203 protein-coding genes, 1 tRNA gene, 1 other RNA gene and 1 other annotated feature (2 of these 206 cut by a window edge) are annotated in these 230,686 nt (G+C 40.8%); of the genes, 35 read left to right on the plus strand and 170 right to left on the minus strand.

Annotated elements, in window-relative coordinates; genetic code table 11:
- From BM398_RS01075 to rsfS, 17 genes are all read left to right on the plus strand, one after another.
- Positions 1 to 2 carry a 2-nt sliver of a Holliday junction resolvase RecU gene (locus BM398_RS01075; protein WP_092336053.1) on the plus strand. The gene continues 535 nt to the left of window position 1, outside the view, so just 2 of its 537 coding nucleotides fall inside the window; the start codon falls outside the window, past its left edge; the stop codon is cut by the window's left edge — 2 of its three bases fall inside, at positions 1 to 2.
- Between the two features lie 160 nt (positions 3 to 162).
- The gene (gene hisZ, locus BM398_RS01080; RefSeq protein WP_092336054.1) at positions 163 to 1,272 is read left to right on the plus strand and encodes an ATP phosphoribosyltransferase regulatory subunit; all 1,110 of its coding nucleotides are present in this window, start codon (positions 163 to 165) and stop codon (positions 1,270 to 1,272) included.
- A gap of 11 nt (positions 1,273 to 1,283) precedes the next feature.
- Complete coding sequence (gene hisG / locus BM398_RS01085; RefSeq protein ID WP_092336248.1) at positions 1,284 to 1,919, plus strand: ATP phosphoribosyltransferase; 636 nt, start codon at positions 1,284 to 1,286, stop codon at positions 1,917 to 1,919.
- 3 nt (positions 1,920 to 1,922) lie between these two features.
- Entirely contained in the window at positions 1,923 to 3,212 is a 1,290-nt protein-coding gene (gene hisD / locus BM398_RS01090) for a histidinol dehydrogenase (RefSeq protein WP_092336055.1), read from the plus strand.
- Between the two features lie 183 nt (positions 3,213 to 3,395).
- Entirely contained in the window at positions 3,396 to 3,986 is a 591-nt protein-coding gene (hisB, locus tag BM398_RS01095) for an imidazoleglycerol-phosphate dehydratase HisB (RefSeq protein ID WP_092336056.1), read from the plus strand.
- A gap of 4 nt (positions 3,987 to 3,990) precedes the next feature.
- Positions 3,991 to 5,277 carry a bifunctional phosphoribosyl-AMP cyclohydrolase/phosphoribosyl-ATP diphosphatase HisIE gene (hisIE, locus tag BM398_RS01100; protein WP_092336057.1) on the plus strand — a complete coding sequence of 429 codons (1,287 nt, stop codon included), beginning with the start codon at positions 3,991 to 3,993 and terminating at the stop codon, positions 5,275 to 5,277.
- Positions 5,278 to 5,286: 9 nt separating this feature from the next.
- On the plus strand, positions 5,287 to 7,164 hold the full coding sequence (locus BM398_RS01105) for a TIGR03960 family B12-binding radical SAM protein (protein WP_092336058.1): 1,878 nt from the start codon (positions 5,287 to 5,289) through the stop codon (positions 7,162 to 7,164).
- Positions 7,165 to 7,173: 9 nt separating this feature from the next.
- Entirely contained in the window at positions 7,174 to 7,902 is a 729-nt protein-coding gene (locus BM398_RS01110; protein ID WP_092336059.1) for a TIGR03936 family radical SAM-associated protein, read from the plus strand.
- A complete protein-coding gene (locus BM398_RS01115) occupies positions 7,895 to 9,067 on the plus strand; it encodes a ribonuclease E/G (RefSeq protein WP_092336060.1) in 1,173 nt (390 codons plus the stop codon). The genes BM398_RS01110 and BM398_RS01115 overlap by 8 nt, the downstream gene beginning before the upstream one ends.
- A gap of 86 nt (positions 9,068 to 9,153) precedes the next feature.
- Positions 9,154 to 9,462 carry a 50S ribosomal protein L21 gene (gene rplU / locus BM398_RS01120; RefSeq protein ID WP_026654866.1) on the plus strand — a complete coding sequence of 103 codons (309 nt, stop codon included), beginning with the start codon at positions 9,154 to 9,156 and terminating at the stop codon, positions 9,460 to 9,462.
- A 20-nt stretch (positions 9,463 to 9,482) separates the two neighbouring features.
- Positions 9,483 to 9,812, plus strand: coding sequence for a ribosomal-processing cysteine protease Prp (locus tag BM398_RS01125; protein ID WP_092336061.1), 330 nt, complete (start codon positions 9,483 to 9,485; stop codon positions 9,810 to 9,812).
- A gap of 3 nt (positions 9,813 to 9,815) precedes the next feature.
- Positions 9,816 to 10,103 carry a 50S ribosomal protein L27 gene (gene rpmA / locus BM398_RS01130; protein ID WP_026654869.1) on the plus strand — a complete coding sequence of 96 codons (288 nt, stop codon included), beginning with the start codon at positions 9,816 to 9,818 and terminating at the stop codon, positions 10,101 to 10,103.
- 81 nt (positions 10,104 to 10,184) lie between these two features.
- Positions 10,185 to 11,543, plus strand: a complete 1,359-nt coding sequence (gene obgE, locus BM398_RS01135) for a GTPase ObgE (RefSeq protein WP_092336062.1) — start codon at positions 10,185 to 10,187, stop codon at positions 11,541 to 11,543.
- A 5-nt stretch (positions 11,544 to 11,548) separates the two neighbouring features.
- On the plus strand, positions 11,549 to 11,857 hold the full coding sequence (gene yhbY / locus BM398_RS01140) for a ribosome assembly RNA-binding protein YhbY (RefSeq protein WP_139233777.1): 309 nt from the start codon (positions 11,549 to 11,551) through the stop codon (positions 11,855 to 11,857).
- A gap of 28 nt (positions 11,858 to 11,885) precedes the next feature.
- A complete protein-coding gene (gene nadD / locus BM398_RS01145; protein WP_092336064.1) occupies positions 11,886 to 12,494 on the plus strand; it encodes a nicotinate-nucleotide adenylyltransferase in 609 nt (202 codons plus the stop codon).
- A complete protein-coding gene (gene yqeK, locus BM398_RS01150) occupies positions 12,491 to 13,072 on the plus strand; it encodes a bis(5'-nucleosyl)-tetraphosphatase (symmetrical) YqeK (protein ID WP_092336065.1) in 582 nt (193 codons plus the stop codon). The genes nadD and yqeK overlap by 4 nt, the downstream gene beginning before the upstream one ends.
- A 13-nt stretch (positions 13,073 to 13,085) precedes the next feature.
- The gene (rsfS, locus tag BM398_RS01155) at positions 13,086 to 13,448 is read left to right on the plus strand and encodes a ribosome silencing factor (RefSeq protein ID WP_175531788.1); all 363 of its coding nucleotides are present in this window, start codon (positions 13,086 to 13,088) and stop codon (positions 13,446 to 13,448) included.
- 87 nt (positions 13,449 to 13,535) lie between these two features.
- On the opposite strand, the gene lexA is transcribed toward rsfS, so the two are convergent.
- Entirely contained in the window at positions 13,536 to 14,156 is a 621-nt protein-coding gene (lexA, locus tag BM398_RS01160) for a transcriptional repressor LexA (RefSeq protein ID WP_092336066.1), read from the minus strand.
- Between the two features lie 170 nt (positions 14,157 to 14,326).
- On the opposite strand from lexA, the gene BM398_RS01165 reads away from it, so the two are divergent.
- Together BM398_RS01165 and BM398_RS01170 are read left to right on the plus strand one after the other, a co-directional pair.
- A complete protein-coding gene (locus tag BM398_RS01165) occupies positions 14,327 to 14,746 on the plus strand; it encodes a LysM peptidoglycan-binding domain-containing protein (protein ID WP_092336067.1) in 420 nt (139 codons plus the stop codon).
- A gap of 158 nt (positions 14,747 to 14,904) precedes the next feature.
- The gene (locus BM398_RS01170) at positions 14,905 to 16,140 is read left to right on the plus strand and encodes a D-alanyl-D-alanine carboxypeptidase family protein (RefSeq protein WP_092336068.1); all 1,236 of its coding nucleotides are present in this window, start codon (positions 14,905 to 14,907) and stop codon (positions 16,138 to 16,140) included.
- 83 nt (positions 16,141 to 16,223) lie between these two features.
- Here BM398_RS01170 and BM398_RS01175 read toward each other — a convergent pair whose 3' ends face one another.
- The 26 genes from BM398_RS01175 to BM398_RS01300 form a co-directional block, all read right to left on the minus strand.
- Positions 16,224 to 17,240: a tyrosine-type recombinase/integrase gene (locus tag BM398_RS01175; protein ID WP_175531789.1), complete on the minus strand. Its 1,017-nt coding sequence runs from the start codon at positions 17,238 to 17,240 to the stop codon at positions 16,224 to 16,226.
- Between the two features lie 181 nt (positions 17,241 to 17,421).
- Complete coding sequence (locus BM398_RS01180) at positions 17,422 to 18,195, minus strand: PHP domain-containing protein (protein WP_092336070.1); 774 nt, start codon at positions 18,193 to 18,195, stop codon at positions 17,422 to 17,424.
- A gap of 22 nt (positions 18,196 to 18,217) precedes the next feature.
- Positions 18,218 to 19,267 carry a M42 family metallopeptidase gene (locus tag BM398_RS01185; RefSeq protein WP_092336071.1) on the minus strand — a complete coding sequence of 350 codons (1,050 nt, stop codon included), beginning with the start codon at positions 19,265 to 19,267 and terminating at the stop codon, positions 18,218 to 18,220.
- 152 nt (positions 19,268 to 19,419) lie between these two features.
- On the minus strand, positions 19,420 to 19,749 hold the full coding sequence (locus tag BM398_RS01190) for a hypothetical protein (protein ID WP_092336072.1): 330 nt from the start codon (positions 19,747 to 19,749) through the stop codon (positions 19,420 to 19,422).
- Positions 19,750 to 19,910: 161 nt separating this feature from the next.
- Entirely contained in the window at positions 19,911 to 20,546 is a 636-nt protein-coding gene (locus BM398_RS01195; protein ID WP_175531790.1) for a cytidylate kinase-like family protein, read from the minus strand.
- A 50-nt stretch (positions 20,547 to 20,596) separates the two neighbouring features.
- Entirely contained in the window at positions 20,597 to 21,523 is a 927-nt protein-coding gene (locus BM398_RS01200) for an RluA family pseudouridine synthase (protein ID WP_092336073.1), read from the minus strand.
- A gap of 12 nt (positions 21,524 to 21,535) precedes the next feature.
- Positions 21,536 to 22,078, minus strand: coding sequence for a signal peptidase II (lspA, locus tag BM398_RS01205; RefSeq protein WP_092336074.1), 543 nt, complete (start codon positions 22,076 to 22,078; stop codon positions 21,536 to 21,538).
- Positions 22,079 to 22,103: 25 nt separating this feature from the next.
- Positions 22,104 to 23,210, minus strand: coding sequence for a 3-dehydroquinate synthase (aroB, locus tag BM398_RS01210; RefSeq protein ID WP_092336075.1), 1,107 nt, complete (start codon positions 23,208 to 23,210; stop codon positions 22,104 to 22,106).
- Between the two features lie 60 nt (positions 23,211 to 23,270).
- On the minus strand, positions 23,271 to 23,798 hold the full coding sequence (locus BM398_RS01215) for a cell division protein SepF (protein WP_026654882.1): 528 nt from the start codon (positions 23,796 to 23,798) through the stop codon (positions 23,271 to 23,273).
- A gap of 117 nt (positions 23,799 to 23,915) precedes the next feature.
- Positions 23,916 to 25,478, minus strand: coding sequence for a biotin/lipoyl attachment domain-containing protein (locus BM398_RS01220; protein ID WP_242949730.1), 1,563 nt, complete (start codon positions 25,476 to 25,478; stop codon positions 23,916 to 23,918).
- 47 nt (positions 25,479 to 25,525) lie between these two features.
- Positions 25,526 to 25,945 carry a hypothetical protein gene (locus tag BM398_RS01225; RefSeq protein ID WP_026666771.1) on the minus strand — a complete coding sequence of 140 codons (420 nt, stop codon included), beginning with the start codon at positions 25,943 to 25,945 and terminating at the stop codon, positions 25,526 to 25,528.
- 72 nt (positions 25,946 to 26,017) lie between these two features.
- On the minus strand, positions 26,018 to 26,983 hold the full coding sequence (locus tag BM398_RS01230; protein WP_242949731.1) for a D-alanyl-D-alanine carboxypeptidase family protein: 966 nt from the start codon (positions 26,981 to 26,983) through the stop codon (positions 26,018 to 26,020).
- Entirely contained in the window at positions 26,967 to 27,362 is a 396-nt protein-coding gene (gene mgsA, locus BM398_RS01235; RefSeq protein ID WP_026654885.1) for a methylglyoxal synthase, read from the minus strand. Before mgsA ends, BM398_RS01230 begins: the two co-directional genes overlap by 17 nt.
- Positions 27,363 to 27,380: 18 nt before the next feature.
- On the minus strand, positions 27,381 to 28,508 hold the full coding sequence (locus tag BM398_RS01240) for an FtsW/RodA/SpoVE family cell cycle protein (RefSeq protein WP_242949732.1): 1,128 nt from the start codon (positions 28,506 to 28,508) through the stop codon (positions 27,381 to 27,383).
- Positions 28,509 to 28,524: 16 nt separating this feature from the next.
- Positions 28,525 to 31,536 (minus strand): penicillin-binding transpeptidase domain-containing protein, encoded by a 3,012-nt coding sequence (locus BM398_RS01245; RefSeq protein ID WP_092336076.1) that lies wholly within the window; start codon positions 31,534 to 31,536, stop codon positions 28,525 to 28,527.
- Positions 31,529 to 32,053 (minus strand): rod shape-determining protein MreD, encoded by a 525-nt coding sequence (gene mreD / locus BM398_RS01250; RefSeq protein WP_092336077.1) that lies wholly within the window; start codon positions 32,051 to 32,053, stop codon positions 31,529 to 31,531. Before mreD ends, BM398_RS01245 begins: the two co-directional genes overlap by 8 nt.
- 6 nt (positions 32,054 to 32,059) lie before the next feature.
- Positions 32,060 to 32,941, minus strand: a complete 882-nt coding sequence (gene mreC, locus BM398_RS01255; RefSeq protein WP_092336078.1) for a rod shape-determining protein MreC — start codon at positions 32,939 to 32,941, stop codon at positions 32,060 to 32,062.
- Positions 32,941 to 33,945: a rod shape-determining protein gene (locus BM398_RS01260; RefSeq protein ID WP_026666766.1), complete on the minus strand. Its 1,005-nt coding sequence runs from the start codon at positions 33,943 to 33,945 to the stop codon at positions 32,941 to 32,943. The genes mreC and BM398_RS01260 overlap by 1 nt, the downstream gene beginning before the upstream one ends.
- A 10-nt stretch (positions 33,946 to 33,955) precedes the next feature.
- Positions 33,956 to 34,669, minus strand: coding sequence for a RadC family protein (gene radC, locus BM398_RS01265; RefSeq protein ID WP_026666765.1), 714 nt, complete (start codon positions 34,667 to 34,669; stop codon positions 33,956 to 33,958).
- A 64-nt stretch (positions 34,670 to 34,733) separates the two neighbouring features.
- Complete coding sequence (locus BM398_RS01270; RefSeq protein WP_092336079.1) at positions 34,734 to 36,035, minus strand: methionine gamma-lyase family protein; 1,302 nt, start codon at positions 36,033 to 36,035, stop codon at positions 34,734 to 34,736.
- Positions 36,028 to 36,966: a tRNA (adenosine(37)-N6)-dimethylallyltransferase MiaA gene (gene miaA / locus BM398_RS01275; RefSeq protein WP_092336080.1), complete on the minus strand. Its 939-nt coding sequence runs from the start codon at positions 36,964 to 36,966 to the stop codon at positions 36,028 to 36,030. The genes BM398_RS01270 and miaA overlap by 8 nt, the downstream gene beginning before the upstream one ends.
- Complete coding sequence (mutL, locus tag BM398_RS17355) at positions 36,963 to 39,113, minus strand: DNA mismatch repair endonuclease MutL (RefSeq protein ID WP_242949735.1); 2,151 nt, start codon at positions 39,111 to 39,113, stop codon at positions 36,963 to 36,965. Before mutL ends, miaA begins: the two co-directional genes overlap by 4 nt.
- Positions 39,114 to 41,756 (minus strand): DNA mismatch repair protein MutS, encoded by a 2,643-nt coding sequence (gene mutS / locus BM398_RS01285; RefSeq protein ID WP_034462312.1) that lies wholly within the window; start codon positions 41,754 to 41,756, stop codon positions 39,114 to 39,116.
- Positions 41,757 to 41,824: 68 nt separating this feature from the next.
- Positions 41,825 to 43,291 carry a tRNA (N6-isopentenyl adenosine(37)-C2)-methylthiotransferase MiaB gene (miaB, locus tag BM398_RS01290; RefSeq protein ID WP_092336081.1) on the minus strand — a complete coding sequence of 489 codons (1,467 nt, stop codon included), beginning with the start codon at positions 43,289 to 43,291 and terminating at the stop codon, positions 41,825 to 41,827.
- Positions 43,291 to 44,535: a peptidase T gene (gene pepT, locus BM398_RS01295; RefSeq protein WP_092336082.1), complete on the minus strand. Its 1,245-nt coding sequence runs from the start codon at positions 44,533 to 44,535 to the stop codon at positions 43,291 to 43,293. Before pepT ends, miaB begins: the two co-directional genes overlap by 1 nt.
- Positions 44,532 to 46,553 carry an alpha-amylase family glycosyl hydrolase gene (locus BM398_RS01300; RefSeq protein WP_092336083.1) on the minus strand — a complete coding sequence of 674 codons (2,022 nt, stop codon included), beginning with the start codon at positions 46,551 to 46,553 and terminating at the stop codon, positions 44,532 to 44,534. Before BM398_RS01300 ends, pepT begins: the two co-directional genes overlap by 4 nt.
- A gap of 144 nt (positions 46,554 to 46,697) precedes the next feature.
- Here BM398_RS01300 and BM398_RS01305 point away from each other — a divergent pair, with 144 nt between their 5' ends.
- Positions 46,698 to 47,057, plus strand: coding sequence for a DUF1292 domain-containing protein (locus BM398_RS01305; protein WP_051198964.1), 360 nt, complete (start codon positions 46,698 to 46,700; stop codon positions 47,055 to 47,057).
- A 34-nt stretch (positions 47,058 to 47,091) separates the two neighbouring features.
- Here the strand turns inward: BM398_RS01305 and BM398_RS01310 are convergent, their stop codons facing one another.
- From BM398_RS01310 to BM398_RS01330, 5 genes are all read right to left on the minus strand, one after another.
- Positions 47,092 to 48,996 (minus strand): ATP-dependent helicase, encoded by a 1,905-nt coding sequence (locus BM398_RS01310; RefSeq protein WP_092336084.1) that lies wholly within the window; start codon positions 48,994 to 48,996, stop codon positions 47,092 to 47,094.
- On the minus strand, positions 48,986 to 50,464 hold the full coding sequence (gene gltX, locus BM398_RS01315; protein WP_092336085.1) for a glutamate--tRNA ligase: 1,479 nt from the start codon (positions 50,462 to 50,464) through the stop codon (positions 48,986 to 48,988). The genes BM398_RS01310 and gltX overlap by 11 nt, the downstream gene beginning before the upstream one ends.
- Positions 50,465 to 50,561: 97 nt before the next feature.
- Positions 50,562 to 50,999, minus strand: a complete 438-nt coding sequence (locus BM398_RS01320; RefSeq protein WP_092336086.1) for a dUTP diphosphatase — start codon at positions 50,997 to 50,999, stop codon at positions 50,562 to 50,564.
- Positions 51,000 to 51,115: 116 nt separating this feature from the next.
- Entirely contained in the window at positions 51,116 to 53,728 is a 2,613-nt protein-coding gene (locus BM398_RS01325; protein WP_092336087.1) for a heavy metal translocating P-type ATPase, read from the minus strand.
- A gap of 92 nt (positions 53,729 to 53,820) precedes the next feature.
- Positions 53,821 to 55,455 (minus strand): class I adenylate-forming enzyme family protein, encoded by a 1,635-nt coding sequence (locus tag BM398_RS01330; RefSeq protein ID WP_092336088.1) that lies wholly within the window; start codon positions 55,453 to 55,455, stop codon positions 53,821 to 53,823.
- A gap of 124 nt (positions 55,456 to 55,579) precedes the next feature.
- Here BM398_RS01330 and iorA point away from each other — a divergent pair, with 124 nt between their 5' ends.
- From iorA to BM398_RS01350, 4 genes are read left to right on the plus strand one after another with little or no spacing between them, the layout of a single operon-like run.
- Entirely contained in the window at positions 55,580 to 57,337 is a 1,758-nt protein-coding gene (gene iorA / locus BM398_RS01335) for an indolepyruvate ferredoxin oxidoreductase subunit alpha (protein WP_092336089.1), read from the plus strand.
- Positions 57,338 to 57,339: 2 nt separating this feature from the next.
- The gene (locus BM398_RS01340) at positions 57,340 to 57,915 is read left to right on the plus strand and encodes an indolepyruvate oxidoreductase subunit beta (protein WP_092336090.1); all 576 of its coding nucleotides are present in this window, start codon (positions 57,340 to 57,342) and stop codon (positions 57,913 to 57,915) included.
- Between the two features lie 57 nt (positions 57,916 to 57,972).
- Positions 57,973 to 59,274, plus strand: coding sequence for a phenylacetate--CoA ligase family protein (locus tag BM398_RS01345; protein ID WP_092336091.1), 1,302 nt, complete (start codon positions 57,973 to 57,975; stop codon positions 59,272 to 59,274).
- A 40-nt stretch (positions 59,275 to 59,314) separates the two neighbouring features.
- The gene (locus tag BM398_RS01350; RefSeq protein ID WP_027208354.1) at positions 59,315 to 59,752 is read left to right on the plus strand and encodes an acetolactate synthase; all 438 of its coding nucleotides are present in this window, start codon (positions 59,315 to 59,317) and stop codon (positions 59,750 to 59,752) included.
- Positions 59,753 to 59,805: 53 nt separating this feature from the next.
- Here the strand turns inward: BM398_RS01350 and BM398_RS01355 are convergent, their stop codons facing one another.
- From BM398_RS01355 to BM398_RS01385, 7 genes are all read right to left on the minus strand, one after another.
- Positions 59,806 to 60,372, minus strand: coding sequence for a class I SAM-dependent methyltransferase (locus tag BM398_RS01355; RefSeq protein ID WP_092336092.1), 567 nt, complete (start codon positions 60,370 to 60,372; stop codon positions 59,806 to 59,808).
- Positions 60,373 to 60,497: 125 nt separating this feature from the next.
- A complete protein-coding gene (locus BM398_RS01360) occupies positions 60,498 to 61,397 on the minus strand; it encodes a CPBP family intramembrane glutamic endopeptidase (RefSeq protein WP_175531791.1) in 900 nt (299 codons plus the stop codon).
- Positions 61,398 to 61,657: 260 nt separating this feature from the next.
- Positions 61,658 to 62,605: a phosphatase PAP2 family protein gene (locus BM398_RS01365; RefSeq protein ID WP_092336094.1), complete on the minus strand. Its 948-nt coding sequence runs from the start codon at positions 62,603 to 62,605 to the stop codon at positions 61,658 to 61,660.
- A 53-nt stretch (positions 62,606 to 62,658) separates the two neighbouring features.
- Positions 62,659 to 63,126 (minus strand): GNAT family N-acetyltransferase, encoded by a 468-nt coding sequence (locus tag BM398_RS01370; RefSeq protein WP_092336095.1) that lies wholly within the window; start codon positions 63,124 to 63,126, stop codon positions 62,659 to 62,661.
- Between the two features lie 3 nt (positions 63,127 to 63,129).
- Positions 63,130 to 63,975 carry an amidohydrolase family protein gene (locus BM398_RS01375; RefSeq protein WP_092336096.1) on the minus strand — a complete coding sequence of 282 codons (846 nt, stop codon included), beginning with the start codon at positions 63,973 to 63,975 and terminating at the stop codon, positions 63,130 to 63,132.
- Between the two features lie 24 nt (positions 63,976 to 63,999).
- Positions 64,000 to 64,878, minus strand: a complete 879-nt coding sequence (locus BM398_RS01380; protein ID WP_092336097.1) for an aldose 1-epimerase family protein — start codon at positions 64,876 to 64,878, stop codon at positions 64,000 to 64,002.
- A 24-nt stretch (positions 64,879 to 64,902) separates the two neighbouring features.
- Positions 64,903 to 66,450, minus strand: a complete 1,548-nt coding sequence (locus BM398_RS01385) for a sodium:solute symporter family protein (protein ID WP_092336098.1) — start codon at positions 66,448 to 66,450, stop codon at positions 64,903 to 64,905.
- A gap of 180 nt (positions 66,451 to 66,630) precedes the next feature.
- Here BM398_RS01385 and fsa point away from each other — a divergent pair, with 180 nt between their 5' ends.
- Positions 66,631 to 67,284 carry a fructose-6-phosphate aldolase gene (gene fsa / locus BM398_RS01390; RefSeq protein WP_026654927.1) on the plus strand — a complete coding sequence of 218 codons (654 nt, stop codon included), beginning with the start codon at positions 66,631 to 66,633 and terminating at the stop codon, positions 67,282 to 67,284.
- Between the two features lie 72 nt (positions 67,285 to 67,356).
- Here the strand turns inward: fsa and BM398_RS01395 are convergent, their stop codons facing one another.
- From BM398_RS01395 to BM398_RS01460, 14 genes are all read right to left on the minus strand, one after another.
- Entirely contained in the window at positions 67,357 to 67,974 is a 618-nt protein-coding gene (locus BM398_RS01395; RefSeq protein ID WP_092336099.1) for a metallophosphoesterase family protein, read from the minus strand.
- On the minus strand, positions 67,971 to 68,459 hold the full coding sequence (gene rnhA, locus BM398_RS01400) for a ribonuclease HI (RefSeq protein ID WP_026654929.1): 489 nt from the start codon (positions 68,457 to 68,459) through the stop codon (positions 67,971 to 67,973). Before rnhA ends, BM398_RS01395 begins: the two co-directional genes overlap by 4 nt.
- 2 nt (positions 68,460 to 68,461) lie before the next feature.
- Positions 68,462 to 70,135 carry a MutS-related protein gene (locus BM398_RS01405; protein WP_092336100.1) on the minus strand — a complete coding sequence of 558 codons (1,674 nt, stop codon included), beginning with the start codon at positions 70,133 to 70,135 and terminating at the stop codon, positions 68,462 to 68,464.
- 9 nt (positions 70,136 to 70,144) lie between these two features.
- Positions 70,145 to 70,978, minus strand: a complete 834-nt coding sequence (locus BM398_RS01410; protein WP_092336101.1) for a purine-nucleoside phosphorylase — start codon at positions 70,976 to 70,978, stop codon at positions 70,145 to 70,147.
- Between the two features lie 97 nt (positions 70,979 to 71,075).
- Positions 71,076 to 73,007 carry a serine hydrolase domain-containing protein gene (locus BM398_RS01415; protein ID WP_092336102.1) on the minus strand — a complete coding sequence of 644 codons (1,932 nt, stop codon included), beginning with the start codon at positions 73,005 to 73,007 and terminating at the stop codon, positions 71,076 to 71,078.
- Positions 73,008 to 73,055: 48 nt separating this feature from the next.
- On the minus strand, positions 73,056 to 74,966 hold the full coding sequence (locus tag BM398_RS01420) for a heavy metal translocating P-type ATPase (protein WP_092336103.1): 1,911 nt from the start codon (positions 74,964 to 74,966) through the stop codon (positions 73,056 to 73,058).
- A gap of 79 nt (positions 74,967 to 75,045) precedes the next feature.
- Positions 75,046 to 75,264, minus strand: coding sequence for a cation transporter (locus BM398_RS01425; RefSeq protein ID WP_026654934.1), 219 nt, complete (start codon positions 75,262 to 75,264; stop codon positions 75,046 to 75,048).
- 77 nt (positions 75,265 to 75,341) lie between these two features.
- Positions 75,342 to 75,701 carry an ArsR/SmtB family transcription factor gene (locus BM398_RS01430; protein WP_092336104.1) on the minus strand — a complete coding sequence of 120 codons (360 nt, stop codon included), beginning with the start codon at positions 75,699 to 75,701 and terminating at the stop codon, positions 75,342 to 75,344.
- A gap of 173 nt (positions 75,702 to 75,874) precedes the next feature.
- Positions 75,875 to 76,378: a hypothetical protein gene (locus BM398_RS01435; protein WP_092336105.1), complete on the minus strand. Its 504-nt coding sequence runs from the start codon at positions 76,376 to 76,378 to the stop codon at positions 75,875 to 75,877.
- Positions 76,379 to 76,603: 225 nt separating this feature from the next.
- Positions 76,604 to 77,824, minus strand: a complete 1,221-nt coding sequence (gene tyrS, locus BM398_RS01440; RefSeq protein ID WP_092336106.1) for a tyrosine--tRNA ligase — start codon at positions 77,822 to 77,824, stop codon at positions 76,604 to 76,606.
- A gap of 74 nt (positions 77,825 to 77,898) precedes the next feature.
- Positions 77,899 to 78,160: a binding site (T-box leader), on the minus strand.
- Positions 78,161 to 78,227: 67 nt separating this feature from the next.
- Positions 78,228 to 79,250 carry an NAD(P)H-dependent glycerol-3-phosphate dehydrogenase gene (locus BM398_RS01445; protein WP_092336107.1) on the minus strand — a complete coding sequence of 341 codons (1,023 nt, stop codon included), beginning with the start codon at positions 79,248 to 79,250 and terminating at the stop codon, positions 78,228 to 78,230.
- A gap of 17 nt (positions 79,251 to 79,267) precedes the next feature.
- On the minus strand, positions 79,268 to 79,921 hold the full coding sequence (gene plsY, locus BM398_RS01450; RefSeq protein WP_092336108.1) for a glycerol-3-phosphate 1-O-acyltransferase PlsY: 654 nt from the start codon (positions 79,919 to 79,921) through the stop codon (positions 79,268 to 79,270).
- Position 79,922: 1 nt separating this feature from the next.
- The gene (der, locus tag BM398_RS01455) at positions 79,923 to 81,251 is read right to left on the minus strand and encodes a ribosome biogenesis GTPase Der (protein WP_026654942.1); all 1,329 of its coding nucleotides are present in this window, start codon (positions 81,249 to 81,251) and stop codon (positions 79,923 to 79,925) included.
- 21 nt (positions 81,252 to 81,272) lie between these two features.
- Positions 81,273 to 82,637, minus strand: coding sequence for a DUF512 domain-containing protein (locus BM398_RS01460; RefSeq protein WP_092336109.1), 1,365 nt, complete (start codon positions 82,635 to 82,637; stop codon positions 81,273 to 81,275).
- Between the two features lie 152 nt (positions 82,638 to 82,789).
- Between BM398_RS01460 and BM398_RS01465 the strand changes: the two genes are divergently transcribed.
- Positions 82,790 to 83,989, plus strand: coding sequence for a ribose-phosphate pyrophosphokinase (locus tag BM398_RS01465; RefSeq protein WP_092336110.1), 1,200 nt, complete (start codon positions 82,790 to 82,792; stop codon positions 83,987 to 83,989).
- A gap of 60 nt (positions 83,990 to 84,049) precedes the next feature.
- Here BM398_RS01465 and BM398_RS01470 read toward each other — a convergent pair whose 3' ends face one another.
- The 36 genes from BM398_RS01470 to BM398_RS01645 form a co-directional block, all read right to left on the minus strand.
- Positions 84,050 to 86,524: a sensor histidine kinase gene (locus BM398_RS01470; protein ID WP_092336111.1), complete on the minus strand. Its 2,475-nt coding sequence runs from the start codon at positions 86,522 to 86,524 to the stop codon at positions 84,050 to 84,052.
- On the minus strand, positions 86,521 to 87,216 hold the full coding sequence (locus tag BM398_RS01475) for a response regulator transcription factor (RefSeq protein WP_092336112.1): 696 nt from the start codon (positions 87,214 to 87,216) through the stop codon (positions 86,521 to 86,523). The genes BM398_RS01470 and BM398_RS01475 overlap by 4 nt, the downstream gene beginning before the upstream one ends.
- Before the next feature lie 17 nt (positions 87,217 to 87,233).
- A complete protein-coding gene (gene pgeF / locus BM398_RS01480) occupies positions 87,234 to 88,115 on the minus strand; it encodes a peptidoglycan editing factor PgeF (protein ID WP_092336113.1) in 882 nt (293 codons plus the stop codon).
- 21 nt (positions 88,116 to 88,136) lie between these two features.
- Positions 88,137 to 88,505 carry a YraN family protein gene (locus tag BM398_RS01485; RefSeq protein WP_092336114.1) on the minus strand — a complete coding sequence of 123 codons (369 nt, stop codon included), beginning with the start codon at positions 88,503 to 88,505 and terminating at the stop codon, positions 88,137 to 88,139.
- A gap of 23 nt (positions 88,506 to 88,528) precedes the next feature.
- Positions 88,529 to 88,828, minus strand: a complete 300-nt coding sequence (locus BM398_RS01490; RefSeq protein ID WP_092336115.1) for an EscU/YscU/HrcU family type III secretion system export apparatus switch protein — start codon at positions 88,826 to 88,828, stop codon at positions 88,529 to 88,531.
- A 2-nt stretch (positions 88,829 to 88,830) separates the two neighbouring features.
- Complete coding sequence (fliK, locus tag BM398_RS01495; protein ID WP_092336116.1) at positions 88,831 to 90,573, minus strand: flagellar hook-length control protein FliK; 1,743 nt, start codon at positions 90,571 to 90,573, stop codon at positions 88,831 to 88,833.
- Complete coding sequence (locus BM398_RS01500) at positions 90,570 to 91,331, minus strand: ribonuclease HII (RefSeq protein ID WP_092336117.1); 762 nt, start codon at positions 91,329 to 91,331, stop codon at positions 90,570 to 90,572. The genes fliK and BM398_RS01500 overlap by 4 nt, the downstream gene beginning before the upstream one ends.
- Positions 91,331 to 91,870 (minus strand): signal peptidase I, encoded by a 540-nt coding sequence (gene lepB, locus BM398_RS01505; RefSeq protein WP_092336118.1) that lies wholly within the window; start codon positions 91,868 to 91,870, stop codon positions 91,331 to 91,333. The genes BM398_RS01500 and lepB (BM398_RS01505) overlap by 1 nt, the downstream gene beginning before the upstream one ends.
- A gap of 30 nt (positions 91,871 to 91,900) precedes the next feature.
- Positions 91,901 to 92,776, minus strand: a complete 876-nt coding sequence (gene ylqF / locus BM398_RS01510) for a ribosome biogenesis GTPase YlqF (RefSeq protein ID WP_026654953.1) — start codon at positions 92,774 to 92,776, stop codon at positions 91,901 to 91,903.
- 29 nt (positions 92,777 to 92,805) lie between these two features.
- Complete coding sequence (lepB, locus tag BM398_RS01515; protein ID WP_026654954.1) at positions 92,806 to 93,393, minus strand: signal peptidase I; 588 nt, start codon at positions 93,391 to 93,393, stop codon at positions 92,806 to 92,808.
- A 63-nt stretch (positions 93,394 to 93,456) separates the two neighbouring features.
- On the minus strand, positions 93,457 to 93,807 hold the full coding sequence (gene rplS / locus BM398_RS01520) for a 50S ribosomal protein L19 (RefSeq protein WP_026487880.1): 351 nt from the start codon (positions 93,805 to 93,807) through the stop codon (positions 93,457 to 93,459).
- A gap of 105 nt (positions 93,808 to 93,912) precedes the next feature.
- Positions 93,913 to 94,335: a cytidine deaminase gene (gene cdd / locus BM398_RS01525; protein ID WP_092336119.1), complete on the minus strand. Its 423-nt coding sequence runs from the start codon at positions 94,333 to 94,335 to the stop codon at positions 93,913 to 93,915.
- A gap of 14 nt (positions 94,336 to 94,349) precedes the next feature.
- Entirely contained in the window at positions 94,350 to 95,291 is a 942-nt protein-coding gene (locus BM398_RS01530; protein WP_092336120.1) for an ABC transporter permease, read from the minus strand.
- Positions 95,291 to 96,424: an ABC transporter permease gene (locus BM398_RS01535; protein ID WP_092336121.1), complete on the minus strand. Its 1,134-nt coding sequence runs from the start codon at positions 96,422 to 96,424 to the stop codon at positions 95,291 to 95,293. Before BM398_RS01535 ends, BM398_RS01530 begins: the two co-directional genes overlap by 1 nt.
- The gene (locus BM398_RS01540; protein ID WP_092336253.1) at positions 96,424 to 97,938 is read right to left on the minus strand and encodes an ABC transporter ATP-binding protein; all 1,515 of its coding nucleotides are present in this window, start codon (positions 97,936 to 97,938) and stop codon (positions 96,424 to 96,426) included. The genes BM398_RS01535 and BM398_RS01540 overlap by 1 nt, the downstream gene beginning before the upstream one ends.
- Positions 97,939 to 98,086: 148 nt before the next feature.
- Positions 98,087 to 99,292 carry a BMP family ABC transporter substrate-binding protein gene (locus tag BM398_RS01545; RefSeq protein WP_092336122.1) on the minus strand — a complete coding sequence of 402 codons (1,206 nt, stop codon included), beginning with the start codon at positions 99,290 to 99,292 and terminating at the stop codon, positions 98,087 to 98,089.
- A gap of 45 nt (positions 99,293 to 99,337) precedes the next feature.
- Positions 99,338 to 100,117 carry a uridine phosphorylase gene (gene udp / locus BM398_RS01550; protein ID WP_026654961.1) on the minus strand — a complete coding sequence of 260 codons (780 nt, stop codon included), beginning with the start codon at positions 100,115 to 100,117 and terminating at the stop codon, positions 99,338 to 99,340.
- Between the two features lie 97 nt (positions 100,118 to 100,214).
- Complete coding sequence (gene rimM / locus BM398_RS01555) at positions 100,215 to 100,727, minus strand: ribosome maturation factor RimM (RefSeq protein WP_092336123.1); 513 nt, start codon at positions 100,725 to 100,727, stop codon at positions 100,215 to 100,217.
- Positions 100,724 to 101,533, minus strand: a complete 810-nt coding sequence (gene trmD / locus BM398_RS01560; protein WP_092336124.1) for a tRNA (guanosine(37)-N1)-methyltransferase TrmD — start codon at positions 101,531 to 101,533, stop codon at positions 100,724 to 100,726. Before trmD ends, rimM begins: the two co-directional genes overlap by 4 nt.
- A gap of 92 nt (positions 101,534 to 101,625) precedes the next feature.
- Positions 101,626 to 101,853, minus strand: a complete 228-nt coding sequence (locus BM398_RS01565; RefSeq protein ID WP_026512873.1) for a KH domain-containing protein — start codon at positions 101,851 to 101,853, stop codon at positions 101,626 to 101,628.
- A 43-nt stretch (positions 101,854 to 101,896) separates the two neighbouring features.
- The gene (gene rpsP / locus BM398_RS01570; protein ID WP_026512872.1) at positions 101,897 to 102,142 is read right to left on the minus strand and encodes a 30S ribosomal protein S16; all 246 of its coding nucleotides are present in this window, start codon (positions 102,140 to 102,142) and stop codon (positions 101,897 to 101,899) included.
- Positions 102,143 to 102,216: 74 nt separating this feature from the next.
- Positions 102,217 to 103,590 (minus strand): signal recognition particle protein, encoded by a 1,374-nt coding sequence (ffh, locus tag BM398_RS01575; protein ID WP_092336125.1) that lies wholly within the window; start codon positions 103,588 to 103,590, stop codon positions 102,217 to 102,219.
- Between the two features lie 3 nt (positions 103,591 to 103,593).
- Complete coding sequence (ylxM, locus tag BM398_RS01580; RefSeq protein WP_026666713.1) at positions 103,594 to 103,941, minus strand: YlxM family DNA-binding protein; 348 nt, start codon at positions 103,939 to 103,941, stop codon at positions 103,594 to 103,596.
- Between the two features lie 80 nt (positions 103,942 to 104,021).
- Positions 104,022 to 104,867 carry an AraC family transcriptional regulator gene (locus tag BM398_RS01585; protein ID WP_034461983.1) on the minus strand — a complete coding sequence of 282 codons (846 nt, stop codon included), beginning with the start codon at positions 104,865 to 104,867 and terminating at the stop codon, positions 104,022 to 104,024.
- A gap of 2 nt (positions 104,868 to 104,869) precedes the next feature.
- On the minus strand, positions 104,870 to 105,958 hold the full coding sequence (locus tag BM398_RS01590) for a glycoside hydrolase family 25 protein (protein WP_092336126.1): 1,089 nt from the start codon (positions 105,956 to 105,958) through the stop codon (positions 104,870 to 104,872).
- 5 nt (positions 105,959 to 105,963) lie between these two features.
- On the minus strand, positions 105,964 to 106,839 hold the full coding sequence (locus BM398_RS01595) for a YitT family protein (RefSeq protein ID WP_092336127.1): 876 nt from the start codon (positions 106,837 to 106,839) through the stop codon (positions 105,964 to 105,966).
- A 4-nt stretch (positions 106,840 to 106,843) separates the two neighbouring features.
- Positions 106,844 to 108,070, minus strand: coding sequence for a threonine ammonia-lyase (gene ilvA / locus BM398_RS01600; protein WP_092336128.1), 1,227 nt, complete (start codon positions 108,068 to 108,070; stop codon positions 106,844 to 106,846).
- 23 nt (positions 108,071 to 108,093) lie between these two features.
- Positions 108,094 to 109,008, minus strand: a complete 915-nt coding sequence (gene ftsY, locus BM398_RS01605; RefSeq protein WP_092336129.1) for a signal recognition particle-docking protein FtsY — start codon at positions 109,006 to 109,008, stop codon at positions 108,094 to 108,096.
- Positions 109,008 to 112,565, minus strand: a complete 3,558-nt coding sequence (smc, locus tag BM398_RS01610) for a chromosome segregation protein SMC (protein WP_092336130.1) — start codon at positions 112,563 to 112,565, stop codon at positions 109,008 to 109,010. The genes ftsY and smc overlap by 1 nt, the downstream gene beginning before the upstream one ends.
- Positions 112,565 to 113,260 (minus strand): ribonuclease III, encoded by a 696-nt coding sequence (gene rnc / locus BM398_RS01615; protein WP_026654970.1) that lies wholly within the window; start codon positions 113,258 to 113,260, stop codon positions 112,565 to 112,567. The genes smc and rnc overlap by 1 nt, the downstream gene beginning before the upstream one ends.
- An 87-nt stretch (positions 113,261 to 113,347) precedes the next feature.
- Entirely contained in the window at positions 113,348 to 113,584 is a 237-nt protein-coding gene (gene acpP, locus BM398_RS01620; protein WP_026654971.1) for an acyl carrier protein, read from the minus strand.
- Positions 113,585 to 113,660: 76 nt separating this feature from the next.
- On the minus strand, positions 113,661 to 114,668 hold the full coding sequence (gene plsX, locus BM398_RS01625) for a phosphate acyltransferase PlsX (RefSeq protein WP_092336131.1): 1,008 nt from the start codon (positions 114,666 to 114,668) through the stop codon (positions 113,661 to 113,663).
- A 125-nt stretch (positions 114,669 to 114,793) separates the two neighbouring features.
- Positions 114,794 to 114,976 (minus strand): 50S ribosomal protein L32, encoded by a 183-nt coding sequence (gene rpmF, locus BM398_RS01630; RefSeq protein ID WP_026512861.1) that lies wholly within the window; start codon positions 114,974 to 114,976, stop codon positions 114,794 to 114,796.
- A 131-nt stretch (positions 114,977 to 115,107) separates the two neighbouring features.
- Entirely contained in the window at positions 115,108 to 115,968 is an 861-nt protein-coding gene (locus BM398_RS01635) for a helix-turn-helix domain-containing protein (RefSeq protein WP_092336254.1), read from the minus strand.
- 13 nt (positions 115,969 to 115,981) lie between these two features.
- Complete coding sequence (locus BM398_RS01640) at positions 115,982 to 117,679, minus strand: hypothetical protein (protein WP_092336132.1); 1,698 nt, start codon at positions 117,677 to 117,679, stop codon at positions 115,982 to 115,984.
- Between the two features lie 77 nt (positions 117,680 to 117,756).
- The gene (locus BM398_RS01645; RefSeq protein WP_092336133.1) at positions 117,757 to 118,953 is read right to left on the minus strand and encodes an acetate/propionate family kinase; all 1,197 of its coding nucleotides are present in this window, start codon (positions 118,951 to 118,953) and stop codon (positions 117,757 to 117,759) included.
- A gap of 115 nt (positions 118,954 to 119,068) precedes the next feature.
- Between BM398_RS01645 and BM398_RS01650 the strand changes: the two genes are divergently transcribed.
- Both BM398_RS01650 and BM398_RS01655 read left to right on the plus strand, forming a co-directional pair.
- The gene (locus tag BM398_RS01650; protein WP_092336134.1) at positions 119,069 to 120,331 is read left to right on the plus strand and encodes a nucleotidyltransferase; all 1,263 of its coding nucleotides are present in this window, start codon (positions 119,069 to 119,071) and stop codon (positions 120,329 to 120,331) included.
- Between the two features lie 150 nt (positions 120,332 to 120,481).
- Positions 120,482 to 122,593 (plus strand): hypothetical protein, encoded by a 2,112-nt coding sequence (locus tag BM398_RS01655; protein ID WP_092336135.1) that lies wholly within the window; start codon positions 120,482 to 120,484, stop codon positions 122,591 to 122,593.
- A gap of 9 nt (positions 122,594 to 122,602) precedes the next feature.
- Here BM398_RS01655 and BM398_RS01660 read toward each other — a convergent pair whose 3' ends face one another.
- Complete coding sequence (locus BM398_RS01660; protein ID WP_092336136.1) at positions 122,603 to 124,105, minus strand: UxaA family hydrolase; 1,503 nt, start codon at positions 124,103 to 124,105, stop codon at positions 122,603 to 122,605.
- Between the two features lie 193 nt (positions 124,106 to 124,298).
- Here BM398_RS01660 and uxaC point away from each other — a divergent pair, with 193 nt between their 5' ends.
- Entirely contained in the window at positions 124,299 to 125,717 is a 1,419-nt protein-coding gene (gene uxaC, locus BM398_RS01665; RefSeq protein WP_092336137.1) for a glucuronate isomerase, read from the plus strand.
- A gap of 2 nt (positions 125,718 to 125,719) precedes the next feature.
- Entirely contained in the window at positions 125,720 to 126,742 is a 1,023-nt protein-coding gene (locus tag BM398_RS01670) for a LacI family DNA-binding transcriptional regulator (RefSeq protein ID WP_242949737.1), read from the plus strand.
- Positions 126,743 to 127,032: 290 nt separating this feature from the next.
- On the opposite strand, the gene BM398_RS01675 is transcribed toward BM398_RS01670, so the two are convergent.
- From BM398_RS01675 to BM398_RS01785, 24 genes are all read right to left on the minus strand, one after another.
- The gene (locus BM398_RS01675; RefSeq protein WP_330390511.1) at positions 127,033 to 127,473 is read right to left on the minus strand and encodes a GNAT family N-acetyltransferase; all 441 of its coding nucleotides are present in this window, start codon (positions 127,471 to 127,473) and stop codon (positions 127,033 to 127,035) included.
- A gap of 42 nt (positions 127,474 to 127,515) precedes the next feature.
- Complete coding sequence (gene pptA, locus BM398_RS01680; RefSeq protein ID WP_255367627.1) at positions 127,516 to 127,770, minus strand: tautomerase PptA; 255 nt, start codon at positions 127,768 to 127,770, stop codon at positions 127,516 to 127,518.
- Between the two features lie 13 nt (positions 127,771 to 127,783).
- Positions 127,784 to 128,086: a hypothetical protein gene (locus tag BM398_RS01685; protein WP_092336139.1), complete on the minus strand. Its 303-nt coding sequence runs from the start codon at positions 128,084 to 128,086 to the stop codon at positions 127,784 to 127,786.
- 51 nt (positions 128,087 to 128,137) lie between these two features.
- Positions 128,138 to 128,302, minus strand: coding sequence for a hypothetical protein (locus BM398_RS17060; protein ID WP_175531792.1), 165 nt, complete (start codon positions 128,300 to 128,302; stop codon positions 128,138 to 128,140).
- Between the two features lie 110 nt (positions 128,303 to 128,412).
- Complete coding sequence (mnmA, locus tag BM398_RS01690) at positions 128,413 to 129,513, minus strand: tRNA 2-thiouridine(34) synthase MnmA (protein WP_092336140.1); 1,101 nt, start codon at positions 129,511 to 129,513, stop codon at positions 128,413 to 128,415.
- A gap of 38 nt (positions 129,514 to 129,551) precedes the next feature.
- Positions 129,552 to 131,066: a cobyric acid synthase gene (locus BM398_RS01695; protein ID WP_092336141.1), complete on the minus strand. Its 1,515-nt coding sequence runs from the start codon at positions 131,064 to 131,066 to the stop codon at positions 129,552 to 129,554.
- 92 nt (positions 131,067 to 131,158) lie between these two features.
- Positions 131,159 to 131,644, minus strand: coding sequence for a large conductance mechanosensitive channel protein MscL (gene mscL / locus BM398_RS01700; protein ID WP_092336142.1), 486 nt, complete (start codon positions 131,642 to 131,644; stop codon positions 131,159 to 131,161).
- Between the two features lie 301 nt (positions 131,645 to 131,945).
- On the minus strand, positions 131,946 to 132,248 hold the full coding sequence (locus BM398_RS01705) for a hypothetical protein (protein ID WP_092336143.1): 303 nt from the start codon (positions 132,246 to 132,248) through the stop codon (positions 131,946 to 131,948).
- Between the two features lie 148 nt (positions 132,249 to 132,396).
- Positions 132,397 to 133,560, minus strand: coding sequence for a hypothetical protein (locus BM398_RS01710; RefSeq protein WP_092336144.1), 1,164 nt, complete (start codon positions 133,558 to 133,560; stop codon positions 132,397 to 132,399).
- Positions 133,561 to 133,632: 72 nt separating this feature from the next.
- On the minus strand, positions 133,633 to 136,086 hold the full coding sequence (locus BM398_RS01715) for an ABC transporter substrate-binding protein (RefSeq protein ID WP_092336145.1): 2,454 nt from the start codon (positions 136,084 to 136,086) through the stop codon (positions 133,633 to 133,635).
- A 99-nt stretch (positions 136,087 to 136,185) separates the two neighbouring features.
- Positions 136,186 to 138,522 carry an ABC transporter substrate-binding protein gene (locus BM398_RS01720; protein WP_092336146.1) on the minus strand — a complete coding sequence of 779 codons (2,337 nt, stop codon included), beginning with the start codon at positions 138,520 to 138,522 and terminating at the stop codon, positions 136,186 to 136,188.
- Positions 138,523 to 138,559: 37 nt separating this feature from the next.
- Entirely contained in the window at positions 138,560 to 141,007 is a 2,448-nt protein-coding gene (locus BM398_RS01725; protein ID WP_175531793.1) for an ABC transporter substrate-binding protein, read from the minus strand.
- Between the two features lie 38 nt (positions 141,008 to 141,045).
- The gene (locus tag BM398_RS01730) at positions 141,046 to 143,517 is read right to left on the minus strand and encodes an ABC transporter substrate-binding protein (RefSeq protein WP_092336148.1); all 2,472 of its coding nucleotides are present in this window, start codon (positions 143,515 to 143,517) and stop codon (positions 141,046 to 141,048) included.
- Positions 143,484 to 144,689 carry an ABC transporter permease gene (locus tag BM398_RS01735; protein WP_092336149.1) on the minus strand — a complete coding sequence of 402 codons (1,206 nt, stop codon included), beginning with the start codon at positions 144,687 to 144,689 and terminating at the stop codon, positions 143,484 to 143,486. Before BM398_RS01735 ends, BM398_RS01730 begins: the two co-directional genes overlap by 34 nt.
- 2 nt (positions 144,690 to 144,691) lie before the next feature.
- Positions 144,692 to 146,251, minus strand: a complete 1,560-nt coding sequence (locus tag BM398_RS01740; RefSeq protein WP_092336150.1) for an HlyD family efflux transporter periplasmic adaptor subunit — start codon at positions 146,249 to 146,251, stop codon at positions 144,692 to 144,694.
- A complete protein-coding gene (locus tag BM398_RS01745) occupies positions 146,248 to 147,189 on the minus strand; it encodes a carbohydrate ABC transporter permease (protein ID WP_092336151.1) in 942 nt (313 codons plus the stop codon). Before BM398_RS01745 ends, BM398_RS01740 begins: the two co-directional genes overlap by 4 nt.
- Positions 147,190 to 147,197: 8 nt before the next feature.
- Entirely contained in the window at positions 147,198 to 148,118 is a 921-nt protein-coding gene (locus BM398_RS01750; RefSeq protein ID WP_081670519.1) for a carbohydrate ABC transporter permease, read from the minus strand.
- Positions 148,115 to 150,313 (minus strand): ABC transporter permease, encoded by a 2,199-nt coding sequence (locus BM398_RS01755; protein WP_092336152.1) that lies wholly within the window; start codon positions 150,311 to 150,313, stop codon positions 148,115 to 148,117. The genes BM398_RS01750 and BM398_RS01755 overlap by 4 nt, the downstream gene beginning before the upstream one ends.
- Positions 150,285 to 151,190, minus strand: coding sequence for an ABC transporter ATP-binding protein (locus tag BM398_RS01760; RefSeq protein WP_092336153.1), 906 nt, complete (start codon positions 151,188 to 151,190; stop codon positions 150,285 to 150,287). The genes BM398_RS01755 and BM398_RS01760 overlap by 29 nt, the downstream gene beginning before the upstream one ends.
- Positions 151,187 to 151,573: a GntR family transcriptional regulator gene (locus BM398_RS01765; RefSeq protein WP_092336154.1), complete on the minus strand. Its 387-nt coding sequence runs from the start codon at positions 151,571 to 151,573 to the stop codon at positions 151,187 to 151,189. Before BM398_RS01765 ends, BM398_RS01760 begins: the two co-directional genes overlap by 4 nt.
- 215 nt (positions 151,574 to 151,788) lie before the next feature.
- Complete coding sequence (locus BM398_RS01770) at positions 151,789 to 152,850, minus strand: glycosyl hydrolase family 18 protein (RefSeq protein ID WP_092336155.1); 1,062 nt, start codon at positions 152,848 to 152,850, stop codon at positions 151,789 to 151,791.
- Between the two features lie 33 nt (positions 152,851 to 152,883).
- On the minus strand, positions 152,884 to 154,743 hold the full coding sequence (locus BM398_RS01775) for a polysaccharide deacetylase family protein (RefSeq protein WP_092336156.1): 1,860 nt from the start codon (positions 154,741 to 154,743) through the stop codon (positions 152,884 to 152,886).
- A gap of 9 nt (positions 154,744 to 154,752) precedes the next feature.
- Complete coding sequence (locus tag BM398_RS01780) at positions 154,753 to 156,642, minus strand: glycosyltransferase family 2 protein (protein ID WP_092336157.1); 1,890 nt, start codon at positions 156,640 to 156,642, stop codon at positions 154,753 to 154,755.
- A 14-nt stretch (positions 156,643 to 156,656) separates the two neighbouring features.
- Positions 156,657 to 159,767 carry a polysaccharide deacetylase family protein gene (locus BM398_RS01785; RefSeq protein ID WP_175531794.1) on the minus strand — a complete coding sequence of 1,037 codons (3,111 nt, stop codon included), beginning with the start codon at positions 159,765 to 159,767 and terminating at the stop codon, positions 156,657 to 156,659.
- Positions 159,768 to 159,971: 204 nt separating this feature from the next.
- Between BM398_RS01785 and BM398_RS01790 the strand changes: the two genes are divergently transcribed.
- Both BM398_RS01790 and BM398_RS01795 read left to right on the plus strand, forming a co-directional pair.
- Positions 159,972 to 160,712 (plus strand): LytR/AlgR family response regulator transcription factor, encoded by a 741-nt coding sequence (locus BM398_RS01790; RefSeq protein WP_092336159.1) that lies wholly within the window; start codon positions 159,972 to 159,974, stop codon positions 160,710 to 160,712.
- Positions 160,712 to 162,043, plus strand: coding sequence for a sensor histidine kinase (locus tag BM398_RS01795; protein ID WP_092336160.1), 1,332 nt, complete (start codon positions 160,712 to 160,714; stop codon positions 162,041 to 162,043). Before BM398_RS01790 ends, BM398_RS01795 begins: the two co-directional genes overlap by 1 nt.
- A gap of 12 nt (positions 162,044 to 162,055) precedes the next feature.
- Here BM398_RS01795 and BM398_RS01800 read toward each other — a convergent pair whose 3' ends face one another.
- The 8 genes from BM398_RS01800 to BM398_RS01835 all read right to left on the minus strand — a co-directional run bounded on the left by BM398_RS01800 (position 162,056) and on the right by BM398_RS01835 (position 171,114).
- The gene (locus tag BM398_RS01800; protein ID WP_092336161.1) at positions 162,056 to 163,420 is read right to left on the minus strand and encodes a PFL family protein; all 1,365 of its coding nucleotides are present in this window, start codon (positions 163,418 to 163,420) and stop codon (positions 162,056 to 162,058) included.
- A 12-nt stretch (positions 163,421 to 163,432) separates the two neighbouring features.
- Entirely contained in the window at positions 163,433 to 163,705 is a 273-nt protein-coding gene (locus tag BM398_RS01805) for an ACT domain-containing protein (RefSeq protein ID WP_092336162.1), read from the minus strand.
- A gap of 15 nt (positions 163,706 to 163,720) precedes the next feature.
- Complete coding sequence (locus BM398_RS01810) at positions 163,721 to 164,518, minus strand: MBL fold metallo-hydrolase (protein ID WP_092336163.1); 798 nt, start codon at positions 164,516 to 164,518, stop codon at positions 163,721 to 163,723.
- Between the two features lie 12 nt (positions 164,519 to 164,530).
- Positions 164,531 to 166,699 carry a cell division protein FtsA gene (locus BM398_RS01815; RefSeq protein ID WP_242949738.1) on the minus strand — a complete coding sequence of 723 codons (2,169 nt, stop codon included), beginning with the start codon at positions 166,697 to 166,699 and terminating at the stop codon, positions 164,531 to 164,533.
- Positions 166,696 to 167,337 (minus strand): dephospho-CoA kinase, encoded by a 642-nt coding sequence (gene coaE, locus BM398_RS01820; protein WP_242949739.1) that lies wholly within the window; start codon positions 167,335 to 167,337, stop codon positions 166,696 to 166,698. The genes BM398_RS01815 and coaE overlap by 4 nt, the downstream gene beginning before the upstream one ends.
- Positions 167,324 to 169,468, minus strand: a complete 2,145-nt coding sequence (gene polA, locus BM398_RS01825) for a DNA polymerase I (RefSeq protein WP_092336259.1) — start codon at positions 169,466 to 169,468, stop codon at positions 167,324 to 167,326. The genes coaE and polA overlap by 14 nt, the downstream gene beginning before the upstream one ends.
- Positions 169,469 to 169,585: 117 nt before the next feature.
- A complete protein-coding gene (locus tag BM398_RS01830; RefSeq protein ID WP_092336164.1) occupies positions 169,586 to 169,909 on the minus strand; it encodes an anti-sigma factor family protein in 324 nt (107 codons plus the stop codon).
- 116 nt (positions 169,910 to 170,025) lie between these two features.
- Complete coding sequence (locus tag BM398_RS01835) at positions 170,026 to 171,114, minus strand: HD-GYP domain-containing protein (RefSeq protein WP_092336165.1); 1,089 nt, start codon at positions 171,112 to 171,114, stop codon at positions 170,026 to 170,028.
- 113 nt (positions 171,115 to 171,227) lie between these two features.
- Here BM398_RS01835 and BM398_RS01840 point away from each other — a divergent pair, with 113 nt between their 5' ends.
- Positions 171,228 to 171,875, plus strand: a complete 648-nt coding sequence (locus BM398_RS01840) for an NUDIX hydrolase (protein WP_092336166.1) — start codon at positions 171,228 to 171,230, stop codon at positions 171,873 to 171,875.
- A gap of 323 nt (positions 171,876 to 172,198) precedes the next feature.
- Here the strand turns inward: BM398_RS01840 and BM398_RS01845 are convergent, their stop codons facing one another.
- From BM398_RS01845 to BM398_RS01905, 13 genes are all read right to left on the minus strand, one after another.
- Positions 172,199 to 173,485, minus strand: a complete 1,287-nt coding sequence (locus BM398_RS01845) for an FtsK/SpoIIIE domain-containing protein (protein ID WP_092336167.1) — start codon at positions 173,483 to 173,485, stop codon at positions 172,199 to 172,201.
- A 183-nt stretch (positions 173,486 to 173,668) separates the two neighbouring features.
- Positions 173,669 to 173,751: transfer RNA gene (locus tag BM398_RS01850), tRNA-Leu, on the minus strand.
- A gap of 225 nt (positions 173,752 to 173,976) precedes the next feature.
- On the minus strand, positions 173,977 to 175,632 hold the full coding sequence (locus BM398_RS01855) for a putative manganese-dependent inorganic diphosphatase (protein WP_092336168.1): 1,656 nt from the start codon (positions 175,630 to 175,632) through the stop codon (positions 173,977 to 173,979).
- A gap of 189 nt (positions 175,633 to 175,821) precedes the next feature.
- On the minus strand, positions 175,822 to 177,552 hold the full coding sequence (locus BM398_RS01860) for an ABC transporter ATP-binding protein (RefSeq protein ID WP_092336169.1): 1,731 nt from the start codon (positions 177,550 to 177,552) through the stop codon (positions 175,822 to 175,824).
- The gene (locus BM398_RS01865) at positions 177,549 to 179,273 is read right to left on the minus strand and encodes an ABC transporter ATP-binding protein (RefSeq protein ID WP_092336170.1); all 1,725 of its coding nucleotides are present in this window, start codon (positions 179,271 to 179,273) and stop codon (positions 177,549 to 177,551) included. Before BM398_RS01865 ends, BM398_RS01860 begins: the two co-directional genes overlap by 4 nt.
- A 27-nt stretch (positions 179,274 to 179,300) precedes the next feature.
- On the minus strand, positions 179,301 to 180,632 hold the full coding sequence (locus tag BM398_RS01870) for an RsmF rRNA methyltransferase first C-terminal domain-containing protein (protein ID WP_092336171.1): 1,332 nt from the start codon (positions 180,630 to 180,632) through the stop codon (positions 179,301 to 179,303).
- A gap of 102 nt (positions 180,633 to 180,734) precedes the next feature.
- Positions 180,735 to 182,279, minus strand: coding sequence for a ribonuclease Y (gene rny / locus BM398_RS01875; protein ID WP_092336172.1), 1,545 nt, complete (start codon positions 182,277 to 182,279; stop codon positions 180,735 to 180,737).
- Between the two features lie 119 nt (positions 182,280 to 182,398).
- The gene (locus BM398_RS01880; RefSeq protein WP_092336173.1) at positions 182,399 to 183,016 is read right to left on the minus strand and encodes a regulatory protein RecX; all 618 of its coding nucleotides are present in this window, start codon (positions 183,014 to 183,016) and stop codon (positions 182,399 to 182,401) included.
- A complete protein-coding gene (recA, locus tag BM398_RS01885) occupies positions 183,016 to 184,077 on the minus strand; it encodes a recombinase RecA (protein ID WP_034461987.1) in 1,062 nt (353 codons plus the stop codon). Before recA ends, BM398_RS01880 begins: the two co-directional genes overlap by 1 nt.
- A gap of 269 nt (positions 184,078 to 184,346) precedes the next feature.
- On the minus strand, positions 184,347 to 184,883 hold the full coding sequence (locus BM398_RS01890; RefSeq protein ID WP_026655032.1) for a J domain-containing protein: 537 nt from the start codon (positions 184,881 to 184,883) through the stop codon (positions 184,347 to 184,349).
- 23 nt (positions 184,884 to 184,906) lie between these two features.
- On the minus strand, positions 184,907 to 185,308 hold the full coding sequence (locus tag BM398_RS01895) for a GerW family sporulation protein (RefSeq protein ID WP_026655033.1): 402 nt from the start codon (positions 185,306 to 185,308) through the stop codon (positions 184,907 to 184,909).
- Between the two features lie 28 nt (positions 185,309 to 185,336).
- Complete coding sequence (locus BM398_RS01900; RefSeq protein ID WP_092336174.1) at positions 185,337 to 186,314, minus strand: hypothetical protein; 978 nt, start codon at positions 186,312 to 186,314, stop codon at positions 185,337 to 185,339.
- A gap of 17 nt (positions 186,315 to 186,331) precedes the next feature.
- The gene (locus BM398_RS01905) at positions 186,332 to 186,658 is read right to left on the minus strand and encodes a hypothetical protein (RefSeq protein WP_092336175.1); all 327 of its coding nucleotides are present in this window, start codon (positions 186,656 to 186,658) and stop codon (positions 186,332 to 186,334) included.
- 148 nt (positions 186,659 to 186,806) lie between these two features.
- Here BM398_RS01905 and BM398_RS01910 point away from each other — a divergent pair, with 148 nt between their 5' ends.
- On the plus strand, positions 186,807 to 187,874 hold the full coding sequence (locus BM398_RS01910) for an HD-GYP domain-containing protein (RefSeq protein WP_092336176.1): 1,068 nt from the start codon (positions 186,807 to 186,809) through the stop codon (positions 187,872 to 187,874).
- A gap of 7 nt (positions 187,875 to 187,881) precedes the next feature.
- Here the strand turns inward: BM398_RS01910 and BM398_RS01915 are convergent, their stop codons facing one another.
- The 12 genes from BM398_RS01915 to BM398_RS01970 all read right to left on the minus strand — a co-directional run bounded on the left by BM398_RS01915 (position 187,882) and on the right by BM398_RS01970 (position 204,488).
- Positions 187,882 to 189,345 carry a peptidoglycan D,D-transpeptidase FtsI family protein gene (locus BM398_RS01915; RefSeq protein WP_092336177.1) on the minus strand — a complete coding sequence of 488 codons (1,464 nt, stop codon included), beginning with the start codon at positions 189,343 to 189,345 and terminating at the stop codon, positions 187,882 to 187,884.
- On the minus strand, positions 189,311 to 190,705 hold the full coding sequence (locus BM398_RS01920; RefSeq protein ID WP_092336178.1) for an FtsW/RodA/SpoVE family cell cycle protein: 1,395 nt from the start codon (positions 190,703 to 190,705) through the stop codon (positions 189,311 to 189,313). The genes BM398_RS01915 and BM398_RS01920 overlap by 35 nt, the downstream gene beginning before the upstream one ends.
- A gap of 4 nt (positions 190,706 to 190,709) precedes the next feature.
- The gene (locus tag BM398_RS01925) at positions 190,710 to 192,998 is read right to left on the minus strand and encodes a peptidase U32 family protein (protein ID WP_175531795.1); all 2,289 of its coding nucleotides are present in this window, start codon (positions 192,996 to 192,998) and stop codon (positions 190,710 to 190,712) included.
- Between the two features lie 34 nt (positions 192,999 to 193,032).
- Positions 193,033 to 193,440, minus strand: coding sequence for a cell division protein ZapA (zapA, locus tag BM398_RS01930; protein WP_026655041.1), 408 nt, complete (start codon positions 193,438 to 193,440; stop codon positions 193,033 to 193,035).
- Positions 193,441 to 193,492: 52 nt separating this feature from the next.
- Positions 193,493 to 194,524, minus strand: coding sequence for a Holliday junction branch migration DNA helicase RuvB (gene ruvB, locus BM398_RS01935; RefSeq protein WP_175531796.1), 1,032 nt, complete (start codon positions 194,522 to 194,524; stop codon positions 193,493 to 193,495).
- A gap of 6 nt (positions 194,525 to 194,530) precedes the next feature.
- Positions 194,531 to 195,151 carry a Holliday junction branch migration protein RuvA gene (gene ruvA / locus BM398_RS01940; RefSeq protein ID WP_092336180.1) on the minus strand — a complete coding sequence of 207 codons (621 nt, stop codon included), beginning with the start codon at positions 195,149 to 195,151 and terminating at the stop codon, positions 194,531 to 194,533.
- A gap of 117 nt (positions 195,152 to 195,268) precedes the next feature.
- Positions 195,269 to 196,651, minus strand: a complete 1,383-nt coding sequence (gene gltA, locus BM398_RS01945) for an NADPH-dependent glutamate synthase (RefSeq protein ID WP_026666678.1) — start codon at positions 196,649 to 196,651, stop codon at positions 195,269 to 195,271.
- 62 nt (positions 196,652 to 196,713) lie between these two features.
- On the minus strand, positions 196,714 to 197,589 hold the full coding sequence (locus BM398_RS01950) for a sulfide/dihydroorotate dehydrogenase-like FAD/NAD-binding protein (RefSeq protein WP_092336181.1): 876 nt from the start codon (positions 197,587 to 197,589) through the stop codon (positions 196,714 to 196,716).
- A gap of 50 nt (positions 197,590 to 197,639) precedes the next feature.
- Positions 197,640 to 199,076, minus strand: a complete 1,437-nt coding sequence (locus BM398_RS01955; RefSeq protein ID WP_092336182.1) for a chitobiase/beta-hexosaminidase C-terminal domain-containing protein — start codon at positions 199,074 to 199,076, stop codon at positions 197,640 to 197,642.
- Positions 199,077 to 199,116: 40 nt separating this feature from the next.
- On the minus strand, positions 199,117 to 199,974 hold the full coding sequence (gene folD / locus BM398_RS01960; RefSeq protein ID WP_092336183.1) for a bifunctional methylenetetrahydrofolate dehydrogenase/methenyltetrahydrofolate cyclohydrolase FolD: 858 nt from the start codon (positions 199,972 to 199,974) through the stop codon (positions 199,117 to 199,119).
- A 50-nt stretch (positions 199,975 to 200,024) separates the two neighbouring features.
- Positions 200,025 to 201,701 carry a formate--tetrahydrofolate ligase gene (locus BM398_RS01965; RefSeq protein WP_026655049.1) on the minus strand — a complete coding sequence of 559 codons (1,677 nt, stop codon included), beginning with the start codon at positions 201,699 to 201,701 and terminating at the stop codon, positions 200,025 to 200,027.
- The gene (locus tag BM398_RS01970; protein WP_092336184.1) at positions 201,702 to 204,488 is read right to left on the minus strand and encodes an FtsK/SpoIIIE family DNA translocase; all 2,787 of its coding nucleotides are present in this window, start codon (positions 204,486 to 204,488) and stop codon (positions 201,702 to 201,704) included.
- A gap of 99 nt (positions 204,489 to 204,587) precedes the next feature.
- Here BM398_RS01970 and BM398_RS01975 point away from each other — a divergent pair, with 99 nt between their 5' ends.
- Positions 204,588 to 205,157, plus strand: coding sequence for a hypothetical protein (locus BM398_RS01975; protein ID WP_026655052.1), 570 nt, complete (start codon positions 204,588 to 204,590; stop codon positions 205,155 to 205,157).
- A 72-nt stretch (positions 205,158 to 205,229) separates the two neighbouring features.
- Here the strand turns inward: BM398_RS01975 and BM398_RS01980 are convergent, their stop codons facing one another.
- From BM398_RS01980 to BM398_RS02090, 23 genes are all read right to left on the minus strand, one after another.
- Positions 205,230 to 206,063 carry a bifunctional hydroxymethylpyrimidine kinase/phosphomethylpyrimidine kinase gene (locus tag BM398_RS01980; protein WP_092336185.1) on the minus strand — a complete coding sequence of 278 codons (834 nt, stop codon included), beginning with the start codon at positions 206,061 to 206,063 and terminating at the stop codon, positions 205,230 to 205,232.
- Positions 206,064 to 206,266: 203 nt separating this feature from the next.
- A complete protein-coding gene (locus BM398_RS01985; protein ID WP_092336186.1) occupies positions 206,267 to 208,039 on the minus strand; it encodes a methyl-accepting chemotaxis protein in 1,773 nt (590 codons plus the stop codon).
- A gap of 155 nt (positions 208,040 to 208,194) precedes the next feature.
- The gene (gene proB / locus BM398_RS01990; protein WP_026655055.1) at positions 208,195 to 208,995 is read right to left on the minus strand and encodes a glutamate 5-kinase; all 801 of its coding nucleotides are present in this window, start codon (positions 208,993 to 208,995) and stop codon (positions 208,195 to 208,197) included.
- Positions 208,996 to 209,092: 97 nt separating this feature from the next.
- On the minus strand, positions 209,093 to 209,761 hold the full coding sequence (locus tag BM398_RS01995; protein WP_092336187.1) for a YczE/YyaS/YitT family protein: 669 nt from the start codon (positions 209,759 to 209,761) through the stop codon (positions 209,093 to 209,095).
- A gap of 160 nt (positions 209,762 to 209,921) precedes the next feature.
- A complete protein-coding gene (locus BM398_RS02000) occupies positions 209,922 to 211,604 on the minus strand; it encodes a glycoside hydrolase family 3 protein (RefSeq protein WP_092336261.1) in 1,683 nt (560 codons plus the stop codon).
- A 64-nt stretch (positions 211,605 to 211,668) separates the two neighbouring features.
- Positions 211,669 to 212,024: a transfer-messenger RNA gene (ssrA, locus tag BM398_RS02005) on the minus strand.
- An 82-nt stretch (positions 212,025 to 212,106) separates the two neighbouring features.
- Positions 212,107 to 212,574, minus strand: coding sequence for an SsrA-binding protein SmpB (gene smpB / locus BM398_RS02010; protein ID WP_026512786.1), 468 nt, complete (start codon positions 212,572 to 212,574; stop codon positions 212,107 to 212,109).
- Positions 212,575 to 212,586: 12 nt separating this feature from the next.
- Positions 212,587 to 215,046, minus strand: coding sequence for a ribonuclease R (gene rnr, locus BM398_RS02015; RefSeq protein WP_092336188.1), 2,460 nt, complete (start codon positions 215,044 to 215,046; stop codon positions 212,587 to 212,589).
- A gap of 83 nt (positions 215,047 to 215,129) precedes the next feature.
- A complete protein-coding gene (gene secG / locus BM398_RS02020; RefSeq protein WP_092336189.1) occupies positions 215,130 to 215,372 on the minus strand; it encodes a preprotein translocase subunit SecG in 243 nt (80 codons plus the stop codon).
- A gap of 78 nt (positions 215,373 to 215,450) precedes the next feature.
- A complete protein-coding gene (gene gpmI, locus BM398_RS02025) occupies positions 215,451 to 216,998 on the minus strand; it encodes a 2,3-bisphosphoglycerate-independent phosphoglycerate mutase (protein WP_092336190.1) in 1,548 nt (515 codons plus the stop codon).
- Between the two features lie 104 nt (positions 216,999 to 217,102).
- On the minus strand, positions 217,103 to 218,827 hold the full coding sequence (locus tag BM398_RS02030; protein WP_092336191.1) for a DUF4153 domain-containing protein: 1,725 nt from the start codon (positions 218,825 to 218,827) through the stop codon (positions 217,103 to 217,105).
- Positions 218,828 to 218,846: 19 nt separating this feature from the next.
- On the minus strand, positions 218,847 to 220,019 hold the full coding sequence (locus tag BM398_RS02035; protein ID WP_092336192.1) for a cation diffusion facilitator family transporter: 1,173 nt from the start codon (positions 220,017 to 220,019) through the stop codon (positions 218,847 to 218,849).
- Between the two features lie 27 nt (positions 220,020 to 220,046).
- Positions 220,047 to 220,736, minus strand: coding sequence for a thiamine diphosphokinase (locus BM398_RS02040; RefSeq protein WP_175531797.1), 690 nt, complete (start codon positions 220,734 to 220,736; stop codon positions 220,047 to 220,049).
- Positions 220,737 to 221,122: 386 nt separating this feature from the next.
- A complete protein-coding gene (locus BM398_RS02045) occupies positions 221,123 to 221,965 on the minus strand; it encodes an HAD-IIA family hydrolase (protein ID WP_175531798.1) in 843 nt (280 codons plus the stop codon).
- Positions 221,966 to 221,984: 19 nt separating this feature from the next.
- Positions 221,985 to 223,202 (minus strand): ion transporter, encoded by a 1,218-nt coding sequence (locus BM398_RS02050; RefSeq protein ID WP_242949740.1) that lies wholly within the window; start codon positions 223,200 to 223,202, stop codon positions 221,985 to 221,987.
- Between the two features lie 33 nt (positions 223,203 to 223,235).
- Positions 223,236 to 225,098 carry a DEAD/DEAH box helicase gene (locus BM398_RS02055; RefSeq protein ID WP_092336195.1) on the minus strand — a complete coding sequence of 621 codons (1,863 nt, stop codon included), beginning with the start codon at positions 225,096 to 225,098 and terminating at the stop codon, positions 223,236 to 223,238.
- Positions 225,085 to 225,627, minus strand: a complete 543-nt coding sequence (gene pgsA / locus BM398_RS02060) for a CDP-diacylglycerol--glycerol-3-phosphate 3-phosphatidyltransferase (protein WP_092336196.1) — start codon at positions 225,625 to 225,627, stop codon at positions 225,085 to 225,087. The genes BM398_RS02055 and pgsA overlap by 14 nt, the downstream gene beginning before the upstream one ends.
- Entirely contained in the window at positions 225,624 to 226,979 is a 1,356-nt protein-coding gene (gene rimO, locus BM398_RS02065; protein WP_092336197.1) for a 30S ribosomal protein S12 methylthiotransferase RimO, read from the minus strand. The genes pgsA and rimO overlap by 4 nt, the downstream gene beginning before the upstream one ends.
- Position 226,980: 1 nt before the next feature.
- A complete protein-coding gene (rpoZ, locus tag BM398_RS02070; protein ID WP_092336198.1) occupies positions 226,981 to 227,274 on the minus strand; it encodes a DNA-directed RNA polymerase subunit omega in 294 nt (97 codons plus the stop codon).
- A gap of 48 nt (positions 227,275 to 227,322) precedes the next feature.
- Positions 227,323 to 227,943: a guanylate kinase gene (gene gmk, locus BM398_RS02075; protein WP_092336199.1), complete on the minus strand. Its 621-nt coding sequence runs from the start codon at positions 227,941 to 227,943 to the stop codon at positions 227,323 to 227,325.
- Positions 227,933 to 228,196, minus strand: coding sequence for a DUF370 domain-containing protein (locus BM398_RS02080; protein ID WP_026655070.1), 264 nt, complete (start codon positions 228,194 to 228,196; stop codon positions 227,933 to 227,935). Before BM398_RS02080 ends, gmk begins: the two co-directional genes overlap by 11 nt.
- Positions 228,189 to 229,076, minus strand: coding sequence for a YicC/YloC family endoribonuclease (locus tag BM398_RS02085; RefSeq protein WP_026655071.1), 888 nt, complete (start codon positions 229,074 to 229,076; stop codon positions 228,189 to 228,191). The genes BM398_RS02080 and BM398_RS02085 overlap by 8 nt, the downstream gene beginning before the upstream one ends.
- A 214-nt stretch (positions 229,077 to 229,290) precedes the next feature.
- On the minus strand, positions 229,291 to 230,686 hold the 3' portion of the coding sequence (locus BM398_RS02090; RefSeq protein WP_092336200.1) for a tagaturonate reductase. It continues 104 nt past the right edge of the window; only the last 1,396 of its 1,500 coding nucleotides appear in the window; its start codon lies beyond the right edge, outside the window; it ends in the stop codon at positions 229,291 to 229,293.

The raw sequence follows: 230,686 nt of genomic DNA on the forward strand, positions 1-230,686 counted from the left end.
AACAAAAGTGATTGACAGCTTTATAAAATTGATGTTAAACTCTGTAGTATAGTAATTAATTAGCACTGCGCAATGCTAAAGTGAAAATATTTTTTACTGCGCGTCGCTAAAGTGAATATAAAGATTTTTATTTTTACGACATTTAAATTAAGCGAGGTTTTTATGAATAAAGTTCTTTTACATACTCCGGACGGAGTACGTGATATTTACGGAAGTGAATATAGCGACAGACTTATTGTTGAAAATAAGATCCATAACGTTATAAAAAGCTATGGTTACAGTGATATCGACACACCTACATTTGAGTTTTTCGATGTTTTCGCAGAGGAGATAAATGCTTCGGATGCGCGCGAACTCTACAAATTTTTTGATAAAGACGGAAATACGCTGGTACTTCGGCCTGACTTTACACCGGCAATCGCACGCTGCGCATCAAAGGTGATGCTTGAAGATTCAAAGCCTGTCAGAGTTTGCTACAACGGCAAGACTTTCCTTAATACATCAAGTCTTCAGGGTAAGCTTAAAGAGAATAACAATATCGGTGTAGAGCTTATGAATGATTCATCTGTTTATGCCGATGCCGAGAATATAGCTCTTTTGATCGAGGCCCTTAAGAGCACGGGACTTGAAAATTTTCAGATCAGTATCGGTGATGCGGATTATTACAAGGGAATCTGTGAGGAAGCCGGAATAGACGCCGAGACTGAGGAAGAGATCAGAGAGCAGATTATTGACAAGAATATTTTTGCTGTTGAAGGAATTTTGAGCGAGAGAAACGTTCCCGAGAAATATCGCGGCCTTATCGGTAAGGTTGCTGAGTTTATCGGAACAGACAAGGCTCTTGATAAGGCACAGAACGAAGTGAGCAATAAGCGTTCACTTGATGCGATAAAGAGACTTAAGGATCTCTACAGAGTTCTTACCAATTACGGTGTTGAGAAATATGTCTCTTTTGACCTTGGAATCCTCAGCAGATTCAATTATTACACAGGCGTGATCTTCCTTGCGTATACATACGGCGTGGGAGATGCCATCGCAAAAGGCGGAAGATACGACAATCTTCTCGGAAAGTACGGAACAGATGCTCCTTCAATTGGATTCTCGATCATAATCGACGATCTTATGTCTGCGCTTTACAGACAGAATGCTACAGTTGAGCATGAATCTGAGCGCGTTGTCATTACATATAACGAGAATAATTTTGAGGAGATGCTTAGCAAAGCAAAAGAACTTAGACAGAATGGCACAAACGTTGCTTTGGAGGCAGAATGATCGGAGGAGACATGAGATACTTAACTTTTGCACTTGGAAAAGGCAGACTTGTTAAAGACACAATGGAACTTTTAAATAAATGCGGGATTGAATGCGAAGAAGTACTTGATAAAAAGACGAGAAAACTTATTTTTACCAATGAGGAACTCGGACTCAAGTTCTTCCTTGCAAAAGGCCCCGATGTACCGACTTATGTTGAGTACGGAGCCGCAGACATTGGAATTGTCGGTGCGGACACTATCTTGGAAGAAAACAGACGCGTTTACGAGGTTTTGGACCTCGGATTCGGAAAGTGCAGAATGTGTGTCTGCGGACCGCATGATGCGAAACGCCTTTTGGAACATCGTGAGATGATCCGTGTTGCGAGCAAATATCCCAATATCGCAAAAGATTACTTTTTTAACAAAAAGCATCAGACTGTAGATATCATCAAGCTTAACGGCTCTGTTGAGCTTGGACCTATCGTTAATCTGTCGGATGTTATCGTGGATATAGTTGAGACAGGCTCTACGCTTAAAGAGAACGGACTTGAGGTTCTTGAAGAAATCTGTCCGTTGTCTGCAAGAGTGATCGTAAATCAGGTTAGCATGCAGATGGAAACAGAGAGAATCAGAAAGCTCATCAATGCTATGAAGGAGAATTTATAAGATATGCGTACATTAAAGCTTACAGAAGAAACACAAAGCGAACTCCTTGGAAATCTTTTGAACAGAAATCCCGGAAGCTACACAGAATATGAGAATACTGTTAATGATATAATTGATAACGTAAGAAAAAACGGCGATAAGGCTGTTTTCGAATATACTCTTAAGTTTGATAAGAGTGAACTCAACGCTTCAAATATCAGGGTTACTGAGGATGAGATCAAGGCAGCTTACAAGGAACTTGATCCTAAGTTTGTTGAAGTAATGAAAAAGAGTGCCGAGAACATCCGCGTATTCCACGAGAAGCAGAAGAGAAATTCATGGATTGACACAAGAGAAGACGGAAGTATCCTCGGTCAGAGAATTCTTCCCATCGAGATCTCAGGCGTTTATGTACCCGGCGGAAAGGCTGCTTATCCTTCAAGCGTTCTTATGAATGTTGTTCCGGCCAAGGTTGCAGGCGTTGAGAGAATTGTTATGTGCACACCTCCCGGTAAAGACGGCAAGGTAAATGCGGGAACTTTGGTTGCTGCAGATATCGCAGGTGTTACAGAAGTTTACAAAGTTGGCGGAGCTCAGGCTATCGCCGCTATGGCATTTGGAACAGAGAGTATTCCCAAGGTTGATAAGATAACAGGTCCCGGAAATATCTTTGTAGCTCTTGCAAAGAAGGCATGTTTCGGACATGTTTCTATTGATTCTATCGCAGGTCCAAGTGAAATCCTTGTTGTTGCAGATGAGACCGCAAATGCAAGATACGTTGCCGCAGATCTTCTTTCACAGGCTGAGCATGATGAACTTGCAAGTGCAATACTTGTTACTACTTCAGAGAAGCTTGCAAATGATGTTTCTGCAGAGATAGAAGGCTTTTTGAAGGAACTTTCAAGAACAGATATTATCAAGAAATCTCTTGATAATTACGGATATATTTTCATAGCGGATGATATGGATGCCGCTGTAGATGCCGCAAACGCGATCGCATCTGAACACCTTGAGATCATTACAAAAGATCCGTATGAAGTTATGACAAAAATAAAGAATGCGGGAGCTATTTTCCTTGGAGCTTATTCTTCTGAGCCTCTCGGAGACTATTTTGCAGGCCCGAATCACATTCTTCCCACAAACAGGACAGCAAGATTCTTCTCGCCTTTAAATGTTGACGATTTTATGAAGAAAACAAGCATCATTTCTTATTCGAGAGATGCTCTTAGAAAAGTTCACGAAGATATCGAACTCTTTGCAAAAGAAGAAGGACTTACAGCACACGCGAACTCGATAGCTGTCAGATTTGAATGATTTATTGCGGCTGTTATTATATTGTTTGATATCGTAAATACCGATAATACATATTTGCAATTGTATATAATTGTTTTAAAATTGCAAGTGTACTTTCTAAAAAGTCCATAAAATGCAAGTTTGCGGTTTTACGTATTTGAAAAACAACAACATTTTGTACTTAACTATAAGGAGACACAAGCTATGGATAACAGAATTGCAAGTGTTACCCGAAACACAAAAGAGACTCAGATTACTGTTACCATCAATATTGACGGAACAGGTACGAGTGATATCTCAACAGGCATCGGATTTTTTGACCACATGCTTGAAGGATTCGCAAGACACGGTCTGTTTGATCTTACAGTAAAGGTTACAGGAGACCTTAATGTCGACGGACACCACACTGTTGAAGATACGGGAATTGTGCTTGGACAGGCTATTCTCGAAGCTATCGGTGATAAAAAAGGCATAAAGAGATACGGAAGCAAGATCCTTCCTATGGACGAGACACTTGTCATGAGTGCGGTAGATCTTTGCGGAAGACCGTATTTTGTTATGGATGCTGAGTTTAACGCACCGATGGTCGGAGATTTTGACACACAGCTTGTGAGTGAATTTTTCTATGCTGTATCTTATGCCGCAATGATGAACATTCACCTCAGAGTGATAACAGGATATAACGAACACCACAAGATTGAAGCAATATTTAAGGCTTTTGCCAAGTCTCTTGATGAAGCCACATGTTTCGATCCCAGAATAAAAGATGTACTTAGTACAAAAGGAGCCCTCTAATATTATGAACGACAACAAGAAATTTATTCCCTGTATTTATCTGTGTGAAGATAAGGCATGGTCGGATTTTAAAAAATCAAATGTTATCAGTGAAGACCCTGCAGCCCTTGCTGAGACTTATTCAGACGCGGGTGCGGATGAGATCATAGTCTTTGATCTTTCACCTGAGGGAAACGATAAACTCCATGAAGATTCACTTCATATGCTTCAGAAAATTTGCAAAGCTGTAGACGTAGAAGTAATGGGTGCCGGAAACGTTAAGCGCATGGAGGATATCAAAAAGCTCATATACGCCGGATGTAAGAAAGCATTTCTTAATTATTCAAAAGAGGGCAACAGAGAAATCCTTAAAGAGGTTTCAAGTAAATTTGGAAAAGATAAGATAGGCATCTGCTACAGCAATCCTCAGGACATTACAGATGATATCGAAAATGTGGACGAGCTTGCTTCAGAACTTATATTTATCGGAGATGGCAGTAAGTTTAAGACGAATTCTCTTTTACCCGTTGTATTATTCCTTGAAATCAGCGATGACAACGGCCTTGTAGAAAGCCTTAAGAATGAAAAAGTTCAGGGCGTTACAGGAACTTATGTAAATGAGAATTATGCGAAGATAAATGACTGGAAGGATGTCTGCAAGAGCGAAGGAATTCCTGTATTCAGGCTTGAAGCAGCTTTTTCATGGGATCAGCTCAAGAAGAACTCGGACGGAATGGTTCCTGTTGTCGTTCAGGACTACCGCACCGATCAGGTGCTTATGGTTGCCTATATGAACGAGGAAGCGTACAACACAACGATTAAAACAGGCAAGATGACATATTATAGCCGCAGCCGCAATGAGCTTTGGATAAAGGGCGAGACGAGCTCACATTATCAGTATGTAAAGTCTCTTTATACAGATTGTGACTACGATACAATCCTTGCAAAGGTTAAGCAGATCGGCGCTGCATGTCATACAGGAAAGTATTCATGCTTCTTTAATGAGATTGCAAGCAAGAACTATACGGAGAAGAATCCTCAGAAGGTTCTCGACAGCGTATATGATGTTATTAAAGACAGAAAAGTCAATCCAAGAGAGGGCTCTTATACAAATTACCTGTTTAACAAGGGCGTGGACAAGATTCTTAAGAAGCTCGGAGAAGAGGCGACAGAGATTGTTATTGCTTCAAAGAATCCCGAGGAAAAAGAAATAGTTTACGAAATTTCTGATTTCCTGTATCATATGATGGTCCTTATGGCTGAAAAAAATGTCAGCTGGGAGGATATTACAGACGAACTGTCAAGACGATAAGGGAAAAATATGAATTACAATTTAGCACTGTCAGATGACATACTTTTAAGTATCGAAAAACCTGAGAGATACATAGGAAACGAGGTCAACAGCATTACAAAGGATAAAAAAGCGGTTGATATTCGTTTCGCCATGTGTTTTCCTGATGTTTACGAGATTGGTATGTCACATCTGGGAATACAGATTTTATACGGAATGTTCAATTCTTTTGAGGACGTCTGGTGTGAGCGCGTTTATTCGCCGTGGCTCGACATGGATGAGGTCCTCAGAAAAGAGGACATTCCTCTTTTTGCGTTGGAATCTCAGGATCCTATCAAGGATTTTGACTTCCTCGGATTTACTTTGCAATATGAGATGTGTTACACAAATATTCTGCAGATTCTGGATCTTTCCAAGATTCCGCTCCTTTCAAAGGACAGAACATGGGACGATCCGATTGTCATAGGCGGAGGTCCTTGCACATACAATCCCGAGCCTATCGCAGACTTTTTTGACATATTCTATATAGGCGAAGGCGAGACAAGATACAGAGAGATCTTTGATTTTTATAAAAAGTGTAGGGCAGACGGAACTTCAAGGGAAGATTTCCTTCATGCGTGCGCAAAGAAGCCCGGTATCTATGTTCCCGGACTCTATAATGTTGAATATAAGGAAGATGGCACGATAAAGTCCATGCTTCCGATATACGATGATGTTCCAAAAACCATTAAAAAAGAAATGTGTTTAAAAATATCAAATGTTTTTTATCCAACAAAACCCGTTGTTCCTTATATCAAGATAACTCAGGACAGAGTTGTGCTTGAGATTATGAGAGGCTGTATCAGAGGCTGCAGATTCTGTCAGGCGGGACAGCTTTATAAGCCCCTTAGGGAAAAAGATGTTGAGCACCTCAAGGAACTTGCGATAGAGTCATTAAAAAACACCGGTTATGAAGAAATTTCACTTAGTTCATTAAGTTCAAGTGATTATACCAAGCTCCCGGAGCTCATTGATTTCCTGATAAAGAGCTGTAATGAGAGGAAGGTAAACATTTCACTTCCGTCTCTTCGAATCGACGCGTTTTCTCTTGATGTAATGAGTAAGGTTCAGGATGTAAAAAAGAGCAGTCTTACATTTGCGCCCGAGGCCGGAACTCAGAGAATGAGAGACGTTATCAATAAGGGACTTACAGAAGAAGATATCTTAAGAGGCTCACATGAAGCGTTCCTTGGAGGTTGGAACAAGGTTAAGCTCTATTTCATGCTGGGACTTCCGACAGAGACCGATGAAGATATACTCGGAATTGGCGAGATAGCCAATAAAGTTGCCGCCGAGTATTTTGATACCGTTCCGAAGGAAAAGAGAAACGGAAGGACCATTGATATTGTTGCAAGTACATCTTTCTTTGTTCCCAAGCCGTTTACTCCGTTCCAGTGGGCACCTATGAATACCAAGGAAGAATTCCTTGAAAAGGCAAATAAGACAAGAAAAGGCATAATGTCTCAGCTTAACCAGAAGCATATTAAGTACAACTGGCACGAAGCTGATGCGAGTATGATGGAAGGTGTTCTTGCAAGAGGAGACAGAAAGCTTTGCGACGTTATTCTTAAAGCTTATCAAAAAGGCTGTATCTTTGATGCATGGGGCGAGTATTTCAAATTCGATGTATGGATGGATATCTTTAAGGAATGCGGAGTTGATCCTATGTTCTATACAGTTAGGGAAAGAAGCGACGACGAGATTTTCCCTTGGGATATATTAAACTGCGGAGTCACAAAAGATTTCCTTCTGCGCGAATGGAAGAATGCGCTTGCCGGCAATAAATCAAGCAATTGCAGAAACGGCTGTCTTGGCTGCGGTGCTGCATCATACGGTGTCGGAGTCTGCTTTGAGAACAAAAAGGGATAATAAGTTTAAATGAATAAATTACGTCTTAAATTTTCCAAAAACGGCCCGATCAAATTTATCGGCCATCTCGATGTTATGAGGTACTTTCAGAAGGCTATCAGAAGAGCTGAGGTTGACATCAAGTATTCTGAAGGATTCAGCCCGCATCAGATCATATCTTTTGCCCAGCCTCTCAGTGTAGGCGCGACAAGCGACGGTGAATACATGGATATTTCCGTAAATAGCATGGTAAGTGCCGAAGATGTCATGAACAGATTAAACTCTGTCATGAACGAGGGAATCGAGATCATCGCTATAAGAGAGCTCTCGGATAACGATGAGAAGGCGATGACCGCTGCATATGCCGCAAAATACAGAATCTCATTCAGAGAGAAATTCATGCCTACATATGACTGGATTGAGAAATTCAGGGAATATCTGGCACTTGATAAACTTCCTGCCATGAAGAAGACCAAAAAGGGCGAAAAAGAAATTGATATGAAGCCTTTGATATTTGATTTTTCTTTTAACAAGGAAGAAGGATACATTGAGCTCTTGCTCAGCATGAGCAGTAGCGCAACTTTAAAACCTGCGCTTTTGTTACAGGGCTTTTTTGACCATATCAAAGAGGAACTTGCTCCTCACGCCATGGCTATACACAGGCTCGATATCTACAGATATGTTGAGAATGACGGAAAATCTTATATTGAGCCATTTATAACAGATGATATCCAAAAGAGGTTTTATTTAAATGTCTGAGATCATAGTTTCCGAATATTTAAATACGCCGGTCGTTACTGCGTTTATAGGTAACAAGATGGAGTTTCTTTCTTTTGTAAGAGAGAACGAACTTGGAAACATATATGTCGCAAAAGTCGATCATATAGTTAAAAATATCGGCGCAGCTTTTGTGAGGTACGATAAGGACAAGACCGGATATCTGCCGCTCAAAAACATAACAGGCGCTTGCGTTATAGGCCGCACATTTGGAAGCGATGATACCCTGAAAAACGGCGACGACGTTATTGTTCAGGTTGAATCTGAGGCTATAAAGACCAAGAAGACCAAACTTACGACAAATCTTTCCGTTTCGGATGATTATGTTGCCGTTACCCTCGGAAAATACGGCGTCGGTTCATCAATAAAGTTATCCGACAATATCAGGGCACTTCTTTCCGATAAGATAAAGGCTGATTATGAAACCATAATGGATGAGTACCGCGAGAAGCTTTCGGATATGACGGCCGGAATCATCATAAGAACGAAGTCTTCCGAAATAGCTGAGGAAGAAGCATGTGATGTGATTGAAGCTTCGTTTAGGGCTTGCCTTGATAAACTTGCGGATATTCTTTCAGAAGGAAGAAACAGAACGCTTTACAGCTGCATCCACAGATCCGATAGCGGAAGTACCGAGCAGCTCATAGAAAATGCCGGAGCATTTCTTAAAATCAGAGGCGAAACCGAATTCTCTGTTATAGAAGATACGGGCATTCATGGGATAAAGTCGGCGATTGAAGATCTGAAACACCGCAAAGTCTGGCTTAAGAGCGGTGCATATATCATAATCGAGCAGCTTGAAAGCTTTAATGCAATCGATGTAAATACAGGTAAGGCCATTAAAGGAAAAGATGACATTGCCTTTAAGGTAAACCTTGAAGCGGTAAATGAAATATTCAGGCAGATTCGCCTTAGGAATCTCACAGGTATGATCCTTATCGATTTCATCAATATGGACGATGAGGAAAAATACGAAGAATTGATACATAAAGTTAAAGCCTTTTGCAAATATGAGCAGGTACATACTGTTTTCATAGATGTGACAGGGCTTGGCATTATGGAGCTCACCCGAAACAAAAACGATAAAACGTTAAAAGAAATATTGAAGGATGTCGAAAAAGCTGTTGACAACAGTATTTATCAGTGATATTATATCTTAGTATGCCGCATAACTAGGCTTAAGTGGTTTTATCCCGCCAAAGTTAGCGAGTTTTTTGAAGAAGGAGGTAACTTATGTACGCAATTATTGTAACTGGTGGAAAGCAGTACAAAGTTTCCGAGGGTGATGAGATCAAGGTAGAGAAGCTTGATGTAGAGCCCGGAAAAGAAGTAACATTTGACAATGTTATTGCAGTAAATGATGACAAGGCACTTAAGGTTGCCGGCGATGTTAGCGGAGCTAAGGTTAGCGGAACAGTTGTTGAGCAGGGCCGTGCTAAGAAGGTTGTTGTTTACAAGTACAAGAGAAAGACTGGCTATCACAAGAAGAATGGTCACAGACAGCCTTTCACACTTGTTAAGATTAACAAGATCACTATGTAATTTATTTACAAAGCGGAATAATGACTACTATTACGATTACCAAATCTTTGGCAGATTCATATAAGAGAATTGAGTGTAGCGGGCATGCAGGTTTTGCCGACAGCGGTGAAGATATTGTGTGTGCTGCGATATCTGTTCTTACGATAAATCTTATCAATTCACTTGAGAGATTTACCGGGGATAGATTTACTTGTGATCAGAACGAGGATGATGGGTACATTTCAATCTCATTTGAACAAGAACCTTCAAGGGACGCGGATTTACTTCTCAAATCCTTTGAGCTTGGCGTTAATAGTATATTCCGAGAGTACGGTAAGAGATTTTTGAACATTAAATTTAGGAGGGAATAAGTCATGTTGAATATGAACCTTCAATTTTTTGCTCATAAGAAGGGTGTTGGATCAACCAAGAACGGTAGAGATTCAGAATCCAAGAGACTTGGAGCAAAAAGAGCTGACGGACAGTTCGTTAAGGCCGGTAATATTTTATACAGACAGCGTGGAACACACATTCATCCCGGTGTAAATGTTGGAATCGGTAGCGATGACACATTATACGCACTTGTTGATGGTGTTCTTAGATTTGAGCGCAAGGGCAGAGATAAAAAGCAGGCTAGCGTTCATCCTGTAGAGAATAAGTAATTTAACTAAACGGGCTTCAAACTAAAATGTTTGAAGCCCATATTTTTAATCTATGGAATTTTATCCGAAAGGAATTTGATTATGCCGGTATTTGTAGATAAAGCAAAAATCTTTATACAAAGCGGAAAAGGCGGAGACGGACACGTTTCGTTTCGAAGAGAGAAATATGTGCCTAACGGCGGTCCCGATGGCGGTGACGGCGGAAAAGGCGGAGATATAATTTTTGTCGTTGATGAAGGAATCAATACGCTTGCAGACTTTCATTACGGCGGTAAATATAAAGCACAAAACGGTCAGGACGGAAACAAGAGACGTTGCCACGGTAAAAATGGCGAGGATTTATATATAAAAGTTCCCGAAGGAACAGTTATTAAAGAGGCAAATACAGGAAAAGTAATTGCCGATATGAGCGGCGAAAACAAGAAAGTTGTCGTATTAAAAGGCGGTAGAGGCGGAAACGGTAACATGCACTATGCAACTTCCACCATGCAGGCTCCAAAATACGCTCAGCCAGGTCAGCCGGCACTTATGCTTGAAGTAATGCTTGAGCTTAAGGTTATTGCTGACGTAGGACTTGTAGGATTCCCTAACGTCGGTAAATCAACTTTTTTGTCTAAGGTATCAAATGCAAAGCCCAAGATAGCGAATTATCATTTCACCACATTGTCACCGATGCTCGGTGTTGTCGATCTTTCTGATGCAAGAGGCTTTGTTGTTGCAGATATTCCCGGACTTATTGAGGGAGCTTCGGAAGGACTGGGACTAGGACACGAGTTTTTGAGACATATCGAACGTACAAGGATGATGATTCATGTTGTAGATGCTGCTTCAACTGAAGGCCGTGATCCAATGGAAGATATTGAAGCGATAAATGCTGAGCTTAAGAACTACAACGCCGATATATCAAGCAAGCCTCAGGTAATTGCCGCAAACAAAATCGATATGCTTCCCGATGGAGAAGATTCTGACATTATTAAGAAGATAAGGGATAAGTACGAGCCTCTCGGAGTTAAGGTTTTTGCCACATCGACCCTAACTGGAAAAGGCATTAAGGAACTGCTATACTATGTAAGTAGGACCCTTGATGAACTTCCAAAAGATGCTGTTGTATTCGAGCAGGAATTTTTCCCTGAGACTATGGCCCGTGATACGGATGAAGCATTTACGGTAACATATGATAGCGATGAAAAAGAATTTGTCATTGAAGGACCTAAGATTGAGAAGATGCTTGGTTACACCAACCTTGAATCCGAAAAGGGATTTGCATTCTTCCAGAACTTCCTCAAGGACAACGGAATTCTTGATGAGCTCGAGAAACTCCATATTAACGAAGGTGATACCGTCAGAATGTACGGATACAGCTTTGAATACTATCGCAATGCAGATACTGTTCCTGCGAACGATACAGATGAATATGATGATGAAGAGGATGAAACATAATGACTTTGACAAGTAAACAAAGAGCATATTTAAAGAGCCTTGCGGCTGACCTTGATCCTGTTTTTCAGATAGGAAAGTCAACCGTGACTCCCGAAATAATAGATGCTATTGCTGAAACATTCAATACACACGAGCTTGTAAAGATTACAGTTTTGAAGAACTGCATGGATGACGTGTCAAATGTTGCGATAATGGTTTCAGAAAGAACACGTTCGGATCTTGTACAGGTTATCGGAAGAAAATTTGTTTTATACAAGCCTTTCAAGGATGAACCAAAGATTGTTTTACCTAGAACCAAGAAGGCTGTAAATTGATATTTTTTATCATTACGGAGGCACTCTTATGGCTAGCAGAAAGATCGGTATTCTTATTGGAAATTTTGATCCCATTCACTACGGACATCTTCTTTTGGGAGAAGCCGCGAGGGAGCAATATGGTTTGGACAGAGTAATTTTTATTCCCGAAAAACTTGCTCATCTTATGAAGGGCAATAATTTATCATCAGGCGATATCAGATATAACATGGTCAAGATGGCAATCAAAGACAATCCGTATTTTACATGTTCAAGAATTGAGATTGATAAGCCCAAAGGAACCTACACATATGATGTGATCAAGGAATTAAAAGGAATGTATCCCGGCGATGAATTGTATCTGATACTGGGCGGAGACGCCGTCGTCGATATAGAGACCTGGTATAATTCAAAAGAACTTTTGCAGTCATGCACCATTTTAGCTGCCGTAAGAGACAATCACGATGTGGCTGCACTTGATAATGTGAGAAGAAAGCTGCTTAAACAATACGATGTTGATATTCAGCTTCTTACTTTTAACAGAGTGGACATTTCGTCTCAGGAGATCAGAAAAAGAGTGCGAACGGGCAGAAGCATTAAATATATGGTTCCAAAAGAGTGTATAGAGTTTATTTGTTTAAAAGGATTATATAAATGAAGACCTTGGAAATTACTCAGAAGCTTAGAAAAGAACTCGAAAAGGAATTAAAGCCCGACAGATACGACCACACATTGGGAGTTGCCTATACAAGCGCATCTCTTGCGATGGTACACGGTGCAAATGTTGAGAAGGCACTTATAGCAGGATTTTTGCATGATTGCGCCAAATGCCTGTCTCACGAGGAACAGCTTAGTATATGTGAAAAAAACAATATAGAAGTCACCGATGTTGAAAGAAGGAATCATTCACTTCTTCATGCAAAGGCTGGAATCTATATAGCAAGCACCAAATATGAAGTTCGCGATCCCGAGATATTAAATGCAATAAGATATCATACAACAGGAAGGGAAAATATGTCTCTTCTTGAAAAAATCGTATATATCGCGGATTTCATAGAGCCAAACAGAAAGCCTTTAGATGATATGAATATAATCAGAAAAGAAGCTTTTGAATACTTAGACAAGTGTCTTGCGCATATATTGCATAATTCGATCATTTATTTAAGGACCATAGGTAAAGAGTGCGATGATACCACCATGAAAGCTTATGAGTTCTATAAGAAATACTATAATTAAGAACGAGGTGAATATGTCAGATATTGAGAACTCAAAGAAAATGGCTTTGATGGCGATGGAAGCATTGGAAGACAGAAAAGGAATTGATGTTCACGCCATTGATATAAGCGAAATTTCTACACTTGCAGATTACTTTATCATTGCAAACGGAACCAACTCAAGCCAGGTTCAGGCAATGGCAGACAGCGTTCAGGATGCTCTCGGAAGAGCAGGATTCCTCACAAAGAACGTTGAGGGCTATGAATCAGCCAATTGGATCCTTCTTGATTTCGGCGATATTATTGTTCATGTTTTTGACAGCGAGAACAGAGTATTCTACGATCTTGAGAGAATATGGCGCGATGGAAAGCCGATAGAGAAAGACAGTCTTAACTGATCATTCTAATTTAACAGCGAAATAAAACGGTCGGACTGATTCTGATATGAATCAAACCGACCGTTATTTATATACTTTTTTATTATTTTATCTGTAAAATCTCATTACACCGAATACTTTTCCAAGAATCTTGCAGTCATCAACGATTATAGGATCCATAGTATCGTTTTCAGGCTGAAGTCTGATGTGATTGTTCTCTTTATAAAAAGTCTTAACGGTAGCGGAATCATCGATAAGAGCTACAACCTGGTCGCCGTTCTTGGCAGTATTGCATACCTCAACAAAGATCTGATCTCCATTATATATTCCGGCATTGATCATTGAATCGCCTTTTACATTCAGTATAAATGCATCAGAGCCCTTAGGGCACATTGATGCAGGAATCGGAATATAAGAATCGATATTTTCTTCCGCGAGGATAGGAGTACCTGCAGCAACCTGGCCTACGACAGGAATACTGACAATTTCCGTCCTTATCATATTGAAACTGTCATCACAGATAGTGATAGCACGCGGCTTGGTGGGGTCGCGCTTTATATATCCCTTTTTCTCCAGATTACCCAGATGTGTGAAAACAGAAGATGTTGATTTAAGATTGACCGCAGCGCAGATATCGCGCACTGACGGAGGAAAGCCTTTTGTTAATGTCTCTTCCTTGATATAATCGAGGATCTTTTCCTGAATTGGTGTAAGTTTGCTCTTGTCCATAATAACCTCCTAATCTAATCCAAGTATATCATAGGGAAATTCAAAACACAAATATTTGTTCGCGAAAATATGTTCTGTTTTTTCTTGACAAGCGAATGTTTGTTCGATATTATGATAACAGAACGGTTGTTCGCAAATATTTGTTCGTATTATACTGAGAGGTGAAGATTATGAGCGAAGCAATGAGGATAGCAGCAAGTTTATACAATGATCCGAGATATTTCAGTAAGAGTGAGATCAGAATTAGAAATAATAAGATAAGACGTAGGAATATTGTCAGAAGACAGTTTGTTATGCTTATGGCTGTCGTATCTGTATTGATTTTCATCATAATGTTTAATTTGTCAACTTTTAATTCAGATGCACAATCTGATACTTATACACCCGAATATAAATATTACAAGTCAATAACCGTAAATTACGGAGACAGCCTTTGGACAATAGCCGGAGACATGTATTCATCCGAGCATTACTATGATATGAATGATTATATTGATGAAGTTTGCAATATTAACAATCTTGCGGATGCATCGGAATTAATTGCCGGAGATTCATTGATAGTTCCGTATTATTCAACAGAATTTAAGTAAAATTTACCAAATTTACAGAAAAATAGTTCAAAAAATTCAAGTTTTATCTGCATGTAAGTTTTTTTTGCATTATTTTGTAGCTTTTTCCACTTGAACAAATAGATAAAAAAATGATAACATTTAGTTGTTGTATTTTTTTATAGGGTGGAATTAATAATTTGAGAAATAGCAGAAAAAGAAGACGTTCTTTAGGGAGAAGAACTTACAGGAAAAGAAACGGTCAAAGACTGTCCGTTAGAGAATATAAATTAAGAAGAAGAAAAGAAATACTTGTACATACAGCTTCACTGGCAGCCGGAGTTGCATTACTTGTAGCAGGTTTTGTATTTATCATGAGCAAAGTCCATATAACCTTACCAAAGGACGGACCGTTTGATGCTTTCACCGAGCAAGGGGACGATGATGAGGCATCACATGATATTGTTGATACAGAAATAAAAGAAGTCGAGTTAAATCCTTTCTTGGAAAAATCCGAGGATGCACGAGCTTTCTTTAAGGGCTATAAAGTTGATTATATGGAGACTAATGTTGCCCATCTAAACAGTAATAACAAAGATAAAGAAGATTATGTAGACAGTTCGTATGCCGTTCTTCTTGATCTTGATACAGGAAAAGTTATTGCGGGAAGAGGTGCCAAGACAAGAATGTTCCCGGCATCGATGACCAAGATATTAACTCTTTTGGTTGCTGCCGAACATATAAAAAGTCTTGATGACGAGTATGAAATAAATGAAGGCATAGTGCAATATGTTTTAGAAAACGACTGTAGTAACGTTGGTCTTGAAGCCGGTGACAAACAGACAGTTCGCGATCTTATGTACGGTACGATTCTTAAATCAGGTGCTGATGCAGCGATTGGACTTGCTGAATATGTTGCAGGTTCTCAGGAGGCTTTCGTAGAGCTTATGAACCAGAAAGTTGCAGAGCTCGGACTTGCCGGTTCTGCGCATTTCACAAACTGTGTCGGAATTTTTGACGAGGATCTTTATTGTACGCCTCTGGATATAGCAATTATTCTAAAGGCTGCTGAAGAGAACAAGCTTTGTAATGAAGTTTTACATACAAAAATGTATACCACTTCGCCTACAAAGGCTGCTCCGAACGGAATAAGCATTAGTAACTTGTTCATCAGAAGAATAGAAGATAAAGACACCTTGGGTACAGTACTTGGTGCCAAGACCGGATATGTACACCAGGCCGGATCATGTGCGGCCAGCTATGAAGTATCTGCGCAGGGAAAACACTATATATGTGTAACCGCGAAAGCTTACAGTTCATGGAGATGTATATATGATCATGTAGCTATTTACAGTACTTTTGTAGATAAAACTCCCGAACAAATCGCCGAAGAAAACAAAGATAATATTGCTGCAAGTAATGAAGCATCAAAATAATTAAAAGAAAACTGCTTGGGAAAATAATTCTCAAGCAGTTTTCTTATATCAATCCATAATTATTTAAGCAACCATACAAAATATCATCTTAATCCCTGTAGCAATGACCGTGATTCTTTCATGGCTGTATCAGAGGCTTTTGCATATATATTTGTCGTCTGAATGCTTTTATGATTCATTTTTTTCTTAAGAAGCAGAATATCATTGTCACTTGCGGCATAAAAGCTCATTGCAAAGCTGGATCTTAATTTGTGCGGAGATATAATCCTTGCTTTTTCAGGGAGACACACAGAAACATATTTCTTTACAAGAATCTCAACCGCACGTACTCCCAGTCTGTTGCCGGAAGTAGTAGTGAAAGCGGGAAATTTAAGATTCTTGGAGGTCAATCCAAATTTAGCCTTTTGGGAAGTAAAGTAAATCTCCAGATAATCGCGACATTCATCGGAATAGTAGATTACCTGCGTATCGCCGCCTTTTCTTGTCACAACAACACTACATTCTTCGAGATTATAATCTATAATATCCGTATCAAGCATCTCGGAAACACGAAGGCCGGTATCCAGAAGTAATATGAACATGGCTGAATCTCTGTCAGCGTATATATAATGGACCTTTGCGACAGAATCATGAAGATTTGTTCCATGCCTTACGGTATCAAGAAGAACGCGCTGTTCATCGTTTGTTAAATAAATAACATCTTTACTTGGAATTTTGATTGTCTTTGTAGCGGCAATCGGATTACGGGACATTTTACCCGTAGCTACAAAGAAGCCATACATGCTGGATAATGAAGCGCGTTTTCTTTTTACGGTTGATTCCTTATGATTTCCGGAAAGCGTTGTCAGGAATCTGTTTATATCAAGAATTTCTATGTTGGCCACGTCATCTATGGACAGATCTTTAATGTTTTTATCACAATGCTTTGGAAGGTAACTTACGATGAATTCAAGATAGACCTTTATGTCGCGACAATATTCGAGTTTGGTCGCATAATTTTCGACACGTCCGAAGTTGTATATGAAATCAGAAACAAACTCAGGCATTTCACTTAGAAGCTCATTGATCTTATCAGAGTATTGTTTTTTGTTATCTGGCATATTATATTTCCCCCAAAAAGGACTTTCATTCGCATAAAAATAGATATATAGGCATAGAATACCCATATATCTATTATAACACGCTATATGTTTTTCGTAAAACTAGAATTTTGCGAAAAAGTATATTTACATCCCTATCAGAGAAAATCATGCCGAGAAAATCATGGAAAATCTATCCAAATTAATGCCAAATAACTTCCAAAGTCGGTCCCTGTGTAGGTATTGTAAGTGCTTTATCATTCTTAACTTCTTTAAATTCTTTATTATTTTCAATGTCACGGATAAATACAGGTGTACCTTCATTGTTCATAAAAGCTTTTATGTATTCATCAATGGAATTTATCTTATGATCAAACATCATGCCGCCCATATCGGGTTGTCCGGGATTATGGATATCGGAACCTGCAGACATTCTGAAGTTCTTGCTTACGGCATATTCGTATCCGAGGCTGTTCTGATAATCGGGATTACATGCGTTATATACTTCAGCACCGTCACTTACGTCAGGTGTCAGATTTATCTCGCTAAGATAGCCTCTTTCCCTGTAAGGATGAGCCTGGACCATGATTCCACCATATTCATGAACGCATTTGTATACTTCATATCTGTCTTTTTCAAGAATGTCCGGATTATCAAGAAGCCACTTTTTATCCACTCCGTAAAGAAGAAATTCGTCTCCGTGAAAATTATATTCTATACCGAACATAACAGTCAGATCCGAGCCTGTTCTCTGAGCCTCTTCCAGTGCATGTTCATAGCCGCTGCAGTACATCTCTACCCTCTTCTCCCAGGGCAGGTCTTTCGGAACACAGCTGTTTCCGTTAAAAAAGTGATCTGTAATAATAATTCCGCTGTAGCCAAGCTCCGACATATATTTAATGAACTCGCGGGCCTCTGTTCCTGAGCAGGCGCTCGCTTCCTTGGTGTGCATGTGAGTTTCATAAATGTACTTCATAATGTTGTCTTTTTGTGCTCCTTTAGTCAGTCGTATATGCTATCAATAAGCGCAGCGTATTTTCTGCGCCATCTTTATGGCTTCTCTCATATCCGTGAGAAGCATAAACACCGGCACCTATAAGCCCGTGTCTAAGATCGTTTCCTGCGCGGAGTGAAGCTTCGGCGTCACTTCCGTAGAATGGATATACATCAACGGCATAATCTATGTCATTATCCATAGCAGCCTTGATAAGAGATTTTACAACGTTGTAGTTGTAAGGCCCCGCGCTGTCTTTTGCGCAAATGGAAACCTGTTTTTCGCTACAATCAAGATTTTCACCGACACATCCCATATCAACAGATATTACCTCTGTACAGCCTTTTGGAACGCTTCCGCATCCACCGTGGCCAACTTCTTCAAAAACTGTTATATGGGCATATATTGCTCTTTCAGGGGTGATATTATTATCTTTAAGATATTTTGCATAAGCAAATAAAATTCCGACGCTAAGCTTATCATCCAGGAATCTGGATTTGATATAGCCGCTCTTTGTCACTCTGAAATTCGGATCAAAACATACTATATCACCGATAGATATACCCAGCTTCTTTACATCGTCTGCATCTTTTACATCTTCATCAAGAACAACTTCGCAGCTGCTCCATTCTCTTTTCTGCTCGTTGTACTTTCCGTTTACGTGAATTGAAGCATCATTTAACTGGAAAGTGCCTTCGTATTCACCGTTAAATTTGGTTATGACCTTTACATTTTCAGTCTCGGCATTGTTTGGATTCATACCACCTAAATTGGTAAGCTCCAGTCTTCCGTTTGGCTTGATCCTTGAGACCATTCCGCCAAGCGTATCTACATGAGCTTCAAGAAGGAGCCCGTTATCTTTATCTTTGCCGCCAAACTCAACGATAATACCGCCTTTAACCGTGTAGTAAGCGTTAAAACCAAGCGCTTCAAACTCTTTTTTTACAAAAGAAGCTGCTTCTTCGGTGTAACCTGTAGGAGAATCGATATTTACGATTTCTTCAGTTTTCTTTACAAGATAATCGACATATTTTTTTTCAATTTTTTTCTTCATATTAACTTCGCTCCTCAACAAAACATTCTACTCTTGGAAAATGCAATATTCCAGCAAAAAAGGATAAAATCTTTATTTAAAAACTTTGAATAACCCTGGAAATGTAGAAAAAAGCCTGTATCCTGCGATACAGACCTAATTGATAAAGTTTATTACAGCAAAGATTTGACTGCATTATCCATTGCAGACTTAACCTTTGTATTCATTTCATCGGAAATCTGAACGTGAAGCATATTGATGACCCTGTTATCAATAGAATACCCCAATCTTGATGCGTGCTCGTTCAGATCGTCGGAATGAGTATTCTCGTAGCTTGAACGAAGATTCGCACTCAAGAGTTTCATTGATGTCATTGACTCATATACTTCGGCAAAATCAGCTCCAAACTTCTTCTTATCCTCTTCACTCAAAGATGAAATTGCAGTCTGATTAAGATATTTGTTTGTAATACTGTCAACCGATGCCAAAAAATTAAAATCCATAAATGAATTATCTCCCTGGAATTATTCAGATACAAATTATATATCGGAAGACACGAATTTTAGTTAAGCCATTTTACGAAAAATTCAAAATATACCATATTTTGTTTAATAACATAAAAGAGCAAGATGAACTGCCATCTTGCTCATAATATCATATTATATCAGCCTTTTTTGCCGGCTTCGTAATCTTCGACATATTGAATTATCAGTTTTACAGTGCCCTCAATTCCAAGAATGCTCGAATTGATGCAAAGATCATAGCTGTCGGCTCTTCCCCATTTCTTGGAAGAATAATAGTTGTAATAACTCTGACGCTGTTTATCTTTCTTTATCATCATCTCACGTGCTTTTTCGTTTGATGTGATATCTGAAAATCTCTCACGTATCCTCTTGATCTTACATTCTTCATCACCGTAAATAAAAAGATTAAGTACATTCGGAAGGTCGCTCAATGCATAATCTGCGCATCTTCCAACAATGATACAGGGTTCTTCCTTAGCGATCTTCTTGATCGTATCAAACTGTGCAAGGAAAACCTTGTGACTGATCGGCATATCTACAAAACTAGAGGAATTATATCCAAAAGAATATGTATCCATTACAAGATTATACAAAAAAGAATTTGTAGGCCTTTCATCGTGATTCTGGATCATTTCCTCACAGAATCCGCTTTCTTTTGCAGCTCTTGATAAAAGTTCCTTGTCATAACATTTTATTCCAAAATGATCGGCAACCATCTCTCCGATTTCTCTTCCGCCCGATCCAAACTGTCTACCGATAGTGATTATCGTATTCATACAGATCACCCCTTTTTATAAAAAAGCTTTACTCTCACTTATATCTTACCTTATTTGAGAACATCAAGCAAATGCTGAAAGTATGCAGGTAAAGGGGCATCTGTCTCGATATATTCAGAGCTTTTCGGATGAACAAAAGAAAGAGTTTTTGCGTGAAGACACTGACCTTCTGTCTTAAATTTACTCTTTCTTCCGGGAGCATATACCTCATCTCCCAAAAGAGGATGGCCGATATGCGCCATATGAACCCTAATCTGGTGCGTTCTTCCTGTTTTTAACTTACACTCTATATAAGTCATATTATCCTGCTCAAAACGCTTCAAAACGCGATAATGGGTAAACGCCTCTTTTCCGCCTTTTGAAACGACAGCCATTTTCTTTCTGTCCGAAGGACTTCTTCCGATCGGCGCATCGATATCGCCTTCATCTTCCTTGATTATTCCATAGCAAATGGCATGATAGATGCGGTCTATAGAATGTTCCTTGAGCTGAGCCGCTATTTCCCTGTGAGATGCGTCATTTTTGCAGATGATAACGGAGCCTGTCGTATCCTTGTCGATTCTGTGTACGATTCCGGGTCTTAAAACGCCATTGATACCTGATAGATTCTTGCAATGAAACATAACGGCATTTACGAGCGTATCGGAATAATGACCGGGAGCCGGATGTACCACCATGTTTTTGGGCTTATTTACAACAAGCACATCCTCATCCTCATAAATAATATCAAGAGGAATATCCTGCGGTACAATTTCCGGAACTTCAAGCGGCGGAATCTCCATCTTTATCACATCATTTTCAGATACGACATAACTTGCCTTTACATTCTTATCATTGCAAAAAACCTTTTTATCATCGATAAGTTTTTTTATATAAGAACGCGAAAAAGAATCGATAAGTTCACTTATAAGCTTATCGATTCTGTATCCTTCATATTCATCGGTAACTACACATTCAAAGAGATTTGTTTCATCCATTCTCGAAATACCTTATTTGAACTCCTTGAATTTCTTCTGCTGCTTGAAGCTCAAAAATTCAAAGTCGTTATCCTTGTAGTAAAAAAGAAGCAGTCCCGCAAAGATAAATGTTGCAACCGTAACATAAATATCGGCCACATTAAAGATAGGGAAATTGATTATAACAAAATAAATGAAATCAATAACATAATCATTATGTATTCTGTCGATCATGTTTCCTGCGGCACCGCTTGCAACAAGTGCCAAAACAATATGCAAAATATTATATTTCTTGTCATCGGGCATTCTGAAAAGAACGTATGCGATAACCACAAGCATAATTGCGGCAATAAGTACGAAAAAAACCTTCTGATTCTGAAGCATTCCAAACGCAGCTCCGCTGTTTTTCAAAAAATTAAGCTCAAGAACCCCGTTGATTATCTTGATTGCGGGCTTATCCTGAAGATGTACAAGTGCAAGGTGCTTTGTGAGCTGATCGAAAAATATCAGCAAGACAATAAGTACAAGATCGGAAAGTAAAAAAAGTTTTTTCTTTTTAGATAAATTTGTGTTCATAATAAATCCTCTGTAAAACCTCTATTTATTCATTGGCCTTTTTTGACCAATCAATTTCTTCGAGAGCGGCTCTCATCTCGTCATCCGTAACCGTAGTATCGATAACGGCTCTGCCTATCTTCTTGATAAGGATAAACTTGATCTTATCAGCATCAGCTTTCTTGTCGGATTTTGTAAGTTTTATGACCTCATCCGCGTCAATACTGTCAAGAGAAATAGGAAGATTAAACGGAACAAGCATATCTCTTACTTCATAATATTCCTCCATTGAAAGAAGTCCCTTCTTCCAAGAGATAAATGCTGCCGCAACAAAACCGAGCGAAATACACTCTCCGTGCATAAGCTCAAAGTTTTTGTACTTCTCAATTGCATGTCCGAGTGTATGACCAAAGTTAAGAAGTGCTCTTTCGCCCTTCTCTGTGGGGTCCTTCTCAACAACTGCTTTCTTCACAAGACAGCTTCTGTATACCATCTCCAAAAGAGTATCAATATCCCTGTCATCAATCTCATACATATTGTCTATGAGCCAGGTGTAGAATTCGCTGTCCTTAATGATTCCATGCTTCATAACCTCGGCAAAACCCGAAGCAAACTGTCTTTCGTCAAGTGTCTTAAGAGTTGATATATTCATATAAACAAGTTTCGGCATATAAAATGCTCCGACCATGTTCTTATATCCCTTGTAATCAACGCCTGTCTTTCCGCCGATACTGCTGTCCGACTGAGCCAGAAGCGTTGTGGGAATCTGGATAAAAGCAATTCCTCTTAAATAAGTTGCAGCCGTAAAACCTGACATATCGCCTACAACTCCGCCGCCGAGAGCAACGATTAGATCATGCCTGTCAAAATGATTCAAAATAAGCTGTTCATATATCTTATTTATCTCATCGAGGTTCTTATTTGCCTCTCCTGCGGGTATTACACACTTTATAACAGTTTTTGCAACTTTATTTAGTATATCACATACTTCATTTGAGTAAAGTCCATCTACATTAGAATCTGTGATAAGGCAGATTTTTCTGTTCTCAAAACCGATTTTCTTTATTTCATCAGCAAGGTCTGAAAAGTCTTTGCTATATACAATGTCATAGCAAGGTTTCTCCTGATAGCATACGTTTAATGTCTTTTCCATAACATTCTCCTCAAAAAAAGACTGTTGACCTTATTATCTGTGTCAACAGCCTCGATCTTTTTAATCTATCTGCTGTGGTCCTTCTGTAATTCCACCACCGAATGTCCCGCTCAAAATACTCTGGAAATCACCTGAAATATCTACAGATGCAGGTGTAATAATAAATATATATCTGGAAATTTTCTGAAGATTACCTGATATTGCAAATGTCGAACCCGAAGTAAAATCAATGATTCTCTGTGCGATATCAACATCAAGACCTTCCAGATTAAGTACAACAGTCCTGTTAGCCAAAAGTGTTTCCGTTATCTCCCTTGCATCCTCGACAGAAGTAGGTTTAATCACGCAAACCTCCATGCCTGCCGCAGATAAAGCCTTCCTTGATCTGGTAGGAACAACTTTTGGAGTTGTCTTCTTTTTTTCCTCGGAAAGATCTATTGCAGGAACATCCTTTCCAATAGGAGTCGTATTGCTAAATATATCGTTTTTGGAACTGCTATCATAGTAGACATCATCAGAATCGTAATATCCGCTTTCATCATCTCCCGTAAGCTGTATTGCTTTTAAAAACTTATCCATTACGCTCATTATCTATATGCTCCTCATAATAATAATCCCAACAAAAATCTACCTTAATATTATCGTAGATTTGTACCGTATGTCAAATCGCTGTTGTGACAAACGGGCTCCTTGCTTGGGTTTTGGTCAAGGATTTGCGGTTGAACCGCCATCTGCCGATTCATCAATTGTCGCTTGAGAATCTTCTGAATCCTGTGAATCACCTGAAGATGCACTCTCCGCCTCATCTGCCGATCCTTGTGAAGCCGAAGTTTCTTCATTGTCCTGTGAATCCTGAGGTTCGTCCTTGGATCTGAGATTTTTATCATATGATTCGGCATCCAGAATAATATAGTCATAAACTCTAAGGCCGTATCTGGTTTTAGACTTAACTATAGAGTATTCCTCGTTATTGTATAGTACTTCAATCTGCTTGAAGTCGGCATAGCCTTTATTATAATTATATACGCCTTTAAGCGTACCCGTTTTGCCTACTGTAAACGTTGCAGTCGAATCCGGCTTTATAAGCACATCTCCGGCTCTTAGCGAATCTGTATCTATATAGCAGTCGGAATCATCCTCATTATAAATTGATATATTGACCGATTCAACAGTCTTATTTCCCTGCTCATCGTATTTATCCCTAAGAACGCTCGTTGTATCATCATTGTTCTCGGAAATGAAGTCATGAGGAATGGTAAAAAAGCTCTTTTCTACAATTGCGGAATTAGGTATCTTAAGACCGTTATTACTGTCTGTCAGAATCTCCACGCTTAAGAATCTGTCCCTGCAGAAAGTAATCATGGAATTGGTAAAAGACAACATGAAAAATTTATCACCGTTTCCGTTAGTGAACGAAGACACCTTTGCCGAGGAAATATCCTGATTCTTGATGAATTTAACATCAACATACTGATGACTTTCAAGCTCTTTGGCCTGCTCTTCATCTTTTACATTTATTATAATGGACCAGTCTTCGCTGTCGCAGATCTTATAAACCGGATCACCCTTTTTTACAAGTGAATTATTTATAAGCTGATGCTTTTCATATTTTGACTGATCAAAATTTTCAAGAGTTATACTATCGGGAGTAAGATTTTCATAACCGTCGGTTGAATAAATTACTATGCCCGGGTCCTGCGCACTTACTCTGGCGATTGAATTATTCAGATTAAGAGATTGAATGTCATTAAGAAGACTACTGTTTGAGAGCTTCTGCACCGTGCCGTCAAGTCCGCTCTTAAAATCATAAACAGTATAAAAATTTTTCTCATCAAAAGATGAAGTGAACGACATGATCTGAGAACGAAGTTCCGACATGCTCTCATCATTCAGCTCCACTTCTTCCGAACCCTGTGATTTTAAATATTCAATAAGTTTTCCCGATTCATCGATAGTATAGACAAGATCTCCGACCGCTGCCCTTGTACCTTCGGATGCAATATAATACACATAGCCCGCACGGTCAGCCGGAACGATCTTTTCGCTTCTGATAGCGATGGCCTCATAAATGTTATTGGTCGAAAGAGATCCGTCCATAACCTGATAAGGAATAACGCGGTCTTTGCCAAGGTAAATAACAACACTGATGATTATGTATATTGCCACGGCAACAAAGAAAACCACTCCGATATTTAGATTATTTATGTTTTTGGGATACTTTGTAATTTTACGGCTATTCTGGCCGGCCATATTATTAACCTTCTTCATACATTGAGCCGCGGTGAACCGCGGCTCAAATATCTCATACTTAAAATTTAAAGTGAAATAACAACCTTTGATTTTACGCTTTCGGGGAGTTCTGACTCATCCATTGAAAGACTGAGAACAAAATCAATATTAAACTTTTCGCCAAGCTTTTCGAGCTTGTCGATAGTTCCGGAAATATCTTTTCCTTCAAGACAGGATATTTTCAAAAAACTGTCAAAATACATTTGCTGGAGATCATGGTCCTGAGAAATAATACCACTGACGAAACCAATGAATTCATCGGAATTTTCTATCATAAACTCCGAGACGACTATCAGACGAATCTTATTGTTAAGTTCATACATGTGCTTGGTACTCTTATCGAGAAAGGCTACGGAACCGAGAACATTTTTTACCTCGGTGTTCACCTTGTCCAATAAGCATTTGGTCTTTCCTTTTCCTTTTTTCCCAACAATTAACTGAACCATCGGCATACCCTCCCGCAAGTAAGTATTTTATCGATATATTAATTATAGGATATTAGGTGCTAAAAGACAACATCATTTAACGATTTCATTAAGCATATTAGTCATGTCTGAATACAATGTATCACCGTCTGTATCGCGCATAATTACTGCGATGTACGGATTGCCGTCCCCATCTTTTGCAAGCAGGATAAGGCAATGTCCGGCAGCATTTGTGGTACCCGTTTTGCCACCGATAACGGTAACTCCGCTCGGTGCTGCCACATCTCCTCTGAGATATCCGTTTGTATTATCTATAGTTCTGGACTGACCTTCGCCGTTTTCATCGGTCCACTTTACATCATATGAATTCATGCTGATAATCTCAGAAAATGTATCATATTTCATAGCTGCACTGAATATAAGATACATATCATATGCAGTGACCAGATGATCTTCAACGTTAAGGCCGTTTGGATTCTTAAAATTAGACTGTGTCGCGCCAAGTTTCATTGCCTCGGCGTTCATCATATCGGCAAAGCCCTCTATTGAACCTGCAAGATTGGTTGCAATAAGATTCGCGACGTCATTTGCGGAATAAATAAGCAAAGCATGAAGCGCTTCGTTAAGCGTCATGGAACAGCCTTCTTTAAGTCCGAGTGCCTGGGCTCCGCTCTCATTTGCATATACGGATGAATCCGCAACAAGCACCTTATCGAGCTGATCTCCATAATATTTAAGCGCAATATAAGCAGTCATGACTTTCGTCAGACTGGCGGGTTTAAGTCTTTCATGTACATTTTTGGCATAAAGTGTTCTTCTTCTGTTAATGTCAAACAAACCGGCACTTACTTTGTCATTGACCTGCATGTCCTGGCTCGTAATATCCTCTACATCAGCAACACACTTATCTGCCGCAAAAGGTTCACATCTATTACTTGATGTTGCTTTATCAATAGAATACTTTGCTTCGTATGGAATTGAAGAACATCCGCTCAGATAAACGGATGAAAGCATCAACATTATAACAAAAAAGGAACAAGGCTTACTTATACATTTCACGCCACTCAAGATCTCCTCTATCCAAAGATTTAATAAGCAGTTCAGCTGAAGCTAGATTAGTTGCAACCGGGATGTTGTGCATATCGCAAAGTGTCATGACATTACTGATGTCAGGCTCATGTGATTTAACAGTAAGCGGATCTCTCAAAAAAATAACAAGATCAATCTCGTTATGCTCGATAGCCGCTCCAAGTTGCTGCGCACCACCCAAGTGTCCCGCAAGATACTTGTGGATGCTGAGATTTGTAACTTCTTCTATAAGTCTGCCCGTTGTACCCGTGGCGAAAAGATCATTTTTACTTAATATACCCCTATAAGCTATACAAAAATTCTGCATAAGCTTCTTTTTTGCATCATGTGCAATAAGCGCAATATTCATTTCTATCTATAACCCTCCCTAGATATACTTGTTGCTTTGCAATCTGACATTCAGGACAACCCCCATGCCTGCATACATACTTAAAATTGCAGATGTTCCTGCACTGATAAATGGAAGCGGAAGTCCCGTATTTGGGAAAAGACCTGTAACAACGGATATATTGATGAATCCCTGAAATCCGATCCAGGCTCCGATTCCTGCCGCAAGAAGCTGTCCCGCTTTGTCTTTTGCCCTAAAAGAGATCATTAAGCATCTGACCGCAATTATTAAGATAAGAAAAATAACCGCGCATCCCCCAATGAAACCAAATTCTTCTCCTATTACCGCAAAAACAAAGTCTGACTGAGGCTCTGAAATAAATCCGGCGTTAAGTACGGTAACATCATCTGTGTTATATCCTTTTCCACGGATTCCACCCGAACCTATTGCCATAAGCGAATGTAATGTCTGATAAGCTTTGTTAGTTGTAAAATCTTCGGGATGTAACCATGCAAGTATTCGTTCACCTTGATATACTTTTAGAACCTTACCAAAAACAATGCCCCAGCCGTTTACAGCATCTCCGATAACGAATAGTACAAGCGGAACTGACACAGCAAGCGCAATTGCAACAAGTCTCCAGTCCATTCCGGCAACAAACAACATGCATGCAAAAGTAACGAATATCATGATACATGTTGAAAGATCGGGCTGCGCTATAATAAGCAAAATAGGAACAGCCAGCAAAGCAAAACAAACAAAGATAAAGCGTATATCTTTGATTTTATCTTTATATTTCATAATAAACTGCGCAAAAAATAAAATCAATAAAATTTTGGCCGCTTCACAAGGCTGAAAACTAACACCAAGTTTCAACCACCTTCTTGCACCGTTAATCGTTCTTCCCATAGGGGTAAAAATAAGTGCTAAAAGGACAAGATTTGCAATATAAAAGAGCCAATTAAATTTCAGCAAAAATGTATAATCCACAAGTGACAAAAATATCATTAACAAAAAACTGAATATCGAGCCGCCAATCACCATTTTTTTTAATTCGGGAAAAGAGGAAGTGACGGCAAGAATACCAAAGATATTTGTTATTAAAATCATTGCCACAAGGAAAAAATCATATTCAGTTATCTTATATTTTTTCAGCATTTCACGCATTTAATTTCTCCAAACTTTAGTCCTCGCGTCCGCCTCCGATAAGAGCTTCTCCTCCACCCAGAATTTCATCAAGTGTCTTATATTCAAAATAGTATTCAAGAACCTTTTCAGTTATCTGAGCCGCATAACTTGATGTATATCCGTTTGCAACTCTGGTAGCAACCGCAATTTTAGGCTGCTCGTTCTTATCACTGTACGGCGCATAACAGACAAAGAGTGAATGGTTGGGATTCCATCCTTCTTCCGCCGTTCCGGTCTTACCCGCAACAGGGCATCCTTTATTTGAAAGCTCGTTGTAATAAGGCTTATCCATTACTACTTCTCTCATTCCATGATGAATGAAATCCCAGTAAGCCTGCGGCATATTTATCTGATTTCTGACCTTAGCACTGTTATCTTTCATTTTGCCGTAAGAATCAAGTGCAATCTTATCTACCAATGTAAGATCAAAACATTTTCCACGGTTTGCAACAGTTGTAATATATCTTGCAAGACCAACAGTTGAATAGTTATTTGTATCCTGTCCGATAGCACCACGGACAGCATCATTTTTTGCAACTTTTGGTTCCGCTTCGGCAATCTCTATTCCGGATTTATCTGTAAGTCCGTATTCTCCCGCATATTTAGCAAGCTTAGCACAACCAAGATCACTATCATATTTATTGCCACTTGTTCCCAATCGATAACCGACTTCATAGAAAAAGCAGTTACATGAATTTCTGATACCACCGACAACATTAAGTGAACCGTGTCCGCCGGCTTTCCAACATTTTGCGGGATGCTGAGGATCCGATTTACTGAAAATTCCGCTACAGCCAATGGTTGAAGTTGTAGTTATTGCATTTTCCATAAGTCCCGCGGTAGCTGTTACCATCTTAAATGTAGATCCGGGCGCTGTCATTTCAAGAGTGGCATGATTGTACATAGGTTTTGCATTTGATTTATCCGTCAAAAGACTGGTCAGATAATCAGGATCACCTTCACTCAGACGATTGTTGTCATAACCGGGGTACGATACAAGTGCCAGAATATCACCGGTCTGTACGTCGGTAATTACCATGGAACCGGTACAAGGATACAAGCCAAGCTGTGCAGGTGTAATATCAAGCTTTTCCAACCTGTTACGCAAAAATACGTAAGGTGAAATTCCACCATTTTTCCAGACTGTAAGTTCATCGGGATCAATATTTTCTGCTTTTATGATTCCCTGCTCCAAGAGAACATTGCATACCTGCCTCGGAGATATTGTATCGGAATAAAGCATGTGCTTATAAAGGTATGTATCAAACACATGATCGTTATTAAGGCCGTATTGCTTTGTAGCACCCTTACCTTCTTTTCCCGCTACAATATAATTGACAATCTCGCCGTAAGTCTCATCCGAATCAGCATAGAGATTTTCAATATCAAGCTTAGATGCATCAACCCATTCGTTTATTATCGCTCTGTCAATATACTGGGAAAGAGAAATAGTTCCGGCTTTCCATTCCTTATTGATTTTAACGAAATCTTCATCATCCTTATCAGCTGAAATTATCGGAAAATTCTTATCCCTTAAGATATCCAGAATATGATCCATATATTCCTGATACTCTTCAGGAAGCTGATTTTTAGGAGTTTTCTTATTCAAAAGTTCATCCTTGATCGCAGCGATTGTTTCCTTTTTCTTAGGAACAAATGCTGCATACAAAGCTTTTTCGTTTTCCTGTGCATCCGCATTCTTAAATTTAGAAATATCTATAATATCATTCACAAAAAGATTTATATATGCGTCATATATGGGAAGCCACATCTGGTTCGCACTGGGCTTCTCGTCAAAAACAGGACCGCGTTTTGAATCTTTAAGTTTATCCAGAAGAATGGTCGCAAGATTTTTCTCAAGAATCTTATAACATCCCTTGGTAAGTTCTTTATCAATAGTAAGATACACATCATGACCGGCAACAGGCGCCACACTGTCACTGATTTCAAGAATATGTCCTGTTTTGTCAACGTGAATTGTATCTTTTCCTTTTGTTCCCTGAAGTTCACTTTCAAGCGACTTTTCAATGCCGGATTTTCCGACTATATCATTCAAGTCATATTTTTGTTCTTCATCATCATCGGAACCGGCTTTTGCAAATAAGCCTTTTTTATTATCTTCCGTTTCTTCGCCTGCTTCTTTATTAAATTCATCAAGCTCAGAAACTGATATTTTTCCCGTATAACCAAGAATGGGTGAAAAACAGAAGAAATCATCATCATACATTCTCACATAGCTGCTTGTAATATCAACGCCATCAAGTTGATCCTTGCACTCCAAAATTGCCGCAGCAGTTTCTTCCGAAACTCTCGAAGAAATAGTGGTCGCAAGATAATTCTGATATCCCTGTTTAGCCATCTTGTATCTGATAACCAGTATCTTAAATCCCATTTCTGGCGAATAACCCTTCATGGCTTCAAATGTTTCTCGGGTTTGATTTTGAGGGTCAGAATAATCCCCGATACTGAAGCTATAACAAAGATCTTCAACAACCTGTTTGGCTGTCTTTACTTTTTCTTCAGGTTTTAGATCCTTTACAGAAGTTCTTCCGTAAGCATCCCTTAGGAACTTAAGAATATCCGATTCAGTTTCCGGCTTAAAAATATATTTTCCCGAAACATCCCTCATGATATCAAAATCAAAATCTATTTCATCATTGTTAGCTTCGATAATCTCAATGGTTTTCTCGAGCGTTTCATTAATCTTACGATTCTTTTCCTTCAGCTTCAGATTGGGATATACATCTTCTATCGTTACGGAATCCGCACGCTCATCATGAGCAAGAAGATTCTTGTTTCTGTCATAGATGCATCCGCGAGGTGCAGGGATATACTTATCCTTGATTGTTTCGTTTATAGCTGTTTCTTTGTAATAATCTCCCATTATTATCTGTAAATAAAACAAACGGGCAAGCAAAACACATGCAAATGCAACAATTACACCTGCAAGCATTACGGATCTTGAAGTTATGAACTTTATGAATTTCTCTTTAATCTCGTCAAACAAATTTTTTCTCGCTCCTTTGTTCCTTCTCAAGGATCCATTCATGTATCTTCAAGATAACCGGATAATAGAAAATTGCAACAAGCGCCGTATAGACAACTCCCGGTATTATCGTGTTCATCATATAATAACCGATGTCAAATTGCTTTCTGAACAAGAGCAGCAAAACATAACAAACAAAATTATAGATAAAATCAGAAACAGATATTATCGTGATGGGAATTGCAATATTCTGAGAATAAAAGACCTCGTTCAGTTTTCCCACAAGGAATCCGAGATACATATAGATAAGTGCATAAAACCCGAGGTGACCGAAAAATATATCAATCAATAAACCACCAAAAAAACCGGTCATAAGTCCCGGTTTTTCTCCTCGCAAAAAAGCAACAGAGGTCACAAAAACAAGCATAAGATCCGGAGTGACACCTCCGAAATCCAATACTCTGTTAAAAACTGAAATCTGCACTGCAAACGTCAATATCGCCAATAAAAAATTTACTAATAATCTTCTTATACTCATCTGTTTTTATTTTTGTTTAAATGGTTTAGGATTCTTGACAACAAGCACTATATCCAAATGCTCAAAATCAACAGCGGGCGTAATTGTTCCTTTTTTGGTATTATCTGGCTCATTCTCTATACCCGAAATATTACCGATCAAAACACCCGGAATATATTTTTCACTGATGCTTGATGTAACTACAGAATCTCCAAGCGCAATTTTATCGTCTTTAAATCTTGAAAAAGTAATATTTCCACTGTAGTCGTACTCTTTAAGGTTACCTGAAACATTAAGATTTTTCTTAAGGCTCAATACTGTTCCGGTTACATTATTGTCATCCTGAATGATCGTACGAACCTGAGCCCAGTCGGGACCCAATTTGATAATACGTCCGACAAGTCCACCGTCGGCAAGAATATTCATATCAACTTCAAGTCCGTCATCTTCTCCCTTGTTGATAATAAAGGAGTCATACCATTTACATTTACCGGGCTCTTTAGCTACAACCTTAGCAGCAACCGTATCAAAATTATACTGATCATCGAGTTCTTTAAGCTCACGAAACTCAATAAGCTCGTATTTATCCTGCTGCAACTTGCTGTTTTCAATTGTAAGCTCATCTACTTTTGCTTTAAGTCTCTCGTTCTCGTCAAGAAGTCTTGAGATCTCAGACAATCTGTCGGCTGTATTTTTGATCTTGGTTCCGACAGTCGTGATGCCTCTTTGAAGCGGCATCATAAAGACACTTGCAAAAGCATTTATCGGTCCTTCAAGCGGACCTGCATTGATCTTGTCTGCGTTAAACGTTATCAGCATAAGAACAATACATAATGCAGTTAAAATAGAGAGAAGATATTTACTGGGAACAGTAAACTCTTCTCCGTTTCTCCTAATAACAGGGCTCATTATTTATCCTCTTCGATTCCATAAGCAAGAACCTTGTACTGGTCATCTTTGATAATCTTAGAAAGACCAAGGGCAACAGAACCAATCGGGTTCTCGGCAAGATTAACATTAAGGCCTACACCGTTCGAAAGTCTCTGTGCGAGATGGCAGATCTGAGATGCACCACCTGTAAGATAAAGTCCGTGCTTGAAGATATCTGCAGCAAGCTCCGGAGGAGTTCTCTCAAGTGTAGCTTTAATATTATCAAGGATTGCATCAAAGCTTTCGATAAGAGCCTGATTGAGAAGATCTGTAGGGATCATTCTCTCTACTGGAAGACCTGTTACGATATCTCTTCCGTAAACAACGGCATCCTTACCCTCTTTTTCAAGGTCCTTAAGTGACATTTTTACAGTTTCAGATGTTTTTTCACCGATAAGAAGACCGAATTCCTTACGGATAACGGTTCTGATAGCCTCGTCAAATTTCTTTCCGCCGACTTTGATAAGCTTGCTGACAACGATTCCTCTGAGTGAAAGAATTGAAATCTCAGTTGTATCATATCCAACGTCAACAACAAGAACACCCTGTGAATTCATAACGTCAACATTCATTCCGAGTCCGTCAGCCAGAGGCTTCTTAACCATCATGATCTTCTTGGCTTTAATTCCGGCATCATTTATAAGATCGTGGAAAGCACGTCTTTCTACTTCCGTAACATCCTTAGGAACTGCAATATAAACTTCGCAAGGCTTAACTGAGCCCTTCATCTGATCTGTCAAAAACAGCTTTACAAGAGCTTCCATATGCTCGATATCAGCGATAACACCACTGCTGAGAGGATATGTTATCTGAATCTTATCGGGAGCTTTCTCGTACATTTCGTATGCAGAATTACCATACGCAAAAACTCTTGTCTTATTTTCGATGGCAATCATGTTCTTTTCAACGAAAAGTCCATCCTCATCTCTGTTATAAATCTTAATGTTGCTGGTTCCAAGATCGATTCCAAATATGTTACTCAAAACGTCCTCCTTATTGCCATAACAGCCCTTTTTCTTCAAAGCTGTAATATGAGCGATCTCCTATAATAATATGATCCCTTAAAATGATATCAAGCATTGCCCCTGATTCCCTGATCTTATTGGTAATAAGAACATCCGACTTACTGGGAGACGGATCTCCGCCGGGATGATTGTGCACCAATATCAGATTTGAAGCTCCCGTTCTAAGAGCGTGAATAAAAACATCTCTCGGTGATAATGAGGCTGAATTGACAGTCCCCATGGACAAAAGAACTTCCTGGACAAGCTTTAATCTGTTGTTAAGACAAAGCAAAAAGACCCTTTCGGATTCTTCATGCCTTAGCTTTTCCATAAAATAATTTGCAACCATAGACGGATCGTTGCACAAAAGTCCAATATCCGCTTTCTGGCAAGACATTCTCTTTGCGAGCTCAGCGATACACTTAAGTTTGACCGCTTTAACTTCACCTATGCCATGAACTTTCATAAGTTCTTCAACAGAAACACAGAAAAGACTGTTAAGTCCTTTCTCTTTTCCTCTACCCATTGCCATAACTTTCTTTGCTATATCAACCGGAGATGCACTGCTGCTTCCTGTTCGAATTATAATCGCAAGAAGTTCGGCATCGGTCAGACTTTCCGGACCTGACTTTAAAAAGCGCTCATAGGGAAGCTGGTCCTCATATGTTCTGTGCTCTTTAAAAGAGATATCTGATTGCTTCATGTGATTCCTCCTGATATAAGCTTTCCGGGCGATCAGAATGAATCAAAATCATACAGCTATTAGTTTAGCACAAGATAAGGCCTGCATCTACAAGATTTTGCAAAGTCTTTAGTATGCCAATCTTGGCGTGCGGCCATGTAAGTCCTCCCTGGAAGAATACAGAGTAAGGTTCCTTGATGGGGCCGTCAGCCGAAAGCTCTATTGAAGAGCCCGAAACAAAGGCACCTGCAGCCATTATTACCTGTGAATCATATCCCGGCATATCCCATGGTTCGGGAGTTACAAATGAATCAACGGGAGCCGCAGCCTGAACACCTTTACAAAATTCTATAACACCCTCAGGCTTTCCGAATGTGACAGCCTGTATAATGTCATGTCTCTCTTCCTTGCTGTCGGGACAAACGGAAAATCCGAATTTCTCATAAATATTGGCAGCAAATATTGCACCTTTAAGTGCACTTGCAGTTACTGTAGGTGCAAGGAAAAGTCCCTGATAAAAAGAAGGAAGTATTCCGAGTGATGCACCCACCTCTTTTCCAAGTCCCGGTGAAGTGAGCCTGAAAGCAGCATTCTCGACGCATTCTTTTTTACCTGCGATATAACCACCGATCGGAGCAAGTCCGCCTCCGGGATTCTTAATCAGCGATCCGACAACCATATCGGCACCTACATCTGTAGGTTCGATTCTCTCGACGAATTCTCCGTAGCAGTTATCAACCATGCATATAACATTGCTCTTTATACCCTTGATAAATGCTATAAGCTCTCCTATTCTCGAAACAGAAAGAGTCGGTCTTGTCTGATATCCCTTTGACCTCTGTATGGTAACAAGCTTTATGTTCTCGTTCTCTACAAGAACCTTCTTGATATTGTCATAATCAAAACTTCCGTCTGAAAGAAGATCCACCTGTGAATATGTGATTCCATACTCTGCAAGAGAGCCCTTTGATTCTCTTATTCCGATAACTTCTTCAAGCGTATCGTAAGGCTTTCCTACAGGAGAAAAAAGCATGTCTCCGGGTCTTAAATTACTCATAAGAGCAAGTGCAAGCGCATGAGTTCCGCATGTTATCTGCGGACGAACAAGCGCATCCTCGGTGTGAAACACTGATGCATAGACCGCTTCAAGTTTCTCTCTTCCGATATCATTGTATCCGTAGCCCGTTGTTCCCATAAGGCAGGCTTCGCTTACCTTATTGTCCTGCATAGCTTTAAGAACCTTGAGCTGATTATACTCAGCGGTCTCGTCGATCTTCTTAAATCTCTCCGATAGCTCCTCAATAATAATTTCTCCGAATCTGTGCACCTTCTCTGAGATGCCAAACTCATCATATAACTTGTCTATTGTCTGATTTAATTCACTCATTTTCATATATCCTTAGTATTTCTTCCAAAACGAGATTGTCATCTCTGTTAAACGCCGATTTATCTATCCAGCGAACTTCCTTTTCCCTTCGAAACCACGTAAGCTGCCTCTTTGCAAAATGCCTCGTGTTTCTCTTTATCAGATATATCGCTCTTTCAAGGTCGTATTCGCCATCAAGATAGCCGAATATCTCCCTGTATCCAAGGCTCTGCATCGAAGTTGCGGTCTTTGGAATGTCTAGCTTACGAAGTTCCTTAACTTCATCGACAAGTCCGTCCTCTATCATGGCATCTACTCTTTTATCAATTCTTGAATAAAGAACTTCCCTGTCATCCGTTAGCACAAAATAGTAAAAATCATAAGGCGAAACTTTTTCGCTCTGCTCCTTGTTGTGCTCGGATATTTTCCTGCCGGTCTTTTTATAATATTCTAGAGCTCTTATAACCCTCTTTGAATTATTTTCATGTATCAAAAGAGCCGACTCGGGATCGACACTTTTTAGTTCCTCATAAATACCGGAAGTGCCTTCTTTTCTGACTCTTTCTTCAAGCTCATGTCTTATGGTATTATCTTCATCCGTCTCGGTAAAATCAATATCATAAAGAACAGCCTGAATATAAAAGCCTGTTCCGCCGACAAGTATCGGTACTTTTCCTCTTGATGAAATATCCGTAATGGCATCTTTCACAAGTTTCTGGAACATAAAGACGTTAAAGTCCTCTTTCGGGTCAAGAAAGTCGATAAGATGATGAGGGATACCCCCCATTTTCTCTTTGGAAATCTTGTCCGTGCCGATATTCATATATTTATAGACCTGCATAGAATCAGCGGAGATTATCTCTCCGCCAATCTTTCCGGCAAGCTCTATTGATAATTTGGATTTTCCCACAGCAGTGGGCCCCGTTAAAACAATCAGCTTTTGTTTATTCATTCCACAACTCGTTTAAACTTTTTATCAATTTCATACTTTGTCATCGATATGATCGTAGGTCTTCCGTGAGGACAATTATAAGGATTATCAAGAGTAAGAAGTTCATCCAAAAGAGCTTCCATCTCTTCCTTTGTCATCTTTGTATTCCCCTTAACAGAAGCCTTGCAGGCCATGCTCGCGATCTTATAATTTATCACATCAGGTGTTCTGTCAAGATTTGTTTCATGTGACAGTTCATCAAGGATTTTGATAAAAAGATCCTTCTCATCATCACATCCAAAAAGATCAACGGGAATAGCTCTCATCGCATATTCATGTCCGCCAAAATTCTCGATGTTAAAGCCTATCTTTTCAAAGTACTTCCTATAGCGAAGGAAAAGTTCCTCCTCAGCAGAAGCCAGAGTTACGATAACAGGCGGATTTACCATCTGTGAAAGCATTTCGCCCGATTTATATCTCTTTATCATTCGCTCGTAGTTAACTTTTTCATGCGCAGCATGCTGGTCCACAAGAAGCATCTTATCTTTGTAACCGATGATCCAGTATGTTCCGAATATCTGACCGAGAATCTCATACTCTTTGACATTCTCTTTACTCAGAACTTTCTCTTCAAAAAGATCCAGCTGAACGGGCTTTTCAACTATAATAGCTTCCGAAGGCTTAATTATAGGCGAAGGATGTTCTGTTTTTTCAGCCTGTTTTCCTTCAAGATCCCCGAAAATCCTTGTCCATACGGCAGACTTATTGTTATCGCTTATTCTTACCGTATCGCCGTTTGCATCTTTTGAATAAACCGGAGTATCTTCTTTTACAAGATTCTCCTCAAATCTCTGCTTTTCAAAAGGCTCGGGAGCAGTCTTCTTTTTTGGAGCTTCTTCTTTATCTCCGGCTGCCTCCGCATTCTTTGAATCATCGTCAAAAAAGACATCAACAGATGTCGGAACAGGATCTGCATCTTTATGCGAAATCTCTTTATTCAAAATCTCTTTATTATTTGAAACTTCTTTATTTGAAATCTCTTTATTTTGAGCCAAAGATTCCGTTGATGCAGCTTTCGGCTTGAGTGCGGCCACCTCATTGTCAGCCCTTATAATATTAAGAGCATCTGTCTTTTTAGGCGCCGTCTTTTTGTCATCAAGAACAGCATCGGGAATCATCTCGCGATTTCTAAGCGTATTCTCTACATTTGAACGTATAAGCTCATAAAGTGCGGTCTGATTGTCGAATCTGACTTCAAGCTTAGCGGGATGCACGTTTACATCCACCATCGCGGGATTCATTCTGATATGAAGGACCGCAAACGGGAACTTATGCATCATAAGATACTGCTTATAGCCCTCTTCAAGAGCCTTGGAAATAATCTTATCTTTTACATATCTTCCGTTTACGAAAAATATCTCAAAATTCCTATTTGACCTGTTTATCGAAGGCTCACCGAGATACCCCTCAATAGTCACGCCTTTTTCCGTGATATTTATGGGAACGAGGTTAAGCGAAACATCTCTTCCATAGATTCTGTAAATAATCTCTTTGAGATCTCCGTTTCCGGAAGTGTTGAACTTATCATCCCTGTTGTTTATGTAGTGGAATGATATTGTAGGGTTATCAAGAGCAAGATGCTCCATGACATCACCGATATAGCTTGCCTCAGTCTGAGGAGTCTTAAGAAACTTCTTTCTCGCAGGAGTATTGAAAAAGAGATTTCTTACGATAAGAGAAGTTCCGTCAGGAGCTCCAATCTCTTCAAAGCATACTTCCTCTCCGCCGCTTATACTGTATCTGATTCCGACAAGATCGTCTCTTGTCTTTGTGATCAGATCAACCTGGGCAACGGAAGAAATACTTGATAAAGCCTCTCCTCTGAATCCAAGCGAATGAATCGTAAAAAGATCCTCGATAGACTTAAGCTTACTTGTAGCATGTCTTTTAAACGCTTTTCTTATCTCGGTCTTTTCAATTCCTGATCCGTTATCCGTGACACGAATCATATCGATACCGCCGCCTTTTATCTCAACGGTGATCGCGGTAGCGCCTGAATCAATCGCGTTTTCAACAAGTTCTTTTACGACACTCGCAGGCCTCTCAACAACTTCTCCTGCAGCAATCTGGTCTATGGTATTTTTGTCGAGTTCGTTAATGAATGCCATTTAGTTTTTCCACCTGTTTTTCAAATCACTCTGAAGCTTGTACAAAGTATTCAGAGCGTCCATGGGCGTAAGAGTTGTAATATCGATTTCCTGCAATCTCTTAAGCACATCTTCATCGGTTACAGTATCAAACAGTGACATCTGATCCATATCAACGTCGTCATAATGCTTAACTTTGACTTTTTTATCACTCTTATTGTCCTTTGCAATACTCTGGACTTTATCGGTAATATCATTGTCGGTAAGTTCAGCAACAATCTCCTTGGCCCTGTCGATGACCATATCAGGAACACCTGCAAGCTTAGCAACCTGAATACCGTAGCTCTTGTCAGCGCCACCCTTTACGATTTTCCTTAGAAAAACAATATCATCACCGTTTTCTTTAACGGCAATACAGTAGTTATTTACATTGTCCATCTTACCCTCAAGCTCTGTAAGCTCGTGATAATGCGTAGCAAACAAAGTCTTGGCGCCAAGTATCTTTCTGTTACTGATATGCTCCGTAACAGCCCAGGCAATGGCAAGACCGTCATATGTCGATGTTCCTCTTCCTATCTCATCCAGTATCAAAAGAGAATTTGAAGTCGCATTACGTAATATGTTTGCAACCTCATTCATCTCAACCATGAATGTAGACTGACCGCTGCCAAGGTCATCGGAAGCACCGACTCTTGTAAATATCCTGTCAACGACACATATATCGGCTTTCTCTGCAGGTACAAAACTTCCTATCTGCATCATCAGTGAAATAAGTGCCGTCTGTCTCATATATGTCGATTTACCCGCCATATTGGGACCTGTGATAATTGAGATGCAGTGCTTTTTGTTATCAAGAAATGTATCGTTTGAGATAAACATATCGGAAGAATCAAGCATAAGCTCAACAACCGGATGTCTTCCGTTCTTTATGTTGAATACACCCTTTTCGTTTATTGAAGGCTTAACATAATGATTCTTTTCCGCAACATAAGCAAGCGAAGCATATACATCAAGGAGTGCAAGCGCTTTAGCCGTGCCCTGTATTCTGTCTATCTCAAGAGCGATGGAATCTCTTATCTTGCAAAACATCTCATACTCAAGATTATTTAGCTTATCCTGAGCATTTAAAATTGTATCTTCAAGCTCTTTTAACTTGGGAGTTGTATATCTCTCGCAGTTTGTAAGAGTCTGTTTTCTGATGAAGTAATCGGGGACTTTGTCTTTGAATGAATTGGTAACTTCAAAGGAGTAACCAAACACATTGCTGTATTTGATCTTAAGATTTTTTATCCCCGTCTTTTCCTTTTCTTCATCCTCAAGCTGTGCAAGCCAGCTTTTTCCGTTGGTTCCGGCTTCTCTGAATGTATCGATATCTTTGTCGAAACCATCCTTTATGATTCCGCTTTCTTTTATTGTAAGCGGAGGCTCCTCAACGATAGCCATATCTATAAGGTCATAAATATCTCTCAAAGGATCGAGTCTCTCCTCAAGTGAAGAAAGCTCCGGATCATCCTTAACATCAATAAGAGATGTCTTGATTGCCGGAATCATCCTGATTGAATTTCTGAAAGCAAGAAGATCTCTTGGGTTGGCAGTCTTAAACACGATCTTTGACATAAGTCTTTCAAGATCGTATACGGGATTAAGATACTCACGTATTTCTTCCCTTGTGACTACATTCTTTACAAGCTTTTCAACCGCACCCTGTCTTAAAAGAATGTCGTCCTTTTCAATTAGAGGCTGTTCTATAAAGCTTCGAAGCGTTCTCGCACCCATAGCTGTTTTGGTCTTATCGAGAACCCAAAGGAGCGTTCCTCTCTTCTGCTTATCCCTCATCGTCTCAACAAGCTCAAGATTTCGCCTTGTAGATGAATCAAGAAGCATGAACTTACTTGTAAGATAAGGGTAAATATGAGTGATATTCGCTATCTCAGTCTTCTGCATATCAATGAGATACTGCAAAAGAGCTCCCGCAGCCACGATTCCGTTTCCGAAATCATCAAGTCCGAGACCTATTAGCGACTTAACTTTAAAGTGCGTTATCAGTGTCTTTTTACAATTTTCCTCATCGTAATATCTTGCATCAAGAGGATTTATATATACTCCGAGCCTGTTCTTAAGATCGTCGGTTGAAACCCCCGAAAAAGTGAAAGCTTCATTGCAGATAAGCTCGGAAGGCATGTACTTTCCAATCTCGTCACAAGCTTCCTTGATGCTTGAAACTTCCGTAAGGTAATAGTCACCCGTCGTAACATCCGCAACAGATATTCCGATGCATTCCGAATCATAAAATACGCACATGAGATAGTTGTTCTTGGTCTCCTCAAGAGCCTGCATATTAAGATTCGTTCCCGGCGTGACGATTCTTGTCACATCTCTTTTTACGATGCCTTTTGCCTGCTTTGGATCCTCGGTCTGCTCACATATCGCAACCTTATATCCCTTTGAAACAAGTCTTGTAAGATAAGTATCAACCGCATGAAAAGGAACTCCGCACATAGGCGCTCTCTCTTCAAGTCCACACGCCTTTCCCGTAAGGGTAAGCTCAAGCTCTTTTGAAACAGTCTTCGCATCATCAAAAAACAGTTCGTAAAAATCCCCAAGTCTGTAAAACAAGACGCAGTCTTTATACTCGTTCTTTGTCTGAAGATAGTGCTGCATCATGGGTGATACTTTTTCTATGTCTACATTCTCATACGTCGTGGTACTCTCCACGTATAATTCCTCCGTTATTATGCTTTCTCCCCAAAGAAATAAAAGCCGTGACAATCAGTAATCTTTACTTTGACCATCTTTCCGATAAGCTCCTCGCTGCCGGGGAAATGTACAAGTGTATTGTTTGACATTCTTCCCGTCATAAGAGAATCATCATGATCGTTTACGCTTTCAACAAGCACTTCCTGAACCTGTCCCTTGTATTTAAGAGACTGCTCTTTTGCCGTATCCTGAACGACTTTAAGAAGCCTGTCGAAATTTTCTTTAACAACGTCTTCAGGCACCTGATCTTCAAAAGTAGCGGCAGGTGTGCCCGACCTCTTTGAATAAATAAAGGTAAATGCGTTGTCAAAGGCTGATTTCTTCACAACATCGATAGTATCGTCAACGTCCTCTTTGGTCTCGCCGGGGAAACCTACGATAATATCCGTTGTGATTGCAACATCGGGAAGCTTAGTCCTTATCCTATTTACAAGATTAAGGAAATCTTCCTTGGTATATTTTCTGTTCATTCTCCTCAAGATTTCGGTATTTCCCGACTGAAGAGGAAGATGAATATGTCTTGCTATTTTCTTGTTATTTGCAATAACATCTATAAGCTCATCTGAAAAGTCCTTAGGATGAGGAGTCATAAACCTTACTCTCTCTATACCTTCAACCTTAGTGACTTCGTCAATCAGCTCCGCAAAAGAAATCTTATCCGGATTTCCGTCCTCAAAATCATTTCCGTATGAGTTGACGTTCTGTCCGAGAAGCATGATCTCTTTAACGCCATCATTTGCAAGCTTTTCACACTCTCTGATGATATCCTTGGGGCTTCTGCTTCTCTCGCGTCCTCTGACATAAGGAACAATACAATAAGTGCAGAAATTATTGCAGCCAAACATGATATTTACGCCCGACTTAAATGAATACTTACGAAGAACCGGAAGATCCTCGACAATCTTGTCAGTTTCTTTCCAGATATCGATTATCATCTTGTCGGAGTTAAGTGATTGGTACAAAAGCTCCGCAAATTTATAAATGTTATGTGTTCCGAAAATAAGATCAACGAATCTGTAGCTCTTTTTGATCTTATCAACGGCCGTTTTCTCCTGCATCATACATCCGCAGATCGCAATCTTCATATAAGGATTGCTCTTCTTGAAATTACTGCACTGACCAAGCCTTCCAAGAACTCTCTGATCGGCGTTATCGCGAACGGTACATGTGTTATAGATTACAAAATCGGCATCTTCCGATTCAGTTTCTTCATATCCGACAAGCTTAAGTGTCGCAAGAAGTTTCTCGGAATCCCTTGCGTTCATCTGACATCCGAAAGTAACAACACATGCCTTAAGCTTTCTTCCAAGCTCTTTTTCCATAAAAGAAACCTGAGCCTTGGCTTTTTCAATATATTCAAGCTGTCTGACGCTCTCCTCATCGGCAACGTCCTGCCTGTTAGCGTTTAATATACTGATATTATTTGCTTTTTCACTAGCCATTAAAAATCTTCTCCGTATACTTTTACAATTCCCAAAAGGATATCTACAACCTTGCGCATCTCCTGTATAGAAGCATACTCATACTTGCCATGATAGTTGTAGCCACCCGTGCAAAGGTTCGGGCAGGGAAGTCCCTTATATGAAAGCGAAGCACCGTCTGTACCGCCTCTTATAGGTGAGTCTATCGGTGTGATCGCAAGTCCGATCATTACCTTCTTCGCATTTTCGACAAGATGCATGTGTGGACGGATCTTCTCGAGCATATTGAAGTACTGGTCTCTTATATTAACTTCAACCGTTCCAATGCCATACTTCTTGTTAAGATACTCCGCAGCATCGTAAAAGAGCTTTTTCTTGCTGTTAAAAAGCTTCTCGTTGTGATCTCTTATGATATATGTTGCCTCAGCGTTCTCTGTTCCGCCGTTCACGTTTGTGAGGTGGAAAAATCCCTCTCTTTTCTCCGTATACATGGGATTCTGGAATACTGGAAGCATTGAATGGAACTCATAGCAGATAAGAGCCGCATTTATCATCTTATTCTTGGCATCACCCGGATGAACGCTTCTTCCGTGAACCTTTATAGTTCCTTCCGCAGCATTAAAATTCTCGTATTCGAGCTCTCCGAGTTTTCCGCCGTCAACGGTATATGCAAAGTCTGCGCCAAATCTCTTCAAATCAAAATGAGCGGTTCCTTCGCCGATCTCTTCATCCGGAGTAAACGCGATTTTTATATCACCGTGCTTAATTTCGGGATTGGACAAAAGAGTTTCCGCCATTGTCATAATTTCTGAAACACCGGCCTTATCATCTGCTCCGAGAAGTGTCGTTCCGTCTGTAACGATAAGATCTTCACCGACATGATTTAAAAGCTCGGGGAAATCTTTGGGTGAAAGAACAACCTTTCCGTCCTTTGAAAGGCAGATGTCCGTTCCCTCGTAATTATCTATTATTCTGGGCTTTACATCTTTTCCGCTAACTTCATCTGAAGTATCCATGTGAGCGACAAAGCCCATCTTGTATCTCTTTTTGCCATCATCGATATTCGAAGGAATAGACGCATAAACATAACAATGATCTTCATCATAATATACGTCGGAAGCTCCGATCTCGATAAGTTCATCTCTTAAGATTTTTGCAAGGTCATGCTGCTTCATGGTAGAAGGAGACGTGCCCGAATCAGGATCTGACTGGGTATCAACCTTTACATATCTTAAAAATTTTTCAATAACATCCGGTTTGTTCATTTCTTTTTACTACTTTTCCTTTTATTATCTTTTTTATCTTTAAAGCTCTGATATATTCTGACAGAACGTTCTGTGAGCGTTACTTTGTCATTATCCAAAGCTTTTTTATCTGAATCACTTTTATTTTTTACGGCATGATCGTCATCGGAATCAGTGTTCACTTCCGTACATGCGGTATCGGATATAAGTTTCCAAGAATTTCCGTCAGGAAGTTTAGGAAGAGCTATTTCCGATTTATTCCAGCACATATTGTAACACACATATACAAATGGCTTATCTTCCGATTTTTTATCATAAAGACCGCAATAAAGAAGTCCCAAAACATGACTCTGCGCCGTAAAATCAGGTCTCCATGCATCTCTTCCGTGACAAGAAAAATCAGGATAGCCGCATGAAATATAATCCATCAGCTTAAACGGAGCCGGCTCTCTGAACATAATATGCGTTCTTCTCATATTTATGAGAAATTTTACATATTGAAGAAGATCCTCGTTCTTATCAAGCGCCTTCCAGTCAACCCATCCGATATCATTATCCTGACAATACGGATTGTTGTTGCCGCCCTGAGAGTTACCGAACTCATCTCCGCTGAATATCATGGGAGTTCCCTGTGCCAAAAAGAGCATGGACAGAATATTCTTTATCTGCCTGTTTCTAAGATCAAGAATGCCTTTTTTCCTGGTTCTTCCCTCGATTCCACAGTTCCAGCTGTAGTTCTCGTCTGTACCGTCTTTATTATTTTCTCCGTTTTCCTCATTTCTTTTATGTTCAAAAGAAACAAGATCGGCGAGCCTGAATCCTTCGTAGTTGCAAATATAATTGATCACGCCGTGGTCGCATCCGTTGGCGATCATTACCTTGAGGAAATCTCCCGCGGTATTGTCATCACTTTTTAAGAATTTTCTCGAAGAATTCAAAAATGTATTGTTATATTCGGCAAGAAAACGCTTTTTAACAGGTTTTCCTCCGTATATATCACCATAGTCAAACCACTCATGCCAGATCTTAACATCGGCAAAAAGCGGATCTTTTGTGATGTTCCGCATAGGAAGACGGGCTCCTTTGACATGAAAACCATCCACTCTGTACGTACATCTCCAGTACCTGAGCGCATCGATTATTATACTCTCGCTCTCATCATCTTCAAAATAAAACTGAAGGACTACTTCAATGCCGTTCTCATGCATTGTCTTGATAAAGTTCTTCACTTCATCCTCGGCATTTGCGGGATCCACACAATAAGAAGTTCTTGGAGCAAAGTAATAACCTTTTTTGTATCCCCAGAAATTCACCTTATGATCAAGACTTCCCTTGTTTGTAATACTTCCGTTTCTGGAAAAGATAACATCGCTTCCCTTAAGTGCTTTCGAGCCCTTGATGGCGCTACGAACTTTGCCTCTCTTCTCGGAATCCTGAAGTTCATTCATCTCATAAATCGGCATAAGCTCTATGCAGGTTACGCCAAGCGATTTAAGATAATCGAGTTTAGCGATTATTCCGGAAAACGTACCTCTGATATCAGCCGAAAGCCCACTCGACGAACTCTTCGTAAAGCCTCGTACATGCATCAGATAAACGAAGCTGTCCTCATACGGGGTCTGGGGCGATGTGCTTCCTTCCCAGTCAAAGCAAGTGGATGAGTCGGATCTGAGCGACTTATTATCAAGTTTGGCTCTGATATCCGAGTCCTCAACTTCAGCTCCAAATTTATCAAGTCCTATGACAAGCTTTGCATACGGGTCGCAGAAATAATCCTCATCTTCAAAAAGATTGTACTGCGTATATCCGTCCACATCCTTTATTCCGGAAATTCTCGCAGAATAAATATTCCCGCGCTTACATTCCGTAGGGAGTTCAATGACAAAACCGTCGTCTTCGCCTCTTTCGCCCCGGTAAAGCGTGATACCACGCTTAGAACCACCGTCAAATACAGCTCTGACAACCAGGCTCTTATCATAGTCAATATAGCAGCCCAATGGATAAGGCTTTTCATCAGTAATCTTGTACGCTGAAGTCATAATCTCTCCGAAATTTGTGCTCAAAGTTACTGTTTATTGTATCAAACAACATAAGCCCTAATATTTTAACACATAATGTCTTTATGTGCACGAAGTATGCTATAATCATGATAACCATTGAAAAAGATTTTCAGGAGGATTTTTATGGAATTTTCCAAAGTAGCAACAGAAATGAATACCAGAATTGAAAATGACGAGCAGATGACCGTTGACATCGAACTTGATGACAACAAAGTTGTTACCTGTGCGATCATCATAGTTCTTACAGTTAATTCAAAAGATTACATTGTTCTTCTTCCGCTTGATAAAAACGGTCAGAACAACGACGGAAACGTATGGTTCTACGAATTCATCTATAAAGGTGAAGATGAAGAGCCGGAACTTGGCTATATCGAAGACGACGCCGAGTACGATGCCGTTGCCGAGGCTTTCAACCTCTATCTCGACGATGTTGAATTCGATGAAATTGTTGAGATTCCCGAGGAAGACGCCGAAGATCTGTAAGAAATAATATTCACCATTTAAAAACCAGCGGATTTTAATCTGCTGGTTTTTTGTTTTCCTTTTCCCAGAGTTTTCTTATCGGGCGCAGGAACCTCGAAGGAAGCATGGCATTTTCTTTTGTGCCGCAGACGTAAGACATTACCAAAGCTTCTTTAGCTCTGGTCATTCCTACATAGAGCATGCGTCGTTCTTCCTCTTTCCCCGATTCAGACACAGCACTTCGCGATGGGATTATTCCTTCGTTAAGATCAGGAATCCATACGCATTTATACTCAAGACCTTTTGAACCATGGAGTGTAATTATATTTACCGTGTCTCCTGTTTTACTATGCTTTGGATTCCTTTTATTTTGAGTGGTATATTCTTCTTTTTCCTCGTTAAAAGAATTTATAAAAGACTTAGTATTGGAATATGATTTTGCTTTTTCTTCGAACAAATCCAATTTCTTTTTGCTGTTTGGATAAAGCTTATCTATCCCGATCTCTTTCCTGATAAACCTGACAGACAACGCCGGTCGCATCTTTGATATCATCGAAATCTCATGAAACAGCTTATTTACAACCTTACTTCTGTCCCTGTTTCCTTGATAAAAAGCCAAAACATCCTCTTTCCTGACTATCTCCTTCATTGCACTTTCTCTTGAAATATAGCGAAGAGGCTTGTTCATAATCTTATAAAAGAGCGCCCTCGAGCTTTCGATGCACGCAAAAGAAAGATAATAGACACAAAGCATAACTCCCTCATCGTCATAAAGCGCCGTATCATCTGTGTTTTCGATGTTGCTCTTTATGCCTTTTTGTTTTAAGAATGACGCAATTGTCTTACACTCCGAATTGGTCCTGCATAATATACCGATGTCATTTAATTTATTCTGTCCGCTAAGAAACACGCTCATCGCTTCATATTGTTCTTCTTTTGTCCTGTATCTTCTTGCTATGACATATCCGTTTGTTCCTGTTCCGGATACAATTTTCTTCTTAAATCGCATCTTATTTTCGGCTATGACCAAGCTCGCATTATCCAAAATAGACTTGCCACACCTGTAATTTACAGAAAGATTTACTATATGAACCTCTCTTTTCATGCGCTTTTCAAACTCCATCATTATTCCGGGTTTTGCACCACGAAATCCGTATATTGCCTGATCGTCATCACCTACAACAAAAAGATTCTGATCATCATTTAAGATTGACTCGATATTTTTTTGCTGCATCTCATTAATATCCTGATATTCATCAATCAGGATGTACTTATATCTTTCTTTGTACAGTTGTGCAATTTCTTTTTTGCTCTCAAAGAGCTGCGCACATATAAGAGACATATCGTCGAAATCGATTTTCCCAAAGGATTTTAGGCTGCTATTATATTTTTCAAATATCACCTTGAAATAATCTTTATACGGAACAGAATCCGAGACGAAATCAGGCGAAAGTCCCGCGTTTTTTATCCTTGAAATCTCAGACGTAATATCTTTTACAATCTCATTTTCATCAAGAAGAGAAAGCTTATTCATATTCTCCCTGCTGCTTTTGAGCGCATTAATGAGAATATCTTTAACCAGCTTGCACTTAAAAAGCTCGTCCGCTATCTCAATTTTGTTGTAGAAACCGGCCGCTTTACTGTTTTCTCTTAGTATGTTGTAAAAAAGTGAATGGAAGGTTCCGAACGAAACCTCAGGATATGAACTATCCGTGACCTTTAAAAATCTTTGCTGCATCTCAATGGCAGCAGCTTTGGTAAACGTTATAACAAGAATCGAAGAAGGAGGAACTTCATATTCTTCAATCAAAAACTTAAGTCTTTGAACTATTACAAAAGTTTTGCCGCTCCCCGGCCCCGCAAGTACCATTGCAGGGCCGTCTTTATGAGTTATCGCTTCCTCTTGAGCGGCATTTACTTTAACGTCAACCAAAGATGGGTAAACGTTATTATTTCTCAAGTAATTCAATTCCTTTTTTAATTCTGCTTATTGTCTCTTCTTTGCCGATGACTTCCATAAGTTCGGTAGCTCCGCAAGGAGTCATCTCTTTTCCTGAAACAGCAATTCTTACAGGCCAGAGAACAAATCCGTTCTTGTACTCATTGGTCTTGATGTAATCAGAAAGAAGTGCATAAAGAGCATCATTTGTGTAATCATCGTGAGCTTCAAGAATAGGAAGAACCTCTTTTAACACCTTAAGAGATGTCTCTTCGTTGGTCTTCATCTTCTTGTGAGTGTAGATAGCTGTATCATACTCGGGAAGCTTTGCAAAGAACTTAACCATGTCAGCAATATCGGGCCAGATCTCGATACGAGTCTTTACCATATTTGCAATCTGCTTAAGCTTGGCATCGTCAGCAGAAAGTACGCTGTCGCCTTCTTCCTTAAGAGCATCTACGATATAACCCTTAGCCATCTTAAAGAACTCATCCTCATCCATCTTCTTAAGATACTCGCCGTTCATCCACTTAAGCTTAGTGTAATCAAATACGGCAGGTGACTTATTGATGCGCTTGTAATCAAACTTCTCGATAAGCTCCTGAAGGCTCATGATCTCATTGTTATCATCGGGAGACCATCCAAGAAGAGCAACAAAGTTAACAACTGCCTCAGGCAGGAATCCCTGCTCAATAAGATCTTCGAATGAAGAATGTCCGCTTCTCTTTGAAAGCTTCTTGTGCTCCTCGTCAGTGATAAGAGGACAATGTATGTACTTGGGAATCTCCCAGCCAAATGCATCATAAAGTCTGTTGTACTTAGGTGATGATGAAATATACTCATTACCTCTTACAACATGTGTGATTCCCATGAGATGGTCATCAACAACGTTTGCAAAATTGTAAGTCGGATATCCGTCAGACTTAATGAGAATCATGTCATCAAGTTCTTTATTCTCAACGGTTACATCACCGTAAAGCTCGTCGTGGAATGTTGTTGTTCCTTCTGTGGGATTGTTCTGTCTGATAACAAAAGGCTTTCCCTCAGCAAGGTTCTTTTCAACTTCTTCCTTTGAAAGAGAAAGACAATGCTTATCATAAACACTGATTTCTTTTCCCTCAACTACCTGAACAAGTGAAGCAAGTCTCTCCTGGTCACAGAAGCAATAATATGCCTCGCCCTTCTCTACAAGCTCTTTTGCATAAGTCATGTAGATACCGGCCTTCTGTCTCTCACTCTGAACATAAGGGCCAACCTCGCCTCCAACATCGGGACCTTCATCGTGAATAAGTCCTGTGTCTTTGAGTGTCTTATAGATAATCTCGGTAGCGCCTTCAACAAAACGCTCCTGATCTGTATCTTCTATTCTGAGAATATAATCGCCACCCTCATGCTTTGTAATAAGATAAGCATAAAGAGCTGTTCTTAAATTTCCGACGTGCATACGGCCTGTTGGGCTCGGTGCATATCTTGTACGAATCTTTGCCATTTTTAACCTCGATTATTATAGTTTATTTACATTTCCAAACGATTTATTATTGTAGCATACAATATCTTTTTTTCAATAGTCTGCGCAAACGGCTGTATCATTTCTTGCCTGTTGATCCAAATCCGCCTCTGTCGGCACCTTCAAGATGCTCACATTCATCAAATACAATCGCAGGCTGATTCTCCATGATCCTAAACTGACAGATTCTGTCATTAAATCCGATATGTGTATCTCTCATTGCGATCACAGGCATAAACCACTGATCGTTGTCTCCGCAATAAGAATGGTCTACAACGCCCATGTGATTGGTCTGCACAACACCGAAGTTCTTAAATGTAGAACTTCTCGGAACAATGTGAGCTTCATATCCTTCAGGAATTTCCATCGCAACTCCAAGAGGAACAAGATGGAACTCACCTTCCTTAAGATCCACATCTTCTGCGCTTCTAAGATCGATCCAGTCTGACTTTCCGTCAATATATGTAAGTTTTTCAAGCTTATCGTTAAAATATTTTATCTTAATATTTTTTCCCATTTTTCTCATCCTCCAATTATTTGTTCAACGGATTTTATTATAATTGATTTTGATTCTTTTTTCTAATACAAAAGAGGTTCTCACGAATTATTTTCGCAAGAACCTCTGCAATACAATCACTTTATATCAATAACCTTATAGTCCTTCTCTTCGACTGCCTTCTTGAGTATGTCATCCGAAACCTCAAGATTAAGTGTCACAACCGCGTTGTTTTTCTCGTGGCTTACAACCGCTTCGGTAACACCTTCAACCGCTTCAAGAGCAGCCTTAACAGTATTCTCGCAGTGACCACACATCATACCTTCAATACTAAGTGTCTTTGTCATATTGATTTCCTCCGTTTTTGAAAGTGACGAAACAATTATCTCATTATCAGGATCATCATCCTCATCATCAGTTTTATGTTTTTTACTCTTGTTGTACATTTTCTTATCCTTTGACGCATCGCGGATATCAAAAAGATTAAGTCCTAGAGCATTTGTAACAACAAAGAAGCTTGATAAGCTCATTGCGGCAGCGCCGAACATGGGACTTAATGTAAGTCCAAAGAGCTTTATAAAGCAGCCTGCGGCAATCGGAATACCAATTACATTGTAAATAAATGCCCAGAAAAGATTCTGGCGGATATTTGTAAGAGTACCCTTTGACAATCTTATAGCACCCGAAACATCGAGCAGACTGTTTCTCATAAGTACGATATCAGCCGCATCAACAGCAATATCTGTTCCAGCGCCGATCGCAATTCCTACATCGGCGGCCGTAAGCGCGGGAGCATCATTGATTCCGTCGCCGACCATCGCAACCTTGCCCTCTTTCATGAGCTCATCTGCAATGTCTTTTTTGCCTCCGGGAAGCACTCCGGCATAAACCTCATTAACTCCGGCTTTTGCAGCGATTGCTCTTGCCGTATTTTCATTGTCACCCGTGATCATAACAACACGGATGCCCATATTCTTAAGTTCTTCGATTGCCTGAGCAGAATCATCTTTAATAGTATCCGCAACAGCAATGATACCGATAAAGATATTGTCCTTTGCAAAGAACAATGGAGTCTTACCTCTTATTGATAAGCCGTAAGCCCTCTTTGAAACTTCCTCAGGTATATTGGCATATTTGGAGATGAAATCAAGATTACCGCATCTGATCACAGCTCCTTCTATGGTTCCTTCAAGTCCGTTTCCTGAAATCTCGTTAAAATCATCTACCGGAACATCCATATTTGCACAGATATTGGTTGCATGTGTTGCAACAGCTTTTGCAAGAGGATGCGCGCTCTTTGATTCAAGAATTCCCGCAAGTCTTACAAATTCAAGTTCTTCGCCGGCACTCTTTTCTGCCGAATATCCGCTGTCTGTGATCGCTTCAGCCAAAAATACATCGGTAACAACAGGTTCACCCTTCGTGATAGTTCCTGTTTTATCAAGGATCACAATATTGCACTTACCGGCATTTTCAAGCGTTGCAGCAGTCTTAAAAAGAATACCGTTCTTTGCTCCGACACCGTTTCCGACCATTACTGCAACAGGAGTTGCAAGACCAAGCGCACAAGGGCAGCTTATTACAAGTACGGCGATTCCTCTTGCAAGGGCATATCCAAAACTTGTGCCCACAATAAGCCATGACATAATGGTAACCAGAGAAATGCACATAACTATCGGAACAAAAACGCCGGATACTTTATCTGCAAGCTTCGCAATAGGAGCCTTTGTAGCGGCCGCATCACTTACCATTGTAATAATCTGTGAAAGAGTTGTATCTTTTCCGACTCTTGTAGCCTTACATTTAAGATAACCCGAAGAATTGATAGTTGCCGCAAATACATCTTCTCCGGCGCTCTTATCAACAGGAATACTTTCACCTGTAAGTGAAGATTCATCTATTGCGCTGCTTCCTTCAACGATAACTCCGTCAACAGGAATTCTCTCACCTGCTTTAACAACAAATAAATCGTCGACTTTTACCTGCTCAATCGGAACCTCTTTTTCTGCCCCGTTCTCGTCAATGACATTTGCTGTCTTTGAAGCAAGCTTCATAAGGCTCTTTATCGCAGTTGTGGTCTTGCCCTTACTTCTTGCTTCGAGCATCTTGCCAACCGTTATAAGAGTAAGTATCATAGCTGCCGATTCAAAATACAGCTCATCATAGAAAAGATTGGTTTTTTCGGGAGTTCCGTTGGCATTTGAGATCATCATTATAGCCAACGCAAATGCACTGTACACAAAAGAAGCAGAACTTCCGAGGGCCACAAGACTGTCCATATTTGGTGCCTTGTGCATAAGCCCTCTAAATCCGCTTATAAAAAAATTTCTATTAATGATCATTATGACAATGCATAAGACCATCTGAATAATTCCGATTGCTATATAGTTTCCGTCCAAAAATGCAGGAAGCGGGAACCCAAAAATCTTATGTCCCATGGAGAAATATATAAGAACGAGCAAAAATCCTATCGAATAAAGGAGTCGTTTTTTAAGAATCGGAGTCTCTTTATCTTTAAGAGCTTCTTCCTCCTCGTTATTCTGTCCTTCTTCATCAAGTAAAGTTGCCCCATATCCGGCATCCTCGACCGCTTTAATAATATCCGAAGTAAGAACATTTCCATCAACCGTCATTGAATTGGTAAGAAGGTTAACATTACACTCCGACACTCCTTTAAGTGAATTAACTGCTTTCTCCACACGCACCTGACATGCAGCACAACTCATTCCGGTAATTACATACTTTTCCATAACATATCCTTTTTATGCCTTGCGTCATCGAATACACTCCGAATTCACGCCTTAATTAAGTAAGTGCCGAAAAATCGGCATCTTTTTTTGCATCATGATTGATTCTGACGTTCAACAAGATGCTCTCCGCAGTATATTTCACGGAGCTTTGGTTTGTCAATTTTTCCCGTAGGATTCCTAAGTACATTGGCAAAAATAATCTTTCTCGGCCTCTTGTATCTTGGAAGATCCATACAGAAACGATCCACATCATCCTCAGTTAAAGTCATTCCCTCTTTTACCTGAATAATGGCAGCGGCAATCTCGCCAAGTCTGTCATCCTGAAGGCCGATAACTGCGGCATCATGTATCTTATCGTTTTTCATTAAGAAACTCTCTATCTGAACCGGATAAAGATTTTCTCCACCTGAAATTATAACATCTTTTTTTCTATCTACAAGGAATATGAATCCATCTTCGTCCTGACGAGCCATATCACCTGTGAAAAGCCAGCCGTTTTTAAGTATCTCGGCGGTTGCTTCGGGATTTTTGTAATACTCGACCATGACACCGGGACCTTTTACGCAAAGTTCACCGATCTCGCCCTTATTAACTTCTTTTCCGTCTTCATCAACAATCTTGGTCTTCCATCCATATCCGGGAATTCCGATAGCGCCGACCTTCTCGACATTCTCAAGTCCGAGATGAACGCAACCGGGGCCCGTTGACTCAGAAAGTCCGTAGTTTGTATCGTACTTGTGATGAGGGAAATATTTAAGCCATCTCTTAATAAGACTCGGCGGAATTGGCTGTGCACCGATATGCATAAGCCTCCACTGCTTGAGATGATAATCCTCTATCTTGATCTTGCCCGAATCAAGCGCTGCAAGAATATCCTGCGCCCACGGAACAAGAAGCCATACGATGGTACATCTTTCTTCCGAAACGGCTCTGAAGATCGATTCAGGTGAATTTCCTTTCAAAAGAACCGCTCTGCTACCTGTATAAAGAGATCCAAACCAGTGCATCTTAGCTCCCGTATGATACAAAGGAGGAATGCAAAGGAAATTGTCCTCGTGCGTAGTCTCGTGATGAATAGCCTCCATCTTGGCTGACTGCATAAGCGCAGTATGAATATGTAAAATAGCTTTGGGAAATCCGGTTGTTCCCGATGAAAAATAGATTGCCGCATCATCCTTATCCTCGATAAGAACTCTCGGCGCAACCGAAGAACTGTTGGAAACCTGTCTGTAATAGTCCTCTGCATAAGAAGGACACTGATCTCCGACGAAGAAAAGAAGCGTCTCTTTCTTTATCTTCTGCGCGATATCCTCGATGCGTCCGATAAACTCAGGTCCGTAGAAAAGAACATCAGAATCCGATGAGCCAAGGCAATAATCAATTTCCTCCGCATCGAATCTAAAGTTAAGAGGAACCGCAATTGCTCCCGATTTAAGAATTCCAAAATAAATCGGAAGCCATTCAAGACAATTCATAAGAAGAATCGCACACTTCTGGCCTTTTTTTATGCCCCTTTCGATGAGCATGTTTGCAACTCTGTTTGCTTTCTCATCAAAAACCGACCATGTGATCTGTCTTCTGTAATATGCTGTGGAAGTCGGCTGAATAAGCTCATATTCTCTCCACGTAACCCTCTGCTCTTCTTTAATCTCCGGATTGATCTCAACAAGAGCAACTTCATCCCCATACAATTTGCTGTTTCGTTCCAATAAATCCGTAATTGGCATAAGAAATCCTCCGCTTTAAAGTGCTAAAGTAAAGTATAAACGTATTCTATTTAAAGGTCAAATATGATATATTAACTTTATCGCGCTAAATTGCCATATAAAATTCTGTAGGAGGTTTTTTACCATGGATCAAAAAAACAATGGGCAGCTCATGCTGGGCAACAAGGCTGTTGCTCGTGGTCTTTATGAGGCCGGAGTTTGCTTTATTTCCAGCTATCCCGGAACTCCCAGTACGGAAGTAACCGAAGAAGCTGCCAAATATGATGAAATATATTGCGAATGGGCTCCAAATGAGAAGGTTGCTATGGAATCCGCTTTTGGTGCATCACTCGCAGGTCGCAGATCGTTTTGTGCTCAGAAACACGTTGGACTTAATGTAGCTGCTGACCCTCTTTATACAATGTCTTATACCGGAGTTAACGCCGGTCTTGTTATAGTTGTTGCCGATGATGCAGGAATGCACTCTTCACAGAACGAGCAGGATTCACGTCATCATGCTATCGCAGCTAAGGTTCCCATGCTCGAGCCTTCAGATTCTAAGGAAGCTCTTGAATACACAAAGCTTGCTTACGAAATTTCTGAGAAATTCGACACTCCCGTGCTTCTTAAGATGTGCACAAGAGTAGCTCACTCTCAGTCAATCGTTGAGACCGGCGAGCGTGTTGTTCCCGATAAGCCTTATGAAAAAAATATCGCTAAGTACGTTATGATGCCGGGCAATGCCAAAAAGCGTCACCCCATCGTTGAGCAGCGTACTCAGGATCTTATCAAATTCGCCGAAGAGAATCCCATCAACAGAGTTGAAATGGGCGGCACAGAGATCGGTATCATCACATGCTCAACTTCTTATCAGTATGTAAAAGAAGTATTCGGTGACTCCGTAAGCGTTCTCAAGCTTGGAATGACCAATCCTCTTCCATGCGATCTTATAAAGAACTTTGCGGCAAAGGTTGATAAACTCTTTGTTGTCGAAGAACTTGACCCCATCATCGAAAATCACGTTAAGGCTCTTGGAATCGAAGTTACAGGAAAAGAGCTTCTTCCTATTATTGATGAATTTTCTCAGAATCTTCTCGCAAAAGCTTTCGGAAAAGATGTAAATGAAGGCTTTGCCATCGATGAGCAGATTCCCGCAAGACCACCCGTTATGTGTGCAGGTTGCCCTCACAGAGGACTCTTTTACACTCTTAAAAAGAATAACTGCACGGTTCTTGGTGATATCGGATGCTATACACTCGGTGCGGTTCCGCCCCTTGGTGCAATCGAGATGACACTTTGCATGGGTGCTTCAATCGGTGCCGTTCACGGATTTAATAAAGTTCGCGGCGCTGAGAGTGAGAAAAAGACTGTTGCCGTAATCGGTGATTCAACATTCATGCATTCAGGTATGACAGGACTTGCAAACGTTGCTTACAACCAGTCAAACTCAACTATCGTTATCGTTGATAACTCAATCACGGGAATGACAGGTCACCAGCAGAATCCCACAACAGGTTACAACATCAAGGGAGACCCTGCTGGAAAGATCGACCTAGAAGCACTTTGCAAAGCTATGGGCTTTGAACGCGTAAGAGTCGTAGATCCTTATAACTTAAAGCAGTGCGACGAAGTCCTCAAGGAAGAGCTAAGCATAGAAGCTCCTTCTGTAATCATCTCAAGAAGACCTTGCGCACTTCTTAAATATGTAAAGCATAACGCACCTCTTAAGGTTAATACCGATAAGTGCGTAGGCTGTAAATCATGTATGAAGATCGGATGTCCTGCCATCTCAATGAAGAACGGCAAGGCAACTATTGATAACACATTATGTGTAGGCTGCAATGTATGTTCACAGATGTGCCCTGTTGGTGCATTTGAAAGCACAGCAGAAAGTGAGGCATGATAATGGAAACTAAGAATATTATGATTGTCGGAGTTGGCGGACAGGGATCACTTCTTGCCAGCAAATTATTGGGACACCTCCTCCTTTCACAGGGCTATGATGTAAAAGTGTCCGAAGTACACGGAATGTCTCAGAGAGGCGGTAGCGTTGTTACTTACGTAAGATACGGTGATAAGGTTTACTCCCCCGTTATCGATAAGGGCGAAGCTGATTACATCGTTTCTTTCGAGATTCTCGAAGCTGCAAGATGGCTTCCTTTCCTTAAAAAAGACGGACAGATCGTTACGAATACACAGCAGATTGATCCTATGCCTGTAATTACAGGTGCTGCCGAGTATCCCGAAGATCTTGTTTCAAAGTTAAAAGAAACAGGTGCTAAAGTTGATGCTCTTGATTGCCTCTCACTCGCTGAGCAGGCAGGATCTGCAAAAGCCGTTAACATCGTTCTTCTCGGAAGACTCTCACACTACTTCGATCTTCCCGAAGAAGCATGGATGAAGTCACTTGAAGCAAATGTGCCCACTAAGTTCCTTGAAATGAACAAGAAGGCGTTTGAGCTTGGAAAAAACATGAAGTGATATTGCTATCATAAGCATTTTTTATCATCTATCTACAAACACACGGAGGAATTATACATGGAGCGATATTATCAGAAGGACATTGAGTGTGCGCCCTATGAGGAAATTCGCAAGATTCAATCAGAAAAACTAGTTAAGCAAGTAAAACACGTATGGGACAATGTTCCTTACTACCGCAAAAAAATGGAAGAAAAAGGTGTTACACCTGATGATATCAAGTCGGTTGACGACCTCCATAAACTTCCTTTTTTATCAAAAAAAGACTTAAGAGATGCTTATCCTTACGGACTTCTCGGAAAACCGTTAAAGGAATGTGTTCGTATCCACTCCACATCCGGAACAACAGGAAAAAGAGTCGTTGCCTACTATACACAGCATGACATCGACCTCTGGGAAGACTGCTGCGCACGTGCCATCATGGCTGCCGGCGGAACAAATGAAGACGTCGTTCATGTTGCATACGGCTACGGTCTCTTCACAGGCGGAGCCGGAATTCACGGCGGTTCACACAAAGTAGGATCTCTTACTGTTCCTATCAGCTCAGGAAATACAGACAGACAGATCATGTTCATCAACGATCTTGGTGCTACTATCCTCTGCTGTACTCCCAGCTATGCCGCTTACCTCGGTGAGCGTTTCAAAGAGATGGGCTACGGCCCCGATGACATTCCGCTTAAAGCCGGTATCTTCGGAGCAGAGGCCTGGAGTGAAGAAATGCGTGCAGATATCGAGAAGACTCTCGGAATCAAAGCATATGATATCTACGGACTTACAGAGCTCTCAGGCCCCGGTGTAGCATTTGAATGTTCTGCTCAGGACGGAATGCACATCAACGAGGATCACTTCATCGCCGAGATCATCGATCCCGACACAGAAGAAGTTCTTCCTGAAGGTTCACAGGGTGAGCTCGTGTTTACAGCCGTAGATAAAGAAGCTTTCCCGATGATCCGCTATCGTACAAGAGACATCTGCAAGCTCACAAGAGAAAAATGCTCTTGTGGAAGAACTCATGTCCGCATGGCTAAGCCTATGGGACGTTCAGATGACATGCTTATCATTCGCGGCGTAAATGTATTCCCGAGCCAGATTGAGACTGTTCTTATGAACAACGGCTATGCAGCAAACTACCAGATTGTCGTAGACAGAGTAAACAACACAGATACTCTCGATGTTCAGGTTGAAATGACTCCCGAGATGTTCACGGATAACGTCGGTGAAGTTGAAGAACGACAGAAAAAACTTGTTGAAGGCCTTAAGTCCATGCTTGGAATCAAGGCTAAGGTTTCTCTCCTTGCTCCCAAGTCTATCGCAAGAAGCGAAGGAAAAGCCGTTCGTGTAATCGACAAGAGAAAAATCTAATCATATAATGAAAATATAAGATGCAAAGGGGGATACAGCTATGAGCGTAATGCAGATTTCAGTATTTCTTGAGAATAAACCCGGTACCTTGAAGAAAATGACAAGTGTACTTGCAGCGAACAAGATTGACATGCGCGCTACTTCTCTTGCCGAAACCAAAGACTTCGGTATTGCAAGACTTGTAGTTGACGATGCTCTCGCAGCTGTTAACACTCTTAAAGAAAATAATTTTGTAGCAAGCCTCACTCCGGTTCTTGCCATCGAGATTCCGGATGAGATGGGCGGACTCGATAACCTGCTCACCGTTTTCGATGAAGCAAAAGTCAATATCGAGTACATGTACGCTTTTTCCGGCGGCTCAAACAAAGATCACGCTTACATGATCTTCAGAGTTTCAGATACAAAGAACGCCGAAGCAAGACTTGCCGCAAACAAATCTCTCAAGATGCTTACTCAGGAAGATCTTGCACAGATCTGATGTAAAAAATAAAGCTGTGAACCGATGAATTTCATTGGTTCACAGCTTTTATTTTATCTTTTTATCCAAATATATCTGACAAGTTTATGTTCACCATTGTCATAAGTATCTTTACTTTCCAAATTGCATTTTTCAAGCTCTGAAAAATCATCATCAGCAATCAAATCTCTGACCGTAATATTCGGATTATTTCCGGGGATTTCGCGAAAGCCATTAACCCAAAGAACGCCATTATCTTTAAGATGCTTTGACAGCTTAGGAAATAAGCTCTTATCGAGCCTGAAATGATTTATGATGATCAGATCATATTCATCCAACCTATCAAATACCGCGTTATCAGAAAGGTCTACCTGTGTTGTTCTAATTCTTTGTCCTTCTATATTTGCAAAATTATTAAGTCTATCCAAAGCAACTTTACTAAAATCAATCGCATCAACGACATATCCCTGCTTACTTAAAAAGATTGAATTTCTCCCATCTCCGCAAGCAGCATCCAGAACATTCCCTTTTACAGGAAAGTACTTCATATCTTCTTCCAACTTAGAATCATGCATCATTAGCTTTGCACCACGTGCATCAAATCTGTTATCCCACCAGTCGGCATCTCCCATATATATCATATAAAACTCCTAATCTAACAAAAATCTAACTTTAGATTAGCCATAACCCTGAAACAAGTCAATAAAATTGCGTCTAATCTAAAGTCGGACTTTAGATTAGACGCATAAAATAATTCTTTTATTTCTTATGCTGCTTCCTGTTCGAATTTTTGCTCTTCTTTTTTACCGTTGTAAATCGGAGCAAAAATGAAAGCTGCAAAGATAAGTGAAGCAATTAGATTAACCGGAAGCTGCAAGAGTGTAATTTGTTGATTCTGTAATACACTTGTATCTCCTCCTGCCAACAACACAAGATAATTGTCATTTATTAAATGTATCAATGATAATGCCCATATATTACGAGTCTTCATATATGCATATCCAAAAAAGATTCCCAAAGAAATGCATGTAATAATTTGCAGAATCATGTAAATAGGTCCTGCTTCTACCGACGTATAAAACATAAAGTCTAAACCGAGGTGCCAAATTCCCCAAGCAACACCTAGAATCAAAACGCCACGTCGTAAGCCAAATTTATTCTGCAAAATCGGTTGAAGATAATATCTCCATCCATACTCTTCCCCCCAATACATCAACAAGAAAGTAAAGATATAAAAGAGCATTACAACAGCTGAATATCCATTCTCAGGCGTAAATAATTTTTTTGCAAATTCACTAATATAATTTACTCCATCATTAGTTAAAATTTGTGCTATAGCAACTAAAGAAAATGACCTTGCCACAAACAAAAAAATAAACAAAGCAACCATAAATATGCTCATCTTAATTGCAGGTCTGTCAAGTCCGACATTTTTTCTTTTTTCTTTACCACATATCCAAAAGAGTACATAACAGATAACACTTCCAACCATTGTTACATACTGACCATATACAAAGAACTTTGAAACACTCCATGCATCGTCCTGTGGTGCAAATACAGAAACTATGCTCAAAGCCATCATTACCAATGCAGAAATAAGCGCCACAATAAATCCTGCTTTTGGAATCTTCGTATTCTTATCTCCAAACAGAAGAAATCCCAACATTACACCACACGCAGGAAAATACATCTGCGTAGATGCAAATATTGTAAGATCTTTTCCGGCCTTTAAACCGACATACATAAAAATCCACATTAGAGCTGCAGCACCGTACGCGACGGCAATAAAGGTTATAAATCGTTTCTTGTTAGTACTTTCCATTTCAAGTCTCCTTTTTATTTTATTTTTGTACTACATAACAAGCTTCTTTATTACCCTTTCCTTATTGTTACAATTTCCCCATATAACTTTAAATCAAATCCAAATCAGTAAATTCCGTCGCCGACTTCTTCGCCACGTTCAGGCACCTCAAGCGAGAAAATCCTAAGCTTAAATAACATAGGATATACTGCAAGCGAAACAAAAATTGCGATCATATATCTTCCGCTTCTTACAAGATGGGCAACCATAGTTCCCGAATTTAGGAACTCCTTGCCAAAAGGAATTTTTAAAATCTCATCAAGTGCAAAAAATACTACCGCACCACCTACAAGTCTTATAATGCTTGAAATAGGATTTCTTGTAGATTCAAAATTTACAAACTTCTTCTCGAAAGGTATTGAGAGCCACAAACCTATAAGTATACCGTATGCGCTGAAAAAATCGCTTGTCTTGCAATAAAAGATTCCGATAGTTCCAATAGCTGCAGCTATCGCAAATATAACATTTTGGTTCTTTATCTTTTTATCCAAAAAAGAAATGATAAAGACCATAAAAATTCCGAGTGTCCATCCGCAGAGCACGTCTGTGGGATAATGACATCCGACTACAACTCGAGAAAATCCCACAAGAATCATCAAAGCAATTGAGATTACCCATTTAATCTTCTTTTTACCCTTACTGAAAACAGTAATTCCGGGATAAAGCGTTGCGACGTTAGTCGAATGACCGCTTGGGAACGAATAGCCCTGTGCATCCACATTCATCAGATCCGCATCGGGTTCTACAGGACGCAAGCACTTTATACTGCTATGCTCCATATAAGGACGCAGCCTGAAAACTACGTTTTTTATCATCGGAAATAAGATTAACGAAGAACATACAAGTAGTCCCAATTTCCGCCCAAATTCTTTATCATGGCACCAATAAACAAAGCCCATGACAGCCACAAGCGCAAGCTCTTCTCCAAAAGCAGAAAACTGCGAAATAAACGCAATAATCGCTCCGGAAATATTGGCCTGAAGCCATTCCATCAATGATACTTCAAAGCTCATTTTTATGTCTCCTCCATGTTGCAAGTAATATCTTTATGAGTTTCTCATCTCCATCAAAGTGTAATTTCCATAGTTGTCTTCTGAACCTTCATTCCAAGGCTCTCATAGAAAGCTCTGGCACTGTCATTACCTTCCCAAACATTCAACGTAATATCTCTGCAGCCGAGCGCCTTTGCTTCTTCGCAAACATGCGCAAAAAGCTTCTTGCCGATTCCCTTTCCTCTGCACGCAGAATCAACGCAGATATCATCAATATACATATATTTAAAAGAAACAACAAAAGGCTTGCGTAAAGTCTCTTGCAGCATACAAAACGCATAACCAAGGACTTTCCCGCCATCATCCGCAACATATACTTTCACATCCTCAGCCTTAAGAATAGCCTCAAGCTCAGCTTCACTATACTTCGTATAACCGGATACAAAGTAATCCGGCTTTATCTTTGCATGAATCTCAAGCACCTCAGAAAGCAACTTAAGAAGCTGCGGAATATCTTTATTCTGTGCATCTCTTATTATCATATTTCACCTCCCGAGTAGCTTACATGCGTTTCCGCCAAGAATCTTGGTAGCATCATTCTCATCAATCGGTAATCCCTTGATGAACTCAGCCGCCTCTTTCTGATCTGACCAAGGTGAATCGCTTGCAAACAAAAGTCTGTCACTACCAAAAGCCTTTACAAGCTTCATAAATCCATCTGCATCAAGCATTCCCTTGTCCTTATCATCCCAATATCCATCAGAAAGAGCCTGTATCCTCCCCGAGGAAAAGGACGTATCAAGGAAAGCCTCTGTATCCTCAAGATATAACGGAACTTCATCCCAGTTTCTCCAGCCGCCCATGTGTGCCAGTACAAACTTAAACTCACCGATTGCGTTAATTACATTTCTGCACATCTTCGGCGAACATCTGACAACACCCGGAAAGCCGATATCAAGCCCGGCGTGTGTAATGACGATAAGGTCATTCTCGCAAGCCGCATAGATGATATCAAGAAAAGTCTTTGAATCAATATCCTCGTTCTGATAAACAGGATGAATCTTGATTCCCTTGATGCCGTTATTTTTGAGCCTTCTAAGCTCCTCTTTGAAACGTGAATATTCAGGATGAATACATCCAAAAGAACATAACCTGTCCCCGTACTTCTCATTATTTCTAAGAGCCTTATCATTGATGCTCTCTACCTGAGAAGAAGCCGTTGCAACAGGCAAAAGGACGGACATATCAATGCCGCCCTTATCCATTGAATTCAAAAGTCCTGACACCGTGCCGTCAGTATACGGAACGATATGAGCCTCTTTGCTGAGGCTGTCAACCGCCCTTGCAGCGATTGAATCAGGAAATGTATGCGTGTGAAAATCAATTATCATAAAACGATCCGCCAAGTAACTTCATTACAGAATCTCAATCTCAAATGAAGTATCAAAGCTCTCTCCCGCCGCTAATTTGTTGCCGTACTCTCTGTCTTCAAGACTTCCGTCAAAGCCGGCTCTGTCACATCTTCCGTTCCAAGGCTCGATGCAGACAAAAGGCGCATTCTTTTTAACAGGTGACCATACTCCAAACAGCGGAACATCACAAGTAACGCGAAGCTTATCTCCATCCGCCTCACTTACAAGTGTAACCGCATCGGCCTGTCTGTCTTCGAATATAAGCGCATCCCCGTCAAAGAGCTCGGGACTTAAGTTTACTATTCCTTCCGCAGTCTCTACATCAATCTGCTTATCGGAAAGACATCCGCAAGACATATCAATCACATTTGACTTAAGCGCGCCGGAAACCGCAGCGCCGTCTTTTTCAAACAGGAGCTTATCCTTATTAAGATCGCAGTTAAACGCAGGATGCGCACCGATTGAAAAATACATCTCTTTATCATTCGTATTTGTGACCGTATAAGAAACAACCACTTTGCTTCCAACAAGCTTATAGCCAATCTTCAAAGAAAAATTAAAAGGATATTTTTTTAGCGTCTCTTCATTTTGAACAAGTTCAAACACAAGCTCATCATCAGCTTTTTTTACAAGAGAAAAATCATTATCCCTTGCAAATCCGTGTTGTGAAAGCTTATAAGAAACGCCTTCATACTTATACTCACCGTTCCAAACCGAACCTACAATAGGAAAAAGAACAGGCGCAGTCCTTCCCCAGTACTTGGCATCTGCCTGCCACATATATTCTTTTCCTGTTTTAGCTCCTATAAGCGACTTAAGCTCAGCTCCGTGCTCCGATACCTTGATCGCCATATGATCATTCTTCAAAACATGTTCTGCCATAAACAACCTCTTTAATCAAAAAATTTACTCTGAATCATCAGAAAGTGATGTGCTCTGATGAACAAGTACTTCCTTGTTATAGCATGCAAACGCGCTGTCCACAAGTTCCTTCGGAGGCTTCTTTGTGAAAAGAGATATTACAGGCACAATGATAAGTCCCGCGATCATGCAGAACGCACCTGCATTTATAGGTGACTGAAGAAGCTGAGGGAACTTGGGTCTTATGAGCATATTTGCAAGCATAACTACTGTAGAAAATATGAAATTCACCCATACAGCAGCTTTTGTAATGAACTTAAAATACAATCCGTAAAAGAAAGGCGCAAGAAATGCTCCCGCAAGCGCTCCCCACGAAACACCCATGAGCTGCGCGATAAATGTCACATTCTGCTTGTACTGAACAATCGCAATAACAACAGAGATGCCGACAAATACAACGATAAGAATTCTCATGATAAGGAGCTGCTTCTTTTCATCCATATTCTTGATAACATGACCCTTTAAGAGGTCAAGCGTAAGAGTCGAACTACTTGTAAGAACAAGTGATGAAAGTGTAGACATTGAAGCTGAAAGAACAAGAACAACAACCACAGCAATAAGGAAATCCGGAAGTCCCGAAAGCATCGTAGGAACGATACTGTCAAAGCCATCCGCCGCAATATCTATCTTATCGGAAAAGAGTCTTCCGAAACCGCCGAGGAAGTAACATCCGCCGGCAACAATAAATGCAAAAAATGTAGAAACAATGGTACCTTTTGAAATCGATTTCTCACTCTTTATCGCATAAAACTTCTGAACCATCTGAGGAAGTCCCCATGTTCCGAGCGATGTAAGGATAACAACTCCGAGAAGATTAAGCGGATCCGGTCCAAAGAATGAAGCGAACACGCCCGGTGTTGTCGATACGCTCTCATCTGAGATTCTTGCAAGTCCATCAAGAGCTGCAAGGAAACCGCCCTGCGAATTAAGAACAGAAAAAACAACCGCGCAGATACCGATAAGCATGATTATTCCCTGAATAAAATCGTTTATCGCAGTTGCCATGTAACCTCCCGCGATTACGTAAATACCTGTAAGTACGGCCATAACAATAACGCAGATTGAATAATCGATGTTAAAAGCCATACCAAAAAGTCTTGAGAGTCCGTTATACAATGAAGCTGTATAAGGAATAAGGAAAATAAATGTGATAACGGAGGCTGCTATCTTAAGAGATCTTCCTCCGAATCTTGCAGCAAAGAACTGCGGCATCGTGGCTGAATCAAGATGCTGGCTCATGATCCTTGTCCTTCTTCCGAGGATTGCCCATGCAAGAAGTGAACCTATGAGTGCATTGCCGATTCCAACCCATGTTGCGGCTATACCGTATTTCCATCCGAACTGTCCCGCATACCCCACAAAAATAACCGCGGAAAAATAGGATGTTCCATAAGCAAAGGCTGTAACCCATGGGCCTACTGCTCTTCCACCAAGTACAAAACCGCTTACGTCAGTCGAGTTCTTCCTGCACATCAGACCGATGTAGATCATTACAGAAAAGAACACAAGTAACATTAACACTTTAATAATCATACCTTCTCTCCTTAAAGTAAATAATCTTTCTTCACTTTAACACTTTCAATCGCTAAAGGCAATCAAATAGTACAAAAAAGTCAAAGTAAAATATACAAGAAATTCATATTGAAAAAAAACAAGATAGTGCTATAGTCTAGTGGTAACGTTTATTTAACAGAAATAAGGAGTATAGCAAAAATGAAATTCTTTTTAGACACAGCCAATGTCGATGAAATCAGAAAAGCTAACGACATGGGAGTAATTTGCGGAGTTACAACAAACCCTTCTCTTATCGCAAAAGAAGGTCGTGATTTCACACAGGTAGTTGCTGAGATCGCATCAATCGTTGACGGCCCTATCAGCGGCGAAGTAAAAGCTACAACAACAGATGCTGAAGGAATGATCAAGGAAGGCCGCGAGATCGCTAAAATACATAAAAATATGGTAGTTAAAATCCCTATGACTGTCGAAGGTCTTAAGGCTTGCCATACACTCGCAGCTGAAGGCATCAAAGTTAATGTAACTCTTATCTTTACAGCTAACCAGGCTCTTCTTGCAGCAAGAGCAGGCGCTGCATTCGTAAGTCCTTTCCTTGGAAGACTTGACGACATCAGCGTTCGCGGAACAGATCTTATCTCTGAAGTTGCCGAGATTTTTAACATCCACGGAATTGAGACAGAAATTATTGCAGCAAGCGTACGTCATCCTATGCACGTTACCGACTGCGCACTTGCAGGAGCAGACATTGCTACAGTACCTTACAAGGTAATCGAGCAGATGACACACCACCCTCTTACAGATCAGGGAATTGAGAAATTCGTAAAAGATTACGAAGCAGTATTCGGCAAATAATAAAGCGTTACACGCAAAAATATAGGCATATCACTTTAGTAAGTTCTAAGGTGATATGCCTTTTCTTTTTCTTTAAATTCCGCCAAGACTATCCGACAATTTGATCCACTCTGACAACGTCAGCGGTTCATAATCGGATCTCATGCAGAAACAGTTTATCATATTACATGGAATGGTCTTCTCATGCTCCGCAGCAATCGGCACATAAGGCGTCGATCCTATCATCTCAATTATCTTCTTCATGAGGACTTCATCTCTTGTTTCATGCACATGCCCGTATAACATATATGTCTTAGGTTCTCCGCTGTGTTTCAGCCTGTACTGCCCATCATAGAAAGGCATCGGATAATGGCAACAGACAACCTTCTTCTGGGAATCCGTGATCACTCTGTAATTGTCGATCCACTCAAATCTGTCCTTATCAAAATTTATAGATTTGACATATTTATCATGATTTCCTGTTATAAGGCAGAGCTTTCCTTTCAGCCTGTGAATAAGTTCATTGGTCTCTTCAACCGTGCCAAAAGATAAATCCCCAAGAATAACAACGGTATCGGCGCGCGTAACCTTGTCATTCCACTTTTTTATCATGTACTCATTCATCTCTTCGCAACTTGAAAAGCCGCGCTTATCCATCTTATCATTGAGTGCGTTATGAAAAAAATGGCAATCGGCAATATAATATATCATCGAAGGTCACCGCCGTCATCGTGAAGTAGTGTGGACGGATCGTCATCGGCAGCAGTTGTCGCAAGCTCGTCGCACCTCTCATTCTCAGGATGTCCCGCATGGCCCTTGACCCAGTTCCACTTTATCGCATGTCCCTTTGTTGCCTCAAGAAGTCTTTTCCAGAGCTCTACGTTTTTTACAGGTTGCTTTCCCGCTGTCTTCCAGCCTCTTTTTATCCATCCGTCTATCCACTTGTCGTTAAATGCCTTGATAACATATTGCGAATCGGAAAACATCTCGACTTCGCACGGTCTGTTAAGGCACTCTAGACCGACTATCGCGCCCATAAGCTCCATTCGATTATTGGTTGTCTTATCATAGCCGGCGCTCAGTTCTTTTTCATGAACCTCGCCCTTTGAATCAACATATCTAAGCACAGTGCCGTATCCACCCGGTCCATCCGGATTTCCTCTTGCAGCGCCGTCTGAATATATTTCAACTTTCATATTTATTCCCAAACTCCCGTATTTAAAAATTTCTCCGCAAGATTCTGCGCGTTGTCTACAAGACTGCTGTCATATCCAAGAACGCTCAAAAGCTTGATCGCATTCCTGTTCGTCGCAGGACCTTTTTTAAGCATATAATCAAAATGTACATCGTTGTCGGAGACATTTCCCTCAAAGTGATAAAGGTCGTACTTATCCTTAAGAAGCTGAGTGAGCTCGATGTCATGCGTAGCGGCAAAACAATTAACTCCGGAATCTGTAAGGAACTTAAGTATCTCTGTCGACGCAGCGATTCTCTCAACCGTATTTGTTCCGCGAAGGACCTCATCAACAAAGCAAAGAACAGGATTTCCCTCTTCCTTTGCCGCATCAATTATTCTCTTCATGGACTTGATCTCAACAATATAATAACTGTCGCCCTCATAGATATCATCCTTAAGCGCCATTGAAGAATAAATTCTAAGAAGAGGTGCCTTGAAACTCTTTGCAAGAACGGTATGCACAGACTGCGCAAGTAAAACATTGATACCTATGGTCTTAAGGAATGTCGATTTACCCGAAGCATTCGATCCGGTCAAAAGAACTCCTTTCTTAGTATCGATACTGTTAGAAACCGCGTTCTCAATAAGAGGATGTATCACATTTTCAAAGTTCATCTCGCCATTTTCAAAAACAGGAATACAATACTGCCCCTTTACAGACTCTCTGTAACAAGCAATCGAAATATATGCATCCAGTCTTCCGATCACGGTGATTATCACATCAAGATCGTCTTTCTTTTCCATGAGCTGACGATACATCTTGTTAAACTTGATAAGATCGATATGCGTGATCATACGAACATAATCCATGATAATATCAGCAGGACCACCGCCACCCGACGGCTTCATAAGAACACTTGAACCGCTGACAAATCCTTTAAGGCTGTCATAAGACTTATTCAAAAGCTCAATATCATCACTAAGCTCAGGATAACTTGCTCCTTTAAAAAGTTTCGCAGACGAAAGAGCCTTGAGAATATAAGAATATGTCGAAAGATACGGATCAATCTTACCTTTGATATTAAAATACATGATCACATTTGCAACTACGGCAACAAGAAAAAGAAATGCTCCAAGCTCAAACTTAATGCATGTAATAACAATCGTCAAAACAATAAGAGTAAGCATCAGATAGTGCTTTGTATTGCTAAAATCACCTATATCACTGAGAACTTTGAGATAATCATAGATTGAATATCTGTTGCTTCTTCCGATCGTGGCAAAGATCTGCTGATACTTAAGCCTTGCCTCGTCATTTTCGGAAAAGAACTTTATTTTTTTCTCCTCGTTCTCAAAATCGTCAGTCTGCTTGGGTGTTCTGAGCATATGATAAAGATACTCTTCACCCGAAGCACTGAGGCAATAGTTCATTCTCGTAAATACGCCGTCCATGTTAAGGTCGTTCCAGGTCGTGTCATCCACCTGAAATCCCTCTCTATGGTTATCGTAGAAACCGGTAATATGATCAAAATCATCTTCCTTATATTTTCTCTTTGGCGAATCGCCCCAGTTTTTCTTAAGTTTATAAATAAGATTTTTCTTTGCAAGCGCAGCATCCCTCACGCCCAGAACGTAAGCAATGATCACGAACGCAAAAAGAACTCCCAAAACATATACAAGTCCCGAATTATCCATATACTGCCATCATCCTTTGCTGAATTTTTTGATTGATTCCGTCACAAGCTTTGTAAATAACGGAGCCGCTTTATCCGCAGCTTCCTGCACTTCCTCGTGAGACAAAGGATTCTCCGAAAGTCCCGAAGCAAGATTACAGATACATGAAACTCCGCAGATTTTAAGTCCCATGTGATTTGCAGCGATTGCTTCGTTTACCGTACTCATTCCGACTGCAGAAACACCGAGCTTTGCAAGCATCTGAATCTCAGCGGGTGACTCAAACGAAGGTCCGGTAAGCTGACAATATACGCCCTCTTTAAGCTCGATACCGTTTTCCTTCGCAGTTTCCTTAATAATATCCTGAAGATCTTTTTTGTAGACCTCACTCATATCGGGAAATCTGGGTCCGAGTTCATCGATATTCGCACCGATAAGCGGATTGGGCGCAAAGCATGAAATGTGATCCGTTATAAGCATAAGGTCACCTGCCGCAAAGCCCTTTCCAAGTCCTCCGGACGCATTTGTCAAAAAGAGAATCTTAGCGCCAAGCATTCCCATAAGTCTTACAGGAAGAACAACATCGCTGATATCATATCCTTCGTAGAAATGAACTCTTCCCTTCATGCATACGACTTTAGTATCGCCCACATATCCGAATATGAATTTACCTGCATGTCCGGGAACTGTAGAAACAGGAAATCCCGGTATATCCTTATATTCAATCTCAGCACAGACCTTGATATTCTCCGCATAATTTCCAAGTCCCGAACCAAGAACCAATGCCACATCCGGAACGAAATCAGTCTTACTTCTAACCGCATCAACGCAGCCTGTAAGTTTTTCATATAATTTATTAGCCATTTTGCCACCTCTCTCATCTGAAATTACATTATTTTCCAAAAAAACACTTTAAATAATATTAAAATCAATCAGTGTTTCCTTAGACATTCTATCATAATTACCACTGCGACAATACTCCACGAACTTTCGGTTCGAGCATATTCTTTATCGCATCCTCAAAAAGACCTTTGACACCGCCTTTTATGATCTTTCCAAAGATAATACCCTGAAGTCCTCCAAGTCCTTCGGGAGAAACATTCTTCATTGCATCTATCAGCATTTCCCCGCCCGGTGTTTCAAAGAATCTAACCTCAATACCGCTTGGAACCGACGGATAAATAAACGTTCCCTTCCTGTCTTCTCTGTCGGAAGCATCATCATCAAAATAGATATTTATCGTTCTGCTGCAGGCTTCCTCAAGGAACACGATCTCATTTCTAAGTACAAATCTGTTATATTCGTCGGTCTTACAATACGACTCGAGGCTTACCTGATACATCTCGCCGTGCATATTGATATTTGTGACATATCTTTTCCCTCCAAAGCCGCATTTAAGCGCATAGAGAGCATCCCCTTCATAGATATCTATGAAAAAGAATCCGTTATCATCAATCCTGAATCCGATTTTCTTGATGCCGTCGGTAAAGTTATTGTGCACAACCTGCATCATAATAGGAAATACACCTATATTATTATTTTCAATATCATAAATCTTTCCGTCGATCTTGCGAAGCCATTTTGCAGCAAGAAGACTTTCATTTCTCATATTGAAATAATTAAGGGATTTCTTAAAGTCACCTCTCCTACTCTTATAAGAAGCCGTCCTTCCTCTTGTACTTCCGACAGATTCTTTAATCGCCCTGTTTTTCCAGCCTCCGCTGACAATCGCAGGGTAACTCACCGTTTCTCCGCTTATCGATTTACATAATGCCTTAAGCTCTGAATACGCCGAGAAATTCTCATCCAAAGGCTTATTTCCTATTTCAAGATTCTTAATAGCCTCACGAATCTTAACTGCCATCAATGACGTCTGGAAAATATCGCTGTTTCCGGCATTCGTAACAACAACCATATTAATATCGGGATAGATAAAAACATTCTGACCCAGCATTCCGTTAAACGCATAAGAGTCCTGTCTGTCTCCATTTATCCATAACTGATAGCCATAGTGCGTGCTGTCTTCACGTCCCGTAAGAATCTGCGGAGTGATAGATTCTTCCACCCATTTCTCAGGTACAACCTGAACACCGTTCCACTTTCCCTTATTAAGATAAAGCTGTCCGAGCTTTGCCATATCCTCAGTACGGATAAAGAGCCCCCAGCCACCTTTGGTTATCTTCTTTGGGCAACTCTCCCAGAACACTCTTTTTATTCCCATCGGATCAAAGATACGTTCTTTGCAAAATTCAAATAAAGACTTGCCCGTTATCTGTGTCACGATAGCCGACAGCATATAAGTATTCATGCTGTTATATTCAAACTGCGAGCCCGGTTCAAATTTGGTTCCCGCTTCGAGAAACGCAGATACCCAGTCATTTCCGCTTATGGCACCTGCTTCGTTGAATTCAGAGCCGCTTGTCATATCAAGAAGATTTTTTACCGTTATTGTCTTTCTGTGGAATTTAAGAAGACCTATCTGCTCACTGAAGATATCATCGATCTTATCTACAATAGTGAGTTTCCCATCGTTTATGAGTATGCCTATTGCCATAGCGACAATACTCTTACACATAGAATAAGAAACATGCCAATAATCAATGGAATACGGCTCAAATCCACACTCACAGATAACATTTCCGTTTCTTAGAGCCATGAATTTGTGCATCTTACATTCTTTGTTCTCGGCAAGTTCCCTTAATAAAGACGTAAAAAAAGCAGAACTGACACCCTGCGATTCAGGCGAACATCTTTTTAGCTTTTGTTCATCATTTACACTGATGGTGCTGAATTTCGGTTTTTGTGCAACATAATCAACCTTGCTGATCTCGCCGGTTTCGCCGGTAGCAATCTTTAAAAGAAGCTCTCCTATGTCAAGTCCTGCTTTTGCCATTATTCTGTTTCCTCCGTCAGAGCCCGGATCTTTTTTATGAAAAAAATATTATATCTTCTCTGTCTTAAGCGCTCTCATGGAATTCAAAATAGCTATTACGGCCACTCCGACATCTCCGAACACCGCAAGCCACATCGTTGTAAGTCCCAGTGCTCCCAAGATCAAAATGATGACCTTTACGGAAAGCGCAAATACAATATTTTCTTTCACGATCCTGATAGTCTTGCGGGCAATAGCAATAACCGAAGGTATCTTGTTGATATCATCATCCATGATAACAATATCCGCAGCCTCAATGGCCGCATCACTTCCAAGTGAACCCATAGCTATTCCGACATCCGCTCTCATAAGAACCGGAGCGTCGTTAATTCCATCGCCAACAAACGCAAGCTTACTATCATTATCCTCTGATGAAAGCATTTTTTCAACCCGTTCAACCTTATCTGCGGGCAGAAGCTGTGAAATAACCTCATCTATACCAAGCTTTCTTCCGACATCTTCGGCAACATCTTTCCTGTCACCCGTAAGCATGACCGTCTTTGCAACGCCAACCTTCTTGATGCCTACGATTGCAGCTTTGGCTGTGTCCTTTATAACATCAGAGATAACAACATATCCCTTGTATTCTCCGTCGTATCCTACATAGACAATTGTACCCGATACAGAGTCCGCTTCCGCAAAAGAACTTATGGCATTTTCATTCATAAGCTTTGAATTGCCGAGAAGAAGCTTTTTACCTTTATAAAGAGTCTCTATTCCTCTTCCTGAGATTTCCTTAGTATCAGCTTCGCTTATGCTGCTTCTGTCTATGTCCTTTTTGCCAGACTCATTAAGATAAGCTGTAAGTACAGACCTTGCGATCGGATGATTTGAGAAAGCTTCACCTGTAGCCGCCATCTCAAGAAGTTCATCTCTCGAAATCTTAGCGCCGTTCGAAGATACAACATCTGTAACTTTGAATTCGCCCTTGGTAAGTGTACCCGTTTTATCAAAAACGACCGTCTTTATACCTGACGCAGCTTCAAGGAAATTGCTTCCCTTAACCAAAACACCGATCTTGGAAGAAGCTCCGATTCCGCCAAAGAATCCAAGCGGAACTGATATTACAAGCGCACATGGACAAGAAACAATAAGAAAGATACAAGCTCTTTTTATACTGTCAGATAAAGCCAGTTGTCCGAGAATCGGCGGTATGATTGCAAGAAGGAGTGCTCCTACCGTAACTACGGGAGTGTAATATCTTGCAAATCTCGTAATGAAGTTCTCCATACGGGACTTCTTATCGCTCGCATTCTCAACAAGCTCCAAAATCCTTGAAACGGTTGAATCTTCATATGCCTTAACGGCTCTGATCTTGAGGATTCCTTCGCCGTTTACGCATCCGCTAATAACATCAGAATCTTTTACAACTCGTCTCGGAACAGATTCGCCTGTAAGAGCAGCCGTATCAATAAAGGACTCACCCTCGATAACAACTCCGTCTACAGGAATCTTCTCGCCTGCCCTTACAAGTAATGTGTCACCGATCTTTACTTCGGAAGGGTCGACTTCATTAACTTCACCGTTCTCGCCGACAATATTGGCAATCTCAGGTGCAATGCTCATCATCTCAGTAATGGACTGACGCGACTTTCCTACAGCATAGCTCTGGAACAATTCTCCGATCTGGTAAAAGAGCATTACCGCAACCGCTTCGGGATACTCTCCGATACCAAAAGCACCGAACGTAGCGATCATCATAAGGAAGTTCTCATCAAAAACCTGTCCATGACTGATATTTACTGCCGCCTTTTTAATTACGTCGTAGCCGATCATCACATACGGAACGAGGAATATGAGGAATCTCACGATAAGCGGAACATTTTCCAGCAAGCCCGTCTTTTCAAGAATAAGTAATACCGTAAATATTCCTAGTACAATAAGTATTCTGTTTCTTGTTTTCTTTTGTTTCTTAGTCATAGCACCACATCTTTCTATGATATGTTAGTAAGCTAATTTATTATCATCGATCTATTGACGAATCAGCTTACCTGATAAATCATGCTCCCTCTATCTCACAATCGGGCTCAACCTTCTTACATGCCTTAACAGCCTTGTCAAAAACATCATCAAATACATCATCTGCTGCTTCAAGAACAAACTTCTGAGTCATAAAATTAACTCTGGCATTTACAACGCCCTCGATTTTCTTAACAGCTTCCTCCATCTTTGCCGCACAGTTTGCGCAATCAACTTCACACTTAAATGTCTTCTTCATAATAAATATCCTTTCTCCTCTTGGGATGAATTTTATAAATTTATGTATGCATACGCATACCAAATTACAGTTTCCGATTACTCATTTATATGGCTCATTCCCTGAGCAATAATCGTTCTCACATGGTCGTCAGCCAGATAATAAATGATTGACTTACCTTCGCGTCTGTTTCCTACAAGCTTACTCTGCTTCAAAATCTTAAGCTGATGCGATATCGCCGACTGTGTCATGTTGAGTGTCTCAGCTATATCACATACGCACATTTCAGATTCAAACAAAGCAAACAAAATCTTGATTCTCGTTGAATCGCCAAATACCTTAAAGAGTTCTGCCAGATCATAGAGTTCGTCCTCTGAAGGCATCTCTTTACCGATTCTGTCTACAAGTTCTCTGTGAACATTATGAACTTCGCAGTGTTCTACATCATTTATAGCCATTCGCTTTTCCTTTCATTTAAACATATGAATAACTGTTCATATGTTTAATATAAAACTACCGTATCGGTTTGTCAATACCGATACGGTAAAATATTAATCGTAATTAAATTAAATAGGACATTGCACTAATGGCCATAGCGCAACGTCCTATTTTCGTAAGTTATCAATTTATTTTAGAGCTGAAAAGCTTTGCCCGCTGCATAAGCCAAAAGGAAAGATACAACAGATATACCAAGGTAAAGCAATACGCAGAACAATACCTTAGTTAATGTATTTCTCTTATCATCAGCAGAAATATTTGCTGATGCATATGCTCCGATTGCTGAAGTAGCACCACCAAGTGCACCTCCAAGAATCACAAAGAAATTTACAATATATAAAACTACAAAGACATAAACCCACTTCGGAAGTTGAATAGTTTTGTACTCTTCACCTGTTTCTACGTTTCTTCCGTTATATACAAGTACCTGTTTATTTCTGACGCAAAGTTTTGCAATTTCCCCATTGCCTAAAGGAATATCAAATACTCTCTCAGCAAAATTGCTCTCAGGTGATTTAAGTGCCATCACCTTTGTCTCAGGACTTCCGTTAACAGACACCAGTTTGTTTTTATTTAACGTAACTCTGACCGGCATACCGGTAGATGTATTAAATAACCACTCTCTTGTCTTTGCCATTTACAAACTCCTCCCTTTTAATAACAATAATCTCTCTTTCTTCGCTTTTCTTATTACATTAAATTTAATTTTTTAACAACAAAGTAATAACATATTATCACACACTTTATCTCAAATCAACAATAAATTGTTTAAACGCTAAATATTTTTCCGCAAAAACAAGGCTGCTGCGCAATATTTGCGCAACAGCCCGTAGCTAAAACTTTTATACATTTTTATTAATAATTATACAGTAACTTTCTTAAATGACTTCTTGCCCTTCTTAACCATAACTCCGTCAGCAAAGAAGTCCTTATTGTAAGTTGTCTTTACGTCTGTAACCTTAGCATCCGCTACAGTTACGCCGCCCTGTTCAACGGCACGTCTTGCTTCACTTCTTGTATTGCAAAGTCCTGCTGATACAAGAACCTGAAGAATATCAACAACACCGTCTCTGAAGTCTTCTTCCTTAAGTGCAACGGAAGGAACATTTGACATGTCTCCGCCGCCTGCGAAAAGAGCTTTTGCGGCGTCCTGAGCCTTCTGAGCTTCCTCTTTACCGTGAACGAGTGAAGTAAGCTCAAATGCAAGGATTTCTTTCTTCTCATTAACTCTTGAAGGATCCCATTTCTCCATCTCGAGAATCTCTTCGATAGGAATAAATGTAAGCATCTTAATGCACTTATCAACGTCCGCATCAGATACATTTCTCCAGTACTGGTAGAACTCATAAGGTGATGTCTTCTTGGGATCAAGCCATACTGCGTTTCCTGCTGTCTTACCCATCTTCTTGCCCTGAGAATCTGTAAGAAGTGTAATTGTCATAGCATGAGCATCTTCACCGAGCTTTCTTCTGATAAGCTCTGTTCCGCCAAGCATGTTGCTCCACTGATCGTCTCCACCAAACTCAAGATTACAGTTGTACTTCTGGAACATGTAGTAGAAGTCATATGACTGCATGATCATGTAGTTGAACTCAAGGAATGAAAGACCTTTTTCCATTCTCTGTTTGTAGCACTCGGCTCTGAGCATGTTGTTAACTGAGAAGCAAGCACCAACTTCACGAAGAAGCTCAACATAGTTAAGGTTAAGAAGCCAATCTGCGTTGTTGACCATCATAGCCTTTCCTTCGCCAAACTCAATGAAGTTCTCCATCTGTTTCTTGAAGCAGGCTGCGTTGTGATCGATATCTTCTCTTGTAAGCATCTTACGCATATCGGTTCTTCCCGAAGGATCGCCGATCATTGTTGTACCGCCTCCGATAAGAGCGATAGGCTTGTTTCCTGCCATCTGAAGTCTCTTCATAAGTGTAAGTGCCATGAAGTGACCTGCAGTAAGTGAATCAGCAGTACAGTCAAAGCCGATATAGAAAGTTGCCTTTCCTGCATTTACAAGATCTCTGATCTTTTCTTCGTCAGTAGTCTGAGCAATGAGGCCTCTCGCCTGTAATTCTTCATAAATCTTCATCTCTTTTCCTCCTGTGTTTTCCGATTGCGAAGTGCTCTGCTCAAAAAAAACGCCCCTCACAATCAAATCTGATTGCGAAGGACGAAATAATCGTGTTACCACCTTCATTCGCATGTAGCTCACACTACACGCCTCAGCAAGTACGATCCGAAAATAATTTACGAACGATACTCTTCCGATATAACGGTCAGTCCCGTCAGAGCCTACTCTTTTAATAATTTTCCGCTCTGCAGCTCACGGAGGTATTCATCATCGCCCTTAACATACGCCTCTCACCACCCGGCAATTCTCTGTTGTCAGCTTGCGATTCTTACTTATTCCGGTCACAGCCTTTTCATTTAATCTATTAACAGATTCTAATTAAAAAACGCTTTTATGTCAAGCATACCGCTGTAATATAAGATTACCACTCAAGCATGCTGTTCTCAGTCTTCTTATCTCTTTGCATAAGATCATTAACAGCTTCCTGAAGCGATTTGCCTTCAAATAATATATCATTTACCGCAGTAATGATAGGCATCTCAACCTCATACTTCTCTGCAAGTTTAAGTGCGGCTCTTGCGCTGTAAACACCCTCAACAACCATGTTTACTTCATCCATGGCTTCCTGATAAGACTTTCCCTGTCCGATAAGGATACCGGCGCGTCTGTTACGTGAGTGCATAGAAGCACAGGTTACGATAAGATCACCGATTCCCGAAAGTCCTGCAAAAGTCTCAAACTTACCGCCCATCGCCATACCAAGTCTTGATATCTCGGCAATTCCTCTTGTAATAAGTGCAGCCTTTGCGTTATCGCCGCATCCGTAACCATCAGCAATACCTGCAGCAAGCGCAACGACGTTCTTAAGTGCCGCACCGATCTCGATACCGAGCATATCGGGACTGATATATACTCTGAGGAAGTTATTCATAAATATATTCTGTATATATTTAGCAATCTCTTTTTCAAAAGCACCGACTACAAGTGTCGTAGGCATGCTCTTTCCGACTTCTTCCGCGTGAGAAGGGCCTGAAAGAACGCATACATTGCATCCGGGGATCTCATCAAGAATAACGTCGGACATAACCATAAGTGTGTCCTCTTCGATTCCCTTGCTGCAATTAACTATTATCTGTCTGTGCTCTTCACTCTCGTTAATGAAAGGCTTCATGAGCCTAATTGTTTCACGCATGTGAGCCGAAGGAACAACAACAACGATAATATCTTTATCCTTCACGGCATCTTCCATGCTTGATGTGTATTTTACCGATTCCGGAAGCTTTACACCGGGGAGTTTCTCCTCGTTTCCGTGATATTGCTTAAGTTTCTCAACTGACGAATCGCTTCTGGACCAGACCGTAACATCGTGTCCATTTCCTGCCAGTACGTAAGAAAGCGCAATACCCCAGCTTCCCGCACCAATTACACCTACTTGTATACCCAAAAAATTAATCCTCCTGATCAGTCGACTTTATTTTTCTTTGAAATATAAGTCTTTCTCTCTGTTCCTGAAATAAGCTTTTTAATATTTGCTCTGTGCTGATAAAAAGCAAGAGCTGTAAGAAGCGCAACGATCACATACATCTCATTGAGCGCACTCTGCGGAAGGTTTCCCAAAAGCCCCATCTGTCCGAATATTACATACTGGGCAAAAAAGCATGTGTACAGGCAAAGGCTGCTTAGTGACACAAAATGTGTGATGTTGAAAGGTCCGAAAAATGCGATAAGTCCGACAAGGACAAACTTCCATCCCATTGAGATGATGTATCCTGCTGTGCAAGCGATACCTTTTCCGCCCTTAAACTTTAAGAAGAACGGGAAATCATGTCCGAGTACGGCTCCTGCCGCTGTATAAATCATATAAAAATATCTGTAATCCGGATTGCTTCTTCCAAAAATGAAATAAGTAACGATTATGGCAAATATACATTTGAACATATCTCCAAGCAAAACAACAAGTCCTGCCTTGGCTCCCATAACTCTGAGTGTGTTTGTTGTTCCGGCGTTCTTACTTCCAACGCTTCTGATGTCAACGCCCTTCATTTTTCCGTACAATACAGCTGTCTGAAACAGGCCAAATACATATCCTATGATCAAACAAACTACTCTCTCCATGTTACTTATCCTCTTTTCTCTCTCTTATTATAAATCTAAGGGGGGTACCCTTAAATCCGAATGCTTCTCGAATCTGATTCTCTATATATCTCGTATAACTAAAGTGCATAAGCTTCTTGTCGTTTACGAAGATAACGAAAGTCGGCGGCTTAACAGAAGCCTGAGTGATGTAGTAAAGCTTTAATATCTTACCCTTGTCACTCGGTGGCTGCTGCATAACAACTGCCTGAGTCATAATCTCATTAAGAACACCCGTTGAAACTCTGAGCGCATGATTCTCACTTACGATATCAATCATGTCATAGAGTTTTACAAGTCTCTGACCTGTCTGGGCAGAAATAAAGATAATCTCTGCATAGTTCATAAACGCCAGTGTATTCCTGATGTTCTTGGTAAATTCCTTAACGGAATGATTATCTTTTTCAATAAGATCCCACTTATTAACAGCAATGATCACGGCTTTTCCGCTCTCATGCGCAATTCCGGCGATTTTGGCATCCTGATCGGTAACGCCGTCCTCTGCATTGATAACAAGAATGGCAACGTCGGCTCTCTCAACGGCTCCAACTGTACGAAGAATCATGTAATGCTCAAGTTCATCTTTAACCTTACTTTTTCTTCGAAGTCCGGCCGTATCGATAAATGTATACTTCTTGCCGTTGTATTTAACATCGGTATCGATGGCATCTCTTGTAGTTCCCGCAATATCGGAAACAATAAGTCTGTTCTCACCGATAAGCTTATTGATAATAGATGACTTACCTACATTGGGCTTACCTATAATGGCAATCTTTGTAGTGTCATCTTCCTCGTCATTTGTTGAATCCTTGCTGAAGTGACTTACAACCTCTTCAAGAAGGTCACCGATACCAAGCTTATTAACCGCAGAAATAGGGAAAGGCTCGCCTATTCCAAGGTTATAGAACTCGTATACATCAAGCGAATCCCTGCTGTAACTGTCAACCTTATTTACGCACAAAACAACAGGCTTTCCCGATCTTCTGAGCATATCAGCCACTTTGGAATCAGAATCGGTAAGTCCCTGCTTTACATCAACCATAAATAAGATAACATCTGCCGTATCTATGGCAATCTGTGCCTGCTCTCTCATCTGAGAAAGAATAATATCTTTTGAATCAGGCTCGATACCACCGGTATCAATAAGAGTGAAGCTGTGATTAAGCCACTCAACGTCCTGATAAATTCTGTCTCTTGTAACACCGGGAGTATCCTGCACTATGGCAATCCTGCTTCCCGCAAGAGCATTAAAGAGTGTTGATTTTCCGACATTTGGTCTTCCGACCACCGCTACTATATTTTTTCTGCTCATGTGTTTTCCTTTTTTATATGTTTAATTCAAAAATGTATGCTCAACCGGAACACCGAATAATACTGCGGCAAGCTCATGCCCATCGCATTTTGATATTCCGACCTCGATATCAAGCTCTTTTTCTATATCTCCTATCTTAACATCATCAAGAAGATAATCCTCGCCGCTTCTAAGCAGATTCTCGGGAAGATACAGTGTTGTTCCAAGTTCTCTGCCTTTAAGCTGCTTTATTATATCCTGTCCGGTAAGAAGTCCCGAAACGGTAATCCTCTCACCAAAGAACTCATTGACTATCTCATAAGTATGAACCGTAAGCCCCTTGCATACTCCCATAGCTCTCTCAGCCATCTGCTTTATACACGGATAAACAAGTCTTCCCGTCGCAAGTGAGATCTCTCTTTTCACAGAATCAATTTCATCTGCATAATTATTAGTAAGCGCCTCCAGAGATTCTCCGAACTCGTCAAGAAGAAGTCTCATCATTCCGACGCCGTTCTCATACTGAATATATCCATCATAGCGCTCAGCCTCGGGAAAATCTCTTTTCGCAAGGAAATACCACTCATCACTTGCATGGATGAAATGAATGCCGTGCTCATCATACACTTTTTTCTGCCATTTTTCTATCATATCAATGACAGCGCACGCATCCTCATACTCAAACGGCTCAAGCGGATACAATCCGTCCCTGTACTTTGAAAGCCCAACGGGAACAACAGATACGCTCTGAAGATTCGGAATATACTTGGTAAGATCCGATATAGATCTCTCAAGCTCAGCTCCGTCATTTACGCCCTTGCACAAAACAATCTGTCCGTTAAGCTCAATACCCGTTCCGGGCGCGCATAGTTTGTCCACCTTCTTAAGTGCCTCACCGGCGAATCTGTTTCCAAGCATTTTGCATCTGAGTTCAGGATTGGTTGTCTGAAATGAAACATTGATAGGCGAAAGATGATACTTCAGGATTCTGTCGATATCCGCATCGGACATATTAGTCAGTGTGACATAATTACCCTGCAAAAAAGAAAGTCTGGAATCATCATCTTTAAAGTACAAAGTATCGCGCATGCCCTTCGGCATCTGATCTATGAAGCAAAAGATACACTTATTGCTGCAAGATCTGTAGTTATCCATGAGCCCGTTATCAAATTCTATTCCAAGGTCCTCATCAAATTCTTTGTCGATATCAAGGATCCACTCCTCACCATCGCTCTTTCTGATAAGAACCTCCAAATGCTCATCCTGCACAAGATACTGGTAATCAAATATATCCTGGATATCCTGATCGTTTATCTTAAGCAGTGTGTCACCCGGCTCAATATTCAGTTCTTCGGCAATACTGCCCTCATCGACTCTGCCGATAAGGTGCCCTTTCTTTGAAACCATTTAAAAAATAACCTCATATTCTGCAGGATTACCCCAATAATGTATTATATATGAAATTCCTTGACTTGTCAGTAATCATAATGATAAAACAATATAGGAAGTTAAATGCTTCATAAAAATATAAACTTCATATTCCGAAGAAAGGAACAAATATGCCAGATTTTTCTAAACTGGAAACCTCTATTCCGGTAGCTCCGCTTAATTTAATTGTTATGGACTCAGCAAAAGAGCTGGGTGACAGCGTAGATCATTATATCGCGGAGTTTCGCCACAATCTTTACAAAATGCCTGAAAACGATCCCGCTTTTCACGGCTATGTCAAGGACAGCTACAAGATAAAATACTGTCTTGACCGTTTCGGAAGCGGCGAAGCAAAAGCTGCTATCAATGAAAGCGTCCGCGGAAACGACGTCTATATTCTTACCGATGTCTGCAATTACAGCATTACTTATAAAATGTATAACTACATAAATCACAAATCTCCCGACGATCACTATCAGGATCTTAAGAGAGTAATCGGCGCCCTTACAGGCAAAGCCAAGAGAATCAATGTCATCATGCCCTTCCTATATGAAGGAAGACAGCATAAGAGAAACGGCATGGAGTCTCTCGACGCAGCTCAGATGTTCAAAGAGCTGTATGACATGGGCATTTCAAACTTCATCACTTTTGATGCTCACGATCCGAGAATTTCCAATTCAAAGCCCCTTGGTGGTTTTGATAACTTCCTTGCTTCATACCAGTTTATGAAGGCGCTTCTCTCACACATTGATGACCTTATCGTAGACAAAGATCATCTTACCGTTATCAGCCCTGATGAAGGAGCTCTTGACAGAGCCGTATATTTTGCCAACGTAATCGGCGCAGATACAGGTATGTTCTATAAGAGACGTGACTATGCTCACGTTGTAAACGGAAGCAATCCTATAGTTGCACACGAATTCCTTGGTTCCGATATTTCAGGAAGAGACGTTATCATCATCGACGATATGATCTCATCCGGTTCAAGTATGATCGATACAGCGAAGCAGCTTAAGAGCATGGGTGCTAAGCGTGTGTTTATCTGCACTACATTCGGTCTTTTCACAAACGGTATGGATAAGTTTGATGAGGGATATGAAAAGAAATACTTCGATGCGGTAATTACTACAAACCTTACATATATGGATCCCGAGATAACAACAAGACCATATATATTCATTGCCGATATGGGTAAGTTCCTTGCAACCATCATCGACTTCTTGAATCACGATGCCACAATGCAGAGCGTTAACATGCCCACAGAAAAGATCCGTGAGATCGTCGGAAAGTACAATTCAGGATGCAAGACTCCGGGCGAATTGTTCGACTGAAGATAAGCAAAACCTCCGGCCTTTCAAGTAAAAATTGAAAAACCGGAGGTTCTTTTGTTCTTATTGTTCTACACAATCAAACACTATCACTACTTTAAAGAGATCGCCGTCAAGTCTAATATCAAACTCTCCGCCCTGTGCTATTGTGAGGTTCTTTGCAATGGAAAGTCCAAGACCGCTTCCTTCGGTTGTTCTGGACTCATCTCCTCTTATAAATCTTTCGGTAAGTTCGTCCGCACCGATATCAAGCTCGGATTCCGAAATATTCTTGATAGAAAACTCAACCTTCTTATTCTTACTATCTTCTGTGATATAGACCATATCCATATATACTCTGGTTCCCGGAAGAGCATATTTACACACGTTATTCAAAAGATTTTCGATGACTCTCCATAGATGTCTTGCATCTGCGCTTATACACATGCTCTGAGCTTCATGTTTAAATATCGGAGTAAGAGTATGCGTCTCAAACTTCTCGTAAAATTCACCTATTGTCTGATTTATGAATTCGACGAAATCAATGGTTCCAAGCTGAATGCTTATATTTCCCGAGCTTATCTTGGAAGCTTCGACAAGGTCTTCTGTCAGCTGTTTAAGTTTCTGAGACTTTGTCTCAAGAACCTCGACATACTCTTTTACCTTTTTATTATCGATATTCTCGCGTTTGATAAGATCGACATAATTGATGATCGAAGTAAGCGGCGTCTTGATATCATGAGATACATTCGTGATAAGATCAGCCTTTAGCTTCTCATCCTTCATACTTGTATTTACCGCAATCTTAATTCCTTCACCGATTGAATTTACAGCTTCAGCAAGATTTACATTATCGGAATGAAGGTCCGTCACATCAACTTTGGCGCTGACATCACCTTTTTTAATATTCTCGATGACATGAATTATCCCCTGCCTGTCAGAATTCTGCCTGTATAAATAAAGACCTACAAGCACATCAAAAAAACCGGCAATAACAATTCCAAGAATTCCTATCCTAAAAAGCAGGAAATTCAGCGCAATAAACATTGCGTACGGAACCCAAGTCCTTATGATCACGCTTCCGTTGTTCGTGGTATTTAGGATCATCTCCCTAAAGATTTCCACGATTTTTTTCAAAAAGCTGTCTTCCCAGAGAACCTTTTCTTTTCCCTTTTGTACAAGTCCGTAGACCAGTGAAAGAAGACCTATATCAATAAAGATAGATGACACCATGCCGTAATACGGGAACAGCACATGTCTGAATATTTTATCGAAAGTCACATCCCACGCGGTCATAACCGCACCGACCAAAATAAACGGTATCGCCATTAAAAGTGCGCACACGAGCATAAGCAATTCCGTCGGAATTCTCTTTTTGCCATAGGAAAGTTCCTCTCTTACAGGAATCTTTACGATATACACCGTAAAGATGATCAGATAAGAAAGAATTGCAAGACCGCAGACAATGTAGATCTGGCTTCGATAAGGCATGTATTTTGAAAAGCTTGCCTTTCCCTTTGTAAAATCATCGGATGCCGGATATTCTTTTGTATCCACTCCAAGATATACCTTGATCTGGTCGGGATATGCATAGCCGTATGTGTTGATAACGGATCTTACCGTGTTCTCATTTATAAGAGTGTCGGTTTCATATTGGAATTCGTAAGGACAATAGTAAATATATCTTCCGTATCTCTTAAACTTTTCAAGGATATCAACACCTATTGTCTCGTTCTTGAGCTCTTCAACATTGGTATAGACTTCTGTTTTACCGTTGATCATTCTGGTAATGTAATATCTTAAATTGGAATTCTGGTAGCTGTAGTAATTGATAAGCTTTCCGTATTCCGCAAAATTAAGCGCAAGATTGTTCGCCGACTCTTCGACATACGAAGCCAAAAGATTGTAATCTTCCCATGTCGAAACGATATTCTCAATATTTTTTCCGTCGACAGTCTTGTATCTCTGCGTAAGTATATTGTATGTTCCGCCTTCAGGCGCAGAATTCCCCGATATGGTAAAAATAAAGCTGTTATCATCAAGCTGCGAACTAAGATATGAGTTCATACCGCCTGAAACCACGTTGTTCTTAAGGTGTGTATACGTTGTTACGGGATTTAAGAACTTACTGCTGTCTTCATCTGTGAATTTGAGAGTTTTATATTCAAATCCGCTCTTTCCCCAGGTTAAAAGATCTGCAAGATAGTAATTTGCGGTAATGTAATCTCCCGGCAAAACGCTTCCCTTACTGGCATATGCAGTGACATCGATAACCTTCTTGCCGTTATACTGTCCCTTAGTCTCAAGCTGGGTTCTTTCCGCAACAAGCCTGAATACATTCGACATATTGTTTCCAAGGATGTTGTTAAAAAGATATGACTCCTCATAGCTTCTGCTTTTATCGGACTCATATAGGTTGTAGGAAACATCTTTTCCCGCACTGTTAATAACAACGCTGGTTCCGACAACCGAGTAAATAATGATAAATACAACAAAAGCAGCCAGAATATGCTGTATTATGCGCATTGTCACGCTATATCTAAAGCCTTTTTTCCTCATACAACCTCATCCTCAACCTTGTATCCTACTCCCCATACAACCTTAAGGAATTTGGGATCTTTGGGATTTATCTCAATCTTTTCACGAATATGTCTGATATGTACCGCGATCGTATTGTCTACGCGAACCGCGGAATCATGCCATATCTGCTCATAGATCTGGTTAATTGAATAAACCTTTCCCTTATTTTTTACGAGAAAAGCAAGGATATTGTATTCAATAGGTGTAAGTCTGATGCTCTCACCGTAAACAAAACATTCCTTGGAATTATCGTCAATCACAAGTCCGCCAGCCGAATATACATTTTCCTTTTCCACCATGCGTCCGAGAGATACATATCTTCTGAGATTGGACTTAACTCTTGCAACGAGCTCAAGAGGATTGAAAGGCTTGGACACATAGTCATCGGCACCGATGTTAAGCCCGAGTATCTTATCGGAATCTTCGCTCTTTGCGGAAAGAAAGATAACGGGAACGGTGCTGAATTTCCTGAGCTCTTTTACAAAATGGATTCCGTCCATTCTAGGCATCATGATATCAACTATCGCAAGCTGAATCTCAGCTTTCTTCATAACTTCGATAGCTTCTATGCCGTCATATGCCTTGTATACCCTAAATCCCTCCTGTTCAAGATAAATCTCAATGGCATCAACTATTTCTTTATCATCATCACATACTAAAATGTTTTCCATATCAACCTCACAACAAATTATTCTGTTTCATCCTTAAGTGACAAAAATGCGCACAGATTGCCCCTGTTATCCTTGTGAACTCTGTGTGAGAACAAAAGATCCGGATTGCATCTGGTGCATATATCGGTAATAAGTATATTTTCAGCTTTAACACCGCTCTTTATAAGCGTATATCTGATGGCATTCCACAGATAAAGCCTGAATTTCCCGTTCGGATACGGAACGAGAATTTTTTCTCTCTCAAGTTCTTCCTCAGTATAATTCTCGGCAAACTCATCCGCAACATCGCCGCCGATCTCATAGCATTCGCCGCAGATAGAAGGTCCGACGGCGCAGATAAGGTTAGCGGGATTCGTTCCGTATTCCCTTATCATTGCTTCTATCGTTCTTGCGGAAATCTCGCCCTTTGTTCCCTTCCATCCGGAATGCGAAAGACCTATAGCCTTTTTGACGGGATCGATAAAGAATACCGGAGGGCAATCCGCATGGAACGTTGATAAAATAATCCCCGGAATGTTTGTGATAAGACCGTCTATGTCCGTATAATCGCGAAGTTTTGCGGGGCCTTTACCCCTGTCTTCTTCCGTAACTTTCATTACATTAACGGTATGCGTCTGGAAAGTGCACACAAAATCATCGAGCTTTTTCCCGTGCCCCAAGACTTCTGAAATTCTCCTGTAATTCTCATCTACAGCTTCTTTTTCATCTCCGCGTGTATAGCTTAGATTCATCTCGGAAAAACATCCCTTTGAAACTCCTCCGAGCCTTGTACTAAACAGATGATCTACAATTCCAAGTTCTTCTATTTTAGGAAAAACAAGATAATGAACACCTTTCTTTTCCCTAAGCTCCATAGTCTTCTCGCCGCCGCATCTCTTTATGTCAATATATCTAATCATTCAGTTCTCCGTTTTCTAATTTCATAATACATATTCAAAGGCATTTTTAAGCCAGTTTACATTAAGCGTTCCGTTTCCGTAATCATTAACCGCAATTACATCATACCTTATCGGCACATCAAAATCCGCCCCGTTCATGTTAATATAAACTCTCGAAACTTTGCATATGGTTCTCTGTTTAGTATAACCCACACAATCAAGCGGATTGCCGTAATCGTCTTTTTTCCTGTATTTCACTTCTACAAAGCATAGATATTCGCCGTCTCTTGCAATAATATCAATTTCGCCCTGCCTTGTCCTGAAGTTTCTCTTTATGACCTTTCCACCTTTGTTTTTAATATACCCGGCAGCAATATCCTCATAAAAAGTACCCAAATCTCTTTTATTCATAATAACTTATTTCTAACTTATTTCTATCTTCGAGACTTATCTTTTGCCTTAATTTTATCCATTGCATCTACAAAGACAAGAATCTCCGCCACAACTTCGTATAACTCGGGAGGAATCATCTCTCCGATTTCCAGCTTTGAAAGCGTATCTGCGAGCTTACTGTCCTCATGAACCGGGATTTTGTTCTCCTGAGCCTGCTCAATGATCTTCTCGGCAAGTGCGCCCTTTCCCGAAGCAAGTACTACGGGCGCCCCGTTTTCATTGGGATCGTATCCCAGAGCGACGGCGGTTTTTACTTTTTTGTTTTCATCTTTATCTGCCATAGTTACGCCCTCGCATCAAACGAAGCTGTGGAGATCACAGACATCTTATTAACATCAAACATCTCATTCACAGCCATGTCACCTTCATCCTTATCATCATGGAGCATCATCTTGACCTGCATGGTATATCCGCGTTTTTCAAGCCTTTCGTTGAGGATATGGATATTGTCATTTATAAGATCAAGAACGCTTTCATCCATGACATAGAAGTTTGTGGAAACCTTATTTTCCTTCATCTTAACAAACACGTCAACAGGCCCGAGATTATCCATATCAAGATGCAGAACCGCGCTGACCGAACCGTCCTCACTGACTCTTTTATTCTTATTCCTATAGACGTAAAGGTCGCCGTGCGCTTCCTGTCCGCTCATCTGAAGCGGAAGCTGAACATACTGAAAGATCTGATTAAGCTGATTCATAAAATCAAGGTTGTTCTGCATATTGGTCACAGTGCTTCCAAGCTTTGACTCAGCGCCCAGTGTGTTCGTGATCGTATCAGACATGCTCTTTAGCTGACTTCCAAGCTTTTGATAAAGCGAAGTCACATTGTCCTTTTTCTCAACATCAAACGGCTTAAGAAGCCAATCATCAGCTATGGCATTCTTCAATATCTTTCCGAATTCTTTATGTGAAAAGAGATCCTTAAAAAGAGCCTTAGTTTCATCAGACATGTTCTCTGTATCCGAAAGCATGGATGACAGTTCTTTTAACAACTCTTTTCCGTCAAACTTGACATCCGTATTTTCGTTAAGGGAAGCCGCCAAATATCTCTCTGTTATCTTTGGGGAAATATTTAAATTGTTAAGTTTTTGTACGAAATCTTCCCTCGAAATGTCCTCAAAAGGCATTTTTTCAGAATTTTTTGTAAACTCGTCAGCCCTTGCCACATCTAAAGAAATGACACCCCTATCATTTTTATCAACAAACTTATCTACATTATCCACAGATGAATTAGCGGTAACACTTGTCTGTTCTCCCGACATCTTTTCGCTGCTTTCAATGTTCGGTGAAACAATAACCGCACTTTCTTCTGCTTCGTTTTGTAAAGAAGATGATGATCCGGTTGAAGCAAATTCATCTATGATTCCTTTATAAAGATTAAGAGCCTGATCAATCTTTCCTTCCGATGCAAGCGCATTAAAAGCCTGCGGAAGTTCGTCTGCAAATTCCTGCATCTCATTTATTACCTGATGCTCATAATTCTTGTAGTTTTGGTACTGTGAAATGTTGTTTTCGGTAATTGGAATATCAAGACTCTTCATCTCAACAAGTGTTGAAATAGAAGCATTCTGAAAAGAAGAAACCACATTGTTCATATCACGGAGCGCATCCTTATTTATCGGAAGGCCTGATTTCATCATACTCTCGACCATAGCAACGCTGTCACGTGTAATCGCTATGCCCGCAGCATTTAATGCTTTCTCCGTGCTTAAAGAAACTGCCGTGTTTTCAAAAAGAGGGGTAAGAGAAACTCCGTTTTTAGACAAGGACTTAACAGCAAAATTCAATGTCTGCCCCTGCCTAAGCCCCATATCCTCAGAGAGTTTGGCGCGTATAACATTATCGCCCAGACTTATATCGGCGTATTTCTCGCCGTTTTCCTCAGCTACGGATACAACCGTTCCCTGAATACTGTCGCCTGCCTTAAGCTCGACCGGCTTTCCTTCGGCAGGCTGTAATTTAGTCTGAACGCCCTCGACGGTAATCGTAGTATTTTGTTGTGATACATTTAAAATACCGCTCATATAAAATTCCCTATAAAAGATCTGCGATGAATGGGACAAGGGCCGTATTTCTTTATGGCGTCGATATGCTCTTTACTTCCGTAGCCTTTATTCGAATCAAATCCATACTCGGGATATTCTTCCGCGTACTTTTTCATGACTCTGTCTCTCGTAACCTTGGCAATAATACTTGCCGCAGCTATCGACGCACTCTTTGCATCTCCCTTTATTATAGAAATCTGCTTGTACTCTTCAAGCTGGGGAATATGCACCGCATCGATCAAAAGAGCTCCGGGGTTAACGGAAAGCTCAGAGACCGCCATAGTCATCGCTTCAAAAGTTGCCTGCAAAATGTTTATCTCATCTATCCTTTTTTCGGATGCATGTCCTATGCCCACCGCTACAGCTTTTTCCATTATTTCAGAGTATAACTCTTCTCTCTTTTTTTCGGATAATTTCTTGGAATCGTTAATATATAAAATATCAACATCCTCGGGAAGAATTACAGCCGCAGCATATACGGGTCCCGCCAAAGGGCCCCTTCCTACTTCGTCAATTCCGCAAAGAAGACCGAACTGCCTGTTCTCATTTTCAAACTTTCTCATTTCCTTGAGTCTGGCAAGTTCTTTTTCTATAGAATCAATGCGCTTTTTTGCCGTATCAATAAGTTTGCGTACACCAGCTCTCTCATCGCTTTCACACGTCACAATAAAGCTCTTAAGCGCATCGACGGTAACAGATTCATTTAGAACGCTCTTGATGTCATTAAGAGATTGCATTACTTCACTCCCCCGATTTTATCAAAGGGGAATATCCTGCACACAACTCTTCCAAGGAACTTATCCTTGCTGATATTTCCGACATTTTCAAATCGGCTGTCCATACTTCTGTTTCGGTTATCTCCCATTACAAAGTATTCATCATCTCCAAGAACAACGTCGTTTATCGCCACTCCCGGATCCTCGATTACTTCATTTCCGTAGTTTTCCTCAAGCTTCTGACCGTTTACGAAGATATTTCCCTCTTCGTCAATCTTTATAGTCTCTCCGGGAAGTCCGATTATTCTCTTTACAAAGAATTCCTTCCCCTGGTTGCCATGCTCATAAGGAAAAACAATTATATCAAATCTCTTTGGTGCACTGAATCTGTAAGAAACCTTCTCAATGATAAGACTGTCAGCATCCTGCAGCGTAGGCTCCATTGAATGTCCGACTACACGCGTCCTCTGTGCAACAAAAGTTATAAACAAAAAAGTAAGTACAAATACAACTGCAAGATACAATGCTGTACTCAGTATTTCTTTTAATACATTTTTCATTTCCCCGGTCCCACTCCTTATATTAGTTTTTTACTGCGGTCTTTCAAGTGATATCCTGCCAAGCTTGCCGTTTCTGAAATCATCAAGAAGAAGCGCCGCAGCTCTGTCGATGTCAGGTTCAGCTCCCTGCTTAAAGCATTTTCTGTTCTCGGCTATGGCAGATAAAATTGCACTGTAATGAGTAGCATACTGCCTATTCTCAAGTTCTTCAACCTGTTCGTCAGTAATGCCGTACTTGTCGGGAATAGCATTCTTGTAATTAACTTCAAGAATCTTGATAAGCTCACATGCAAGCTCGCACACATCAAGATTCTCGTCATTCATGGATCCGATAAGTGCAAGGTGAAGACCAACAGTCTCATCCTCAAACTTAGGCCACAAAATTCCCGGTGTATCGAGAAGCTGCATATTCTTTCCAAGAGAGATCCACTGCTTTCCCTTAGTAACGCCGGGCTTATTACCTGTCTTGGCAGAAGCCCTTCCTGCAAGTTTATTTATAAAAGTCGACTTTCCGACATTGGGAATTCCGGCAACCATTGCTCTGATAGGTCTTCCGACAATTCCGCGCTTTTTATCTCTCTCTATCTTCTCGGCACAGGCTTTCTGAACCAGATCTTTTACCTTGGCTGCCTCATTTCCGGTCTTGGAATTCATCTCCATTACCAAGGTCTTACCATCACTAAAAGCTTCCTGCCACTTCTTCGTCACGGAAGGATCGGCAAGATCTGCTTTATTCAGTATAACAAGCCTGTACTTGTTTTTTCCAAGTTCATCTATATCGGGGTTTCTTCCTGCTGCAGGTATTCTGGCATCAGTCAGTTCTATGATAATATCAATAAGTTTGATGTTCTCCTGCATCATCCTTATTGCCTTTGTCATATGCCCCGGGTACCACTGATAATTCATATAACCACCATTTTCTTATATGTTTTCTGTCAATTGATAAATCCGCCGGATCTGCTACCGAATCTAAGCTTAAACCACGCTTTACCGACGATCATATTATCTTTTACAATTCCGATATTAGGACTTCTGGAATCCTCACTGCCGTTTCTGTTATCACCAAGAACAAAATATTCTCCGCTACCGAGCGTGATCTCATTATTGGCAATGCCTCCATTTTCCATTTTATCATAATTATCTTTCTGAATGTTTCCGTTCACATAAAGTTCTCCGTCAATTATCTGAACTCTGTCTCCGGAAGTAGCCACAACTCGCTTAACATAGTAATGAGAATTCACATTTCCGTTTGGTAAAAAAACTATTACATCATTCTTCTTTGGTCTAAAAACCTTATATGCGGTTCTGTTCACGAGTATTCCCTGTCCGTTTGCGATCGTATCTTCCATCGAATCTCCGACGTTTCCGATTCGTGTACCGTAAAAATGAACAATCACAAATGCAAGCATAATAGCAATACAGGTTATAATGATCCAGGAAAGGATCTCTTTTAGCAGCTTGGGTGTAATAACTCTTTTTTTCTGATAAAAAGAAAGTGTTCGCTTTCTTCGAAACTTAAACATATATGATCCCCTATTATAGAAAAAAGGCAATTACTACTAAAAGTAACTGCCTTTCCTAACCAATTATCTGGTAACAAGTTCCTTAACCTTAGCCTTCTTACCTGTAAGACCCTTAAGGTAGTTAAGCTTAGCTCTTCTAACCTTACCTCTTCTAACAACCTCTACCTTCTCAACGATAGGTGAGTGAAGGGGCCATGTCTTCTCAACGCCAACACCATAAGATTCTTTTCTTACTGTAAATGTTGTACGGTTGCTTCCACCCTGGATCTTCTTAACAGTTCCTTCGAAAACCTGAACTCTTTCACGGTTTCCTTCCTTGATCTTAGCGTGTACTCTTACAGTATCACCAGTGTTGAACTGAGGCGCATTAGCGTTCAGCTGCTCTTTCTCGAGCTCTTCGATAATTGTACTCATATCTTTTCTCCTATTAAATGGACGTTCTTAATACAAAAACTTAGTAACAGAGGACCGTCTGATTTTTACAACGCAAAATATAATAACACGAAATCATAGTAAAAGTCAACCCAAAACATCCTTAGGGCCGAATCTTTCGGGCAACATCTGAGGCAAAGTATAAACTTTGTACTCATCTTCCGACTTTGCGATTATTATTATAAAATCATCATCGCAAAATTCGCTCATAACCTGTCTGCAAACGCCGCAAGGGAAACAATACTCAAGTTCCTCTGCATCTGAGGCGCCTCCGATAATAGCTATAGCTGTAAATTCCCTGACATTTTCGCTGATAGCCTTGAAAAAAGCTGTTCTCTCAGCACATATTGTAGGCGTATACGAGGCGTTCTCTATATTGCACCCCGTATATACCTGTCCGTTCTTTGCAAGAAGAGCCGCTCCGACATTAAACTTTGAATAAGGAGTATATGAAATCTTCCTCATTCCGGCAGCTTTGGAAATAAGCTCTTTTATAATCTTCTCATCCATAACAACGCTTCCTTTTATCTGGATCCCTTATCGTAAGGAATACCCTCAGCCTTAGGCGCACGTGAATTTGCAGATGTAAATGCAAGCACGATAAGTGAGATGATATATGGCATCATGTTGTATACAGAACCCGGAATATTCAGTGCCGCAAGGAAATCAAAGCCTGAATATACATTTGAAAGAGCTCTGAAGAATCCGAACAACAACGCTGCAAGTCCGATATTTACAGGTTTCCACTGACCAAAGATCATAACCGCAAGTGCAAGGAAACCAAATCCCGCAACACCGTTCTCAAACTTCCACTCACTAACACCCGCAGTGATGTAAACAATTCCGCCTACACCCGCAAGCATTCCTGAAATAAGAACACCTGCCCAGCGCATTGTATAAACATTGATACCTACGCTGTCTGCAGCCTGAGGATGCTCACCGCAGGCCATAAGTCTCAAGCCGAATCTGGTCTTGTAGAGAATTACATATGCACAAACAAGTGCTATAAAAGCAACAAGCATGAACCAGTTAAACTGGAACTTACCGATGTTTACAACAAGTGCTTTCTTTGCTTCAACATACTGTACTGTTGAAGATACGTTATTGGGGTCTTCAATAATATTGATAGACTTTGCAATAACAGTTGCAGCTGCAGCAGCAAGCAAGTTAAGCGCTGTTCCTACAAGTGTCTGATCAGCCTTAAAGTTGATGCAGGCAAAAGCAAGAAGCATTGAATAAACAGCACCGCACAATACAGATATAACAAGTACCGCAAGTACAATAAGGATCTTAGGAAGTGAAGGATCGATATACTTAAGAGTAAGCGCTCCTCCGAGAGCTCCCATAACCATTATTCCTTCAAGTCCGAGGTTGATAACACCTGAATGCTCAGAGAAGCATCCGCCAAGAGCAACGAGTATCAAAACCGAGGCAAACAAAAGTGTATATTGAAGAAGTAATACCATTATTTGTTACCTCCTTCTGCATTATTCTTTTTATTTCTGATCCTGCTGTTTAAGAAGAACTTAAAGAAAAGTACAAAACCGCAGAGATAGATGATGATCGCTGATATAAAGTCAGAGATCTGTGAAGGATATGCGTTCTTATCAAGATATGATCCTCCACTTGTAATGTGCTGTATAAAGTATGAAGCAAATATTGTTCCGATAGGATCAAGTCCTCCAAGGAACGTAGCTGCGATACCGTTAAAGCCCATTCCCGGAACAGATGACTGTGTCACAGACCACTGCTCGTATCCTGTAAGGAAAAGGAAAGCTGCTCCGATTCCAGCAAGCGCACCGCCGATAAAGAGTGTCAAAATAACATTTCTCTTCTCTTTCATACCGCTGTACTTTGCTGCATCCTTTGCAATTCCGGTAGCCTTGATCTCATAACCGAAAACAGTCATTGAAAGAACAACCTTAAGAAGGATTGCAATGATAACGGCAAGAGGAATTGCTATAGTAACGTATTTATTGTTTGAAAAGAGCTTCTCAAGTCCAAGTGAAGGCAAAACAGCTGAAGCGTTTGTCTTCTCAATCGAAACCGTATATGGGCTGGCTGTCTCTTTTACACAATTAAGCATCATATTAACCGTATAAAGTCCGATCCAGTTAAGCATGATACCTGAAATTACTTCATTAACATTAAGATATGCCTTGAGCACACCTACGAAAACTCCGTAAACTCCGCCTGCAATAAGAGCTGCAAAAAGGCACACATGCCAGGGAAGTCCGAGCTTAAGTGCACAATAAAGTGATGCTCCCGCTCCGACTACATACTGTCCGGCTGCTCCGATATTGAAAAGGCCTGCCTGATAACAGAACTGAATTGAAAGTGCACACATAAGAAGCGGAGCCGCCTTTACAAGTGTATTTCCGCAATACTTAAGCGCAGCTGCCTTTGTAGGATAAGTAAAATAGTTCTTTATAATAGTTATAATGGCATCTGTAGCACCCTGTGCATTTATAAAAAGAAGTGCTATATAGCCGATAAAAAGACCTACAATAATACAAAGAAGTGATGCAATTATTGACTGAACAGCGGGCTTAGACAAAAAGCTCTCTTTTTCAGCCGTTTTCTTAATCTCTGCTGACATTATGCACCTACCTCCTTTCTCTTAGCTCCTGCCATGTAAAGTCCGAGTTCTTCGGGAGTTGTCTTCTTGGGATCAAACTCTCCGACTATCTCTCCTTCATACATAACAAGTATTCTGTCTGAAATGCTCATAACTTCTTCAAGTTCAAGTGAAACAAGAAGAACCGCATGACCTTCATCTCTGCGTGCAATAAGCTGTCTGTGAATATATTCGATAGCACCTACATCAAGTCCTCTTGTAGGCTGAACGGCAATAAGAAGGTTGGGATCTTTGTCGATCTCTCTTGCAATAATAGCCTTCTGCTGGTTACCGCCGGACATACTTCTTGCTATCGTCTCAGCGCCCTGGCTTGAACGGATATCATACTGCTCGATAAGCTTATCGGCGTATTTATTGATCTCGTTCTTTTTGAGGAATCCGCTCTTTGAACTAAACTCAGGCTCAAAGTATCTCTGAAGCACAAGGTTATATGCAAGCGAATAATCAAGAACAAGGCCGTGTTTGTGTCTGTCCTCGGGAATATGGCTCATTCCGCTTGTGGAACGCTCTCTGATAGAAGCATGAGTAATATCTTTTCCTGAAAGTTCGATCTTACCGGAAGTAATGTTCTCAAGTCCCGAAAGTCCGTAAACAAGCTCTGTCTGACCGTTTCCGTCGATACCTGCGATACATACGATTTCGCCTTCTCTGACATCAAAAGAAACGTTCTTAACGGCATTGTTGTGATGGAGCTTTGAAGGAACCGTCATATTCTCAACATGAAGAATAACTTCGCCCGGAGTCTTGTCTTCCTTTGTTGCGACAAGCTGTACATCACGGCCGATCATCATTCTTGAAAGTTCTTCCTGATTGGTCTCCGAAATATTTACGGTACCGATATACTTACCTCTTCTCAAAACGCTGCATCTGTCCGCAACAGACATGATCTCAGCAAGCTTATGGGAAATAAAGAGAATTGACTTGCCTTCTTTTGCAAGATTCTTCATAATCTGCATAAGCTCATCTATTTCTGCGGGAGTAAGAACCGCTGTAGGCTCATCAAAGATAAGGATCTCATTATCTCTGTAAAGCATCTTAAGAATCTCGGTTCTCTGCTGCATACCGACAGTAATATCCTCGATCTTGGCATCGGGATCGACTTTAAGTCCGTATTTCTCAGAAAGCTCCAATATCTTCTTTCTTGCTACGTCCTTCTGCAAAAAGCCGTTCTTAACCGTCTCTACACCGAGAATAATATTATCAAGAACCGAAAAGCACTGCACAAGCTTAAAGTGCTGATGAACCATTCCGATACCTAGGTCGTTGGCATCATTGGGATTGTTTATCTGCACTTCCTTTCCATCCTTTTTTATCACGCCTTCTTCAGCCTGATACAAACCAAAAAGCACACTCATAAGTGTGGATTTACCGGCTCCGTTTTCACCCAAAAGAGCATGTATCTCGCCTTTTTTCAGCTGAATAGTAACGTTGTCATTAGCGATAATACCCGGGAAACGTTTTGTTATGCCAAGCATCTCAATAGCATATTCGCTGTTTTCTGCCACTTTTGTCTCCTCCATTAAATTTTGAATCTTCTTAAAATAAAACCATAAATTGGTAAAAAGGACCGGAAGACTATGAATCTGCCGGTCCCTGTCAGCCTATAAGCTGTAATAAGTAAAATTACTTGATGTTACCCTGATAGTTGATCTTAATGTTCTCAGCAGAAGGCTTCTCAGCATTTGTATCGTTGGAAACTTTAATTGCTCCGTTTGCCATGTCAGCAACAAGCTTGAGATAATCCTCTTTCTTGAATGTGTCGTTCCATACAGTTGTTTCCTCAGGAAGTCCTACATAGTTAAGAGAAGTATCATCACCGGATACAAGACCGAGATTTGAGATCTTTCCGGCATATTCATCCCACTTACCATCAACGATTGCTGAAAGAAGTGTGTTAACTGTTGCCTTAAGTCCCTTCATAGCTGAAGTAACAGTCATGCCCTTGCCGAACTTTCCGTCGATTGTTGCAGCCTGGTCAACGTCAACACCGATAACCTTGCCGTTAGCCTTTGCAGCTGCCTCACCTGCAGAGTTGAAGATACCACCACCGCAAGCAAATACGACTTCTGTTCCGCCCTGGTACCATGTATCCATAGCAGCTGTGATATCAGCATCACCATAGAACTGGTTACCGTAAGCATAGTTAAGAGTTACATCTGCGCCGATTTCCTTAGCAGCTGCGTCAGCACCCTGAACAAATCCGTAACCGTAACGGATAACTGCGGGAACTGCCATTCCACCGAGGAATCCAAGCTTTGTGAATCCCATCTTTACTGCAGCGTATCCTGCCATGTATCCGGGAAGCTCTTCCTGGTATACTGCAGAGAATACATTGGGATATGTCTCGCTGTTGAAGTCTGAACCGTCACCCTCAAGGTCGAACTCAGAAACGTCAAGAGCTACAAATTTAACATCGGGATACATTTCAGCTGTCTCTACAATAGCTTCAGCGAAAGCATATCCGGGCATAACGATTACATTATAACCATCGGCTACTGCCTTATCGATCTGAGCTACTCTCTCAGCTGTTGAATCGCCTTCAGGCTTGTAATATGTGAATCCAAGTTTGTTCTCGTCACAAAATGCCTGACAAGCTTCATATGTTGACTGATTGAATGACTGGTCTGTGATGTCGCCGTAATCTGTTACCATAGCAACTTTGATGTCGCTGGCAGGTTCACTTGCATCAGCTGCATCTGCGCCGTCTGCCTTAGCTTCAGTTGCTGAAGTCTCGGTTGTTGCGCTTGCATCGGGTGCCTTAGAACCACATCCTGCAAGAGAAAATACCATTGTTGCAGCCATAACTACTGCAAAAATTCTTTTTTTCATAATTATCCTCCATTGTTTATAATGAAAAAAAATTTATATAAAACCTTATTTGGTTTTATCCATAGCAATCAGGCTCTTAATAGCCTCTATCGTTGTCTTATAGACAATTTCCATATCATGAGCCTGTGGATTGGAAAGACCTTTTTTTGCTCTTTCCTGATTCGCTACAACCAGAAGAACAGCTCCTGTTCTGGCTCTTAAATAACTACCCACAATAAACAATGTTGAAGATTCCATCTCAGAACAAAGTGCACCGCACTTGATCCAAGCATCCCATTTATACATGAGTTCCGGTCCTACGGGCTTTGTCTCGGGTTCATGCTGTCCAAAGAAAGAATCCTTGCACTGGGCAACACCGACATGATACTTCGCTCCTGCTTTTTTAGCTCCGTCAACAAGCGCAGAAACAACATCAAAATCAGCCACGGCAGGATATTCTATAGGAGCATATTCCTTAGATGTTCCTTCCGCTCTGATGGCTCCGTTTGCAATAACAATGTCACCACCTATTACATCTTCCTGCATTCCGCCGGAAGTGCCCATTCTTATAAAGGTATCAGCTCCACAATTAGCAAGCTCTTCAATAGCAATAGCCGTTGAAGCGCCTCCGATACCATGAGACATAACCGTAACCTTCTCACCGCACAATGTGCCTGTATATGTATTATATTCTCTGTTATATGCTATAAATTTAGGATTGTCAAAAAGTTTAGAAATAGATTCACATCTTCCGGGGTCGCCGGTAAGGATCACATACCTGCCGACATCGCCTTTCTTGACGTGCGTATGATACTGATAACCTGCACCTTCAGTATAATCAACCATAAAAAAATCCTCACACAATATATAGTGCCAGATAAAAAATTAAATCACAAAATAATTATAGAGCATTATTTGTAAAAAGTCATCAACTATAAATTAGTTAAAATAATCCTTCCATTACGTGAATTACGATCTTGTTATTCTTGGTGTCAATCTCTTTAACACAGTCCTTGATTGCGGGAATATAGACCTTTTCCTCGCCGTTCTCTGGTGTCATTTCATACACATCATTTGCACCTGTCTGAATAACATCAGAAAGAACTCCAAGTTTTTTCCCATCCTCATCAACTATATCAAGTCCGACAAGATCTGCGACATAATATTCTCCGGGAGCAAGCTTTATCGCATCCTTTCTTGAGATCGTAAGCTCACATCCACGAAACTTCTCAACATCATTTATATTGTCAAACTGTTTGAACTTAACAATAACGAATTTCTTAAAAAATCTGGCGCTCTGAACATCGAGTTCAAGCTGCTCGCCTCTATTTGTATGAAGTGTCACTTTCTTAAGTTTTTTAAATCTATTTGGATCTTCGGTCGTGGGAAAAACATTTACCTCACCGCCTAAACCGTGTGTTGAAGCTATTACTCCTACCTGGAATCTGTCTGTCATAAATTATCTCCATCATTCTCAGAATCTTTGACCACTTCAGCATTTGTCTGAGCTTCTGCGCTCTTTCTGCGTCTTTTCTTTTTCTTTTCAACGGGTGGATTCTCGGAAAGCCACTTCTCATAGAGATCGGGACGTCTTTCCTTTGTCCTTAATATAGACTGCTCAAGTCTCCACTCATCCACTTTCTTATGATCTCCCGAAAGAAGGATCGGCGGAACTTTTTTGCCCATCCACTCCTCAGGTCTTGAATACTGAGGATATTCCAAAAGATTGTTGTTAAAGCTGTCTGTCATAGCAGACTCATCATTATTAAGGACTCCCGGAACAAATCGTGATATTGCATCTATCATTACCATTGCCGGAAGTTCTCCGCCTGTAAGAACGTAATCCCCGATAGAGATATAATCCGTCACTATCTCTTCAAGGACTCTCTCATCGACTCCCTCGTAATGTCCGCACAAAAATACGAGATTTTCTTCCTGCGCAAGCTCTGTCACAATGTTCTGATTAAAAACCTTGCCCTGCGGAGTGACATAGATGACTCTCGGAGCCTTACCGTTTTCTTTTTCAATCTTGTTTTTGATATCTATATAGCAATCATATATCGGCTGTGCCTGCATAAGCATACCGGCGCCGCCTCCGTATGTATAATCGTCAACTTTATGGTGTTTGGTATCATTTGAATAATCCCTGATATTAACAGCATTTAAGCTTATAAGCCCTTTTCCCATGGCTCTTCCGATAATACTGGAAGAAAGGCAATCTGTTACCATCTCAGGAAATAACGTCATTATATGAAAATTCATACTCGTCCCAATAATTAGAAAATAGAATAATTGTTTTGATTAAAAAAGAGCCGAATAAGATTTTCCTATTCGGCTCAATATTTCCGGCAGCCTTAGACGATCTCAACGTCAACCTTAAGGTTTTCTCTGGTTGAAGCCGCCTTAACTACAGAACGTATAGCTTTGGCTATACGACCCTGTTTGCCAATTACCTTGCCCATGTCTGAAGGTGCAACATGAAGCTCGATCATAATATTGCGCCCGTCTTTTTTCTCGGAGACTACAACTTCACTCGGATTGTCAACAAGCGCTTTTGCGATTACTTCGACTAACTCTTTCATTGTTTATCCTCCGGCATAAGTAATTACATGTACAAAAGTGTGATTACTTGCTAATTCCTGCCTGTCTAAACAACTTAGCAACTGACTCTGTAGGCTGTGCACCGTTAGCGATCCACTTCTTTGCAAGCTCCTCGTTAACCTTTACTGTGCTGGGATCTGTATTGGGATCATAAGTTCCGATCTCCTCGATGAACTTACCCTGTACAGGGAACTTTGAATCAGAAACGATAATTCTGTAGAAAGGAACCTTCTTCTTACCAATTCTCTTTAATCTGATCTTTACTGCCATTTTAAACTTCCTCCGTAAAATAATGAAATTTATTGTTTTTTATATGTATAAAGCAGCACCGGCTGCATGACATATCAAAAGAATCTGTTCTTACCGAATCCGCCGAGACCACCGAATTTGCCAAAGCCGCCTCTCTTGCCTCCCATGAGACCGGGCATCTGCTTCATCATCTTCTGCATCTGCTCAAACTGCTTGATAAACCTGTTTACATCGGCAATATCATTTCCCGAGCCCTTAGCGATTCTGAATTTTCTCTGGGGATTCATAAGCTTGGGATTTCTTCTCTCCTCAGGTGTCATGGAAAGAACGATTGCTTCCATCTTTGCAAGTTTCTTCTCATCGGGAAGCTGATCATCGCTTATCTTGCCCATACCTGGTAGCATTCCCATTATTGAAGAAAGACCGCCCATATTGCGCATCTGCTTCATGCTCTCGAGATACATCTCGAAATCAATCTTGCCTTTCTTCATCTTGGATGCCATCTCTTTGTCTTTTTCGATATCACGTTCAGCGTTTGCCTCAACCGCCTTATCGATAAGACTGAGCACATCACCCATGCCGAGGATTCGACTCGCCATTCTGTCAGGATAGAACTGCTCAAGATCTGAAAGCTTCTCGCCCATACCCACGTACAAAATAGGCTTTCCGGTAACAGCCTTTGTTGAAAGAGCCGCACCACCTCGTGAATCACCGTCCATCTTTGATAAGATGATACCGTCGATTCCGACTTTCTCATTAAACTCTGATGCAACATTGACGGCATCCTGACCTGTCATGGCATCAACTACAAGAAGTGACTGATGAACTTCGATTGCTTCCTTGATGTCGCAAAGCTCCTTCATCATTCCTTCATCTATCTGCAAACGACCGGCTGTATCGACGATGACAACGTTATTGCCATTCTTCTTAGCCTGATCGACAGATGCTTTCGCAATCTCCACAGGACTTACATCAGTACCCATGGAAAAGAAATCTACCTGCTGTTTCTCAGCATTTATCTTGAGCTGATCTATAGCCGCAGGTCTGTATATATCACATGCTGCAAGAAGCGGCTTTCTGCCTTTCATCTTGAGCTTTCCTGCAATCTTGGCTGCAGTTGTTGTCTTACCTGCACCCTGAAGACCGCACATCATGATGACTGTAATCTTATCAATCGGAAGGAGTTTGAGCTCTGTTGTCTCAGATCCCATAAGTGCGGTCATCTCTTCGTTAACTATCTTGATAACCATCTGTCCGGGATTGAGGCCGTTCAAAACATCCTCGCCCACAGCTCTTTCCTGTACGGAAGCAACAAACTGCTTAACTACCTTAAAGTTTACATCCGCCTCAAGGAGAGCCATCTTTACTTCTTTAAGGGCAGCCTTAACGTCTTCTTCGGAAAGACGTCCCTTACCTCTTAAATTCTTAAATACGTTTTGTAATTTATCTGTAAGACTTTCAAAAGCCATTAATTACGTAAGCTCCTCTATAATTTTGCCCGATAAGATTCTGAGATTCTTCTTAAGTTCATCGCTTGATATCTCATCGGCTTTATCCGAAAGTTCCTTGAGAAATTCAGCATCCTGCTTGATTGCTTCAAACCTCTTTATCATGTGAAGCCTGTTCTCATATCCCTGCAATGTCTTGGTGCATCTCTTTATGAGATCGTGCACTCCCTGCTTACTGATACCGTGTTCATCGGCAATCTCTGTAAGAGACATATCTTCGTAAACCGCGGCCTCGTATATACTTTTCTGATGATCGGTAAGAAGCTCGCCGTAAAAATCATACAACAAGCCCTGCTCTACGATTTTTTCCATAGAATTCCTCTTCTCTACCAGTTGCACAAATGTTATATTATATCAAACAAAAATAGGTGTCAAGTATTTTTTCTTGACACCTATATCTTCACCTCAGAAGGCAGGATTCCCAATTGATTCTTAAATGCACGGCTAAAAGAGGAATAATCCTTAAATCCGCACTCGAGACATGCCGTCGTTGACGGAACTCCCGACATTATAAGATTCCTTGCAAGAAGAATTCTTTTTTCGGAAATATAACGGTGAACCGAATATCCGGTCTCACTCTTAAATATCCTCATCATATGGTATTTACTTAGATAAAACTTATCAGCGATTGAATCTATCGACAGATCTTTTTGCAGGTTCTCATTAATATACTCGATTATCTCAATAACCTTTCTGTTGAACCTTGCTTCGGGCCTGAAGCCAAAATCCTCGGAGATGCACGCCTTATTAAACTCTATAAGTGTTGTGATCACATCAATCTTTGCCGTAAGTTCACCCGCATATTCGGTATCTTTTATCTTGATATCTTCTTCTGCCTTAAGAAGCATATCGTAGATGTGGGCACTTGTTCCCGAATTAAAACGGACAACATAGCTCTCAAGCTCTTTTGCTTTCATAAAAGCATCAAGAAGCCCCAGCTTTTCAAGAAACTCAGGTTTAAGATACAAAATGATCCTGTCGTAATCGTCCTTGCTCTCAACAACCGGCTTATGAATATCAAACCGGTTTACAAGCACAAAATCGAAGGGCAAGAGCTCATACTCTCGTCCTTCGATCAAATACCTGACATTACCTTTCAGGATCAGGATTATCTTGTAGAAATCATGATAGTGAAAGTCAATATCTGAAGTTACCTTATCGGAAATATGAAAATACTTAAAATCGCTGTCCAAGTATCCTCTCTGCTCATATTCCGTTATATTATCTGTCTTTTTCATCATCAATACTCGGTAATACAAATGTTAAGGTCAACGTTTTTCTCAATTCCGGGGACTTTGCCCGACGCTGTATACTGCCAGATGTTAAAGTGATACGGATAATAAAGAGATGAGTTGTATTGTGCAAACCATATATCTCTGTTATCAACGTTCTCCGCGTTCATAAGAACAGTGAACGACAAAAGATTGCCGTATACCATGGACTTATATCCCGCTTCTTCAACTCTGTTGCAAAAAACATTTGCAACCTCTTCATATTCTTTTGCCGAAAGATTAAGTGTTCTGGCATTGTCTGAATCAGCCGATTCAATATCTATAACAACCGGATATGTTATCTTATAGGGCTCGATCATCTCGATAACATGATTGGCCTCTTCAAGCGCTTCTTCCTTGTTGATTGCCTGGGAATAAACATACACTCCGACATCAATTCCGTTCTCCGTCGCACCCTTGATATTATCCTCAAAAGTCTCATCATCAATGATAAGTCCTTCGGTTATTCCTCTGTAGCATGCCCTTATAATGGCAAACTCAATCCCTGCGTTTTTAACCTTGGCCCAGTCAATCTTACCCTGAAACCTCGATACGTCAATTCCGTGCTTGTATTTAAAATCTTTCTTCTCGCCTTTGTACTGAAGAAAGCCCTTGTCATCAAACTCAAAATCATCGGGTTTAAAATCATGGTGCGCGATCTTGTCACTTATGGGAAAGAAATAATATCTGTTGTTTCTTGCAACAACAAGCTCATCAGGGAAAAGAGACTTGAAAATAGAATTCGGTCCTTCTCCTTCTTCGAGTCTTTTCTTGATATCTTCTTTGAGAGCCCTGTCCGCATTTTCCGCAGCCTCGATCCTGGCTTCTTCGATACGACTACCCATCTCACCTTCAGTGAAAAAGTGCTCCTTGTCCATAGTATCAAGCTCGCTTTTCACAGCATCAGTCTCTCTCTGAAGAGATGCGTTCTTTATAAGAAGAACGATGCTGAAAGAAAGCGTCATGATAGCGACAAGGCTCATAAAAATAATAGACAACGTATTACGGGCGCCGCTTGCTCCCTTTTTTTCTCTTGAATCCGGAAGGTTATTACTCATAATCTCTACATTCTCTCATCAAAATAGCTCTTATAGCCTTCTCCGAAAATCTCGCTAGCACTCGTAACGATCATGAATGCATTTGGATCTTCATCTCTGACAACATCTTCCGCCATAGGTGAAAGCCTTTTTTTAACTGCACACATAATAACTTTTTTCTTTTCTCCGCTATATGCTCCCTGTCCGAAAACGTGAGTCGCACCTATATCAAGTTCCTCCAGAAGTCTTGCCGTTATGGCATCCGGATTATCTGAAATAATATAGATAAGCTTTGCTCCGTCTCTTCCGTAAAGCACAATATCAAGAATAAAGGACGTGATCATTACAGAAAGGAAGGAGTACATAGCAGCGGCTACATCATTAAATACAATCGCCGCAACAAACAATACTCCGATATCTGTAAGAATATACAAAACGCCCGTTTTTACATGCGGATACTTAAGTCTGAGAATCTTTATAATTACATCTGTGCCTCCGCTTGTTGCATGGCATTTAAAAATAAGGCCTATTGCAATTGCAGTCAAAGCACTTCCGAATGTAACACCAAGAATCTTATCTCGGATTACATAATCAGAAAAAAACTTCGTGCAAAAATCGGTGAAGATCGAGATCATCGACGTTGCATAGATTGTTGAAATCGTAAACCTCATTCCAAATTTCCAAATAGCAAGAATAAGGATCGGAATATTCATCAGCCAGAACCAAAGACCTGTTCCGATTCCCACAACTCGGTTAAGAACAATGGCAAGTCCCGTAAGACCGCCCGGTGCTATATCGTTTGGATCGATAAGCATACTTGTTCCAACTCCGTAAAGCAAAGCCCCAAAGGTTATTATCAGATACTCAATGCACCTTCTTTTTGCACTAATTGTTTTACTCATTTCTTTATATATTTGTCCTTACAATTTTTGGTTTGAAGCCTTTCTCGGTAAGAGCATTAAGAATCTGCTCCTTATGCTCGCTTCCGAACGCTTCAAGTGTTATACGAAGCTCAACCGCAGCATTTCTGTTGATTGAAACAAACTGGTTGTGCTCGAGTTTGATAACGTTTCCGTTCACCTCAGCGATAATACCGGATACTCTTGAAAGCTCACCCGGCTTGTCGGGAAGAAGTACAGAAACGGTAAAGATTCTGTCTCTCATGATAAGACCCTGCTGTACGACTGAAGACATTGTGATAATGTCCATATTTCCGCCGGAAAGAACGCAGGCAATCTTCTTATCCTTACAATCAAGCTGCTTAAGCGCAGCAACAGACAAAAGTCCGGAGTTCTCAACAACCATCTTGTGATTCTCGACCATATCAAGGAAAGAAACAACAAGATCTTCATCGGGAACAGCGATGATATCATCGATATTCTTGGTAAGATAAGGGAATATCTTTTCTCCGGGTGTCTTAACAGCAGTACCGTCGGCAATTGTGTTTACACCGGGAAGTGTAACAACATGTCCTGCCTTTATCGATTCCTGCATACAATTTGCTCCCGCAGGCTCAACACCGATTACTTTAACCTTGGGATTAAGAAGCTTTGCAAGTGTTGAAACACCTGTCGCAAGTCCGCCTCCGCCGATGGGAACAAGAATATAATCTACTGTGGGAAGTTCTTTGATGATCTCCATTGCAATGGTTCCCTGACCTGTCGCAACATCAAGATCGTCAAACGGATGCACCATTGTGTATCCATGTTCTTCCGCGAGCTTACAAGCGTGCTCATAAGCTTCGTCATATACATTTCCATGAAGAACAACTTCAGCGCCAAGCGCCTTTGTTCTGTTAACTTTGATAAGAGGAGTCGAAGTCGGCATCACAATAGTAGCTTTTACACCATAGCACTTTGCAGCATAAGCAACTCCCTGCGCATGATTTCCGGCAGAAGCCGTTATAAGTCCCTTCTTTCTCTCTTCATCAGAAAGCGTCGTGATCTTATAATAAGCACCTCTTACCTTATATGCTCCGGTTCTCTGGAGGTTTTCGGGTTTTAAATAAACCTTGTTGCCTGTACTGTTGCTCCAGTAATCACTGTAAATAAGCTTGGTTTCAAGTGTAACTTTTTTTACAGCGTCATAAGCTTCTTCAAATTTTTCAAGTGTCATTTTAGATTCTTCAGCCATTTCTTCTATCTCCCAACTTATATTTATGAAAATAATGCATCTACAAACTGATCGGAGTCAAATCTTTCCAAGTCGTCTATAGCTTCACCTACGCCGATATACTTGACCGGAATGTTAAGCTCTGAAACTATAGCAACAGCAATTCCTCCCTTTGCAGTGCCATCAAGCTTGGTAAGTATAATACCCGTAAGGTCTGCGGCTTCGCCGAATTCCCTTGCCTGCATTATAGCGTTCTGACCTGTGGTTCCGTCAAGAACAATAAAGTTCTCCCTGCAAACATCACCTAGTTCCTTATCAAGGATCCTGTTCATCTTGGACAATTCATCCATAAGATTCTTCTTATTGTGAAGTCTGCCGGCAGTATCAACTATCAGAATATCGCAATCCCTTGACTTAAAAGCGAAAGCGGCATCATAAATAACACTTCCCGGATCTCCGCCTTCTTTTCCGCAGATAATCGGAGTTCCGGCTCTGTCTGCCCACTCCTTCAACTGCTCTGTAGCGGCCGCCCTGTATGTATCAGCAGCTGCGATAAGAACTTTTTTGCCCTTATTCTTATAAATAGCCGCAAGTTTTCCTACAGATGTAGTCTTTCCGACACCGTTTACGCCGATAACAAAGATAACTGTCTTCTTATCTTCAAAATCATAGGCATCTTCGCCGGTTCTCATCTGTTCTCTGATATTTTCCACAAGAAGTTTCTTACACTCCGCAGGGTCTGAGACATGCTTTTCCTTGACCTGCTTGCGGAGGCTGTCAATGATCTTACTGGTTGCATCGATGCCGATGTCACCCATGATAAGCGTCTCTTCAAGCTCCTCGTAGAAGTCATCGTCTATATTTGAAAATCCGTTAAAGACATTGTCTATGCCCTTAGCGATATTTTCTCTTGTTTTGGACAATCCTTGCTGTAATTTTGCAAAAAAACCATTAGCCATCAGTTGCTGAGCTCCTTATCGATAAGATTTACGCTTACAAGTGTTGATACGCCTTTTTCCTGCATCGTAATACCGTAAAGTCTGTCGGCACTTTCCATTGTACCACGACGGTGCGTAATTACAATGAACTGTGTATTGGAAAGCTTGTGCAAATATTTTGCAAAACGTACAACGTTGTTTTCATCAAGTGCCGCTTCAATCTCATCAAGAAGACAGAATGGCGAAGGTTTGAGGTTCTGAATGGCAAAAAGAAGCGCAATAGCGGTAAGTGCTTTCTCTCCACCGGACATCTGCATCATATTTACAAGCTTCTTTCCGGGCGGCTGAGCATTGATCTTGATTCCCGCTTCAAGGATATCTTCATCCTCCGCAAGTTCAAGCGTTCCCTTTCCTCCACCGAACATTTCCTTAAATACCTGGTCGAACTCAGTATTTATGAGCTTAAACTGCTCCATAAACTGCTTTCTCATAGACTCATCAAGATCGTTGATGATCTCTTTGAGCTGTCTCTCAGCTTCGATAAGGTCATCGTGCTGAGTCTTCATAAATGTATATCTCTCCATGAGGTTCTTGTAGTCCTCAATGGCATTTACATTGACATCGCCAAGTTTTCTGATCGAATCCTTCAAAGAGTGTATCTCTCGTCTCATAGAAGGAACATCATTCATTTCCTCATCGCGAAGTTCTGCGGCATCAGACAATGTGATCTCATACTCATTCCACATGTAATTGATCTGTGACTCGATTGCCTCTTCGCATTTTTCCTTCTTGGAAGTAAGTCTTATAACTTCTTTATCAAGGTCGGACATCTGCTTATTCAGATCTTCCGTCTTTCCAAAGAACTCCTTCTGGGCCTCGGAAAGATTATTCTTAATCTCTTTCTTCTCTTCAAGTTCCTTGGTGGCATCCGACTGAACATCCAAAGATGCCTCGATCGTCAGCCTGATTTCTTCAATGTCTTTCTTATTCTGCTCAAGAAGTCTTGCGTTCTCATTCATCGATTCAATGATCTCAGCAAGAGCTTTCTCTTCGGTCTCGATATCTTCATTTACACGATCGACATTCTGCTGATAGAATTCCTGCTTCTGATGACTCTTCTCGTATTCGATCTCTTTTACGGAGACAGCGTCATTTTCACGTTCTTCAACAGCGTGCAGCTCTTCAAGCATAGCCTTGAACTTCTCAACCTGCTCGGTACAGATCTTCTCTGTATTCTCAGACTCTGTGAGAGCAGAGAGAGCTTCCTCTTTCTCAGCTTCAATCTCTGCAACCTTTGTCTCTATCTCATCGTTTTCAGCCTTAAGGTCGCTGTAGTTACCCTTTTGCTCTTCCTGTCTGGCTTCCTCGTTTTCAACGTTAAGTCTTGCCGTATTCTGAGCAATAAACTTACCCTGAAGTTCTGTGCGAAGTTCCTCGGAAAGAGTACGAAGTTCATTTCGCTTTTCCTTGGCCTCAGCGATCTCAGCCTGAAGTCTGTCGATCTGTTCCTTATAATTCTTAACATTAAGCTCCATATCGTCCATCTCACGACGTCTTCCAAGGAGATTACTGTTATTCTTAAAAGCACCACCACTGATAGCTCCGCCGGGAACAAGAAGTTCACCCTCGAGAGTTACCATTCTGACGGTATATCTGTATTTTCTGGCTATCTTTACGGCATTGTCGATATTATCAACTGCGACGATTCTTCCAAGCATAGCCTTTGCCACACTCTTGTACTTGGGATCAGTGTTTACAAGTTCATCCGCCATGCCAAGTACACCCTCTTCGTTAAGAGCTTCCTTAGCCTTTAATTCAGGGGGATTATCAAGAGATGTAAGAGGTAAAAATGTCGCTCTACCTGCCCTTGATTCCTTGAGGTACGCGATCATCTTCTTCGCGGTCTCTTCATCGTCGGTAACAATATTCTGAATATTACCTCCAAGAGCAACCTCAATAGCAGTCTCATATTTTGGTTCGGTTTTAATAATGTCGGCTACAACACCGATAATTCCGGGTACGGTGTCCTTCCTCTCCATTACCTTCTTAACGCTTCCGCCATATCCTTCATATCTCTCGGTAATATTGGCAAGAGCATCAAGTCTTGATTTTTCCTGCTGATAAAGTCCTTGAGTTTTTCTAAGCTCAGCATCCTTGCGGGACATTTCTTCTCTGATAGCCACGATTTCCTGATCCGTAGCTTTCTGTTTCTTGTTCATCTCAGAGATCTCAGCGGTTATCGCATCGAACTCATCCCTTAATTTCTTGATCGTTTCTTCCTGTCTGGATTCATCGGACTGCGCACGAACAAGCTTACCGGTAAGTTCAGCCTTTCTGATGTTCACCTGTTCCTTCATTGTATCAAGGGAACTAAGCTTGGACTTAATGGTAGCTCTTGTATTAAGGGTCTCTATGATAGTGCTCTTGCACTCTTCAATCTGTTCGTTGATCTCGCCGATCTGATTAAGGACTTTATCAAGCTCTTTTCTCGCTTCATCCTTACTTTCAAGGAGTCTTGCAACTTCTGCGTCAATCTCCTCTTTTTCCTGCAAATACTTCTCTTTTTCTTTATTCTTATCGGCAATCTTAGTCTGCTCATCATTAATTCTTGTCTTGAAATGAGCATCGTTTGAGGATGCGGAATTGATCTTCTCATTAAGGATTCCGATCTGACCCTCAAGCTTTTCTTTTTTAACAGAAGAATCCGTGATCTTTGCCCTTGCTTCGTCTATCTCCGCATCAATCTGTTCAAGCTTCTTCTGGATATTTTCATATTCTTCCTTGGCCTTCTCATAATTATTCTTTGACTCGCTCAAAGACTCCGTTGCTATAAGAAGGTTCTTTCCTGCTTCTTCAAGCTGTTCCTTCTGATTCTTATTCTCAACAAGGAACATATTCACATCGAGAGTCTTAAGTCTCTCTCTGTATTTCAAATACTCTTTGGCCTTCTCGGACTGTTTCTCCAAAGGCCCTGTCTGTTTCTCCAGCTCAGCGAGAATATCGCTTATTCTGGTAAGATTTATCTTTTCTTCAGCGAGCTTTTTAACCGCAGTTTCTTTTCTGGATTTAAACTTAACGATACCTGCAGCCTCGTCAAAAAGATTTCTTCTGTCCTCAGGCTTACTTGAGAGGATCTGATCGATCTGACCCTGTCCGATAATGGAATATCCCTCTTTACCGATACCGGTATCCATAAACAGCTCGTTTACGTCCTTAAGACGACATACAGAGCCGTTGATCATATATTCACTCTCTCCCGAACGGTATAAGCGTCTGGAAACAGTAACTTCATCATAATCTATTGCAAGTGAATGGTCGGAATTATCAAGTGTGATGGCAACAAAAGCATAGCCCAGCGGTTTTCTGAGCTCTGTTCCCGAGAAAATAACGTCCTGCATGGATCCGCCTCGGAGCTGCTTGATACGCTGCTCACCGAGAACCCACCTTACGGCGTCCGCGACATTACTCTTTCCTGAGCCGTTAGGTCCGACGATTCCGGTAATGCCGTTGTGAAAATCGAATTTTATTTTATTGGCAAATGATTTAAAACCATGAATCTCAATACTTTTTAAATACATTATTTCTTTTTGTTCAAAGTAAGAACCGCCTGATATGCCGCCTGTTGTTCAGCACTTTTCTTGGTTCTACCAGTCCCTTCTCCCATATTCTTATCTGCTACAAAAACACGAACCTTGAACATTTTATCATGTTCAGGGCCACTTTCGCCACAAGTTTCATATCTCACAGTGCCAAGCTTCTGACTCTGCACAAGCTCCTGCAAAGTAGACTTGTTGTCATTGTACATCTGATAGGATTCAGCATTGCTAAGAACATACTTATCAATGAACTTCTTTGACTCATCAAAACCGCCGTCCAGATAAAGAGCTCCGATAACAGCCTCCATAACATCGGCAATAATGGACTCCTTATTTCTTCCACCGGTCGCCTCTTCGCCTTTTCCAAACTGAATATAATTTTTAAGATCAATCTGAAGAGAATCATGATAAAGAGCAGGCTCGCAAACAAGTGCAGCCCTTATCTTAGACATCTCGCCCTCTTTCTTTTCCGGAAATGTCTTAAAAAGATATTCACTGGAGATCATCTCCAAAATGGCATCTCCCAAAAATTCAAGGCGTTCATAATCATGCTTCTTATTGATCTTGTGCTCATTCACATAAGAGCTGTGTGTAAGAGCCTCGATAATAAGAGCTTTGTTGTTGAATTTATAACCGATAGTCTGTTCCAGTCTGCTGATGTCATTTTCCGTTAACATAGTCACCTCGAAAAGTGTTTAGAATAAAATAGAAAAGAGGCAGTTATAATGCTGCCTCAGATAATACAAACAAAAATCAATTGAGAATTACTTAGTTTCTATTGCAGCCTTCAAAAGCTCAACAGCTTCCCCAACAGTTTTGATATTTTCAGTCTTCTCAGGCTCTATCTGAACATCAAATTCGTCCTCAAGGCCCATAATAATCTGAAAAAGATCGAGAGAATCAGCTCCGAGATCCTCTGTGAATGTTGTCTCCATCTTGATTTCCTCAGGATCAACATTGAGTACGCTGGCAATAACTTCTTTCATTTTCTCAAATTCCATAAAACTTTTCCTCCACTGCATGGCAGCTTTTTTATTTCTTTTTTAAGCGACTTCACAACAATCTAAGCAGAAAACATTATTCCTGTGAGATCTTAGCGCTGATCTTCTCGCTTATTTTTTGCTCTGTGAAAGTTACACACTGTAATATTGAATTCTTGATCTCAATATCACTTGAACTTCCGTGAGTCTTAACGACAAGCCCCTTTAATCCAAGCATGGGTGCTCCGCCGTGCTTCTCAAGGCTGTAATTGCCAAGAGTCTTCTTAAGGTCGTCTTTGATAAGAAGCGCTCCTATCTTGCTCTTAAGACTTGACATAAGTCCCTTCTTAATAACGTTGACGAGAGATTTTGCAACACCCTCGTACATCTTAAGAATAACATTTCCTGTAAAAGCTTCGCAGACAATAATATCGGCATAGCCCGCAGGAATGTCCCTTGCCTCGATACTTCCGATAAAGTTGATATCGGGACAGTTTTTCAAAAGAGGGAATGTCTCCTTAACAAGCGCATTTCCCTTCTCCTCTTCAGCTCCGATATTGACAATCGCAACCGTGGGATTCTTGATTCCCATGATGTTCTCCATATAAACGGTTCCCATCTTAGCAAACTGAACAAGATGATTTGCTCTTGCATCAACATTTGCTCCGCAATCGATCAAAAGAGAATTACCCTTCTCTGTAGGAATAAGAGGAGCAAGTGGTGCTCTGTCTACTCCCTTAAGTCTTCCGACAATTATCTGGCCGCCAACTAGTGTGGCTCCGGTGCTTCCCGCAGATACATAAGCATCCGCTTCACCGTGATTCACCATATACATAGCCTTAACTATTGATGAATCTTTTTTGGTCCTGATAGCCAAAACCGGCGGTTCCGCCATCTCTATGACTTCTGTTGCATCAACGATTTCAATTCTGTTTTTATCGTAGCTGTATGCAGAAAGTTCTTTCTCCAGAACCTCTTTCTTACCGACAAGAAACACTTTGAGAGCATTTGATTCGGCTACTGCCTCAACCGCTCCCTTGACCGTTGCAACAGGTGCATTGTCTCCACCCATAGCATCAACGGCAACACGTACAAGTTCCGACATATTCGGGACCTCCTATTAAATTGAACTTATTTTAATATACTAGAGTGAATGACAAAAATCAAGGCTTTCCGACATAGCCGGAAAGCCTTTAAATTCTGACTTTATGAGGTCATACCAAAAGTATATCAAGCCTCAGTCTCAACAATACTCTTCTTATTGTAGTAGCCACACTTCTTGCAAACCTGATGAGGCTGCATAAGAGCTCCACAATGACTGCACTTTACCAAAGTGGGAGCTGTCATTTTCCAGTTAGCTCTTCTCTGATCTCTATGGCCTTTTGATGACTTGTTCTTAGGGCAGATTGACATTTGAGTAACACCTCCTTACAGTAACCGTATAAGAAACTGCCTGTTTACAAAGGCAATTGTTTACGTTTATTCATTAGCATACCTATGTAGTATACTCATAGGTTTTTTATTTGTCAACAGTTTTTTATATGCTATCTATAGCAGTTTTGTGAGTATTTCTTCGGTGAAATTCCCACTGATTTTGTAAATGCCTTTAAGAAGTTGCTGTAATCCGAGAAACCGCACTCCTCGCAGACTTCGCTGACACCTTTCCCCTCCGCCAAAAGCGACTTTGCGATAGAAATCCTTCTGGCTGTCATATATTTGTTTATAGTTGTTCCCGTAGCAGATTTAAAAATTCTGCAGATATAGGACTCACTTATATAGAAATGCTTAGCAAGATCGCCTATGCTCACGGGATTCTGAATATTATTGTTAAGATACGAAAGAATTGCATCCACCTGCTCGTTATATGTGGCAATTTCCTCTTCCTGCTTATCGCTGTCTCTGTCGATAACAATCTTATTGATCATCAAAAAGAGCTCGACAAACGTTGATTTTTCAAGAAGATCGTGGCCATATCCATTGCTTGTAAGTATCTTATTTACGAAATAAAGAAATCTCTTCTGCTGTTCCTGATTGAGGCTGATCTTATGTGAAAATTCCTCTCCCTGATGCTCAAAACAAGCATTGAGGTTAGTTTCTTCACTCGAAACACTCTTCATAAACTCAGGATCTATCATTATAACAATTCTTTCATGAAGCTCTTTGTCTATCTGTGTAAGATAATGCGAATCATACTGGCTTATAAGGAAAATATCGCCCGGTGCAACATCGTAAAGCTTGTTATCTATAAGAAATTGCTTTCCACCCGAAATCGAATAATACAGTTCATAACAATCATGGATATGCATATCCATTGCCTTTTCATCCTTGTAAAGATGCGCGACGGAGAAGTATTTTTTCTCCATGCTTTCAGCCATAGCCTCTTTGCAAGAGTTTAGTTCTTTCATAGCAAGTTCCCTCTCATTTAGAAAATCTCCAAACGGGCGCTTCATAAACCTCATCAACCATTTCCATATTGATTCCCGGCCCGTATTTTTCATTCAAATAAACATATATATATCCGGCTTTTTCGCCCCCGCCGATAAAAAACACATCGTCTCTCTCAACAAGAGCTCTTGCAGGATTGGCAATTCCAACCAGATTGGCGTGATACAGTCCTATGGGTGAAGGCATTATCCAACCACCGAACTGACAAACATTGGCATAAAAATCGCGATATTTCGCATCAATATCAAAGATATTTTTCGCACCGCACAGATCGCTGTACAAAGTATCAACATCCGTGAGATAAAATCCCTCTCGCTCCGTTATCGCTTTTGCTTTGCCGTACATCCAGTCATCTTCAGGAATAACACGACAATGCTTTTGATTTACAAACGTATCGACTTTCCCCGCTCCAAAAATTATTGTAATAACAGCCGATAAACCGATTGCGCATATGCCAAGTGTTTTTTTCACTTTATCTGAGGTTACTTTGGCATAAATCTTATCAAAGCATCCCTCATATATTAAAAACATCAGTGTGAAGAATAAAGCTGAAACCCAAATGCCGCATTCTACCCTCCACATTATTCGTCTGAAACACGTCAAACCATAATACTCAGAAATCACAAAAAATGTCTGCAAAATTACGAAAAATTTGTATCTTTTCTCGAAAAAAATCAGCGCAAATACTACGATCAGCAAAAATGCAGCGGAATAAGCCCCGTGTTTCCAAGACTCTCCCATCTTTTCAAGTGAATCCGCAAGCACCCCGGCGTCCAGTTTAAAACCATCAACTCTGGTGTCCTTGCCAATCTCTTTCATCGTCTTAAGCCTGTCCAGAGTGAAATATTCGGTATCGTTCCAAAGCCACATATCCATCAGCTTAAAATCAATCTCGGTAAAGCCCGCGGCAAGATACTCATCTTTATTCCATGAAAAATTGAAATTTCCAAAGTCTCGTTTTTCCGACATTATATTGTTCCAGTCAGTGAAATATCTCCACTCCGGATTCATATAATATGCGTAAAAATTGGCCGCTAACATCAGCACAGAGACAATTATAGGCATAAGGAAAAAGATTGCAACCTTTTTTATCTTATTTTTAAGATCACCTTTGTAAAAGAGAAGCATGGCTAAAACAAACGGTGCGACCATGCCTACGCCTACCACTCTCGCGCCGACACCCATGGCAATTATCGCGGTTGCAATAACCATGAGGATCACTGACTTCTTTTCATAAAAAAGCTGTGCCAGAATAAGTGCTACGCCTGCAACTCCATATAAAGTCGAGCTCTGTGTAAATTGAATATTCGAGTAAAAATCATAAGCCAAAAGGAGATTAATAAGCACCGTAACAAGAATAGATGCTTTCATCGGAAGTCTGTCTGTGATAACGACACAGATAACGATAATGCTTAAAAGATTAAAAAACAGATAAAGCCAGAGATACCAGTTCACAAACGGTATCACGGCATACATGAATTTCAGAAAATATCCGATGACAATATTATTAAAAATAAGGTACTGTGAAGGACTGCCAAAAGCTCCGGCAGCTATCAGATTCATGATAGCGTCATCGCTTGTAACATATTTTAAACAGCCAAATACTATGCACAGGATAAAGTACAGTAAACTTATCCCGGACAGTACCGCCCATTTTTTTCTACTATACATAACCTCTCTCCATAAAATCGATCGCAGCGCCAAGTATAAAAAACAGAAAAAGCCGACTAAAAAGCCGGCTTTAAAAGTCATTTGCAAAGAGCGTATGTGTCGCGAGCGATCGCAAGCTCTTCATTTGTAGGAACAACCATAAGTGTTACCTTGCTATCAGGATTAGAAATAATCTCTTCCTTACCACGTACAGTATTAGCCTCTTCATTCAATGATGCGCCGATAAATCCGAGGCCGTCAATTATGATTTTACGAGTAAAGCCACTATTCTCGCCCACACCGGCTGTGAAGCAGATTGCATCAACTCCGCCCATAGCTGCAGTATAAGCGCCAATGTATTTTACAACTCTATAGGCGAATGTGTCAACTGCACGTTTAGCACCTTCATTTCCGCTTAAGTATCCGTCTTCAAGATCTCTGAAGTCAGATGAGAGCTCGTTTGAAAGGCCGAATACACCGGACTTCTTATTAAGAATATTGTTTACTTCCGCAACGGAAAGATTCTCTTTTTTCATAATAAATTCTACGACAGAAGGATCAATGTCACCTGTTCTGGTTCCCATGATAAGTCCCTCAAGAGGTGTAAGTCCCATTGAAGTGTCGATGCACTTACCGCCCTTTACGGCAGATACTGATGCACCGTTTCCAAGGTGACAAACGATAAGCTTAAGGTCCTTGATGTCCTTACCGAGGATCTCTGCAGCTCTCTTACTTACATAAGAATGGCTTGTTCCGTGGAATCCGTATCTTCTGATTCCGTACTTCTCGTAGTATGAATAATGAAGTCCGTAGAGATAAGCATTCTCAGGCATTGTCTGATGGAAAGCTGTATCGAATACCGCAACCATAGGTACGCCGGGCATTGCATTCATACAAGCCTTGATTCCGATAAGGTTTGCAGGATTATGCAAAGGAGCAAGGTCGCTCACATCCTCAATTGCCTTGATTACTTCATCATTTATTACTACAGATTCTGTAAACTTCTCTCCGCCGTGAACAATACGATGTCCTACAGCTCCGATCTCATCAAGTGAAGCAACAACACCATTCTCCTTATTGGTAAGAGCTTCGATCACAAGCTCGATTGCCTTGTTGTGATCGGGCATAGGAGTTTCAACAGTGATCTTATCCTTTCCTTCGGGAGTGTATACTATTCTGCTTCCGTCAATACCGATTCTCTCGCAGAGACCTTTGCAGATAACCTGCTCGCTCTCTGAATCGATAAGCTGAAATTTAAGTGAAGAGCTTCCACAGTTAATAACTAAAATTTTCATATCAAATTGCCTCTTTTCAAATGTAATATAATATATCATGATACTTATAATACTATTTCATAACAATAGAAAAAGTGTACAAAATTTTTAAATTTTTGAAAGCGTTTACAACAAGATGAAAACTGTAGGAATCATTGCTGAGTTTAATCCGTTCCATAACGGCCATAAATTTCTCATCGAAGAGAGCAAAAAAAGAACCGGTGCAGACTACTGTATAGTAGTTATGAGCGGTGATTTTGTGCAGCGCGGAGCACCCGCAATAACAGACAAATTCACAAGAGCCAAATCTGCCCTTGATTCAGGCGCTGACCTCGTTTTGGAACTTCCGTCCTACTACGCTTTGGGAAGTGCCGAGTACTTTGCATCAGGCGCCGTTTCACTTTTAAACAAATTAAATTTCGTGGATTATCTTTGCTTTGGAAGTGAATCGGAAAACATAGATTTATTGTTCAATATTGCAGACATTTTAAACGAGGAATCAGATTCATTTAAACGCAATATAAAAGAGAATGTAAAAAGCGGGAAAAGCTATGCCTCTTCCCGTGAAAGTGCAGTATTTTCGGAGCTTTGCGCGATTAATTCATCGATATGTGAATGTGACAAAGAAGCTGATATCAAAAAAGCGCTTACATTACCGAACAGCATTCTTGCAACCGAGTATCTGCGCGCATTAAGAAAAGCAAACAGCCATATCACACCCGTAATGATAAAAAGAATCGGCGAATCCTACCATTCAACAGATCTTACCGAATACTCTTCTGCAACCGCGATAAGAAACAGCATCAAAAAAACTTCGGACGGCAAGCTAACCCTCGAAGACTCTGTTAAAAATGCCATGCCCGAAACATCTTTTAAATTACTAAATGATAAGCTGCTCCGCGAAGAATTTGTAAAAGAAGACATCCTTGATAACCTTCTATATTACAAGCTCCTGCAGAACAAAGGCGATTTCACGGCTTTCCTTGATATAAACGAAAGCCTTTCAAATAAGATAGATAAAGCAACAGATAAATACAAGACTTTTGACGGATTCTGCAACATCCTTAAATCAAAAGACCTCTCCTACACCCGCATAAGCAGATGCCTTATGCATATCCTTCTTGATATCAAAGCCTGCAATATGCAAGAATACAAGGCCGACAACTTCACCTCATTTATCAGGATCCTCGGGCAAAAAAAGAGTTCTTTTCCCTTACTGGCTGAAATAGGCGAAGACTCTGAAATCCCCGTGATCAACAGACTAAAAGATGCCGAGAAGATACTTGATCCACTACCCTTGCAGCTTTTAAACGAGACCCTTGCTGCATCAAAAGTATATAATCTTTTATGTGGTCAAAAAAATGTCAGTGAATTCAGCCTTCCGCCGATCATACTCTAGGGAAAAAGCCTAAAAACGGCGTTTTTCGGATTGCAGATGCTATTTTATCGTGCTAACATATACATGTAGAATTTCATAGTTATATAGTTTTAATGTTTTTCATGCTTTTCTTTAAAAATATTTTTCAGACCGGCTTTGAGGAGATTTTTAATGGGACTTGTTACATTAACCAAAGGACAGATCGTGCATAAAGCGATGTCCGACACTGTAGGTACTTTAGAAATTCTTGTAAAAGGAAAAATCAGGGCAACCGATCAATTCACTTCATTTGTAATAAATGTTGGAGGAATCATCGGTCTTGTTGAATCCCCTTCAAAAGAATACCAATACACATACGAAGCTTTGGAAGACGCTTCCGTCTACACTTATCCTTACGAAGGCACAGATGATATTCTCGCAATGCTTAGATGCAACGAAAAGATCACATCAGTTCTCGCCTCACAATCCGTTTTTATAACTCACGAACTATTTTCAGAATATGAAAGGCTTTTCGAATCGGCCCTTTTTGAATTCAAAAAAGTTAAATCGGACTACGCAGACTATCCCGAACTTTGCATAAGGGCAGGCGAAGTCCCGACAAAATTCGAAATGCTCGATCTCATAGTTCCTCCCGTAAAAAATAATATGCTTTCAAGTTGGGAATATGGCTATTACAAGAGTCTTAAGGAGCATGAAGCAGCTCTTGGAAAGTCCTATTACGCGCTTAGTCAGGACATAGCGATCGGAACGATCATGATCGCGGAAAAGAACCAGAAACTAATTTCCGTTTCAACCAAATTCCTTACCGCGTACAAGAAGCAGCTGAGCAGAAATACATCTGATTTCACCACCACCTTGAAGATGATACATGCAAAGATTGAAAACAACGAAAAAGCTACGGAAGGAAATGAAAACGATCCGGTAATCACCAACGCTCTCGCCGTTATTCTCACATACTCAGGCGTAGATTCGGAACTATCCGCCAAATTTCAGGATGAGATTGCCGCATTTAAAGCAAGCGAAACCCGCTATGATACAGCTGACGAAGCGCGTCTCCTTCGAAAAAACATCTCATCGTCTTTTTATAAAATATACAAAAAAGTATTCTTAAAGAGCCTGTCAGACAAAGACATACCGATAGAAGTCAAGATGTTCCTTATGTTTGGCTTTGTCGATGAAGAACTCGCAGGTGAAAAGAATACTTCCATCCTTTGTAACATCGCAAGATCCTATGTTCCCGATCCCGAAGGCAATATTCTCCTTCTATCGGAGTGGCTCAAAAAAGTCTACAAACTTCAGGCCGATCCTTCAAGAAACGAATTTGACCAGGACTGGGAAACATATCTTCGCGAGCAAAAGGCCACGGGCGTTCTTAAACAGGAACAGATCGACGCCATGATAAACAATCCCGATAGCCGACTCGACTTCGAGATTAACAATCTCTTTTCACTCGGAAACAGGATGACGTTCGGCAGAATCTCCGTATTCGTTCCCGTGTTCGATTCAATGAACGTGCTAAAGCCGCTCAATCTCGCATATATGACTTCGTCAAAAATAAAGGAGCACATCTCTAAGATTAAAAGCATCGACTTTGGAGTATTCTGCAGGCAGGCCGTGTATTCCAACACCGACATCGGGATCACGCAGGTTTATTACGCTGAGGAAGTCGAGCCCTATATCATACTTATGCCAAATGCGGGTACCAGAGCCACTTTGTGGCAGGAAATCGAGGGTAAAAAAAGAAATACAAAAGGCAGAATGCTCATCTCAATCTTCAACCTTGAAAATACCGAAGACTGCATGATAAAGCTGCTTGGCGAGTTCAGATGGGAAATGTGCAAGACGGAACAAGGCGTACACTGGAACGATGTCACAGATCCTTCGTTAACTTCCATGTACTGCGACTATCTTCAGTTCTTTAAGAAAAACCAGACTCTTTCTTCCGAACAAAAAGATAAGCTTCGCCTTGATCTAAAAAAATATAACAATAATTACAAGAGCATTTTCATAAGCGACTACCTCGCATACCTGAAATTTGAGGCTACAGGGTCACTGAGACTAAACAAGGTCGCAAGAGAGATTCTGTTTAACTCATGTCCTTTTTCAAGACAATATCGCGAAGTGGTTTATGACAATCCGCAGTACAAGGAGCTCATAAATCATTACACTGCGCACAATGCCAATGTCTCAAAGCCTCTTCAGAACCTTGAATTCAGGCTAAAAAAAGAAGGTCTGGAAGTTCCTCATGAACTCACAGACCAAATTGAATATCTTGCCAAATAAATACAGCAATTACAATGTAACGCCGCGCTTCCATATTGCCATATCATGGAAGCCGGCTATTTCACTTTTAAGTTTCTCGCCGGATGCCGCATTGAGTATCATATCAAAGAGCTCCTCGGCAAGCTCATCAAAGCTCTTTCCCTCAAGAACATCTCCCGCAGAATAATCTATCCAGTTATTCTTCTTGTCTCTGATCCTATTGTTACTTGAAATCTTAAGCGTAGGTACAGGGCATGCAAACGGAGTTCCTCTTCCTGTTGTAAAAAGAACTATCTGAGCGCCCGATGCTGCAAGTGCCGTAGCTGCGCAAAGATCGTTTCCTGGTGCACAAAGAAGGTTAAGCCCTGTGGTATCGGTGGTCTCACCGTAGTCAAGAACGTTCATAACAGGAAAACTTCCTGACTTCTGGGTACAGCCAAGTGATTTATCCTCGAGCGTCGTAATGCCGCCGGCCTTATTTCCGGGCGAAGGATTCTCATATATAGGCTCTCCGAGCTTGGTAAAATACTCTTTGAAATTATTGATCATATCAACGGTGTCATGAAAAGTATTTTTATCCTTGCATCTGTTCATAAGGAGCGTCTCCGCACCGAACATCTCAGGTACTTCGGTAAGGATCGATGTTCCGCCGCGTTTTATTATCATATCAGAGATTCGTCCGACAAGAGGATTTGCCGTAATTCCCGAAAATCCATCGCTTCCCCCGCACTTAAGCCCGATAACAAGCTTTGACGCGCTAACTTTCTCTCTTCTGTCTCCGGCTGTCGCATCGATTATTTCCTGCAAAAGCCTGATACCGTCTTCCATCTCATCATCCGATTCCTGACAAACAAGGAACTTGATCCTGTTCTCGTCATAATCACCAAGATAAGGCTTTAATACATCTATATTGCTGTTCTCGCAGCCAAGGCCAACTACAAGCACACCTCCCGCGTTGGGGTGTCTTATAAGATCTGACAAGATAGTCCTTGTATACTCCTGATCGTCACCCGTCTGCGAACAGCCGTAATTATGCGTGAAAGCAACAACTTCGTCGATGCTTCCCTTTATCATATGATTTCCCTCTTTTGCCAAAGCTGTCGCAATGTTATTTACGCAGCCAACTGTAGGGATTATCCATATTTCGTTTCTGATTCCGACTCTTCCGTCGTCTCTTACATATCCGTGAAAAAAGCTCTTTTCTTTCCCCATCATCTTGAGCTTCTCAGATATATCCTCAGCGTCCGGCATATACTCATATTGAAGAATACCGTTAAGCTTAGTCTTTGTATTATGGGTATGAATCCATGTTCCGGGCTCAGCATTCTCCGTAACACGACCTATCGGAAAGCCGTATTTGATAACTTCCTGATCGTGTCCTATAGCTTTGACGGACATCTTGTGCCCCGAAGGAATGTCTTCTCTTGCCTTGATTACAGATCCGTCGGAAAGCGTGATCTCATCCCCCGCCTTTACAGGCTCAAGGCAAACAACAACATTGTCCTTCTCATTGATTTTAAGAATTTTATTCATTTACTACCTCTTTTTACCCTCATCCTGATGTAAGCATTTACAACCTCATCATATATTCAATATGACCACTCGTCAACGAATTTTTGCTATTGTATTTAATATACGGCTCTTGTATAATACTTTTGAAAAATATGAAAATGCTTACATATTTAGAAATAAAAAATTTACGTTTATAAACGGAGGGTATTTTTTAATGAAGAAATTTATGGACAAGGATTTCCTCTTACAGAGCGAAACCGCCAAGACACTTTACCACGACTACGCAGCGAAAGTACCTGTACTTGATTATCACTGCCACATCAATCCCAGAGAAATCGCTGAGGACAAGCACTTTGAGAACATTACACAGGTTTGGCTCGGCGGAGACCACTATAAATGGCGTCTCATGAGATCTTTCGGTATTGAAGAGAAATACATCACAGGTGATGCTTCCGACAAAGAGAAGTTCCTTGCTTTTGCAAAGTGCCTCGGAAAATCAGTCGGACACCCTATCTTCCACTGGGCACACCTTGAGCTCAAAAAATACTTCGGCTATGACGGAGTTCTCAATGAGAGCACAGCTGAGGAAGTTTACGACATCTGCAACAAAGTACTTCAGGCTCCCGATATGGGCGCAAGAAAGCTCATCAAGATGTCAAATGTAACACTCATCTGTACAACAGACGATCCTGTTGATACACTTGAATGGCATGATATGATAAAGAATGACGAGACATTCGATGTTAAGGTTCTTCCCGCTTGGCGTCCCGACAAAGCTAAGAACATCATCAAGCCCGAATTTGCTTCATATATCAATCAGTTATCTGAAGTAAGCGGCGTTAAGATTGATTCATTCAAGGCTTTGAAAGAAGCTCTTAAGGTTAGACACGATTACTTCGAGCAGAAGGGATGCAACGTTGCAGACTTCGCTCTTGAGTACGTTATGTACAAGCCTGTTTCTGAAGAAAAAATCGAGGAAATCTTCGCTAAGAAGATGAACGGCGGAGAAGTTACTTACGAAGAGTACCTTCAGTACCAGACAGCATTCATGCTCTTTGAGGGTGAGGAATGTGCTAAGAGAGATTGGGTTATCCAGCTCCACTTCGGATGCAAGCGTGACAACAACACAGCTATGTTTAATAAGATCGGTCCCGACACAGGATTTGATGCTATTGATGCTTACTATCCTATGGGCGAACTTGCAGACTTCCTTGATGCACTTAATTCAAAGGATGCTCTTCCCAAGACGATCATTTATAGCCTTAACCCCAACGATCTTATGATCATCAACACTATGCTCAACTGCTTCAATCAGGCTCCTACAGTTGCCAAGATTCAGCAGGGAAGCGCATGGTGGTTCAATGATACTAAGCTCGGCATGGAGCAGCACTTAAAGGCAGTTGCAGAATCAAGTAACCTTTCAGGTTTCGTAGGAATGCTCACAGATTCAAGAAGCTTTACTTCTTACACAAGACACGAGTACTTCCGCAGAATCCTTTGCAACTTCCTTGGATCACTTGTTGAAAACGGCGAATATCCTGCAGAGTGCATCGATACACTCGGACAGATTGCCGCTGATATTTCATATAACAATGCAGTTAGATACTTCAAATTTCCTTTAGAAACGAGATAAGTATGAGCAACCAAATGACTATTTACGACATATCCAAAAAAGCCGGAGTTTCAATCGCTACAGTTTCCCGTGTACTCAACGGAAGCTCTAACGTTAAGCCCCGCACCCGAAAAAAGGTACTGGATATAATTGAACAATGCGGATACAAGCCAAATGCGTTCGCAAGAGGACTCGGTCTCAATTCAATGAAGACCGTTGGTATTCTTTGCGCCGATGCATCCGATCTGTATCTTGCAAAGGCAATTTACTACATTGAGCAGAACCTTAGAGAAAATGGTTACAATTCAGTATTATGCTGTACCGGTTACGAGATTCCATCTCGTAAGAAATGCCTTAATCTCCTACTCTCTCAGCATGTAGACAGCGTAATAATGGTCGGTTCTAACTTTATCATGAACAATGCTGAAGATAACCAGTATGTTATTGAGGGAGCTGCTTCAGTACCTATCATGCTTCTCAATGCAGACTTTGATTGCCCCAATGTATATTGCACACTCTGCGATGACTACAAGGCAACTCAGGATGCTACGGAATGCATGCTTGATGCAGGAATAAAGAATATTCTGTATCTCTACAACAGCACAACATATTCCGGTTTAAAGAAGCTTGCCGGATTCCAGAATGCACTCTTAACACATGACATTCCTCTCAGGAAGGAATATCAGCAATGCTTCCCCGGAAGTCGTGAGGACATCGACGGGGTAAGGGATTTTGTCGACAAGCTTTACAAAGAAGGTCTTACGTTCGACGGAATTGTTACGAGTGAGGATTTCCTTGCTATCGGTGCCATGAATTTTGCGAAAGCAAATAAGATCGATGTGCCGAACAAGCTTCAGATTGTAGGATATAACAATTCTATCCTGGCTCACTGTTCAGAACCCAACATCTCTTCTATCGACAATCGTCTTGAAGATATGTGTATTCAGCTTGTCAAAACACTTATCGGAACTCTCAGTCAGAATGAGATGCCTCAGAAGACAATCTTCTCGGGCGAGCTCATCAAGAGGGGATCGACAAACTTCTAAATGTAGAATGGGGCTATGCCGTGATTTACGGTATTGCCCTTTATGTATACTTTCCATGCGGGACTTCGGTTATTTTTTGGTTGTCTGCGCAGTGATTTTCATTAATTTATAAAAACAGGAGATGCTTCCTTTCACGTTGTTCAGAGAAGTCAGCATCTCCTGTTTTCATAAATTTTGAAAATCATCTTGCTTGTACAAATAAAAAATAACCGAGGTCCCGCATGGAAAGTATATTATGAATCTCATACGGAAATTATTCTGCTCAGAATCCCGTCTAATTATATAACCCTCTAAGCATACTTTTTCATAAGAATAAGATACTCGGTAGTACCGTCTTCAAGCTTCTTTTCTCCTGTCGCTTTGAAGCCATGCCTTTCATAGAAGCGTATTGCTTTTTCATTCTTTTGAAGCGCCCAGAGATAGTCTGCATTGTGTTCATTTATAGCATATTCCAGCAATTGCGAGCCTATAGAGCCATTTTGAAGAACAGGCTCTACAAATAACCGCGCTATATAAGCGCCTTCAATCTTTATGAAGCCCTTAATCACCCCATCATCATATACATACAAGCCATCGATACCTGTTTCATATTCCTTCATGAGAGTGGGAACTTGCAGTTCGTCAAAATAATACTCATCTGATTTAAATATAGGATAAAAGAACAATCGATAATTGAAGACCTGTATTTCTGCTATACGTACCAAATCATTTATTGTTGCTTTTCTTATCATGATAATCAATTTCCCTTTACAAGCTTGAATTTGCATTCCTCTTTACTCACATGTATATCCCGGCTTCTTATAAAGGTTATTCAATTCTGGAGCAATATGCTTATCCCAAACTTTTTCCTTCCACTCTTCTTCAGGTACATCTGTAATTGCAACAGATACGCTAGACGTCTTGCAGCCTAATGTTTCAGCCACAACATCAGCTATTCTTTCAGCACACTGTTCTTTCTGTTCGTCTGTTCTTCCTGAAAAACACTCTATCTCAATATGCGGCATAATATTCCCCCTACAAACTCCGATTTGTCAACGCACTTTATCTGTTAATCCAAAAACAAGCCACTAATCCCACGCAAACAAAAGAAGGAATAAAAAGAATCCTTCGTATCTTCTTGCTTCCAAGTTGAATGTATAAATACCCTAAAAAATTTGCAATGAAAAGAGGTAATAGCCCAATAGTTAATGCCATCCCTCCTCGTTCCCAATCTTTCATTGGTAGCATTGCATCGGGATAAGCTACTACATCGCTTCCAGAAACAAATAAAAAACCAAAATAAAATAGACAAGCGCAAGCACATACATTCAATATGATTAACATAAAATTAGTTATCTTTTTCAAATTCAATTCCTCTAAATCCGCTTTTTATCTACTAATTTCATATGCATATAATCATAAGTTTCGAGGCTCATTTAATACTATTTCACCTTCGAAAACATCTTCTATGTCTTTCTTGCTTGATGCGCTTTGGGCAATATAAGAGCTTTGGCTTTTATTATCATTACCATAATATTCTATTTTGGCTCTTTTTTCTCCGAAAACACCTGCTATATTCATTAGATGCATCCCCCCTATGAAGAATCCGTTGTCAAATACTTTTTCCTACATAGATTTTATCGGCATCCACAGATAACTATTTTACTAGAAAAACTATTTTATCTGTGCAATCAATCATTTGTGATGATTCCGCCACCGAGGACGATGTCGCCGTCGTAGAGAACTGCGGATTGGCCGGCGGTAATAGCGCGCTGAGGTTCGTCGAAAGTAATCTTGGCTTTGCCGTCACTGAGAACTTCGAGGGTTGCAGGTTGCTCTTTATGGCGGTAGCGGATTTTGGCGCTACAACGCATTGGTTCAGCCGGAACATCACCTGTGATCCAGTGGAAGTCGCGGATTATGAGTTCTTTCTCGAAGAGGTCTTTGTTGTCGGCAAGGATGACTCTGTTATTTTTTACGTCTAGTTGCTTTACATAAAGTCTTCTGTCGGCAGGAATTCCGAGACCGCGGCGCTGGCCGATTGTGTAGTTTATGATACCTTCGTGTGTTCCGAGGACGTTTCCTTCGGTGTCTACGAAGTCACCTTTTTCGTACTCTTTGTCTCTATAACGTCTTATCATTGCGGCATAGTCGCCGTCGGGGACAAAGCAGATGTCCTGGCTCTCGCTCTTGTGCGATGTTACAAACTGCTTCTCCTCTGCAATTGCTCTTACTTCGTTCTTTGTATATTCTCCGAGTGGGAAGAATGTATGCGCGAGCTGTTCCTGTGTAAGATCGTAGAGAACGTAGCTCTGGTCTTTGTTGGGATCTTTGGCTTTGAGAAGGTAGTACTTGCCGTCTCTTTCCTCGATTCGCGCATAGTGTCCCGTTACGATATATTCGTAGCCAAGTTCTTTGGCCTTGTTGTAGAGGCTGTCAAACTTAAGGTATCTGTTGCATCTGATACAAGGGTTTGGCGTCTCACCATTTTCGTAGCTGCAGATGAATGGCTCAATAACTTTCTCTCTGAATTCAGCTTCGTAATGGTAGATATTATATGGGATTCCAATCTTCTCGCAGACTGCTCTCGCATCCTGAGTATCGTTAAGGCTGCAGCAGGTTCCAAAGAGATCTTCACCAATAACGTCATTTTCATATAACCTCATGGTGCATCCCATGCAATCATAACCTCTGTCCGCAATAAGTGCAGCCGCAACACTGCTATCCACACCGCCACTCATCGCTATTAAAGCCTTCTTATTTGATTCATTATTTAAAACATTTTCTGACATAAAAACTCCTATTACTACAGCCAACAAATAAATCTTTTCTAACTTGGAACAATCTTAGCTTCTGCAAGACACGAATACACATAATCCATATCCATGCTCTGCCTTATTGTATCTGCAAGTATATCATACTGGCTCTCCTTGAATTCTTCATAAGAAAATTTCTCTGAATCCGATTTGCCCAGGGCTTTCAATATACATGCAGCAACATTCCCCTTATCAAAAAGGCCGTGTACATAGCTTCCATAGACATTCTTTCCGTTACTGACTACAAAGCTTCCGGTATCTGCATCTCCGCCGGCTCCTGTGCCTACTTGAGCCGCTCCGCATTTGGCACTCTCGCCCATGTGAATCTCATAGCCCGAAATCTCCACTTCTTTAAGTGATTCAAATACCCCTTTCGGAAAAGAAATCTTAGCATCAATCTGCTTTCTGACCTTTTCCTCCCTAATCTGCGTATCGATATCAAGAAGCTCCATTCCTCTGATTGCGGAACCGATTCCGCTTTCGGCACCGGAAGGATCGATTATCTTATTCCCAAGCATCTGGAAACCTCCGCAGATTCCGAATACGGGCTTTTTCATTGAATATCGTTTTATCGCTGCTTCAAGGCCCGATTCCCTAAGCCATTTAAGATCGGCTATAGTATTCTTGCTTCCGGGTAGGAAGATAATATCGGGGTCTCCAAGATTGTATACAGAATCAACGTATCTTACAACCGCATTACCGAGAGCGTCAAAGCAGTTAAAGTCTGTAAAATTGGAAATCCTGGGATACCTTATAACGACGATATCCGCTGCATTTCCGCTAACTTCCGCTTTTGCTTTGTCATTAAACTTATCGGTAAGTGAATCCTCGTCATCAACTTTGATGTTCATATATGGGATAACTCCGGCCGTCTTAATGCCTGTTTTCTCAGTAATCATATCAATTCCTGAATCAAGCAAAGAAACATCGCCTCTGAATTTATTGATCACAAAGCCTTTTATCCTGTCTCTCTCCTCATCTTCAAGAAGCATTGTTGTTCCAAAGAGCTGGGCAAAAACTCCGCCCCTGTCTATATCACCGACAAGAATAACAGGTGCATCGACCATCCTGGCCATTCCCATATTTACGATATCATTTTCTTTTAGGTTTATTTCTGCGGGGCTTCCCGCACCTTCTATCACGATGATATCAGCTTTTTTACTAAGCTGTTCGAATGCCTTGATTATATCGGGAACAAGCTTTTTCTTATATGCAAAGTATTCGCGGGCACTCATATTTCCGATCACTTCGCCGTTTACGATAACCTGAGAACCCACGTCACTTGTAGGTTTTAACAGAATCGGATTCATGCAGACCAAAGGTTCAATGCCTGCGCACTCCGCCTGCATAACCTGTGCTCGTCCCATCTCAAGTCCTTCCGAAGTGATAAAGGAATTAAGCGCCATATTCTGAGATTTGAAGGGTGCTGCCACATAGCCGTCCTGCCTGAATATTCTGCACAAGCCGGCTACAAGAAGGCTTTTTCCCGCCCCCGACATAGTTCCCTGAACCATGATTACTTTTGCCATATTTTTATCCTATAAAAAAAGCTTTTTATTGAAAAAAGAGCCGCTCGCGACTCTTTTTCCTAAACTATTATAAACTAAAGAATAATATACTATCAACCCAATTCGGATGTGCAATGAGGGCATCTTGTTGCCTCAATGTTGATCTCAGATTTGCAACGAGGGCAGATCTTTGTTGTAGCTGGTTCCTCTGCCTTCTCTTTTTCAAACTTGGCACTTACTGAGTTCATTACCTTAACAAGTGCGAAGATTACGATTGCCATCAAAAGGAAATTGATAACAACGGTGATAAATGTTCCGTAGTTAAGTGTTACGGCTCCTGCTTCTTTTGCCGCTTCAAGTGTTACATACGAGTTGCCGTCAAGGCATACAAACATATTGTTGAAATCAATGCCGCCTGTGATAATACTGATTACCGGCATGATTATGTCATCAACAAGAGATGAAATAATCTTCTGAAATGCTCCACCAATAATTACACCGACTGCCATGTCGAGAACATTGCCGCGCATAATAAATTCGCGGAATTCATTTGCAAGACCTTTGCCTTTACTTGTAACTGATTTAACTTTGTCTGTCATGCTTTTTCTCCCCTTATCAATATGAAATTGTATTGTTATCATTCACGCATGAACAATAACAATCTGCCAACAATACACAGAGATTATACCACATTTTCCCAATAATAAAACAGGCTCACAGAGTAAAATCCATGAGCCTGTCCGTATTATATTCTATCTTTATCAGGTCAAATATTATTAACTGTTTTTTCTGTTTTTAGTATCGCTTTTCTTTTTGGTATCTTTCTTACTTTTAGTGTCTTTACTTCCGTCTTTGTTCTTTTTCAGATTACCAAATAGTTTATCGAGGAAATTTTTATCTTTAGCGTCCTTTCCCCGACTCCCTTCTACCATCACGATAGTCTTCATCGGAGTACTCGTCTCCGTAGCCACCATCGTATCCGGATTCATCCTCGTTATCAGTTACACTCTCCTGTTTGTCATACTTATCAGGATTAGCGATGTGCTCCTCATGCACAAACCAAGCAATATTGTTTAGTAGCATCACGACCACGCAAATTGCAAGCGCGATCAACATTCTTCTGTTGCCTCTTTCAAGCCTTGACAATGTTGCCTCATGGACAACGTAGGGTACATTTTCATTCATAATCTTCTTATCATCCATTTCTTCATTTTTCCTCCAGGATGTATTATATCACTCGGAAGAAAAAAACTCATTAATATTAGCCCATAAAGATAAAATTAACCATATAACGTACCGGCTTTTACAGTTTTTAGTGACGCAAACGCACTGTTTTTCTGCGTTATAACGCTCACGATTTTGTAAGCTTGCAGATGTTTGCTGTAAACTCCGATCCACCGGGCATATCAGCAATAATCTCTTTATCGCTCACAATTACGGCGTGATTTAACACGATTCCTGCAACGTCGGGACTCATTCCCGATTCGGGGAAATCTACAACCTTCACTGCTTTGCCGGCCTTGCTGTCATATCCGTAAAGCGCCTCGGTGTCTGCCGCATAGAAATCATAGCCTTCGCCCGAGAAGAAATCATAATAATTGTCATTAAACACTCCGAGCGGATCGCTGAGTTTCTTATTATCAAGATCGACCTTGTAGCACATATATCCCTCGCCTTCGACTCTGTATATCGAAGCAAAAAGCTGATCGTCCGCTCCTTTAAAGAGAGTGCAATATCCCTCATATGAATCGCCGAAATCTCCGCGCTCCATAACAGTGCTAAGACCGCTGTTCTCATCAAATTTCATGATTCCTTTTGTAGTATTGAACAAAAGACCGTTCTTCTGAGTCCAGACAAGACCATTGACACTAAAGGTTTCTTCTCCCGAAAAAGCATCAATGATATCTTTATTAAGCACTTCTTTTCCTGTAGTATCGAACTTCACAAGAAAAGCCTTGCTTACCTTGTAAGAAATATCTTCTGCGCCTTCTTCGGTTGCAGGTACTGAATCTCCGACGCTTGCATCATCATTCTCGCCATCTCCGTTAGCCTCTGGGCTTCCGTCATTTTCACCGGCGTGAGCAACACCTTCCTCGTCCTCTGCGCTTCCTTTTTCTTCGGAGAATTCCTGATATTGCATATAGAGATTTCCATCTTTGTCAGCAGTAAAAAGAGCTGACATACTGTTTCCGTCGCCTGCAATATCAAAAGATTTTATATCGGATCCGTCAGGTTTAAAAGAAACACATCTGCGTTTTCCGTCTTGCCCGTGAGCTACGGCAATTACCCTTCCGCTTTCATAATCAAAGAATTCCAGATACTCACCTTCTTTGGTGATTCCGTCAAGATTTGCCTGTTTAAAAATACCGCTGTTCTCCGCCTGCTGTGGAGCTTTTTCCTCCAAAACAGTCATACCGTCGGCTGCTTTTTTTCCGCATCCCGTAAAAGCTGTAGCACATAAAGCCGATGCAAGGATGCCAGTTACAACTTTTTTTGATAGTTTTTCTTTTCTCATACACTTATCTCCACTTTTAATCTTTATTATAGCATAGGAGGATACGCAAATAGCGCGCACCCTCCTATAAAATCAGCTATTCTCATTAATGTATACATTAACTCTGTTCTGAATTATCTCAGCAACCTGTTCTGCTGTTTTCTGTCCGGCAAAGAAAGCGGCGCTCTCTTCATTAACTATGTTCTCTATATCATCATTACGAAATGTCCTAAGATTGACAGAAAGAACATAATCCTCAAATTTCTGAATTTCTTCCTGAGACAAAGGCTGTTTTTTCACTTTATCATTTGTCCACCATGAATAAAAATATGCATCATCCGAGTTTTCATCAACCTCTTTTGCCGCTTCCTGAAGTCCTGCTTCAAACACCGCTTTATTGGAAGAAAACTCATAAGAATTCATTTTTTCATCAGGATTAAACAGATCCCTTAAAACGCTGTAAACACTGTCAAGGTGCTCTGACTTACTGCTCACAGCAAAAACCGTAGGATAAACTGCCGATGAATCTTTTCCATCAATATTGGGGAATCCTACAAAAGAAAAGTCTTCCCTATACATTGCCTGTTTTAATCTGGTGTAATCCTCTATATTGTAAATACCTGTGCGATAGAACAGTCCCTTATCCTCAGCATATAGCTTTTCATAGTCAACATACTCAGCGCCTTCATCAGGCTCTTCCGGGAAGTTCTTTGCAAAATTAAGAAGTTCGATAAAATCGGCACTGTTAAAATTACACTTCTTATTTTTCCGGTCGATAAATCTGTCACCGTCAAAGTACAAAGCGTCTGATAATACAGTTGTTTTATAAGGATATCCACCAAAAGCGGTAGCATAATCAATATTCTTACTCTTAATAAGATCATCGCATTCCTTATATGTAAATCCGTCTTTTCCGTTAGTATACTTAGATCTTATAGCATATGTCTGAATGCCGAATGAAGGTATTACAGTATAATACTTTCCGTCATACTTCATCATCTCCGCTATATTGGGAAGTAGCTCAATATCTCCCAATGCTCCGCCTTCTTCAAACGCAGGTGTAAGATCAAGGAACACACCTTTATTTATATACTTCTCGGCACCGTTATCAAGATTGGAAACCTCGATAAGATCCGGAACATTACCTGATGTGATATCAAGATTAAACTGCTTTTCTCCGCCATCTTCCGCGTCAGGATAAAGCTTGCTGTAATCAAGTATCTTGATTGAATATTCATCACTTGTTCTGTTAAAGTTCATAATAGCGTTTCCGACACGGGGATCGACATACAAACTTCCGAAAGTAACCTGAACTTTATCCTTTACATCCTCGGGATTGACCTTGGTAAGTCTTACTATCCGGCCAAAACCGTTGGCATCATCAACACTTGCAACAATCTCTTTCTCACTGAGTGCCACTGCATAATATATAGAATTCCAAGATCCGGAACCAACGCCTGAATCATTGTAATCAAGAAGCTTTGTGAGCTTTCCCGATTTGCATTCATATCCATAGATTCCGTTATTGTCTGAAGCATAGAAGTCATAGCCTTCACCGCTAAAATAATTATAATAGTTATCTTCAGCGAATCCTTTTAAAGCTTCTCCAAGCTTCTTTTTATCAAGATCAATCAAATGCATTTCACGGCCTTTTTCTCCGTAATATTCTATAAAAATCTGATTGTCCTGCCCTTTTACAAAAGTTGCTCCCGCATAATATTCGCCAAGCTCTTTTGCATCCACAAGTATGCTAAAGCCGTTTGGATCGTCATAAGTCTGAATTCCCTTTGCAGTACCACAGATAAGACCATATTTATCATTCCACATCATAGTGCCAAGGCCATAATCTTCTTCTGAAAGGAGCTTAGAAAGATCTTTCCTGTAAATTTCTTTTCCTGTGCTGTCGCATTTTACTAAGAAGTCGCCATTATTTTCTACGGAATCGCCTTCTGAATCATCTGTTTCTTCGGCGTCTTCGGAGCTTCCCGTACCGGCTGCATCTTCGGCAATTCCATCTGAAGTTTCTGCTGCAGTGCTCTCTGCATCATTTTCTTCACCCTCAGCAGATGTTTCATTTGCAGCTGCAGTTTCTCCATCTGCAGAAGATCCATTATTTGAAGAATCGGATGAAGAATAAAGCACATTTCCATCCCCTTCATCTGTTCCTTGGAAAAACTCATAATAAAAATTCCCTTCATTATCAAAGGCGTGCTGCGAAATATAATCGTTCTTTCCAAGAGGAAGTTCTGTTCTCTGAATATCCGATCCGTCGGGATTAAAAGAAACACAAGCAGCACTTCCATTTGATGACTGGGTTACTACTTTAATCTTGCCGCCTACGCTGTCTACAGAAAGAACATATTCTTCATCTTCAAGAACACCTTCAATATCTTCCGGCTTAAAGATACAGTTCTTATCAACCTTTTTGGCTTCTTCCAATACTGCTTGTGCACTCTTTTTCTTGCCACATCCCGTAAAGGAAGTAACGCACAATGAAAGAATCAAACCGTAACAAACAGTCCTTTTAAGGCAACTTCTTTTTCTCATTTGTTCTTACTCCATAATGCTAAATAGATTATTTCTTTATATAAATTTTGCATCATAGGAAAAAAGTGTCCTCCCCATGATGCAAAATGTATTTAAATATTAACTATTCTCATTGACATAAACGCTAACTCTGTTCTGTATCAGTCCCGCTACTTCTTCTGCAGTTTTCTTTCCGCTAAAGAAAGACGCGCACTCTTCAGATATAATCTTTCCTACTTCATCATCTGATTCGTATCTTGTATCAATTGCAATTACAAAGTCTTTAAAGCCATTTACTTCTTCCTGTGATAAAGGCTTTTTCTTTATCTTATCACCAAAATAGAAATAATCGCTTTCGGAATCTCCGCTAAATTCTTTTGTCGATCTCTCAAGTTCAGCTTCAAATCTCGATTTATCGGCAGGGAAACCTGCGTAGGGAACTTCATTATACTGTCCCTCTCTTATGTCAAAGAGATTCCGGATAAATTCACATGCACCTTCTTTGTTTGCTGTTTTACTGTTCACAGCAAAAGCAATCGGCATGATATAGGATAAATTCTCTCCATCTTTACTGGGATACCCTATCAAGGTGACATTATCTTTAAAGATGCCCTGTTTAAGCTCAATATAACTGTCCATGTTAGAAAAAGGTGATTCACGGAACAAAGCTTCGCCATTGGCATATTTAAAATCAGGATTCATAAATGCCTCTCCATCCTTTGGATAATCGTCTGATTCAACAGGAAACTTATTTACAAAGTTTAAGAACTCAATAAAATCCTGATTGTCAAAATCACACTTCGAATTCTCCCAGTCAATATATTTATTCTTGTTAAACTTCCACTCGTGTGCAACAAGATTATCTTTTTTTATCATGCCGCCAAAAGCCTTATCAATCTCAAAGTTATGACTCTTGGCCATCTCTTCGCAATCCTTGTAAGACATCGAAGTCTTACCACCGGCATCCTGCTCACGCATTGCATACGTTACTACAGCAAAAGATGGAATAACAGAATAATACTTATCATCTGTCTTCATCATCTCCGCAATATTTGGAAGCATTTCTATATCTCCAAAAGCTCCGCCCTTCTCAAATTCCTTAGTAAGATCGAGAAAAAGCCCCTTGTCGACACATTTTCCAAAATCGGAGTACATGTCACTATAGATTCCGGAAACCATGATAATATCCGGAAGATCCCCCGATACAACATCGTTATTGAAATCATCCTGATAATCATAGTGTTTGGTAACTTCAATCCTATATTTATCATTTGTTCTGTTGAAATCCATGATCTGACTCTCAACACGCATGTCCATATTCATGGCACTCATCGTGATCAGAGTTTTATCCGGCACATCCTTGGGATCAACCTTCGTAAGCCTGTTAAGCTCTGAGTTATAATCTAACGGAACATCCGCAATGATTTCTTTGTCACTAAGCGCAACGGCACAGCCAACTGTTGTCCACTGACCGGATCCAATATTGGAATAATCATAATCAAGGATTTTTTCAAGCTTCCCTTGATTGGAATCATATGTAAAAATACCGTCAAAACTCTTCACATACAGATTGTGATCAGCGCCTCTAAAGAATTCATACATGGAATCCTCAAAGCCTTTAAGCGGTTCGCCTAAAGATTTATTGGCAAAATCAACCTCACAACATGCAAACTCGCCGTTTCCCTCATAGTACAAGCGGTCATCCGAGTCCTTAAACAACGTTCCAAAGCCATCATATGAACCACCTAATGCTTTTTCATCCAAGATTACATTGAAACCTTTTTTTTCATCATATGTCTCAATTCCTCTCGGAGTGCAAAGAACCAAACCGTTTTTCTCAGTCCATTCCATTGCGGTAATACTTAAGAACGGATCCTCTGTCAGTTCTTCGGGAAGCTCTGCTTTAAAAAGCTCTTTTCCGCTGCTGTCAATCTTAATAATATACGCTTTTCCGCCTTTAGAAGAATCATCGATAACTTCCGGTAAAGCCTCTTCCGTTGCCGAAGCAGCATCCGAAGCTTCATCAGAAGATTCTTCCGTAGGTGCTCCGTTGTAATGTTCATAAAAACAATTCAGAAAAAGATTTCCGTCTTTGTCAAATGTACAATATTGAGAATGATAATCTTCCCCAATTGCAACATCAAAAGTCTGAACATCACTTCCGTCGGGTTTGAATGAAATACATCTGTCCTTTTCCTCTTCGGTACTGACAAATGCCTTTATTCTGTCCCCAATGCATTCCATGCAAACTATTCGTTCACCCTGTGCAAGAATTCCATCAATCTTCTCCGCTTTAAAGATCTGATTTTTATCAACCTTTCCTGGCTCAACAGAAGTTTCATTTCCACCGGAATTCGCAGCATCATTTTTCTTACCGCAACCGGTAAATGATGTTACACAAAGTAAAAGAACAAGAATACTACAAACAACACTCCTTACTGCACCAACTTTTTTCATCGCTCTTCTCCATGAATTATGACTGAATAATCAAGTATTAGCTGTTTTCATTAAGATATGTTGTAACTCTGTTTTGTATAATTTCGGCAACCTGTTCGGCAGTCTTTTGTCCGCCAAAGAATGCTCCCGTTTCTTCCTGAACAATATTGTTTATTTCTTCGTCGTAGCAATCCAATTTGTTTATGGAAAGAATATAATCATGTAACTTCTGAGCTTCCTCTTCAGATAAAGGTTTTAATGTAACGTGCTTTTCGGTTACGGGATCTACCCAGTATGTCTGGTCATCCTTAGGTTTTTCCTTGGTCGCCTCCTGGAACTGCGCTTCAAACTTAGGCTTAATTGTCGAAAATCCATACCATGAATCCTTCTCATCTGTCAAAACACCCTTAATGAGATCCAAGATAACGTCCTTATGTTCTGTTTTATTGTTCACCGCAAATATAGAACCATTAAGCGAAGCAAGATTCTCACCGGAGTTATTGGGAAGACCTACCATTTCAAAATCTTCTCTGAATGCCAGCTGTTTATAACGTGCATAATCACCGGGGTCCGAGAAAAATGTCCTGTAGAAAATAGTTTTATCCTCTGCTACATATTTATCATCATCAACCCATTCACCGTTTTCCTTACCCTCATTTTGATGTTCCTCATCGGGAAACTTATTTACAAAATTCAGATATTCAATAAAATCAGGTGAGTTAAAATTACACTTCTTATTCTTCCAGTCAACAAATATATCGCCATAACTTGACCATAAAGTTGCGCCCATATTTTCTTTTGAATTATATGTTCCCATAGCAAGATCGTAGTTTGCTCCGCTATTTTCAATAATATCCTGCCACTCCTTAAATGTAAGAGTTGTTTTTCCATTAAGGAATTTTGATTTGGCAGCATATGAATTAACATAAAATGAAGGCATAAATGTGTATGTTTTGCCGTCGACCTTCATCATTTCAGCCACATTTGGCAGTAACTCAATATCACCTAGAGGTCCTCCCTTTTCAAATGCAGGTGTAAGGTCCATCAAAATACCCTTATCAACATACTTGCGAATAGCCGCTTCGCTTCCGGAAACACTTATGATATCGGCAGCTTTTCCTGACGTAATATCAAGATTAAACTGCTTTTCTATAGTCTCCCAATCATCAGAATATAATTCATTGTAGTTGATTATTTTAATCTGGTACTTATCATTTGACCTGTTGAACTTCATGACAGCAGTTCCAATCTCTGAATCCTTCCACTCTGACATAAGCGTAATAATAGTCTTATCCGCTACATCTTCAGGATTGACTTTGGTAAGTCTTGCGAGAGAAACCTTACTATACTGCTCATCCTCAGGGATACTTGCAATAAACTCCGTATCACTTAGCGCAACCATCTCAAGCCACATGTAACCACCTGTGCCGATATTGGAATCTTTAAAATCAAGAATTTTATTTAATTTAGAACCCTTGAGATCATACTTATATACTCCGCTATCATTCGATGCAAACATGTTTCCTGCATTGTCTGAGAAAAATGTATAATTGCCATACTTATCAAAGCCTTCAAGCTTTTTTCCGACTTCTTTTTTGTCAAGGTCGAGTATAGCGTTAACTTCGCCGTCTTCTCCACCATAATAAGATATAATCATCTCATTCTCTGACAACTTGACAAGATTATCGATCCAACCGTCTTCACCGCAAATTTTCTTCTTTTCAATCAGCATCTGCGGACCGGTCTTCTCATCAAAGGTTTGAACTCCATCTTCCGTAAGACAAATAAGACCGTATTTCTCAGTCCATGTCAAATTATAAATATTGAACTCAACGCCTTCGTCCTGATTATCTTTAGGAGCAAACTGCGCAAGGTCAACCTTGGCAATTTCCTTTCCGCTTGGATCAAGCTTTACAAAATAATTTTTGCCATCCTCTGATGCTCTGTCTTCGCCATCACCGGAAGACTGGGATTCATCAGCCGGAGTTTCTTCTGCAGAAGCGTCTGCAGAAGAAGCATCTGTAGAAGAAGAATCTGCAGACGAAGCGTCCAAAGAAGCTTCATCTGCTGCACCTGATTCTGAATCCTCAGTATCATCGGGCATTCCTTCTATATTTCTCTTGCCTTCATAGACATCTAAATATGCATTTCCGTCTTTATCAAAAGAACCGTTAATTACATAAAAATCTTTTCCGCTTCCGACATCGACAGATTGAACATCGGATCCATCCGGATTAAATGTAAGCAATCTGCACTTTCCATTTTGGGTCCTTGCAAAGAGCTTTATCTTATCGCCGACACATTTGATAATAGAAGCTTCTTCGCCGGGTTCAAGAATGCCCTCCATGTCTTCCTGTTTAAAAATTACATTTTTATCAATTTTCTTGGCTTCTTCCAATGAGACGCCATTATTTTTCTTTTTACCGCAACCGGTAATTGATGTTACACAAAGTAACAGAACAAGAATACTACAAACAGTACTCTTTACTGTACCAACTTTTCTCATTTCTCTTCTCCGTAAATCTTGACTGAACATTCAAGCCATTAGCTGTTCTCATTCAGATATGTTGTAACTCTGTTCTGAATAACCTCAGCAACCTGTTCAGCCGTTTTCTGTCCACTATAGAATGTTGCAGTCTCTTCTTCAACAATCTTGGACACTTCCTCGTCATAGCATTCAAGCGACTTGATACCAAGGATATAATCCTTCACAAGCTGCGCTTCCTCCTGAGTAAGAGGTTTTGCCTTTACTTCCTTTCCGGTAACCTGATCCCACCAAGTCGAATTATAATCATCTTCAGACTTTTCTTTTGTAGCCTCAGCAAATTGTTCTTCAAACTTAGCCTTAACCGGAGAGAATCCATAGAAGGAATCCTTTTCCGCAGTCAAAATACTCTTAATCAGATCATAAATAACATCCTTATGTTCTGTTTTGCTGTTTACGGCAAATGTAGAAGGATATATTGCTGCCAGATTCTCGCCGTCGTTATTAGGGAATCCTACAAATTCAAAATCTTCTTTAAAGGTAAGATTCTTTGTACGACCATACTCTTCAAAGCTTGTTAAGAATGTTCTGTAGAACAATGTCTTATCTTCCTGGACATATTTTTCTTCAGGAACCCACTCTCCGTTTTCTTCACTTTCGTGTTGATGTTCCTCATCAGGGAATTTATTTACAAAGTTCAGATAATCAATAAATTCCGGACTGTTAAAGTTACACTTCTTATTCTTCCAGTCAACAAACTTGTCTCCGTAATATGTCCATAAATATGATCCGACACTTTCTCTTGAGTTATACGTTCCGAATGCAAGATCATATTTTGCACCGTTGGCGTTAATAATATCATCCCAATCCTTAAATGAAAGAGTTGTTTTTCCATTAAGGAATTTTGTCTTTGCTGAACATGTTTCAACATAAAACGAAGGCATGAATGTATAGAATTTACCGTCAATTTTCATCATTTCAGCCACATTGGGAATATACTCGATATCTCCAAGCGGACCGCCTTTTTCAAATGCAGGTGTAAGATCAAGCAATATTCCCTTATCAACATACTTACGTAATGCTGCTTCATTATTTGAAACACAGATAATATCAGCAGCTTTTCCCGATGTGATATCAAGATTAAACTGCTTTTGTGCAGCTTCCCAATCATCCTGATACAAAGTATCGTAATTGATCATCTTGATCATATACTTATCGTTTGATCTGTTAAATTTCATAATCGCATTTCCGATATCACCATTCATGTACTGTGACATCAGTGTAATAACGGTCTTGTCAACTACATCTTCCGGATTAACTTTGGTAAGTCTTGCCAAAGTTGAACCACTGTTTCTGACATCATCCGATCCGGGAAGATTTGCAATAAACTCAGTATCGCTTAGTGCAACGGCATCAAACCACATATATCCACCGTTACCTATGTTGGAATCTCTAAGATCAAGGAGCTTATTAAGCTTCCCTGCGTTCATATCATATTTAAAAATACCGTCTTCATTCGATGCGTAAAGATTTCCCTCGCCACCTGTAAAGAAACTATAATTTCCATACTTACCGAAGCCTTCAAGCTTCTTACCGACTTCCTTTTTATCAAGGTCGAGAATCGCATTAATTTCGCCGTCTTCTCCCGAACCACCATAATAAGTAATAAGAAGCTCATTCTCGGAAAGTTTAGAAATATTGCCGAGCCATCCGTCATCGCCGCAGATCTTTTTTTTCTCGATTAGAACCTGAGGACCGTTTTTCTCATCAAAAGTCTCAATTGCTTCTTCTGAAAGACCGATAAGACCATATTTCTCAGTCCACATCATATTGTAAAGATCGAATCCTTCATCTTCACCGGCTCCTTCTTTAGAAAACTGGTCAAGGTCAACCTTTGCAAGCTCTTTTCCTGTAGGATCGAGCTTTACAAAATAAGATTTTCCTTCCTCCGGTGCATCACCTTCGGACTTACTGTCTTCAGAAGCATTAGCCTCATCAGCTGATGTTTCTGCTGCAGAAGCGTCTGCTGTAGCAGTATCAGCCACTGAAGCGTCTGACGCAGAAGAATCTGCAAATGAAACTTCTTCTGCAGAAGCATCTTCAGAATCACCGGATTCTACGCCTCCACCATACATCATATCTCTATCGCCTACATAGACTCTCATATAAGCGTTTCCGTCTTTATCGAATACGCAGTTATATACATAAGTGTCCTTTCCGCTTCCGACATCAACTGATTGCACATCGGATCCATCCGGATTAAATGAGATCAATCTGCACTTTCCATTTTCGGTATTTGCAACAACCTTAATCTTATCTCCGGCACTAGTAAGAACAGATACCTCTTCGCCCGGCTCAAGAATACCTTCAAGGTCTTCCTGTTTAAAAATACAGTTTTTATCAATTTTCTTGGCATCTTCCAATGAAACGCCATTATTTTTCTTTTTACCGCATCCGGTCATCGATGTTGCCAAAAGTACGGATACAAGCAAACAACTTACTGCTCTCCCGACAAATTGTCTTTTTCCCATTTACTTATCCTCTTTTTCTTCTTCCTGTCATTCATTTTCACTTCAAGTTCATACTTCTTATCAGCCAGTTTTTCCATTAAGCCGTGAAGATCAGTCTCCCTATGCGTATAGCAATTCTTCACAAAAAGGATGACTGTCACAACAGCGCTCACTTTCAAAAACAGTCCGATAATAAAAAGGACGGATAAAACATCTTCGTATCCTCTGGCAATGTTTTCCCAATAAGGGTAATATATTGCCTTTTGCCACATACTTCTTGTACCAAAAGAAGCTGCAACTTCGAGAAGCGACATAGGTTTAAACCTCTCTGAATTCTCGCAGATGTGCACCGATCCGCCATCCAGACCGCAACTCTCAGTTATATATTTGCAAACAATCCCTTCTACGGGATTGGGGCAAGCAATCTCATAACAATTGATTCCGCCGAACTTCGCTTTCTGTCCGGTTTCGGAAATCTCTTTTTCTACTGTTCTGCCGCTGTATATATCTCCAAATCTTGAAAGGCTTTCATAGGACATATAGATAACAGGTTCTTTAAGTCCTGCGGCATCATTAAACCTTCCCTTTTCTCTGTCTATAACACCTGCGATATAGTGGGGAGCATTATTGATATAGACAACTTCTCCGCATATATCGCTCGATCCAAACATATCCCACGCTATCTGCTTATCCAACACGATATAATTGGGCATCGTGGGGTCATCTTTAAATGCATTACCCGTCACAAAATTAAGCGGGTGAAAAAGAAAAAACTCTCCGCCAACTCCTATGGCGCGGGCCTTATACGGCTCTTTATCCTTATCGTAGCTTATGGCCACCGATCCCTGGGCGCTGTAACAACTGCTGAAATTCAGCTTTTTTTCGTTGATTCCGCCCTCATCTACCATCTTATTTTTAAAATCATATTCAAGTTTTTTTATGGCATTTTCATCAATACATTGATTCTGGGCATAAAACACACTTACCTGTGCCCATTTATCATCAACAGATAATCTTCCTATAACATTCTGATCGGGCATACTCCCAACCACAAATCTCGTTATGATCCCCAGAATAAGATCTATCAAAAGCAGTATCGTAATGAGTATAAGCGGTACTTTAGCTTCGATTAAAAAAGTCTTTATTTTGTTTTTTGCTTTTTCATTAAACTCTGATACTTTTTCTTTATCCATAATTATTTCTCTGCAAGTCTTACCTGATCTCCGGGCTCTATCGCTTTTGAAGCTGTTGTTATAATACTGCAATATTCGGGAAGATTACCCTCAATAGCTGTATTCTTCGAATCTGAATCAAGTGTAGTTACTTCAACCTTTGTAGCAATATATCTGTTTCCGAGAGGGGAACTCTTCTCTGTAAGGACAAGTACGTAGTTCCTGTTGTCTGCGCCTTTGATTGCATTATTGGGAACAATCAAATCATAATGCTTTGGCTTTTCACCCATCTTAAGAGATACTTCCTGTCCCGGAGTAACCTCGGAACTCTGGATTTTAAAGGTCAAAACCTTCATATTTGCAGGATCTTTTTTGTCATTTCTAATGGACTTAAGTATCGCCTTAAATTCCTCAGGTTTTTCAAAGCTGTATGGATTTGTAAGTTCGGCAACGTTTCCGACTTTTACTCTCTTTGCCTGCTCTACTTTTACTGAGCACTCAAGTGTCATGTCTTTTCCGTCAACCTGAATAACCGCAACGGGTTCTTCTGCATTTGTCTTTTCTCCGGCAACTTTGTTTATGCTGGAGATTATTCCGTCAACGGGTGCCTTGATTGTCGCTCCGGTTGACTCAGCCTCAAGCTTTGCAAGCTTTGCCTTTGACTCCGCAATCTTTTCCTTTAAATCCGTAAGACCGATTTCAGATCCCAAGCTGTCCAATACTTTCTGCTTTTCCTTTTCAGCCGCTTCCAATTCTGCAGCAGTCTTTGCTTTTTCCGCAGTAGCCGCAGCAAGTTTCTTCTGATTGTCCGCATCAAGCTGAGTTCCATAATTATTAAGCTGGCTCTGATCTTTTGTAAGCTCGTCTACCTTTTTCTGTAGATCAGCCGCTCTGTCCTCATCGCCACGAGCCTGCGCATCAGCAAGATCCGCCTGAGCCTGTGCAAGAGTATATCCGGGCGTTGCCGCATTATAATCACTGTCAGCCTTATCGGTAGTTGCTTTCTGTGTAATTGCATCAATCTGAGCCTGAGCTGCACGGTCCGCCTCAAGTGCCGCATCATATCTGTCTGTGGCAGCCTTTAATTCACTCTGATATTTATCCTGTGATGACTTCTTTCCTTTACGAACGTTTGTAATAACATCATCGGGTACTTTTCCTGAAAAAAGCTCTGTATCATATTTAAGTTCAAGATCATCAAGCTTCTCTTTTTCTGCAAGAAACTCTTCCGACTCTATGTCGTCAAGATAAAAGATGATGTCGTCTTTCTTTACGTGTGCGCCTTCCTTTACGGCTACACCTGAAATTTTTCTCGATTCCTTAACCGTAACTTCATACGGATCTTCCGCAACAATTTCTCCGGATATAGGAATTTCCTTAACTATTTCTCCGCTATCCACAGTAGTTGTCGCAACCTGTGCAAGCGAATAATTCATGATGGTATTTGAAAAGAATGTAAGCGCAAGCATAATGCAAAGAAAAACAATTGCTACGTTCTTTACAATATCTTTTTTATCCCTCTTTTTGTCCTTTTCTTTGTCTGTATCCTTATCTTCAACGATAAGCTGATTTTCATTACTCATCCTTTGACTCCTCCTTGGTAGGAAATACCTTCCACCAAATAATCTTCGCCGTACAAGAACAATAACAACGGCGGAATTAAATATATTACCGCAACTGCAAATGCAAGACTTATCTCACCTTGATTGATCTTTGACAAAAATACCGACAGTGGATGTTTATCTACATCCTTTAGCAAGATAAGAGGTTGCTCAACCATATTCCAATAGTCGAAAAATACCAATATCATTATTGAAGCGATTCCGCCCTTACACAGCGGAAACTGTATCCTTGAAAAGATTTCCCATTCACCCGCTCCGTCTATCTCTGCCGCCTCGGTAAGTTCCTTGGGAACTCGCTTCATAAACTTTGTAAGCAGATATATTGCAAACGGCGAGAAAAATCCGGGAAACCATATCGCCCACTTCGTATCCAAAATTCCCAGAAAATCTGAAACCAGGTAGTTCGGAACAAGTGTGACCTGATATGGCATAAGCATCAGAATGATGTACATGAAAAATATCACATTTTTTATCCTGCTCTCATGCCGTGAAAATCCGTAAGCCGCAAACGATGCAAGTGCAAGCTGCACTATAACTATCGGAACCGTATATATCATCGAATACCAGAACTTCAGAAGATACTCCGGGCTCTTTAAAAGAACCGTATAATACTGATCAAAAGTAACCATATCCGGAATAAACTTTAGATTTACAGTCTTTGAAATATATGTCCTCGCGCCATTTTCGTTTTTACCGTAATTATCAAAAATCGAACCGTAATTCGCATTTATCTCTGTCGCAGCCATAAACGAATTGGTAAGCGTAAGAAGTGTCGGCATTATGAAGAAAAATGCAAATATAATTGCCGAAACTGTTACTATGATCTTCTTTGTTCTATCTTCAAGTTCTTTTTTCTGTTTTATTCTTTTTCTGTATATTTTGCTAAACTCATTTTCCATAAAAGCTATTATCCTTCGACGTCTTTACCGTATGAGTCCTCAAACTTTATCAAAAAGTATATGAGTATCGAAACAATTATGAACATGATTATCGCCGCCGCAGAAAGCATCTGATAGTCGAGCGATGCGAATTTATTGTTCATGTAATGTTGCAGCATATAAAGCGTGTCATAAGGATAATCTCCGGTCAGCAGGTATATCTCCCTGAAAACCTTAAATGAATTGATAAGCGACATAATAGTCACAAACATTATCGTAGGTGATATAAACCTAAGCTTCACATGCCAAAATATCTGTAATTTACCGGCACTTTCTATTCTTGCAACTTCTATAAGTTCCTTTGGAATTCCTGCAAGCGCAGACATGAACAAAATCATGTTATATCCAAGGTTCTTCCATAAAAAAAGCGTAAGCAAAACAACATATGCTTTATCTGACTTAAGCCAGTCTGTCTTGGATGTATCCCCAAGCGCTGCAAGAACGTTGTTTACAATTCCGTTCTGATGGAACATTACCTGCCAGATAAGTACTATCGATGCCGTCGGAACCATAAGAGGACTTAAGAACGACGACCTGAAAAAACTCTTAAACGGAATCCTTGATTCCATCACTGCAGCAAGTATCAGCGATAGTACAACCGCAAGCGGCACCGCGGTAAAGGAAAAATTAAGAGTATTAAGTCCCGCTTTCCTAAACGCGTCATTATTCCATACATTCACAAAGTTACTAAATCCGACAAACTCTTTCTGTATCGGGTTATTCATAAATGAATAACCTATAATAACCATGAACGGTGCAACAAAAAATACAAATACTCCGATCAGCGAAGGGAGAAGAAAGAACCATGAAATGAGTTCTCTCTTTCCGACAGTCTTTACTCTTTGTTTAGGTTGTTTAGTTCTTTCAGTAATTAAAGACTTTATCTTCACTTATTAAAATCCTCATAAACAAATTTAGGAACTGATCCTTTCTTGAAACTGTAGTGATATGTAAAAACATCTTGATATTTATCATCAAATGATACAGTGAATTTTTTATCTACCTTATCAAACGGATACTCCCACTCAATATAGTCCTCAAGTATACAGTTTTCCATAATTTCTTTTATCTTGTCTTTGTCTGTATATGTTTCTACGTTAAAACCAAAATCTTTTCCGTCATAACACCATTTATCATAGATTTCTTTTTGCTCTTCTACAGACATCTCACTGAAGTTATATCCCGGAAAATCATCAGTAACCATAAGTTCCTGTATTTTATCAACAGGATACTCATTGCCATTATAAAGATCATTTTTTGCAAGCACATCAATTGTGCGAGTAAAATCCTTATACACAGGCATTACATAAGAAGAATACGGATCATTTTCAAAATCCACTTCCCCGATAGCACTGGTCTCTTTTATATAAGAGAATTTATAGTGTTCCAAAACATCCTGCTTATATGCTTCAACGAATTTCTCCATAACTGATACATCATTTGTAACTGTATCTCCTCCCGGGAAAGAACAATTCATTGATGCTTCTCCCGTAGATATTTCTTCTGCGTTAAAAAAATCATCAGCAAAACAAGGAACATGTCCCTTTATATACTCTTCACTGCTTGTAAGCTTATCCATAAGCGCAGGATCTATATCATAAGGAATCACAACATCACGATAAACTTTTCTTCCGTCTTTCAGATTATAGAGAATTTTTTCTTCCCATCCATATTTATAATAGTCACCGTCAGCTTTTCTGGCACACTCCATACTCTTTTGGGCAATCGGAAGAAATGTATCCATATCCGTGATCTTCATATTTTTAAAGGAATAAGTATCCCACTCTATTGAGGAATTAAAGCCATGATAAAATTGCCTTTGATAATAGTATCCAAAATCATTGTTATAAAGAGATGCACTTTCAACAGATGACGCATTGGGGACATAACTGTCATAGCCTAGAAGGTCACCTCTGTATATAAAAAAAATCAGTAAAAGTATAGCCATCGCCATGAAAGTTTGGCGTTTCCCTTTAGCAAAGCTCTTTACATCCGAATCAAGGCAAATTTCAATAAGTGAACCTGTAAAAACACATATTGCAAGCATTGCAATGCAAAGCAAAAGATAAAGCTTACGATTCCATGCCACATCAAAAATCGAATGAAGAACAACCATTCCGCCAAGCGATGTTATTACACAAACAAGAACCTTACATGCCCATCTTACAGGTCTGAAGATAACTGTCTTTCCAACATGTTCTGCCCTTCTGTACTTATATACAAATACAACCAACGCAGTTGCTATGATCGCAGTAACTATCATATCTATGTCATACCTGATTGAATGAAGATAATTACTCATGACGCTTGAAATATCAAAAGACTTATCTATCGAATAGTATTCAAATTTGTACATTATGTTATTAGCAAGGTTTTTCACATCGTTACAAGGTGACAAAATGGCCGTATTTTCTGACATATAACTTGCTGTTGAAAAGAATACCCGATTCAGATAATGGAATTCTTCTCCGAGTATAAACGGGAAATACAGCATAATACCTGTCAATATAAGCGCAATAATCCTTGTTCCGCACAGCAATATGGCAAGTGTTGTTATGGTAAAGCATGTGTAGAAAAATATTATCATTCTGACTGTCTGAATAAGAACAGCAATGATAAGAGCGGCGTTTAACGCCCCAAATGCCAATGCGGCAAGAATCGCAACAACTTCTACGCCAAGGAATATGGTTATAAAATTGGTAATCGCAACGAAATAAGCACTCTGCATTCTTCTTGCACTTGTAGTAGGAAGGCTTAAATAAAAATCAAGCTTACTCATACTAAAGAGATAAGAAAACTTAGTAAATGCATATATTATTCCGAGAGCACCTATCAAAATATAAAACATTGAGCCAAGTCCGATAGTATGCATAACTACAGCCTGCTTTTCATACAGCATCTGTGCTGCATCCTGCTCATGCTCAATTCCAAAGTGATGCGATCTGATAAACAAAAGCACCATCGGTACAACAAAAGCTATAAACATAACCGGAGCGACCATTACATATGACCACAAGCTCTTATTGCTCATTATATTTTTATTTGCTTTAATTTTATCAACCCATGATGAATTTGCGGATGTCATATCCAACCACCTCCGTCTCACTAATGAAGATCTCTTCCAATGTAAGAGCCAATATCTCAAAGAAAATCATATCTGCACGCTTAAATGCAGTCTCTATTTCCGCCCTCTCGCCCCTGACGGTAATAGTATGAAGTCTTCCGCGCTTATCATGTATAAGCACATCAAGTCCTTCAAGCGCTTTTTTCTCGTCTTCTTCAGTCTTAAATACGCACTGGATTTTCTGCATATTAAATTTCATGTCGGAAATATCTTCAGACAAAATAACACCGCCCTTATGAAGAAGTCCCACATGATCGCATATATCTTCGAGTTCTCTTAAATTGTGTGAAGCGATTACAGGAGTTAAACCTCTGTCTTCCATCTCGGCTGCAAAAAGGCTCTTTACTCCCTGTCTGACAACAGGATCAAGTCCGTCGAATGTCTCATCACAAAGAAGGTACTTGGTTCCCGCACATAATCCCAACAGGATTGATACCTGCTTCTTCATACCTTTGGAAAAGGTATTTATCTTTCTGTCTTTATCAAGGCCAAAGCCCGTCAAAAACTTATAAAACTTTTCTTTATCAAAATTCTCATACACCGATGCATAAAAACCTGCCATATCATCAGGTGTACTGTTAGGGAAAAAGTACTGATCATCCGAAATATAAAACACATCCTTCTTTACGTCAGGATTGTCGTATACAGGTCTGTTATCAACACATACAACACCGGAATCCGGTTTGATAACTCCTGCAATAATCCTTAACGTAGTACTCTTTCCTGCCCCATTTGTCCCAACAAGACCAAAAACTTCACCGTCAGCAATCTTCAGTGAAACATGATTGACAGCTTTGATGTCATCAAACGCCTTGTTAAGTTCAATTAACTCAATCACGCCTTTCCTTCCTCCTTCTTAAGCTCGGCTATCCTCTCTTTTATCTCCGATAATACTTCGTCATAGGCGATTCCTATACCGTTGGCTTCAACAAACAGTTCCATGATTTCATCTATCACTTCCTGCTTCTTGGTTATTTTAAGAGTATCATCTCCCTTGACAAAGTTTCCCCTACCTTTAACAGTATAAATAAACCCCTGCCGCTCCAGCTCAGTATATGCACGCTGAACCGTATTGGGATTAGTGGAAAGTTCCATTGCAAGACTTCTGACAGAAGGCATTTGCTCATCAGCCTGGAGTATACCTTTAAATATCTGTAATTTAAAACTCTCGACTATCTGCTCATAAATAGGTCTGCTGTCTTGGTAGTCTATAATTTTCATAGTTCTCCCATCCGTCATTTAATTTATGATATAACTCAGTAACAAACAATAAGTGTACTATTCAACTTAGTACACTAAAATAATATCATCTCGTTTCCAATATTGCAACTACTTTTTTTCTACAAAAAAAGTCATAAAATCGACATTGATAAATCCACTTATAATACCGATTTTATGACTTTTTCTTTGTGATTTTCTGTCTGCAAAATATACGGTCAGAAGTTACCACCTAGTCTCCATATCGAAAACTTTTCACATCCGGCATCTTTGGCTGTATCAGTCCAAACCTTAAGAGTTTCCTGATCTGCGTACCACACCTCGTGCTTATGTCCCGCATCATCGGTGTAATCAAAATGTAACGCACTGCTGTCAGGATCTCTTGTAATTTCGCCGTTATATTCTTCGCAAAGAGTCACAGCATTTCTGTAATTAACCTGTTTTACCGATCCATCCGCGGCAAAATCAAATCCTCCCGTGGCAAACGCCAAGTTGATCTTACCTTTAAGGACGGTCATCTTTTCATACATATCCTTTATGAATGCCACATCCGCTTTTGGCCCCGGATCTGTACCGTAGCCCTTTAAGTTGTAACACATCATCACATATTCCGGATACTCAGGCCATTCATAGCTGTCTATTGGCGCTGAAGGCTCAAATACAACCCTGAGCAGGAGCCCCTCTTTTGAAGCCTTTTCTGACAACACCTTAATGAATTCGTTAAAGTGTCCCCATAGCTCAGTGTCTTTTTTGATAGCCTCATAATCAATCTCAACTCCACCAAGACCGGATTTCTTGGTAAGTTTTATTACATTGTCCGCATGCTTTTCCGCAAGGTCGCTACTCCCCAATATCTCATACAAAAGCTCAGTGTCTTTCAGGGATGAACCCTCATCAAGCAACTTATCATTAACTATTGTAAGAAATGTTGTCTTTCCTTTTAAATAACCTGACTTATTGAACTGTCCTATCTTGTCCGTGATATTATCGGGAATAAACATCTTGCTGTTCTTGTCAAAGTACGCTGCAAAGAAGCAGATCGTACCAAGGTCATCGCCTATAGCGGCAAGTTCCTCATCAGCAGTTGCGTTATCCCAATATGGATACCAGACAGATGCGTCCTTGGCTTCTTCCCCATTTCCGCCGGTGATCACAGTAGCATATTCAGCTTCACTTCCTAAAGCGGTGTCTTTGTCATTATCTGTAGTGTCCCCACAGCCACAGAATGTTCCAATACATATTGCCGCCATCAAAAGCACTGCATAAGCTCTCTTCTTCATAGTATCCCCTATCTGTTGTCAGGCTTCATCCAATCAAATATTTGTAATAAACCAGTTTATTACCGAATTAAATGTCTGCTCAGCTTTTCTCTGAACATTCTGTACACCTGTAAGGACGTTTGTGTACAATACAGTGCCGTTATCAAGGTCTTTAACGGTTAATTTCTCAAATACTCCGTCGTAAACATCATCAGCAATGTTTCTCTGGCTATAACCGTACTCAGTCCAGGCACTCTTCAAATAGATTGCTCCGTCACCGATCTTCTTAAGCTCGTAATTCTCAAAAACAACTTTGCCATCAAGCTTAACGGTGATCATGTTATCAATAAGCGTTATATCAAGTTTCCTGTTTCCTTTATCCCCGATCTGGAAAACAGGTCTGTACTCTTCGCCGCCATCCTGCAAAGTCTTGACCTTAGCCTTTTTGGCTTCGTTCGAAAGCTTTGTGTATTCTTCGGCTTCCTTGTGGCTTGTAGCATATCTGGCAAATGCAGCATACTCACCGGCAAGCGAATTTCTCATATCCTCTTCAACGGAAGTTTTTTCTCCGCCGTCAAAATCATAGAGATCGATATCCTCAAGAATATCCTTACCGTTTACAAGGTAAAGATGATTGTTCATGAGTCTTACTTCCACTCCGGTATCAAGCTTACTGTCAGCCTTAAGAAGAACCGACTGGCAACCAAGTACATTTCCTTTAAGCGTTGCAGACACTTCAACATTTTTACTGTTTTCACTGCCTTTTAATTTTAAGATACCCATTTCCTGAGGAAGTGATGTAAGTGCGATAGCTTCATCATTCTTCCTGTACTCGGCAGCTCCTTTTTCGAGCTCCCAGGCATTCTTTGAGTCACCATCCCCATTGATGAACTCTATATTTTTCTGATCCTTCTCCGGAAGATCAGCCTTTATCCTCATAAGAAGATGGTTTGTATACCAGTTCGGCTGAGGCTCAAGGCGTGTAAGATCGTAAATACTGCTCTTCTTGTTATTGAGTGCATATCCTTCTCTGTTAAAGTTCATAGCGAAGGTATTTCCGATAGCCCTCTCATTTACAGCACTTACTTTGTCGTTTTCACCAAACTTTCCTGTATTTGAGTGAAGAAGCACATAGGCACCGGGCACTTTACCAAGTCCCTTTTGGTACTCTTGTTTCATGAGTCCGTACTCACCCGAGATTCTCTTTTGCATCTCGTTGTAGGATTCCTTCGGAACATCGTTCTCATCTCTTATGTAGTCCATAAGATAATGATTGTAATTTCTTCCGAAGTACTTGCTCATGGAAGAATATTCTTCACTTGAAAGTTCTCCGATATATCTGTCGTATCTGTCAAATACATTTATGTATCCAAGTCTGTATCCGTTACTTCCCAGCTCCCAGTAGGTGCTCTCTTCAAGTCTCTTAAGCTCATCCGGCATAAGGAAAAACGCATCTTTGCTTCTAAACTTCTCGGCATAAGTAAACATAGTTGCCTTAAAGTTGTATTTTTCCATTAACTTCTGTGAAAAGATGGCCGTGTCATTTCTTCCATCCTCGTACATAAGGAAAAGAGCTTTATCCGGAAGCGCAATACCCTTGTTGTAATAATTATCGATATCATTCTGCGTGATAGTAACATATCCGCACTTCTGAAGCGCATTCAGATGTTCATCAAGCCTGTCGACACCGATTCTTGAACTACTTCCATCTCTTGCCACACCGGAATATGAAACAGCGATAAATCCATGATCCATACGTGAAACCACATTTGTATCCAACGGATTGTACGGTCTGTACGTTGTAGAAGTAAGTAGCGCATTCAATACAAAAGCCAAAAGCGAAAGCAGAAGTACAAGCTCTAATATTGAACGTATCAACTTCTTTATATCTTTTGATGATTCAATCTTATACATATTTCCACCTTATTCCACGTTATTATTATCTGACGACTTATTTTTGCTTTTCTTTTCCTTACGAAGGCGCTTCTTTTCAGCTTCCTCCAGGTCACTTGGCGTCATTCTGGTTCCCCAAGTGGATTTCCAGAACGTGAACCATGCAATAGGCATCTGCCACAAAAGAATAAGCTCATAATAAATGCAGAATAAAAGGCCGTACGCCCATGTTGAGCTCTTTCTGAGAAGCATCTGCGACATACTCATCAAGAATGACATCAGGAACAATCCCAGTAAAAATGCGGTCGGGAAAATGTGTTGTGTCAAAGGTACATATACAAGGTTATAAAGAACAACCAGCGGAGCAACCACAGGAACCACAAGTCCCATATAGAATCCGATAACCGCAAAAGGTTCCTTCTTCCACATAAAGGATGCTGCAATAAGTGATTCTCTAAGCCACGATCTCTTCCATCTCATCTGCTGTTTAAGGAAGACAGAATGTTTATTGGGAACGATCGTAGAACAAACCGCCGTATCCTGATATGTCGTCCTGTAATGTCTGAGGATGAAGTTTGTCATTGCTCTGTCATCACCAAACGTAGCCTTGTGTCCAAGGAATCTCTGATTCATCCACGCTTCCTTGTTTGCAAGGATTATCTCCTTCCTGTAGCAGGAAAGAGGTCCCGAAAGACATGTAACCGCATCAAAGAGTCCTTCAGAAGCTTTCATAACCCTAAAAGCAATGTAATATCTGACGCTCTGCATCTTGGTAAGTGCATTTGTGTAAGTATTTGCAACATCGGTTCTTCCTGCAACGCCGCCCATCTTGGGATCCTTGAACGGCTGAACCAGATGTCTTATAGCAAACGGATCGAGGAAGCTGTCCGAATCAACAAAGACAACAAGCTCATGTTTTGCAAGCTCCGCTCCTCTTACAAGAGCATCTCTCTTTCCGGCGTTCTTTTCCTGTACGCAATAAGAAATTCTGCCTTCAAGATCATACTTACCGTTTGCTTCTTTCTTTAATCTGTCTATTGTCTCTTTTATCTTCTCAACAGAACCATCGGTTGAGCAGTCATCTATTATGATGACTTCAAGCTTATCTATCGGATATTCCTGATTCACACAGCTCTCTATGGTTCTTCCAATCCATTCTTCCTCATTAAAGCATGGAATAAGGATTGAAACACCGGGTGTAAAATCAGGATCAACTTTCTTTGGTCTGTAGAAAGCTCCGAATACATATCTGCTCAAAAGGTACACTGCAGTGACCATACTGTACAGATACAGGAGCTTATTAAACTTAAAGTAAATGATGCTCTCCGCTCTCATAAGGATGACGCATGCGATAGTAAACGCGATCAGAATGACCGAAGATACAAACATGAATCTATCTTTATTTGCGGCAGCATAATTGTGTAGCTCTTTGCCAAAGTTCATTCCGATCATGAACTTTCCGTCGGAAGTAATGAAAGTACGGACAACTTTCACTTTCTGCTTAACCCGCATTTCATTACCTTCAGGCATACTTCCCGGAACAACCCTGAAGTCAACTTTGAGCATCGTCTTGGTGCTGAGAGCGCTAAATTCCTCTCTTCCAACTTCGACGAGCATACCGGTATTTGATATATCAACTACCTTTCCGACTCCGCTGACTTTCGGGCCTTCTTTGGAGTAGCTTCTCATATGTACCGGAAAACCTGTAACGTATCTTATGCCTGACTTACTCTCCTTAAGAAAAGCCTCATAATCATTATTCTTATTGTCGTTACTGTTTCCTCTTCGTTCTGCATTTGTTCTTTTATTTGAAGAATCCGGAACATGCGAAAGAACTCGTCTGTCTTTCTTTTCAACAGTCATCACGTCTTCTTTGTTTACAGAACCTTTTTTCTTTTTTATCTTATCCAGAAATTCCATCTTTTACCCCTCAATCATCTTAGGTAATCGTCAAGTCTGCCAAAATTGTAGCCCTGAGCTTTCCATTCCGGAATCATGATATCGAGTGCCTCGGCAGTATACTGTGCATTGGGCGACATATGCAATACGATACATGAACCATTTCCTATAGTTGCATTTCCGTACCATGCTTTCTTGCCGTTTCGTAATATGTTCACAACTTCATCAACAGAACTGCAATTGTAGTCCCCCGAGCTAAAGTCTCCGCTGACAATGTATGAGAATCCTACATCCAAAATATTTTCCATAGCGATTCGGCTCATTGCAAGAGTCGGTGGTCTGTAGATTGTTGAAAGCGCTCGTCTTCCGTCTACGACTACATCACCGCAGTATTTATTAAGTGTTGAGTAGCTGTTAACTACATCTGCTCTAAGTCTCTTTCCAGCATCCTCACTGATTGATTCGTAATTATATGTTCCGTCTTCGTTCTGGGTAGCATTCCATGCAACCATGTGTGAATTGGAATGCGATCCTATCATATGTCCGTCAACCGCGATAGCTCTTAAAAGATTCGGGTTGTCGGCAACATTGTTTGTTCTTACAAAGAAGTTTCCTTTTACTTTGTACTTATCAAGGACATAAAGAAGTTCATTTATATCCTGCTCATATCCCCAGTCATCAAAAGTAAGGAAAATAACCTTATTCTTTGAGATCTTACCGGTCTTGTCATAAGCTTTCATCTCATCATCGGTAAATCCGGGGATGTATGTAACATCGGGATTTCCAATGTAATGTCCGGCCATATATGCATTCTTTGTTGCATTATCCGGAAGCGCTCCAACAATATTGTTATTGTTTGAAACAATCTTCTGTGAATTCTTGATAGGTGCATATACATACTGTGAAGAAGCAAGTTCGCTGAAAGTCTTAACCGTATATGATGTTGAAGGCTGTGACTTTCCGTAAACATCCTTATATGTAAGTGCATAAATCTTTGTCTCAATGAACTTATTCAAAAGTTCGGCAAGAAGTGTTGTTCCGTCACCGCTTGCAGCATCCTGGTCTGCGGTGTAGTAATTCATATTAAAGTAGATAATGCTTCCTCTGTGTGCTTCAACCTTCTTGGCAAGTGTTGTGTAGAAACTTAAGTCTACAGCACTTCTGTCCTTAGACTGAACCATTGAGTACTCATATCCTGCAAGTGAGCATCCGCATGAAGCGACAGCTTCCTTGGTATCCTTGGAAGGAACGCCGTAAGGCTGCATTACAACAGAAATCTTGGCATCATATTTCCACTCTGCATACTGCTGGGCACCAAATATATATCCGGCAACTTCATCATAACTCTGATCGATCTGTGAATTGCTTACATATGCAATACCGATCTCATTTCCGCCGTTAAGGATCTTGGTAATTGACTCTCCGCATCTACTGAGTTCATCAGGTGTTACAAAGAATGTTCCCTTGTATCCGTTCTGCTTAAGTATTGAAAGGACATCGTTAAGAACCGCTTTGTTTGAGATTCCGTAGAATGTCATGGTTACAGCTCTTTCAGATGTATATATATTCTTTCTCTCCTGGGCAAGTCTTGCATGGTTTTCCATTCTGAGATGAGCAAGTGCCTCTTTATCGGTGATAGGCTCACATGTAGAGGATTTGACAAGTTCTGTTATATCTACAACTTGCTGATTCTTGCCAGCCGTGGATGAAATATAAGCATTGAGCTTAGCCATATCGAACTCTCTTGTAAGATCGAAACAGCTGATGTAACCCTTCTCAGGGATTGCTTCATTCTTAGGAGAAACAACATCAAGTCCGGCAACCTTTGCTGCGATTCTGAGGTTCTCCGTTATCTCGCTTGCATCTTCGGGCATGTAGTATTTTGCCTTAAGACCGTAGTTCTTCTGAATGCTTCTTACAGAAGTCTTGAGATCAACATAAATATCATAGAATTCTTTGTTACTGATATTTCCACCCGTAGTGCCTCTTGTTGCGATTGAAAATCCTGAATTTACAATCTTTTCAACAGCCTTGGGGTTCTTCTCTATATCCTCTGAACTTACAAAGAAAGTGGCTTTTGCATTGGCTTTAATAAGTGCTTTTGTAATAGCATCAACGCTCTCGACATTCTCGGGAATTCCGTAGAAGCAAAGACCTGTAACATCCTTCATTGTTGCTACTTCTTCATATACTTCGGCAGAATATCCGCCTGTCTCTTCGTACAGCTGTCTTACGTACTCTTCATCATTGAGAGCTTTAAGCTTATCAAGCTTAACGTTCTGAACACTCTGAGACTGCATTGCATCAAGAAGCCATCCGACCATGGTGACAACATCTCTTTTATCTTCTTTTTCCTCTGCTGAAGGAACTATAGTCGGCTGCACGTCAATAGCAGGGTCCTTGTATTCAACCTTCGCATCAACCTCGAGAGATTCAACATACTCATCAAGCTTGATAACGAGGATCTTACCGCTTCCCTGTCTTGAAACATACTCAGAAGTATTCTGAGCATCTCTGAAACTTTTCTCATTAAGGTAGCTTCCGGAACTGGGTGAAACCAGTTTGTTGTAACCTGAAGCAGACGCTGCCATACATATCGTGTCATTATAATATGTAGTGTTAAGCATCATCTTATCGGGCGGAACATCCATTAATGTGGAAAAAACTTTTCTGGAATCAGAAAAATTGCTGACCATATCTTCGTCTGACAATACATCTATAGAAGAATCGCCGTTAAGGCCATTGTCGATAATGTCATGTCCTTTTTCAATAATAAGGTCGATCAAAGCATCGTCTTCCGCAGCTGTTGCCGCAGTTATAGCGAATGTAGCCTTGATATTTTTCTCATCAAGGATCTGCAGTACCTTTTCTACGGTAACTGAATCCTTTGCGCCTTGAAAAATCAGACAAAAGTTCTTTTCGGGCTGTGACTTGTCATCACGAATGATCTTGGCAGGTTCACAACCTTTATTGAATTTCTCCAACGCAATTTCGTGCTCGTCTGTTGCATCATAAGAAAGTCTCTGAATCTTGGTAAGATCGATATCAGAAACCGATTCGGTGTTATCTCCGCAGCCTACAAGACTTGTAGTGCCGATGACAGCAACGAGAGCGAATACAAACAGATTTTTTAATCTTCTAAACATAAGTGCCCCTCTTTGCATAAGTTTATCGCTCAAATTTAGTCAAACCGTTTGCCGTTGACGTATAAAATTTTATTGTCAACGCGATTTCGAAGCAATATTTATGTCATAAAATGTTTTTTTTTGGCATAAGATGCATTATAATATTATAATCTATTATGAAATATTTTTCAAAACGCTAATTTTATGACGGGGAATTATAGTTAAATGAATATCGCAATTGTTGACGATCTGCATTCTGATGCGGATCAGCTGAGAACTATTCTGATGAGTTACGCTTATGAGAACTCACTCGATCTTTCTATTGAAGTCTTTTCGGGAGGCGAAGATTTTCTTTCCGAGTATAAAAAATATAATTACACTTTGATCTTCATGGATATTTATATGAATGGCATTTCAGGAATCGAAACTGCCCAAAAAATACGAGAAACCGATACCGATACTGCTATCATCTTTCTTACAAGCAGCAATGAATTCATGCCGGAAGCATTTAGTATCCATGCCTACGATTACATCTCAAAACCTGCCGAGATTGGCAGACTCTATAAGGTTATGGATGATTTCCTGAAGAAAAAAACAATGGCCGAAGATGTTCCGTACCTTTTCTTTACTTATGAAAAAGATAAAGTATCCGTGCCCTATTCAGATATCGCACTTATAAGATCCATCGGCCACTACAACGAGATTGTCTTAAAGAATCAGAGGACATATAAAGTCAGAATGACTTTTTCAAGAATCTCGGATATTCTGACCGAAGACATCAGATTTCTTCCTGTCATGAGAGGAATCCTGGTAAATATGGACTATATCACTTCCTTAAAAAACGGAAGTTGTTTTATAGCCGGTGACATGCAGACTCCCATCACGCTCAGAAAAGAAAAACAGCTTGAGCAGATCTGGAAGAATTATATCTTTAATAAAATTAGAAATGAAAGTGAAGTTATCTGATGAACGCCTTTAATTTTTTGAATATGTTTTTTTCAAACCTCATTCTTATCCCGGCTCTTATCATGTGCTACCTGCCGTTTAAGAATCATCTGAAGTACCGGATCAAACCGCTTTTTATCGGAATGAGCGCTATAATAGTAATCCTGTCAGCGCTGTTTTCGTTTATTACACTTACACTTGATGCAGATAAAGCTTTTACATTTCTTTTATTGGTTTTTATCTTGTATTTTATCTATGAGCAAACTCTTGTTGCAGATCTTGCAAAATCCCTTGCAATCTACCTTTGGATGTGTGCCTTGATGTCGATAATAATAAACGGAGTCTACGGATACGATGCAATTGTCAATCCCGCATCCAATTCCGACACATTTAATATAGAAACTACATTTATCCGTGTTACAATTAGTTTCTTCATCGTTGCCATCTTCTGGTCTCCGCTTTACGATCACGGAAGCAACCTTGTAGACATGCTGACAATACCTAAGATATGGATCATAACAATGCCCGTATCAATCATATTTGTGGCCATCAGCTTGCTGATAATGCCGGGGAAATACAGTTCTCTCTATGTTGACGACATATTCGCCACTTTTTGGGGACTTCTTATAGGAATGTTCTTTGTCTTCATTATTCTTACTATCATTTTTTACAACATAGTATTTGAGATAATGAACGCAGTTAAATATGAAGAGAAATATCATATCCTGCAGATGAAAGAAGCTCAGTACTTAAGTCAGCAGAGCTATATCGAGAATACCGCGAGGGTAAGACACGACTTCAAGCACACCATCTGCCTGCTCGATTCTCTCGCAAACAGTGGTGACATAAGGTCTATCAGAGAGTACCTCAGCAATTACATCAGCAATATGCCTGAAAGCGAGATCAGATATTACTGCAAGAACAATTCACTCAACGCACTCCTCAATCACTATATGAGGCAATGCAAAAGCGAAAAGATACAGTTTAACTGCAAAGTTACTCTTCCGGTAAAAGAAATATCGATATCAACCATAGATCTTTGCAATATAATAGGAAATCTTTTGGAAAATGCCGTTCTTGCCTGCAGGGAACTTCCCGAGGAAGACAGAAAGATAGATATCAAGATCCTTGAAAGAAACATGAGTAACCTTTATATAGTTACAACCAACAGCTTCAACGGCTTTGTTAAGCAAAAAAATAACACCTATATCACCACCAGACGCGCCGGCAGTGGTATAGGCTTAAAATCAATCAAGTCTGCAGCTGAAACCTATGGTGGTTCAGCAGATTTCAGAAACAGTGAAAACGAGTTTTACTCAAACATCACCATTCCGTTTAGTGCAGTCAAATAATTCTTTAAATCATTAGTTCTTAAAGCTATGTACGGGGGCGGGAATTCTTCCGCCTCTGTTTACGAAAGCATCGCAAGAGAATCCGTTTACAGGCATAATAGGTGCATATCCCAAAAGTCCGCCAAATTCAACAGTCTCTCCCACTCCCTTTCCGATAACAGGAATAAGTCTTACTGCAGTAGTCTTCTGGTTGATCATTCCGATTGCCATTTCATCCGCAATAACTCCGGCGATGGTTGTATCCTTTGTATCTCCTGGAATCGCGATCATATCAAGACCAACAGAGCATACGCATGTCATTGCTTCGAGCTTTTCAAGTGTAAGTGCACCTGCTTCTACAGCGTTGATCATTCCCTGATCTTCACTTACGGGAATAAATGCTCCCGAAAGTCCGCCTACGTAAGAAGATGCCATAACGCCGCCTTTTTTAACCTGGTCATTAAGAAGTGCAAGAGCTGCCGTTGTTCCGGGCGCACCTGCATGCTCAACACCTATCTCGTGAAGAATATCGGCAACACTGTCTCCGATAGCAGGTGTGGGAGCAAGTGAAAGGTCGATTATTCCAAAAGGAACGCCAAGTCTCTTTGATGCTTCCCTTGCAACGAGCTGACCAACTCTTGTAACCTTAAATGCTGTCTTCTTTATAGTCTCGCAGAGAATCTCAAAATTCTCTCCTCTTACTTTTTCAAGTGCAGTCTTAACAACACCGGGACCGCTGACACCAACATTGATAATTCTGTCTTCCTCTGTAACGCCGTGGAATGCTCCCGCCATAAACGGGTTGTCATCAGGCGCATTGCAGAATACTACGAGCTTTGCACATCCGAGTGAATCATTCTCTTTGGTTGCTTCAGCAGTATCTTTTATAATTGTTCCCATAAGACGAACGGCATCCATGTTGATACCTGTCTTGGTTGAACCCACATTGATTGATGAACAAACAAGATCTGTCTGAGAAAGAGCAAGCGGAATAGACTCAATGAGAAGTCTGTCAGCCTGTGTCATTCCCTTACTTACAAGTGCTGAATATCCTCCGATAAAGTTTACTCCGATCTTCTTTGCAACTTCATCGAGAGTCTTTGCTATCTCCGCAAAATCTTCTTTTGTCTTACAAGCTGCACCGCCGACAAGAGCGATAGGCGTAACGGAAACTCTTTTGTTTACGATAGGAATACCGAACTCTCTTGAGATCTGGTCTCCGGTCTGAACAAGGTCTTTTGCAGACTCATAAATCTTATTGTATATATTCTTCTTGAGAGTTTCGAGATCTGAATCGATACAGTCAAGAAGGCTGATACCCATTGTAATTGTTCTTACATCGAGATTTTCCTTCTCGATCATTTCATTGGTCTCGATGACTTCTTTAGTGTTTATCATTAGGTTGTCTCCTTAAATTCTATGCATGGAATCAAAAATTTCTTCTCTCTGACATTTAATTACAACACCGATATCTTTACCAAGTTTCTCAAGATCATCGGCAACAGTGTTGAAATCTTTTGATGTCCCTTCCATAGATGCGATCATCATCATATTGAAATATCCGCTTACGATAGTCTGAGAGATATCGAGGATGTTGATCCCTGAATCTGCAAGATAGGTACATACCTTAGCAATAATTCCCACTGTGTCTTTACCAACAACTGTAATAATAATCTTGTTCATATTTCCTCCACTTATTTAAAATTCGATAACAGGCGATAGCTCTGCTCTGTTTGCAACCATTAAAGGGAAATCTCCGCTTGAATACGGATTGTCTCCCATGTCTATCTCGACGCTGACCGTCTTATAGGCAAGATCCGGATGATTATTGTCCTTGGAAAGGTGCCCAAGGAACACACCTTTTATCTTATCGTTTAAGATCTTGCAAAGAAGCTCTGCACTCTTTGCATTGGAAAGATGCCCCTTATCGCCCAAAATTCTTTTTTTGAGCATGTAGGGATAACGCCCCGCCAGAAGCATCCTCTCATCATGATTGGCTTCAATAAGGAGCGCATCACAACCTGAAAGGCTCTCAACGGTGTAATCCGTATAACAGCCAAGATCGGTCGCAACTCCTATCTTTTTATCCCCGCAGTAAATTCTGTATCCGCAGGGATCAAGAGCATCGTGTGAAATTGTCATGGGATTTATTATCATATCTCCGACACACAGACTCTTATCCGCTTGAACCGGACAGAATACGGAACCTGTCATCTCATTCTTTTTATCACTGTTTCTTATTCCCTGTATTGTGCCTTCAGTGGCGTAAACCGGTATGTTGTGTTTCTTAAGTATAGTATGAAGAGCAGCTATATGATCGATATGTTCATGTGTCACAAAAATCGCATCGAGGTCGTCAAAGCACAGATCAAGCTTATTAAGCCCTTCCCCTATTCTCTTCATACTGATTCCTGCATCGATCAGGATGTGAGTGTTGTCAGATCCGACATAGGTACAGTTACCACTGCTTCCACTGGCAATACTGGTAAAACGCATCAAATAGTCCCCTTACTTCCAATATACTTCTATCTTGTCGCCTTCGTGGATAGACTGCAAGTAATCGGGAGTCTTTCCGTTTAAGGTCGTAACGATTGCCCTACCGTTTGGCTTGGTAAGGTCGAAATCGATGGAATCAAATATGTCAACGAACACGTACTCAGGCTTACCGTGAAGTGTAACGGCATCGTTGTTTACCATGATATGAAGGTCTCTTGCAAGAATATTCTTTACAGACTCTTCGCTTCTGTGGTACTCGCCGTCATCATCGGGAAGATCTTCATATCCCATCTCATCGCTTCTGCCTTCGAATTTCCTGATATCATAATCATCGCTTTCATAGGCTTCTTCATTAGCCTGACTTACGGCAACTTCATCTGCATCAGGGAAATCCCTGTAATATTCCATGATAGCTTCTTCTCTGTCCTTGAACTCAACTTTGAAATTCTCATAGACAGGAGTAGTCTTATCACCGTGTTCATTATTTACGATTATATACGTATCTTCAGTAATTTCAATATCCATTAGAGCTGCAACCTGCTCAACGGTATTGTAATCAAGTATCTGAATGTCATCTCCGTTCTTGATACTGTAAAGGGCAGTCTGAGGCTCGCCGTTTACCGTTGCGAATCTTGATGCCTCAACATTTACGCCGTTTACATTCACCATGAACTTAGTCTTAAATTCAGGAATGTTCTCAATAACAGCTTTTCCGGGTTCACCCGCTGTTGAAGGAGTAACGTCAATAATATCATTTGCACGGATCTTGGAATGAATGTCCGCACTCTTTCCGTTAAGGGTGATAACTGCTGCCTCGCCGGGCTCACCTCTGGCAACTCTCTCTTTTCCGTTAACGAAATATCTAAGTTCCTGTCCTCTCTTGGGGAAAAGATCCTCATTCTGGAATGAAGCCTGCATAGCCGCATCAATGATCTGAAGCTTGCCGTTATCGTAAATTCTTGTCTGTTCGCCGTTGAATGAAACAAAGATAATATTGTTTGCTTCTTCATAGTAGCTGATACAGATACCAAGCGGTGTTACAAGGAGTGAGTCTCTCTCGATACCGTCGTTATTAAGGAAAGTAATGCTCTTCATTACTTCCTCACCACGAAGGGCAACACGCTCTTCGGGAATATCCATTTCTCTGGCAATAGCCTTGGTATATCCGGGCACGCATCCGCCACCACCTACTACGAATACAGCGCTTACAGGCTTATCACCGTTAAGTCTCTTTATCTCTTCTGCTGCCTTTTTTGCCATCATATCAACCTGAGGTCTTATGATCTTGGCAATGTCCTTGGCTGTTATGGTCTTACGAAGACCCATGATATCAATGAAATCAACTCTGTCGTTGTGACTTGCCGCAATCTTGATCTCGTCGGCCTGATTAAAGTCAACAAGGCAGTGCTGAGCTATAATCTCCGTAATATCATCACCGGCTATAGGAAGCATACCATAAGCTGTGATAGAACCGTCGTTGGTTACACAGATATCAGATGTACCCGCACCAACGTCAACAAGTGCAAGATTGAGCATTCTGAATCTGTCGGGAATCGCAACCATCATAGCCGCAATAGGCTCCAGAGTCAGGTTTGCAACGTTAAGGCCCGCTCTCTCGCACGCTTTGTAAAGTCCGTCTACGCAGTCATCCGGAAGGAATGTAGCGATAAGCTCAACACTTACCTTACCAGCATTATGTCCTTCAAGGTTAGCGATCTGATATCCATCCAGATAATAGTGCATTACGGAATATCCAACCAGATAGAACTTAAGATCTGATGTGTTCTTCTGAAGGAATTCCGAATAAGCCTGCTGAACCGCAGCAGAATCAAGGTTATATATATCTTCATCCGTAATATCATGTGATTCCGGATACTCATACTCATATGTAGTTCTGACAGTACGAAGAACACGTCCGGCAGCCGCTATGCAAACATCCGTAAGATGTATGTCGGTCTGCTGCTCAAGCTTTTCTTTGACAACTCTTATAGTAGCGCCAACCTTACCGATGTCGTGAATCTGTCCGTCAAGCATAGCTCTTGTTTGGTGTTTCTCGACCGCCTGCGCAATAACATTAAACTGTCCGTCATTCATGTATCCGACAGTTCCCACCACGCTTCTTGTTCCGATATCAAGACCAAATACTACTTTCTGATCTGTCTGTTCCAAACTTGCCATCATTCTCTCCACTCTCCAAGTTTCTTGTTAATTTGTTCCGATGCTGCTTCTAAATCTTTGCTATTATCAATCACAAAATCCGCATTTAGTCTGTATGTCTCATCATCAAGCTGCTGAGCAAATATTCCGTCAATCTTTTCGTCTGAATAGCTTCTTGTGTCTTTGAGCCTGTCTCTTCTGGTATCTTCATCGGCATAGATATACCAAAGCTCATCGACAATATTTTTATATCCGTTTTCGATCAAAAGAGCCGCTTCAACAAAAACAAAATCGATTCTGTTTCTGAGTCTCTCTTCATCTATTATATTAATAATAAATGTATTTACTGCAGGATGCAAAATTTTATTCACTTTTTCAAGTTTTTTTGCATCTTTAAAGATTGCATTCGCCATTTTAGCCTTATCAATCTCGCCGTCATCGCCAAGGATTTCCTGCCCGAGAACTCTCACAAGCTCGTCATATGCGGGATACCCCTTCTTCTTGATCTCATTTGCAACGTCATCCGAATAGACAACCTTGCAGTTATAGTTATCATTTATGTATTTAAGTACGGTGCTCTTGCCGGCTCCAACGCCGCCAGTAACACCTATAATATTTGTTTTGCCTTTTTGTATTTTATTCTGCATCTTACTTTGATTCATACCAGTCGTTTCCGATATGGCAGTCAACTTCCATTGGAACCGAAAGATCTGCCGCACTCTCCATCTCTTGTGTAAGTATATTTGTTACTGTGTCTTTCTCATCAGGTGCCGTCTCAATCACAAGTTCATCGTGAATCTGAAGAATAAGCCTTGATTTGAGATTTTCTCTTTTTATCCTGAAAAAGACATTTATCATGGCTATCTTCATAATATCCGCAGCAGTTCCCTGAATGGGAGCATTCATCGCAACTCTCTCACCAAACTGCCTTAAGTTAAAGTTAGATGCTTTAAGCTCGGGGATAGGACGCTTTCTTCCAAAGAGCGTGTCGCTCACACCTGTTTCCTTGGCACTTGCGATCACTTTGTCCTGATATTCCTTCACACCTGGATAAGTCTCAAAATATTTGTCCATATACTCTTTTGCTTCGCTTCTTGAAATGGACAAGTCCTGGGACAAGCCAAAAGAGCTGATTCCGTATACGATACCGAAGTTAACAGCCTTGGCATTTCGTCTCTGAAGCGGTGTTACATCCTCAAACGGTACATGGAATACCTTTGATGCCGTAATTCTGTGAATATCCTCGCCTTCGTGGTATGCCTCGATAAGCCCCTTATCTTCCGACATGTGAGCGAGTATCCTAAGCTCAATCTGGGAATAATCCGCATCCGCGAAAACATATCCGTCTTTCGGAACAAAGACCTTACGGATAAGTCTTCCTTCTTCAGTCCTCATGGGGATGTTCTGAAGATTCGGCTCTGTGGAACTGATTCTTCCAGTCGCGGTAATAGTCTGATTAAAGCTTGTATGTATCCTTCCGTCACTGTCGATATAAGCCGCAAGCCCGTCAGCGTATGTTGACTTTAATTTCGCAAGTCCTCTGTATTCGAGAATATCTGCAACAATCTTATTATCGGGAGCCAGCTTCTCTAGTACGTCAGCCGCTGTTGAATATCCGGACTTTGTCTTCTTCTCTGCAGGGAGCCCTAGCTTTTCAAAAAGGACTTCTCCAAGCTGCTTGGGACTGTTTATATTAAACTCGCATCCCGCAGCCTCATATATTGCCTTTTCAAGCTCTGCAATCCTGATCGCAAGCTTGTCCGAATATGCTTTGAGCTCATCTTTCCTTGCTATGATACCCTCTTTTTCCATTGCAAAGAGTATGTATGAAAGAGGCATCTCAATATAGTAAAAGAGATTCTCCATGCCGGCTTTTGCAAGCTTTTCTCTTATAAGAGGAGCCGAAGTCTTGCATATATAGGACGCTTTACATGCATAGTCCGCAAGTTTGTCCGCATCCGCTTCTTTAATGCTCGTCTTACCGAATACATCACTTCTTTTATCAAAAGGAATCTTTAAATATTCCTTGGAAATATCTTCGATTGCGTAGTCGTTCTTGATAGGATTACACAGATAAGCTCCTATCAGAGTATCAAAGCACTTCGGTGAAGTAAGATAGCTTGTATCTTCCGCGTCATATCCTGATGTCCTGCCGCTTATCTCATAAGGCTCGAAAATATCATATCCGTCCTTAATGTCAAATGTCACAAGCGCGCAGTCTTTACTCAGCTCTGCAAGCTTATTTCCGATATAAGACTCTGAAATGAAGTTCTCTACAGGAATATATACAGCACTCTTTTCATCAAAGCAAAGTGCGATACCGACTGTATCTTTTTTCTTGGAAGCTGTATCTTTGTTTCCCTCTCTCATGAGGAAATATCCGATATAATTATCCTTACTCTTAGCGCCGTACTCATGCGCGTTCTTGAAAATCTCCTCAACCTCGTTAAGATCCGAAGTCTTAATAATATTAAGTTCAAACTGTGGAGTCTTGGTTACCTTACCTGTGGGCGACAGCTTTACAAGTTCGCTTTCAAGATATGCAATAAGTTCAGACGAGCCGGCCGCTCCCTTTGATACATCCAGAAGTTCGGGCACTCCGGCATTTGATAGAATATCTTTAAACCTGTCTGTCTGATAGAGAACCGCAGGTGTATATTCAGATTCATTATCTTTTTCAAAAGAAAAAGCAAAAAGAGCGTCTTCATTTCCGGGAAGCATGCTCTTTAACTTATATATTGCACCGTAAACGCCACTGATGCGATTTCCCTCAGCATCGGAAAAATCTGGCATGGCGTAAAATGCATCCTTTATAAAATTTGTAGCGTCAATAACGTGAATACTCAATGACTTTTTTCCCCAACATAGTGCTTATTTTGTGATCTATAGGAAACATGTTCCTATCTTTTTTCATAAAAACAGTGCGAGAAAAAGTGCTGTTCCTCCGAGAGCAAGAACCACAGCCTGCAAAAGATAGCTTGATAGCACCAGATATTTCCTGGTTGTCAGTCTTTTATTTGCATCAAGTAAAAGAGCATCAAGTTCATTTCGAAGATTGAAGGTATTACCGTCTTCAAGCCTCTTCATACCGACCTTAACCAAAAACTGAATGGTCAGTTCTTCCTTACATCCGGGGCAAGTCTCAACATGACTGAGAAACTCGGAAAGCTCACGGTTATCAAGATCATCGTCTAAAAATAATGGAATAAGTTTATCCGCTTCTTTACAGGTCATGTTCGGCTCCGCATAACAAATATCAAAAATTCCAATATGTTGTATAACATAATGTACTCTCAACAGCCATTTCTACAACATACAGAATACTACAAACAAATTTCATTTACAATGATTTAAATAACGGCAACAATAGACAGGCTCTTGTTTGATGAAAGGTCTACGTAGTTCTCTCCGCACTTTACAACCGGGCGTGAAAGATGATCTGCGTTGACAAAAATAATCTCGCCCGTCTGGCCCGTATTAAGCATAACTCTGTTGGCAATGAATGTATTTGCGATATTGCCAAGGAATGTCATGATTACGTTGGGATCGAATTTGTTGATTCCCTCTTTTTCAAACTGTGATATCACGGTAAACGGACATATCGGTGCTCTGTAGGTCCTGCGTGATGTCATTTCATCGTATATATTGGAAACTGTGACGATTGAAACCACCTCATCAATCTTGTCTCCGCTAAGATGAAGCGGATATCCCGATCCATCCTTGAACTCATGATGCATAAGAATGCAGTTCTTTATCCTCTGATCGATATCCTCATTCTTAACAAGCTCATATCCCTTGGTCACGTGATCTCTCATAACGCGCTCTTCATATTCTGTAAGAGCCGCTTTTTTGTTAAGAAGTTCCGGAGGCATAAGCATCTTGCCTATGTCATGAAGAAGTCCGCCCGCTGTTACAACCTGAACCACATCTTCAGGAAGTCTCATCCATGTTGCAAGCGTGTTGCTTATAAGAGAGACATTCAAGCTGTGCATGAATACCGCATCGCTGTTATCTCTAAGATTATGGAGCATATCGAACACTCCTGCCGTGCCGCCCGCCTCAACAAAGAGGTGGAAAACAGGTTCTGTAAGCTTCTCTACGTCAAGAGGCGCTCCGTCATTAGCGATCATCTTAAAGGATTCTTCGAGTTTCTTGGCTTTCTCTTCTATGTCGCGCTTAAATCTGATGAACCCTTCAGAATTCTTAAGTTTTTCTGAGTATGATAAAAAGTCCTCTGGATTTGTTTCTTCTTTTTCAGTACGTTCAACCGGCTTGTCGTCTTCAACAAAGATGTTATAAAGGGAATGTGACTTGATTCTGAGTATATCCTTCTCATCAAGAACGGTTCCCTTCGCCAGAACAAGTCTGTCGTCAATCGTATATATATTCTCCGAAACAATCAGTCCGGGCACAAGTTTATCAACTGCTAGTAGTTTCATATATTACACCGCCTCATAAATAGAAATAACCATACCTACGAAATATTATATCAGTAAATGCCTGATTTGTGATAAAATACATTGCGTAAAATTTAGAAAAAAAGAGGTAATTTATGACCAATTTTGAGAAAAAACTATACTGGGAATTAAAAAATGAAGAACATATCATCCAGGATCAATGGATTGACTTTAGAAGAAACGAATACAAACTCCCTGACGGACAGACGATTTCACCCGTATACAACTACTCAAAACACAGTTTTTCTCTTGTTGTAGCAACCGATAAAGCCGGAAAATACATCTGCGTCCGCCAGTACAGACACGGAATCGATGAGATTACAACGGAATTTCCGGCAGGTGGGATTGAATATGCGAAAGAAGGGGATGTTGCGGATGCATCGGATTCCAAAGCATCTTTCCTTGGAAAAGAGCCTATAAATAAAGATAATATCATTGCGACCGAAGACGAAGCCTTCGAAGCTGCAAAGCGCGAACTCCGCGAAGAAACAGGCTACACATCAGATAACTGGACACACCTTCTCACCATTCCCGCAAATGCAACTATCTCAAACAGCAATGTGCACATCTACTGCGCCACAGATTGCACGCTCTCCGCTTCGCAAGAGCTTGATGCAACCGAGTTTCTGAATGTGGTAACGCTCACTGAGGCTGAACTCTTGTCTGCAATCAACGGCGGTGACTTCAAGCAGGCACTGCACGTGCTGGCCTATTACTTGTTTAAAGATAAAGTTAGGAAATAAGCTTATTTATAGATATAGCAAGAAAGAATTTGCTTGTTTGAAGAATCATCACGACTAATAACCTTCTGCACCGTACATTTTGCTTGTATAAGTTCTGTACGGTGCATTTTATCGTTTTCAGCACCGTATATTTTTCTTGCACTATCTCTGTACGGTACCTTTTTCATTTTCCGCACCGCATATTTTGCTCGCATCATTTCTGTACGGTGTATTTTTCGTTTTCTGCACCGCACATTTTTCTAACATTATTTTTGTACGGTATATTTATCACTTCCCGCACCGCACAATTTATTCTCATGCATTATATACGGTGCAAGTTCGGTTCAATCATCCAATATAAAGAACATAAAGTCGCTTGGAGTTGTACATTGCGGCGCATTCATAATATTTCTGATTCCTTGGAAAAATCCTACTTTCTTAGACACTACATACCGCGTAGCAAATTCTCTTTTTATATTTGAAGTATTAACTGCAACTTCCGGGCTTTCAGACTTAATGCGCACTTTTCGTACTATAGTTTCATCTGCAAGTTTTACCATATTAGTTATATCTTCATCAAAAACATGACAACCATGCACTCGTATAGGCGATTCTCCGCAATCTTTAATCAGCATTTCTCCTCTACCCCAAAGCCTTTCTGCGCCGCTTTTATCAATAAGCATGCAAGATTCCTTTTCAGTTGAGGTATGGAGTGCAATTTTAAATGAAAAATTTGTTTTAATCGATTCAGTCACTACATCGCGACTTATATGCTGAGTTCCTATCACAAGATGTATCCCACAAGCTCGTGCTTTTTGAGAAAGTCTTACAACATAATCTTCAATTCTGCGAATCTTTAATACAAGATCAGCAAATTCATCAATTATGCAAATTCTTCTCGCCATTTTAAAACCTTTTTGAATATATTCATCAATATGAGTACAGCCATGTTTTTCGAAAGCCGAACACCTTGCCTCCATTTCAACGCATAACTGGTCCAAATAAAAAAATGCATCATATTCATCATCTATAATTTTAATCGAAGCATCATTATACTTCGAATATTTTCCATTCATATCTATTATATCAATTATGGTCTTTAAGCCGGGCGGAGCAGAATAAATATTATGCATCAAAAGTGACGCAATAATAGAATTCATCGTTTCTGTTTTATCACTTTCATTTGAGCCTGCAATAAGCACATTAGAGGTTTTCCCAATATCAAAATATACAGTATCTTCTTTCTTATTAAGCCCTAAAACAGCTGATGATATCGGTGTAACATCATCAAAATATGATGTATAAAGCGCTCCAAAAGGAATAACATTAAACATTCCTCTGCGTTCTATAATAAGATCATTTTCTTTTTCTAAAATCACTATATTATCAGTTCCAAGTGTAGCAATTATATTATTTATAATATCCTCCCAAGCACACTTGACCCATCCTTGACGTTTGATGTCCAAAGGAACATGTATTATGTATCTAATAACCTGTGCTCTTTCTTTCACCTTATCAACCTTAAGCCCATATGTCTCAAGGATCTTATTTATATTTTCGATATCCTTTTGCTTATCCGGATATTCACTTTGCGAATATTCAGTTTTTAAAGTTATTTCGTAAAATTCCATATCGCAACCAACTTTCTTAAACAGTCAGCTCAATAATTCCATAAAATTTTATAAAAAAATAACTATGCATGTTTGTAGTTTAAACAGCGTAGTTATCATCTTTATAATCATATTCATTTTTACCGAGGTACTACGAAAAGCCCCACAAAATTTTAAAGTCCCCTATCCAAGCGGATATTTTAGTGCCGGCAGTGGGACTTGAACCCACACGTGGTTACCCACAACAGATTTTGAGTCTGCATCGTCTGCCATTCCGACATGCCGGCATTCTTTCTATGCCTGTACTGACGTACAGCTTTATTACTATATCATAGAGAATATTTATAATCAAGAGGCTTATTCATTATTTGTTATAAAAAATCATTATTGAGAAGTAGCAAAAGCTTGCTCAAAAGCTCACTTTTTTATCAAAAATTAAAAGCCGCCACATAAAGTAACGGCTCTTAGTATCATATAAATCACTATCACAACCAAACCACTGCACAATACGATCAGTTCTGTATCGCCTCAACAATCGCAGGTAACAGCTGTTTCTTACGTGAAACAACACCCGGAAGTGTTGCTTTGTCGCCGGAAACATTTATGCCAAAGGCGCTGTTAATGGTATACTGCGACTTTGAGCCGGTGAAAAGAACTTCCGAAGACTCGTCGATTATGTTGGTAAGCATGAAGAACAGCATATCAAGACCATCGTCTTCCGCAGCTTTCTTAAGCTCAGGTTCAACCTTGTCTTTTATCTCAAGAAGCTCTTCAAAGCTCATTGAATTAATCTGACCGATTCCGATGTTCATATCATCGACTGTAAACTTTTTGAAATCCTGATGAAGGATCTCGCTTGCAGTCTTGCCGCTAAGGTTGGATCCCGCATGGAACATCTCTTTTGCAAATTCCTCGTAATCAACGCCCGCTATCGAAGCAAGTTCCTCTCCCGCTTTCTTGTCAATATTCGTACAAGTCGGCGATCTGAACATAAGTGTATCGGAAAGGATCGCAGCAAGAAGAAGTCCGGCTGTAACCTTATCAACATCAACTCCGTACTCTTTGTACATCAGATAAATGATCGTGCATGTTGAGCCAAGGGGCTGGTTTCTGAAAAATACAGGTCCCGATGTCTCAATCGTGCGCAGTCTGTGGTGATCGATAATCTCCAGAATATCCGCAGAATCCGCACCGTTAACAGCCTGGTTCTTCTCGTTGTGATCCACAAGAATGAGCTGCTTCTTTTTCGCACCGAGGAAGTTTCTTCGGCTGATCATTCCGACATAGTGCTCATTCTTATCAAGTACAGGGAAATATCTGTGTCTCATGGAAGCCATAACTTCCTGAATATCTTCAATGTAGTCGTCCATGTGGAAGCAAACGACATTGTCTTTTTTCATAACATAGCTTATCGGCATACTCTGATTGATAAGCCTTGCCACAACGAAGGTGTCATGCGGAGTTGTGATTATCTTGGTTCCGTGCTCTCTTGCCTGTGTCTGAATGGTCTTGGCAACATCCGCACCCTCGCAGACTATGATACATCCTGCATTTAACTCAATCGCACAAAGCTGCGTCTCATATCTGTTTCCAAGAATAACAACATCGCCCTCTTCGATGAAATTCTCCATCATATCAGGACTTGCCGCAGCAATCACAACTTTTCCCTTATCAAGAGTATCTCCGATATCGCCCACAATCAGCTCACCGTCAAGTGTCTCGACAATGTTCTGATACGACGTTTTTGCAGAAGACAAAATTCCCGGATCTATAACATCCATATATGTCTCAACGATATCGTTTGTAGTTATTATTCCGCTTACTTCATCATTTTCGGTAACGCACAAAGTCACAACCTCAGCGTCACGCATTTCAGCCCAGGCTTTCTTAAGAGAAAGATCCGCCCCTATTCCTTCGAGCATCCTGATCTCCATGTCTCTTACCTGAGTCCTGACATCCTTAATATAAACAGGAATCTGCACCCCAAAATGAGACAGCACGAACTGCGTCTCTTCATTAAGGTGCCCCGCTCTTCCCGCGATATACTCATCACCTGTTATCTCACTCTTAAGCTTCGCATATGTGATCGCAGCACAGATAGAATCCGTATCGGGATTCTTGTGTCCTATAACAAAAACAGGTCTCTTTATTTTCTTTTTTGATCTCATAAATTCCCCTCATATCAGTAATTAAACATGATGCCTCATAAATACATCCATTCTAATTCTATTACATAGTTCGAAAAATAACTATAAAATATTGAGCCATAGTAAATATGTGCTATCCTGGCATCTTTATACAACAATTCCGACACAAAACAGGTCATTATTGAAAAACATTGTAGCAAACATCACATTTTACGCAAACTGGCTGTTGTACAATTCGTAATAAAAGCCCTTCTTACCAAGAAGTTCTTCATGCTTGCCCTGCTCAAGGATATGTCCGTCCTTCATGACAAGAATCACGTCCGCTTCAACAATGGTTGAAAGTCTGTGCGCAACAATAAAACTCGTTCTGCCCTTCATCATCTTGTTAAACGCCCTCTGGATTCTCATCTCGGTATGCGTATCGATTGAAGATGTCGCCTCATCAAGAATCAGCATCGGAGGGATGTTTAGCATAACTCTGGTAATGCAAAGAAGCTGTTTCTGTCCCTGTGAAAGGTTTCCACCGTTTTCCGAAATCACTGTGTCATACCCCTCAGGAAGCTTCTTTATAAAGCTGTGTGCATGAGTTGCCTTAGCCGCAGCAATTATCTCTTCATCAGAAAAATCTTTTCTTCCGAGAGTGATATTATCCCTGACAGTTCCATGCCTTAGCCACGTCTCCTGCAGCACCATTCCGAAATTATCCCTAAGATCAAGTCTCTTGATATCCCTGATATCATAGCCGTCAATCTTAACGCTACCCTTGTCGACATCATAGAATCTCATAAGGAGATTTATAAGCGTCGTCTTTCCGCTTCCGGTAGGTCCTACTATCGCAACTCTCTGGCCTTTAACGATACTAAGGTCAAGATCCTCAATAAGCTTCTTTTTCTTATCGTAGGAAAAAGAAACATCACTTATATCCACAACACCCTCAGCGGTAAATTTCTCCGGAGCCGTCTCTTTATCCTTCTCCTCGCTCTTTTCCTCAATAAGGTCAAAGACACGTCTTGCGCAGGCAAGCGCATTCTGAAGTTCGGTAACAACTCCCGAAATCTCATTAAACGGCTTAGTATACTGATTTGCATAGCTCAAAAAGATCGTAAGTCCGCCAACCGTCATTCCGCCGCCGATACAAGCAAACGCGCCAAAGAGCGCAACGAAAGCATAAACAAGGTTATTTATAAATCTTGTTCCAGGATTTGTTATCGCAGAAACAAAAACCGCCTTAACCGAAGCATCTTCAAGCTTTCCGTTCACTTCATCGAAATACTCCATATTCTCGTCTTCATGAGCAAACGCCTTAACAACCTGAAGATTACCTATCATCTCGTCAACAAACGAAGTCTGATCTGCTCTTGCTTCGCTCTGAAGTTTAAAGAGCTTGAACGACTTATCCGCAATTACTCTCGCAACAATAAGAGAAAGCGGCGTAAGAGCAACTACAACTATCGCAATCCTGAAATTCAGATAGAACATGAATACAAGCGTAAAAAGAATAGTCACTATTCCCGTAAAGAGCTGCGTAAAGCCCATAAGAAGCCCGTCCGCAAAAAGATCTATGTCCGCCACTATTCTGCTCACTATTTCGCCCGTCTGTACTTTATCAAGATATTCAAAGGGAAGCGTCTGAAGCTTATCGAAAGCCTCCGCCCTAACGTCTCTGACAACTTTAAAAGTGATCGCATTATTTGCTTTGTTCATCACCCACTGGCAGATTGCGGTAAATACGATAGCCGCAAGCATCTTCATAAGAACCGCCATGACTTTGCCAAAATCAACGTTTCCCTTTCCGACCAAAAGATCGATCGCTCCTCCGGCAAGAATAGGGATATAAAGTGCAAGTGCTGCAGTAATAACAGCAAGTATCAGTGACAAAAAGACAAGTCCACGGTACTTTCCTGCGTAATGAAGCACCTTTCTAAGCGTTCCTTTTTTCATACCGCTCCCTCCTTCTTGTACTGAGATTCATATATTTCCTTGTATAAGTCACAAGTTTCAAGGAGCGTGTCATGCGTTCCCATTCCGACAACCGCGCCGTTTTCAAGAACAAGTATCTTGTCACAGTCGTGAACAGCGGACGTTCTCTGAGACACAATAAAAGTAGTCGGCGCATCCTTCATCTCGCCGATTGCTTTTCTCAAATTCTTATCAGTAAGGAAATCAAGCGCAGAAGCCGAATCATCAAGAATAAGTATCTCAGGTTTTCTTACAAGCGCTCTCGCAATGGTAAGTCTCTGTTTCTGACCGCCCGAGAAGTTCTTTCCTCCCTGCGATACCATATGATCAAGTCCGTTCTCTTTTCCCTTAACAATCTCTTCAGCCTGCGCAATGCGAAGAGCCTCATAAATCTCTTCATCCGTCGCATCGTTCTTACCCCAGCGCATATTGTCCCTGACGGTTCCGTGGAAAAGAACCGCTTTCTGAGGAACGATACCGATTCTCTCTCTAAGAGCATCAAGCTTATATTCTTTGACATTTCTGCCGTCAATTATAACACTACCCTCGCGGGCATCATAGAATCTCGGAATAAGGTTAATAAGCGTAGACTTTCCGCTACCTGTCCCTCCGATAATTCCGATTCTCTCACCTCTTTTTACCGTGAGATTTATCTTCTCAAGCGAATCCTCACTGTCACCTTCATATCTCATTGAAACATCATTAAACACAACGTGTTCATCCGTTTCATCAAATGCATCAACGTTTCCGTCAGCCATGGAAGATTTGAGCTCAATAAGCTCCTGAACTCTGTTTCCTGATGCGATTGACTTGGTGATGGTAAGAATAAGATTTGCAAGCTTAATAAGCTCTACAAGAATCTGGGACATGTAGTTATAAAGCGCAACAACTTCACCCTTTGTCATCTCGCCCGCTTCAACATATATTCCACCCTTATAAATCAGGAACAAAAGCGCAATGTTAAGGATTGCAAAAGTAACGGGATTCATAAGCGAAGAAATTCCACCGACAAAGCTCTGAAGCTCCATAAGCGAATCGTTGCTCTTATGAAACTTATCTTTTTCCTCGTTCTCAAGTCCGAAAGCACGGATAACCCTGACACCCGTATGGTTCTCTCTTGTGAGCCTCAATACGGTATCGAGTCTACTTTGGATCTCGCCGTACTTCGGAATGCTCCATCCCATGATTGCGCCGACAACCGCAAAAAGCAGAATTATCGTCACAAGAAAAATAAGCGCCTGTCTTACATCGATCGTAAATGCCATGATCATTGCGCCAAAGACAATAAAAGGCGATCTAAGTAAAAGCCTGATCGTAAGATTAACGCCCTGCTGAACCTGATTTATGTCACTTGTCATCCTGGTCATCATCGCAGATGTGCCAATCCTGTCCATATCCGAAAACGACAACGATTGAATATTGTTAAAAAGAGCTCTTTTAACCTTCTTAGCAAAGCCGGCCGCAGCCTTAGCCGCATAGAACTGCGCAGTTATCGCACTTATACATCCGATAACGCACAAAAGGATAAGTATCATGCACATTTTAATTACATATGACTTATCCCCTAATTCAATACCTTTATCTATCATTGCTGCGATAACAAGAGGCACCATAAGTTCAAAAGATGCCTCCAACAGCTTAAACAAAGGTCCGAGCGCTATTTCTTTTTTGTAATCTCTAAGATATACAAGAAGTTTTTTCATTCTTAGATTATTCCTTCTGTTTTTATTTTAGTAATTAATTCGAAGCCCTTTTGGATAGTGGTTTTTGAGCATTCCACCGGCTTCCTTCGCCCAACCTATACTATATCCGTCCGTTGTGATAAGGCACCATCCCTTATTGCCCGTTCGCGATACGCGAAGTGTCTGGCCGTTCAGATACTGTTTGATATTGTCATCATTGGATGCGATCTCATATGACAGTTTAACATCTTCAGGCTTCGAAAACAGCGCCAAAGCATGTGAAGGCTCAAATCTATCCTTCTTAAGAGTTCCCAAATGAAGCCCCGGACGTAATACTTTAAGCCCTTCAAAAGATGGCATGTCCTTTGGAGCCGCATACATCTGATCTCCGAACATAAATATAACTTTGCTGTCAAAGAGCCTGTCTATGGCATCTTTCGTAAAAGTCTCAACTAGGAAAGCTTCAAGAACCTTTACCTGTTCTTTCCTTGCATGCACTATCCTGCCTCCGGGAACATAGCCGTTCTTAACCGAGATATTCTCACCGTCTCTTTTAAGAACGCACAGAAAATGCCCTTCCCCCTTAACTTCATGAGGAAAGAGTCTCTTAGATAGTTCGCACTTAAAATCATTATGTCTGCTCAAAAATGCTTCAATGTTATCCTCGTTCTCTTCCCTTGAGAAAGTACACGTCGAATAGACAAGCGTACCTCCGGGAACAAGCATTGCAGCGGCATTATCAAGTATTTCCGCCTGCCTCTCGGCACAAAGAAGCACATTATCCACGCTCCATTCATCGGCCGCGTTATCATTCTTCCTAAACATGCCTTCGCCGGAACAAGGAGCATCCACCAATATTTTATCAAAATAACCGTAAAAATAGTCTGCTAAATGTTCAGACGTTTCATTTAAGACCATTGCATTGGAAATGCCAAGTCTCTCTATATTCAAAGACAGTATCTTCACTCTGTCCTTATTTATCTCGTTTGTAATTAAAAGACCTTTGCCCTCAAGTTTGCATGCAATCTGAGTGGATTTACCACCGGGTGCAGCACAAAGATCAAGAATCTTCTCCCCGGGCTTTGGATCAAGGAAATGCACAGGAGCCATTGCACTGGGTTCCTGAATATAATAAAGCCCTGCCTCGTGATACGGATGTTTACCCGGCGTGAAATCGGCACTGTAATAATATCCCGTTTCTTCCCACGGAACCTGCTCTGTTATACATTCGAGCTTATCAATAAAATCTTCCCTAACCTTTAAAGTATTGAGCCTTAAAGCATGATATCTGTTATCAGCTTCAAACGCCTCAATAAAACGTTCATAATCTTCATCACCCAGAAGATCTTTCATTCTGTTTTTAAATTCAACAGGCAACATATATATTTAATTCTCCATAAGCGTTCTACTCAAAAAGAGGCTATCTTGCTTTCGCAAAATAGCCTCTCCACTACATTTACCCAATAATGTTCAGAAACAGCATTACTTAGCGTAATCAGTTGCTCTACTCTCTCTGATGATATTAACCTTAATCTGTCCGGGATATTCCATTTCATCCTCAATCTTCTTAGCAATATCACGAGCCATGAGTATCATGTCTGAATCTGAAACCTGCTCAGGAACAACCATTACTCTGACTTCTCTGCCGGCTTGAATAGCGAAAGAGTGATCAACACCCTTAAAGCTATTGGTAATATCTTCGAGTTCTTTAAGTCTAGATGTGTAAGTTTCAAGAGTCTCTCTTCTTGCGCCCGGTCTAGCTGACGAAATTGTATCGGCAGCCTGAACAAGGATAGCAATAAGTGACTGAGGCTCAACATCACCATGATGAGCTTCTACTGCGTTAATAACAGTCTGTGATTCCTTATACTTTCTACAGATATCTACACCAAGCTGAATGTGTGAGCCTTCAAGCTCATGATCAACAGCTTTACCGATATCATGCAAAAGTCCTGCTCTCTTAGCAACTCTGACATCGAGACCAAGTTCCGACGCCAAAAGTCCACATAACTGAGCAACCTCTACAGAATGTTTCAAGCAGTTCTGGCCGTAACTTGTTCTAAATTTCATACGACCAAGAATCTTGATAACTTCTGGGTGGAGGCCGTGAACACCGGCTTCAATGGCAGCATTTTCACCTTCCTCTTTGATCTTGGCAGCAACTTCTTTCTGTGCCTTCTCAACCATCTCCTCAATCCTAGCGGGATGAATACGACCGTCAACGATCAATTTCTCCAGTGCAATGCGCGCAACCTCACGGCGGATGGGATCAAATCCCGAAATAACTACAGCTTCAGGTGTGTCATCAATAATAAGATCAACACCGGTCATTGTTTCAAGAGTTCTGATATTTCTTCCCTCTCTACCGATGATTCTACCCTTCATCTCATCATTGGGAAGCTGAACAACGGAAATTGTTGTTTCGGAGACGTGATCAGCGGCACAACGCTGAATCGCGTTAACAACGATTTCTTTCGCCTTTTTATCAGCTTCTTCCTTAGCCTCAGCTTCCATGGTTTTAATCATGACAGCTGATTCGTGTTTTACATCATCTTCGACAATTTTCAAAAGATACTCTTTAGCCTGCTCGGAGGTTAAGCCAGAGATTTTCTCAAGTTCCTGTACCCTCTGTTCGTTAAGCTTAGTAACCTCTTCATTCTTCTTGTTTAAAGCGTCCTCTCTCGCATTTAAACTTTGCTCTTTCCTTTCGATCGCTTCAGATCGTTTCTCGACGTTTTCCTCTTTCTGCTGAATACGCCTCTCTGTACGCTGGACTTCATTTCTTCTGTCTCGTACTTCTTTCTCGAGTTCATTACGTGTTTTAAGTGCCTCTTCCTTTACTTCAAGAAGTTTCTCACGCTTCGTTTCTTCGGCAGTCTTGAGTGCTTCGTCAATAATTTTTCTTGCCCTCTCTTCAGCGCTTCCGATTTTTCCCTCTGTTACCTTTTTCTGATAAGCAGAAGAAACAATCCAAGTTAAAATCGCAGAAAGAACAAGAGTTACTGCTGCAACTATAACAGTAGTCATTACAGGAGCACCTCCTTATTCAATTTTCATTGTACAATATTTTGTATAGTGCACAAAAAAAATGCACACTTGAATACAATTTTACAACACTTAAATTTTACATTCTATAAAACGCAGTGTCAAGTTATTCCGCTATCCATAGCCTTTTTAATCATAGAGAGATCGTACCCTCGCCTCATTAGAAAGGCAATAAGTTTCTGTTTTTCTTTATGGTCAATCGTTTGCGCATCATATTTTTTCTTGATAAGAAGTTGTTTGATCTGAGAAATTTCAGCCTCATCTCCGCACTCAGAATACAGTTCTTCAAGCTTTTGCAGGATAATATCCTTGGAAATCCCCTTATTCATCAGGTCCATAATAATTCTGTTCCTGCTTCGCATTGACATATGATAAGTTATGTAGTCACCCGCATATCTCTCATCATCCACGTATCTGAATGACTTAACATAATCTATCGCAGCATCTATGCACTCCTCCGGATACATACCGTCAGAAAGCTTATCTCTTAGCTGTTTCTCCGTGTAGTCCTTTTTTTGCAATAAATTCATAGCGCGGAGCTTCGCCCTTTTGGGCAGAAGTCCGCACATAATCTCATCATATTTATCTTCGGAAAGTTCATTGCCGACTTTAATATCAAAGTCTCTGAGCTCACCGTTATATAAGACAAAACCAAATTCACCGTCTATGAATACTTTGGATCTCTTTTTATCCAATGCACATATATCTGAAACGATCATTATTTCGCTGCCTTAGTCTTCTTTGTTGCAGGTTCCTCAGCAGTTTTCTTTGCTGCCGATACGTCTACGGGAAGATTGTAATATGCTCTTACCTTAGCATCGATATCTGCAAGAATCTCAGGATTGTTCTCAAGATAGAGCTTTGCATTCTCGCGTCCCTGTCCGATCTTCTCGCCGTTGTACTGATACCAGGCGCCGCTCTTGTTAACGATATCTACGCTTGCAGCAAGATCAAGGATATCTCCTGTAACGGATATTCCCTTACCGAACATAATATCAAACTCAGCCTCTTTGAAAGGAGGAGCGATCTTGTTCTTAACGACCTTAACCCTTGTTCTGTTACCTGTGTTCTCACCGTTCTGCTTGATTGCTTCAATACGGCGAACATCCATACGAACGGATGAATAGAACTTAAGGGCACGTCCACCTGTTGTAGTCTCGGGATTACCGAACATAATACCAACCTTCTCTCTGAGCTGGTTGATAAAGATTACTGTACAATTTGACTTGCTGATAACCGCAGTAAGCTTACGAAGCGCCTGAGACATAAGTCTTGCCTGAAGTCCGACATGAGAATCTCCCATATCACCGTCAATCTCTGCCTTCGGAACAAGCGCAGCAACCGAGTCAACAACAACTATATCAATAGCACCCGAGCGAACCATGGTCTCTGTGATCTCAAGAGCCTGCTCTCCGCTGTCGGGCTGTGAAATATAAAGATTATCTACATCTACACCGATGTTCTTGGCATATACAGGATCAAGTGCATGCTCAGCATCGATAAATCCTGCGATACCGCCTCTCTTCTGAACTTCAGCGATCATGTGAAGAGTAACCGTAGTCTTACCACTTGATTCGGGTCCATATATCTCAACAATTCTTCCCTTGGGGATTCCGCCAAGTCCAAGTGCAATATCGAGGCTGAGTGAGCCTGTGGGAATTGTTTCGATATTCATAGTATCTGATGAATCACCTAATTTCATTACAGCGCCTTTACCAAACTGCTTCTCAATCTGACCAAGTGCTGCCTCAAGTGCTTTTTGTTTTTCTTCTCTCTCCATACGGGTCTCCTTTTCTAGAACATCTGTTCTAACTAAAATTTATAATAAAACAAACGTTCGTTCTTGTCAATGATTTAATTTTATAATTTTTTATTTTGGAATCTATGGCGAAAATGCCATCATATAAGCTTTTGTCCGGAACAAATACATGGCGGAACAAAATATCCCCGAAAACATATACAAGCCATTGTTCACAGACGGAACAATGACTTGTTTACATTATCATATATTGTGATAACAAACAACTTAAGATTTTATGAAGACTATATTTAGTTAATCATGCTAACGTCATAACGTCTGCATAATTCACTGTACTCCTGATTGATAAGCTGAACCATGTCCTGGTCTCCGCTTATATTGTCAGGATGAAACATCTTCATCAGATCTTTGTATCTCTTTTTAAGAGCAAGTGCGCTATTGACTCCTCTAAACAAACAGTCAACCGCATCATACTCAATTTCGCGCTGGTAAGTTCTCTCCCTCTCAAGTCTGACAAACTCACTCTGCAGCTTTTTCTTGTCGCTGTTAAGCTGATCAAAGCCATTATTAAGAATTTTGAGTCTCTGCTCAAACAGTGCCTGATCGTTATCAAGGCGCTTTGTAGCAGTTTCCAGCTTCCTCTCTGCCGCATCGACTCTGTTCTTGAACGAAAGCTCATCCGCTTCGAGTCGTGCGTAACGGTCTGAAAGTGAACTCTCCTGATTCTCGAGTCTTACGCTTTCTTTGAAAAGCCAAAGTCTGAGTTCCGAAAGTTCATCCTTTGTCCCGTTAAGAATAATGTCTTCAATGTCTCTCTTTTTTTCCATTAGGACCCCCCCTAGCCTAAGACTTACTCTCCCTTATTCTTGTTCTCGGGAAAAGCAATGTCTACTGCCGCGTTATCATCCATCATGTTCTCTTCTTTTTTGGAAAAACGATCCACAATATCGGGCACGAGATCCAGAACCTTTGTTACAGCATCTTGGTTCTTGATATTAACTAGTTTAGTAGATCCATCCTTGATCACCAATACGGCACTTGGCGACATCTTTGCACAAAATCCGCCTGCTCCACCGTTCTTCTTGTCCGCATCGCTGGAGCCTGCTCCAACACCGAAAGATACGTCGACAAGTGGTAAGATCACTGTGTCATCAACCTTAGTTGCCTCTCCCACGACAGTCTTTGTCGCAAGAATTGAATTCATACCTTTAAGCAGCGAGTCAACCACGCTGCCAAAATTGTTGTCTCCCATTTACTCCTCCGGGTGATAAAGAATTGCCTTATGAATTCATTATCTTCTTGAATCTGTTTATTACTTTTTTTACATCCTTGTTGAAATAGCAAACAGCGACACAATATATAACCGTAAAAACAGTTATATGCCCCTTTAGATCCAGATCCGCACCGAGTGCCCTATTCTCAAAATCGGGCGTGAACTTAAGCTTGTCATATAAAACAGGATACAAAATCCCGTAAACAGACATAAGTTCCGCCTCAGTAGCGGGATCCCCCATTCCCAGATACAGTTCAATCCTGCTCTTGTCGGGAAGGATCATTTTTAAAAGTCGTGCAAGCTTTTCCTTAACAAGACTGTAAGCTCTCTTGAAAATATCATTTTCCAGAGTATTTTTTATCATTCTTATCTTATCACAAACTCTAGATATTGTATATCGATTTTTTTCAAACACATGTTTTGGCTTTTTTATCAGCTCCAAAGCCGTTTCTGCGACCTTTTTCAGCTTGTCGAAAAATGTATCTTTATCGTCATCTTCGATATTTTCTTCTGTTATTTCATTATCTTCTTGATAAAATTCCGAAATATTGTTTTCGATATGTTCACTTAAAGATGTATTTTCGTCATTAAAGCTCTCTTTTTTATTAACGAAATCCTCTTTAAAAATAATCTTCTCTTCATTCTTATTTTCTTTATCTTTGTTTTTCTTCCGTTTTACCTTTTCCGGCTTTTCTTTTCGCGGAAAAATCTTTATCCCGAATATCCTTATGACAAACTCGGGCCTTTTGGGATACAGGAACTTTCCCGACAGCGCATGCAAAAGCCAGGAAAAATTCACGGACAAATATGCTTTATCCTTATCAAATCCCTGCCCTTCCTCAAAGATACTCTTTGGATAATTTCCCTTTATTCTGTATCTGACGGGTACAAAAAGAACCAGAAGAACCAGCAATATAGCTATAAGAAGCAGCGCGAGCAACACGATGCCGACCACTTTCAATACCGATAAAAAAACCGCCAACATAAACTTCTCCGTTTAATTTATTTTTTGTCCAGATAATCCAAAAGATTCCCGGGCTTCCCCACTTTCTGCGCTTCATCCGAGATTCTTATAACAATATCGAGCGCCTCCGAATAACCTGATGCGATACCGTAGATGTACGCCGGATGTTTTCTGTAATAGTCCTGAGATAAAAAAGCATTGTGAATGATCTCAAGCTGATCGATTCCGTTTGTAGCTCTCACAACGCAGAAAATTGTGAGCTGCTTTCTGTTGTGGCACAGACGCCACTTAACTAAATTTCTGTTTTTGATGGTATCATCCCAATACAGATTCTTATAAAATTTACAGAATCCATTTTTTATCATAAATATCATAGCTCCCTAAGATAAATGAATTGACCTTGATAACACGAAAAAGTATATTATTATTAAGCGCTATAAATCCTTATTATTTTATCATAAGGGCGGCGTTTATGGAATTATGCACAGGAATGTGTGACGGGAGGTCACTAAAATGAAGTACGTTGCCAGGATGGAATTAAAACCCGGTATGGTAGCCGCAGAAAATATTTTGAATTATAGGAACGAGATAATTGTTGCCGCAAACACGAAGATAGATGCAACGATCATCGAAAGGCTCACCCGGCAGTCCATTATGGCTGTACCGATAAAAGAAGAAGCCGACTTTGCTACAACGCACAATGATAAAGTTCGTATTTCAGAAGGTTTTAAAAAATTTGAATCAATCTATAATGTTTATTTCCCAGTATTCAAGGGATATATGATGGGTGCGATCACATCTCACCAGCCTATCATCATGCAGCAGCTCATAGATGTTTACAACTCGGTCATCTCTTCTGTTGCAAGCGGTGAGCAGCTCCTTGAATATCTTTATAATCTGTCACCTGCGGATGATGAGGATATGATCCTTCATCACTGTTTAAAATCAGCTCTTATCGCGGGAGTTTTCGGATCTTTTATAGGTCTTTCCGCCGAAGATCAGCTGCTTTTTATTCAGTGCGCATTTGTCTATGACATAGGTAAATTCAGTATTCCCACTCAGATTCTGACAAAGCCACAGCGTCTTACAAGGGAAGAATATATGATAATCATCCAGCATACCGTTATCGGATATGATTTCCTTAAAAATATGGGTGATTTTAATGAGCATGTTTTGAACGCTGCGATGCAGCATCACGAAAGATGTGACGGAACAGGTTACCCTGCGGGTCTTCACAGTGACAGTATCGACAGATTCGCCAAGTACATCGCAATCGTCGATTCATATGTTGCAATGACTTCAAAAAGAAATTACAGAAGAAAATTAAATGCATTTCAGATCATTGCAAACTACGAAGCGCAAGGTTTCCATAAATTCGACTACGAAGCACTCAACGCGATTCTTTTGCGCATTGCAAATTCTCAGCTTGGATTTAGCATTAAATTAAATAATGGGAAGAGAGGAACCGTTATCCGTATAAATGAACACGCGCTCTCCCATCCCATAATACTTTTAAATGAAAACAATGCTCCACTTGATCTTTCGATGGATTACAGATTTGCAATTGAAGAAGTTTACTGATGAATTATCATCTTAATTTAAAATATGCATCAAAGATCTTTTTGGCAATCGGTACGGCAAAGCTTCCGCCGCTTCCCGCATCCTCAACGATAACAGTAACACATATCTGAGGATTCTCGGCAGGCGCAAATCCCGTAAACCAAGCATGCGAATCAGAACTTGATGAATTAAATTCAGCAGAACCGGTCTTTCCTGCCGCAGTGTAGGAAAGGCCTTTTAATTTGCTCGCAGTTCCTTTCTCTACAACCTGTGTCATCATCTCTGTAAGGATTTCAGTCTCTTCTTCGCTCATCATTCTCTTAACTTCTTCGCAATCATAAGACTCCAAAACCTTGCCGTCGGCAGTTCTGACTTCTTTAACAAGATAAGGCTTCATAAGAATCCCTTTGTTGGCAATCGCAGAAGTTATCATATTCATATGCATGGGAGTAACCGTTGTAGCACCCTGACCGATGGCAAGCTGCATAACATCTCCCTTTGACATTCCGTCTTTATACCTCGCCTTACTTCTTGAATATGTAAGATCAATAGGAAGCTTATCATTAAACATAAGACTTTTAAGAACATCATTAAACGTATGCTGATCGATGTAATTTACACCTATATTCGCATACGAAGAATTACATGATTTCGCAAAAGACGTATAAAGATCAAGCTTTCCGTGCTTTTCTCCGTGGTAACACGATATCGTGTTATCGCCCTCGGAAACCCTGCCTTTACAGGTAAACTTATAATCATTGTAATCCTTGGGATGTTCCCTTAAATATGCAAGTGAAGTAACAATCTTAAAAGTGGAACCCGGAGGGTAAAGACCCTGAGTTGCCCTGTTTACTAAAGTTGCATCTCCTGAATCGTCTTCAAGATAACTCTTCCAATCATCTTGAATATTGTTTGGATCAAAGTCAGGCTTTGATACCATCGCAAGTATCTCACCGGTTCTTGGATCCGATACGACTATCGCGCCCTTTCTCGGCGAAGGAATTGCATCACTGCAAATTTGCTGAAGCTCAACAGAAAGAGTCGTCGTCACATCGTTTCCGGGAAATTTCTTCTTTTTGGCATCATATATTGCCTTTTGAGAAAGATCTATCCCCGAATTTATCAGATAATAATTGGAAATAAGCTCAACACCTGCTTTTCCGTGTGATGAATAACCTACAACATGCGCAAAGTCTTTTCCGTAAGGGTACTCTCTTACTTCCTTGCCGTCCTTGCCCGTCTTGGTGGCCGCAAGAACATCACCGTCTCTTGATAAGATCTTGCCTCGTGTATTCTGGGCAGTCAGTATCTTCTGTCTGGTGTTAAAGTTGTTATTCATATATTTCTGTTTATTTACAGTAGCGGAATACGCGATAAATACAAGCATTGACACAAACAACGCCAAATAGATAAATGAAAGTACAATTATCGATGTCGGTTGTGACGACCTTGTATCTCTAGTAGTCCTCCTCGTATCTCTCGTTTCTCTCATCGTAATAATAATCCCTCTTGTTTCCTCTTGGTCTATCGTGTCTCATGTAGTCTTCCGCTTCCTCGAAATTCTTCACAAGACAAATCCCCTCAAATATCATCATCATGATAACCGTAACCATTACGGACGATCCGCCGTAACTTACAAGAGGAAGTGTTACACCCGTAAGAGGAATGAATCTGGAGCCTCCTCCTATAGTTAAAAACGTCTGGAAAATGTATGACACACCGATTCCGCATGACAAAAGTCTGTAATACTTGTCATGCATCATATATCCTTCATACATGATATGCATAAATGTGCTCAGACATATAAGTGTCATTATAACCGCAAATACGATTCCAAATTCCTCCGCGATCGCCGAGAAAATGAAATCCTGCTCAACGAAAGGAATCGACTGTGGCGCTCCTCCGTAAAGTCCAAGTCCGAAAGCACCTCCGCTGCTTATTCCGAAAAGCGACTGTGCAAGCTGGTATCCGGCACTCTCAATATTCCCGAACGGATCGAGCCATGCCTTAACTCTCACCTGTATATGTGAAAAGAGTCCGTAAGCAATAACGCTCGCCGCCGACCCGAATCCAAGTCCCAGGATAAGATATCCGATATTATTCGTCGCAATATATATAAGTGCAAGAAAAACAATAAAGAACAAAAGCGCACTTCCAAGGTCTTTTGACAGAACAAGGATAATTACATGTACTCCTGCAACTCCCGCGATCTTTATCAGATCCGTCAGTTCTTTTGCCCTAAATAACGCTCCCGCCAAAAAGAGCAGATAAATAATCTTCGTAAATTCCGAAGGCTGGAAGGTTATTCCCGCAATCGTGTATGTGATCTTGGATCCGTTTGTTGCGGTTCCGAGAACCAGAACTATACCGATCATCGTAACGCCTATTGCCGCAAATACCCATGCGTAGCGCTTTATGACATTTAATCTGAAAATCAGTTCCGGAATAAAAAAGCCTAACACTATAGATGTCGAAACAACAACAAACTGCTTTATCGCCTTCTCATAAGAAAGCCTTGTAAGCATGATGATTCCGATCATCAAAAGCATACACATATTATTGATGACAAGCTTGTTTGCGTCCGGATAAATAATATAAAAAAGCATGATTACCGAAGCAAATATAACTATCTGAAATAGAAAGAATAAAAGATAGGATACTTTTCCCGTTCTTGCCAATATCTGTATAAAGCAGGTTATCTGAACTCCGAACATACAGCCTATCTGCCTGGTATATATAAGCTTTCTGTCGCTCTCATACGGCTTTGCAAGCGCGCCGAAGGAATCAGCGGTATAAAAAAGAAGTAAAAGAGCTATCAAATATTTAGCTATCTCTGTAACAAAAAGTTTCATTAAATCATTCCACTCCGCGTTTATAGTGACCCGTGGTGTAGTTCTTTTTTTCAAAAGTTTTATCATTGATAAAACTTTCAAGAAAATCCCTCGTATCATTTCCGGATTCAATCGTAAAGTCAATCCTGTAATGATCGAAGATGCCCATATCGTCAATAGTCTTCATTTTGCCCAAAAGAACTGTCGGATCTGTATTCCATACGACATTGTAGCAGTTCCTGCAATCAGTCGTAACTGTCATGTCATTTCCCATCCTGTCGATCATATGCATTTTCTCGCTATGAACGCTTCCGGTCTTGCCGCTGCATCTGTCTGTAGTCTTCTTTACACAGCCGGCACTTATCATCATGGGAACATGTCCGTAGATATTATACGTAACAGGAACATCGCAAAACGACTTAACCGCTACTGTAACATCTTTTGCCTCATGAATAGTAAGTTCGTATGGAACAGAAATCTCATCAACACTGAAATCTCCCTTCGTACACTCAGAAAGAAGCTTATAACTCTCAGCATTCCATACATAAACTCCGTAATCACAGATTACTTTCCCAAGATAATTATTATCTCTCAAATATCCCAATTGCTCAAGGTTTCTTACAAGCAAGCCGCACAGATTACCTGCTTTGCAGACATTTATAAGCGTTATAATATCAAGCGTTCCGTCAATCTTCTCTTCTCTTGTGACATAAGGAAGAGCGGCGATCACCTCTGTGCCTGCATCTGCGGCGGTCTTTAAATCTTTTAAAACGCTGTCTTTTTCTTCCCCGAGAAGAAGTTTTGAATCAACATAAATTCTTTCGATTTTCTTTTTGTGCGAATCTCCTTCAAGATATCCAAGAGTGGCGCCAAGCTGCTCTTTACTGCTGATAAGCACATGTATATCCGCTTTTCTCTTTTGTATCTTCAGATGATTATCTGACGATTCAGCACTGCCGGTATTTTTATCTGCACTGCGATCATATGCTTTTTCCTTGGCATCACCCGAATCAAGGAGCATCTCAAGCATCTTATCGCAAAGACTGCGTCTGTACTCATTAAGCTCGCTCACAGGGATAAAGATTCCGCATCCTGCCCCGTTGTCATCTATGGAAACAACAACATCATCCGCTTCAAAAGGCGTATTTCCGAGCTTTCTAAGCTGCTTTTCAATATTCTGCGCATCCATCGGTCTGTTAGAAGCCGTCTGAACTTCTTTTCCCGTAATCTCACAGACAACTCCGCTGTTATCCTTAAGAAGCATTGTAAGCTTTGCAGTGCTTCCCGCGGTAAGGTCGCAGTAAATATCACACTTTATTTTCTTCTCGTAGCCGAGGTATTTTTCTTTTATCATTTTGGAAACTTCTTCAGAAGTTCCGTTATACGCGGGCGAAGAAACAGTTACCATCTCTCTTCCGTTATGCCTGTGATAATATCCGTCGCTTATACCCGTTCTGAGATAAAGAGCCTTCAAAATATCCATATCCTCTTTGGATACCCTGTGTTCCTTATCGGGCTCTTTGTAGTACAAGTCTATATATTTTCTGTAAAGCGAAGTTACGCCTGCCGCATACTCAGGCTTTTTCATACGTCCTTCTATCTTAAAAGAATCGATTCCGGCGCCAATGAGTTCCGGGATCAGATCAATCGTGCACATGTCCTTAAGGCTGATAGGATACTCCTCTTTGCCGTTTGATCCGGCAGTCTTATAGGGAAGTCTGCACGGCTGGGCGCAACGGCCTCTGTTACCGCTTCTCGTTCCTACCATACTGCTGAAAAGGCAAGCCCCCGAATAGCAATAGCACATCGCTCCGTGAATAAATGCTTCAACTTCAATATTAGCCTTCTCACGGATTGCCTTCATTTCAGAAAGGCTAAGTTCTCTTGCGGGAACAACTCTGCAGCATCCAAGCTCTTTTAGAAGCTTTGCTCCGTAAACTCCCGTAACGGTCTGCTGCGTGCTTGCATGAACCTCCACATTTGGAAATTCATCGCGCAAAAACTTCATTACACCAAGATCCTGCACGATAACACCGTCAAGATTCTTTTCGGCATAAGGAAGCATAAAATCATACATTTCAGAAAACTCTCGCTCTTTAACGAGAGTATTGACTGTCATATAAATTTTTTTGTGGTGTAAATGGGCATAAGAAATAGCATCCAGAACCTGGGCCTCATCAAAATTGTCCGCATACGCCCTTGCTCCGAATTTAGAGCCACCAAGATAAACGGCATCGGCACCTGCATTGAAGGCACCAACCATTGTTTCATAGCCCCCGGCGGGAGCCAAAAGTTCGACTTTTTTCATATTCATATAAAAGGCTGTCCCTAAAGACAGCCCCATTAAATCACCTTTTATTACCTTTAACCTGTGTTTCTAACTGAATTATCTTTTTGGAAGAATCATCGAGTTTACTCTGAAGACTCTTGCTGTTCTTCTCGGTATTCTCAAGCTTTATCTGCGTGGCGATAAGCTCATGCTTAAGATCGTAGAGCTCTTTTTCCTTCTCGGTAAGCTGCTCTTCCATAAGTTCTATCTGCTTCTTCAACTTGAAATAGTCATCCGCAATATTAAGCTGTAACAAAACATTCTGCGTATCTACCGGCTGTCTCTTAAAGCTGTCTAACTTGTTATATTCCGCAATCTTATTGTTAATGTACGAAGCTACTTTCTGAAGATACTCCTCGCCTTCGTAGCCGCTTAAGGTGAATACTTTTCCCCCGATAATTACTTCAGTATCCGTTTTAGAAGCCATAGTTTTCTCCCTGCATAAAAAATCAACCAATAAGCAAATTTGTACTTTTAAATTATATATCGGTATCGACGGGGTTTTCAAGTCCCAAATGAGCATACGCAATATCAGTAACCACGCGCCCTCTGGGAGTTCTGTTTATGAAACCGTTCTTAATAAGATAAGGTTCGTAAACATCCTCGATGGTTCCCGGATCCTCTCCTATCGCAGCCGCCAAAGTATCGAGTCCGACAGGCTTTCCGGCAAATTTGTTTATCATGGTAAAAAGAAGATTTCTGTCCGTATGGTCAAGTCCCATCTTATCAACATCCATCAGATCAAGAGCTGTCATTGCAACTTCGCCCGTGACTTTTCCGTCAAACTTAACCTGTGCAAAATCCCTGACGCGCTTAAGTATCCTGTTTGCAAGTCTAGGCGTTCCTCTACTTCGCCTTGCCATCTCAACCGCGCCACCCTTGTCTACCTCGACATCAAGGAGCTTTGCAGACTGTAAAATGATACTGCAAAGTTCGTCAATATCATAAAACTCCATTCTGTGGATCATTCCAAATCTGTCTCTTAAAGGTGCTGAGAGCATTCCTGCTCTGGTTGTTGCTCCTATAAGCGTAAAATGAGGAAGATCCAGTCTTATAGATCTTGCAGTAGGCCCTTTTCCTATCATGATATCAATAGCATAGTCCTCCATAGCAGGGTAAAGAACTTCCTCAACCTGCCTGTTGAGACGATGTATTTCATCCACAAAAAGGATATCGCCTTCCTGAAGATTATTTAATATAGCCGCCATATCACCGGGCTTTTCGATAGCCGGTCCGCTTGTGATCTTGATATGTACGCCCATCTCATTTGCAATGATCCCTGCAAGAGTGGTCTTACCAAGTCCGGGCGGTCCGTAAAAAAGAAGGTGATCGAGACAATCTCCTCTTTTCTTCGCAGCCTCAATATATATCTTAAGGCTCTCCTTGATCTTCTTCTGTCCGATATACGAATCAAGGTTTTGAGGACGAAGAGATCCTTCGATCTTTATGTCTTCCCGATTTGCTTCCGGCGCCATTCCTCTGGCATTTGTAACAATCTTTTTCTTTTCCATGGCTGTTTAAAACATCTCCTTAAGAGCAAGTTTAAGCAGATCTTCAGTATCTGCGGCTACGCCTGCATCACTTCCGAGAACTTTTCTGACCGCTCTCATGGCATCGGATTGATTGTAACCAAGAGCCACAAGTGCAGCAACCGTCTCATCCTTTGCAGACGAGTTCTCACCCGAAAGTTCTCCTCCAAGTGAATCTCCGCCCTGTGAAAGCAACGAATCCTCCGTAACTTTAATCTTGTCTTTAAGTTCAAGAGTTATTCTCTCTGCAGTTTTTTTGCCAATTCCGGGAGCCTTTGCAATAGACGCACTGTCACCTGCAATAATCGCAAAACGAAGATCGTCCGGCGACATAACAGACAATATTGCAAGTCCGCCCTTAGGACCTATTCCGTTAACTGTAATAAGAAGTTTAAAAAGACCCAGCTCATCCCTTGAAAGGAATCCAAAAAGTGTAAACGCATCCTCTTTGACGTTTGTGTAAGTGTAAAGCTTTACCACTTCGCCAATTCCGGGCATTCTGTCCATGGTAGAACCGGAAATATTTACGTTTATTCCAATGCCGTTAACGTCTACAACGGCATTTCCCTCCTCGATACTCTCAAGAATACCATTTACATAAGCAACCATATTTTCTGTTCTTTCCGTGTTTTTTATAGATAAACGCTGATCAGATCAGTATTTATATAGATTAACAACCGTCACCCGATAACGGGTGACGGTGTTATGTCAATATTTTCGTATATATTACTTGTTCTGAAGATACTCATCAATACCCTTTGCGGCAGCTTTTCCTGCACCCATGGCAAGAATAACTGTAGCAGCGCCTGTAACAGCGTCACCGCCTGCAAATACACCGGGCTTTGATGTCTGTCCGTTGTCTTCTGCAACGATACATTTTCTCTTGTTGATATCAAGACCTGCTGTTGTTGAAGAAATAAGCGGATTAGGTGATGTTCCAAGTGACATGATAACCGCATCGCACTCAATCTCAAACTCAGAACCGGGAACCTCAACGGGGCTTCTTCTTCCTGACTCATCAGGCTCACCAAGTTCCATTCTGATACATGTGATTCCTGTTACCCAGCCGTTCTCATCAGCGTGAATCTCAACAGGATTGCAAAGAAGATCGAATATGATTCCTTCTTCCTTAGCATGTCCAACTTCTTCCTTACGTGCAGGAAGCTCTTCCTCACCACGACGATATACAACATGAACTTCTGCTCCGAGACGAAGTGCTGTTCTTGCTGCGTCCATAGCAACGTTACCGCCACCTACAACTACGCACTTCTTAGGTCTCATGATAGGAGTTCTTGAATTCTCATCAAAAGCTTTCATGAGGTTACTTCTTGTAAGGAACTCATTTGCTGAGAATACACCCATAGCCTGCTCGCCGGGGATATTCATGAATCTGGGAAGACCTGCTCCTGAGCCGATAAATACAGCCTCAAAGCCTTCCTTCTCCATAAGATCGTCTATAGTAACAGACTTGCCGATAACAACGTCTGTCTCAAGCTTAACGCCAAGTGACTTGACGTTCTCGATTTCCTTTTTAACAACAGCGTCCTTGGGAAGACGGAACTCAGGAATACCGTACACAAGAACACCGCCTGCTTCATGAAGCGCTTCGAAGATAGTTACATCGTAGCCCATCTTTGCAAGATCGCCTGCGCATGTAAGACCTGAAGGGCCTGAACCGATGATGGCAACTTTCTTGCCCTTCTTCTCCTTTGCGCCCTCGGGCTTAATACCCATCTCTCTTGCTGTATCAGCAACATATCTCTCAAGCTTACCGATTGAAACGGCATCACCCTTTATACCTCTTACGCACTGGCCTTCGCACTGGCTCTCCTGAGGGCATACACGTCCGCATACAGCGGGAAGTGCACTTGACTGGCTGATTACCTGATAAGCTTCCTCAACATTTCCCTGCTTAACCTGCTCGATAAATGCAGGAATATTGATTGATACAGGACATCCCTGTACACATTTGGGGTTCTTACAATTAAGACATCTGAGAGCTTCTTTCTCAGCTTCTTCTTTATTATATCCGAGACATACTTCTTTAAAATTAGTAGCACGTTCCTTAGCGTCCTGTTCGCGGACCGGAACTCTTACAAATCCATCCATCTTTTATTCTCCTATATAGTTATCGTAAATAGAATATATTTGCGAAACAAATCCTTTATCTATCAGTTGCAGTTTCCGCATCCACCGTGATGTGTATCACCTTCCTGAGCCTTGAGAAGAAGTCTTCCCTCCTCAGTCTTGTAGAGCTTCATACGATTCATTGCCTGGTCAAAGTCAACCTTGTGTCCGTCAAACTCAGGGCCGTCAACGCAGGCAAACTTAACCTGTCCATCAACTGTAAGACGGCAAGCTCCGCACATTCCCGTTCCGTCAACCATAATAGGATTCATGCTGACAATTGTAGGAATTCCAAGCTCTTTTGTAAGCTTGCAAACAAACTTCATCATGATCATAGGTCCGATAGCTACACAGTGATCATATTTATTTCCTTCATCCCAAAGATCCTGGAGAGCCTTTGTAACCATTCCGCTTCTTCCATAAGAACCGTCATCTGTTGTGATGTGGAGGTTACATACCTTCTTAAATCTCTCCTCCATGATAACAATATCTTTAGTCTTAGCACCGATAATAACATCGCAGTCAACACCCTGTTCTTTTAACCACTTTGCCTGAGGGTAAACAGGAGCTGTTCCTACGCCACCTGCGATAAATACGATTTTCTTTTTCTTTAAGTCTTCAATGCTCTCTTCGCAAAGATCTGAAGGCTTACCCAAAGGTCCGACAACGTCAGCCAAACAATCGCCTGCCTTAAGTTTGGAAAGTTTATGTGTTTCAGCTCCAATAGCCTGAACAACAATCTCTACAGTCCCCTTCTCTCTGTCATAGTCGCATATTGTAAGAGGAATTCTTTCTCCCTCCTCATCAACACGGATAATCAAAAACTGTCCGGGTAAACATGCGTCCGAAACACGAGGAGCCTCAACGATCATCTGATAGATGTTCGTAGTAAGCTCATTTGCCTCTAAAATCTTGAACATAGTCATCCTCCTCCAATATCTGGTAATAGTATATAAAAATAAATTACTCTTTATTTGATGGTCTTTAATGTAAATCTGCCACCGGTATCATATCCGAGATGATTAAGCGTACCGTCATGCGTATTAACGGCAAACAATCTTCCCGTCTGGGTTCTTGTTCCGTCTCCGCGGACAAATTCTTCTATGATCTTATAGTACTCACCGGCGCCCGGAACCTCAATTACGGAATCATAAATATATTCATTATGTCCGCCGCCTCGTACACTTCCCTTTTCATCAAGAAGTACATCGAGAGCAAGAAGCTTACTTACAAGTCGTTGAACAGCCTGTTCTTTGGTAACTTTTCTGTCATACGCAAGAACATATTCACGTTCGACTATCTCACTCGGATTACCTTTTTCATTATATGCAATAAACTTAAAATTAGATGTTCCCATAGGCATGGGAATAGGCTCGGTATATTCCTGTGAATCCATGGTCGGATCTGAACCGTCGGTTGTATAATAGATCCTGCATCCATCACCCGCTATGGCTACTATCATGGTGTTTTCTTTATAATCACCACTTGGTTCCATGATCTCGGGAGTAGGTGCCGTTCCGCCTTCTATTATAAAAGTTCTTTCAACGACAGAGCTTGATACACCATATTCATTGATAGCTATTGCTTTAATGTTGTATTCACCGTCTTTATCAATCTCAAATTCACTTCTGTACGCTTCGCTTCTCTTTGTAGGAGCGTCACCGTTTATTGTGTAATAAATGCTTGAAGCGTCATCGACCGAAATTGAAACTGTGACTTTTTCCTCGTATGTTCCGTCTCCGGGAGTGAGTTCGGGGTCACTTGGCACATATTCTTTTCTAAGTGCCTCAGCAGATTCATTCTGACCTTCATTAAGAATCTCAGCTATTTTATCATATTCTCCCGCCTGTTTATATATCGAAATTATACTTTCGTACGCTGATGTGACAGAATCTTTTGGGTAAATTGACGAATCGGTTATTATTCTCAGCGTATCAACCGCATTTCCGGTCGATCCGAGTTCAAGATAACAATCCGCCAGTCTGAAAATAATATCTGTATTATAGGGGTATCTCTTATTTCCTTCCGTGAGGTAGGCAACCGCCTCATACGTGTTGCCGTTACTCTTTGCTTTTTCGGCAAGTTTAAGGTATTTAGCTCCTGTTCTGTCCTGAGACATAAATATCACAGTGACAAAAAGAACCAGGATCAGTATTCCTAAAAGACTTCCAATGATGACATTCTTCTTTTGCTTAATATATTCAAAAACATCATCTGCATTTCTGTATTTGATCACAACTTTGGGCTTATCATCTTTAATGAGTCTATCTGCAATCGATGATAGCGTTGTATCTATTTCATTTTCCACTTCCGGCTCAAACTCCGGAACAATATTTATCTCCGCGCCACATTTATCACAGTACAGATGTCCATCGGGTATCTCGGCGCCGCAATTATGACATTTCATATCTTATACTCCACTATTATCTCTACTCTTTTTTCTACAATCATCTAAACATTGTAGCAGCTTCATAACAGTTGTTCATAAGCATAGCAATAGTCATTGGGCCAACGCCACCGGGAACCGGTGTAATTGCCGAAGCAATCTCTTTTACCTCATCAAAGCATACATCACCGCAAAGCTTACCGTCTTCATTTCGGTTAATTCCGACATCTATTACAACTGCACCTTCTTTTACATGATCTTTGGTGATCATACCGGCTTTGCCAACAGCTGCAATAAGAATATCCGCTCTCTTGCAGACTTCCTTAAGGTTCTTTGTTTTGGAATGCGCAACCGTAACGGTCGCATTCTCTCTGAGCATCAGCATTGACATTGGTTTGCCGACAATATTGGATCTTCCAACGATAACACATTCTTTGCCGGCTATATCTATCTTGCCGTCGCACCCTCTCTTTAAAAGCTGGATGACTCCGGCCGGAGTGCAGGATACAAAACCTTTCTCTCCTATGCAAAGTGCACCGACATTCATCGGATGGAATCCGTCTACGTCTTTCTTCGGACTAATGGCATCGATAACCGTCTTCTCATCAATCTGTGAAGGAAGCGGCATCTGAACGAGTATTCCGTTGACGTCATCTCTGTTGTTGAGTTCATCGATAAGCTTAAGCAGCTCTTCCTGCGAAGTTTCCTTCGGAAGCTCATAAGAAAGAGATCTGTAACCTATATACTCACATGCCTTCTTCTTATTCCTTACGTAAACCTGAGAAGCAGGATCTTCTCCGACAAGGATCACGGCAAGAGTAACCTCTATTCCCTGTTCCTTAAGACGGGCCGTTTTTTCTTTCAGTTCATCTTTAATAATCTGCGAAATCGCTTTTCCATCTATAATCTGTGCGCTCATGTGTACTCCTAAATGTAAATAGTTTTTATGATGATCAAATCAGTATTGCATCAGAACAATCCAGTAATCTTGCCATTCTCGTCAACATCGATGTCGTAAGCGGCAGGATGCTTGGGAAGTCCCGGCATTGTCATGATGGCACCTGTGAGTGCAACCACAAATCCCGCGCCGGCGGAAACATAAACTTCTCTTACAGTTATATTGTATCCGGTAGGTCTTCCAAGGAGACTCGGATCATCAGACAATGAATACTGAGTCTTTGCCATACATACCGGAAGTTTTGAAAATCCCATTTCTTCGATCTTCGCGATCTGTCTGCTTGCAGCAGGTGTATATGTTACTCCGTCTGCCCCGTAAATCTCTGTAGCAACCGTACCAATCTTGTCCTTGATCGACATATCATCACTGTAGATAGGCGCATAGTTACTTGGCTTTGTATTAATTGTATCAATAACTTCTTTTGCAAGAGCTTCGCCGCCTTCACCGCCTTTTGCCCAAACTTCGGCAAGCGCAAATCTGCAATCCTTTTTCTCGCAGAACTCTTTTACAAAATTAGTCTCTTCTTCTGTATCTGTAATAAAGGAGTTGAGTGTTACAACAACGGGAACACCATACTTCTGGATATTCTCGATGTGCTTCTCAAGGTTTACAATTCCCTTCTTAAGAGCTTCAAGGTTCTCTTTTCCAAGTTCTGTCTTGGGAACTCCTCCGTTATACTTAAGCGCTTTGATTGTCGCAACAAGAACAACCGCATCAGGCTTAAGTCCTGCTATTCTGCACTTGATATCAAGGAACTTCTCAGCTCCGAGATCCGCACCGAATCCTGCCTCGGTAACGGTGTAATCAGCAATAGAAAGAGCTGTCTTGGTAGCTCTTACCGAGTTACAACCGTGTGCGATATTTGCGAAAGGACCGCCGTGAACAATAACAGGTGTGTGCTCAAGTGTCTGAACAATATTGGGCTTAAGCGCATCTTTCAAAAGAGCTGCCATCGCTCCGACAGCCTGAAGATCACCTGCTGTTACAGGCTCACCCTTAAAGTTATATGCAACAATTATGTTTGAAAGTCTCTTCTTGAGATCTTCAAGATCGCTTGAAAGGCAAAGAATAGCCATGATCTCAGAAGCAACTGTGATAACGAAATGATCTTCTCTCGGAACACCGTCTGCCTTTGCGCCAAGTCCCACAACAATATTTCTGAGGGCACGGTCGTTCATATCCTCAGCTCTTTTCCAGATGATCTGTCTTGTATCGATCATGAGCTCATTGCCCTGCTGGATATGATTATCAAGAAGTGCGGCAAGCAGATTGTTTGCAGAAGTGATCGCATGGAAATCACCTGTGAAATGAAGGTTTAAGTCTTCCATAGGAACAACCTGAGCATATCCGCCACCTGCGGCTCCTCCCTTTATACCAAAACAAGGTCCGAGTGAAGGTTCTCTGAGCGCAATAACAGTCTTATGTCCGAGTCTGTTAAGGGCATCTCCGAGTCCTACGGATACAGTTGTTTTTCCTTCTCCTGCGGGAGTGGGGTTGATCGCTGTAACAAGAATAAGTTTTCCTTTCTTGTTATTTTCAGCCTTTTTAAGATATTCCTCAGTAAGTTTAGCCTTGTATTTTCCGTAAAACTCAAGGTCGTCCTCTTCAACACCTACTGACTTTGCAACCTCTTTGATATGAAGCATTTTGGCTTCCTGTGCGATTTCGATATCACTTTTTACTCCCATTTATTCTCCTCCTACCATTTGTTCAAATTCAACTTTTGTCATAAGGACTTTTCTTGGCTTGGTGCCTTCTTCATCACCTACAACACCGGCTTCGCAAAGCTGATCCATGATTCTGGCCGCTCTGTTAAATCCAATCTTAAACACTCTCTGAAGCATTCCGATAGATGCTTTCTCTTTATCAATGATCATCTCTCCGGCCTGGACAAAGTACTCGTCTCTGGCAGATGCCGCATCGCCTGAACCTGCTGATGCGCTACCTCCGCCCTGGCTCTGAATGTTCTGAATCTGCTGTTCTATTTCCTCACCGTAAGATGATTCAATTCCCTGATTTCTCAGGAAATCTGTAACTGCCTGAACTTCCTTATCAGAAACAAATGCGCCCTGCATTCGTGCCGGCTTTGTATATCCCTGAGGATAAAAGAGCATGTCTCCCTTTCCAAGGAGCTTCTCCGCACCGGTTATATCAAGGATAGTTCTTGAGTCAACACCACTTGATACGGCGAAGGCAACTCGGCTCGGCATGTTGGCCTTAATAAGACCCGTGATAACGTCAACCGAAGGTCTCTGAGTTGCTATGATCAAATGAATACCGGCTGCTCTCGCAAGCTGAGTAAGTCGGCAGATTGCATCCTCAACTTCATTTGCGGAAACCATCATAAGGTCTGCAAGCTCATCAACGATAACGACAAGTTGTGGAAGAACCTGTTTCTCCGGATCACCGCTGTTTTCAACGAATTTGTTATATCCCTTGAGATCTCGGACACCCGCCTCGGCAAACTTCTTATATCTGTTTGTCATCTCGGCAACAGCCCAGTTAAGCGCAGCCGCAGCTTTTTTAGGATCTGTCACAACAGGAATCATAAGGTGCGGGATTCCGTTGTAAACGCTGAGCTCAACGATCTTGGGATCGATCATGATCATCTGAACTTCTTCAGGTTTAGCCTTATAGATAAGGCTCATGATTATTGTATTTATACATACGGACTTACCCGATCCAGTAGCACCCGCGATAAGAAGGTGCGGCATCTTGGAAATATCCGTAACTACCGTCTTTCCTGCTATGTCTTTGCCGACAGCAAAGGCAAGCTTCGATGAAAACTCCTTAAACTCTCTTGACTCAAAAAGATCTCTTAATGCAACAGCCTGATTTTCCTTGTTCGGAACTTCGATTCCGACTGCAGCTTTACCCGGAATGGGCGCTTCTATTCGGATATCTCTTGCAGCAAGGTTCATCTTGATATCATCGGCAAGTCCGACGATCTTGTTGACCCTGACTCCCGCTTCGGGCTGAAGTTCAAATCTTGTTACAGAAGGGCCCTGGCTTATATCCGTAACAGTTACATTTACGCCGAAAGTCTTAAGTGTCTCCTGCAATTTAAGTGCCGTTTCCTTAAGCTGTCTTGCAGTCTCGAGGTTTTTATTCTTAACACCCTTCTCCAATAGACTTACAGGAGGGAATACGTATTTCTTGGCAATTGCACGTTTATGTGCCTCAATCTCTTTTTCCATTCCGACATTAACCGTATGCGGTCCGGGACCTGAAGGAACATGCACTGCTTCGGCTGTCGATGTGATCTTGGACGAAGCGCCGGGCGATCTGGAAATATGATCCTGAGCATGTATCGCATAATCGCCGTTCATGCCGTTTCCAAGATCTTCTGCATGTATCGGTACATCGGGAAGAATATCTTCCGGTGCTTCTTCAGGAGCAGCCTTTGCAACAAGCTTACCGTGATTATCAGGTAAAGCAACAGGCTCCTCTTCCTTTGATGAACCAAAATCCATGCTGTGAATTCTGGGCTCGGTGACAAGGACTCTTTGTCCGTCAGGTTCAATGTTTGTCTCTATCTCATGCTTATTGAGCATGATCTCATGAATATCGTCGTGGAACTCTTCCTCATCGGGAATAAATACGTTCCCGACATTTTCCTCTTTATTATCACCATAAATATGGATATTATCACTTTTTTCTTCTTCAACATCTTCTTTGGTGATGTTGGTATCGAGCATTACTCCCCGGACATTTTTCTCCATCCTGAGGATCTTTGCGTCTTCTTTTTGTTCAATGGCAAGGCGCTTTTCTTCTTTTATCTCAGCTCTGCGCTTCTCTGCCATCTCACGCCTTCTCTCGGCGTAGTCTCTGTAATTTGCAGCATCTTCTCTTGTCTTCTCAATAAGTTTCCTGCTACCGTTTCTGATACCACCGACAAAAGACTGTTCGGTAAATATCACCATGCTCACAATGCCTATAAGAAGCAGTACAAGAGCCGTTCCCGCAAATGACAGGTGTTTGTACAATACATAAGCAAGGGTACCGCCGAAGAATCCGCCTCCGTCTCTACCCGCTTTTGCCGAATTAAATATAAATGCAACATCGTAATTCTGCGCCTGCTGTGGTCTGTTCGTAAAAAGCTCCGCGATTATACCAATCATAAAGAAAAGTACAATTCCGGAAACGACCTTACGCTGCGCCGCACTTGAGCCATAATTTGCCACTGAAATAAGAACAGCGCCCAATGCCACAAGTGGTGCAAAATACGCCGTAATGCCGAAAAAGCCAAATAGTATTCCGCTTACTGCACTACCAAGCTCTCCGCAAACACCGAAATTACATAAGAAAAGGAAAATTGTCAAAGCGACCATTGCAATAACCACAAGTTCGCTTCTCAAAGAATAGTCAATTTCTTCTGCTTTTCTGGCGGAAGTGTTTGCTCTGGAGTAGCTTCTACCCGTACTCCTCGAAGCGGTCTTTCTTGTCTGTTTTCTACCATTATTACTCTGTGCCATATTCTCCCCTTGATTTATACAAAACTCTTATAAGTATACCATTTTCTAAACCCATATGCTATACTAACGTTATTGTAGTTTTGCGTAAAGGAGATAAAAATGGAATTCACACAGGAGTTAGAAACAGGCACTTTTAAAATGGTCGGCGCAGCGGAAGCAACTTTAAAACTTAAAGAAGTCGCCGAAAAGTGCAGACTTGTCAGAACAGACAACGGGGTTAAAGTAGAGCTTGCATACACAGGTCCTAACGCCGGTAAATATATGCAATACATTGAAAAGCATAAAGAAGAGCTTACAAAGTATCTAATGAATCCCGACGAAACCGATCTTTACGAATGGATGGAATCATCACATCAAAGTCCCATCACTCTCAAGAAACATGAGAAAGAAAAGCTGCTTTTGTATGTAAATTTTGATCCTACTACAAGAATTATGTTAACAGGAATTGCCGACGAAAACGTAACTCTTAAACTCGGCGCTCCTCTTATGGAAATTAACATCGACGAACTCACAAGAGACGAGTTCAAGCTCAAAATCTACAACATGCTTTTACTCGCCGATGAAATTGCAGTTCTTATGGGAAATCTCGACCTCCGCAAGATGTCAAATATCCAGATTGTAAAAACATATCTCGCAGAAATTTACGACAAATATCATGAAAACCCTTGATTCAAAACTTAAAGCGGTGTAATGAGCTTCAATACTCTTTACACCGCTTTTCTATTGCAACAATCTATATATTTATAAAATAAGCATTCCGAGATTCTTTTCAAATGCTATTCCTTCATTTCCCGAAGTACCGCCTTTTTCAGCATCTTCTACAGACGCACGTATGAAATCTCCCGCAAGTTTTGAGGCTTCAAGAACATTCATACCGTTAAGGATTCCTCCAAAAAGAACTGCTGCAAAAAGATCTCCCGTTCCCGAATAATGAACGCCGTTCGTATGAGACTTTATAAGGCCGTGGCCGTCTTCCGTAATCATAAGATTTCCGACTTCGCCCGCTTCAGGTACCGGTATTCCCGTAACGGCTATTATCTGCTTTCTTGCTCCTCTGACTTTTCCGGAAACTTCAAGTATATAATTTATAAGCTCATCTCCCGAATACTTACGGTACTCACCGGGATCAACATCCGCAAGAAGACAAAGCTCCGTTATATTCGGTGTGATTATGTCAGCCTCTTTGACCATCTCCTTAATCGCGCCTAGAAGCTCTTCCGAATAATTCATGTACCTCTCGCCGTCATCTCCAAGCACGGGATCAACAAGCACGCGTGTGCCTTTAGTCTTAAAAGCCTTTATAAACTCAAGCGCATTATTAGCCTGTACCTCGTTCAGCATAAATCCGGTAATAATTCCGTCAAAACACGCTTTTTGCTCTTTGTATTTGGCTGTATACTCCGGTATAACTCCCGTAAGGTCCTTACAATAATATGATGAAAAGCCCGTCTGAGCACTGAGTACCGCTGTCGGCACCGCACATGTTTCTATTCTCATTGCCGAAAAGACTGAAATATCTGCCACAAGTGAACATTTTCCCAAACCGGAAAGATCATTTATTGCCGCTACTCTCATTATGTTTCCTCTCTCGCCTGTTTATTTATAGCACTTTTCTACTATACTTCTATTCTGGTATCACATAAATAGACAGCTTTATATAATTATTAAATACCAGTATTGTTTACCGCTTATTTGACCCTTATTTACAACAAAAAAGGCACGACCCAACAATGATATGAGCCATGCCTTATAAATCTAATCAAACAGCGATCCAAAGATCACAGATTAACGAACTGCTTTGTGCTGTCAGAAAGCTGGTTTGTAACACGGTTATTGTTATCCATAGCCTCTCCGATACCCTGCATTTCTCCGACAATCTCTGTCGAGTTAGATGCTGAAGTATTGATCGCTACAGTGCTTTCCTTAACAGACTCACTGATTGAAGTAACGGATGTTGCCATCTCAGCCATGATCGCATTGAGATTATCAGCCTTCGCATTGAACTTGCTAAGCATATTATCAATGATTACAGCCGTATTTCCGTACTTCTCACCGATTTCTACAAATGAATCATAATCGGAAAGAACTGTTGTGTTGATGAAATCAAGAACCTGAAGTGCGTTATCTGAAAGGTCCTTAACGGCACTTGTAACATTCTGGCTGATTGCCTGAATATTTCCGGCTGTCTGTCTGCTGTTTTCAGCAAGTGAACTGATTTCTTCAGCAACAACCGCAAATCCCTTACCTGCTTCACCGGCTCTTGCCGCTTCGATACTTGCATTAAGCGCAAGAAGATTTGTCTGTGATGCGATATCAAGAATGACATTTGTAAGCTCACCAATCTGGTTAACCTGCTCACTCTCTTTAACAGACATCTCAAGAACCTTACTGAGCTCTTCCATCTTCGCACCTGTGTTGCTCTTCTTAAGATTAGCTTCATCACGAACGCTTGATGCCTCAACCTTGATCTCGGTCGCAGCTTCCTGTCCACCGTATACTTCATCATTTATGCTCTGAGTAGCACGTTTAACATCTTCAAGCTTATCAAGCATACGATTTGCTGTATGTGATACATTCTCCATACTTGCAGAAAGTTCTTCGAGAGCTGCCGATGTATTTGAAACATTGTCATTTGCCTTCTGAATCTTCATGGATACTTCTTCTTCAGAAGTAGCAAGCACCAATGCACCCTCTCTGATCTCACGCATGATTGTCTGAAGAGTTTCAATGAATCTGTTGAATCCCTTCTTGAAGTATATAAGCTCAGAATCAACGCTTGTCGTAATTCTCGAAGTAAGGTCACCCTGACCGTTATCGATTTCATCAATGATCCTGTTAACCTCATTGGACATTGAAGTAATCTTACGGATAATAAGGAAATAGTTCATGAAGAACGTTGCAATAATGCAAAGAATAAAGATGCTAAGTCCGATGATAGTTTTTGCTACCGCACCGTTTCTCATATCTATCATGTCATAGATAGATCCTGTTGCGATCTGCTCCACAGCGTAATTAAGATCCTGCAAATTCTGCTCCACTACCCCAAGCTGATCCTTTACGTCTGTTTCCATCATGTGCGCACATGAAGCACCTTGCGCCTTCTTCGCAAGCTCATATGCCTCATCAACAAGACTTACATACTTCTCAACACTTTCCGATAACTGCTGAGCTACACCCAAAGCCTTAACCGAATACTCACTTGTATTCTTGCCAAGCTCATCCATAAGATCTGTCAGATTCTTTTTAAGTTCCGATCCGTTCTGCTGTACCACATTCTCAAAGTTCTTCTTCTGTTCTCTGTCCGTATATATATAACTAAAAGGCTGAGAATACAAAAAATAGACCTTAGCCGATATCTTGCCTTCGTAATTATTTACATTGGCAATATACGACATAAGGGAAGATGACATGTTAACGGAATTGTCCAACGAATCCATCGTTGTAAACATAACCAATCCAAAAACAAGTGCCATTATAACGTTAACGGCAATAACCTGAGAAAGAATAGAATTAAACCACTTAATACCACTTTTTTTTCGTTTGTGTCCCATATAACCCTCCAGATGCTAGTTGTAATAAAGCGCATTAGTTTACTTAATAATATAATTGCATTATAATTTAAGCAAGCTGAGTTAATATAAATCGTAAAAATTTCATATATTTATGCAAGTATTTGCAAGAAATCGGTTAAAAAAATGCTACTTTATCACTGCTCCTTAGCAACAAAAAGTGTTCCCACTTTCTTTTTTTCGATAATATCATACAACTTTTCCGGATTTTTTCCGTTGGTAATAAGCACGTCTATTCCATGCGATGTAGCAAGCTCTGCCGCTTCAAGTTTAGTGATCATTCCGCCGGTTCCTCTGTTGGAGCCCGATCCGGACGCAACACTCTTAAGCTCTTCAGTTATCTCCTCTACCCTGCTTATAACCTTTGCATTGGGATCCGTATTGGGATTGCCGTCGTAAAGCCCGTCAATATCAGAGAAAATAATCAGCTTACTTGCATTACAGAAAATAGCAACAAGCGCAGAGAGCATATCATTGTCGGAAAAAAGCTTCTTATCCGATTCAATCTCTGTATGGCTAACCGAATCATTTTCATTAACTATGGGAATAATATGATTTTCCAAGAGGGCATCGAATGTATTCTTGAGATTCTCGCTTCTTACAGGATTGCAGAAATCCGCATTATCAAGCAATATCTGTCCGACCATTCTGTTATATTCACCAAAGAATTTATCATAAAGATGCATGAGCTCTGTCTGTCCGACCGCTGCAGCCGCCTGCTTGAGCCTTATCTCCTTGGGCTTCTGGGCAAGACGCATCTTTCCTGCGCCTACCGCAATCGCTCCCGAAGATACCAGCACCAGGTCGTACCCCAGATTCTCAACGCCGGACAGTGCTCTGCATAAATGATCAAGTGAACGAATATCAACATTTCCACTGTCATTCGTTATAGTAGATGTTCCAACTTTTACAACTATTCTCTTCTTACTTACGCTCATTTCAATTCCTTCTTCACTTTATCAGAATAAATTGATTTTATATTGGCATGGTTAATTAGTCAAGAAGTTGCTAAATTGAGCCTGTGAAGCAAGATAATTAGTTACCTTTTTCTAGAAATGGTCTCGCAAATCTAACGTTAAAGAAGTCGATAAGCGGTCCCATAAAGAATGCCGTGATAATTGTTCCGACTCCTGCGATCGTCGGTATCGCAGACAAAGAATTGCCTGCCGTCACAAACAACACGCATCCGATAACAACGCATACAAGGTCTGTGCAGATTCGTATGTATTTGAATTTGCCAAGTTTCCACTTCGATGACATGACAATAGCCACGGCATCATAAGTAGACACTCCTAGATCCGCGGTCATATAAAGAGCAGACCCAAAGCAGATTATCACGATACCTATCAAAAGACATAATACACGTGCCGGCATTGACGGATTGGGAATAAGTTTCCGGAGAAATTCCAATGTAAACTGTGTTATATATCCCAAAAGAAAAAGATTTATAAATGTCGCAATGCCTATATTATGTCTGTCGGCAACAAGACTAAAGATCAGAAGCACCGCATTGACTATCACATAAAGCGTGCCAAATTCAATAGGAATAAGTGAGTCAAGTCCGCTCATAAGAGACTGAAACGGATCGACTCCAAGTGCCGCAAGCTTAAAGATACCAACACTTATCGCGCATATAATAACACCAAAAAGTGACATGAATATGCGTCTTTTTCTCTCTTTTATAAATGTAGCGATATTAGACATATTTTTTCTCTCCTCATAAAAAACATTCTGATTCAAGAGAAGATGATAGCATCGCATTTTTATATTTACTTCCTATATTTTGATGTTTATGCTATCAAATTTTGTCCTATTAAATTCAAAAACGGCACCGGATAATTCCAATGCCGTTTATATCCAAATATTACGAAAACAACTTGTAGATTGCCGCAGTCACATTAATTCCGGGTCCGTAGCATGCCACCAGCGCATCTGCGTTATTGTAGTTTGCAAGATCATACGGAAGATTTGTACTGAGCACCACGCTCTTTTTGCCACTTGTCTTTGTTTTCTCAATCAACGCATTTATCGAAGCAGTGTTTTTCAAATCCTCTCCCGTCGCGCAAGAAGATATGCATATGACCACATCCGCTTTCCGGATATCAGAATCGGCAGTGGCCGGTAATCCGCCTTCAATGCTCACATATGTAACAGACTTTACTCCCGCCTTTTGAACACCTGACTTTATCGCAGATAATTCATCTTTCTTAGGATAAAAAATAACTACCTTCTTATCTTTTCCGACAGGACAAACGCCGTCATTTTTCTCTTCCTTAACGCCTGCTGTTGCAAGCTCCCATTCAACGGCTTTATGCTGCTTAGAGCCGACCACGCTTGCAGCCTTCTGTGGAGAAGCTTCTACGGAAGTATCCAAAAATCCGTATTTATCCTTAGCCTGCAAAATTCTCATCACAGAATCATTCAGTCTTGCTTCGGAAATCTCTCCGCTTTTGACCTTAGCCGCAAGAGCTTCAATATACGCATCCACATCCTTCAAACTCTTGGACGAAGTAAGGCTTACAGGCATCAAAATGATATCCGCGCCGGCATTTATCGCTCTGGCCGATGCATCAATCTTGTCAAAATTCGTAGATATCGCGTCCATCTCCATAGAGTCGGTAATGATAAGCCCCTTATATCCAAGCTTTCCTCTTAGGATCTCCGTCAAAAACTTCTTTGACAAAGTCGCGGGTAAATATATCTTTTGTCCCGAAGACTTTGAAACACACATCTCCTTCTCTATCTGCGGGTACTGAATATGCGCCGTCATTATAAAGTCCGAAGCCGAAGCAAGAGAAGCATACGGAACAAGCTCAGTTTTCTCTAATTCCTCATATGTCTTATTGACCTTTGGCAGTCCCGTATGGCTGTCTACATCCGTATCTCCGTGTCCCGGAAAGTGCTTAAGACAAGTCATTACGTTCTGTCCGTGAAGACCGTTTACATACTGCAATCCAAACTGCGTTACAACACCCGGATCTTCCGAAAAAGACCTGACACCTATAACAGGATTTGCCGGATTACTGTTCACATCCACAACCGGTGCAAAATCAAGATTAAATCCCTGAACAGCCAGTTCCTCGCCGATCACGTTTGCAGCCTTATAAGCATTTGCAGCATCACCCGTCGCCGCAACAGCCATATTCCCCGGCATCTTCGTACCTGTCTTTAGACGTGTGACTCTTCCACCTTCCTGATCGACAGCCACGAACATCTTGGATTTAAAGCCACCGCTTAAATGCGCTTTCTGGATGCTGTTGATCAGCTTCGTTGTCTGAGCCGCATCCTTAGTATTCTGTGAAAAAAGAATGACTCCGCCAAAATCATATTTTTTTAAAGCACCTGTAATCTCCGAATTTAAAGAAGTCAGCTCTTTGTCGTTCCAGGTTCGCATCGACGGCATGATCATCTGAGCCAGCTTTTGTTCCACCGTCATTGATGAAGCAATAGCCTCAACCGACTCCTTCGCTTTTGCATAACCACCGTTATTGCAAGATACCCCTGTTGCCATCACGCATGCCAAAAGAATTGATGTAAATCGCCTCATATGATTACCTTCCTGCTGTACATTTTCAAATATTGAAAAAGCGCGTAACCACGCGCTTTTTAAGTTATGGATTAGACGGGAGTCGAACCCGTGTCCAAAAATTCATCCCCTGTACTTCTACTATCATAGTCAATTATTGCGGGATTCTGCATCCCTGTTCCCTCATGCCTGCAGTAATTGACAACCGCAAACAATCGGTAGCTTCATGATACGACCACAACCGCAAAGCTTAAGCTGTGTCGTTTCCTACAAGTTTTGACGCCGATTACCGGATATGTAGGTGTACCCGGGTCGACGGGCTGCACTTAGGCAGCGTATGCTAAATTATCGTTAGCGTTTAATTTTAATTTGAGGTTTAACGCACCATCCTGCGGATAGCTTCTCCAGCTTCAAAATCCCTGTCGAAACCTTTACTAACCCTTATTAAATTATATGCAAAGAGCCTGAGGCTCTTATTGCTTATTAAGTATATCGTCTAAACAGCCTTTTATCAACAGCTTTATCACTTAAATCTCATCTTGAATTCTTTTTCCGCTTCTCTCTGCTGATCCTTCTTGGCCATATCGGCACGCTTATCATACAGCTTCTTACCTTTGGCAAGTCCGATTTCAACCTTGACCCTACCGTTCTTAAAGTACACTTCAAGCGGAACAAGTGTATATCCCTGAACCATCTTCTGCTGGTCAAGTTTTCTGATCTCAGTCTTGTGTAAAAGAAGTTTCTTAACCCTGAGCGGATCCTTATTGAAGATGTTTCCCTTCTCATACGGAGTGATATTCATTCCCATGATAAAAGCTTCACCTTTATCAATACTGATCCAAGCCTCTTTTATACTGCACTTTCCCTGGCGGATAGATTTAACTTCCGTTCCGAAAAGTTCAATACCTGCCTCGTATTTTTCTTCTATGAAATAATCGTGATAAGCCTTTTTATTATTGGCTACCAGCTTTCTTGCCTTATCTTCTGCCATAATGATTCCTTTTTATTTTCTTCTTTTCCCTTTGCCCTGAGCGCTTCTTGCAGCCTTACTCGTGGCAGACTTCTTGTATTTATGCACCTTGTAAACTTTGCGGGTTGATTTCTTCTTATCGCCGTTATCATCAGTCTTTTTTCTTCCGGAACGTGATGATTTCGCCGCAGAACCTCTTCCGACCTTAACCCCTTTTTTGCGCTTAGGCTGAGGCTCTCCCGTCCTCGGATCGGGTTCATATTCATTAAGATCTATCAGTCTGCCTGCATATTCAACAAGTCTCTTTCTGACAAGCTCCTTAGCGGAATCCTCCGAATCGTCAAACTCATCCTCGGGATAGTCTGCACCCTCATTCATATTTTCCGCAGCTTCACTGAGCTTTCTGATCTTCCTTGCCTTATCCTCGGCAATCTTTCTTGCCTTCGGAACAAAACGTTCCCCAACAGGATAAAAATCTTCATCTTCATCATCGTTATCGGGATCTATCAACATAAAATCTATTGTCTTGGTAATCCTGTCAGCTCCGAGAACACGGATCATAACTTTCATTCCGAGAGTATATTCTTTGTGATATCTCTCTCCCACAAGCTTCATCGAAGCTTCATCATACACGTAGAAATCATCTTCCATTGAAGCCGCTCTGATCATACCCTCGCAGGAGTTTTCAAGTTCAACGAACATTCCCCACTGGGTAACGCCGGAAATAACACCTTCAAACTTCTCTCCGATATGATTTTCCATGTACTGAGCCTTCTTGAGCTTTTCAGTCTCACGCTCAGCTTCTTCCGCTCTTCGTTCCATCTCGGATGAATGCTTTGCAACTTCATCCAAAATCTCCTCATAGTGAGAAGCCTTGGCCTCATTCATCCTTCCGCGAAGATGATCCTTGATTATTCTGTGTATCTGAAGATCGGGATATCTTCTTATCGGTGATGTAAAGTGGCAATAGTAATCAAACGCAAGTCCGAAGTGTCCCGTACAGTCTGTACTGTACTTAGCCTGCATCATGCTGCGAAGAGTCATTCTGCTGACTACCGCTTCTTCTTTGGTTCCTTCTATGCCCTTTAAAAGTTTCTGTATCTCTTTTGGCTTAACTCCCTCGTCTCTTCTGGTCTTGATATGGAACCCGAAGTTATTTACAAAAACAGAAAGAGTTGCGATTTTCTCAGGATCGGGCTGTTCATGAATACGATACACGAAAGGACTCTGCATGAAATAAAAATGTTCTGCAACAGTCTGATTGGCAGCAAGCATGAAATCTTCAATAAGCTTTGTTGCCGTATTTCTTTCGCGCATAACTATATCTGTAGGATTTCCGTCCGCATCAAGAAGAATCTTTGATTCAGGGAAATCAAAATCAATAGCGCCTTTCTTCTCACGTCTTTTTCTGAGAATACCCGAAAGAACCGCCATATTCCTGAACATAGGAACGAGATCTTTGTACTTGGCAATCTCCTCTTCATCCTCATCTTCAAGAATCTTCGCAACCGAAGTATATGACATTCTCTCGTTGACGTTAATAACTGACTCAACTATGTTGTGATCGACGATACCGCCGTTCTTATCGACAGTCATAAGACAACTAAGTGCAAGCCTGTCTTCGCCGTGGTTTAAAGAGCATATGCCGTTAGAAAGTCTGTGCGGAAGCATAGGGATTACCCTGTCAACAAGGTACACACTGGTTCCTCTCTTGAGCGCTTCCCTGTCAAGCGCAGAACTCTCCTGAACATAATTCGTAACATCGGCAATATGAACACCAAGATGATAAAGTCCCTCATCATCTATGTAGAGACTCACCGCATCATCAAGATCCTTGGCATCCTCACCGTCAATGGTGACCATGGTGAGATTCCTTAAGTCCTCTCTTCCGTACATATCGGCTTCGCTGATAAAATCAGGACACTTATTCGCCTGATTTATGACCTTCTCGGGAAACTCAGTAGGGATTCCGTTATTCTTTACAATAGACAGAATATCTACTCCGGGGTCGTTTATATTTCCGATTATCTCAAGAACTTTGCCCTCGGGCTTCTGTCTCTTGGCTACATTTCCGTAGTCGGTTAATTTAACAAGAACTTTGTCGCCGGTAACAGCCTTATTATGATGTTCGATAGGAATAAAAATATCGCTGGTAAACTTATCGCTGTCGGGAATAACAAAACCAAAATTCTTCTCAGCCTGATACGTTCCGACAATCTCTTCAATACCTCTTACAAGAATATTTCTGATACGGCCTTCTTTTCTTTTACCCGTCTGCTCTTTCAGAAGTTCAACTTCAACAGTATCGGAATGATAAGCGCCGTGCACGTATTCCTCCGGGATAAAAATATCCTCATCCATATCGTCAACGCTAACAAAGCCGAATCCTCTGGCATTTGAGATAAATTTACCCACTATAAGCTCAGCGGATTTTTTCTTGCTTCCGCCATATACGCTGTCTTCTATTCTCTTAAGTTTTTTCCCCTTACTCATAATCAAGCTCCACGACATTATGTCAAATACGAAATAAGGCACTCTAAATTAATAGAGTGCCCGAAATCCATCAAAAACAAAGATCAAATAATATTCATATCAAGAAATACACTTAATAAGATGAAAAGAATAGCAAGGACAACTGTTAACTTCTTCATCATTCCTTCTGAAGAACGTCCCTTATTCTTACTCCAGTATGTATTCTCAACTGAACCTTGAATTGCCCCAAGTCCCTGGCTCTTGCCTTCCTGAAGAAGAACAAGAACTACCAGAACGGCACATATCAATATAAAAATTACACCTACTACGTAATTTAAAGCATTCACAAAAATAGCCCTCCCAGTACGTATTACTGAAAAAAATGTTTGTCGCAAGTAGCGAACAAATAATACTTTAACATATTATCACTTTTTTATCAACAAAGACTTTCCTGTCATTTCCTCAGGCTGCTTTTCTCCCATGCACTCGATAAGTGTAGGAATGATATCTGCAAGGCATCCGCCCTCTCTGAGAGTGTACGCAGAATCGTAATTAACAAGGATGAACGGAACAGGATTTGTTGTATGAGCTGTCCAAGGCTCGCCTGTCTCATAATCGATCATCATATCTGCATTACCGTGATCTGCACAGATAAACATTGTTCCGTTTGTTGCCTTAACAGCTTCAACGATCTTGCCAACGCACTCGTCAACTGTCTCGATAGCCTGAACAGCTGCAGGAATAACACCTGTGTGTCCAACCATGTCAGGGTTGGCGAAGTTAGCTACAACAACATCGTACTTCTGAGAGTTGATAGCATCGAGAATCTTCTCGCATACTTCAGGAGCGCTCATCTGAGGCTTAAGGTCGTATGTAGGAACATCCTTAGGGCTGTTTACAAGTACTCTGTCCTCACCGTCGTTGGGCTTCTCAACACCACCGTTAAAGAAGAATGTTACGTGAGCATACTTCTCTGTCTCAGCGATACGAGCCTGCTTAAGTCCCTTAGCTGCAAGCCACTCACCGAATGTATTTGTAAGAAGAACCTTCTTAAATGCAACTTCCTTATTAGGAATAAGAGGATCGTAATCTGTGAAGCAAACATAAGTAACGTCAAGTCTCTTACCTCTGTTAAACTTATCAAACTCATCATCACAGAAGCAGTGCGTGATCTCTCTTGCTCTGTCAGGACGGAAGTTAAAGAAGATGATTGAATCCTTATCCTTAACTGTAGCAACAGGCTCGCCGTTCTTCATGATAACTGTAGGAATAACGAACTCATCTGTCTTGCCATCCTTATATGTCTGAACCATGCACTCGTGTGCGCTGTCTGCCTTATTACCCTCACCCTTTGTAAGTGCGTTGTAAGCAAACTCAACACGGTCATAGTTATTATCCCTGTCCATAGCATAGTAACGGCCGGAAATAGAAGCAATCTGACCTACGCCAAGTTCCTTCATCTTATCTTCAAGCTGCTGAACGAAATCAATTCCGCTCTCCGGAGGAGTATCTCTTCCGTCAAGGAAGCAATGTACATATACTTTGCTGAGACCGTTCTTCTTAGCAAGCTCAAGAAGTCCGTAAATATGTGTAATATGGCTGTGTACACCACCGTCTGAAACAAGTCCGTACATGTGAAGTGCAGAATCATTTGCCTTACAATTATTAATTGCAGCCATAAGTCCTTCATTTGTGAAGAAATCACCATCCTCGATAGACTTTGTGATTCTTGTGAGCTCCTGATACACAATTCTGCCGGCACCCATATTCATGTGTCCAACCTCTGAATTACCCATCTGTCCGTCAGGAAGACCTACAGCAAGTCCGCTGGCATTTCCCTGTACAAAAGGATATTCCTTCATAAGTGAATCCATCACAGGAGTCTTTGCCATTGCAATAGCATTTCCCTCAGGATTGGGGTTGATTCCGTATCCGTCAAGAATCAAAAGAACTGTTGGCTTTGAACCTTTCATTTATATATTCCTCCATATCTACGCTTAATGCGATTAAAATACTAATAAATTAATTTTTTCCTTGGATAGTATATCTCAAACAGTACCAAAATGACAAGATAAGTTTATTTTAGTACATAACCGTTTGAATCTACTCTTTCGACACGACCGTCTTCCTCATTGCAATCTATACTGATGTAAGAAATAATAAGCTTTCCGCCGTCGTTAAGCGCAACAGGCTCCTCAATGGCAGAATTAAGCTCCTCACTGCCTGCTCCCGATTTTTCCAGATTGATAAGTTTTTTTATCAAATCTTCAAGATTGACAACACCTACCTTCTCTTCTCCGCAGGTAACATCATACTCATAACGGCCGGAATCCCCATCCTCAGAACCGGAATATGCGATATCGACAATATAGAACTTCTCATATCCGTCGGAAATATCAAAACAATTATCATCATATCTGCTTGCATAAATATATGTAGTTCCGCCGGCCGGCTGATATTCGGTTCCGGCAAGTTCGATCATCGCATTATTCTGCTCGTCACTTAACTTTTTATGTATATAATTTTTTCCCGCAGCTCCACATGAATACGCAATGGTTCTGTATGACTCCGTAACGGCATGCGTGGAAATATTTTCTTTGTTATTCGCAAGATACTTCATCACATTCCCCTTATGAGATGCGATAACCGCAGAATAAGCATTTATTCCGGGAGCCAAAAGAGCTACGTAAGAAACCGCAATAACTATGCAAAATACAACCTGCATAGCGTTCTTCTCTTTTTTCATGTTATATATATACAAAACAAAGTATGCAATCTCAAACACAATAGCCGCGATACCCGCGTATCTTGCAAGCGTAAAACCATATATGTAAATCTGTCTTCCAAGGCTCACGATTTCCATGATAATGCAAGGGATAAAAAGAAGCGGCATAAATTTAAAAATTTTTCTCATGCTCTCTTCGCATATTCCCTGTGCCATCGTCCATATGAACACGCCAAACCCAAAGAGCGCCGTAAGGATGCCAAACACCATATACATAGGAAACATCCATTTTACGACCACTTTGATTATATAGGCATAGATGATCACAAATGCAATTGCCAAAAGACCTGTAAGCACGTAGCTTAGCATCACTTTGCCAAACTTTGAGATCTCATCATCAGTCTTGGAAACACCCATAAGCATGCAAGGATACTGGACAAATCCAAGAAGCAATATCCACACGCGCTCATAAACGCTAAAATCAACTTCAAATATAAGTGCGCTAAACGCCCCTATGATCATCATAAGGCCGATAAGAACGACGCAGAAAACAATCTCCGCTTTCATAAGACCGCAGAAAGCCTTTGCGGTATATTCTTCAAACGTACAACCGCTCTTTTTTAAGAAGAGATATAAAGACACGCATATCACAACAACCGCAAAACATGACACAATCCTGTAATCGTATTCCTCCCAAAGATCTACGGTAAACTCGGAAACACCAATCTTTTTAGCAATTATATCGTGACCGTATGTGAAAAATATCGCCGTCAAAACGCCAAGTATAGCGCCAAAAGCCATGACAGCGGCGCTAATTGCCAGATATCTCTTATTCTTAAGAATATCATTCTCACCGTTTTTTATTTTATATACGCGAAAAGCCTCACAAGGAATCGCTCCCAAAGCAAATATCAAAAAGAATATAGCAAGGCATCTGACAGCGAGCGTTGCATCATCACTTCCGCCATCGCAAATAAAACTGTACAGGATTGTCGCTATCAGTACGCTTATAACCGAAACCGGATGTTCTTTTACAATTTCAATAAAACCGTTTTTAATTTTCTTAAGCCCCAACATACTTCCTCCTTAACTCTCTTTATGCCTTCTCCGTCTTATCTATGGTAATGTCGCATTCAATATCGGGTTCCATCCTCTTTATTCTTTCTTCCAGATAATCCAAAATTTCAGCGTCTTTCATATTGTATTTGTAAGGAACGCTTAGATCGAACGCAACTCTCCTCCCCTTATCTTTGGAATGTTTAAGCCTGAAATCGTGGAATTTAAGCTCAGGATCAAGCTCTTTTACAATATACCTAACCTTGCGCTTAAGCCGCTCTGTATCCTCATCTCCTATAACAACGGGATCCATATGTATTACAACTTCGCAGCTGTACTTAACCCTAAGTTCATTCTCAATATCATCGATAAAGTCGTGAACGGTTATAAGATCAAGTCCTCCGTCAACCTCCGCATGAAGCGACATAAAAAGCCCTGTAGGTCCGTAATTGTGTATTACAAGGTCATGCACTCCGAGGATGTTTTCGTGTGAAAGAACCGTATCCTCGATCTCTTTTACCAGTTCCTTACTCGGAGGCTCTCCCAAAAGCGGATTGATTGTATCCCTTGCCGCCTCTATTCCGGTCTTTACAATAAGTATTCCGACCAATATACCGACGTATCCGTCGAGCACAACACCTGTGCTATTCGTAAATATCGCGCAGGCAAGTACGACCGTTGTGGTAAAAACATCGGAGATACTGTCAAGCGCAGTGTTATTAAGTGCCGCGCTTTCAATTTTCTTTGCAGCTTCTTTATTTCCAAGATACATAACAAGCTTTATAAATATGGCAAAAACAAGGATTCCGGCCACAACAGGATTAAAGCTAATCTCTCCCGGATTCAGTATTTTCCCGAAAGAGGTACGGATGAGCTCGACGCCCATTAGAACAATAAGAAGCGCCACAATAAGCCCCGCAACATATTCAATTCTGCCATGTCCGAAGGGATGTTCCTCGTCAGCTTCGTGCCCCGAAAGCCTGAAGCCAACAAGAGTTACAACGGATGAACCGACATCCGATAGATTATTTAAGGCATCCGCCATAATTGAAATCGATCCGGTAATAAATCCCGCGATCAATTTAGATACAAAAAGAATAAGATTCAAAAAAATTCCGACAGCACCGGAAAGCACGCCGTATTGCTGCCTGACTTTCGCATTCTTAACCTGCGTATAGTCTTTTATAAAAAACTTTGCAAGAAAACAGATCATACACGTACAGAGTATTGCAAGCAGTCATTATCCGTTGTCTTCACCAAAATGAATACCTATCAGAAGTGTTCCTCTGCCCACAGATACCTCCGCCTCCTCATCAATGATAAACTCATTACTGACACCAAGCGGAAAATCACTTGTAAGAGTCCCATTATCAAGCGTATACATTAGTCCTTTTAAAGTAACTTCGTAGGATTTTTCGGAAAGTGAAAAAACTGAAAGATACCCCGTATTCCCTCTGTTAAACTTAATAGTTTCGTTCTCCGCTATCATTAGCATCTTATCATGCTCCATGATATATCCCGTTCCGCCGTTATGTTTAATATACAACAAAGTCTGTACATTAGCAAAACTGTGATCGAAGCGTGAACCGCCCAAAGCACCGTACAGGTATATCTTTTTGTAACCTTTTGAAAGAGCTATCTTAACAGCTTTGATGGTATCGGTATCATCTTTTCTCACATCGAGGCGAAGGATCCTGTCCGGATCCGACTCAGCGATCTCTTCAAGACTTCTAAGAGCCTGTGGCCCAAGCTCAGCCGTCGAATCAAAGTCACCCACAATAAGATCGGGCAAAAGTCCCAATTGCTCCGCATATGCAAAACCTGCATCACATGCAATAAGATAATCACCCTCATTAAGTTTTATATCGACCGGAACAAAACTTCCGGCTGAAATTATTACACATTTAGGCTCAATTTTATAATTATTCACTACACTTCCCTCAGTTGTATGATATTTCGTAACTAAAACAATACTTTCATAACAGGTATTTTTAACTATATCATAAAGCTAATTTATTTTAAATCATATTGCGTGTTACGGAAAAATACACACATTTTCACGCTTGCTTTATTAGGCTAATTTTAGCTTGTCAATTAATTTATACACTAATATGAACGAAATCTTGCAAAAATTACACTTTGCGCCTATAGGCATAGACATAATCAAAAAAATTAAATAAAATCAGATTGTGGTTAAAAGTAATCACAACCACTGTTTAAGCTATCCTCAAAGTAAACCCCCACTTTTCTCTCTTTTCTAAACAGGGCAGAAATCGCAAGATTTCCGCCCTGTTTAACTTTTTATACAAATATTTATTACTCTGAAAGTAATTCTCCCATCTCTTTAATCGAAGCAAATACCACATCGGGCTGCACTTTGGATGCAGGAATATCCTCTTTTTTAGTCTCACCTGTAAGAACCAGAACTCCCATAGCACCGTTATTTACACCGGTCGCTACATCCGTATATATTCTGTCTCCCACAAATGCGATTCTTTCAGCCGAAATTCCCGTAGATGCAACTATCATATCAACCGTTTCCTTAAAAGGCTTTCCGACAAATCTTGGCTTAACGCCTGTAGAAAGCTCAATTGCCGCGCATATAGCGCCGCAATCGGGGATGAATCCGTTTTTCACAGGACAATTGATATCCAGATGTGTCGCAAGAAAAGTTGCTCCCTCTCGTATATATATGCACGCATTTGTAAGAGTCTCATAAGTAAGTGTCTTGTCAAATCCGACAACAACGATATCGGAACGTTCAGCTTTTGTGCCGTCCGAAGATACTCCCGTCTTTGCATCATACAGATTTATTCCCGCATCGACAAAGCTCTTTCTGAGCGGCTCCGTGCCAAGAAGATACACCGATTTTCCCTGATACTTTGTCTGCAAAAACTTTATCATCACATCTCCCGATGTCATGATCATATCGCTTGTGATATGGCAATTCATTCGCGCAAGTTTCTTGATGTACTCCTCAGAGGAAGTAGATGAATTATTGGTAAAAAAGATATATCTTTTGCCGGCTCTTTTCACCGCTTCCAGAAAATCAAGCGAGCCGTCCAATATGTCATTTTCAAGATAGAAGGTTCCGTCCATATCAAGTACAAACAGATCCGTGTTATTAAGTATTTTTTTCTTATTCTCCAAGCTAAACATTTTTACCTCGTCAGTCTCTTTATATATTTTCATTATGCAAGTGCTTGTCATATAACAAAACAATATCACCTGCTTTTATAACAAGTTTACCGTTAGGAACCAGGGCTTTATTATCTCTTCTTACCATGAAGATATAACTTTGTCTTGAAATATCTATATCCCTTATCGCAGTGTTATTCCATGAATGGCCTTCATTTATGACAATCTCTTTTATCGCAACAGGCTGAAGTTCCTTGGTCTTTTCGGCGCACAAAACAATAAGGTCGTTTGCACGAAGAACAGTGCCGCCCCTTGGAATTATCGTTTCATTGTTTCTCTGAACAGCTACCACCATGATATCCTTCGGAAGGCCTATATCGGCAATCTTCTTCCCCATCCATGAATCATCGCTCCCAAGCACAACCCTGATAAAATGAATATTCTCTTCTTCCGCAAACTCTCCTATATCCTTAAGCCTCTGGAACTGTTCGACGAATCCCGCGGAAATGATACCTGTAGGGATTGCGACCATTCCGACGCCCAGAAATGCAATTATTATCGCAAGTATCTTACCCATAATCGTAACAGGGTATATATCGCCGTATCCTATGGTTAGAAGCGTCGAAGCCGACCACCATATACCCGAAAAGGCATTCTTAAATACTTCCGGCTGACTGTCATGCTCAACGCTGTACATACAAAGGCTCGCCGCCATCATAAGTATAAGTATTATAAACACAGAAGCCATAAGCTGCTGCTTCTTTCTGTTTATTACTTCCGTTATGACATTAAGTTGATCGTAATAGGAATTGATTCTGAACAGCCTGAGAATCCTTGCAACTCTGAAGAGTTTGAATACAGCCGTTCCTGCCGGAAAGAATACCGGGAAAAATACTGAAAGATAATAGGGTAAAAATGATAACAGATCAACAATACCCGTAAAAGACAAAATATATTTTCTGAGTGATGTAAACTCATTATCCTTTGGATAGAGCTCATTTGCGGAAAGAAGCCGTAAGATATAGTCAATCGCAAAGAAAAATGTTGTCACAGCCTCAATTCCAAGAAGGAGCCCTTTATAATGCTCCTCCATGTAATTGTAGGTTATCGCAAATGCTGAAAAGAGATTTAGAACAAGTGCAACAATACTCAAAAAGTCATAGAATCTGTTGATAGGCTCATCTATCACACCGACACTGACCATATTAAATATCTTTGCTCTTAAGGTCTTGCCGATCAGAGTTTTTCTGTCTTTCACTGTTCCGCCTCCCTTACGCTCAGCCATAAATCTTTACTTTTTGCGTTTTCCAAAGCTTTCCATTACAAGATCGTCGACATCCTGAAGATAATCAATACTTCTCTTTTTATTCTCTGCTTTTATATTTCTGCGATCTGACTTTGATACATTCATTGTATCTCTGTCTTCGCCCATATACCAAGCTTTTGTAGATTTCTCATCCTTGATGTTGAGTCTTCCTACATTCTCAAACACAGATGCTCCGTCCTGATATGACTTGGATGAAGAGCGCTCTCTTCTCGGCTTGGGAGAAGTGTTCTCTCTTTCGGGAAGCTCTGCATTCTTATAAGAGGATCTGCGCTTATCGCTTCCCCTTCTGTCTTCAAACTTTCTTCTGCCTGAAGATGAACCTCTCTTACCGTCTGTAGCACGTCTGCCTTCAAACGCACCCTTCTTCATATCGGAAGCTCTTCTTCCGCCGTTAGGACCTCTTCTTCTGTCTCTCTTTCCAGTTCTCTCGTCATAACGGTAATCTCTTCCGCCTCTGCGTCTGCGATCGCCGTAATCACGGTCTTTCTCAAAGAGAACAAGGTCTTCGATATCAGCGCCCATCTTGAGCTTCATGAATCCGGCTGCAAGCTGCTCTGCAGTATACTCGCCCTCTTCAATCTTCTGATTTACAAATTCAAGAGTAGAAGTAATATCGCCGTTCTCGATTATATCTATAACTTCGCCGAATACCTTCTGTGACTTAACTCTTGTGATCTCTTTTGCAGAAGGAACTCTTCTTTCCTCAATCTTGGTATGACAAACTCTCTCGATCTCACGAAGCTTGTACATCTCTCTTCCGCCGACAAGCGTAAATGACTTACCGCTTCTGCCAGCACGGCCTGTTCTTCCGATTCTGTGAACATAATACTCGATATCCTCGGGAATATCGAAGTTAAATACAGCCTCAACACCGCTTACGTCAATTCCTCTTGCCGCAACGTCCGTAGCGATAAGGATATTGATCTTATCGGTTCTAAAGAGCTTCATAACGGTATCTCTCTGATTCTGTGAAAGATCGCCGTGAAGTCCGTCCGCAAGGAATCCCTTGCCCTTGAGCTTCTCCGAAAGCTCATCAACCATTCTCTTTGTATTACAGAAAATAAGTGTTCTTCCGGGATTGAAATAATCAAGAAGTCTTACAAGAACTTCTTCCTTCATTCTCTGGGGAACCCTGTAGTAAGTCTGCTCGATTGCTGCTACAGTGATCTCCTTGGGAGTCATCTTTATATATTCAGCATCTTTCTGATACTTTCTTGTTATCTGCAAGATAGGTTCGGGCATTGTCGCTGAGAAAAGAGCTGTCTGTCTCTCCTCGGGCATTCCCTCAAGGATAGTCTCAATATCCTCTCTAAAGCCCATATCAAGCATCTCATCTGCCTCATCAAGTACGAGAACCCTGACATCCTTCATCTTCATGGTATGTCTTCTCATGTGGTCCATAACACGTCCGGGTGTTCCGACAACAATCTGTACTCCGGCTGAAAGTGCTCTTATCTGTCTTGAAATATCCTGGCCTCCGTATACCGCAAGAACCTTGATTCCATGCATATACTTGGCAAAATCTCTTATATCGTCGGCAGCCTGCATTGCAAGCTCTCTTGTAGGGCAAAGCACAACTGCCTGTAAATGTTTATTCTCGGGATCAACTTTCTCTAAAAGAGGAATACCAAACGCAGCTGTCTTACCTGTACCTGTCTGCGCCTGACCTATGATATCTTTACCTTCCATCATTACAGGAATTGCCGCTTTCTGGATGGGGGACATATACTCAAATCCCATCTCTGAAACAGCACGGATTATCTTCTCATTAAGACCTGATTCGTCATATCTGATCTTTATCTCTTCGTTGTTATTATTTACTTCCATTCATTACATCCTTATTTTTTACAAGGTAATCCACAAGAGAAATGATGGTGAGCGCAAGTGCTATCCACATAATTACCTGTGTAAGCATATAAAAAGCGTTGTTCTGTATATTTGCGATCATCAGGATTACCATAATCATTTGAAACGTTGTCTTAAACTTGCCCCAGTAGCTTGCGGCAATTACTCTTCCGTTGTCGGAAGCAATAAGTCTGAATCCGCTGATAACGAATTCTCTGGCGATGATAACTATAACTATCCATGAAGGAATTCTTCCAAGTTCTATAAGTCCGATCATCGCACTGCAAACAAGAAGTTTGTCTGCCAAAGGATCCATAAACTTACCAAAATCAGTGATAAGGTTATATTTTCTTGCAATCTTTCCATCAAGCATATCGGTAAGACTTGCAATTACAAATATTCCAAGCGCGATCCATTTAAATGAAACGCTGTTAGGATCAAATAAAAGAAAAAATACAAAAAAAGGAATCAATATTACTCTGCATACTGTTAATTTGTTCGGTAAATTCATATTATTTCCTCCCCAATCAAGTCGTATTCGTTAGAGCCTGTTATATGTACCTTTATATAATCGCCTGTCATAAGCTCTCTCTGCACTCCGGTTACAAAAAGATAACCGTCTATATCAGGAGCATCCTTATATGTACGCGCAACATAGGACAGACCGTCGTCATCATCTGAATCTGTGATTCTGCCTTCGATAACCGCATCGACATCTCTTCCGACCATCTCATTTGCAGCTTCAAACGCAATTTCCTGCTGAAGCTTCATAAGTTTATTCCTTCTGGTCGTCTTAACCCTCTCAGATACCTGATCCGGCATAGTCGCAGCAGGTGTATCTTCTTCCTGTGAATATGTAAATACACCCAATCTGTCAAATCGAAGATCTCTCACAAGCGCCATTGTCTCATTGTGATCTTCCGCAGTTTCTCCGGGGAACCCGCTTATAAGCGTAGTTCTTATGCAAATATCCGGAATTTCTTTTCGAAGCTTGCCTACAAGCTCCCTAATCTCGGCATTGCTGGTTCTGCGTCCCATCTTCTTAAGGATCTTATCCGATCCGGACTGGATGGGTATATCAAGATAATTACATATCTTAGGCTCACTTTTTATAGTTTGTATAAGTTCATCGGTGATCTCTTCCGGATAACAATACAAAACTCTTATCCACTTAAAGCCCTCAATCTCGCAAAGCTTATGCAAGAGTTCAGGGAGTTTCTTCTCTCCGTAGAGATCCGTTCCGTATAAAGTTGTTTCCTGTGCAACTATCAAAAGTTCAGAAACACCTTTTTCCGCAAGCTTGTTGGCATCTTCCAAAAGCTGCTCCATCGGAACACTTCTGTAATTTCCTCTAACTTTGGGTATTATGCAATAAGTGCAATGTTTATCGCACCCTTCTGCAATCTTAAGATAATTAAAAAGACCGCCTGTAGTAATAATTCTGTCCATGCCTCCCACAGGCTTTTTGTTGATATCATCAAAATAGTTCTTGTGAGAAAAAATCGTGTTTCTGGCTAAAGTCTCATCAATAGCTTCTATAATCTTATCAGAGGAGGTTACACCAAGGATTTCATCAACCTCAGGAATCTCGTCCTGAATTTCTTCCTTGTATCTCTGTGCAAGACAACCTGTAACGATAAGTGCCTTCAGCTGCCCTGCTTTTCGAAGCTCAGCAAGTTCAAGTATTGCATCAATGCTTTCCTGCTTAGCATCATTTATAAAGCAGCAGGTGTTAACAACTGCTGCTTCGGCTTCCGATTCATCATCTGTAAAGTCATACCCACGGCTATGCAACATACCAAGCATAACCTCGGTATCAACTCTATTTTTGTCGCATCCAAGCGATACAAACAATATCTTCATATCAGTTTTCTTCTGTACTCTCAACTTCCTCAACTGCGTCTGCGCTATCAAGCTTTTCTTTTTCCTCGTCAGTAAGAATGCGAAGAGTATCCTGATTCATTTCCTCAACTGCAACAGAAAGAGGCTTCTGCTTGTCCTTAACCTTTACCATAGGCTCGTCACCTGCGATAATCTGTCTTGCTCTCTTTGCAGTAGCCATAACTACTGAATATCTTGAGCTGATTACAGGCTCCTCACCCTCTTCAACTCCCTTGTTTACTACTTTCATCAGATCTACATATGAAGGATGTATCATGTTGTTCCTTTCCTGCGGATATCCGCAAATAACATTTATTTGATTAAATTAGTATTTTTCAAGCTGATGCCTTATGTCATCTATAAATTCAAGATTTCTGTCCGGACTGCAATGAGCTGCACTAATGATCCTGTGCACATTCTCAACGCACTCCTCGAGCTTATCATTGACAACAATATAGTCGTATTTCTCAATTCCGACCGATTCCTCTTTTGCCCTGCTAAGGCGCTTTTTAATAACTTCATCGGTCTCAGTTCCTCTTCCGCGAAGCCTCTTCTCGAGTTCCTCGGCTGAAGGAGGTGTTATGAATAAAAGAACTGCGTCCTTATATTGTTCCTTAATCTGAAGTGCTCCCTGAATCTCTATCTCAAGGATAACATCGATTCCGTTAGCAAGCTTATCCTCTACGTACTTTCTGGGAGTTCCATAGTAGTGATTAACATACTTGGCATGTTCGATAAGCCCGTCTTCATCGATCATCTTCTCAAATTCTTCGGTAGTTACAAAAAAGTACTCTCTTCCGTTGACCTCGCCCGTTCTCGGAGTTCTGGTCGTAGCCGATACAGACAGAGCATACTGGTCGTACTTAGCTGTAAGCGCCTTCATTACTGTGCCTTTGCCCGCGCCTGAAAAGCCCGAGACAACAATTATAATACCTTTACGATTCATCTGTAATATTCTCACTCTCTGATTGTGCTCTTGCACTGATTGTTTCAGGCAAAAGAGCTGATAACACAAGCATACCGTTCTCCATGACTAAAACAGCCTTGGTCTTACGTCCTTGCGTTGCATCAACACCTGTCCCCTGTTCCTTGGCCTTCTGAACCATTCTCTTTATCGGAGCTGCGTCAGGACTGACTATACTGATAATCTTGTCGGCGTTGACAATGTTGCCAAATCCAATATGAATGAGTTTACTCAATGTTCTGAATCTGCTCCCTTACTTTTTCTATATTGGTCTTAAGTGAGATTCCCCTGTCGGAGATCTTAAGATCAGTTGATTTAGAAAGGATAGTATTGGCTTCCCTGTTCATTTCCTGCGCAAGGAAATCAAGTTTTCTTCCGATTCCATCCTTGTCATCACCGTTTCTGAGTGCATCTGATGTCGCTTCTATATGGCTTCTGAGTCTTGTAAGTTCCTCATCCACGCATACTTTATCGGCAAATATGGTAACTTCCATGGCGAGACGATTCTCATCAATTTGCTTGTCTTCCATCAGATCCTGAATCTTCTCTCTGAGTTTAGCCTTGTACTCTTTTATGATCTCAGGCGAACGCTCGGTGATATACTCGACATTCTCAAGCATCTCCTCAAGTTTAGCCGTGAGATCGGCGCAAAGGAATTCACCTTCCTTAGCTCTTGACTCCATGAACTGTTTGCCGGCTTCATTCAGAGCTCTCTTAAGCCCCGTCCAAACCTCTTCCTCATCAAGCTCCTCTTCTTCCATTGTGAAGACTTCGGGAAACTTGGATAAAAGAGGGAGTCTTATCTCATCATCAAGGTTAAAGTCCTTAATCATTTCCTGCAAAGCATCGTAGTATTCCTGCGCGATAGCCTTGTTATATTTAACCTTGGACTCGGACTCCGAAAAATCCTCGTAGCTGACAAACACATCAACTTTGCCACGTTTCATATAGCCTTTTAGTTCTGAACGAATTGCAGACTCAAATGCGTTGAATTTCTTAGGCATCTTGACATTTATATCAAGATAACGATTGTTAACAGATTTAAGCTCAACAATGTACTTGCGTTGACCTTCTGTGACTTCACTTCTGCCAAAACCAGTCATACTGCAGACCATCTGTAAATCCCCCTTATTTTTGGGCATAATAATACACAAGTTATTATAATATACCCCAAATTCAAGGTCAATGCAAACCGCCCATTTTTACAGCACAAAAGACTTACTTTCCTCCCATGCATCTGCAATGAGAGTATTGTAAGTCTTCATGCCGATAGATACTATGTCATATATACAAATAATTGATAATAAGCAAATTAAATTATATTAACTCTTACAGACAGCTCGCATAAGCAGCTTCAGCGCCTTCTGTGCGGATCTTAGTAAGATACTTCGTAACAGCTTCCGTAAGTCCTTCTATATCATTAAGATCTCTGCCCCACATATCGGTATTTCCAAGAACTTTTTTTACAAGTTCCTCTGCAGAGTCGTTTCTGTGTTCGTAGTAAAACTCCAGCGCCCACCTGTCATCGCTGACAGTGTAGGTATTGCCTGCAGGTCTTTTGCATATAAGCCCTGCATCCGTAAGCTCAGATATATCATTTGAATAAAAAGCAATATATGCCGCAAGCGACATTGTAAGGCAAACCGGAAGCTTGCCGTTTTTCTCAATATATTGAATAAATGAAGGCATATTTCTTGCTCTCCACTTACTTGTTGAGTTAAGAGATATTGACATAAGCTCATGATCTACAAAAGGATTATTAAAGCGATCCTTTACCGCACTTGCAAAAATATCAAGATCTTCTTTATCAAGATGGTCCACAAGAGTCGGAATAACCTCGTCATTTAGCATCTTATTCATAAAGCCTGCAATGGTCTCATTCTGCATACAGTCTCTTACGATATTCTGTCCCGCAAGATACGCGCCGAGCACAAAACCTGTGTGAGCTCCGTTAAGGATGCGGACCTTACGGTGTTTATACGGCATAACATCAGGAACTACGTGCACATTTACTCCCGCCTTCTTAAAAGGAAGTCTGTCTTCAAGTTCCTTAGGCCCTTCAATTATCCAGACACCAAAGATTTCTCCGACATCAATGAGCTCATCGCGATAGCCGTTTTCAGCTTCAAGCTTCTCTACTTCTTTTGCATCGCGGATGCGTCCCGGAACAATCCTGTCTACGAGAGTCGAACAGAAAATGTTCTCATCGTTCACCCAAGCCTTGAACTCCTCGCCGAGGTTCCACTGATCGATATAGCTGTTCACGCACTTAAGAAGCTCTTTTCCGTTATTGTCGATAAGTTCGCATGAAAGAACGACCACGCCTTTCTTACCTGCTTTGAACCTTGTATAAAGAACCTGTGTGAGCTTTCCCGGAAAGCTACTTGCCGGAACATCTTCAAAATTACATGAAGGATCGTAAGCAATTCCCGCTTCTGTTGTATTTGAAACGATGATGTCAAGAGAATCGCTCGCAGCAATCTCCATCATCTTGTCGAAATCACTCTTTTCATAAGGATTGAGGCAACAGTCAACCGCAGAGATAACTCTCTTAAGATCGACCTTCTCTCCGTTCTCGCTTCCTCTAAGATACAGAGTGTAAAGCCCTTCCTGATCGTTAATAAGCTTCGTAAGCCCCTGCGCGATTGGCTGAACCAGCGCCACCTTGCCGTTAAATCCGGCCTTCTCATTACTTATATCAAAAAAATAATCAACAAATGCCCTA

The organism is Butyrivibrio sp. M55, from assembly GCF_900116865.1.
Lineage (GTDB): Bacteria > Bacillota > Clostridia > Lachnospirales > Lachnospiraceae > Butyrivibrio.

Coding starts and splice junctions, on each gene's coding strand:
- hisZ (WP_092336054.1), top strand. CDS start 163: ATGAATAAAGTTCTTTTACATACTCCGGACGGAGTACGTGATATTTAC.
- hisG (WP_092336248.1), top strand. CDS start 1,284: ATGAGATACTTAACTTTTGCACTTGGAAAAGGCAGACTTGTTAAAGAC.
- hisD (WP_092336055.1), top strand. CDS start 1,923: ATGCGTACATTAAAGCTTACAGAAGAAACACAAAGCGAACTCCTTGGA.
- hisB (WP_092336056.1), top strand. CDS start 3,396: ATGGATAACAGAATTGCAAGTGTTACCCGAAACACAAAAGAGACTCAG.
- hisIE (WP_092336057.1), top strand. CDS start 3,991: ATGAACGACAACAAGAAATTTATTCCCTGTATTTATCTGTGTGAAGAT.
- BM398_RS01105 (WP_092336058.1), top strand. CDS start 5,287: ATGAATTACAATTTAGCACTGTCAGATGACATACTTTTAAGTATCGAA.
- BM398_RS01110 (WP_092336059.1), top strand. CDS start 7,174: ATGAATAAATTACGTCTTAAATTTTCCAAAAACGGCCCGATCAAATTT.
- BM398_RS01115 (WP_092336060.1), top strand. CDS start 7,895: ATGTCTGAGATCATAGTTTCCGAATATTTAAATACGCCGGTCGTTACT.
- rplU (WP_026654866.1), top strand. CDS start 9,154: ATGTACGCAATTATTGTAACTGGTGGAAAGCAGTACAAAGTTTCCGAG.
- BM398_RS01125 (WP_092336061.1), top strand. CDS start 9,483: ATGACTACTATTACGATTACCAAATCTTTGGCAGATTCATATAAGAGA.
- rpmA (WP_026654869.1), top strand. CDS start 9,816: ATGTTGAATATGAACCTTCAATTTTTTGCTCATAAGAAGGGTGTTGGA.
- obgE (WP_092336062.1), top strand. CDS start 10,185: ATGCCGGTATTTGTAGATAAAGCAAAAATCTTTATACAAAGCGGAAAA.
- nadD (WP_092336064.1), top strand. CDS start 11,886: ATGGCTAGCAGAAAGATCGGTATTCTTATTGGAAATTTTGATCCCATT.
- yqeK (WP_092336065.1), top strand. CDS start 12,491: ATGAAGACCTTGGAAATTACTCAGAAGCTTAGAAAAGAACTCGAAAAG.
- rsfS (WP_175531788.1), top strand. CDS start 13,086: ATGTCAGATATTGAGAACTCAAAGAAAATGGCTTTGATGGCGATGGAA.
- lexA (WP_092336066.1), bottom strand. CDS start 14,156: ATGGACAAGAGCAAACTTACACCAATTCAGGAAAAGATCCTCGATTAT.
- BM398_RS01165 (WP_092336067.1), top strand. CDS start 14,327: ATGAGCGAAGCAATGAGGATAGCAGCAAGTTTATACAATGATCCGAGA.
- BM398_RS01175 (WP_175531789.1), bottom strand. CDS start 17,240: ATGCCAGATAACAAAAAACAATACTCTGATAAGATCAATGAGCTTCTA.
- BM398_RS01180 (WP_092336070.1), bottom strand. CDS start 18,195: ATGAAGTACATTTATGAAACTCACATGCACACCAAGGAAGCGAGCGCC.
- BM398_RS01185 (WP_092336071.1), bottom strand. CDS start 19,267: ATGAAGAAAAAAATTGAAAAAAAATATGTCGATTATCTTGTAAAGAAA.
- BM398_RS01190 (WP_092336072.1), bottom strand. CDS start 19,749: ATGGATTTTAATTTTTTGGCATCGGTTGACAGTATTACAAACAAATAT.
- BM398_RS01195 (WP_175531790.1), bottom strand. CDS start 20,546: ATGAATACGATAATCACTATCGGTAGACAGTTTGGATCGGGCGGAAGA.
- BM398_RS01200 (WP_092336073.1), bottom strand. CDS start 21,523: ATGGATGAAACAAATCTCTTTGAATGTGTAGTTACCGATGAATATGAA.
- lspA (WP_092336074.1), bottom strand. CDS start 22,078: ATGAACACAAATTTATCTAAAAAGAAAAAACTTTTTTTACTTTCCGAT.
- aroB (WP_092336075.1), bottom strand. CDS start 23,210: ATGGAAAAGACATTAAACGTATGCTATCAGGAGAAACCTTGCTATGAC.
- BM398_RS01215 (WP_026654882.1), bottom strand. CDS start 23,798: ATGAGCGTAATGGATAAGTTTTTAAAAGCAATACAGCTTACGGGAGAT.
- BM398_RS01220 (WP_242949730.1), bottom strand. CDS start 25,478: ATGAAGAAGGTTAATAATATGGCCGGCCAGAATAGCCGTAAAATTACA.
- BM398_RS01225 (WP_026666771.1), bottom strand. CDS start 25,945: ATGGTTCAGTTAATTGTTGGGAAAAAAGGAAAAGGAAAGACCAAATGC.
- mgsA (WP_026654885.1), bottom strand. CDS start 27,362: ATGAATATTGCGCTTATTGCACATGATGCAAAAAAGAAGCTTATGCAG.
- BM398_RS01240 (WP_242949732.1), bottom strand. CDS start 28,508: ATGCGTGAAATGCTGAAAAAATATAAGATAACTGAATATGATTTTTTC.
- mreD (WP_092336077.1), bottom strand. CDS start 32,053: ATGAGTATAAGAAGATTATTAGTAAATTTTTTATTGGCGATATTGACG.
- mreC (WP_092336078.1), bottom strand. CDS start 32,941: ATGAGCCCTGTTATTAGGAGAAACGGAGAAGAGTTTACTGTTCCCAGT.
- radC (WP_026666765.1), bottom strand. CDS start 34,669: ATGAAGCAATCAGATATCTCTTTTAAAGAGCACAGAACATATGAGGAC.
- BM398_RS01270 (WP_092336079.1), bottom strand. CDS start 36,035: ATGAGTGAATTAAATCAGACAATAGACAAGTTATATGATGAGTTTGGC.
- miaA (WP_092336080.1), bottom strand. CDS start 36,966: ATGAATAAACAAAAGCTGATTGTTTTAACGGGGCCCACTGCTGTGGGA.
- mutL (WP_242949735.1), bottom strand. CDS start 39,113: ATGGCATTCATTAACGAACTCGACAAAAATACCATAGACCAGATTGCT.
- mutS (WP_034462312.1), bottom strand. CDS start 41,756: ATGATGCAGCACTATCTTCAGACAAAGAACGAGTATAAAGACTGCGTC.
- miaB (WP_092336081.1), bottom strand. CDS start 43,291: ATGGCTAGTGAAAAAGCAAATAATATCAGTATATTAAACGCTAACAGG.
- pepT (WP_092336082.1), bottom strand. CDS start 44,535: ATGAACAAACCGGATGTTATTGAAAAATTTTTAAGATATGTAAAGGTT.
- BM398_RS01300 (WP_092336083.1), bottom strand. CDS start 46,553: ATGACTTCAGCGTACAAGATTACTGATGAAAAGCCTTATCCATTGGGC.
- BM398_RS01305 (WP_051198964.1), top strand. CDS start 46,698: ATGGAATTTTCCAAAGTAGCAACAGAAATGAATACCAGAATTGAAAAT.
- gltX (WP_092336085.1), bottom strand. CDS start 50,464: ATGGCAAAGATTCGTACAAGATATGCACCGAGCCCAACAGGCCGTATG.
- BM398_RS01320 (WP_092336086.1), bottom strand. CDS start 50,999: ATGGGAAAAAATATTAAGATAAAATATTTTAACGATAAGCTTGAAAAA.
- BM398_RS01325 (WP_092336087.1), bottom strand. CDS start 53,728: ATGGAAAAGTATGTAATTACCGGAATGAGTTGTGCTGCATGTCAGGTG.
- BM398_RS01330 (WP_092336088.1), bottom strand. CDS start 55,455: ATGCCAATTACGGATTTATTGGAACGAAACAGCAAATTGTATGGGGAT.
- iorA (WP_092336089.1), top strand. CDS start 55,580: ATGGATCAAAAAAACAATGGGCAGCTCATGCTGGGCAACAAGGCTGTT.
- BM398_RS01340 (WP_092336090.1), top strand. CDS start 57,340: ATGGAAACTAAGAATATTATGATTGTCGGAGTTGGCGGACAGGGATCA.
- BM398_RS01345 (WP_092336091.1), top strand. CDS start 57,973: ATGGAGCGATATTATCAGAAGGACATTGAGTGTGCGCCCTATGAGGAA.
- BM398_RS01350 (WP_027208354.1), top strand. CDS start 59,315: ATGAGCGTAATGCAGATTTCAGTATTTCTTGAGAATAAACCCGGTACC.
- BM398_RS01355 (WP_092336092.1), bottom strand. CDS start 60,372: ATGATATATATGGGAGATGCCGACTGGTGGGATAACAGATTTGATGCA.
- BM398_RS01360 (WP_175531791.1), bottom strand. CDS start 61,397: ATGTTGGGATTTCTTCTGTTTGGAGATAAGAATACGAAGATTCCAAAA.
- BM398_RS01365 (WP_092336094.1), bottom strand. CDS start 62,605: ATGAGCTTTGAAGTATCATTGATGGAATGGCTTCAGGCCAATATTTCC.
- BM398_RS01370 (WP_092336095.1), bottom strand. CDS start 63,126: ATGATAATAAGAGATGCACAGAATAAAGATATTCCGCAGCTTCTTAAG.
- BM398_RS01375 (WP_092336096.1), bottom strand. CDS start 63,975: ATGATAATTGATTTTCACACGCATACATTTCCTGATTCAATCGCTGCA.
- BM398_RS01380 (WP_092336097.1), bottom strand. CDS start 64,878: ATGGCAGAACATGTTTTGAAGAATGATCATATGGCGATCAAGGTATCG.
- BM398_RS01385 (WP_092336098.1), bottom strand. CDS start 66,450: ATGATTATTAAAGTGTTAATGTTACTTGTGTTCTTTTCTGTAATGATC.
- fsa (WP_026654927.1), top strand. CDS start 66,631: ATGAAATTCTTTTTAGACACAGCCAATGTCGATGAAATCAGAAAAGCT.
- BM398_RS01395 (WP_092336099.1), bottom strand. CDS start 67,974: ATGATATATTATATTGCCGATTGCCATTTTTTTCATAACGCACTCAAT.
- rnhA (WP_026654929.1), bottom strand. CDS start 68,459: ATGAAAGTTGAAATATATTCAGACGGCGCTGCAAGAGGAAATCCGGAT.
- BM398_RS01405 (WP_092336100.1), bottom strand. CDS start 70,135: ATGGATAATTCGGGACTTGTATATGTTTTGGGAGTTCTTTTTGCGTTC.
- BM398_RS01410 (WP_092336101.1), bottom strand. CDS start 70,978: ATGGCTAATAAATTATATGAAAAACTTACAGGCTGCGTTGATGCGGTT.
- BM398_RS01415 (WP_092336102.1), bottom strand. CDS start 73,007: ATGGCAAAAGCAGGACTTGACATAGGAGAGCTTCTTTTAAAGATTGCT.
- BM398_RS01420 (WP_092336103.1), bottom strand. CDS start 74,966: ATGACTAAGAAACAAAAGAAAACAAGAAACAGAATACTTATTGTACTA.
- BM398_RS01425 (WP_026654934.1), bottom strand. CDS start 75,264: ATGAAGAAGACATTTAAGTGTGAAGTTGATTGCGCAAACTGTGCGGCA.
- BM398_RS01430 (WP_092336104.1), bottom strand. CDS start 75,701: ATGGCTATAAATGATGTAGAACACTGCGAAGTTCATAATGTTCACAGA.
- BM398_RS01435 (WP_092336105.1), bottom strand. CDS start 76,378: ATGGCAAAGACAAGAGAGTGGTTATTTAATACATCTACCGGTATGCCG.
- tyrS (WP_092336106.1), bottom strand. CDS start 77,824: ATGAAGATTTATGAAGAATTACAGGCGAGAGGCCTCATTGCTCAGACT.
- plsY (WP_092336108.1), bottom strand. CDS start 79,921: ATGGAGAGAGTAGTTTGTTTGATCATAGGATATGTATTTGGCCTGTTT.
- der (WP_026654942.1), bottom strand. CDS start 81,251: ATGAGCAGAAAAAATATAGTAGCGGTGGTCGGAAGACCAAATGTCGGA.
- BM398_RS01460 (WP_092336109.1), bottom strand. CDS start 82,637: ATGGTTTCAAAGAAAGGGCACCTTATCGGCAGAGTCGATGAGGGCAGT.
- BM398_RS01465 (WP_092336110.1), top strand. CDS start 82,790: ATGCCAGATTTTTCTAAACTGGAAACCTCTATTCCGGTAGCTCCGCTT.
- BM398_RS01470 (WP_092336111.1), bottom strand. CDS start 86,524: ATGAGGAAAAAAGGCTTTAGATATAGCGTGACAATGCGCATAATACAG.
- BM398_RS01475 (WP_092336112.1), bottom strand. CDS start 87,216: ATGGAAAACATTTTAGTATGTGATGATGATAAAGAAATAGTTGATGCC.
- pgeF (WP_092336113.1), bottom strand. CDS start 88,115: ATGATTAGATATATTGACATAAAGAGATGCGGCGGCGAGAAGACTATG.
- BM398_RS01485 (WP_092336114.1), bottom strand. CDS start 88,505: ATGAATAAAAGAGATTTGGGTACTTTTTATGAGGATATTGCTGCCGGG.
- BM398_RS01490 (WP_092336115.1), bottom strand. CDS start 88,828: ATGGCAGATAAAGATGAAAACAAAAAAGTAAAAACCGCCGTCGCTCTG.
- fliK (WP_092336116.1), bottom strand. CDS start 90,573: ATGAGCGGTATTTTAAATGTATCACAACAAAATACTACGATTACCGTC.
- BM398_RS01500 (WP_092336117.1), bottom strand. CDS start 91,331: ATGCAATCTCTTAATGACATCAAGAGCGTTCTAAATGAATCTGTTACC.
- lepB (WP_092336118.1), bottom strand. CDS start 91,870: ATGAAAAATGTATTAAAAGAAATACTGAGTACAGCATTGTATCTTGCA.
- ylqF (WP_026654953.1), bottom strand. CDS start 92,776: ATGAATTATCAGTGGTACCCGGGGCATATGACAAAGGCAATAAGGATG.
- lepB (WP_026654954.1), bottom strand. CDS start 93,393: ATGTTTAAGTTTCGAAGAAAGCGAACACTTTCTTTTTATCAGAAAAAA.
- rplS (WP_026487880.1), bottom strand. CDS start 93,807: ATGAGTACAATTATCGAAGAGCTCGAGAAAGAGCAGCTGAACGCTAAT.
- cdd (WP_092336119.1), bottom strand. CDS start 94,335: ATGGATGAGAAGATTATAAAAGAGCTTATTTCCAAAGCTGCCGGAATG.
- BM398_RS01530 (WP_092336120.1), bottom strand. CDS start 95,291: ATGGTATTACTTCTTCAATATACACTTTTGTTTGCCTCGGTTTTGATA.
- BM398_RS01535 (WP_092336121.1), bottom strand. CDS start 96,424: ATGTCAGCAGAGATTAAGAAAACGGCTGAAAAAGAGAGCTTTTTGTCT.
- BM398_RS01540 (WP_092336253.1), bottom strand. CDS start 97,938: ATGCTTGGCATAACAAAACGTTTCCCGGGTATTATCGCTAATGACAAC.
- BM398_RS01545 (WP_092336122.1), bottom strand. CDS start 99,292: ATGAAAAAAAGAATTTTTGCAGTAGTTATGGCTGCAACAATGGTATTT.
- udp (WP_026654961.1), bottom strand. CDS start 100,117: ATGGTTGATTATACTGAAGGTGCAGGTTATCAGTATCATACGCACGTC.
- rimM (WP_092336123.1), bottom strand. CDS start 100,727: ATGACAGACAGATTCCAGGTAGGAGTAATAGCTTCAACACACGGTTTA.
- trmD (WP_092336124.1), bottom strand. CDS start 101,533: ATGAATTTTCATATAATGACGTTATTTCCTGAGATGGTAACAGATTGC.
- BM398_RS01565 (WP_026512873.1), bottom strand. CDS start 101,853: ATGAAAGAGTTAGTCGAAGTAATCGCAAAAGCGCTTGTTGACAATCCG.
- rpsP (WP_026512872.1), bottom strand. CDS start 102,142: ATGGCAGTAAAGATCAGATTAAAGAGAATTGGTAAGAAGAAGGTTCCT.
- ffh (WP_092336125.1), bottom strand. CDS start 103,590: ATGGCTTTTGAAAGTCTTACAGATAAATTACAAAACGTATTTAAGAAT.
- ylxM (WP_026666713.1), bottom strand. CDS start 103,941: ATGGAAAAAATCGTAGAGCAGGGCTTGTTGTATGATTTTTACGGCGAG.
- BM398_RS01585 (WP_034461983.1), bottom strand. CDS start 104,867: ATGAAAAAGACAGATAATATAACGGAATATGAGCAGAGAGGATACTTG.
- BM398_RS01590 (WP_092336126.1), bottom strand. CDS start 105,958: ATGAGTAATAACCTTCCGGATTCAAGAGAAAAAAAGGGAGCAAGCGGC.
- BM398_RS01595 (WP_092336127.1), bottom strand. CDS start 106,839: ATGAGTAAAACAATTAGTGCAAAAAGAAGGTGCATTGAGTATCTGATA.
- ilvA (WP_092336128.1), bottom strand. CDS start 108,070: ATGGCTGAAGAATCTAAAATGACACTTGAAAAATTTGAAGAAGCTTAT.
- ftsY (WP_092336129.1), bottom strand. CDS start 109,008: ATGGCTAATGGTTTTTTTGCAAAATTACAGCAAGGATTGTCCAAAACA.
- smc (WP_092336130.1), bottom strand. CDS start 112,565: ATGTATTTAAAAAGTATTGAGATTCATGGTTTTAAATCATTTGCCAAT.
- rnc (WP_026654970.1), bottom strand. CDS start 113,260: ATGTTAACGGAAAATGACATCAGCAGACTGGAACAGACTATCGGTTAT.
- acpP (WP_026654971.1), bottom strand. CDS start 113,584: ATGGAATTTGAGAAAATGAAAGAAGTTATTGCCAGCGTACTCAATGTT.
- plsX (WP_092336131.1), bottom strand. CDS start 114,668: ATGTCGGAACTTGTACGTGTTGCCGTTGATGCTATGGGTGGAGACAAT.
- rpmF (WP_026512861.1), bottom strand. CDS start 114,976: ATGTCAATCTGCCCTAAGAACAAGTCATCAAAAGGCCATAGAGATCAG.
- BM398_RS01635 (WP_092336254.1), bottom strand. CDS start 115,968: ATGAAAGAACTAAACTCTTGCAAAGAGGCTATGGCTGAAAGCATGGAG.
- BM398_RS01640 (WP_092336132.1), bottom strand. CDS start 117,679: ATGTATAGTAGAAAAAAATGGGCGGTACTGTCCGGGATAAGTTTACTG.
- BM398_RS01645 (WP_092336133.1), bottom strand. CDS start 118,953: ATGAAAATTTTAGTTATTAACTGTGGAAGCTCTTCACTTAAATTTCAG.
- BM398_RS01650 (WP_092336134.1), top strand. CDS start 119,069: ATGAAAACTGTAGGAATCATTGCTGAGTTTAATCCGTTCCATAACGGC.
- BM398_RS01655 (WP_092336135.1), top strand. CDS start 120,482: ATGGGACTTGTTACATTAACCAAAGGACAGATCGTGCATAAAGCGATG.
- BM398_RS01660 (WP_092336136.1), bottom strand. CDS start 124,105: ATGAATAAAATTCTTAAAATCAATGAGAAGGACAATGTTGTTGTTTGC.
- uxaC (WP_092336137.1), top strand. CDS start 124,299: ATGAAGAAATTTATGGACAAGGATTTCCTCTTACAGAGCGAAACCGCC.
- BM398_RS01670 (WP_242949737.1), top strand. CDS start 125,720: ATGAGCAACCAAATGACTATTTACGACATATCCAAAAAAGCCGGAGTT.
- BM398_RS01675 (WP_330390511.1), bottom strand. CDS start 127,473: ATGATAAGAAAAGCAACAATAAATGATTTGGTACGTATAGCAGAAATA.
- BM398_RS17060 (WP_175531792.1), bottom strand. CDS start 128,302: ATGAATATAGCAGGTGTTTTCGGAGAAAAAAGAGCCAAAATAGAATAT.
- mnmA (WP_092336140.1), bottom strand. CDS start 129,513: ATGTCAGAAAATGTTTTAAATAATGAATCAAATAAGAAGGCTTTAATA.
- BM398_RS01695 (WP_092336141.1), bottom strand. CDS start 131,066: ATGGCAAAAGTAATCATGGTTCAGGGAACTATGTCGGGGGCGGGAAAA.
- mscL (WP_092336142.1), bottom strand. CDS start 131,644: ATGACAGACAAAGTTAAATCAGTTACAAGTAAAGGCAAAGGTCTTGCA.
- BM398_RS01705 (WP_092336143.1), bottom strand. CDS start 132,248: ATGGATGATAAGAAGATTATGAATGAAAATGTACCCTACGTTGTCCAT.
- BM398_RS01710 (WP_092336144.1), bottom strand. CDS start 133,560: ATGAGAAAAGAAAAACTATCAAAAAAAGTTGTAACTGGCATCCTTGCA.
- BM398_RS01715 (WP_092336145.1), bottom strand. CDS start 136,086: ATGAGAAAAAGAAGTTGCCTTAAAAGGACTGTTTGTTACGGTTTGATT.
- BM398_RS01720 (WP_092336146.1), bottom strand. CDS start 138,522: ATGAAAAAAGTTGGTGCAGTAAGGAGTGTTGTTTGTAGTATTCTTGTT.
- BM398_RS01725 (WP_175531793.1), bottom strand. CDS start 141,007: ATGAGAAAAGTTGGTACAGTAAAGAGTACTGTTTGTAGTATTCTTGTT.
- BM398_RS01730 (WP_092336148.1), bottom strand. CDS start 143,517: ATGGGAAAAAGACAATTTGTCGGGAGAGCAGTAAGTTGTTTGCTTGTA.
- BM398_RS01735 (WP_092336149.1), bottom strand. CDS start 144,689: ATGGATAAAGAAAAAGTATCAGAGTTTAATGAAAAAGCAAAAAACAAA.
- BM398_RS01740 (WP_092336150.1), bottom strand. CDS start 146,251: ATGAGTAATGAAAATCAGCTTATCGTTGAAGATAAGGATACAGACAAA.
- BM398_RS01745 (WP_092336151.1), bottom strand. CDS start 147,189: ATGGAAAATGAGTTTAGCAAAATATACAGAAAAAGAATAAAACAGAAA.
- BM398_RS01755 (WP_092336152.1), bottom strand. CDS start 150,313: ATGACATCCGCAAATTCATCATGGGTTGATAAAATTAAAGCAAATAAA.
- BM398_RS01765 (WP_092336154.1), bottom strand. CDS start 151,573: ATGAAAATTATAGACTACCAAGACAGCAGACCTATTTATGAGCAGATA.
- BM398_RS01770 (WP_092336155.1), bottom strand. CDS start 152,850: ATGAAGAAGAGAGCTTATGCAGTGCTTTTGATGGCGGCAATATGTATT.
- BM398_RS01775 (WP_092336156.1), bottom strand. CDS start 154,743: ATGTATAAGATTGAATCATCAAAAGATATAAAGAAGTTGATACGTTCA.
- BM398_RS01780 (WP_092336157.1), bottom strand. CDS start 156,642: ATGGAATTTCTGGATAAGATAAAAAAGAAAAAAGGTTCTGTAAACAAA.
- BM398_RS01785 (WP_175531794.1), bottom strand. CDS start 159,767: ATGTTTAGAAGATTAAAAAATCTGTTTGTATTCGCTCTCGTTGCTGTC.
- BM398_RS01790 (WP_092336159.1), top strand. CDS start 159,972: ATGAATATCGCAATTGTTGACGATCTGCATTCTGATGCGGATCAGCTG.
- BM398_RS01795 (WP_092336160.1), top strand. CDS start 160,712: ATGAACGCCTTTAATTTTTTGAATATGTTTTTTTCAAACCTCATTCTT.
- BM398_RS01800 (WP_092336161.1), bottom strand. CDS start 163,420: ATGATAAACACTAAAGAAGTCATCGAGACCAATGAAATGATCGAGAAG.
- BM398_RS01805 (WP_092336162.1), bottom strand. CDS start 163,705: ATGAACAAGATTATTATTACAGTTGTTGGTAAAGACACAGTGGGAATT.
- BM398_RS01810 (WP_092336163.1), bottom strand. CDS start 164,518: ATGCGTTTTACCAGTATTGCCAGTGGAAGCAGTGGTAACTGTACCTAT.
- BM398_RS01815 (WP_242949738.1), bottom strand. CDS start 166,699: ATGATGGCAAGTTTGGAACAGACAGATCAGAAAGTAGTATTTGGTCTT.
- coaE (WP_242949739.1), bottom strand. CDS start 167,337: ATGAATCAAAGTAAGATGCAGAATAAAATACAAAAAGGCAAAACAAAT.
- polA (WP_092336259.1), bottom strand. CDS start 169,468: ATGCCAGATTTTTCCGATGCTGAGGGAAATCGCATCAGTGGCGTTTAC.
- BM398_RS01830 (WP_092336164.1), bottom strand. CDS start 169,909: ATGACCTGTAAAGAAGCGGATAAACTTATTCCATTATTTTTAGACGAT.
- BM398_RS01835 (WP_092336165.1), bottom strand. CDS start 171,114: ATGAAACTACTAGCAGTTGATAAACTTGTGCCCGGACTGATTGTTTCG.
- BM398_RS01840 (WP_092336166.1), top strand. CDS start 171,228: ATGACCAATTTTGAGAAAAAACTATACTGGGAATTAAAAAATGAAGAA.
- BM398_RS01845 (WP_092336167.1), bottom strand. CDS start 173,485: ATGGAATTTTACGAAATAACTTTAAAAACTGAATATTCGCAAAGTGAA.
- BM398_RS01855 (WP_092336168.1), bottom strand. CDS start 175,632: ATGAGATCAAAAAAGAAAATAAAGAGACCTGTTTTTGTTATAGGACAC.
- BM398_RS01860 (WP_092336169.1), bottom strand. CDS start 177,552: ATGAAAAAAGGAACGCTTAGAAAGGTGCTTCATTACGCAGGAAAGTAC.
- BM398_RS01865 (WP_092336170.1), bottom strand. CDS start 179,273: ATGAAAAAACTTCTTGTATATCTTAGAGATTACAAAAAAGAAATAGCG.
- BM398_RS01870 (WP_092336171.1), bottom strand. CDS start 180,632: ATGTTGCCTGTTGAATTTAAAAACAGAATGAAAGATCTTCTGGGTGAT.
- rny (WP_092336172.1), bottom strand. CDS start 182,279: ATGACTACTGTTATAGTTGCAGCAGTAACTCTTGTTCTTTCTGCGATT.
- BM398_RS01880 (WP_092336173.1), bottom strand. CDS start 183,016: ATGATCGTTTCAGATATATGTGCATTGGATAAAAAGAGATCCAAAGTA.
- recA (WP_034461987.1), bottom strand. CDS start 184,077: ATGGAGAGAGAAGAAAAACAAAAAGCACTTGAGGCAGCACTTGGTCAG.
- BM398_RS01890 (WP_026655032.1), bottom strand. CDS start 184,883: ATGGAAAAAAAGAGAGACATTGAAGACATTATTCTTAACGGGACAAAG.
- BM398_RS01895 (WP_026655033.1), bottom strand. CDS start 185,308: ATGGGAGACAACAATTTTGGCAGCGTGGTTGACTCGCTGCTTAAAGGT.
- BM398_RS01900 (WP_092336174.1), bottom strand. CDS start 186,314: ATGTTGGCGGTTTTTTTATCGGTATTGAAAGTGGTCGGCATCGTGTTG.
- BM398_RS01905 (WP_092336175.1), bottom strand. CDS start 186,658: ATGATAAAAAATGGATTCTGTAAATTTTATAAGAATCTGTATTGGGAT.
- BM398_RS01910 (WP_092336176.1), top strand. CDS start 186,807: ATGAAGTACGTTGCCAGGATGGAATTAAAACCCGGTATGGTAGCCGCA.
- BM398_RS01915 (WP_092336177.1), bottom strand. CDS start 189,345: ATGAGAGAAACGAGAGATACGAGGAGGACTACTAGAGATACAAGGTCG.
- BM398_RS01920 (WP_092336178.1), bottom strand. CDS start 190,705: ATGAAACTTTTTGTTACAGAGATAGCTAAATATTTGATAGCTCTTTTA.
- BM398_RS01925 (WP_175531795.1), bottom strand. CDS start 192,998: ATGAATATGAAAAAAGTCGAACTTTTGGCTCCCGCCGGGGGCTATGAA.
- zapA (WP_026655041.1), bottom strand. CDS start 193,440: ATGGCTTCTAAAACGGATACTGAAGTAATTATCGGGGGAAAAGTATTC.
- ruvB (WP_175531796.1), bottom strand. CDS start 194,524: ATGGAAAAGAAAAAGATTGTTACAAATGCCAGAGGAATGGCGCCGGAA.
- ruvA (WP_092336180.1), bottom strand. CDS start 195,151: ATGGTTGCTTATGTAAATGGTATTCTTGAGAGTATCGAGGAGGGAAAT.
- gltA (WP_026666678.1), bottom strand. CDS start 196,651: ATGGATGGATTTGTAAGAGTTCCGGTCCGCGAACAGGACGCTAAGGAA.
- BM398_RS01950 (WP_092336181.1), bottom strand. CDS start 197,589: ATGTTCAAGATTTTAGAGGCAAATGAGCTTACTACGAACATCTATCAG.
- BM398_RS01955 (WP_092336182.1), bottom strand. CDS start 199,076: ATGAAATGTCATAATTGCGGCGCCGAGATACCCGATGGACATCTGTAC.
- folD (WP_092336183.1), bottom strand. CDS start 199,974: ATGAGCGCACAGATTATAGATGGAAAAGCGATTTCGCAGATTATTAAA.
- BM398_RS01965 (WP_026655049.1), bottom strand. CDS start 201,701: ATGGGAGTAAAAAGTGATATCGAAATCGCACAGGAAGCCAAAATGCTT.
- BM398_RS01970 (WP_092336184.1), bottom strand. CDS start 204,488: ATGGCACAGAGTAATAATGGTAGAAAACAGACAAGAAAGACCGCTTCG.
- BM398_RS01975 (WP_026655052.1), top strand. CDS start 204,588: ATGGAATTCACACAGGAGTTAGAAACAGGCACTTTTAAAATGGTCGGC.
- BM398_RS01980 (WP_092336185.1), bottom strand. CDS start 206,063: ATGAGAGTAGCGGCAATAAATGATCTTTCCGGTTTGGGAAAATGTTCA.
- BM398_RS01985 (WP_092336186.1), bottom strand. CDS start 208,039: ATGGGACACAAACGAAAAAAAAGTGGTATTAAGTGGTTTAATTCTATT.
- proB (WP_026655055.1), bottom strand. CDS start 208,995: ATGAGCGTAAGTAAGAAGAGAATAGTTGTAAAAGTTGGAACATCTACT.
- BM398_RS01995 (WP_092336187.1), bottom strand. CDS start 209,761: ATGTCTAATATCGCTACATTTATAAAAGAGAGAAAAAGACGCATATTC.
- BM398_RS02000 (WP_092336261.1), bottom strand. CDS start 211,604: ATGAGGCGATTTACATCAATTCTTTTGGCATGCGTGATGGCAACAGGG.
- smpB (WP_026512786.1), bottom strand. CDS start 212,574: ATGGCAGAAGATAAGGCAAGAAAGCTGGTAGCCAATAATAAAAAGGCT.
- rnr (WP_092336188.1), bottom strand. CDS start 215,046: ATGAGTAAGGGGAAAAAACTTAAGAGAATAGAAGACAGCGTATATGGC.
- gpmI (WP_092336190.1), bottom strand. CDS start 216,998: ATGAAAGGTTCAAAGCCAACAGTTCTTTTGATTCTTGACGGATACGGA.
- BM398_RS02030 (WP_092336191.1), bottom strand. CDS start 218,827: ATGTTGGGGCTTAAGAAAATTAAAAACGGTTTTATTGAAATTGTAAAA.
- BM398_RS02035 (WP_092336192.1), bottom strand. CDS start 220,019: ATGATCTGTTTTCTTGCAAAGTTTTTTATAAAAGACTATACGCAGGTT.
- BM398_RS02045 (WP_175531798.1), bottom strand. CDS start 221,965: ATGTTTAGCTTGGAGAATAAGAAAAAAATACTTAATAACACGGATCTG.
- BM398_RS02055 (WP_092336195.1), bottom strand. CDS start 225,098: ATGGAAGTAAATAATAACAACGAAGAGATAAAGATCAGATATGACGAA.
- pgsA (WP_092336196.1), bottom strand. CDS start 225,627: ATGAATTTACCGAACAAATTAACAGTATGCAGAGTAATATTGATTCCT.
- rimO (WP_092336197.1), bottom strand. CDS start 226,979: ATGAAGATATTGTTTGTATCGCTTGGATGCGACAAAAATAGAGTTGAT.
- rpoZ (WP_092336198.1), bottom strand. CDS start 227,274: ATGATACATCCTTCATATGTAGATCTGATGAAAGTAGTAAACAAGGGA.
- gmk (WP_092336199.1), bottom strand. CDS start 227,943: ATGAATCGTAAAGGTATTATAATTGTTGTCTCGGGCTTTTCAGGCGCG.
- BM398_RS02085 (WP_026655071.1), bottom strand. CDS start 229,076: ATGGTCTGCAGTATGACTGGTTTTGGCAGAAGTGAAGTCACAGAAGGT.